This is a genomic window from Bradyrhizobium sp. SZCCHNRI3052 (assembly GCF_032484895.1).
Classification (GTDB): Bacteria; Pseudomonadota; Alphaproteobacteria; order Rhizobiales; family Xanthobacteraceae; genus Bradyrhizobium.
On the sequence record NZ_JAUETW010000007.1, the window covers coordinates 171,535 to 369,301 of the forward strand.

180 protein-coding genes and 4 tRNA genes (1 of these 184 cut by a window edge) are annotated in these 197,767 nt (G+C 65.3%); 124 read left to right on the forward strand and 60 right to left on the reverse strand.

Annotation, left to right across the window (positions count from 1 at the left end; translation table 11 throughout):
• Both QW887_RS20300 and hemB read right to left on the reverse strand, forming a co-directional pair.
• Positions 1 to 387: the 5' portion of an RDD family protein gene (locus tag QW887_RS20300; RefSeq protein WP_315711433.1), read on the reverse strand. 147 nt of this gene lie to the left of the window's left edge; only the first 387 of its 534 coding nucleotides appear in the window; the start codon lies at positions 385 to 387; its stop codon lies beyond the left edge, outside the window.
• A 194-nt stretch (positions 388 to 581) separates the two neighbouring features.
• Complete coding sequence (hemB, locus tag QW887_RS20305; RefSeq protein WP_315752921.1) at positions 582 to 1,643, reverse strand: porphobilinogen synthase; 1,062 nt, start codon at positions 1,641 to 1,643, stop codon at positions 582 to 584.
• Between the two features lie 218 nt (positions 1,644 to 1,861).
• Between hemB and QW887_RS20310 the strand changes: the two genes are divergently transcribed.
• The 13 genes from QW887_RS20310 to QW887_RS20370 all read left to right on the forward strand — a co-directional run bounded on the left by QW887_RS20310 (position 1,862) and on the right by QW887_RS20370 (position 12,866).
• Positions 1,862 to 2,329, forward strand: a complete 468-nt coding sequence (locus tag QW887_RS20310) for a DUF6163 family protein (protein ID WP_315711435.1) — start codon at positions 1,862 to 1,864, stop codon at positions 2,327 to 2,329.
• A 360-nt stretch (positions 2,330 to 2,689) separates the two neighbouring features.
• Positions 2,690 to 3,202, forward strand: a complete 513-nt coding sequence (gene ldtR, locus QW887_RS20315) for a transcriptional regulator LdtR (RefSeq protein ID WP_008962376.1) — start codon at positions 2,690 to 2,692, stop codon at positions 3,200 to 3,202.
• Between the two features lie 194 nt (positions 3,203 to 3,396).
• Positions 3,397 to 3,612, forward strand: a complete 216-nt coding sequence (locus QW887_RS20320; RefSeq protein WP_315711436.1) for a hypothetical protein — start codon at positions 3,397 to 3,399, stop codon at positions 3,610 to 3,612.
• A 26-nt stretch (positions 3,613 to 3,638) separates the two neighbouring features.
• The gene (locus tag QW887_RS20325) at positions 3,639 to 3,860 is read left to right on the forward strand and encodes a hypothetical protein (RefSeq protein ID WP_315711437.1); all 222 of its coding nucleotides are present in this window, start codon (positions 3,639 to 3,641) and stop codon (positions 3,858 to 3,860) included.
• 110 nt (positions 3,861 to 3,970) lie between these two features.
• Complete coding sequence (locus QW887_RS20330; protein ID WP_316165169.1) at positions 3,971 to 4,426, forward strand: hypothetical protein; 456 nt, start codon at positions 3,971 to 3,973, stop codon at positions 4,424 to 4,426.
• A 192-nt stretch (positions 4,427 to 4,618) separates the two neighbouring features.
• Positions 4,619 to 5,923 (forward strand): serine hydroxymethyltransferase, encoded by a 1,305-nt coding sequence (glyA, locus tag QW887_RS20335; RefSeq protein WP_315827206.1) that lies wholly within the window; start codon positions 4,619 to 4,621, stop codon positions 5,921 to 5,923.
• A gap of 14 nt (positions 5,924 to 5,937) precedes the next feature.
• Positions 5,938 to 6,423 (forward strand): transcriptional regulator NrdR, encoded by a 486-nt coding sequence (gene nrdR, locus QW887_RS20340; RefSeq protein WP_006612773.1) that lies wholly within the window; start codon positions 5,938 to 5,940, stop codon positions 6,421 to 6,423.
• Positions 6,420 to 7,571 carry a bifunctional diaminohydroxyphosphoribosylaminopyrimidine deaminase/5-amino-6-(5-phosphoribosylamino)uracil reductase RibD gene (ribD, locus tag QW887_RS20345; RefSeq protein WP_316165171.1) on the forward strand — a complete coding sequence of 384 codons (1,152 nt, stop codon included), beginning with the start codon at positions 6,420 to 6,422 and terminating at the stop codon, positions 7,569 to 7,571. The genes nrdR and ribD overlap by 4 nt, the downstream gene beginning before the upstream one ends.
• Complete coding sequence (locus QW887_RS20350) at positions 7,571 to 8,179, forward strand: riboflavin synthase (protein ID WP_315752918.1); 609 nt, start codon at positions 7,571 to 7,573, stop codon at positions 8,177 to 8,179. Before ribD ends, QW887_RS20350 begins: the two co-directional genes overlap by 1 nt.
• A gap of 182 nt (positions 8,180 to 8,361) precedes the next feature.
• The gene (ribH, locus tag QW887_RS20355; protein ID WP_315752917.1) at positions 8,362 to 8,853 is read left to right on the forward strand and encodes a 6,7-dimethyl-8-ribityllumazine synthase; all 492 of its coding nucleotides are present in this window, start codon (positions 8,362 to 8,364) and stop codon (positions 8,851 to 8,853) included.
• 1 nt (position 8,854) lies between these two features.
• A complete protein-coding gene (gene nusB, locus QW887_RS20360; protein ID WP_315752916.1) occupies positions 8,855 to 9,364 on the forward strand; it encodes a transcription antitermination factor NusB in 510 nt (169 codons plus the stop codon).
• 187 nt (positions 9,365 to 9,551) lie between these two features.
• Entirely contained in the window at positions 9,552 to 10,544 is a 993-nt protein-coding gene (gene thiL, locus QW887_RS20365) for a thiamine-phosphate kinase (protein WP_316172055.1), read from the forward strand.
• Between the two features lie 201 nt (positions 10,545 to 10,745).
• A complete protein-coding gene (locus QW887_RS20370; RefSeq protein ID WP_315711448.1) occupies positions 10,746 to 12,866 on the forward strand; it encodes a sodium-translocating pyrophosphatase in 2,121 nt (706 codons plus the stop codon).
• Between the two features lie 85 nt (positions 12,867 to 12,951).
• On the opposite strand, the gene QW887_RS20375 is transcribed toward QW887_RS20370, so the two are convergent.
• The 3 genes from QW887_RS20375 to QW887_RS20385 form a co-directional block, all read right to left on the reverse strand.
• Positions 12,952 to 14,034: a DUF2336 domain-containing protein gene (locus tag QW887_RS20375; protein ID WP_316165175.1), complete on the reverse strand. Its 1,083-nt coding sequence runs from the start codon at positions 14,032 to 14,034 to the stop codon at positions 12,952 to 12,954.
• Between the two features lie 219 nt (positions 14,035 to 14,253).
• Positions 14,254 to 15,261 carry a tripartite tricarboxylate transporter substrate binding protein gene (locus QW887_RS20380; RefSeq protein ID WP_315752914.1) on the reverse strand — a complete coding sequence of 336 codons (1,008 nt, stop codon included), beginning with the start codon at positions 15,259 to 15,261 and terminating at the stop codon, positions 14,254 to 14,256.
• Positions 15,262 to 15,417: 156 nt separating this feature from the next.
• Positions 15,418 to 15,879, reverse strand: coding sequence for an outer membrane protein assembly factor BamE (locus QW887_RS20385; RefSeq protein ID WP_315711452.1), 462 nt, complete (start codon positions 15,877 to 15,879; stop codon positions 15,418 to 15,420).
• Positions 15,880 to 16,008: 129 nt separating this feature from the next.
• On the opposite strand from QW887_RS20385, the gene QW887_RS20390 reads away from it, so the two are divergent.
• The 10 genes from QW887_RS20390 (at position 16,009) to QW887_RS20435 (ending at position 24,967) form a co-directional block, all read left to right on the forward strand.
• On the forward strand, positions 16,009 to 16,545 hold the full coding sequence (locus tag QW887_RS20390; RefSeq protein WP_315711454.1) for a ubiquinol-cytochrome C chaperone family protein: 537 nt from the start codon (positions 16,009 to 16,011) through the stop codon (positions 16,543 to 16,545).
• Positions 16,546 to 16,549: 4 nt separating this feature from the next.
• Positions 16,550 to 17,176, forward strand: a complete 627-nt coding sequence (locus QW887_RS20395; protein ID WP_315827201.1) for a DUF177 domain-containing protein — start codon at positions 16,550 to 16,552, stop codon at positions 17,174 to 17,176.
• A gap of 319 nt (positions 17,177 to 17,495) precedes the next feature.
• Entirely contained in the window at positions 17,496 to 18,557 is a 1,062-nt protein-coding gene (plsX, locus tag QW887_RS20400; protein WP_315752912.1) for a phosphate acyltransferase PlsX, read from the forward strand.
• The gene (locus tag QW887_RS20405; RefSeq protein WP_315711459.1) at positions 18,554 to 19,528 is read left to right on the forward strand and encodes a beta-ketoacyl-ACP synthase III; all 975 of its coding nucleotides are present in this window, start codon (positions 18,554 to 18,556) and stop codon (positions 19,526 to 19,528) included. The genes plsX and QW887_RS20405 overlap by 4 nt, the downstream gene beginning before the upstream one ends.
• A gap of 132 nt (positions 19,529 to 19,660) precedes the next feature.
• Positions 19,661 to 20,017, forward strand: a complete 357-nt coding sequence (locus QW887_RS20410) for an integration host factor subunit alpha (RefSeq protein ID WP_315711462.1) — start codon at positions 19,661 to 19,663, stop codon at positions 20,015 to 20,017.
• A 135-nt stretch (positions 20,018 to 20,152) separates the two neighbouring features.
• Positions 20,153 to 20,716 carry a MerR family transcriptional regulator gene (locus tag QW887_RS20415; RefSeq protein ID WP_316194882.1) on the forward strand — a complete coding sequence of 188 codons (564 nt, stop codon included), beginning with the start codon at positions 20,153 to 20,155 and terminating at the stop codon, positions 20,714 to 20,716.
• Positions 20,717 to 20,932: 216 nt separating this feature from the next.
• Positions 20,933 to 21,010 (forward strand) — tRNA-Pro (locus tag QW887_RS20420).
• A 276-nt stretch (positions 21,011 to 21,286) separates the two neighbouring features.
• Positions 21,287 to 22,837 carry a dGTP triphosphohydrolase gene (dgt, locus tag QW887_RS20425; RefSeq protein WP_316194883.1) on the forward strand — a complete coding sequence of 517 codons (1,551 nt, stop codon included), beginning with the start codon at positions 21,287 to 21,289 and terminating at the stop codon, positions 22,835 to 22,837.
• A gap of 262 nt (positions 22,838 to 23,099) precedes the next feature.
• Positions 23,100 to 23,975: a class I SAM-dependent methyltransferase gene (locus QW887_RS20430; protein WP_316194884.1), complete on the forward strand. Its 876-nt coding sequence runs from the start codon at positions 23,100 to 23,102 to the stop codon at positions 23,973 to 23,975.
• Between the two features lie 110 nt (positions 23,976 to 24,085).
• Positions 24,086 to 24,967 (forward strand): AraC family transcriptional regulator, encoded by an 882-nt coding sequence (locus QW887_RS20435; protein WP_316194885.1) that lies wholly within the window; start codon positions 24,086 to 24,088, stop codon positions 24,965 to 24,967.
• A gap of 529 nt (positions 24,968 to 25,496) precedes the next feature.
• On the opposite strand, the gene QW887_RS20440 is transcribed toward QW887_RS20435, so the two are convergent.
• From QW887_RS20440 to QW887_RS20475, 8 genes are all read right to left on the reverse strand, one after another.
• Positions 25,497 to 27,056 carry an oleate hydratase gene (locus QW887_RS20440; RefSeq protein WP_316194886.1) on the reverse strand — a complete coding sequence of 520 codons (1,560 nt, stop codon included), beginning with the start codon at positions 27,054 to 27,056 and terminating at the stop codon, positions 25,497 to 25,499.
• A gap of 115 nt (positions 27,057 to 27,171) precedes the next feature.
• The gene (locus tag QW887_RS20445; protein WP_316194887.1) at positions 27,172 to 28,731 is read right to left on the reverse strand and encodes an oleate hydratase; all 1,560 of its coding nucleotides are present in this window, start codon (positions 28,729 to 28,731) and stop codon (positions 27,172 to 27,174) included.
• 153 nt (positions 28,732 to 28,884) lie between these two features.
• Positions 28,885 to 30,360 carry an ABC transporter ATP-binding protein gene (locus QW887_RS20450; RefSeq protein WP_316165444.1) on the reverse strand — a complete coding sequence of 492 codons (1,476 nt, stop codon included), beginning with the start codon at positions 30,358 to 30,360 and terminating at the stop codon, positions 28,885 to 28,887.
• A gap of 50 nt (positions 30,361 to 30,410) precedes the next feature.
• Positions 30,411 to 31,094 carry an isochorismatase family cysteine hydrolase gene (locus QW887_RS20455; RefSeq protein WP_315827197.1) on the reverse strand — a complete coding sequence of 228 codons (684 nt, stop codon included), beginning with the start codon at positions 31,092 to 31,094 and terminating at the stop codon, positions 30,411 to 30,413.
• Between the two features lie 15 nt (positions 31,095 to 31,109).
• Positions 31,110 to 32,036, reverse strand: a complete 927-nt coding sequence (locus QW887_RS20460) for an ABC transporter permease (RefSeq protein ID WP_315827196.1) — start codon at positions 32,034 to 32,036, stop codon at positions 31,110 to 31,112.
• A 3-nt stretch (positions 32,037 to 32,039) separates the two neighbouring features.
• On the reverse strand, positions 32,040 to 33,149 hold the full coding sequence (locus QW887_RS20465; RefSeq protein ID WP_316175216.1) for an ABC transporter permease: 1,110 nt from the start codon (positions 33,147 to 33,149) through the stop codon (positions 32,040 to 32,042).
• On the reverse strand, positions 33,146 to 34,255 hold the full coding sequence (locus QW887_RS20470) for a BMP family ABC transporter substrate-binding protein (RefSeq protein ID WP_315827194.1): 1,110 nt from the start codon (positions 34,253 to 34,255) through the stop codon (positions 33,146 to 33,148). The genes QW887_RS20465 and QW887_RS20470 overlap by 4 nt, the downstream gene beginning before the upstream one ends.
• Positions 34,256 to 34,656: 401 nt before the next feature.
• Positions 34,657 to 34,812, reverse strand: coding sequence for a hypothetical protein (locus QW887_RS20475; protein ID WP_315711478.1), 156 nt, complete (start codon positions 34,810 to 34,812; stop codon positions 34,657 to 34,659).
• 224 nt (positions 34,813 to 35,036) lie between these two features.
• Here QW887_RS20475 and QW887_RS20480 point away from each other — a divergent pair, with 224 nt between their 5' ends.
• On the forward strand, positions 35,037 to 36,005 hold the full coding sequence (locus tag QW887_RS20480) for an SDR family NAD(P)-dependent oxidoreductase (protein WP_315711480.1): 969 nt from the start codon (positions 35,037 to 35,039) through the stop codon (positions 36,003 to 36,005).
• A gap of 106 nt (positions 36,006 to 36,111) precedes the next feature.
• Positions 36,112 to 36,552, forward strand: a complete 441-nt coding sequence (locus QW887_RS20485) for an endonuclease domain-containing protein (protein WP_316175217.1) — start codon at positions 36,112 to 36,114, stop codon at positions 36,550 to 36,552.
• A 75-nt stretch (positions 36,553 to 36,627) separates the two neighbouring features.
• Here QW887_RS20485 and QW887_RS20490 read toward each other — a convergent pair whose 3' ends face one another.
• From QW887_RS20490 to QW887_RS20500, 3 genes are all read right to left on the reverse strand, one after another.
• Positions 36,628 to 37,104 carry a GcrA family cell cycle regulator gene (locus tag QW887_RS20490; protein ID WP_315711481.1) on the reverse strand — a complete coding sequence of 159 codons (477 nt, stop codon included), beginning with the start codon at positions 37,102 to 37,104 and terminating at the stop codon, positions 36,628 to 36,630.
• An 86-nt stretch (positions 37,105 to 37,190) separates the two neighbouring features.
• Positions 37,191 to 37,388: a hypothetical protein gene (locus QW887_RS20495; protein WP_006614936.1), complete on the reverse strand. Its 198-nt coding sequence runs from the start codon at positions 37,386 to 37,388 to the stop codon at positions 37,191 to 37,193.
• 1,040 nt (positions 37,389 to 38,428) lie between these two features.
• Complete coding sequence (locus tag QW887_RS20500; RefSeq protein ID WP_316175218.1) at positions 38,429 to 39,370, reverse strand: acetamidase/formamidase family protein; 942 nt, start codon at positions 39,368 to 39,370, stop codon at positions 38,429 to 38,431.
• Positions 39,371 to 39,500: 130 nt separating this feature from the next.
• On the opposite strand from QW887_RS20500, the gene QW887_RS20505 reads away from it, so the two are divergent.
• Positions 39,501 to 40,289, forward strand: coding sequence for a YdcF family protein (locus QW887_RS20505; protein ID WP_315755032.1), 789 nt, complete (start codon positions 39,501 to 39,503; stop codon positions 40,287 to 40,289).
• Here QW887_RS20505 and QW887_RS20510 read toward each other — a convergent pair.
• Positions 40,286 to 42,133: a tetratricopeptide repeat protein gene (locus QW887_RS20510; RefSeq protein WP_316175220.1), complete on the reverse strand. Its 1,848-nt coding sequence runs from the start codon at positions 42,131 to 42,133 to the stop codon at positions 40,286 to 40,288. The genes QW887_RS20505 and QW887_RS20510 overlap by 4 nt on opposite strands.
• A gap of 186 nt (positions 42,134 to 42,319) precedes the next feature.
• Here QW887_RS20510 and QW887_RS20515 point away from each other — a divergent pair, with 186 nt between their 5' ends.
• The 3 genes from QW887_RS20515 (at position 42,320) to QW887_RS20525 (ending at position 45,633) form a co-directional block, all read left to right on the forward strand.
• Complete coding sequence (locus QW887_RS20515) at positions 42,320 to 43,105, forward strand: DUF169 domain-containing protein (protein WP_315711487.1); 786 nt, start codon at positions 42,320 to 42,322, stop codon at positions 43,103 to 43,105.
• Between the two features lie 131 nt (positions 43,106 to 43,236).
• On the forward strand, positions 43,237 to 44,415 hold the full coding sequence (locus tag QW887_RS20520) for a saccharopine dehydrogenase family protein (RefSeq protein WP_316175222.1): 1,179 nt from the start codon (positions 43,237 to 43,239) through the stop codon (positions 44,413 to 44,415).
• Between the two features lie 39 nt (positions 44,416 to 44,454).
• Entirely contained in the window at positions 44,455 to 45,633 is a 1,179-nt protein-coding gene (locus tag QW887_RS20525; protein ID WP_316175224.1) for a saccharopine dehydrogenase family protein, read from the forward strand.
• On the opposite strand, the gene QW887_RS20530 is transcribed toward QW887_RS20525, so the two are convergent.
• The 3 genes from QW887_RS20530 to QW887_RS20540 form a co-directional block, all read right to left on the reverse strand.
• On the reverse strand, positions 45,630 to 46,904 hold the full coding sequence (locus QW887_RS20530) for an O-antigen ligase family protein (protein ID WP_315827190.1): 1,275 nt from the start codon (positions 46,902 to 46,904) through the stop codon (positions 45,630 to 45,632). The genes QW887_RS20525 and QW887_RS20530 overlap by 4 nt on opposite strands.
• Positions 46,905 to 46,991: 87 nt before the next feature.
• Positions 46,992 to 48,521: an undecaprenyl-phosphate glucose phosphotransferase gene (locus tag QW887_RS20535; protein ID WP_315711493.1), complete on the reverse strand. Its 1,530-nt coding sequence runs from the start codon at positions 48,519 to 48,521 to the stop codon at positions 46,992 to 46,994.
• 153 nt (positions 48,522 to 48,674) lie between these two features.
• Positions 48,675 to 49,745 (reverse strand): glycosyltransferase family 4 protein, encoded by a 1,071-nt coding sequence (locus QW887_RS20540; RefSeq protein WP_315712597.1) that lies wholly within the window; start codon positions 49,743 to 49,745, stop codon positions 48,675 to 48,677.
• Between QW887_RS20540 and QW887_RS20545 the strand changes: the two genes are divergently transcribed.
• On the forward strand, positions 49,695 to 49,847 hold the full coding sequence (locus QW887_RS20545) for a hypothetical protein (RefSeq protein ID WP_315712657.1): 153 nt from the start codon (positions 49,695 to 49,697) through the stop codon (positions 49,845 to 49,847). The genes QW887_RS20540 and QW887_RS20545 overlap by 51 nt on opposite strands.
• Before the next feature lie 325 nt (positions 49,848 to 50,172).
• Positions 50,173 to 52,476, forward strand: coding sequence for a lipopolysaccharide biosynthesis protein (locus QW887_RS20550; RefSeq protein ID WP_316170099.1), 2,304 nt, complete (start codon positions 50,173 to 50,175; stop codon positions 52,474 to 52,476).
• On the opposite strand, the gene QW887_RS20555 is transcribed toward QW887_RS20550, so the two are convergent.
• Positions 52,473 to 53,705 (reverse strand): GNAT family N-acetyltransferase, encoded by a 1,233-nt coding sequence (locus tag QW887_RS20555; RefSeq protein WP_315755017.1) that lies wholly within the window; start codon positions 53,703 to 53,705, stop codon positions 52,473 to 52,475. The two genes, QW887_RS20550 and QW887_RS20555, sit on opposite strands and share 4 nt — an antisense overlap.
• Positions 53,706 to 53,980: 275 nt before the next feature.
• On the opposite strand from QW887_RS20555, the gene QW887_RS20560 reads away from it, so the two are divergent.
• Positions 53,981 to 55,042 carry a polysaccharide deacetylase family protein gene (locus tag QW887_RS20560; protein WP_316194888.1) on the forward strand — a complete coding sequence of 354 codons (1,062 nt, stop codon included), beginning with the start codon at positions 53,981 to 53,983 and terminating at the stop codon, positions 55,040 to 55,042.
• Here QW887_RS20560 and QW887_RS20565 read toward each other — a convergent pair whose 3' ends face one another.
• Complete coding sequence (locus QW887_RS20565; protein ID WP_315711497.1) at positions 55,043 to 55,264, reverse strand: DUF2842 domain-containing protein; 222 nt, start codon at positions 55,262 to 55,264, stop codon at positions 55,043 to 55,045. It lies immediately after the preceding gene.
• A 102-nt stretch (positions 55,265 to 55,366) separates the two neighbouring features.
• Here QW887_RS20565 and QW887_RS20570 point away from each other — a divergent pair, with 102 nt between their 5' ends.
• The 4 genes from QW887_RS20570 to QW887_RS20585 all read left to right on the forward strand — a co-directional run bounded on the left by QW887_RS20570 (position 55,367) and on the right by QW887_RS20585 (position 58,004).
• A complete protein-coding gene (locus tag QW887_RS20570) occupies positions 55,367 to 56,455 on the forward strand; it encodes a COX15/CtaA family protein (protein ID WP_316194889.1) in 1,089 nt (362 codons plus the stop codon).
• Positions 56,456 to 57,159: 704 nt separating this feature from the next.
• On the forward strand, positions 57,160 to 57,453 hold the full coding sequence (locus tag QW887_RS20575; protein WP_315750855.1) for a BrnT family toxin: 294 nt from the start codon (positions 57,160 to 57,162) through the stop codon (positions 57,451 to 57,453).
• A 4-nt stretch (positions 57,454 to 57,457) separates the two neighbouring features.
• Positions 57,458 to 57,658 (forward strand): hypothetical protein, encoded by a 201-nt coding sequence (locus QW887_RS20580; protein ID WP_315738305.1) that lies wholly within the window; start codon positions 57,458 to 57,460, stop codon positions 57,656 to 57,658.
• A gap of 109 nt (positions 57,659 to 57,767) precedes the next feature.
• Complete coding sequence (locus QW887_RS20585) at positions 57,768 to 58,004, forward strand: transcriptional regulator (protein ID WP_315750857.1); 237 nt, start codon at positions 57,768 to 57,770, stop codon at positions 58,002 to 58,004.
• A 175-nt stretch (positions 58,005 to 58,179) separates the two neighbouring features.
• Here the strand turns inward: QW887_RS20585 and QW887_RS20590 are convergent, their stop codons facing one another.
• Together QW887_RS20590 and QW887_RS20595 are read right to left on the reverse strand one after the other, a co-directional pair.
• Positions 58,180 to 59,088, reverse strand: a complete 909-nt coding sequence (locus QW887_RS20590; protein ID WP_316194890.1) for an amino acid ABC transporter substrate-binding protein — start codon at positions 59,086 to 59,088, stop codon at positions 58,180 to 58,182.
• A 172-nt stretch (positions 59,089 to 59,260) separates the two neighbouring features.
• On the reverse strand, positions 59,261 to 60,160 hold the full coding sequence (locus QW887_RS20595; protein ID WP_315711504.1) for a LysR family transcriptional regulator: 900 nt from the start codon (positions 60,158 to 60,160) through the stop codon (positions 59,261 to 59,263).
• A 129-nt stretch (positions 60,161 to 60,289) separates the two neighbouring features.
• On the opposite strand from QW887_RS20595, the gene QW887_RS20600 reads away from it, so the two are divergent.
• A complete protein-coding gene (locus QW887_RS20600; protein ID WP_316194891.1) occupies positions 60,290 to 60,922 on the forward strand; it encodes an RraA family protein in 633 nt (210 codons plus the stop codon).
• A gap of 111 nt (positions 60,923 to 61,033) precedes the next feature.
• Here QW887_RS20600 and QW887_RS20605 read toward each other — a convergent pair whose 3' ends face one another.
• Positions 61,034 to 61,372 (reverse strand): hypothetical protein, encoded by a 339-nt coding sequence (locus tag QW887_RS20605; RefSeq protein ID WP_315750861.1) that lies wholly within the window; start codon positions 61,370 to 61,372, stop codon positions 61,034 to 61,036.
• A gap of 318 nt (positions 61,373 to 61,690) precedes the next feature.
• On the opposite strand from QW887_RS20605, the gene QW887_RS20610 reads away from it, so the two are divergent.
• Positions 61,691 to 61,885, forward strand: coding sequence for a hypothetical protein (locus QW887_RS20610; RefSeq protein ID WP_315827183.1), 195 nt, complete (start codon positions 61,691 to 61,693; stop codon positions 61,883 to 61,885).
• A 330-nt stretch (positions 61,886 to 62,215) separates the two neighbouring features.
• On the opposite strand, the gene QW887_RS20615 is transcribed toward QW887_RS20610, so the two are convergent.
• From QW887_RS20615 to QW887_RS20625, 3 genes are all read right to left on the reverse strand, one after another.
• A complete protein-coding gene (locus tag QW887_RS20615) occupies positions 62,216 to 63,499 on the reverse strand; it encodes an O-acetylhomoserine aminocarboxypropyltransferase (RefSeq protein WP_316194892.1) in 1,284 nt (427 codons plus the stop codon).
• Between the two features lie 225 nt (positions 63,500 to 63,724).
• Positions 63,725 to 64,309: a CoA-binding protein gene (locus QW887_RS20620; protein ID WP_315711509.1), complete on the reverse strand. Its 585-nt coding sequence runs from the start codon at positions 64,307 to 64,309 to the stop codon at positions 63,725 to 63,727.
• A gap of 239 nt (positions 64,310 to 64,548) precedes the next feature.
• Positions 64,549 to 65,370: an enoyl-CoA hydratase gene (locus QW887_RS20625; RefSeq protein WP_315750868.1), complete on the reverse strand. Its 822-nt coding sequence runs from the start codon at positions 65,368 to 65,370 to the stop codon at positions 64,549 to 64,551.
• A 70-nt stretch (positions 65,371 to 65,440) separates the two neighbouring features.
• On the opposite strand from QW887_RS20625, the gene QW887_RS20630 reads away from it, so the two are divergent.
• From QW887_RS20630 to rpsI, 3 genes are all read left to right on the forward strand, one after another.
• Positions 65,441 to 65,869 (forward strand): PaaI family thioesterase, encoded by a 429-nt coding sequence (locus QW887_RS20630; RefSeq protein ID WP_315827182.1) that lies wholly within the window; start codon positions 65,441 to 65,443, stop codon positions 65,867 to 65,869.
• Between the two features lie 158 nt (positions 65,870 to 66,027).
• Positions 66,028 to 66,492, forward strand: coding sequence for a 50S ribosomal protein L13 (gene rplM, locus QW887_RS20635; protein ID WP_315711511.1), 465 nt, complete (start codon positions 66,028 to 66,030; stop codon positions 66,490 to 66,492).
• A gap of 1 nt (position 66,493) precedes the next feature.
• Positions 66,494 to 66,976, forward strand: coding sequence for a 30S ribosomal protein S9 (gene rpsI / locus QW887_RS20640; protein ID WP_172109671.1), 483 nt, complete (start codon positions 66,494 to 66,496; stop codon positions 66,974 to 66,976).
• Between the two features lie 96 nt (positions 66,977 to 67,072).
• Here the strand turns inward: rpsI and QW887_RS20645 are convergent, their stop codons facing one another.
• Positions 67,073 to 69,172, reverse strand: a complete 2,100-nt coding sequence (locus tag QW887_RS20645) for a LamG-like jellyroll fold domain-containing protein (protein WP_316194893.1) — start codon at positions 69,170 to 69,172, stop codon at positions 67,073 to 67,075.
• Positions 69,173 to 69,562: 390 nt separating this feature from the next.
• Here QW887_RS20645 and QW887_RS20650 point away from each other — a divergent pair, with 390 nt between their 5' ends.
• The 4 genes from QW887_RS20650 to QW887_RS20665 all read left to right on the forward strand — a co-directional run bounded on the left by QW887_RS20650 (position 69,563) and on the right by QW887_RS20665 (position 73,074).
• On the forward strand, positions 69,563 to 70,786 hold the full coding sequence (locus QW887_RS20650; RefSeq protein WP_315711515.1) for a GGDEF domain-containing protein: 1,224 nt from the start codon (positions 69,563 to 69,565) through the stop codon (positions 70,784 to 70,786).
• 68 nt (positions 70,787 to 70,854) lie between these two features.
• The gene (locus QW887_RS20655; RefSeq protein ID WP_315711517.1) at positions 70,855 to 71,157 is read left to right on the forward strand and encodes an antibiotic biosynthesis monooxygenase family protein; all 303 of its coding nucleotides are present in this window, start codon (positions 70,855 to 70,857) and stop codon (positions 71,155 to 71,157) included.
• 37 nt (positions 71,158 to 71,194) lie between these two features.
• Complete coding sequence (locus tag QW887_RS20660) at positions 71,195 to 71,743, forward strand: phosphohydrolase (protein WP_316194894.1); 549 nt, start codon at positions 71,195 to 71,197, stop codon at positions 71,741 to 71,743.
• A gap of 161 nt (positions 71,744 to 71,904) precedes the next feature.
• A complete protein-coding gene (locus QW887_RS20665) occupies positions 71,905 to 73,074 on the forward strand; it encodes a M20 aminoacylase family protein (RefSeq protein ID WP_315711520.1) in 1,170 nt (389 codons plus the stop codon).
• Positions 73,075 to 73,092: 18 nt separating this feature from the next.
• Here the strand turns inward: QW887_RS20665 and QW887_RS20670 are convergent, their stop codons facing one another.
• Positions 73,093 to 74,241, reverse strand: a complete 1,149-nt coding sequence (locus QW887_RS20670; RefSeq protein WP_315711522.1) for an AI-2E family transporter — start codon at positions 74,239 to 74,241, stop codon at positions 73,093 to 73,095.
• 233 nt (positions 74,242 to 74,474) lie between these two features.
• Between QW887_RS20670 and QW887_RS20675 the strand changes: the two genes are divergently transcribed.
• From QW887_RS20675 to QW887_RS20685, 3 genes are all read left to right on the forward strand, one after another.
• Positions 74,475 to 75,245 (forward strand): gamma-glutamyl-gamma-aminobutyrate hydrolase family protein, encoded by a 771-nt coding sequence (locus tag QW887_RS20675; RefSeq protein WP_316175240.1) that lies wholly within the window; start codon positions 74,475 to 74,477, stop codon positions 75,243 to 75,245.
• An 82-nt stretch (positions 75,246 to 75,327) separates the two neighbouring features.
• Entirely contained in the window at positions 75,328 to 75,936 is a 609-nt protein-coding gene (locus tag QW887_RS20680; protein WP_316194895.1) for a hypothetical protein, read from the forward strand.
• 58 nt (positions 75,937 to 75,994) lie between these two features.
• Positions 75,995 to 76,570, forward strand: a complete 576-nt coding sequence (locus QW887_RS20685; protein ID WP_410052617.1) for a hypothetical protein — start codon at positions 75,995 to 75,997, stop codon at positions 76,568 to 76,570.
• Between the two features lie 427 nt (positions 76,571 to 76,997).
• On the opposite strand, the gene QW887_RS20690 is transcribed toward QW887_RS20685, so the two are convergent.
• The 3 genes from QW887_RS20690 to QW887_RS20700 all read right to left on the reverse strand — a co-directional run bounded on the left by QW887_RS20690 (position 76,998) and on the right by QW887_RS20700 (position 79,579).
• Positions 76,998 to 77,390 (reverse strand): hypothetical protein, encoded by a 393-nt coding sequence (locus QW887_RS20690; RefSeq protein ID WP_316194896.1) that lies wholly within the window; start codon positions 77,388 to 77,390, stop codon positions 76,998 to 77,000.
• Between the two features lie 218 nt (positions 77,391 to 77,608).
• Complete coding sequence (gene glnA / locus QW887_RS20695; RefSeq protein ID WP_006611030.1) at positions 77,609 to 79,018, reverse strand: type I glutamate--ammonia ligase; 1,410 nt, start codon at positions 79,016 to 79,018, stop codon at positions 77,609 to 77,611.
• Between the two features lie 222 nt (positions 79,019 to 79,240).
• The gene (locus QW887_RS20700; RefSeq protein ID WP_009027873.1) at positions 79,241 to 79,579 is read right to left on the reverse strand and encodes a P-II family nitrogen regulator; all 339 of its coding nucleotides are present in this window, start codon (positions 79,577 to 79,579) and stop codon (positions 79,241 to 79,243) included.
• Between the two features lie 538 nt (positions 79,580 to 80,117).
• On the opposite strand from QW887_RS20700, the gene QW887_RS20705 reads away from it, so the two are divergent.
• Entirely contained in the window at positions 80,118 to 81,617 is a 1,500-nt protein-coding gene (locus QW887_RS20705) for an NAD(P)H-hydrate dehydratase (RefSeq protein WP_316194897.1), read from the forward strand.
• A gap of 174 nt (positions 81,618 to 81,791) precedes the next feature.
• Here QW887_RS20705 and QW887_RS20710 read toward each other — a convergent pair whose 3' ends face one another.
• Positions 81,792 to 82,874, reverse strand: a complete 1,083-nt coding sequence (locus QW887_RS20710) for an enolase C-terminal domain-like protein (RefSeq protein ID WP_316194898.1) — start codon at positions 82,872 to 82,874, stop codon at positions 81,792 to 81,794.
• 27 nt (positions 82,875 to 82,901) lie between these two features.
• Positions 82,902 to 84,206, reverse strand: a complete 1,305-nt coding sequence (locus QW887_RS20715; RefSeq protein WP_316194936.1) for a multicopper oxidase family protein — start codon at positions 84,204 to 84,206, stop codon at positions 82,902 to 82,904.
• A 174-nt stretch (positions 84,207 to 84,380) separates the two neighbouring features.
• Between QW887_RS20715 and QW887_RS20720 the strand changes: the two genes are divergently transcribed.
• The 7 genes from QW887_RS20720 (at position 84,381) to QW887_RS20750 (ending at position 92,477) form a co-directional block, all read left to right on the forward strand.
• Positions 84,381 to 84,465: transfer RNA gene (locus tag QW887_RS20720), tRNA-Leu, on the forward strand.
• Positions 84,466 to 84,637: 172 nt separating this feature from the next.
• Positions 84,638 to 85,996 carry a trigger factor gene (tig, locus tag QW887_RS20725; protein ID WP_316165219.1) on the forward strand — a complete coding sequence of 453 codons (1,359 nt, stop codon included), beginning with the start codon at positions 84,638 to 84,640 and terminating at the stop codon, positions 85,994 to 85,996.
• A gap of 298 nt (positions 85,997 to 86,294) precedes the next feature.
• Positions 86,295 to 86,927, forward strand: coding sequence for an ATP-dependent Clp protease proteolytic subunit (locus QW887_RS20730; RefSeq protein WP_315711531.1), 633 nt, complete (start codon positions 86,295 to 86,297; stop codon positions 86,925 to 86,927).
• 444 nt (positions 86,928 to 87,371) lie between these two features.
• Entirely contained in the window at positions 87,372 to 88,646 is a 1,275-nt protein-coding gene (gene clpX / locus QW887_RS20735) for an ATP-dependent Clp protease ATP-binding subunit ClpX (RefSeq protein ID WP_012044595.1), read from the forward strand.
• 327 nt (positions 88,647 to 88,973) lie between these two features.
• A complete protein-coding gene (gene lon, locus QW887_RS20740; RefSeq protein ID WP_315711533.1) occupies positions 88,974 to 91,397 on the forward strand; it encodes an endopeptidase La in 2,424 nt (807 codons plus the stop codon).
• 185 nt (positions 91,398 to 91,582) lie between these two features.
• Positions 91,583 to 91,659 (forward strand) — tRNA-Val (locus QW887_RS20745).
• A 332-nt stretch (positions 91,660 to 91,991) separates the two neighbouring features.
• Complete coding sequence (locus QW887_RS20750) at positions 91,992 to 92,477, forward strand: cyclic nucleotide-binding domain-containing protein (protein WP_316185773.1); 486 nt, start codon at positions 91,992 to 91,994, stop codon at positions 92,475 to 92,477.
• Here the strand turns inward: QW887_RS20750 and QW887_RS20755 are convergent.
• Positions 92,416 to 93,243 carry a metallophosphoesterase gene (locus QW887_RS20755; RefSeq protein WP_316165222.1) on the reverse strand — a complete coding sequence of 276 codons (828 nt, stop codon included), beginning with the start codon at positions 93,241 to 93,243 and terminating at the stop codon, positions 92,416 to 92,418. The genes QW887_RS20750 and QW887_RS20755 overlap by 62 nt on opposite strands.
• On the opposite strand from QW887_RS20755, the gene QW887_RS20760 reads away from it, so the two are divergent.
• Together QW887_RS20760 and QW887_RS20765 are read left to right on the forward strand one after the other, a co-directional pair.
• Positions 93,242 to 94,003, forward strand: coding sequence for a hypothetical protein (locus tag QW887_RS20760; protein WP_316170109.1), 762 nt, complete (start codon positions 93,242 to 93,244; stop codon positions 94,001 to 94,003). The genes QW887_RS20755 and QW887_RS20760 overlap by 2 nt on opposite strands.
• 112 nt (positions 94,004 to 94,115) lie before the next feature.
• Positions 94,116 to 94,973 (forward strand): class I SAM-dependent methyltransferase, encoded by an 858-nt coding sequence (locus QW887_RS20765; RefSeq protein WP_316170110.1) that lies wholly within the window; start codon positions 94,116 to 94,118, stop codon positions 94,971 to 94,973.
• Positions 94,974 to 94,990: 17 nt separating this feature from the next.
• On the opposite strand, the gene pepT is transcribed toward QW887_RS20765, so the two are convergent.
• Positions 94,991 to 96,247 carry a peptidase T gene (gene pepT, locus QW887_RS20770; protein ID WP_316194899.1) on the reverse strand — a complete coding sequence of 419 codons (1,257 nt, stop codon included), beginning with the start codon at positions 96,245 to 96,247 and terminating at the stop codon, positions 94,991 to 94,993.
• Positions 96,248 to 96,928: 681 nt separating this feature from the next.
• Between pepT and QW887_RS20775 the strand changes: the two genes are divergently transcribed.
• Positions 96,929 to 97,005 (forward strand) — tRNA-Asp (locus QW887_RS20775).
• Positions 97,006 to 97,199: 194 nt separating this feature from the next.
• Here the strand turns inward: QW887_RS20775 and QW887_RS20780 are convergent.
• The gene (locus tag QW887_RS20780) at positions 97,200 to 97,400 is read right to left on the reverse strand and encodes a hypothetical protein (RefSeq protein ID WP_315711542.1); all 201 of its coding nucleotides are present in this window, start codon (positions 97,398 to 97,400) and stop codon (positions 97,200 to 97,202) included.
• Between the two features lie 589 nt (positions 97,401 to 97,989).
• Between QW887_RS20780 and QW887_RS20785 the strand changes: the two genes are divergently transcribed.
• The 21 genes from QW887_RS20785 (at position 97,990) to mtnK (ending at position 118,336) form a co-directional block, all read left to right on the forward strand.
• Positions 97,990 to 98,355, forward strand: a complete 366-nt coding sequence (locus QW887_RS20785; RefSeq protein ID WP_316194938.1) for an NADH-quinone oxidoreductase subunit A — start codon at positions 97,990 to 97,992, stop codon at positions 98,353 to 98,355.
• Entirely contained in the window at positions 98,352 to 98,936 is a 585-nt protein-coding gene (locus QW887_RS20790; protein WP_173424458.1) for a NuoB/complex I 20 kDa subunit family protein, read from the forward strand. Before QW887_RS20785 ends, QW887_RS20790 begins: the two co-directional genes overlap by 4 nt.
• A 12-nt stretch (positions 98,937 to 98,948) precedes the next feature.
• Positions 98,949 to 99,554, forward strand: coding sequence for an NADH-quinone oxidoreductase subunit C (locus QW887_RS20795; RefSeq protein ID WP_315711544.1), 606 nt, complete (start codon positions 98,949 to 98,951; stop codon positions 99,552 to 99,554).
• Positions 99,555 to 99,568: 14 nt separating this feature from the next.
• On the forward strand, positions 99,569 to 100,765 hold the full coding sequence (locus QW887_RS20800; RefSeq protein WP_315711546.1) for an NADH-quinone oxidoreductase subunit D: 1,197 nt from the start codon (positions 99,569 to 99,571) through the stop codon (positions 100,763 to 100,765).
• Positions 100,765 to 101,724, forward strand: a complete 960-nt coding sequence (locus QW887_RS20805; protein WP_316194901.1) for an FkbM family methyltransferase — start codon at positions 100,765 to 100,767, stop codon at positions 101,722 to 101,724. Before QW887_RS20800 ends, QW887_RS20805 begins: the two co-directional genes overlap by 1 nt.
• Before the next feature lie 14 nt (positions 101,725 to 101,738).
• Positions 101,739 to 102,350, forward strand: a complete 612-nt coding sequence (nuoE, locus tag QW887_RS20810) for an NADH-quinone oxidoreductase subunit NuoE (RefSeq protein WP_172109602.1) — start codon at positions 101,739 to 101,741, stop codon at positions 102,348 to 102,350.
• Complete coding sequence (locus QW887_RS20815) at positions 102,347 to 102,562, forward strand: hypothetical protein (protein ID WP_315711550.1); 216 nt, start codon at positions 102,347 to 102,349, stop codon at positions 102,560 to 102,562. Before nuoE ends, QW887_RS20815 begins: the two co-directional genes overlap by 4 nt.
• A 22-nt stretch (positions 102,563 to 102,584) precedes the next feature.
• The gene (gene nuoF, locus QW887_RS20820) at positions 102,585 to 103,910 is read left to right on the forward strand and encodes an NADH-quinone oxidoreductase subunit NuoF (protein WP_315711552.1); all 1,326 of its coding nucleotides are present in this window, start codon (positions 102,585 to 102,587) and stop codon (positions 103,908 to 103,910) included.
• Between the two features lie 99 nt (positions 103,911 to 104,009).
• On the forward strand, positions 104,010 to 106,079 hold the full coding sequence (nuoG, locus tag QW887_RS20825) for an NADH-quinone oxidoreductase subunit NuoG (RefSeq protein WP_316188235.1): 2,070 nt from the start codon (positions 104,010 to 104,012) through the stop codon (positions 106,077 to 106,079).
• Between the two features lie 10 nt (positions 106,080 to 106,089).
• On the forward strand, positions 106,090 to 107,160 hold the full coding sequence (gene nuoH / locus QW887_RS20830; protein WP_315711556.1) for an NADH-quinone oxidoreductase subunit NuoH: 1,071 nt from the start codon (positions 106,090 to 106,092) through the stop codon (positions 107,158 to 107,160).
• A 7-nt stretch (positions 107,161 to 107,167) separates the two neighbouring features.
• The gene (nuoI, locus tag QW887_RS20835; RefSeq protein ID WP_006611003.1) at positions 107,168 to 107,656 is read left to right on the forward strand and encodes an NADH-quinone oxidoreductase subunit NuoI; all 489 of its coding nucleotides are present in this window, start codon (positions 107,168 to 107,170) and stop codon (positions 107,654 to 107,656) included.
• Positions 107,657 to 107,665: 9 nt separating this feature from the next.
• Positions 107,666 to 108,304, forward strand: a complete 639-nt coding sequence (locus QW887_RS20840; RefSeq protein WP_015666525.1) for an NADH-quinone oxidoreductase subunit J — start codon at positions 107,666 to 107,668, stop codon at positions 108,302 to 108,304.
• Entirely contained in the window at positions 108,301 to 108,609 is a 309-nt protein-coding gene (gene nuoK, locus QW887_RS20845; protein ID WP_315711558.1) for an NADH-quinone oxidoreductase subunit NuoK, read from the forward strand. The genes QW887_RS20840 and nuoK overlap by 4 nt, the downstream gene beginning before the upstream one ends.
• 65 nt (positions 108,610 to 108,674) lie before the next feature.
• Positions 108,675 to 110,753 carry an NADH-quinone oxidoreductase subunit L gene (gene nuoL / locus QW887_RS20850; protein ID WP_315711559.1) on the forward strand — a complete coding sequence of 693 codons (2,079 nt, stop codon included), beginning with the start codon at positions 108,675 to 108,677 and terminating at the stop codon, positions 110,751 to 110,753.
• Positions 110,750 to 112,258, forward strand: coding sequence for an NADH-quinone oxidoreductase subunit M (locus QW887_RS20855; RefSeq protein WP_315711560.1), 1,509 nt, complete (start codon positions 110,750 to 110,752; stop codon positions 112,256 to 112,258). The genes nuoL and QW887_RS20855 overlap by 4 nt, the downstream gene beginning before the upstream one ends.
• A 29-nt stretch (positions 112,259 to 112,287) precedes the next feature.
• A complete protein-coding gene (gene nuoN / locus QW887_RS20860; RefSeq protein WP_315711561.1) occupies positions 112,288 to 113,715 on the forward strand; it encodes an NADH-quinone oxidoreductase subunit NuoN in 1,428 nt (475 codons plus the stop codon).
• Positions 113,716 to 114,519 (forward strand): biotin--[acetyl-CoA-carboxylase] ligase, encoded by an 804-nt coding sequence (locus QW887_RS20865; RefSeq protein ID WP_315711562.1) that lies wholly within the window; start codon positions 113,716 to 113,718, stop codon positions 114,517 to 114,519. It abuts the gene before it with no gap.
• A complete protein-coding gene (locus tag QW887_RS20870; protein WP_315711563.1) occupies positions 114,520 to 116,190 on the forward strand; it encodes a ribonuclease J in 1,671 nt (556 codons plus the stop codon). It abuts the gene before it with no gap.
• Positions 116,191 to 116,237: 47 nt separating this feature from the next.
• Positions 116,238 to 116,642, forward strand: a complete 405-nt coding sequence (mce, locus tag QW887_RS20875; protein ID WP_315711564.1) for a methylmalonyl-CoA epimerase — start codon at positions 116,238 to 116,240, stop codon at positions 116,640 to 116,642.
• 15 nt (positions 116,643 to 116,657) lie between these two features.
• A complete protein-coding gene (locus tag QW887_RS20880) occupies positions 116,658 to 116,933 on the forward strand; it encodes a DUF1467 family protein (protein WP_315711565.1) in 276 nt (91 codons plus the stop codon).
• A gap of 101 nt (positions 116,934 to 117,034) precedes the next feature.
• Positions 117,035 to 118,336: an S-methyl-5-thioribose kinase gene (gene mtnK / locus QW887_RS20885; protein WP_410052614.1), complete on the forward strand. Its 1,302-nt coding sequence runs from the start codon at positions 117,035 to 117,037 to the stop codon at positions 118,334 to 118,336.
• 168 nt (positions 118,337 to 118,504) lie between these two features.
• Here mtnK and QW887_RS20890 read toward each other — a convergent pair whose 3' ends face one another.
• Genes QW887_RS20890 through QW887_RS20900 form a run of 3 tightly spaced genes read right to left on the reverse strand, consistent with a single transcriptional unit; the run spans position 118,505 to position 122,092 of the window.
• Positions 118,505 to 119,542 carry an ABC transporter permease gene (locus QW887_RS20890; RefSeq protein WP_315711566.1) on the reverse strand — a complete coding sequence of 346 codons (1,038 nt, stop codon included), beginning with the start codon at positions 119,540 to 119,542 and terminating at the stop codon, positions 118,505 to 118,507.
• Between the two features lie 10 nt (positions 119,543 to 119,552).
• On the reverse strand, positions 119,553 to 121,058 hold the full coding sequence (locus QW887_RS20895) for a sugar ABC transporter ATP-binding protein (protein ID WP_316194903.1): 1,506 nt from the start codon (positions 121,056 to 121,058) through the stop codon (positions 119,553 to 119,555).
• An 11-nt stretch (positions 121,059 to 121,069) separates the two neighbouring features.
• Positions 121,070 to 122,092, reverse strand: a complete 1,023-nt coding sequence (locus tag QW887_RS20900; protein ID WP_315827164.1) for a sugar ABC transporter substrate-binding protein — start codon at positions 122,090 to 122,092, stop codon at positions 121,070 to 121,072.
• 197 nt (positions 122,093 to 122,289) lie between these two features.
• On the opposite strand from QW887_RS20900, the gene QW887_RS20905 reads away from it, so the two are divergent.
• The 10 genes from QW887_RS20905 to QW887_RS20950 all read left to right on the forward strand — a co-directional run bounded on the left by QW887_RS20905 (position 122,290) and on the right by QW887_RS20950 (position 133,048).
• Complete coding sequence (locus QW887_RS20905; protein WP_316194905.1) at positions 122,290 to 123,135, forward strand: metallophosphoesterase family protein; 846 nt, start codon at positions 122,290 to 122,292, stop codon at positions 123,133 to 123,135.
• Between the two features lie 544 nt (positions 123,136 to 123,679).
• Positions 123,680 to 124,045 (forward strand): DUF2946 family protein, encoded by a 366-nt coding sequence (locus QW887_RS20910; RefSeq protein ID WP_316194907.1) that lies wholly within the window; start codon positions 123,680 to 123,682, stop codon positions 124,043 to 124,045.
• 133 nt (positions 124,046 to 124,178) lie between these two features.
• Positions 124,179 to 124,697 (forward strand): copper chaperone PCu(A)C, encoded by a 519-nt coding sequence (locus QW887_RS20915; RefSeq protein WP_316194909.1) that lies wholly within the window; start codon positions 124,179 to 124,181, stop codon positions 124,695 to 124,697.
• A 33-nt stretch (positions 124,698 to 124,730) separates the two neighbouring features.
• Positions 124,731 to 125,198, forward strand: a complete 468-nt coding sequence (locus tag QW887_RS20920) for a DUF2946 family protein (protein WP_316194911.1) — start codon at positions 124,731 to 124,733, stop codon at positions 125,196 to 125,198.
• Between the two features lie 91 nt (positions 125,199 to 125,289).
• A complete protein-coding gene (locus QW887_RS20925; protein WP_316194913.1) occupies positions 125,290 to 127,689 on the forward strand; it encodes a TonB-dependent receptor in 2,400 nt (799 codons plus the stop codon).
• An 8-nt stretch (positions 127,690 to 127,697) separates the two neighbouring features.
• A complete protein-coding gene (locus QW887_RS20930) occupies positions 127,698 to 128,924 on the forward strand; it encodes a sialidase family protein (protein WP_410052615.1) in 1,227 nt (408 codons plus the stop codon).
• Complete coding sequence (locus QW887_RS20935; protein ID WP_316185783.1) at positions 128,921 to 129,418, forward strand: TlpA disulfide reductase family protein; 498 nt, start codon at positions 128,921 to 128,923, stop codon at positions 129,416 to 129,418. The genes QW887_RS20930 and QW887_RS20935 overlap by 4 nt, the downstream gene beginning before the upstream one ends.
• Before the next feature lie 207 nt (positions 129,419 to 129,625).
• Positions 129,626 to 130,960 carry a proline--tRNA ligase gene (gene proS / locus QW887_RS20940; RefSeq protein WP_316175254.1) on the forward strand — a complete coding sequence of 445 codons (1,335 nt, stop codon included), beginning with the start codon at positions 129,626 to 129,628 and terminating at the stop codon, positions 130,958 to 130,960.
• Positions 130,961 to 131,055: 95 nt separating this feature from the next.
• Complete coding sequence (locus QW887_RS20945) at positions 131,056 to 132,339, forward strand: lipoprotein-releasing ABC transporter permease subunit (protein ID WP_315711581.1); 1,284 nt, start codon at positions 131,056 to 131,058, stop codon at positions 132,337 to 132,339.
• A 7-nt stretch (positions 132,340 to 132,346) separates the two neighbouring features.
• Positions 132,347 to 133,048 (forward strand): ABC transporter ATP-binding protein, encoded by a 702-nt coding sequence (locus QW887_RS20950; RefSeq protein WP_231324716.1) that lies wholly within the window; start codon positions 132,347 to 132,349, stop codon positions 133,046 to 133,048.
• 12 nt (positions 133,049 to 133,060) lie between these two features.
• Here the strand turns inward: QW887_RS20950 and QW887_RS20955 are convergent, their stop codons facing one another.
• Positions 133,061 to 134,140 carry a zinc-binding alcohol dehydrogenase family protein gene (locus tag QW887_RS20955; protein WP_316175256.1) on the reverse strand — a complete coding sequence of 360 codons (1,080 nt, stop codon included), beginning with the start codon at positions 134,138 to 134,140 and terminating at the stop codon, positions 133,061 to 133,063.
• Between the two features lie 140 nt (positions 134,141 to 134,280).
• Here QW887_RS20955 and QW887_RS20960 point away from each other — a divergent pair, with 140 nt between their 5' ends.
• A complete protein-coding gene (locus QW887_RS20960; protein ID WP_316175258.1) occupies positions 134,281 to 135,054 on the forward strand; it encodes a helix-turn-helix transcriptional regulator in 774 nt (257 codons plus the stop codon).
• 442 nt (positions 135,055 to 135,496) lie between these two features.
• Positions 135,497 to 136,270, forward strand: coding sequence for an outer membrane protein (locus QW887_RS20965; RefSeq protein WP_315711586.1), 774 nt, complete (start codon positions 135,497 to 135,499; stop codon positions 136,268 to 136,270).
• A gap of 106 nt (positions 136,271 to 136,376) precedes the next feature.
• Here QW887_RS20965 and QW887_RS20970 read toward each other — a convergent pair whose 3' ends face one another.
• Positions 136,377 to 136,712 (reverse strand): DUF3551 domain-containing protein, encoded by a 336-nt coding sequence (locus QW887_RS20970; RefSeq protein WP_315711587.1) that lies wholly within the window; start codon positions 136,710 to 136,712, stop codon positions 136,377 to 136,379.
• 269 nt (positions 136,713 to 136,981) lie between these two features.
• Here QW887_RS20970 and QW887_RS20975 point away from each other — a divergent pair, with 269 nt between their 5' ends.
• The 20 genes from QW887_RS20975 (at position 136,982) to lpxB (ending at position 162,278) form a co-directional block, all read left to right on the forward strand.
• The gene (locus QW887_RS20975) at positions 136,982 to 137,695 is read left to right on the forward strand and encodes an outer membrane protein (RefSeq protein ID WP_315711588.1); all 714 of its coding nucleotides are present in this window, start codon (positions 136,982 to 136,984) and stop codon (positions 137,693 to 137,695) included.
• Positions 137,696 to 138,159: 464 nt separating this feature from the next.
• Positions 138,160 to 141,690 carry a DNA polymerase III subunit alpha gene (gene dnaE, locus QW887_RS20980; protein ID WP_315711589.1) on the forward strand — a complete coding sequence of 1,177 codons (3,531 nt, stop codon included), beginning with the start codon at positions 138,160 to 138,162 and terminating at the stop codon, positions 141,688 to 141,690.
• 170 nt (positions 141,691 to 141,860) lie between these two features.
• Entirely contained in the window at positions 141,861 to 144,164 is a 2,304-nt protein-coding gene (locus QW887_RS20985; RefSeq protein WP_315711590.1) for a caspase family protein, read from the forward strand.
• Between the two features lie 182 nt (positions 144,165 to 144,346).
• Positions 144,347 to 145,639, forward strand: a complete 1,293-nt coding sequence (locus tag QW887_RS20990) for a serine protease (protein WP_315827151.1) — start codon at positions 144,347 to 144,349, stop codon at positions 145,637 to 145,639.
• A complete protein-coding gene (locus QW887_RS20995) occupies positions 145,636 to 146,598 on the forward strand; it encodes an FHA domain-containing protein (RefSeq protein ID WP_315711593.1) in 963 nt (320 codons plus the stop codon). Before QW887_RS20990 ends, QW887_RS20995 begins: the two co-directional genes overlap by 4 nt.
• 90 nt (positions 146,599 to 146,688) lie before the next feature.
• The gene (locus QW887_RS21000; RefSeq protein WP_315711595.1) at positions 146,689 to 147,210 is read left to right on the forward strand and encodes a hypothetical protein; all 522 of its coding nucleotides are present in this window, start codon (positions 146,689 to 146,691) and stop codon (positions 147,208 to 147,210) included.
• Positions 147,211 to 147,364: 154 nt separating this feature from the next.
• Positions 147,365 to 148,354, forward strand: coding sequence for a 30S ribosomal protein S2 (locus tag QW887_RS21005; protein ID WP_315711596.1), 990 nt, complete (start codon positions 147,365 to 147,367; stop codon positions 148,352 to 148,354).
• 129 nt (positions 148,355 to 148,483) lie between these two features.
• Positions 148,484 to 149,407, forward strand: a complete 924-nt coding sequence (gene tsf / locus QW887_RS21010; RefSeq protein WP_315711597.1) for a translation elongation factor Ts — start codon at positions 148,484 to 148,486, stop codon at positions 149,405 to 149,407.
• 74 nt (positions 149,408 to 149,481) lie between these two features.
• Positions 149,482 to 150,198, forward strand: a complete 717-nt coding sequence (gene pyrH, locus QW887_RS21015) for a UMP kinase (protein WP_315711598.1) — start codon at positions 149,482 to 149,484, stop codon at positions 150,196 to 150,198.
• Between the two features lie 162 nt (positions 150,199 to 150,360).
• The gene (gene frr, locus QW887_RS21020) at positions 150,361 to 150,924 is read left to right on the forward strand and encodes a ribosome recycling factor (protein ID WP_315711599.1); all 564 of its coding nucleotides are present in this window, start codon (positions 150,361 to 150,363) and stop codon (positions 150,922 to 150,924) included.
• 12 nt (positions 150,925 to 150,936) lie between these two features.
• The gene (locus QW887_RS21025; protein ID WP_315827149.1) at positions 150,937 to 151,695 is read left to right on the forward strand and encodes an isoprenyl transferase; all 759 of its coding nucleotides are present in this window, start codon (positions 150,937 to 150,939) and stop codon (positions 151,693 to 151,695) included.
• Complete coding sequence (locus QW887_RS21030; RefSeq protein ID WP_315827148.1) at positions 151,692 to 152,579, forward strand: phosphatidate cytidylyltransferase; 888 nt, start codon at positions 151,692 to 151,694, stop codon at positions 152,577 to 152,579. The genes QW887_RS21025 and QW887_RS21030 overlap by 4 nt, the downstream gene beginning before the upstream one ends.
• 41 nt (positions 152,580 to 152,620) lie before the next feature.
• A complete protein-coding gene (gene dxr, locus QW887_RS21035) occupies positions 152,621 to 153,844 on the forward strand; it encodes a 1-deoxy-D-xylulose-5-phosphate reductoisomerase (protein ID WP_315711602.1) in 1,224 nt (407 codons plus the stop codon).
• 39 nt (positions 153,845 to 153,883) lie between these two features.
• Positions 153,884 to 155,035, forward strand: coding sequence for an RIP metalloprotease RseP (gene rseP, locus QW887_RS21040; protein WP_315750909.1), 1,152 nt, complete (start codon positions 153,884 to 153,886; stop codon positions 155,033 to 155,035).
• A 174-nt stretch (positions 155,036 to 155,209) separates the two neighbouring features.
• Positions 155,210 to 157,750 carry an outer membrane protein assembly factor BamA gene (gene bamA / locus QW887_RS21045; protein WP_315711604.1) on the forward strand — a complete coding sequence of 847 codons (2,541 nt, stop codon included), beginning with the start codon at positions 155,210 to 155,212 and terminating at the stop codon, positions 157,748 to 157,750.
• 117 nt (positions 157,751 to 157,867) lie between these two features.
• Positions 157,868 to 158,935, forward strand: a complete 1,068-nt coding sequence (gene lpxD, locus QW887_RS21050) for a UDP-3-O-(3-hydroxymyristoyl)glucosamine N-acyltransferase (RefSeq protein ID WP_315711605.1) — start codon at positions 157,868 to 157,870, stop codon at positions 158,933 to 158,935.
• Positions 158,935 to 159,393 (forward strand): 3-hydroxyacyl-ACP dehydratase FabZ, encoded by a 459-nt coding sequence (gene fabZ / locus QW887_RS21055; RefSeq protein WP_284418776.1) that lies wholly within the window; start codon positions 158,935 to 158,937, stop codon positions 159,391 to 159,393. Before lpxD ends, fabZ begins: the two co-directional genes overlap by 1 nt.
• Positions 159,394 to 159,422: 29 nt before the next feature.
• Positions 159,423 to 160,232: an acyl-ACP--UDP-N-acetylglucosamine O-acyltransferase gene (lpxA, locus tag QW887_RS21060; protein ID WP_315711606.1), complete on the forward strand. Its 810-nt coding sequence runs from the start codon at positions 159,423 to 159,425 to the stop codon at positions 160,230 to 160,232.
• Between the two features lie 4 nt (positions 160,233 to 160,236).
• Positions 160,237 to 161,094, forward strand: coding sequence for an LpxI family protein (locus QW887_RS21065; protein WP_315750910.1), 858 nt, complete (start codon positions 160,237 to 160,239; stop codon positions 161,092 to 161,094).
• A gap of 26 nt (positions 161,095 to 161,120) precedes the next feature.
• Positions 161,121 to 162,278: a lipid-A-disaccharide synthase gene (lpxB, locus tag QW887_RS21070; protein WP_316170127.1), complete on the forward strand. Its 1,158-nt coding sequence runs from the start codon at positions 161,121 to 161,123 to the stop codon at positions 162,276 to 162,278.
• On the opposite strand, the gene QW887_RS21075 is transcribed toward lpxB, so the two are convergent.
• On the reverse strand, positions 162,279 to 163,517 hold the full coding sequence (locus tag QW887_RS21075) for a GAF domain-containing sensor histidine kinase (protein ID WP_315711609.1): 1,239 nt from the start codon (positions 163,515 to 163,517) through the stop codon (positions 162,279 to 162,281). It abuts the gene before it with no gap.
• A 136-nt stretch (positions 163,518 to 163,653) separates the two neighbouring features.
• On the opposite strand from QW887_RS21075, the gene QW887_RS21080 reads away from it, so the two are divergent.
• The gene (locus tag QW887_RS21080) at positions 163,654 to 164,019 is read left to right on the forward strand and encodes a response regulator (protein ID WP_315711610.1); all 366 of its coding nucleotides are present in this window, start codon (positions 163,654 to 163,656) and stop codon (positions 164,017 to 164,019) included.
• Positions 164,020 to 164,121: 102 nt separating this feature from the next.
• Here QW887_RS21080 and gltA read toward each other — a convergent pair whose 3' ends face one another.
• Complete coding sequence (gene gltA / locus QW887_RS21085; protein WP_315711611.1) at positions 164,122 to 165,426, reverse strand: citrate synthase; 1,305 nt, start codon at positions 165,424 to 165,426, stop codon at positions 164,122 to 164,124.
• Positions 165,427 to 165,729: 303 nt separating this feature from the next.
• Positions 165,730 to 167,154, reverse strand: a complete 1,425-nt coding sequence (gene gltX, locus QW887_RS21090; RefSeq protein ID WP_316194915.1) for a glutamate--tRNA ligase — start codon at positions 167,152 to 167,154, stop codon at positions 165,730 to 165,732.
• Positions 167,155 to 167,290: 136 nt separating this feature from the next.
• Between gltX and QW887_RS21095 the strand changes: the two genes are divergently transcribed.
• Positions 167,291 to 168,979 carry a glutamine--tRNA ligase/YqeY domain fusion protein gene (locus tag QW887_RS21095; RefSeq protein WP_316194917.1) on the forward strand — a complete coding sequence of 563 codons (1,689 nt, stop codon included), beginning with the start codon at positions 167,291 to 167,293 and terminating at the stop codon, positions 168,977 to 168,979.
• Between the two features lie 30 nt (positions 168,980 to 169,009).
• Here QW887_RS21095 and QW887_RS21100 read toward each other — a convergent pair whose 3' ends face one another.
• Positions 169,010 to 169,222, reverse strand: a complete 213-nt coding sequence (locus QW887_RS21100; RefSeq protein WP_315711615.1) for a hypothetical protein — start codon at positions 169,220 to 169,222, stop codon at positions 169,010 to 169,012.
• A 140-nt stretch (positions 169,223 to 169,362) separates the two neighbouring features.
• Here QW887_RS21100 and QW887_RS21105 point away from each other — a divergent pair, with 140 nt between their 5' ends.
• Positions 169,363 to 171,654 carry a ComEC/Rec2 family competence protein gene (locus QW887_RS21105; protein ID WP_316194918.1) on the forward strand — a complete coding sequence of 764 codons (2,292 nt, stop codon included), beginning with the start codon at positions 169,363 to 169,365 and terminating at the stop codon, positions 171,652 to 171,654.
• A gap of 394 nt (positions 171,655 to 172,048) precedes the next feature.
• On the opposite strand, the gene QW887_RS21110 is transcribed toward QW887_RS21105, so the two are convergent.
• The 4 genes from QW887_RS21110 to QW887_RS34945 form a co-directional block, all read right to left on the reverse strand.
• The gene (locus QW887_RS21110) at positions 172,049 to 172,489 is read right to left on the reverse strand and encodes a hypothetical protein (protein WP_315799749.1); all 441 of its coding nucleotides are present in this window, start codon (positions 172,487 to 172,489) and stop codon (positions 172,049 to 172,051) included.
• A gap of 274 nt (positions 172,490 to 172,763) precedes the next feature.
• A complete protein-coding gene (lexA, locus tag QW887_RS21115) occupies positions 172,764 to 173,462 on the reverse strand; it encodes a transcriptional repressor LexA (RefSeq protein ID WP_172109545.1) in 699 nt (232 codons plus the stop codon).
• Positions 173,463 to 173,667: 205 nt separating this feature from the next.
• Complete coding sequence (gene glp / locus QW887_RS21120) at positions 173,668 to 174,879, reverse strand: gephyrin-like molybdotransferase Glp (protein WP_316194921.1); 1,212 nt, start codon at positions 174,877 to 174,879, stop codon at positions 173,668 to 173,670.
• Between the two features lie 215 nt (positions 174,880 to 175,094).
• On the reverse strand, positions 175,095 to 175,568 hold the full coding sequence (locus QW887_RS34945) for an alpha/beta fold hydrolase (RefSeq protein WP_410052616.1): 474 nt from the start codon (positions 175,566 to 175,568) through the stop codon (positions 175,095 to 175,097).
• Between the two features lie 16 nt (positions 175,569 to 175,584).
• Here QW887_RS34945 and QW887_RS21130 point away from each other — a divergent pair, with 16 nt between their 5' ends.
• Positions 175,585 to 175,830, forward strand: coding sequence for a hypothetical protein (locus tag QW887_RS21130; protein ID WP_316194924.1), 246 nt, complete (start codon positions 175,585 to 175,587; stop codon positions 175,828 to 175,830).
• 854 nt (positions 175,831 to 176,684) lie between these two features.
• Here QW887_RS21130 and QW887_RS21135 read toward each other — a convergent pair.
• Entirely contained in the window at positions 176,685 to 177,314 is a 630-nt protein-coding gene (locus tag QW887_RS21135) for an HAD family phosphatase (protein ID WP_315711626.1), read from the reverse strand.
• 45 nt (positions 177,315 to 177,359) lie between these two features.
• Entirely contained in the window at positions 177,360 to 178,496 is a 1,137-nt protein-coding gene (locus QW887_RS21140) for an alpha-hydroxy acid oxidase (protein WP_315711627.1), read from the reverse strand.
• A gap of 420 nt (positions 178,497 to 178,916) precedes the next feature.
• Between QW887_RS21140 and QW887_RS21145 the strand changes: the two genes are divergently transcribed.
• On the forward strand, positions 178,917 to 180,251 hold the full coding sequence (locus QW887_RS21145) for a S41 family peptidase (RefSeq protein ID WP_315711628.1): 1,335 nt from the start codon (positions 178,917 to 178,919) through the stop codon (positions 180,249 to 180,251).
• Between the two features lie 242 nt (positions 180,252 to 180,493).
• Here QW887_RS21145 and QW887_RS21150 read toward each other — a convergent pair whose 3' ends face one another.
• The 5 genes from QW887_RS21150 to QW887_RS21170 all read right to left on the reverse strand — a co-directional run bounded on the left by QW887_RS21150 (position 180,494) and on the right by QW887_RS21170 (position 187,635).
• Positions 180,494 to 183,208: an EAL domain-containing protein gene (locus QW887_RS21150; protein WP_316194927.1), complete on the reverse strand. Its 2,715-nt coding sequence runs from the start codon at positions 183,206 to 183,208 to the stop codon at positions 180,494 to 180,496.
• Positions 183,209 to 183,359: 151 nt separating this feature from the next.
• Positions 183,360 to 183,854 carry a cyclic pyranopterin monophosphate synthase MoaC gene (gene moaC, locus QW887_RS21155; RefSeq protein ID WP_315750926.1) on the reverse strand — a complete coding sequence of 165 codons (495 nt, stop codon included), beginning with the start codon at positions 183,852 to 183,854 and terminating at the stop codon, positions 183,360 to 183,362.
• A 2-nt stretch (positions 183,855 to 183,856) separates the two neighbouring features.
• Complete coding sequence (gene trpC, locus QW887_RS21160; RefSeq protein WP_316175274.1) at positions 183,857 to 184,675, reverse strand: indole-3-glycerol phosphate synthase TrpC; 819 nt, start codon at positions 184,673 to 184,675, stop codon at positions 183,857 to 183,859.
• A gap of 16 nt (positions 184,676 to 184,691) precedes the next feature.
• The gene (gene trpD / locus QW887_RS21165; RefSeq protein WP_315711632.1) at positions 184,692 to 185,705 is read right to left on the reverse strand and encodes an anthranilate phosphoribosyltransferase; all 1,014 of its coding nucleotides are present in this window, start codon (positions 185,703 to 185,705) and stop codon (positions 184,692 to 184,694) included.
• Between the two features lie 22 nt (positions 185,706 to 185,727).
• Positions 185,728 to 187,635, reverse strand: coding sequence for a peptidylprolyl isomerase (locus QW887_RS21170; RefSeq protein WP_316175289.1), 1,908 nt, complete (start codon positions 187,633 to 187,635; stop codon positions 185,728 to 185,730).
• Between the two features lie 222 nt (positions 187,636 to 187,857).
• Between QW887_RS21170 and tpiA the strand changes: the two genes are divergently transcribed.
• A complete protein-coding gene (tpiA, locus tag QW887_RS21175; RefSeq protein ID WP_315711634.1) occupies positions 187,858 to 188,613 on the forward strand; it encodes a triose-phosphate isomerase in 756 nt (251 codons plus the stop codon).
• A 27-nt stretch (positions 188,614 to 188,640) separates the two neighbouring features.
• Here tpiA and QW887_RS21180 read toward each other — a convergent pair whose 3' ends face one another.
• Entirely contained in the window at positions 188,641 to 189,168 is a 528-nt protein-coding gene (locus QW887_RS21180) for a GNAT family N-acetyltransferase (RefSeq protein ID WP_315711635.1), read from the reverse strand.
• 2 nt (positions 189,169 to 189,170) lie between these two features.
• Positions 189,171 to 189,737, reverse strand: coding sequence for an XRE family transcriptional regulator (locus QW887_RS21185; RefSeq protein WP_315711636.1), 567 nt, complete (start codon positions 189,735 to 189,737; stop codon positions 189,171 to 189,173).
• Positions 189,738 to 189,947: 210 nt separating this feature from the next.
• Here QW887_RS21185 and secG point away from each other — a divergent pair, with 210 nt between their 5' ends.
• From secG to QW887_RS21215, 6 genes are all read left to right on the forward strand, one after another.
• Complete coding sequence (gene secG / locus QW887_RS21190; RefSeq protein ID WP_315827487.1) at positions 189,948 to 190,331, forward strand: preprotein translocase subunit SecG; 384 nt, start codon at positions 189,948 to 189,950, stop codon at positions 190,329 to 190,331.
• A gap of 167 nt (positions 190,332 to 190,498) precedes the next feature.
• Complete coding sequence (locus QW887_RS21195; RefSeq protein WP_315711639.1) at positions 190,499 to 192,130, forward strand: CTP synthase; 1,632 nt, start codon at positions 190,499 to 190,501, stop codon at positions 192,128 to 192,130.
• Positions 192,131 to 192,328: 198 nt separating this feature from the next.
• Complete coding sequence (locus QW887_RS21200; protein ID WP_316175276.1) at positions 192,329 to 192,655, forward strand: NIPSNAP family protein; 327 nt, start codon at positions 192,329 to 192,331, stop codon at positions 192,653 to 192,655.
• A gap of 117 nt (positions 192,656 to 192,772) precedes the next feature.
• Positions 192,773 to 193,636, forward strand: a complete 864-nt coding sequence (kdsA, locus tag QW887_RS21205) for a 3-deoxy-8-phosphooctulonate synthase (protein WP_316175278.1) — start codon at positions 192,773 to 192,775, stop codon at positions 193,634 to 193,636.
• Complete coding sequence (locus tag QW887_RS21210; RefSeq protein ID WP_316175279.1) at positions 193,636 to 194,847, forward strand: MFS transporter; 1,212 nt, start codon at positions 193,636 to 193,638, stop codon at positions 194,845 to 194,847. Before kdsA ends, QW887_RS21210 begins: the two co-directional genes overlap by 1 nt.
• 1,303 nt (positions 194,848 to 196,150) lie before the next feature.
• Entirely contained in the window at positions 196,151 to 197,317 is a 1,167-nt protein-coding gene (locus QW887_RS21215) for a hypothetical protein (RefSeq protein WP_316194930.1), read from the forward strand.
• Positions 197,318 to 197,767: the final 450 nt, after the last annotated feature.

Consider the following 197,767-nt stretch of genomic DNA (forward strand, 5'->3'; position numbering starts at 1 on the left):
GAAGCAGACTGCATGCACGGCACCGAGCACAAAGTAGCCCGGCGCGCCGTACCAGGTCCGCACCTCCAGATCCATCACCCGCATGCCGATCGTCGCCGAGCTCGGCCCGCCGATCGTTGCGCCGTAGTAGACGATGGCCCAGATCACGGAAGCCGGCGACACCAGCCAGAACAACGCCCAGCCGAGACCCAGCGTGACCACGCCGAATACGGCAATGAAGATCACCGCCAGGATCACCGGGACCGAGAGCACCAGGAGATCGATCAGGAATGCGATCATCCGCCGCGTCAGCACGCCGCGAAACAATTCCGGCTGCTGATAGGGATCGTAGGCGTGCGGCCGAGCACCGGGACCGTCATTGCTATCGCCTGAGCCCATATACGCCATGAATAAGCCCTCCGGATTGGCACCCAGCACATGGGAACCCGACTTGCGCTTGCAAGGGCCGTTCTTGCAGGAGGCGCGGCAAATTTCCGGCCATTTCGCGACTTCTGAGCCCTTTCCGCGACCCGGCGGTTCGCGCACGCGAAAGGATCGGCGTGCTCAAAGACCGGCGGGTCCCGAAAGATCCCAGCGCCTCCTCAACGCTGCTGCCGCAGCCGTTCGGCGGCTTGCGGGGCGAAATAGGTGAGCACACCGTCGGCGCCGGCGCGCTTGAAGGCCAGCAGGCTCTCCATCATCGCCCGATCGCCGTCGATCCAGCCATTGTTGGCGGCCGCCGCGATCATCGCGTATTCGCCCGACACCTGATAGGCGAAGGTCGGCATGCTGAACGTGTCCTTCACGCGCCTGACGACGTCGAGATAGGGCATGCCCGGCTTGACCATCACCATGTCGGCGCCCTCGGCGATGTCGAGCTCGACCTCGCGCAGGGCCTCGTCGCTATTGGCGCTGTCCATCTGGTAGGTGCGCTTGTCGCCGGTGAGCGTCTTGGCCGAGCCGATCGCGTCGCGGAACGGGCCGTAGAAGGCGGATGCATATTTGGCTGCATAGGCCATGATCTGCACGTCGAGGAAACCGGCTTGATCCAAAGCCTGGCGGATCGCGCCGACCCGGCCGTCCATCATGTCCGACGGCGCAATGATGTCGCAGCCGGCCTCGGCCTGGACCAGGGCCTGGCGCACCAGCACGGCGACGGTCTCGTCGTTGAGGATGCGGCCGTCCCGGATCAGGCCGTCATGACCGTGACTGGTGAAAGGGTCCAGCGCGACGTCGCAGAGCACGCCGATCTCCGGGAACTCCTTCTTGATCGCGCGCACCGCCTGGCAGACCAGGTTGTCCGGGTTGCAGGCCTCGGAGCCGTGCTCGTCGCGCAGTGACGGCTCGGTATAGGGGAACAGTGCGATGCAGGGGATGTCGAGCCTAACCGCGCGTTCGGCATCGCGGACGATCTCGTCGACGCTCAGCCGCTCCACGCCCGGCATCGAGGCGACGGTGCTGCGGGTCCGGTCGCCCTGCACCACGAACAGGGGCCAGATCAGATCGTCGGTAGTGAGCACGTTCTCGCGCACCAGCCGGCGCGCCCATTCGGCCTTGCGGTTGCGGCGGGGGCGGATGGTCAGCTCGAGCGCCGGTGTCGGTGCAGTGGCCGGGTTGCGCGCGGTGTCGCGCAGGTCGATCGGGCGGCCGAATTTGATCGCCATGGGGTGCTGGCTCCTTGAGCTGGCCGGCGAGCCGGATTTGATTTGTTGTAATTCCAACAATCTGTAGCACTTCGGCCGTCGCCCGTCACTTGACCTGACGCAAGCGGCCCGGTTGATTTCCTACCCGGTTGCTTTCACGGTGCCGGCCGGCCAAGAATCGCCATGCTCCTGGTCTTGAGAGGCCCCAATGACGACCATCCTGTTCTGCTCGAGCTGCCATGGCTGAGATTCCCTCGGCGCGAGATCTGGCACGTGACAACGCCGCCATGTCGATTGCCGCCATGTCCTCGGATCGGCGCGAGAGCGACGACAATGTCTGGACGCGGCGGCTCGTGCTGTTTTTGCGGGTCATGGCCATGCTCTCGATCGCCAAGGGCCTGTACCACTGGGCCCAGGTGACCGGCTTCATCGGCGGCGAGGACGACGCGTTCGAAAACCAGGCGATGGCCTGGCAGGCTGCGACGGTCTATTTCGCGGTCATCGAGCTCGTCGCCGCCGTGGGCCTGTGGCTCGCCACGCCGTGGGGCGCAGTGGTGTGGCTCACCACGGTGGTGTCGATGGCGGTGATCGAGCTGATGTTCCCGGGCATCTACGGCGGCAATCTGCTGGTGGTCGCGGGCGAGGCAATCATGCTCGCCGCCTACCTCGTGCTGGCCTGGATGGCGGCCCGGGAGCGGCCACCATAGGTCGTGCGAAAAATTCGTTGCACGCTGTAAATCTTTTCAGCGCCATGCAAGTAATGTTTCGAACACCTTAAGAGCGCCTGCCACAGCTGTTACAGAGACCTTAGCGGCGCTACCCAAGCGTGTTTTGTAATGCGACAGGTGGGTGAAACAGAGCGCGAACATCGCGCCTCGACCGTCAACGGACTATTGCAAAAGCCTCTGTAATTACTGAATTAAAAGAGGATTCACTCTCCGCGATTCATTCTCTCTTTATGCTCTTATTTAAGGCGATCTTCAAAGCACGCCCCTTAAGTTCGTTCTATCAGACGGGACAAAAGTTTCGTCGAATAAGTCGACAAAAACGACGACAGGGGAAGTGTCATGATGAAAGCCGTTGCGACGGCCGTGGAGACTGCTGCGCCGGGCCAGGGCGGCACCGTCCAGTCGCTCTATCTGGAAGCTCTGACGCTGGTGGAGCGGCTGCATCGCCGCCTGCTCGACGTCATCAAGGACGAGTTCGACCGCCGTGGTCGTTCCGACATCAATTCGGTCCAGGCGCTGCTGCTCTATAACATCGGCGACAAGGAGCTGACCGCGGGGGAGCTGCGCACGCGCGGCTACTATCTCGGCTCCAACGTCTCCTACAACCTGAAGAAGCTGGTCGAGCTCGGCTTCCTCGATCACCAGCGCTCGCGCGTCGATCGCCGCTCGGTCCGCATCCGCCTGACCCCGCAGGGCCAGGAGATCCGCCGCATCGTCGACTCGCTGTATCAGAAGCACGTCAAGACCGTGGAGCAGGTCGGCGGCATTTCCAGCGAGGAGTTCTCGACGCTGAACAAGTCGCTGCATCGTCTCGAGCGGTTCTGGACCGATCAGATCCTCTATCGCCTCTGAGCAGGCCTCATCGTCTCGGTTGAGCCGGCTCCGACCTCGAGAGCCAAGACCGGACAGTCGTTGATCGTCTGGAAGTCGTTCTTGCGCCGGCCCCTTCGGCCGGCGCTTTTTCGTGTTCGTTTGGCAAAATCCCCGGTCCGAATTGGAACCAATCAAGGCTCCTGGGCTTATGTCCTTGGACCGGAGGTCGGACCATGCTGCACGATGCCGGAATGCAAGTCATGAACGTGGCGATGGTCGGCGATGCTTATGCCATCGCCTCCAACTATCTGCGTCTCTCTGGCGAGATGCCGGAGGAGTTCACGCCGAACGAAAGACTTGTCGACATCATCGTTCAACTGATTCACCGCGGAGAATTCAACAAGCTCAAGCTCGCCAACAAGGCGATTTCGATGTTCAAGTCTGCCTGACGGCCTGACGTTCAAGAGGGGATGATATGGAAGCCGCCATCGATCGCATCATGCACACCTACGACCTGCTGGCGAACCGCACCGCTGCGGCGAGCGACGAGGCGCGCCGCAAGGTGAGCGCCTACATCCAGACGCTGTTCGAAGCCGGCGAGCGCGACCCGCATCGTCTCACCGTGTGCGGCCTGACCTATCTTCGCCAGCTCGACGGTCGCGTCGATCCGGTGAAGGCGGGCTACACCGGCCTCTGATGTCTTCGGCGCGAGATTGCTCGCGCGACGCTTGCCTCATGATACCGACAACCTGTATGAGACCGTCCGGTTTCATGCAGGTTGTTTGTTTTTGGGGGCACATGTTCGGGATGTCACGCGTCGTTTTCGTACCGCTGTTGATGATCGCGACCTGCTCGCAGAACGAGACTCCGGCGATCGATGCGGCAGCGCCGGTGGCTGCGGCCGCACCGGTGATGGTAGAGAACCCAACCAAGGTCGGCGAATGCGCAGAGCGCACGATCGCCGAAATCGGCGTGTCCTACGCGGACGGTCCCAATGACCGGCTCCCGAGCAAGCGACCCAAGCCCGGCAAGGATCGCGGCAGCTATGTCCGGTACACCAACAAGGATACCCAGGTCTCTCGAGAGTGGAACGCGGCGCTGGCGCATTCCAAGGTCGGCGATCGCGTCCGGATGTGCCTGGTCTCGTTTCCCAAGGATTGTCCGCCCGGCGACAATCGCGGCCGCGTCCATGAGACCACCAATCTGAGAACGAACGAGTCCTGGACCATGCAGGATGATCCCCATATGTGCGGCGGGGCCTAGCGTCCAGCGCAGGTCTTTTGTCTGCCGCTCGTCCACCATATCTGGCATAAACGCCCGAGGGCGACCCCAACGGCTGGTCTGTCCCTTGGCCTGCCGCCGCCCGTATGGTAAGGGCAGGGGTCTTTTCCGACCGCCTTCACTGAACCGACCGCCGGCCGCCTAAGGCCTTGCGGACGTGGAGATATTCCGCCGATGACCGCTTCCAGCGCCAAGCCCGCCTCGTCAGTCGATTCCTTCTTTTCCGCCACCCTGGCCGAGGCCGATCCCGAGATCGCCGCCGCCATCAAGGGTGAGCTCGGTCGGCAACGGCACGAAATCGAGCTGATCGCCTCGGAGAACATTGTCAGCCGCGCGGTCCTGGAGGCCCAGGGCTCGGTGATGACCAACAAGTACGCGGAAGGGTATCCGGGAGCGCGCTATTACGGCGGCTGCGAATGGGTCGACGTCGCCGAGAACCTCGCGATCGACCGCGCCAAGAAGCTGTTCGGCGCCAATTTCGCCAACGTCCAGCCGAACTCGGGCAGCCAGATGAACCAGGCCGTGTTCCTGGCGCTGCTGCAGCCCGGCGACACCTTCATGGGCCTCGACCTCGCCGCCGGCGGCCATCTGACCCACGGCTCGCCGGTCAACATGTCCGGCAAGTGGTTCAAGGCCGCGCATTACACCGTTCGCCGCGACGACCAGCTGATCGACATGGATGCGGTGGCGAAGCAGGCTGAGGAAGTGAAGCCGAAGCTGATCATCGCCGGTGGCAGCGCCTATTCGCGCCCGTGGGACTTCAAGCGCTTCCGCGAGATCGCCGATAGCGTCGGTGCGTACCTGCTGGTCGACATGGCTCACTTCGCCGGCCTCGTCGCCGGCGGCGTCCATGCCTCGCCGGTGCCGTATGCCCACGTCACGACGACGACGACCCACAAGTCGCTGCGCGGCCCGCGCGGCGGCCTGATCCTGTGGAACGACGAGCAGTTCACCAAGAAGTTCAACTCGGCGATCTTCCCGGGCCTGCAGGGCGGCCCGCTGATGCACGTGATCGCCGCCAAGGCGGTGGCGTTCGCCGAGGCGCTGCGGCCGGAGTTCAAGACTTACGCGAAGAACATCGTCGAGAACGCGAAGGCCCTGGCGGAATCGCTGCGCGCCCACGGCTTCGACATCGTCTCCGGCGGCACCGACAACCATTTGATGCTGGTCGACCTCCGGCCCAAGGGGCTGAAGGGCAACATCTCGGAGAAGGCCCTGGTCCGCGCCGGCATCACCTGCAACAAGAACGGCATCCCGTTCGATCCCGAGAAGCCGTTCGTCACGTCCGGCCTGCGCCTCGGCACGCCGGCGGCGACCACCCGCGGCTTCGGCGTCGCCGAATTCCAGCAGGTCGGCAGCCTGATCGCCGAGGTGTTGAACGCGATCGCGCAGGCGCCGGACGGCAGCGCGCCGCTGGTCGAAGCCGCGGTCAAGCAGAAGGTGAAGGCGCTGACCGACCGGTTTCCGATCTACCAGTAAGGCTTGAAGCCACAATGCGCTGCCCGAGCTGCAACAGCCTCGATACGCAGGTGAAGGACTCCCGCCCCACCGAGGATTCCTCGGTGATCCGGCGGCGGCGGGTCTGCGTCACCTGCAATTTCCGCTTCACGACCTTCGAGCGGGTGCAGCTGCGCGAACTGACCGTCATCAAGCGCAACGGCCGTCGCGTGCCGTTCGACCGCGACAAGCTGATGCGCTCGGTGCAGATCTCGCTGCGCAAGCGCTCGGTCGATCCGGAGCGGGTCGAGAAGATGGTGTCGGCGATCGTGCGCGAGCTCGAGAGCGGCGGCGAGTCGGAGGTGTCCTCGGAGGCGATCGGCGAGATCGTGATGGAGCATCTGCGCGATCTCGACGACGTCGCCTATGTCCGCTTCGCCTCGGTCTACCGCAATTTCCGCGAGGCCAAGGATTTCGAGGCCGTGCTCGGCGAGCTCTCGGCCGAGGACGAAGCACCGCGCCTCGCGCCGGTCCGCAAATGATCTTCCGGGTTCTGGTCGATCAGGTCGGCGAGAAGCTGAAGGCGCAGAAGGACGCCGACCGCCGCTTCATGCAGCTCGCGCTGTCGCTCGGCCGTCGTGGGTTGGGGCGGACTTGGCCCAATCCCGCCGTCGGCGCCGTCGTGGTCAAGGACGGCGTGATCGTCGGCCGCGGCTGGACCCAGCCCGGTGGACGCCCTCATGGCGAGCCCGAGGCCTTGAAGCGCGCCGGCGAGGCCGCCAAGGGCGCCACCCTCTACGTGACGCTCGAGCCGTGCTCGCATTTCGGCAAGTCGCCGCCTTGCGTGGACGCGGTCATCGCAGCCGGAATCAACCGCGTCGTCTCGGCGATCGAGGACCCCAATCCCGAGGTCGCAGGGCAGGGGCATGCTAAGCTGCGCGCCGCGGGCATTCAGGTCGAGGTCGGCCTCTGCTCGGCGGACGCCAAGCGTGATCATGCCGGCCATTTCCGCCGCATCAGCGACGGACGGCCGCACGTGATCCTGAAGCTCGCGGTCTCCGCCGATGACAAGATCGCAGCCGCCGGCAACAAGCCGGTGGCCATTACCGGCGAGGCAGCACGGACGCGCGTGCATGTGCTGCGGGCCCAGAGCGACGCCCTCCTGGTCGGGGTGCGCACCGCGATCGCCGACGATCCGCTGCTGACCTGCCGGCTGCCGGGCATGGAATCCCGCTCGCCGGTCCGGATCGTGCTCGATCCGATGCTCCGGCTTCCGGCCGCGAGCCGATTGATGCAGTCCGCGCGCACGACGCCGCTCTGGCTCGTCGCGTCCGAGGTGGCCGAGCCGGCTACCGCGACCCGGCTGGGCGCCGCCGGTGCGCAGGTGATCCGTGTCCCGCCGCAGGCCGACCCGTCGGCGCTGGAGCCGCCGGCCGTGCTCAAGGCGCTGGCGGAACGCGGCGTCACGCGTCTGATGATCGAAGGCGGCAGCCGCGTCGCATCATCTTTCATGGCAAGCGGCCTGGTCGATGAGATCTGGCTCCTGCGCGGCCCCGGCGAGATCGGAGCTGACGGGATCGCTGCGCTGGACGCATTGCCGCTGACCGCAATCACGCAGTCGCCGGCCTATCGCGTTCGTGCTAGCGAGACGCTCGATCCCGATACCCTTACGATTTACGAGCGCGCCTAATGTTCACAGGCATCGTCACCGACATCGGCGAGATCGTCAGCCTGACGCCGCGGACCGAAGGAAAGCTGCATCGGCTGCGCATTGCCTGCCACTATGATCAGGCCGGCATCGCCGATGGCGCGTCGATCGCCAATAACGGCGTCTGCCTCACGGTCGTGCAGTCCGGCGTCACCGATGGAAAGACCTGGTTCGAGGTCGATGCCGCCGCGGAGACGCTGGCGCTGACCACCGCCAAGCACTGGCGCGTCGGCACGAAGCTGAACCTCGAGCGGGCGCTGAAGATCGGCGACGAGCTCGGCGGCCACATCGTCTCCGGCCATGTCGATGGCATTGCGACCATCGTCAGCCGAGAGAACCTGCCGGACATGGCGCGGTTCGTTTTCAGGACGACGCGGGATCTGGCGCGCTTCATCGCCACCAAGGGCTCAGTAACCCTCGACGGCGTCTCGCTCACGGTCAACACCGTCGACGAACTGGTCTTCTCGGTGCTGATCATTCCGCATACGCTGTCGGTCACCACGCTGTCGTCCTGGCAGGCCGGCAGCGAGGTCAATCTCGAGGTCGACCTGATGGCGCGCTATGCCGCGCGCCTCACGGAAATGAAGTAGCCTCGAAGGGGGCTTTCCGTCTTGGCTTTGCGGGCGCTCGCGCCTACAAGGCCAGCCCTCATGGCGAGGAGGCGCCGATGTGTCGTCTCGCAGCATGAGGCCGATTTCATCTCGCCCTTCGCGACGCGGCCGGATGGCCGCTCCATTGGGGCGAGGCACCTGAAGACAATGGAAACAGAACCATGGCAGACGCACGGCGCGCGCCGCTCAAAGACCAGACCGACATCTCCGGCGCCCGCGCGCTGATCGTCGAGGCCCGCTTCTACGATGACCTTCAGGACGCCCTGCTGGAGGGCGCCACCGCCGAGCTGAAGGCGGCGGGCGTGGGCTATGATGTTCTCACCGTCGCCGGCTCGTTGGAGATTCCGGCGACTATTGCCATTGCGCTCGATGCTGCCGCGAAGGCCGGCAAGCCCTATGACCTCGCGATCGCGCTCGGCTGCGTCATCCGTGGCGACACCATCCATTTCGAGATCGTGTCGCAGGAATCCTCGCGAGCCCTGATGGATCTGTCGGTGGCGCGCGGCCTGCCGCTCGGCAACGGCATCCTCACCGTCAATAATGAGGACCAGGCGTGGGCGCGCGCCCGCGTCTCCGAGATGAACAAGGGCGGCGATGCCGCCCGCGCCGCGCTCGCCGTGCTGCGCATCAAACGCCGTCTGGCGCGAGGCTGACATGGCCGAGAGCAGCAACAAGCCAATCAAGGGCCCGGTCCGTGCCGGCGACCGCAAGGCCAATCGCCGTGGCGCCGCCCGTCTCGCCGCCGTGCAGGCGCTCTACCAGATGGACATCGCAGGCGCCGGCATCAACGACGTCCTGGCCGAGTTCGAGAGCCACTGGCTCGGCAACGAGGTCGAGGGCGAGCAGTATCTGCCGGCCGAGGCTGCGTTCTTCCGCGACATCGTCTCCGGCGTGGTGCGCGACCAGACCAAGATCGATCCGGTGCTCGATACGGCGCTGGAGCGCGGCTGGCCGCTGCAGCGGATCGAGGCGATCCTGCGCGCGGTGCTGCGCGCCGGCGCCTATGAACTGGAGCGACGCAAGGACATTCCGGCGCGGGTCGTCGTGTCCGAATATGTCGACATCGCCCATGCCTTCGTCGAGCGCGACGAGACCGGCATGGTCAACGCGGTGCTGGAGCAACTCGCCCGGCAATACCGCGCCGACGAGATGGGGCCGAAGTAGCGATGGGCGGCGCCGGAGCACGATCGCTGCGAACCGGCGCGATGCCAGTCTCTTTCCTCGACTGTCATCACCCGCGACGGCGGGTGATCCCGTATTCCACAGACGTTCAAGGGATACGGAAGGGCCGCGGCGTACTGGATCGCCCGGTCGAGCCGGGCGATGACAGCAGAGTGTGGGGGACGAGCGCGTGACCCGCGAAGCCTCCGGCGAAGATTCCCTGATCGCCCGCTACTTCAAGCCGCTGGCGACCGACCCCGGCGCGTTCGGCCTCCTCGACGATGCCGCGATCATTCCGGCCAATGGTGACGACATCGTCGTCAAGACCGACGCCATCGTCGAAGGCGTCCATTATCTCGCCAACGATCCCCCCGACACCATCGCGCGCAAGGCGCTGCGGGTGAACCTGTCCGATCTCGCCGCCAAGGGTGCGGTGCCCGCCGGCTTCGTCCTGACGCTGGCGCTGCGCGAGAAGGACGACGCGTGGCTGTCGGAGTTCGCGCGCGGCCTCGGCGAGGACGCGGCGGCGTTCGGCTGTCCGCTGCTCGGCGGCGACACCGTGTCGACGCCCGGTCCCGTGATGATCTCGATCGCGGCTTGGGGGAGGGTGCCCAGGGGCCGGATGGTGCATCGCTTCGGCGCGCGTCCCGGCGACCGGGTGATGGTGACCGGGACCATCGGCGACGCCTTGCTCGGCCTGCGCATCCTGACGGGCACGGCCGACGCCACGGCGCTGGCCGACGATGCCGCCGCGCGGGATATGCTGATCGGCCGTTATCGCACGCCGCAGCCGCGCAATGCACTGGCCGCGGCCGTGAGAGACTGCGCGACCGCCTCGATGGATGTCTCTGATGGCCTCGCAGGCGACCTGACCAAGCTCTGCGCCGCCTCTTTCGTGAGCGCCGACATCGCGCTGTCCGACATTCCTCGATCGCCGGCAGCGGCGAAGCTGCTTGCTGTCGGGGCCGCGCAGCTTGAAGGCATGATCTCCGGCGGCGACGATTACGAGATCCTCTGCACTGTTCCCGCAGCGCAATGCGCAGCGTTCCGTGCTGCAGCCGAGACGGCGGGCGTTGCCGTCACCGACATCGGCGCCATCGTCGAAGGGGCGCGAGCCCCGCGCTTCCTGGACGGGCAGGGCCGTCCCGTCACACTGACGCGGTTGTCCTTCAGCCACTTCTGATACCTATTTGCACCGCACAATGCGACCAAAGAAGCGTCTGAATTTGGAGCGGTTCAGGCGTCGCGGCGTTGCGTCATCATGGCGATTTTGGCAAGCTTCATATGTTCGAGGCGGCTCCGCCCGGAGCGGCCTGACAGGGGGCGTGCGTCGCACCATCGCGGCGTGACGTAGTTAGAAAAAGCAAAGAGCCGAGGAAACTAAATGTCAGCTTTATGGGTGATCGTGCTCTGCGGAGCGCTGTCGATCGTCTATGCGATCTGGGCCACACAATCGGTGCTCAGCGCGGACGCCGGCAATGCGCGCATGCAGGAAATCGCGGCGGCGGTGCGTGAGGGCGCGCAGGCCTATCTTCGCCGCCAATATACGACGATCGGAATCGTCGGCGTCGTGATCTTCGTGCTCCTTGCGTATTTCCTCGGCATGCTCGTCGCGATCGGCTTTGCGATCGGCGCGATCCTCTCCGGCGCGGCCGGCTTCATCGGCATGAACGTGTCGGTGCGCGCCAACGTCCGCACCGCACAGGCGGCCATCACCTCGCTCGCCGGCGGCCTGGAGCTCGCCTTCAAGGCCGGCGCCATCACCGGTCTGCTCGTGGCCGGTCTCGCGCTGCTCGGCGTCACCATCTACTTCGGCATCCTCACCGGCTTCATGAAGCTCGCGCCCGACAGCCGCACCGTGATCGATGCGCTGGTCGCGCTCGGCTTCGGCGCCTCGCTGATCTCGATCTTCGCCCGTCTCGGCGGCGGCATCTTCACCAAGGGCGCCGACGTCGGCGGCGACCTCGTCGGCAAGGTCGAAGCCGGCATTCCCGAGGACGATCCGCGCAACCCCGCGACCATCGCCGACAACGTCGGCGACAACGTCGGTGACTGCGCCGGCATGGCCGCCGACCTGTTCGAAACCTACGCGGTGACCGCTGTCGCCACCATGGTGCTGGCGGCCATCTTCTTCGCCAAGTCGTCGCTGCTGACCAACATGATGACCCTGCCGCTCGCCATCGGCGGCATCTGCATCATCACCTCGATCGCCGGCACCTTCTTCGTCAAGCTCGGCGCCAGCCAGTCGATCATGGGCGCACTGTACAAGGGCCTGATCGCCACCGGCGTTCTCTCGCTCGGCGGCGTCGCGCTGGCGATCGGGTGGCTGATCGGCTTCGGCAAGCTCGACGGCGTCGACTACACGGGCACGGCGCTGTTCATGTGCGGCGTCGTCGGTCTCGTCGTCACCGGCCTGATCATCTGGATCACCGAATACTACACCGGCACCGACTTCCGCCCGGTGAAGTCGATCGCGGCCGCCTCGGTCACCGGTCACGGCACCAATGTGATCCAGGGCCTCGCCATCTCAATGGAGTCGACTGCGCTGCCCGCGATCGTCATCATCGCCGGCATCCTGGTCACCTACAGCCTCGCCGGCCTGTTCGGCATCGCGATCGCGACCACGACGATGCTGGCGCTGGCCGGCATGATCGTCGCGCTCGACGCCTTCGGCCCGGTGACGGACAACGCCGGCGGCATTGCCGAAATGGCCGGCCTGCCCAAGGAGGTCCGCAAGTCGACCGACGCGCTCGACGCAGTCGGCAACACCACCAAGGCGGTCACCAAGGGCTACGCGATCGGCTCCGCCGGTCTCGGCGCCCTGGTGCTGTTCGCGGCCTATAACCAGGACCTGCAGTTCTTCATCGCGGATTCGGCGCACCATCCCTATTTCGCGGGGATCAAGCCGGACTTCTCGCTGAACAACCCGTATGTCGTGGTCGGCCTGCTGTTCGGCGGCCTGCTGCCGTATCTGTTCGGCGCGATGGGCATGACCGCGGTCGGCCGTGCCGCCGGCGCGATCGTCGAGGAGGTGCGCCGCCAGTTCCGCGAGAAGCCCGGCATCATGCAGGGCACCGACAAGCCGGATTACGGCAAGGCCGTCGACCTGCTGACCAAGGCGGCGATCAAGGAGATGATCATTCCCTCGCTGCTGCCGGTGCTGTCGCCGATCGTCGTCTACTTCCTGATCTATGCGATCGCGGGCGGTGGCGCGGCCGGCAAGTCGGCGGCGTTCTCGGCCGTCGGCGCCATGCTGCTCGGCGTCATCGTCACCGGCCTGTTCGTCGCGATCTCGATGACCTCCGGCGGCGGCGCCTGGGACAACGCCAAGAAGTACATCGAGGACGGCCATTTCGGCGGCAAGGGCTCCGATGCTCATAAGGCTGCGGTCACCGGCGACACCGTCGGCGATCCCTACAAGGACACCGCGGGCCCCGCGGTGAACCCGATGATCAAGATCACCAACATCGTGGCCCTGCTGCTGCTGGCGATCCTCGCGCATTGAGGCGCGCCGACGCGTCTTGACGAGCGAAGACCCCGCGGCGCGAGCCGCGGGGTCTTTTCATGAGGCTGTGTTGTTTGGTTGTTTGCTACTCGGCCGCGCGCTGCCGCGTCCGATAGCTCTGCAACGTGCTCTGCGCCATGCGCGGCTGCAGCTGCGAGAAGCTCGCCAGATGCTGGTCGAGCTGTGGGCGTGCGCTGCCGCTGGCGCTGGCCTGCATGAACAGCAGCGTCGTCGTCGTGACCCAGGACAAGTCGAGCGCCTTGGCGAGCACCAGGAGCTGGTCCGGCTGGTTGCGCACGAAGGCGCGCTCGACCACGTCGAGCGGCAGCTTGCACATCAATGACAGCGCCAGCGTGACCTTGTCGAAGCTGGCTTCCTTGGCGAAGCCGTGCAGTTGCGCCTCGTGGAGCTGGCCGGTCGCGTGCAGGAGCTCGACATAGTTCTTGGCGGTGACGAAATCGGCCGAGCGTGTCCGCGCGGCAGCCTGCAGATGGTCCGAAGCCCGCGCCACGGCGAGCTCGACGATCTCGGTCCGCGCCGCGTCGGCGCGGGCGAGCTGGCTGCGTACCGCGTCGGAGGCTTCGACGAACAGCCGGACCAGCACCTCGCGTGGGCTGTCGGGCCGGCTCCAGAGTTTCAAGGCGAGGCCGGGATCGTCGGCCGCCTTCGTCACCAGGCCGGAGAAGCCGTGATCGGAGAAGCGCGCGCCGCCATTGTTGGCGGTGTTCGAGACGACGGCCTGATTGCCGCGATCGACCAGAACGTCGGTGACGGATTGGGTGAGGATCTTGCGGTCGGAGATCGCGAGCAGATGCTCCTGGCCCCGGGTCTGCGCGGTCGCAACCAGGATCTCGTCGTCGAGCCGGTCGCTCCGGCGCAGCACGGGGCCTGCCACCGCAATCGTCTCGTCGCTGGCGAGCAGCCGGAGCAGCCGCGGCGGTGCATCAGGCAGGACCGCGAGCCGGCTGCCGAGCTGCGCCCGCGCCGCAATGGCGACGTTGTCGAGCAGCTTGGACAGCACGTGGTCGAACAGATCGACATGTTCTTCGGTGAACTTGCCCGAGCCCACCACGAACAGGTCGGTGACGCGCTCCAGGATCTCGGCGCGCCGGGAGACGTAGCGGCTGGCGAGAATGTCTTCGAGCTGATGGAGGACGCTGTTGGGCAAGGCACGGCTCACGCGATGGACGACGCCGACGCCTGCCCCTCGGACGATGATCGGACCGCATCCACGCGAGGTTGTCGGCCCGGCATCCGCCGACGGTATCTCGCAACCAGATCAAAGACACGCGGCCGCCATCTATCGCATCATCCCGCTTAAGGTGCCGTTACACCACGCCCCCCCATTCCAATGCTCCGCCGAGACGCGGCGCCGCCGGGCCCAGGGCTATTTCACGTCCATCTGCAGGCCTTCCTTCTGGATGATCGACGCGAATTTGGCTGTCTCGGCTTGGACGAAGTCGCCGAACTGCTGCGGCGTGCCGTAATCGGCCCGCGCGCCCATCGCGGCGATATTCTTGCGGATGTCCTCGCGCTCCAGCATCGCCTTGACCTGCAGGTTGAGCGCGCTGACGATCTCGGGCGGGCAGGCCTTGGGCAGGAATACGCCGAACCAGGACGAGACGTCGAACTTGGCCAGCTCCGGCGCGCTTTCGCGCATCGTCGGCAGGTCAGGCGCATTGGCGCTGCGTTCCGGCGTGGTGACGCACAGGCCAGTCAGCTTGCCCTCCTGCACCTGCGGCAGCGATGGAAACAGATTATCGAACAGAATCTGAATGTCGCCGGCGAGGGCGGCCTGCAGCGCCGGGCCGGCGCCGCGGAACGGAATGTGCGTCATCTTCAGCCCGGTGAGCTGCAGGAACCAGGCGCCGGTCAGATGCGGGCTCTGGCCGACGCCGGACGAGGCGTAGTTCAGCTTGTCGGGATTGGCCTTCAGAAAAGCGATCAGCTCCGGGATCGACTTGAGGCCGGTCGAGGGATGCGCCGAGACGATGTTGGGGATGCGGATCATGTTGGAGACCGCCTGCAACTGATCCGGCTTGTAGGCGAGGTTGCGGAAGATCGAATAGGCGATCGCGTTGGGACCGGGGTTGCCGATCAGGACCGTATGGCCGTCGCCCTTGGTGTTGCGCGCGACCTCGGCGGCGCCGATCGTGCCGCCGCCGCCGGAGCGATTCTCGACCACCGCCGATTGTCCCCACGCCGTCTGCAGATGCGCGGCCAGCAAGCGTCCCATCACATCGGTGCTGCCGCCGGGCGCGGCGGGCACGATCAGCTTGACCGTCTCGGTCGGACGCCAGTCGGCGAGACTCGCGCGCGGCAGGATGGCGGCTGTGGACAGCGCGGCGGCTCCGGACAGCAGCTTGCGGCGCGACAGCGCGATACGAAGAGCCAATGATTTCTCCCTGCCTGTGTTTTGCGGCAGGGTAGGGAAGATTGCGGCGCCAGAGCAAGCAGGCGAATGGCGCACGAGCTGCGCCAATCAGCGCAGTTCACCGGCTTTGTGCCGTCACCCGGAAACATATTCCGGACCGCGGCGATCGGGCCCGGATCAGTTGAAGCTGAGCAGCTTGAACAGCGGCGTCAGGTAGCTGAGCTCCTGGCCGGAGGTCGGCGTCGTGCGGCTGACGAAGTCGAAGATCTTGCCGTCCTTCATGCCGTAATTGGCGAGGCGGCGGACCTGGCGGTTCTTGTCGAAATAGATCGCAATGACGCGCTGATCGACCACCTTCTGGTTCATGAAGGCAACCGGGCGCTCGGCTCGCTGGGAGATGTAGTAGAATACCTCGCCGTCGAGTGTCGCCACCGTCGAGGGCGTGCCCATCACGATCAGCACCTGGTCCTGGCTGGCGCCGATCGGGATCTGCTCCAGCGCGCCCGGCGGCATGATGTAGCCCTTCTGGAACTGCTCGCCGGTGCAGGCGCCGAGCGCCAGGCAGGTCAGCGCGATCGCACCAAGGGTGCGCAGACGGGAGCTCAAGCCACGGGAGAGCAGGCGGGCAGTCGTTCGCATTGTCTGGGTCATCTTCTTCAGATCGGATCCCGTCCCCTTGCGTCGGGCAGGGCGTTGACGTACCGGGCAAACTTGCGGATTGCAACATGCCCCTGAACAGGGTCAGGGAAACTCGACCGCGGAACCGTCATGCTCTGGCCATTCAACCATCTCAGGAAATCCCGACCGTCCCCGCGCGGGACCATCGAGCCGATCTATGGCACGATCGTGGCACAAACCCGAGACCCGTTGTTTTATAGACACTTGAATGTCCCTGACACGGTCGACGGGCGGTTCGATCTGCTGATTCTGCACCTCTGGCTGGTGCTGCGGCGGCTGCGCGGGGTGGGATCGGACCTGTCGCAGGCGCTGTTCGACCGGTTCTGCGACGACATGGACGACAATCTGCGCGAGATGGGGGTGGGGGATCTCACCGTGCCCAAGCGGATGCAGAAGTTCGGCGAGGCGTTCTATGGCCGCACCGCCGCCTATGACCTTGCCTGGTCCGAGAGCGAGGCCCGGCTGGCGGACGCATTGCAGAAGAATATCTTGAACGGGGAGCATCCGGACAGCGCGGCCGGACTTGCCGCCTATGCGGCGCGGGTGGCCGCGCACCTCGCCGCTCTCGACGACAACAGGCTGCTCGGCGCCGGCTGGAGCTTCCCGCGGCCGGTTCAGCAGGACTAGCGACATGACCAGAGACAGAGACACCTCGCGCGAAACGGCGCGAGACCCTTCCAAGGACCCCTGGCGGGCACCGCCGGTGATCGTGGCGCAGATTCCGGATGCCGGCCTGCATCGCGAGATCGAGGCCGACGAGGCCACGCGCAACGCGCTCGCCGCGATTGCCGATCTGCGCGAGGTCATCTCGGCCCATGCCTCGTTCGACGTCGTCCAGAAGCGGGACGGCAAGGTGCATGTCGAGGGCCGTGTGCAGGCCCGGATCGGTCAGACCTGCGTCGTCACGCTGGATCCGATCGAGATCGAGATCGACGAGCCGATCGACCAGATGTTCGCCCCGCCGGAGCAGATTCCGGAGCTTGCCGATCTGGTCGAGGACGATCCCAACAGCGAGGTGGAGACGGCCGATCCGCCGGAGCCGATCATCGGCGGGCAGATCGATCTCGGCCGGCTCGCCGCCGACGCGCTGCTCCTGGGGATCGATCCCTATCCGCGCAAGCCGGGCGCCGTGTTCGAGCAGCCGGTGGCTGCGGCCGCCGAGCCGGAGGACCATCCCTTCGCGGCGCTGAAGGCGCTGAAATCGGCAGATGCCGCCGGGCCGGGCGCGGTCAAAGCGAAGAAAACGGGTGAGGATTGACGCGCCGTTGGGCAGGCCGGAAACGATCGATCCTGTCACAAAGCCTCTCGAAATCCTCTCAAGCTGCTGATTTCGATGGCAAAGGCGGGTCCCTGCCGGCCCCGGCCCGGCGCGGCGGTTGCAAAATGCATCGCTCCCGGGAGGTTGTTTCGACACGGAGAGACGCTATTGTCGCGCCCGGGTCGGGGTGCGACGAAAAGGCCCGGACGGCCTCTGGCCCGTCCATCGGCCGCGCAATGCCTCTGAACGACCGCCAAACACGGCCAACCAAGTCAAGGCCAAGACGAGACAAAGCTCGAGATCAGGTTTCCGGGACGTCATGCCTCAAAAGGTTCGAATCGCGCTGGACGCCATGGGCGGGGATTTCGGCGCGGCCGTCGTCATCCCCGGTGCCGCGATCGCGCTGAGCCGCCATCCGGATGCAGAGTTTCTGCTGTTCGGCGACAGTGCCAAGATCGTTCCCGAGCTCGACCGGCATCCGCGGCTGAAGGCGGTCTCGCGCGTCATTCACACCGATGTCGCCGTCAGCATGGAGGACAAGCCGAGCCAGGCGCTCCGGCGCGGCCGCAAGACCTCGTCGATGTGGCTCGCGCTCGAGGCGGTGAAGAAGGGAGAGGCCGACGTCGCCGTGTCCGCCGGCAATACCGGCGCGCTGGTGGCGATGGCGCGCTTCTGCCTGCGCACGCTGGACGGGATCGACCGGCCGGCTCTGGCCGCGATCTGGCCGACCGCGCGCGGCGAATCGGTGGTGCTCGACCTCGGGGCAACGATCGGCGGCGATGCCCACCACCTGGTCGCGCTGGCCGTGATGGGCGGCGCGCTGGCGAGCGTGCTGTTCAACAAGCCGAGGCCGACCGTCGGCCTTCTCAACATCGGTGTCGAGGAGATCAAGGGCCATGAGGAGATCCGCGAGGCGGCCGAGCAGCTGCGCGCGATGAACCTGCCGCAGCTCGACTATATCGGCTTCGTCGAGGGCGACGGCATCGGGAAGGGTGCCGCCGACGTGGTCGTGACCGAAGGCTTCAGTGGCAACATCGCCTTGAAGACGGCCGAGGGCACCGTCCGCCAGGTCACGGATTTCCTGCGCGGCGCGATCCAGGCGAGCTGGCTTGCCCGGATCGGCTATCTGTTGGCCCGCGGCGCCTTCGCCGCTTTGCGGGCCCGGCTCGACCCGCGCAAATCCAACGGCAGCGTGGTGCTCGGCCTCAAGGGCATGGTGGTCAAGAGCCACGGCGGAACCGATGCCGAGGGCTTTGCCTCGGCGGTCAGGGTTGGCTATGAGATGGCCCGCTACGATCTCCTGACCAAGATCAATCAAACACTCAATCCCGACGGCGGCGCGCCAGCGTCCGAACCCGTCGCCCAGGAGGCTGTCTCGTGACAATTCGTTCGGTCGTGCTCGGCTGTGGCTCGTACCTCCCGCAGCGGGTCGTGACCAATGCCGAGCTGGCAAGCCGCATCGAGACCTCGGACGAGTGGATCGTGCAGCGCACCGGCATCCGTGAGCGCCACGTCGCAGCCGACGGCGAGTTCACCTCGCATCTGGCGATCAACGCGGCTCGTGCCGCGTTGGCCGCGGCCGACGTCGATCCGCAGTCGATCGATCTGATCGTCTTGGGCACCTCGACCCCGGACAACACCTTTCCGGCGACTGCAGTGGCCGTGCAGAACGGCCTCGGCATCCATCATGGCGCGGCGTTCGACCTGCAGGCGGTGTGCTCGGGGTTCGTCTATGCGCTCGCGACCGCGGACAATTTCCTGCGCAGCCGCTCGTTCAAGCGCGCGCTGGTGATCGGCGCCGAGACCTTCTCGCGCATCCTCGACTGGAACGACCGCACCACCTGCGTGCTGTTCGGCGACGGCGCCGGAGCGCTGATCCTGGACGCTCAGGAGCAGGGCGGCACGGCAGCCGATCGCGGCGTATTGACCACGCATCTGCGCTCCGACGGCCGTCACAAGGCCAAGCTCTATGTCGACGGCGGTCCGTCCTCGACCCAGACCGTCGGGCATCTGAGGATGGAAGGCCGCGAGGTGTTCAAGCACGCCGTCGGCATGATCACCGACGTGATCGTCGACGCCTTCGATGCCACCGGCCTGTCGGCCGAGACCATCGACTGGTTCGTGCCGCACCAGGCCAACAAGCGAATCATCGACGCTTCGGCGCACAAGCTGCACATCGCGCCGGAGAAGGTTGTATTGACGGTCGATCGGCATGGAAATACCTCCGCTGCCTCGATCCCGCTGGCTCTCGACGTGGCCGTCAAGGACGGCCGCATCAAGAAGGGCGACGTGGTCTTGCTGGAGGCGATGGGCGGCGGCTTCACCTGGGGCTCGGCTTTGGTGCGCTGGTGAGCCTGCCGCGCGGCGGGATTACGCCTGAGATTGGCACTACGGCCTGTACTTCTATTCACGCTGCTGTTGACCACCGACGCTTAACCTCTTAATTTCCGGAGCGAATTATTCGCCGTGAGTTTGGGGCAGGCGATGGCGGGAACCGGAAAAACAGTCACACGCGTCGATCTCTGCGAGGCAGTCTACCAGAAGGTGGGGCTGTCGCGGACGGAGTCGTCTGCGTTCGTCGAGCTGGTCTTGAAGGAGATCACCGACTGCCTCGAGCGCGGCGAGACGGTCAAGCTATCGTCCTTCGGGTCGTTCATGGTGCGCAAGAAGGGACAGCGCATCGGACGAAACCCCAAGACCGGCACGGAAGTGCCGATCTCGCCGCGGCGGGTCATGGTGTTCAAGCCGTCCGCGATCCTGAAGCAGCGCATCAACGGCCAGCAGGGCAGCGGCAAGATGAACGGCGAGGCCAGCGCCGAGTTCGGCGCCGAGCCGGATTAGGGCCGAGGCCGTCGCCCCGCCGCATGTCGGCAGGGCCGTGTCGAACGCGTATCGTTCGTCCCGCGTACAGTTCGTCCAGTCTTTTCAGCGTAGTCTCCCACTTTCTTGTCAGCACGGTCGAAGGGGAACGGGCATTTGGACAAGGCGCCGGATGCGTTTCGGACGATCAGCGAGGTCGCGCAGGAGCTCGACATTCCGCAGCACGTGCTGCGGTTTTGGGAGACCCGGTTCGCCCAGATCAAGCCGATGAAGCGGAGCGGCGGCCGGCGCTATTACCGGCCCGACGACGTCGACCTGCTCAAGGGCATCCGGCGTCTGCTCTATGGCGAAGGCTACACCATCAAGGGTGTGCAGCGCATCCTGAAGGAGCACGGCGTCAAATCGGTCCAGGGACTGGCCGACAGCTCGGCCGCGGTCTCGTTTGGCGCGATGGAGGAGACGCTCGGCCAGGCGATGATGGAAGAGGAGCCGATCGGCGAGGCCGAGGTCGAATCGGAGGACGAGGAGGAGGAGGCTTCCGACGAGGAGGGCATCGACTTCCGCTTCGTCGACACCGAGGACGACATTCTCGACACCTTCCGCGTCGGCCCACCGACCCGCGCCGGCATGAAGCCGGAGGAGCGGGAGAAGCTCCAGGGCGTGCTCAAGGAGCTGCTCGACTGCCGCGCGCTGCTCGACCGGGCGATGAAGGACGTGTGAGGGACGCCTGCGGCCCTAGACCCAGGCTGAGCCGTCGGCGGCAAGCCATTTGCCAGTTCGGAGCCGCAGCGGCGCCACGAGTCGGCTGCGCTTCCCTCCCTCTTGCGGGGAGGGGTTTGGGTGGGGGTCCCCGGCCTCCGCTCGATCGATCGCCCCCACGAAACCCGCCGACCGTACCTTGCATCCCATCCCGATCACGGCTACAGGATCGGCCATCGGAGCGTGGCGCAGCCCGGTTAGCGCACTAGTCTGGGGGACTAGGGGTCGTGGGTTCGAATCCCGCCGCTCCGACCAATACTTGGCCGGGTTTCAGGGCATCCGGATTTCATTCAGGGTAACGGATCGGGTAACGCTCCCATCTACAGTTTTTTCATGTTGATGGCGCAGGGTTCGAATCAGATACTAATCCTGCCGACTGCAAGCCAAGGGGGGTCGTTGTGACGAAATTGTTAGACCGCGTTGACTCGGCTGCAACCAAAGGTGCAAAAAAGCATGCAGCGCAATTGCGTTTGTCGATGCTTAAGCGTGCCGGGCATTTTTCGCCGGCGACACGAACAATAAAGTTAAACCATGGCGCCAAAGGCCAAACTGTTATCGTCCGTACCAAGCCCAGCCGTTAGCGAAGGCGCAACTCTCCCGCCTCTTTACACCGCCGACGACATTAAGCGGGCAACTACGCCTGCGGCCGCAGACTTAAGTCCTGAGAAATATCGCAGCCAGTTTCGGCGCGATTACGCGCGTTTGATCCATTGTCCAGGGTTTCGCCGGCTGCAAGGGAAGGCCCAACTCTTTCCTTGTCAAGAGAATGATTTCTTTCGCAACAGAATGTCGCACTCATTGGAAGTGGCGCAGATTGCGAAGTCCATTGCTATCAAGATCAACGATGAGCATGGGTATTTTGCGATCAACAACATCGACACCGACTTGGTCGAGTTTGCCGGATTAGCTCATGACACGGGTCACCCGCCTTTTGGTCACAACGGTGAGGCGGAGTTGGATCATCACATGCTTGAGTACGGCGGCTTCGAAGGGAATGCTCAGACCCTTCGGATACTCTCGCGGCTCGAAAAAAAGCAAACTCAGACATATCCGCATGAGTCGCCGCTGCCAGTACAGTTTAGCGACGGCGTTGATGTGCGGGTCGGCCTGAACCTTACCTATCGATCGCTGGCGGCAATTCTCAAGTACGACAGGGAAATCCCGCGCTCAATGTCTGCGCGAAAGAAGCAGAATAACGATCGGCACGCTGTAAAGGGTTACTGTTGGCAAGACCGGGACATAGTGACTCGTGTCCGCAGCCACGTCGCGGGGGCTGATTTCGAAGGCGAAATGAAGACGATCGAATGCTCGATCATGGATGTCGCGGACGATATAGCTTACTCGACGTACGATTTAGAGGATGCTTTTAAGGGCGGCTTTCTTTCTCCACTTTCGATTTTGGCGATGCCGGATCAGCAAAAAGCTGCGATCGCCGAGAAAGTGCAGGCTAGTATCAATAAGAATTACGGCCATCTGTCCGCGAGTGAGCGCGAGTTCACCCTGGTGGAATACAACGCTACGCTTCGAGCGATTTTTTCGAATCTTCTGAATGCCGAACCCGGTTTTGGGCCGGAAGTGGAAGAGGTCGATATCGGCGAGTACAATGCCGCCCTCGTATCGGTCATGTCCGGGATGTCAGACGACCTCTGCTTCAATGGCTATTATCGGACGGAGTTCACCTCCGACTTGGTTGGCAGATTTATTCGCGCGGTGAACGTGTCCGATTTCGATGAGAAACGTCCCGCACTGACCAAGATTCGATTGAACATTGGCGAGTTCATCGCTGTGGAGGTCTTAAAGACCCTCGCGTTTAATGCGGTGATCATGTCACCGCGGTTGAAGTCAGCCGAGAATCGTGGTCGCCAGGTCATCGCGGAAATATTTGAAGAGCTATCGAAGGACGAGGGCTACTTGCTTATGCCTGATGACTGGCGTCGCCTGGTCGAAGCGAATCCAGACGACTCCGAATGGAAAAACAGGATGATCTGCGATTATATCGCCGGAATGACCGATGCCTACTGTGTCGAGTTTTACGAACGCATTCTTGGTCGTGCGGCTCCATCGATCCAAAAGCACTATTAGGATTGCAAAAGTTCAAGAGAGGGGACACGGCTCAATCATTGTGATCGGCCCCTGCGCTGCCAATTCAGGCGAGCGTCTGAAGCAGAATCAGCCCAACGCGTTTCTGGCCGAGAGAGCCAGTGCGCGGTTGCCCCGCGAGCGCGGTTGCGCCGCACAAGCGCGGCTTTTCAACCCGCCAAGCCCCGCCTAAACTGCACGAACAGGCCGACGGCCGCTTGCCGCCAAAGACCTTCTTCATTTTTGAATCGTGCCGAGTTCGCTCATGGACGCCGCTATTCCCGACACTTCCTTTGGCCATTTCGAGAACGCCGAGCAGATCGCCTTCTGGAACGGTGCAGGCGGCGGGCGCTGGGTCGCGCGCCGCGCCGAGATCGATGCGCTGCTGGCGCCGGTGCAGGAGGCGCTGCTGGAGCGTGCGGCGATCCAGGCGGACGAGCGGGTGCTGGACATCGGCTGCGGTTGCGGGGCGACCTTGATCGCGGCGGCCGAGAAGGTCGGCCCCGGCGGCAGCGTGCTCGGCCTCGACGTGTCCGCAGCCATGCTGACCGCGGCCCACGAGCTCGCCCCTGCCGATGCGCCGGTGAGCTTCGTGCAAGGCGACGCCATGGTGCACCACTTCAAGGCCGCGAGCGCCGATCTCGTCATCTCGCGCCTCGGCGTCATGTATTTCGCTAATCCGGTGCGCGCCGTGCTCAACATCCGCAATGCGCTGCATTCGGAGGGGCGCGTCGCGTTCGCCTGCTGGGGCGAGCTGCGCGACAACCCGTGGGCGCTGGAGCCGCTGCAGGCGGCCTATGACCACGTGCCGAAGCTGCCGGGCTTGCCGCCGCAGGCGCCGGACGATTTCGCGTTCGGTGCTCCCGAGTGGATGGAGAAGGTGACGACCGATGCCGGGCTGCGGCGCATCCGGCTGGAGCGTCACGACATCGCGCTCGACTTTGGCGCGGGCGCCGGCCTCGACAGCGCGGTGCAGACGGCGCTCGCGATCGGACCCGCCGGCCGTGCCGTGGCCGGGCAGCCGCCGGAGGCGGTGGATGCCGCGACGGCTGCTGTGAGGAAGGCTCTGGCACGCTACACCAAGGGGCCCGGCGTCATGGTGCCGGCCTCGTTCTGGACCGTGACCGCGGTCGATCCGTAAATCGATCCGTCGACCGAGCGCGCGCTGCGCCCGCGCGGCAAAGCCGCAAGATCGGTCGAGCGCGTCATGTCCGCCTGCGCTTAGCTGAAGCCGCCACGGAGCACGGAACGATGAAGGCGGCGCTGCGAAACTACCATGCGCGGATGCAGCGGGTGCTGGATCATATCGACCGGCATCTGGAGGATGATCTCGATCTGGACGCGCTGAGCAGCATCGCGGCCTACTCGAAATATCATTTCCACCGGCAGTTCACGGCGACCTTCGGTCTGTCCGTGAATCGCTACATCCAGCTCGCCCGCATGAAGCGGGCGTCCTATCAGCTGGCCTACAGCGATGCCCAAAGCGTCACCGAGGTCGCGATGGAGGCCGGCTACGATGCGCCGGACGCCTTTGCCCGCGCCTTTCGGCAACGGTTCGGGCAATCGCCGTCATCGTTCCGGAAATCTCCCGACCGGGAGCCGTGGCTTGCGGCCTTCGGGCCTCTCGACGACGCAAGGAGCAAGCTGATGCGGACGACCTATACCCCCGACGACGTGACGATTCGCGAGGTGCTGACCACGCCGGTGGCGATCATGGAGCATCGCGGCGACCCGGCCACGCTCGGCGCCACGATCCAGCGCTTCATCGCCTGGCGCAAGGCCGCCGGCCTGCACCCCCGAACCAATCCAACCTTCACGGTCTGGCGCTCCGAGCGTCGCCCGGCCTCGCCTGCCGACTACAGCGTGGACCTTTGTGTCGGGACCGACCAGCCGGTCGAAACGCAGGACGCAACAATCAGGGCCGGCGTGATCCCCGGCGGACGCTGCGCGGTGCTGCGCGTCGTCGGCAACACCCACAATCTGGAGCCGGCCGCGCTGTTTCTCTATCGCGACTGGCTTCCGGCCAGCGGCGAGGAGGCGCGTGACTTCCCGATCTATTGCCAGCGGTTGAACTTCTTCCCGGAGGTTCCCGAGCACGAGATGGCTGCGGACCTGTTCCTGCCGCTGAAATAGCGCCTGACGGCCGGTTTCCATCCTAAAAACTTGCAGCCAGGAGCCTTCTCAACCTTCGAGCACCGCAGAAGGCGGCTCTGAAGGGGAGAGGGGCCTTCGTTGGAGCGATTCTAGTTCCATTCGGGAACCGCGATCGGCCATGTCCGTTAACGATCGAGCAGCTCAATCGAGGCCCCACACCCTGACCTTGAACCTTTGCGCGCACGCGCGCACCAAACCTGTGTTCGGCTCGTTGTGGAGCCGGTTCCAGGAAATTTCAGACTGACATCGGGGTTCACCCCGATGTGCTGTTCATTGTCGTTGAAGGAGGCGCGTATGGTCCTCAGGACTTTGAAAGTTTCGCTGTCCGTTTTCGCCGCTGCAACCTCGGTGGTATCGCTGTTTGCCGTCAGCTGGGTCGGTCTCGCACTGCTCGGCTACTGACAATTCACGCAACAAGGATCGAGGCGCATCTGTGCCTCGCGAGACGGAAAGCGCGCCCGGATCGAGACTGATCCGGGCGCGCTCGTTCTTGCCGATGCGAGAGGCGTTATGCGAAGGCCTTCTCCATCGTCTCGATCAGCACGCGGAACGACTTGTCGTGGCGCGTGATCGGCGGGATCGCCCGGGTGATGCCGAGCAGCTGATAGACCGCCATCTGCGCCGCGCGCACCGAGTATTCCACCGTGAACACGACGTCGTCGGGGATCTCGACGAACTGGCTGACGAAGGCGAGGTTCTTCGAGTTCGCCGGCACCGGCAGCGGCCGGTCCGCCTTGTTGCGCGGCATGAACATGCTGGTGATGTAGGGCAGGCGGCAGGGCACGCAGGTCGCCTGGTCGAACACCGAGAGATCGAAGTTGAGGTGGCCGCAGAGCTCCTTGAGAATGTCGGCGCCGCCGCAATCGGCCATCGCCTTCGGCACAAAATTGCCGATGCGATCGGGATGCAGCGCATAGCCCCAGAACACCTGCACGTCGGCAGGCTGATCGACGAAATGCGGCTGGTGATACAGCACGACCGACATCAGCCAGTTGGATTCGGTGAAGGTGACGAGCCCGCCGGTGCCGGCGGCGTTGCCGCTGAACGCCTCCATCGCGTCGAAGAAGCGCGGATTGCGGCAGGTGACGGTGAACGATTCCCAGCAGGATTCCGGTATCGATGAGTTGAACGCCGCGGGATTGCCAAAATCGGGGCGGTCCTTCGCGATCTTCTCCCACAGCGTCCAGCCCTGGCTGTCCTGCTTGGTGAGCCGCGGCGGCGGTGCATCCTGGGTGCCCAGGCTGGTCGCGTCCGTCATCGAGCCGTTCTGCAGGAAGACGAGATCGTCGCTCGACAGCGCAATCGTCTCCGGCTGGCCGCTGCGATCCAGCATCAGGCGCTTGACGACGTGCTTGCCGGCTTCCGTCGCGATCTCCATGTCGGTGACGTCGACGCCGCCGGCGAAATTCACGCCATGGCCCTCCAGCCATTTGACGAGCGGCACGACGATCGCGTCGTACTGATTGAACACGGTGCGCTTGACGCCAGCCAGCGTCTCGATGCGCGGAAACTCGTTCATGAAGCGATGCAGATAGCGCTTGAACTCGACCGCGCTGTGCCAGGGCTGGAACGCGAACGTCGTCTGCCACATGAACCAGAAGTTCGTGGTGAAGAACGGCGGCGACAGCCAGTCGGTGATGCGGGAGTTGCCGAGCTTCTCCTCGGAGGCCTCGGTCAGCCGCACCAATTCGAGCCGGTCCTGCATGGTGAAGCCCATGGTGGAGACGTCGACCTTGTGCCGGTTGCGGTCGACGAGGCGCGCCTGCGAATGCGCGACATGGACCTTGTTGAAGGCGATCGTCTCGTCGCGCACGGTGCGGTTGGGATCGCCGGCATCGGGGATGGTGGAGAGCAGGTCCCACGTGCACTCGTAGTGATCGGTCGTCAGCATGCGGCCGCCGCGCAGCGAATAGGAGCCGTCGGGCAGCCGCGCACCATCGAGGCTGCCGCCATAGGGCAGGTGCTTTTCGAAGATCGTGATGTCGCGGCCTTCGACGCCGCCGTCACGGATCAGGAATGCCGCGCCGGCCAGTGCGCCGATGCCGCTGCCGATGAAATACGCCTTCATGATGGTTCACCCGGGATCGTGTGCTACGATCCGGGGCTTAGCCGCTGTGTTCCCTCATGGAACTGATCCAGGTCAAGCGCTGCGACGCGCGGTGATCACGATCTCGCGTGGTCCGTCAGGCGAATGATTTCACCACCGACTGCAGCAGCACCTTCAGCGATTTGTCGTAGGGCGTCACGGGCGGAATGGCCCGGTCGATCTTCAAGAGCTGATAGACCGCATGCATGGCCGCGCGCACCGAATATTCGATCGTGAAGACGGCGTCCTCAGGCAGCTCGACATATTGGCCGATGAAGGCGAGATTCTGCGAGGTGAGCGGCACCGGTAGCGGCCGGTCGCCAAAGCTGCGCGGCATGAACATGCTCATGATGTAGGGCATCCAGCACGGCACGCAGGTCGCCTCGTCGAACACGGCGAGCGGGAAGCGCAGATGCCCGCACAGCTCCTTCAGGATTTCGGCGCCGCTGCACTCGGACATCGGCTTCCCCAAGAAATTGCCGACGCGATCGGGATAGAGCCCATAGCCCCAGAAGATCCTGATGTTGTCGGGTTGGTCCGGAAAGTATGGCTGGGTGTAGAGCACGATCGACATCCGCCAGTTCGAATCCTTGAACGTGACGAGCCCGCCGGTGCCGGCGACATTGCCGGTGAAAGTCTGCATCGCATCGAAGAAGCGCGCATTGCGGCAGGTCACCGTGAACGACTCGAAGCTCGATTCCGGAACCGATGAATTGAACGCGGCCGGATTGCCGAACTCGGGGCGGCCCTGTGCGAGCTTCTCCCACAGGGTCCAGCCGTGGCTGTCGTCCTTGGTGAGCTGTTGCGGCGGAGCCCCGTGGCTGCCGAGGCTGGTCGCATCCGTCATGGAGCCGGCCGTGTAGAACACCAGATCGTCGTCGGCGAGATCGATCGTGCGGCTCGCGCCGTCCTGCGTCAGAGCAAGCCTGACGGCGCGGTGCTTGCCGCTGATGGTGACGAGCTCGATATCGGTGACATCCGTGCCACCGACGAAGTTGACGCCGTGGCCTTCGAGCCAGCGGACCAGCGGCTTGACGATCGAGTCATTCTGGTTGTGCACCGTCCGCTTGACGCCGCCAAGCGTATCCATCATCGGGAATTCGTTCATGAAGCGGCGCAGATAGCGCCTGAACTCGACCGCGCTGTGCCAGGTCTGGAAGGCAAACGTCGTCTGCCACATGTACCAGAAATTGGTGGTGAAGAAAGGCGGCGACAGCCAGTCCGAGATCAAGGAATTGCCGAGCTTCTCCTCGGAGGCCTCGGTGAGCCTGGTCATCTCGATGCGGTCCTGCATCGAGAAGCCCATGGTGGAGACGTCGACCTTGTGCCGGTTGCCGTCGACCAGCCGCGCCTGCGCGTGGGTGACGTGGAGCTTGTTGAACGCCACGGTCTCCTGGAGGATGGTCTCCTGAGCGTTGGTTTCGCAGGGAATGGTCGACAGCAGGTCCCAAGTGCATTCGTATTGCTCGGTCGTCAGCATGCGCCCGCCGCGCATCGAGTAGGAGCCGTCCGGAAGACGCGTGCCGTCGAGGCTGCCGCCATAGGGCAGGCGCTTCTCGAAGACGGTGATGTCCGATCCGGAGATGCCGCCGTCGCGGATGATGAATGCTGCGCCTGAGAGCGAACCGATGCCGCCGCCGATGAAATAGGCCTTCATGAGACCGACCTGCAATCTAAGGGTTTGAAACACAATAACGAAAATGCGGGCAGGCGCGGCGTATCACAGGCCGATCAAAGCCCGCCGGGAGCCATGTTACCCCGGCGCGATGAATTAGTCGTCAACACGTTGAAGTCGTTTCGCGGGGCCGGCTCAATGCCCCGCCATGTGGCGGCCGATCTCGGTGAGATCGGCACCGCTCGCCCGGGTCTCGTAGACCAGCTGGCCGTGGAACATCACCACGAGGCGGTCCGACAGTTCGAGCAGCTCGTCGAGGTCCTCGCTGACCAGGAGCACGGCTGCGCCGCGGTTGCGGGCGGCCATGATCTCGGCATGGATCTGCGCCACCGCCGCGAAGTCGAGGCCGAAGCAGGGATTGGCGGCGATCAGCACCTCGACGTCGTGGCCGAGCTCGCGCGCCAGCACGGCGCGCTGCACGTTGCCGCCTGAGAGTGCCGAGATCGGCGTGTCCGGCGTGCGGGTCTTGATCTTGTAGCGGTTGATCTTGGCGGTCGCGTCCTTTCGGAAGGCGGACTTGTTCAGCCAACAGCCGCCGCGCGCGAACGGAACGCGGTCGAAATCGCGGAGCGCGATGTTGTCTGCGACGCTCATGCCGCCGACGCAGGCGTTCCTCAGTGGCTCCTCGGGGAGCAGCGACATCTTGTGCCGGCGCATCTCGTCGCGCGTGGCGGAATAGGCTGCGCCGGAAACTCTGACAGCGCCGCTCTCGGCCTCGCGCTGGCCGGCGAGCACCTCGACCAGCTGGCGCTGGCCGTTGCCGGAGACGCCGGCGATGCCGACGATCTCGCCGGCGCGTACGGTCAGCGACAGGTCATGCACTGCCAGGCCTCCGGCGTCGTCGCGGGCGACCAGCTTGTCGATCGCGAGCCTGATCGCACCGGCCGCGCCGGTGCGCGCCGGCTGTACGGTGAGCTGCTCGGCGCCGATCATCATCCGCGCCATGTCGTCGGGGGTGAGCTCGCCGACCTTGCCGCGGCCGGCGAGCTTGCCGCGCCGGAGGATCGTGACCTCGTCGGCGAACGCCATGACCTCGCGGAATTTGTGGGTGATCATCAAAATGGTCAGCTCGCCGGCCTCGACCATCTTGCGCAGCATGCCCAGGACTTCATCCGCCTCGCCCGGCGTCAGCACCGAGGTCGGCTCGTCCAGTATCAGGAAGCGCCGCTTCAGATAGAGCTGCTTGAGGATCTCGCATTTCTGCCGCTCGCCGGCGGAGATGTCCGACACTTTGGCGTCGAGCGGCACGCGGAACGGCATGCGCGCCAGGAAGGCCTCCAGCTCCTTCTTCTCCTTTGCCCAGTTGACCACCGCCGGTACGTCGTCACGCGCCAGCACCAGGTTCTCGGCCACCGTCATCGCCGGTACCAGCGTGAAGTGCTGGTAGACCATGCCGAGGCCGAGCGCATGCGCATCCCTGGGGTTGTCGATTGCGCGCTCGCGCTCGGCGATCAGCACATCGCCCTCGGTCGGCCGATAGTAGCCCATGATGCATTTGACCAAGGTCGACTTGCCGGCGCCGTTCTCGCCGAGCAGCGCGTGGAACGAGCCGGGCCTGACCTTCAGCTCGACATTGTCGAGCGCGGTGAACGCGCCGAAGCGCATCGTCATCGCGATGGCCTCGACGCCGAACGCGCCCGCAGGCGTCGGATCGTCGCCGATCACGACAGCGCCTCGATCAGCGCGGAGGAGGTCGCGACCGCGCCGAACACGCCGCCCTGCATCTTGATCATCTTCAGTGCGTGATCGTGATTGCCCTTGTCGGTGGCGCCGCAGCAGTCCGACAGCAGCACGCATTCGAAGCCGCGGTCATTGGCTTCGCGCATCGTGGTGTGGACGCACACGTCGGTGGTGATGCCGGTCAGCACGATGTTCTGGATGCCCTTGAGGCGCAGGATCAGCTCGAGGTCGGTGGCGCAGAACGAGCCCTTGCCGGGCTTGTCGATGACGATCTCGCCCGGAGCCGGCGCGAGTTCGGGAATGATCTCCCAGCCCGGCTCGCCGCGCACCAGGATGCGGCCGCACGGCCCGGGATCGCCGATCCCGGCGCCGATCTGCTGCGAGCGCCAGCGCTTGTTGGCGGGCAGGTCGGAGAGATCGGTGCGGTGGCCCTCGCGGGTGTGGATGATCAGGAAGCCCTGCGCGCGCATCACCGTCAGCAGCGTCTTGATCGGCTCGATGGGGGCGCGGGTCAAGGAGAGGTCATAGCCCATCTTGTCGACATAGCCGCCGACGCCGCAGAAGTCGGTCTGCATGTCGATCACGATCAGTGCCGTGTTCTCTGGACGGAGATCGCCGTTGTAGGGCCAGGCATAGGGCTCGGAGCGGATGGTGCGCGTGGTCATGATGGACCTCCGAAATCAGCGGGTGATGGACAATTCAGCCGGCGCGCCGCTCAGGGTGCGTTTCGGCGAGCAGGTGATGATCATGATCAGCAGCGTCAGGATATACGGCGCGGCATTGAACAGATGATAGCCGGAGGTGACGCCGACGGATTGCAGCGCCGGTCCGAGCGCGGCAGCACCGCCGAACGCCAGCGAGGCCCACAGGCACAGCATCGGGTCCCAGCGTGCGAAGATCACCAGCGCGACCGCGGTGATGCCTTGTCCCGACGACAAGCCCTCGTTCCAGCTGCCGGGATAGAACAGCGACAGGAACGAGCCGCCGATGCCGGCGAGGAAGCCGCCGGCCATGGTGGCGCGCAGTCGGATCATCAGCACCGAATGGCCCATCGCCCGCGCCGCATCGGCGCTCTCGCCGGCAGTGCGGATCAGGAGGCCCCAGCGCGTGGTCTTGAATGCCCACAGCAGCAACGGCGCGAGCACGACGCCGAGCAGGAAGAGGACGTTGATGCGCAAGGCCGCGCGCACCTGCGGCACGTCGCTCCACCAGCCGAAATCGATCGCCAGCAGCCGCGCGGCGGTGGGCTCGATCAGCGGCTTGCCAAGGAAGAAGGCGAGGCCGGTGCCGAACAGCATCAGCGAGATTCCTACCGCGACGTCGTTAACGCGCGGCAGCGAGCAGATGCCGGCGTGGAGCGCGCCGAGCAGCGCGCCGGTGAGGCCAGCGGCGAGCACGCCTGCCCACGGCGATCCCGTGAGATAGGAGATGCCATAGGCGCTCATTGCGCCCATCACCAGCGTGCCCTCGAGGCCGAGATTGATGCGGCCCGAACGCTCGGTGATGCATTCCCCGAGGCTCACGAACAGGAACGGCGTGGAGACGCGGATGGCGCCGCCGAGCACCGCGAGCGGCACGGTCCAGAGCCCGATATTGCCGTCAGCCATGGATCAGGACTTTCCCTTGAGGAAACCGATGCGGCCGTAGAGCGCGTCGCTCGCCAGCACCGAGATGAAGATGATGCCCTGAAGCACCAGCACCGAGGCGTCGGGCAGGCCGAGCCGGCGCTGCAGCAGTCCGCCCGACGCATTGATGCCGCCGAGCAGGATCGCGACCGGAATGATGGCGAGCGGATTCTGCCGCGCCAGGAACGCCACGAGGATGCCGGTGAAGCCGTAGCCGACCGCGAGGTTGGCGTTGGTGCGGCCCTGCACGGCGGCGACCTCGACCATGCCGGCAAGGCCGGCGCAGGCGCCGGCGAGAAAGCAGACGGTGAGGATCAATTTGCCGACCGACAGACCGACGATCTTGGCGGCGCGGATGTTGCCGCCGGCGACGCGCGCGGCAAAGCCGAAGGTGGTGTGGTAGATCAGCACATAGGCCGCGATGGCGGCAATCAGGCCGAATACCAGGCCCCAATGCACGTCGGTGCCGGGAATGCTGCCGATCATGTTGGCGGCGCCGATCTCGCGCGTCGACGGCTTGTTGAGGCTGGCCGGATCGCGCATCGCGCCTTCGACGAGATGGTTGAGGATCGCGAGCGCGATATAGACCAGCAGCAGGCTCGAGATCGTCTCGTTGACACCGCGATACTGCCGCAAGGCCCCGGACAGCAGGATCCACAACCCGCCGCCGGTCATGCCGGCGATCACCATCGCGATCTGCACCATCAGCGGCGGCATGCCCTGCAGCGCCAGCGCCGCCGAGGTTGCCGAGAGCGCGCCGATCAGCAGCGCGCCTTCGCCGCCGATGATCACCATGCCCAATTGCGCGGGCAGGGCGGTGCACAGCGCTGTCAGGATCAAGGGAGCTGCCCGCGTCAGCGTGTTCTGCCAGGAGAACAAGGTGCCGAACGCGCCGTAATACATGTACCAATAGAGATCGAGCGGGTTCTTGCCGAACAGCGCGACGAAGATGCCGAACACGATGAGCGCGGCGACCAGCGCCGCGCCCGGGATGAGAATGTATTCAATGCTCGCGCCATAACGTTGCAGGAAACCTGCGTCGGCGGCCGGCGCGATGGCGGCCGCATCAACCGGATCGGCCGCCTCCGATGTCACGACGTGGCTCCGATCACGCCCTCGACCAGGTAGTCCATCTTCTCGAGCTCAGGATCCTTCTGGCCGCGCTCGGTGCCGGCGGTGATCACGGTGTTGCCCTTGTTGTCCTTGATCGGGCCCTTGAAGATGGTGTAGCCCTCACCGAGGAACTTGCTCTTGATGTCGTCGGCATGCTTGCGCGCCTGCTCGGACACCGCCTCGCCATACGCCGAGATCTTGACCACTTCTTCCTTGAGGCCGCCGCGATAGAAGTTCGGAATGCTCTCGCCAGCCTGGAGCATCTTGACGAACTTCGGATACAGCGCTTCCCAATTCCATTCTGCGCCCGTGAGATACGCTTTCGGTGCCAAAGGCGACTGGTTGACGTGATAGCCGGTGACGAAGGCGCCGCGGCGCGCGGCATTCTCCACCATCGTCTTGGGACCATCGACATGGCAGGTCAGCACGTCGACGCCCTGGTCGATCAGGCTGTTGGTGGCCTCGGCCTCCTTGACCGGCATCGACCAGTCGCCGGTGAAGATCACCTGCGTGGTGGCCTTGGGATTGGCGAGCTTGGCGCCGAGCGTGAAGGCGTTGATGTTGCGCAGGACCTGCGGGATCGGCTTGGCGGCGACGAAGCCGAGCTTGCCGCTCTTGCTCGTATAGCCGGCGACGATACCGGCAATGTATTGCGCCTCGTCGATATAACCGAAATAGGAGCCGGCGTTCTTCGGGTCCTTCTCGCTCCACAGGCCGCCGCAGTGTTCGAAGCGCAGCTTCGGATACTTCGCGGCCATCTTGATCATGTGCGGATTGTAGTAGCCGAACGAGGTCGGGAAGAGCAGCGTGGCGCCGTCGAGATTGATCATCGACTCGATCGTCTTCTCGACCGCGTCGGTCTCCGGCACCTTCTCCTCTTCGATCACCTTCAGCCCGGGCAGCTTCTTCAGCGCCGCCGCGCCTTGCGCATGCGCCTGGTTGTAGCCGTAGTCGTCGCGCGAGCCGACATAAATGAAGCCGATCGTCGTCTCCGCTGCGAAGGCCGGCCGCAGGCCCGCGGCTGCGCCGAGCGTCAGCGCCGCGCCACCCTGCAACAGATGCCGTCGTGAAATCCTGCCAAAGTCCATTGGTGAGCTCCCTCGGCGGGTCGGTCCGCCCGCGCTGTCATCTCGGCTTCACCGCCACGGCGGAGCCTTGAAGGGAGTGATCGCAAGCTTTGTGCCAGCGGCGCGCGGGAAGGCAGGCGCACCAAGCTGTTGAAATGGCAACATTTTGCAGATGATCGCAGCTTAGGCAGACGAATTTCCTGCCTGATATCAGCCTAAAATTTAGTCAATTGACTTTAATTGTATGCAACGAGTTCGACCGGATGGGACCTGTACCGCTGCCTGCGACGCGGCGGCGGCCTCCAGCTCAAAGCGGTGCAGAACGAACGTCGCGGCGAGGAGGAGCGGCGGCGCAATCGTCCTGCGCAGGCCGATCGCCGGTGGCGAGCCTTTTCATATCTGCTGCAGACGGTCTCGGGGTCTCAGATCCCGAGCAGCCAGACCGCGACGATGGTGCCGATCACTGCGAGCCCGCTGATCGTCCAGCCCGTCACATAGGCGCCGTCGTCAGATCCCGCGGGATCGACCATCGTGTCGCGCCAGCCTTCGTCCTGCCAGTGCCCCTGTTGGTACGCCATGCGAACCTCCTCGAGCCTGCCTCCCCGTGGAATAAGTCGGACGCCCCTCGAGAAGGTTCAACCCCAAGCTGAAATCTTCGTTGCATGCGCTGCAACGCAAATCCCCGACATCCCCTCTGGTCAGGCCGGCGAAACGTCCTAAGCTCGGAACGCGTTCCGCGAAGAGAACGAGCAAGTCGCCGGGACGGCATGGCCGTCCCGCAGCAGGGAAGGAAGACCATCCAATGAAGGATTTCGCCGGCAGGATCGCCGTGATCACCGGGGGCGGCACGGGCATGGGCCGCGAGCTCGCGCGCCAGCTCGTTGCCGAAGGCTGCAACGTCGCCATGTGCGACGTCTCGGCCGAGGCGATGGCCGAAACCAAGCGGCTGTGCGAGGCCGAGAAGCTGCCGCAGGGCCTGCGTGTCACCACCCATGTCGCCGACGTCTCGATCGAAGCGCAGCTGCAGCGCTTTCGCGATGAGCTCGCCGAGCAGCAGGCCACGGACAGGATCCACCTGCTGTTCAACAATGCCGGCATCGGCGGCGGCGGCAGCCTGTTCACCAACTCCCGGGAGCAGTGGGAGCGCACCTTCAACATCTGCTGGGGCGGCGTCTATCTCGGCGTCCGCACCTTCCTGCCGATGCTGCTGAAGGCAGACGAGGCCCATATCGTCAACACCTCGAGCGTCAACGGCTTCTGGGCCTCGGTCGGCATGGGCGTCTCGCACACCGCCTACAGCGCCGCAAAGTTCGCGGTGAAGGGATTTACCGAAGCGCTGATCAACGACCTCCGCCTCAACGCCCCGCACATCAAATGCTCGGTGGTGATGCCCGGCCACATCGGCACCTCGATCGTGTCGAACTCGCGCAAGGTGCAGAGCGGCACCGAGTCAGACGAGCTGAGCGAGACCGAGATCGGGCTTGCGCGCCAGCGCATGAAGGGCATGGGCATCGACGTCGCCGCCATGAGCGATGCCGACATCCAGGCTGCCGCCCGCGAGCGCGCCCGCAGCTTCCTCGAGGACGCCCCGACCACGGCGGCACAGGCGGCGAAGATCATCCTTGACGGCGTCAAGGCCGAGCAATGGCGCATCCTCGTCGGCGAGGACGCCAAGCTGCTGGACCTGCGCGTCCGCCAGTCGCCGGAGCAGGCCTACGAGCCCGAGTTCTTCCAGCGCTTCGCGCAGGAGGCGGGGTGGAAGCTGGGGTAGGGGATTGTTGTTAGTTAAAGATCGCTGCTCTCGCTACGCAGACGGTGAGCTCCCCTCCCCCTTGCGGGGAGGGGTCGGGGGTGGGGGTCCACGAGTCCCGCTGCCAATGATGAAACCGGATGCCATGGACGACAGCCGACGATCCTTCGCCCGCCACATGCGCGCCGAGCCAACCGAAGCCGAGCGCGTCCTCTGGCAGCATCTTCGCAACGACCTCAAGCTGGCGGGCTCTCACTTCCGCCGCCAGGCGCAGATTGGTCCCTTCGTCGTCGACTTCGCTAGCCGCAAAGCGAAGCTGGTGATCGAAGTTGATGGTGGCCAGCATGACTGGCGGAAAGAAGAGGACGCTGTGCGCACCAGGCAGCTCGAAGCCGCCGGCTATCGCGTTCTTCGCTTCTGGAACAATGACGTGCTGGGCAACATTCGAAGGTGTGCTTCACGAAGTCCGGTGCGCGTGGACCCCACCCCCGACCCCTCCCCGCAAGGGGGAGGGGAGACGAGACCGCCGCGCCGTCCCCGCAGAACGCGGAGACTTAGCAAGGCGTAGCGCGTCAGCTAGCTCTATGCGGGCTCTGCTGCCCGCGCGGGGAAGGCTCCGACAAGGAGCTCGGCAGATTGTTGCCTACCGCGACGACGCCACCCGGTACGCCATCCGCGTGTGGCTCGGGCAATACGGCAGCCCCTCGATCGGCTTCGATCCGCAGAAGCAGAAATCATCCGCGCCGGGCGTCGAGATCGGCCAGCGGCAGCGTTCCTTAGAGAGCTCGAACAGCGAGCAGCCGTTTACGACGGTGCCGACCGGCTCCTCGACGATCACAGGCGGCGGGTCGTTCTGGACCGCGCGCAGGATGCGGCGACGCAGCTTCGGCACGGGACGGCGTGCGCCATCGCGTGTCGTCTCGGCGCGCACCACGCGCCTGGTGTCGCCGCCATTGTCGCGCGTCAGCGCCAGGCGGGAGATCTTGCCGATCACGGCGTTGCGGCTGACGCCAAGCTCGGCGGCGATCTCTCGGCAGGTCAGCCCGGCCTCAAAGTGCTGCTTCAGGGCCTGGAGCCGTTCCTCGGTCCAGGTGGGGAGTGTCTGTCGTTCGGCGGGCATTGTTGTCGCTTCCAAGTTTGATCCGTCCTGGATCGTCCTGGCCGACGGCTGCACCGAAACTGTTGTCCGCGTTGCGTGTCCCTAGCTTACGCCCGTCCGTTGTCGCGAATCGACAGCAGCCCATCCTTGATGGCGAGCCGGATGCCTTCTTCAATCAACGTTCTGCAGACACCCGGAACGCTGGTGCCGTGGGTTCCCTGTTTCACGAGCTTTTCGAGATAGCCGATGGTTGCCAGGGCTAGGGTTACGGGGATGCGGTCAGTTTCGGCTTTTTCCGTCGCCATGCCTAAAAGCTAGTCCGTAACCGGTGTACAGAAAAGTAACTTTTTAGACTCTATTAGGAATCCAATAGGTTGTACAGCGGCTTGGGGATAACTGGTTAAGATATTGAATTTTATCGTAATATGACGAATCGGCGAGGTCGCGATGGTGACTCTCCGCCCGCTCGGCGAGTCCGGGGCCGGAATGGTACGGGAAAGCAAGGGCCGGGAAGATTCGCGTTAGCCGCGGTGCCCGATGGTCGCTTCAACCACCGCCGTGCCGCGGCGCCTGCTTCGGGATCCCCTTGGTGAATTTTAAGCAGAGCAGGCAGACGGGTCATCGCGGTCACGGCGAGAAAAGTTCGTCATTCCAGAAATAACGCTTTCGCTTTTCCGGAAATTGTGCTTTGGATGCCGCCATCCCGCCTCACTCGGAAGGGGCGTTGCGCGCGATCGTCACGACACGCGAGGCGGGGAGCGATGGCCGCGATGGAGCCGCAGCGTATCCTCTCGGGTGCGCGGACGAACGGCTCGGCGCGGACGTGAAGTCGCAGCGTGCTGACACCCCGACGCTGGTGTTACCCGCGCAACGCGCTCTGCGCGTTGTCGCGATCGCGACGAGGCTTCGCCTCGCGCGGAGGTGGCCAACAAGCCCGGCGCACCAGGCAGACTGCGTATAAGCGTGAAGACCATCGCGCAGGGAAGGCCGGGCGTTCTCGGCTGCACCTGTGGTACCTGCCGCCTGCATTTTTTCTCGCAGGCGGGCCGCAGGCGCCAGCCGGCGCCTGGCCTTCCCTGCGCCCTCCGACATTTCAGAGGGTGAGATCTGCAGCATGACCCGGGCAGGATCTGCCGCGGAGCGCGACGTCACGCGTCGTTCGATGCGCTCCCTCGCGCGGCATCAATGGCGTCGTCCCCGCGAACGCGGGGACCCATAACCCAAGGGAGCAGTTGGCTTGCGCAAGTCCAACCACCTCGCGTCACGACTTGGTTCGGTGGTTATGGGTCCCTGCGTTCGCAGGGACGACAGCAGTGTGTTTGGCCCGACGCTCAGCCCTGTCTTCTCACCCGTGCACCACCGCCTTCGCGATCATGCAATGAATGCCCTTGGAGCCGTTGACGGTCTGGGTCACCCGCAGGTCGGCGGCGAGGCTGCACAGGGTATAGGCGTCCTCGCGCGACAGATTGCGCTTCTCGCCGAGCAAGACGATCATGTCGCGCAGCGCCTTCACCGCGCACTGGTCGAGGTCGGGGTCCATCGCCATGGTCATGTAGTGGGTGGCCGTCTCGGCGCGCGGATAGTCGAATTTGAGATCCTTGCGCACAGTGAGACGGAAACGCCCCTGCAGCGCGGTCTCGATCGCGGTGACGCAGACCTCGCCGTCGCCCTGCACGCCGTGGCCGTCGCCGCAGGAGAACAGTGCGCCGGGCACGAACACCGGCAGATACAGCTTGGCGCCGGCGCCGAGCTCCTTGTTGTCGAGATTGCCGCCCATCGCGCGCGGGATCAGCGAGGTGATGCGGCCCCAGGCCGGCGGCGGCGCCACGCCCATCACGCCGAAGAACGGCGCCAGCGGCAGCTCCAGGCCCCACGGCAGCTTGCCGACCATCCGGTCCTTGTCGAGCGGGATGTTCATCAGCCGGCTCTCGTGGAAATCGTCGGGCAGGGTGCCCGCCAGCGGCCGGATGAAATTGTAGCCCCAGTCCTGCCGCAGCTGGACGTCGAGGATGTCGACCTCGAGCACGTCGCCGACCTCGGCGCCCTTGACCGCGATCGGGCCGGTCAGGATGTGGCCGGGCACCATGCGCTCGCTGCGGGCGTGGACGTCGAACAATTCCGGCGGCACATGGAATTTGCTGGTGTCGGGCACCACGTCGGGCCCGCCGCTGATCGAATCGATCGTGACCTCGTCACCGCTGTCGATCGTGAGCACCGGCTTCAGCCGGGATTCGAAGAAGCCCCAGTGGCAGGTCTCGGGGCTCGCGTGCAGATGGTGATGGGCCATGGTCCTCTCATTCGTACCGGTTCGGGACCAAGCATAGCGCATCCGCCGGCCGCCGCAGAGAGATGGCGACGCATGGCCGCTGTCGTGTATGAGGGCGGCCGTGGCACCTCACCCCGCGCCGGAGCTCGCAATGTTCTTTGTCCTGTCGAAGACGCTCGGCCTGCTGGCACTGCCGACCAATTTCATGATCGCGCTGGGCCTCGCAGGCGCCATCCTGATGCTGACCCGGTTTGCCGTGCTGGGGCGCAGGCTCGTGGTGTCTGCCATGCTGCTGCTGGCGATCGTCGGCCTGACGCCGCTCGGCAGCCTGATGCTCTATCCGCTGGAGAGCCGGTTTCCGAAATGGGACCCGGCGAACGGTGCGCCCGACGGCATCATCGTGCTCGGTGGTCCCGTCGATTCCGATCTCTCGGTGATGTACGGCATGCCGGTGACGGTGGCGGGCGCCGATCGGGTGATCCAGGCCGCCGCGCTGGCGCGGCGCTATCCGAACGCGCGCATCCTGTTCACCGGCGGCAGCGCCAATCTGATCGCGACCGAGGCCAAGGAGGCCGACGTCGGCGCCGAGATCCTGCTCAGCCTCGGCGTGCCGAAGGAGCGGCTGTTGCTGGAGCGGCAGTCGCGCAACACCTACGAGAATGCGATCTTCTCCAAGGCGATGATCTCCCCGAAGCCGGGCGAGCGCTGGCTGCTGGTGACCTCGGCCTATCACATGCCGCGCTCGGTCGGGCTGTTCCGCAAGGCCGGCTTTCCGGTCGAGCCCTATCCGGTGGACTGGCGCGTCGGCCGCGTGCTCGACTTCGACGGCATCTCGCTGCTCGGCCTGCGCCGCGCCGACATTGCGGTGCGCGAATGGGTCGGGCTCGTGGCCTACCGCCTGCGCGGCCGCATCGACGATCTGTTTCCGGGACCGGCCTAGGCAATCGTCTTGCAGAAGCTCGCCGCTTTCGCGGCCAGCTCGCCGCGCACGCGCGCGACGACCGGCTCGTAGCGGCAGCTCGAATCCTGCCGGAACAGCCGCGCGCTCGGATACCACGGGCTGTCGTCGCGATCCCTGAGCCAGCGCCAGTCGGCGAGGTGGGGCAGCATGATCCAGGTCGGCCGTCCGAGCGTCGCGGCGAGATGCGCGACGCTGGTGCAAACGGTGACCACGACGTCGAGACAGGAAATCAGCGCCGCGGTCTCGACGAAGTCGGTCAACTCGACGGTAAGGTCGCGGATGCCGCTCTGCTGCGCCAGCACCGCCTTGTCGGCTGGCCGCAGCTCTTTTTGCAGGCTGATGAAATCCGCCCCGAGATCGAGCAGCGGCAGCAGGGTCGCAAGCGGCATCGAGCGGTTGCGATCGTTGCCCTGATGCGGATTGCCGGACCAGACGAGGCCGACCCGCAGCCGGTCATGCGCTCCGAGCCGCCGCTCCCAGGCCGCGATGCGCTCGGCCGGCAGTGGCGGGAGATAGCTTGGCGGTGGAATGGTATCGAGCGTGGTGCCGAAGGCCAGCGGCAGGCTCATCACCGGGCAGTGCATGTCGAAGACCGGCCGCTGCAGGTCCGGCGCGTAGGCGAGGCATTGCGTCACACCGTCGATGCCGGCCATCAGCGGCCGCAGCGCCTCGCGCACCACCAAGATCACCTTGGCGCCGCGCGCGGCGACCATCGGCACGTAGCGGGCGAACTGGATGGTGTCGCCGAAACCCTCGTCCTCCTCGATCAGGATGGTCTTGCCGGCGATGTCCTCGTGGCCCAGACATTTGGACTCGGCAAAGCGCGGATAGTCGATCGAGAAATCCGGCATGGCCCAGCGCGCCTCGCGCCGGGCCCAGCCGGAGACGAAGTCGCCGCACTGCAGCTCGATATGCGCGAGCTGCCACGCCGCCTTGGGATGATCGGGGACGAGCGCGAGAATCTGCCGGTAGACGGCAGCAGCATCCTCGAAACGCAGGAGCTGCATCAGCGCAAAACCCTTGTTGAGCAGCACCTCGACGAAGTCCGGCCGCAACGCCAGGGCCTGATCGAACCACGGCAGCGCCTCCGCGCTGCGGCCGAGACAGACAAAGGCATCACCGAGATTGTTGCAGACCATCGCCTCGGTCGGCGCCAGCGCATGCGCGCGTTCACAATCGGCCAGATACGCGTCGTAGTGTTTGAGCTCGCGGAGGCACCGGGCGCGCATCTGCAGCGACTGCAGGTCATTCGGCTGCTGCGTCAGGCAGATCGTGAAGGCCTGGGCGGCTTCCTCATAACGCTGCTGCTGATGCAGCAGCAGGCCGCTCTGGAACGCGGCCTCGCGGTGCGAAGGATCGATCGTCAGCGCGTGCTGATAGCTCAGCAGCGCCTCGGCGCCACGGTCGAGCGCCAGCAGCACGCCGCCCATATGCTTCCACAACTCGGCCTCGTCGGGCTTGAGCTGGATCGCCTTGTCGAAGACGGCGAGGGCGTCGTCGAGCCGGCCCATCTGCTTCAGGGTGAAGCCGAGGCTGGTGAGATAGTCGATCTTCGGCGTCTGTCGGATCGCGCGCGAGAACCACGCGACGGCATGGTCGTGCTGGCCGGTTTGCAGCGCGATGATGCCCATCAGCGCAAGGCTGTCGGCGTGGGCCGGGTCGGCCGCCAGCGCCTGCTCGCAGCACATCTGGGCATCGAGCAGACGCCCTCCGCCGAGGTGATGCAGTCCCGCCTCGTAGAGCGCGGCGGGCGACAGCACGGGCGTTCCGCCGGGGCCGGCCGTTGCGCGCTTGGCGCCTTCCTTCCGGTCGCTGCGGGTCATCGACTGATCCTGTCCGAGGATCGAAAATTCATAAGTGATTCCCGTAATATCGAGAAGGATCATGGTATGGCGGGCGAGCCCGGAGGGCGGAAATACTGGCATCACGCGGTGCGAGGGTCTAACAAGCGCCCCGAAGTCGAACCACGCATTGGACCGGCAGGCGGTGCGGTAGGGAGGGAGCGCCACATGCAACAGCCGAACGGGACGGACAGGCTGGATCTGGCGGCCATGGTGGCCGATCTCAACGGCCTGCTGCGGCTGAAGACGACCGTGATCGGCATCAAGATGTTCGCCCGCGTCGAGGACATGGAAGCGGTGGAGAAGATCCGCCGGCCCAACGCGGTGCACACCACCGACCAGATCGTCAGCATGGCCTCGCGGCTCGGCTGGACAGTCGGCATCACCGGAGATGATCTGGTCGGCGCGCAGTGCCGCGCGGTGATCGGGCTCGGCCCGCAGGACGACACCTGGCTCGAGGGCGCGAACTATGTCGGCGTCTGGCACGGCACGGCGGAGGACGCGCGCAAGCGACAGGAGGCGTTGGATGTCGTGCCGTTCGGCCGCTACCAGGCCATGGCCGTCAGCCCGCTGTCGAGCGGCCGGCTGGATCCGCCGGACATCTGCCTGGTCTATGCGACGCCGGGACAGATGATCATCCTGATCAACGGCCTGCAATATGTCGGCTACAAGAAGTTCGAATGGGGCGTCGTCGGCGAGACCGCCTGCGCCGACTCCTGGGGACGCGCGCTGAAAACCGGCGAGCCGAGCCTGTCGCTGCCATGCTTCGCCGAGCGCCGCTATGGCGGCGTGCCGGACGAAGAGATGCTGATGGCGCTGAAGCCATCCGATCTCGCCAAGGCGATCGCCGGCATGAAACAGCTTGCCAGGAACGGCCTGCGCTACCCGATCGCCCCCTACGGCATCCAGAACGACGTCCGCGCCGGAATGAATGTGTCTTATGGAAAAAAGTAGACCCGCAAACTCCGTCATTGCGAGCGCAGCGAAGCAATCCAGGGCTGAGGACGGGACTCTGGATTGCTTCGTCGCTGCGCTCCTCGCAATGACGGGGCACTAAAATCGCAGCTGATCGCTAGGGAACAAGAATGACGTCATCCAAGTTCGATATCATCGTCTATGGCGCGACCGGTTTCACCGGGCAGCTCGTCGCTGAATATTTGGCCACGCAATATCGCGGCGACAGCTCGCTGCGCTGGGCGATGGCTGGTCGCAGCCTCGACAAGCTCGCGTCCGTGCGCGATGCGATCGGCGCGCCCGCCGATACGCCGCGGATCGCGGCCGATGCCGCCGATCCTGCATCCCTAAAGGCCATGGTGGCGCAGACGAAGCTGGTGCTGACCACCGTCGGTCCCTATCAGCTCTATGGCAACGAGCTCGTCGCGGCCTGCGCCGAGACCGGCACCGACTACGTCGATTTGTGCGGCGAGCCGGTGTGGATGCGGCAGATGATCGACAAGCATCAGGCCACCGCCGAGAAGAGCGGCGCGCGCATCGTGTTCTCCTGCGGCTTCGATTCCGTGCCGTTCGAGCTCGGCGTCTATTTCGTGCAGCAGCAGGCCAAGAAGGTGCTCGGCGCCGCAGCGTCGCGTGTGAAGGGCCGCGTCCGCGGCATGAGCGGCACGCTCTCGGGCGGCACCGCGGCGAGCGCCAAGGCGACCTTCGATGCGGTCGCCAAGGATCTGAGCCTGGTCGCGATCCTCAAGGACTCGTTCGCCCTGACGCCCGGCTTCAAGGGTCCGAAGCAGCCGTCGGGCAACAAGCCCGTCTATGAGGAAGATCTGCAGTCCTGGACGGCGCCGTTCATGATGGCGCTGATCAACACCCGCAATGTCCACCGCTCCAACATGCTAATGGGTTTTCCCTACGGGCAGGACTTCGTCTATGACGAGATGGTGCTGACCGGCCCGGGCGAGAAGGGCGAGGCCAACGCCAAGAAGGTGATGGCGGCGAATGCCGAGAAAACCGGCCCCAACGCGCCGAAGCCGGGCGAGGGTCCCTCGAAGGAGGAGCGCGAGAACGGCTACTACAATCTTCTCTTCGTCGCGATAGCCCCCGACGGCCGCCAGGTCCGCGCATCCGTGAAGGGCAACCGCGATCCCGGCTACGGTTCGACCTCGAAGATGATCAGTGAATGCGCCGTCGGCCTGTTGCGCGACGGCGCCGGCGTGAAGGGCGGGTTCTGGACCCCGGGCGCGGCGCTCCGCGACAGCCTGATCCAGCGGCTGGTGGACCACGCCGGCCTGACGTTCACGGTGGAGGGCTAAGAGCGGTGGAATCCATCCGCCGCGGCCCAGAGAGCAACCATGACGTCGGCTAAATTCGACATCGTCGTTTATGGTGCAACCGGTTTCACCGGCCAACTCGTGGCCGAGTATCTCGCCGCGCGCGGTAGCGGCGAAGCCAAGCTGACCTGGGCCATGGCTGGGCGCAGCCGCGACAAGCTCGCCAAGGTGCGCGATGCGGTCGGAGCGCCGCCTGATCTGCCGCTGATCGTGGCCGATTCCAGCGACCCCGGCTCCATTCGCACGATGGTCGATCAGGCTAGACTGGTGTTGACTACGGTCGGACCCTATCAGCTCTACGGGGCCGATGTGCTCGCCGCCTGCGTCGCTGCGGGGACCGATTATGTCGATCTCTGTGGCGAGCCGCTGTGGATGCGCCAGATGATCGAGAAGCATCGAGATGAGGCGGAGCACAGCGGTGCAAGAATCCTGTTCTCGTGTGGCTTCGACTCGGTGCCGTTCGAGCTCGGCGTGCTGTTCGTGCAGCAGCAGGCAAAACAGGTGCTAGGTGCGCCACAGCCGCGCGTGAAGGGGCGCATTCGCGGCATGAGCGGCTCGCTGTCGGGCGGCACTTCGGCGAGCGCCAAGGCAACAGCGGCGGCATTGACCGCCGATTTGAGCCTTGTGGCGATCATGAAGGACCCGTTCGCGCTGACGCCGGGATTCACCGGCCCGAAGCAGCCACCGGCCAACCGACCGATCTATGAGGAGGATCTCCAGTCTTGGGCCGCGCCGTTTGCAATGGCGCTGGTCAACACACGCAACGTCCATCGTGCCAACGTGCTGATGGGTTTTCCGTACGGGCAGGACTTTGTCTACGACGAAATGGTGCTGACGGGCGATGGAGAGGAAGGCCAAGCCAACGCCAAGTTGGTCATGGCGGCAAATGCCGAGAAGACCGGCCCGAATGCGCCCAAGGTCGGGGAGGGGCCCTCGAAGGAGATGCGGGACAACGGATACTTCGACCTGTCGTACGTCGCAGTGTCTCCCGACGGACGGCGCGTTTGCGCGTCGGTGAAAGGGAAGGGCGATCCCGGCTACGGTCTGACGGCGAGGATGATCAGCGAATGCGCCATCGGCCTGCAGCGCGATGGTGCCGTTGTGAAGGGCGGTTTCTGGACGCCCGGCGCCGCGCTCGGCGACAGCTTGATCAAGCGGCTGGTCGACCACGCCGGCCTGACGTTCACGGTGGAGGATTAGTAGGCTGCGATGTGCGGGCCGATCCCTGCGGATCGGTTCGCCTCGGCCTGATGGGCGCGCGTGGCGGCGATCATGCCCCACATCGTGCCGAGCATCAGGAAGAAATGCCGCCAGTGGTCGGTGTCGATGATGAAGCTTTCGCCGACGGTGCCGAGGAACGCCGAGAATACCGCGATGTAGGTGCGCTGCCAGGGCACGCGCACGAACAGATAGCGGAAGCCGAGAATGACAGTGGTGAACACCAGCGCGGGATAGCAGATGCCGGACAGCCAGCCACCCGACATGAAGGCGTTCAGATAGGAGTTGTGGGTGTCCTCGGGGAAGTAGTTGTGGAACTGCAGCGGCCCGATCCCGAACGGCAGGTCGAGCGCCATGTCGGCGCCGAGAATGTGGCGTCCGAAGCGTCCGAACCGGCCCTCGTCATAGCTCTGGTCGAAGCTTGCCCGCTGCTTGAACATGTCGGCGATGGAATCGATCGAGAGCAGAACGCCGATCAGGACGATGCCGGCCACGGCGGCCGCCAACGTCATGAAGATGATGCGGGAGCGCTCGCCCCGCGTCTGGCTGGTGAGCACCATCATTGCCAGCATGAAGGCGGCGGTGAGGACGAGGCCGCCCCAGGCCGCGCGCGAGAAGGCGAGCAGGATGGCGAGCGCCATCACGCCGAGCGCAAAGCTGGCGCGCAATGTCGCGGCGAAGCGGGCGGTCACGACGTTCTGCAGCGCGAGCAGCGCCGGCAGGATCAAGAACGCGCCGAGCACGTTGGGGTCCTTGAACGTGCCGCGCGCGCGGCCATACAAGGTGAGGAGATCGTAGCCACCGGGCACCAGATGGAAGTAGCCGGCGACACCCGCGAGGGCCGCGATCGCGCCGCCCATCACGAGGCCGCGCCGGAGCATGTCGAGCCGCGCTTCGGTGTCGTCCGACGTGAGCATGGCAATGAAGATCGCCGTGAACGCCATGTACCAGGAGGTGGCGATCCAGGTCGCGATCTTGGAATCGTCGAGCAGCGGTATCGCGCTGATCGTGTAGCCGAGATTGACCAGGACCAGCAACAGGAGGAGCGGCAGGAAGACGAGGCGCAGCCTGATGCCGGTCGCGAAGAACACCGCGGCGGAGGCGAGCGTGACGAGCTCATAGGGGCTCGGTTCGATGAACACGATGGCGCCGGAGACCCCGACCAGCCAGACCAGCGTGCGCTGCAGGGCGACGACGCCCGGAGGGGCCATCGGCCTGGATGCGAACTCTTCGGCTGCTGCCGTCACGGCCATCGCGAACTCACACTCATACGCAGCGCACGGCGGGATCGGCCAGACACACGCGCGAAGCGGACGTGGGCCCGCTCCGGATCCCCGCGATCAATAGGCGTTCTCGCTCTTGGTCATCAGCGCCAGCGGCGTCTTGAGCAGGATGTAGAGGTCGAACAGCACGGACCAGTTCTCGATGTAGTAGAGGTCGAACTCGACTCGCTTCTGGATCTTCTCCTGGTTGTCGATCTCGCCGCGCCAGCCGTTGATCTGGGCCCATCCAGTGATCCCCGGCTTGACGCGGTGGCGCGCGAAGTAGCCGTCGACGGCCTCGTCGAACATCCGGTTCTGCAATTTGCCCTGCACGGCGTGCGGCCGCGGACCGACCAGCGAGAGGTTGCCCTTGAACACCACGTTGAACAGTTGCGGCAGCTCATCGAGGCTGGTCTTGCGGATGAAGCGGCCGACGCGGGTCACACGTGGATCGTTCTTGGTGACGACCTTGGACGCCGTGGGATCAGCCTGATGGTGATAGAGCGACCGGAACTTGAAGACGTCGATGCGCTCGTTGTTGAAGCCGAACCGCTTCTGCCGGAACAGCACCGGTCCCGGGCTGTCGAGCTTGATCGCAAGCGCAACCAGCGCCATCACCGGCAGTGCGAGCAGCAGGATGAGGCCGCCGACCAGTCGATCGAACAGCATTTTCATCACCAGATCCCAGTCGGTGATCGGCGCCTCGAACACGTCGAGCGTCGGGACCGCACCGAGATAGGAATAGGAACGCGGACGGAAACGCAGCTTGTTGGTATGGGCCGAAAGGCGGATGTCGACCGGCAGCACCCACAGCTTCTTCAGCATGTCCAGGATGCGGGTCTCCGCCGAGATCGGCAGCGCGAACAGCACCAGGTCGACGCGGGTGCGGCGGGCAAACTCGACGATATCGTCGACCTTGCCGAGCTTCGGCGCACCGGCGCAGGCCTCGAGCGATCGCGAGTCGTTGCGGTCGTCGAACACGCCGAGGATCTCGATCTCGGAGTCGTCCTGCGCCTTCAGCGCACGCACCAGGTCCTCGCCGCTCTGGTCGGCTCCGACGATGATGGTCCGTCGATCGAGACGTCCTTGCCTGGCCCAGCTGCGGATCAGGTTGCGCAGCACGACGCGGCTCGCGATCAGCGCGCCGAGCCCCACGAAGAAGAACGCGGCGAGCCAGAGACGGGAGACTTCGCTGCCGATCTTGGCGAAGAAGGACAGTCCTATGAACAGCAGGAACACGAAGCAGTAGGACGAGATCATCCGGGTCATCTGCCGCACCTGGGCGCGGAAGACCTGGATCTGGTAGATGTCGGCGGCCTGGAAGCACACCACGGCGCTCACGGCGAGGCCGACGATGGCAACGAGATACTCCCAATGGAAGCCGCTGAGCGGAACCACGTAGCCGAAATAGACGACGCTGCCGACGACGCTCAGCAGCACGAAATCGGTGATGCGGACGATGCCGGCGAGGACGATCGGAGAGTAGGCGCGGTGAACCTTCTGATTGGCGACCGCCAGGGCCGCCGGCGACAGGCGGCGACGCCGTTCAACGGCCGGCTTGTCTGCCGCGGCCGTCGATGCGGCCGTGGCCGCAGCAGCATCCAACATCGAGCGAGCGTTGATCGGTTCCACAGTCGTACAAGCCCGGATTATGTTTGTTAGTATTTGTGGTCATGTAAGCGCTGATAGCGCCGGGGGAAATTCCCCACCGGCGGGATTAAGGGCCAAATCGGAAGAAACGGTTAGCGATGGTAAATGACGTCAGGTCTTGGTAAACGCCTCGCGGTAGCTGTCGAGCACGCCTTCGACCATCGCCTTCTGCGAGAAATGCTGGAAGATCCGCTCGCGCAGCGCCTTGGCGCGCAGCTGCGCGGTAGCCGGATCGTCCAGTGCGGCTGCGATGGCGTCGGCCAGCGCGGTCGCGTTGCCTGGCATGAACATCGCGTCGTCGTGCGCCCCGAAGATCTCGGGGATGCCGCCGACCCTCGCCGCGATCATCGGAACCCCAGCGGCTCCCGCCTCGATCACGACATAGGGCATTGAATCGCCACGCGATGGAACGACGAGCAGTCGTCCTTTGGAAAATCCGTCGCGGGCCTTCACATGGCCGATGAAACGCACTGCGGCCGCAAGACCGAGGCGTTCGACCTGAGCTTTGAGCTTCGACATCTCCTCGCCGTCGCCGCCCAAGGTCAGCGTCAGCGGCCGGCCACGGGAGCGCAACTGCGCGACAGCGTCGATCAGCAGATCCGTGCCCTTGATGTGCCTGAACTCTCCGACATAAGCCAGGTCGGTCTGGTCCTGAGCCGGCGTGACCGGGTCGAATTCGCCTGCAGTGACGCCGTTGAAGACGCAATTCACCAATCCGTTGGGATGGCCGATCATGCGCTCATAGGTATCGCGGGCGAAGGCGCTCTCGAACAGGAAGAGATCCGTCCGGTTCATCAGCGCACGTTCAAGCCGGCCATACAGCGCGCCTTTGAGCGTGTCGAGCGGGTAGTGCAGCGAGCCGCCGTGAGGCGTGTAGATGCGGATCGTTCCTGGCCGATGCGGCAGCAGGCGTACGAACGCGCCGGCTTTGGCGCCGTGGCCGTGCAGCACGTCGGGGGCGAGCGCGCGGGAGAGGCGATGGAATCGGCTGAGTGCCAGAATGTCGCTCGGCCAAGGCTCCCGATGAATGGGAACGCGGTGCACGCCGAGTGTCAGGCGAGGCGCGATCTGGGCCAGCGCGGCATCGGCGCGTTCGCCGCCGGTCAGGCTGTCCGCAATGATGCCCACGTCATGCCCGCGATCGACCTGGCCGTTGGCAAGGTCGAGGATGTGCCGAAAGATGCCGCCGACGGGAGCTCTGACCGCGTGAAGGATTTTGAGAGGTTTGTTCTGCGACGGTGCCATGTCGAACTCGCCCGCGCCTTCGGCCTGCGCGTGGTTTAGCCAGGCGTCGCTGCGCGAGCTGATCTGACGACTGGCGGATAGAGGAAGCACGGGCGCCTCTCGTCGCTGAATATTGGTAGCTCCAACCTCGATAGAGGCTTGATGGTTAACAAAGTCTCACTTGTCGTCACTGCCGGGCAGGTTCGCTCCAGCATTGTGACGATCTGGCGCAAGCCTACGTGTTGCAAGCAGCATTTGGCGAAGGATGACGATTGTTCGATAGGGCGAGGTTGCAGGCGCTCCGGTTAACCCGTCAGCAACCTTAATGGAGTGTAATTGTACCACGTATGGTAGCGGCGTGGCGTAGGTCTCGCGGGAGTGGATGATGCGGTTGGCGTTCTGGCGTGCCGGCGAGAAGACACAGGTTGACGGAGCCTCCGTCCGACCCGTGACAGGCTCGCCATCGTCGGCGGAGCCGGGCCCGGCCGGCGATCTCGATCTCCGGCTGGTCGGCCGCGCCTTGGCACGAAAGCGTGGCTTCATTCTTTTGCCGACGCTGCTCGCTCTCGTTCTGTCGATCACCGCGGTCAACATGATCACGCCGCGCTACAAGTCCGAAGCGCGGATCCTGATCGACGGACGCGAGAACGTGTTCGTGCGGCCGAACGGGGAGCGTACCGAAGAGCGGACGGCACTCGATGCCGAGGCGGTCACGAGCCAGGTGCAACTGGTCCTGTCGCGAGATCTGGCGCGCGACATTATCGCGAAGAACAGGTTGGGCGAGCTGCCGGAGTTTGATCCCGTCCTGCGCGGCGTGTCGCCGCTGAAGTCGGTCTTGGCGATGGTCGGGCTCGTGAAGGATCCGCTTGCCATGACGCCGGACGAACGCGTCATGGATGCCTATTACGAACGCCTGACCGTCTACGCCGTCGACAAATCGCGCGTCCTCGTCGTCGAGTTCCAGTCGCAGGATCCGGCGCTTGCGGCGAAGGTCGCGAATTCGATCGCGGACGGCTATCTCGTTGTTCAGCAGAACGCTCGGCAGGCGCAGGCGAAGTCCGCCAGCCAGTGGCTGGCCGGGGAGATCCAGGGCCTGCGCAAGAAGGTCGAGGAGGCGGAATCGCGGGTCGAGGAGTTCCGCGCCAAGTCGAATTCGTTCATGGGGACCAACAACACCTCGCTGTCCAACCAGCAGATGGGCGAGGTCAATACCCAGCTCAACAATGCGCGCGCCTTGAAATCGGATGCCGAGACCAAGGCGCGGCTGATCCGCGAGATGCTGCAGAGCGGCCAGCCGATCGAGGCGTCCGAGGTGCTCAATTCGGAGCTGATGCGGCGCTTGTCGGAGCAGCGCGTGAGCCTGCGCGCGCAACTCGCGGAACAGTCGTCGACGCTGCTCGACAATCACCCGCGCATCAAGGAACTGAAGGCGCAACTGGCTGATCTCGACCGCCAGATCCGCGACGAGGCCGGCAAGATCTCCCGCTCGCTCGACAGCGACGCGCGTATCGCCGACGGGCGGGTGCAGATGCTGAGCCAGAGCCTCGATCAGGCCAAGAAGCAGGCCACCTCCACCAATGGCCTCGATGTCCAGCTGCGGGCGCTGGAGCGGGATGCCAAATCGCAGCGCGACCTGCTGGAATCGTATCTCGCCAAGTACCGCGAGGCGAACACCCGTGAGTCGCTCGACACCCCGCCCGCGGATGGACGGATCATCTCGCGGGCGGTGGTGTCCAACACGCCGGCGTATCCGAAGAAGCTGCCGATCGTGCTGATCGCGACATTGGCGACCTTGATGCTGACCTCGGGCGTGGTCATCACCGGCGAGCTGCTGCGCCTCACGGCTCCGCGTGCGGTGGGCCCGGCCGCCCCGGCCATGAGCAGCATGGCCGATGTCATGGTGCTCGCGGCGCGGGTCGAGCCGATGATCGCCCCGCGTACGGTCTCCGCATCGCCGGCCGTTGCACCACCTTCGACGTCGGCGCCGGTTGAGGCCGCGCGTCCGGCTTCGGTACCGCCGCCCCCCACGGCCATGCAGCCGGCCGAGGCGCCGTCGGCCGAGCCGGTCAAGCCTGCGCCGCCACCGCTGAACGAGTTCGAGCAACTCGCCGCCGATCTGCTCGGCGCGGGCGAGGGCGCCCGCAAGGTCACCGTGCTCGGCACGGCCGGCGGCGAGGCCGTCACGTCCACTGCGCTCGCGATCGCCCGCACCATGGCGGCGCAGGCGCGCGTGGTGCTGGTTGACCTCGCCGGCAGCCCGCAACTGCTTGCGGGCGTCTCGGTCGATCCGGCCGCGCCCGGGCTGATCGAGCTGATGCTGGGCGAGGCATCGTTCGCGTCCATCATCACCAAGGACCAGGCCTCGCGGCTGCACATCGTCAATGCTGGCCGTCCCGGCGCCGACCGCAGCCAACTGCAATCGCCGCGGCTCGCGCTCGCGATCGACGCACTGTTGCGCGTCTACGACCACGTCCTGCTCGACGCTGGCAATGCCTCCGATCTGCCGGCCGAGCTCCTGACCGCGGGCGCGCGCGCCGTCGTCGTGCCCGATCCCAAGATGGCCGCCGAGGCGCGCAGCCAGATGAGCGAGCAGCTGCGCGAGGTCGGCTTCGGCGCCGTCACCATGCTGAAGGCACCGGCCGGAGGCGCCAACCGCAACCAGCCGGGGCCGCGCGGCGTCGCCGCCTAATCTTCGGCCCTCTCGTCAGCCTTGGCGGCGCCGCCACGCGATTGCAGCGCGCCGCGCAGCTGTTGCGCCAGACGGAACAGGGCAGGGCTGTGCTTGACGGCATGCTTGGCCCGTCCAACCGCAGCCATCGTCGTCGCGGCGACGCGCCCCCGCGCGGTCAACGACATGAAGCTGTCGAAGATCGGCTCGTCATTCTTGCAGAACATCCGCTTGTAGTCGTCCGATCCGATGCCGAGATCGAGGGCACGAAAATCCTGTTGCGCGTAGTGATCGATGATCGAGCGCATCAGGATCAGTCCGGGACTCCAGCGCGCATTCTCCGACAACGTGTAGGTGTTGAACATCATCGAGAAGCGCGCCCCGTCGGCCACGCCGGCAAACAGTGCGATGATCTCGGCGTCGCAGCGCAGTGCGTGGATATCGATGGCGCGATGCCCGCAGTCGAGCTTTGCCATACAGGCGCTTCGCACGAAGGCCTCGATGCAGGGCTCGGCGAACACGTTCGGCAGCCTCTGCTCGGCCATGCGGATCGGCTTGGTGCGGAAGAACCAGTCGAGCAGTTCGGCGATCTCGGCGTCGCTGCTCGCGACCATGTAGCGGTAGCCGGGCAGCGTCTGCAGCTTCTTTTCCTTGCTCTTCAGCCGCTTTCGGAACGAATTCGACAACAGCGCCGTCGGCGCAGCCCCCGGCGGCATCAACAGCACCGGACAGTCGTTCACCGACGGCTGGTGCGGCCATTGCGCCAGCGGATTGGCGAGATCGCGCCAGCGCTCCGGCTGCTGTGTCAAGGCGAGCAGGTCGACACCGCCGCGATCGCGCAGCCCTGCGAGCAGGACGTCGAGATCGCCGGCGCTGGCGCGCGCGGCGAATTCGCGATCCATCAGCGGCATGTTGAAGGTCGTATGCTTGCCGCCCATGAAGGTGGCGATGCGCACGCCGCAGGCGTGCCGCAACGTCAGCGGCAGCAGCAGCAGCGGGCGTTGCTCGGCATCACGCCCGATAACGATGAACGGCGTCGCATGCTCGCGCGCGCCGACGTCGCGCTGCCATGCGCCGAGCAGATCGAAGCGCTGGTAGGGCGTCGAGACATGTTCGGGGACTTCGAGCGCGCGCCAGACCGGCTCGGCGGCAGCCAGATCGGACACGATCTCCACCCGCGCGAGCCCCGACGGCAGCCGCCGCGCGGGCGCCTGCGCCGTCCGGCTCTCGATCACGGCGGCCATGGTCATCGCGCAGCTCGCGTTGTCGTGGAATTTTGTTGCTTGACGTCCGGAGACCCTCGCAAAGAAGTCTCAACAAAAGGTAATGGCAATGACGTCGTCCCAAATCGGGAATGGCACAAACAAAGACCTGTTCAAATCGGCAGCGGCCACGCGATCTTGACGGCGGACGATCGCTATCATCGGATGGCGGTGATCATGACGCGATCGCGCCACGGTCTGTCCGCATCAGGTGGGCGCGGACGGTCTGGTTTCAAGTGGGATTCGGGGAAGGGGCGCGGGAATTGTCGTCGGACAACAGGTGGCTGCGCAGCGCCCGGCTCGAGCTGGCCTATTTCAGCGGTGGCACGCTGCTCGCGTCGCGCGCCACGGGCGGCGCGGGCGCCGTGCTGCGGTTCGAGCGCGTGCGCCCGCGGCGCAAGGGCGCGTTCCAGCCGCTGAAATGCGTGGAGATCACCCCCGTTTTCCTCGACAAGGTGATCCGGGCGCTGAAGCGCTGGGGCTATGACATCGTCTCGCTCGACGAGGCCTGCGACCGCGCCGTGCGCCTTCCCCAAAGCAGCCGCTTCGCCTGCCTGAGCTTCGACGGCACCGCGAAGGACCTGATCACGCACGCCTATCCGGTGCTGGCGCGCCACGGCGTGCCGTTCACCGTTTACGTGCCCTCGGCCTTCCCCGATGGGCTCGGCGAAGCCTGGTGGCTGGCGCTGGAGGCCGTGATCGCGCGCGAGGCCCGCATCAGCCTTGTGATCGATCATCGTGAGCAGCGCTTCAACGTGGTCACGCCGGCCGAAAAATATGAGCTGTTCGCGTATCTTTCGGCGTGGCTGCGCAAGCTGCCTCCGGCCGAGCTGTCGATCGCGATCCGCGACCTCTGCGCGCGCCATTCGGTCGATCTCGCCGGCCTGAGCCGCGAGTCCTCGATGGACTGGACCGACATCGCCCGTCTCGCCGCCGACCCCAACGTCACGATCGGCAGTGCCACCGTGCACTATTCCGTGCTCGCCAATCTCCGGGATGCCGACGCCCAGCGCGAGATCACGATGGGCAAGGCGGTGCTGGAGACGGCGCTGCGCCGCCCGGTCCGGCACATGGCGTATCCGTTCGGCGACCGCTATTCGTTCCGCCGCAGCGACGTCGTGCTTGCGGAGCAGGCGGGCTTCGTCAGCGCGGCCTCGACGATGCCAGGCGTCGTGCAGAGCGAGGGCCGCACGCATCTGCACATGCTGCCGCGGATCGCCTGGGACGGCCGCTCGCGCTCGCTGCGCGCCTTGAAGGTGCTGATGGCCGGCATCACCCTGCCGCGGGAAAAATCCGCGCCGCAGCCGAAGCTCGATCTCGGCTGATCAGCCTTGCTGCCGCTCCGGATCCGGGCGCAGCATCCAGCTCACGATCGGCATCGCGGGCAGCACCCAGCCCATGCCGACGACGACGTAATAGACCGCCTGCAGCCAGCCGGAGTTGGCGATCAGGGGGAATTGCGCCATCACCATGCCCATCATCGACCAGGCGAAAGCGAGCAGGAGCAGCGCGACGGCGCCGATCAGTTTGCGGGTGCGGATCGTCATGACGGGATTGTCAGCTTTGGCTGGGGGCGGCGCGGCTTGCGCGTGATTTCGCCGGGATTATAAGGGCCTGTCAGCCCCGGTTCAATCGAGCGTTCAACGTCCATGACCACGGTTCCCCGCACCACAGATCTCGCCGCGATCCGCATCTGGCTGCTCGTCGTGGCCGGCCTGATCGCGCTGATGGTGCTGGTCGGCGGCGCCACGCGGCTGACCGAATCCGGGCTGTCGATCGTCGAATGGAAGCCGGTCACGGGCACCTTGCCGCCGCTGTCCGCGCAGGCCTGGACCGACGCCTTCGAGGCCTACAAGACCATTCCGCAGTATCGGCAGATGAACGCCGGCATGACCCTGCACGAGTTCAAGACCATCTTCTGGTGGGAATGGAGCCATCGGCTGCTCGGCCGCGTCATCGGCATGGTCTATCTGCTGCCGTTCCTGTGGTTCCTGTGGCGCGGCGCCGTGTCCGGCCCGCTCGGCCGCAGGCTGTGGCTGATCTTCGGCCTCGGCGCGCTGCAGGGCGCGGTCGGCTGGTGGATGGTGGCCTCCGGCCTCACCGAGCGCACCGAGGTGGCGCCGGTCCGTCTCGCGACGCACCTCTCGCTGGCGCTGTTGATCTATGCGTCGATCGTCTGGACCTTGCGGCGGCTTTCGTCGCGTGAGGAAACCGCGGCACCGGCGCGGCTGCGGCTCACCGCGTGGATGCTGGTCGGCGTCACCTTCGTGCAGCTCTATCTCGGGGCGCTGGTCGCCGGCCTGCGCGCCGGCCTCGTCTACAACACCTGGCCGGAGATCGACGGCGGCCTGATCCCGAAGGCGGCCAATCTGTGGATCCATTCGCCGTGGTGGATCAATCTGTTCGAGAACGATCTGACGGTGCAGTTCATGCATCGCATGACCGCCTACACGCTGCTGGCATTGGCAGCCTGGCACGCCTTCGACGTGATGCGTGCCGGCGTCGGCCGCGACGTGGTGCGCGGCGCGCACCGGCTGCTCGCCGCGATCCTGGTGCAGGCCGTGCTTGGGATCTTGACCCTGCTGGCGCTGGTGCCGATCTCGCTCGCGCTGCTGCATCAGGGCACGGCCATCATCGTGCTGACCTTCGCCGTGCTGCAAGCCGAACGCCTGTCGCCGCGACGTGTCGCTGTTGTCGCCGTGCCGCGGACGGCCGTGGCGGCCGGGCAGGCGGGGTAGGGCGTTCTCGCGCTCGCTGTTGCAGCGACCTCCGCCGTCATTCCGGGGCGCCCGCAGGGCGAGCCCGGAATCCATTGAGCCGCGAGACACGCTGGAAAATGGATTCCGGGCTCGTGCTGCGCACGCCCCGGAATGACGGTGGAGAGACATTCGCGCAAGCCAACAAGCGTGACTACGCACGCTGCGCAATGATGTGAAGACAAACATCCTCTTCCTCGCGCGCCATCACGCCGAGTTCTGCCGGTCGTTTCCCCCTCGAAACACGCGAGGGCGCAGGGAAGGCCGGATGCCTGGCCGGCACCCATGGCCCGCGTGCAAAGAAAAGAGCACGCGGCGGTCACCACAGGTACGGCCTGATACATCCGGCCTTCCCCGCGCGATGGTTTTAACGCTTATACGCGATCTCCCCGGGGACCGGGCTCTCTTGCCCCCGTCATCTCGCGCGATGCGTTGAGCACCGACACGAGACTTGGCGCCAGCGTCGGGGCGCCAGGACCACGCGACTTCGCCGTCCGTGACAGATCGCTCGTCCGCGCGAACTTTCGTCCGCGCACGGCCCGCCACGTCCACCGCATTCCCAATCCCACGCAACTGGACGATCCGGAAGCGCCCCTCGGCTGGACAGGAACAAAAAGAGAACATAAGCTGATTTGCGTCGTTTGGCAAGCGTGGCGTGTCGCGGACATCACCGGGTGGGGCGGACCATGCAATTCGAGTTCGATTGGGATCCGGCCAAGGCAGAGAGCAATCTGCGCAAGCATGGCGTTGCGTTTGAGCGGGCGATGAGCATCTTCGGCGATCCGTTGGCGCTCTCGCGTCTCGATGACGGATCTGGCGCAGGCGAGGAACGATGGGTTACGATGGGACGCAATATTGCTCACGAGCTACTGCTGGTCGTGCATACGTACACGGAGCTATCGGCAGACCGCGCAGCGATCCGCATCATTTCTGTCCGTCGCCCGACCCGGCGCGAAATCCGCTCCTACGAGAATGGGTGATCCGATGAAGGATGAATACGATTTCTCGAACGCCGAACGCGGCAAGTTCTTTCGCAAGGGCGCGCGAATGCTGCCTCCGGTGCATCTCGAGCCTGATGTGCTCGATCACCTGACCGGGCTGGCCAGCGCGCGGGGCGTATCGTTGACCGAATTGGTCAACACGCTTCTCAAGGAGGATATTGAGCGGATCGAGGCTGCGAAATAGCTCTTTGGGAGTTTCTGCGAGCACCTCATGATGCCTTCGCGACCGCGACACGGTTCGGGCGCGCTCGGACCGCGATCCGGCGTTTCGCGAGGCGTTGTTCCAGGAAGCCGTGAGTGCGCTGCTGCGCGGAGAGGTCGATGACGGCCGCGCCGGCCTGCGTGCGTATATCAACGCAACGATCGGCTTCGAGGCGTTGAGCAACGCGCTCGGGCGGCCGTCGAAGAGCCTGATGCGCATGTTAGGGCCATCCGGCAATCCCACGGCCGAGAACCTGCTTGGCGTGATCGGCGTGTTGCAGGCAGAGACAGGCGTGCAGTTCGACGTGCGCGTCGTGGTCGCGGAGTGAGTTACTGGCGCGCGCGGATCAACAAGATCACAGCTGCTCTCAACCAATGAAGAACGAATACGACTTCTCGAACGCCGCCGCTGATCTCGGCAATATCCGATGGCCGTCCGTCGCAGGCGACCACGGCGGATGAGGCTAGTCTCCGCCGTTGCCGTTGGCACGGATATCGCGAGCTTCAATCGGGCGCATACGCGTCCGGGTCGGGACTGCTGCTGGGCGACTTGAACGCCGCGCGTAAAGCGGCGGGCATCTGGTAGTTGAAGTTGATCCCGGTCGGCGGCACGGGTGACTCGAACCATTTCTTGTAGAGCGCGTCGATGGCGGGGCTCTGATAGAGCTCGGCGGTGACGCGATCGGCGATGGCCTTGAACGGCGCATCGTCCTTGCGCAGCATGATACCGAAAGGTTCGGGCTTGGAGAATGCGTCGTTGCTGATCGTGTACGCCGCCGGGTCCTTCGACCGCGCGATGGCGACCGCGAGCTGGACGTCATCGAGCACATAGGCCTGCGCCCGGTCGGTCTCCAGCATCAGGAACGCCTCGGCCTGGTCCTTGGCCGGAACGATGTTGATGCCGAGCTTGCGTTCGACATTGACCTTGTTCAGCTGGGCGATGTTGGTCGATCCGGCGATCGCGACGGCCGTCTTTCCCCTGAGGTCGTCGATCGTCTGGAGCGAGAGCGATTTCTTGGCCGCATAGCGTGTGGCGCTGAGAAAGTGCGTATTGGCAAAGGCCACGAGCTTCTGACGTTCGGCGTTGTTGGTGGTGGAGGCGCACAGGAGGTCGATCGTGCCGTTCGTCATCAGCGGGATGCGATTGGAGGACGTCACCGGAACGGTTTCGATCGTGAGGTCAGGAAGCCCCAGCTCCTTTTTGACCGCATCCGCGATCCGGCCGCAGATGTCGAGCGCGTAGCCCACCGGCTTCTGGTTGCCGTCGAGATAGCTGAACGGCACCGACGATTCCTGGAAGCCGATCGATATCCTGTTCGTCTCCTTGATCTTCTGGAGCGTGCCGGTCAGTTCCTCGGCGCCGGCGGCGTTTGCAGCGAGCGCTGCCGTCAGCAGAAGTCCCCAAATGCGCATCAAAGCCTCTCCTCGCAGCAATCCTCTTCGCGCGTGCAGCGTTGCACGCGCAGCGACGATGCAGCCTCGCTGCGTCCAGCCTGGATGAAAAGGGATAAAACCGCCTTCTTTCTCATTCCTGGAGGTGATGGATCGCCGCGCCGGGCGTCGTCGCCGGGTTCACCTGCCCGGTCTAACCTTCGAGTTGACGGCCGAAATCGCAGGTCTGGCGCGCCAGCTCCGCTACGGCGGCCGCGAAGGCCGAGGGTCTGTCGTTGCGATACATGGCCGCATAGGGCACGGCCGGCAGCGTCGGCTTGACGGGCAGGATGACCAGCTTCTTCTGCTCGAAGAGAGGACGAAAACAGCGTTGCGGAAGATAGCTGATGCCGAGGCCGGCCACGGCGAGCCCGACCAGCGCGGTCAGATTGTCGACCGAGATGGCGCGCTTGAACGAGACGCCGTTGGCCGCGAGCCATTTGTTGACGAAGAGGCCGGAGCCCGAGCGACGGCCCTGCATCAGAATCGTATGATGACCAAGCTCGTCGAAATCGAGGCTCCGGCGCGCTCTGACCAGGCCGGGGCGCGCCGTCCACACGTTCTGCACTTCGGCAAGCCGCACTGACGTCACCTCCGGGTCGGAGAAGACGTCCGGGATGACGACGAGATCGAGGCTGCCCTCGATCAGCCGATCGTAGAGGCTTCGGGAGGTTTCGACCTCAGGCTCGATCATCACCGCCGGATGGGCTTCGCGAATCGCCGAAACCAGACGCGGCAGCCATGTCAGCGCGGACAGCTCCGTCGCCCCAAGCCGCAGGCGGCGGGCCGGTGACTGCCGGCCGTCCTTCAACTCCAGGATCTGGTCCTGCAACGCCAACATCTGCCGGCCAAGAGCAAGGATCTGCTCGCCACGTTCGGTCAGGCGAGCCCCGCGCTGGCTGCGATCGAACAGCGGAACGCGCGCGGAGGCCTCGAGCTCCTGGATGCGCTTCGAGATCGCCGATTGCGTGGTGTTCAGCTTGGCTGCGGCGCGTTCGAACGTGCCGAGCTCCGCGATCCAGTTCAAAGCTTCCAGCTGCTTCAGGGTGACCATGTTCGCATTCAAAAAAGAGATGGATCGATATCTCCATTTATCGGTTTTCTGAATTCAAGGCGAGTCCTACACCGCCGAGGCGGCGCGCCATCGAGCGACGCTCTGGACTGTGCAAGACGGGGAGCGAGAATGGGTGAGGGACAAGCGCAGCCTGGTGCGCCGATCGATGCGGCGGTCGTCGCCGCGTTCAAGAGCGTTTCCACGGCCGTGATCAGTGACAACCTTCAGCGGCTGCCTGGTGCAGCCAGTCTACGGCCATTCTATACGGGCTCGCCGATGGCCGGGATCGCGCTGACCGTGAATACGGCGCCGGGGGACAATCTCTTCATTCATCGCGCGCTCGATCTCATCACGCCCGGCGACGTCCTCGTCGTCAATGGCGGCGGCGACGAGACGCGGGCATTGGTCGGCGAGATCATCGCCGCCATCGCGAGGGAACGCGGCGCGGCCGGGATCGTCGTCGACGGCGCGATCAGGGACTCCGGCGTGCTGATGAAGTCCGACTTCCCCGTGTTCGCGCGTGCGGTCAATCACCGCGGCCCCTACAAGAACGGTCCGGGCGAGATCAACGTGCCGGTGTCGATCGGCGGCATGATCGTCACGCCAGGCGATATCGTGGTCGCCGACGCCGACGGGGTGGTCGCTTTCGCGCCGGCGATCGCGTCCGAGCTGCTCGAGTCCGCCCGCGCGCAGGAACAGCGTGAAGCCGAGATCCTGGCGAGCATCCGCGCAGGGCGCTATGCCGGTGCCTACGCAAAATAGCCGGCTATTGCGGTCGTCCGCACGAGCCTCGGTGGTATGCGGAACCTCGTCCTTGTCGTCCCGGATGTCGCTTCGCCCATCCGGGCTACTTACATGCCAACGGCACCCCGCTCAGCAATACCCATACACGCCACACGCGTAGGGCAGGCGGAACATGTAGTTGGTATAGCCTTCGCCGCCGTAATAGGGGCCCTGGTAGTCGTAGGAGAAGGCGCGGCCGTAATAGCCGGGCAGCTCCTGGCGGCCGAACAGCAGCGGCGTCGAGGGCCACATCGGGGAGATCAGCGAGTCCTGGTCCCTGACGACGACGACCGTCGGCGGCGGCGCTCTCACGGCGCGGCGGGCCTTGGTGTGCACGATCTTGTCGTGGACGGCCGGCAGGTCGGCCGCGAGCACGACGCCGTTCGCCGCGATGGCCGCCAGCAGCATCATGATCACCAACGTTCGCATCCTGCTCTCCTCGACTTCTGTTCGGGTGGCGTCGGCGCTTCGCGATACATCCACCGCTGCTTTCACGCGGGTCCGGAAGGCGATTCCACGGGCGGCAGGATGAGCCGGGTATGGTTAACGAAATCCTTCCGGCATCCGACAGTTGGCTGCAATCATCCGTAGAAGGACGGGCATTTTCAGCTTTTGTTAAGTTCTGCGGGTGCAAGCTTACTGCTGCCGGCGATTTTGAAGGTCGGCCGAATGCAGCCCGGCCGCTGCGTCCGGGCGCGAAAATCTCTGCTGCATTTCATCAGAGTCTCAGACCAGAAGGTTTCGAGCATGTCGGTGATCATGTTTTCGGCGTCGGCGCGCCAAAATCTCCAATCACGGACCGGCTTAGTCAACGCTGAACTCGCTGCCATCGACGAGCGCGCCGCCGGCCTGCAGGCGCTGTCGGCGAGCCGGCTGATCGCGGCCTCCGCGCTGCCTCTGGCCGGCCAGATGCACGCGCGCCTGTTGCAGCTGATGAGATGATCACCTGGAGTTAACGAGGGCGCGGTCCGAGAAGCCGGCAACGGCCCGGCCGTGGGACGAAGGAGAGCGCGGAAGCCCAAGGGGGCCGCCCGCGCTCTCTTTGTTTTCGGGGCCGCTTGCTGCCTCAGCTGTCAGTTGTTCGTCATGCGCGGGCTTTTCCCGCCTGCGGGGCCGAAGCCCCTTCGGCGCGGCGACGGCCCGCGCATCCACGTCGTCATTGCCGGGGCAAAGACATGAATGGCCGGGACAAGCCCGGCCATGACGTGGTGAGAGATGCGCTCGTCATGCCGCATGTCGACGCGCGGCGCGATCCGTGGAGCGAAACGCGCCTTACGTGCTCAGCGCCTGCTCCAGGTCGGCGATCAGGTCTTCCTTGTCCTCGATGCCGACGGAGATGCGGACGATGTCGGGGCCGGCGCCGGCCTTGATCTTCGCCGCGTCGTCGAGCTGGCTGTGCGTGGTCGAGGCCGGGTGGATCACCAGCGAGCGGGTGTCGCCGACATTGGCGAGATGCGAGAACAGCTTCAGGTTCGACACCAGCTTGACGCCGGCGTCGTAGCCGCCCTTGAGCGAGAAGGTGAACACGGCACCGGCGCCCTTCGGGCAGTATTTGCGCGCCAACGTGTAATACTTGTCCTCGGGCAGGCCGGCGTAGTTCACCGAGGCCACGCCGGGATGCTTGCTGAGATATTCGGCGACCGCCTTGGCATTGTCGCAGTGCTTCTGCATGCGCAGCGGCAGGGTCTCGATGCCGGTCAGGATCATGAAGGCGTTGAATGGCGACAACGCCGGTCCGAGATCACGCAAGCCCAGCACGCGGCAGGCGATGGCGAAGGCGAAATTGCCGAACGTCTCGTGGAGCCGGATGCCGTGATATTCCGGACGCGGCTGCGTCAGCATCGGGTATTTGTCGCCGCTGCCGGCCCAGTCGAAGGTGCCGGCGTCGACGATGACGCCGCCGATCGAGTTGCCGTGGCCGCCCAAGAACTTGGTCAGCGAGTGCAGGACGATGTCGGCGCCGTGATCGATCGGGCGGATCAGATAGGGCGAGGCCAGCGTGTTGTCGACGATCAGCGGCACGCCCGCCTTGCGCGCCACCTGCGCGACCGCCTCGATGTCGGTGATGGTGCCGCCGGGATTGGCGATCGACTCGATGAATACAGCCTTGGTGCGTGGGCTCACCGCCGCCTCGAAGCTCGCGACGTCATCGGTGTCGGCCCACACCACGTTCCAGCCAAAGCTCTTGAACGAATGCGTGAACTGGTTGATCGAGCCGCCATAGAGTTTTCGCGCGGCGATGAACTCGTCGCCGGGGGACAGCAACTGCTGCAGCGCCACGACCTGCGCGGCATGGCCTGAGGCAACGGCAAGCGCGGCGGTGCCGCCCTCGAGCGCGGCGACGCGCTCCTCCAGCACGGCGTTGGTCGGGTTGCCGATGCGGGTGTAGATGTTGCCGAATGCCTGCAGCCCGAACAGCGAGGCGGCGTGGTCGGCATCGTTGAACACGAACGACGTGGTCTGGTAGATCGGCGTCGCCCGCGCGCCGGTGGTCGGGTCGGGCTGGGCGCCGGCGTGAATGGCAAGGGTGGCAAATCCCGGGGGACGTTCGGTCATGGTGTTTCCTCTTGGCTTGATCCGTTGCGCGCCGGCGCCGGCTGGCGCAGGGATCGATGATGGGAGACGGTGTCGATAGCGCGCATCGTGCGCCTCCGCGTCATCCCGGCGGAGGACATTTGCCAGCGGCCAGGATGGCGTCAAGGCTGCCGGCGCCGATCGCTCCGATTTGAAATGCGCTGCTGTGTCGCGCCGTCGTCGCGACACGTTCCTTTCGCAGATGCGTCAGGCGGGATCGCTTCTGTCCTTCGCGGCGCGGTCGGCCGCGGCCGTCGTGCCGCCGCCGACGCTGGTGCGGTTCAGCGACAGCCGCATGCCTTGCGTCGGGATCGGCGCGCGCTTGGCGCTGATGGTGCGCGAGTTGACGCCCATCCAGGAGATCTCCGACGACAGCCGGCCATATTCGATCTTGGGGCAGCGGTTCATCACGACCTTCAGTCCAGCGGCCTCGGCCTTTTCGGCCGCCGCATCGTCACGCGCGCCGAGCTGCATCCAGATCACCTTCGGCAAAGGTGAGAGCTTCAGCGCCTCGTCGACGACAGGCATGATGTGCTGGGAGCTCCGGAAGATGTCGACCATGTCGAGGGGGCGGCCAATGTCGGCGAGCGAGGCGACGAAGGGGCGGCCCATCAGGCTCTTGCCGACATGGCCGGGGTTCACCGGGATCATGTCGTAGCCGCGCTGCACCAGATATTTGAAGGCGAAGAAGCTCGGCCGGATCTCCGACGGCGAGGCGCCGACCATCGCGATCACCTTCACGCCGTTGAGAATGCCGCGGATGTAGTCGTCGGGATAGGTGTCGTGATTCATGAGCGGTGCAATCTGTTAGTTGCTGTCATTCCGGGGCGTGCGCAGCACGAGCCCGGAATCCATACTCCCGATCGTGGTTATGGATTCCGGGCTCGCCCTCCGGGCGCCCCGGAATGACGAGCCAGTTTCAGTTTCTGTCATTGCGAGGAGCACTTGCGACGAAGCAATCCAGGGGCTCGGGCGGGACTCTGGATTGCTTCGCTGCGCTCGCAATGACGAAGGAGAGAGCAGGGCGAGCTTCACTCGTCCCGCCAATTCGGCGTCCGCTTCTCGATGAAGGCGCCGATGCCTTCTTCCGCGTCGCGGGCGAGCATGTTCTGCGTCATCACCTCTGCCGCATAGCGATAGGCGTCGGCAAGGCTCATCTCGGCCTGGCGGTAGAATGCCTCCTTGCCGAGCTTGATCGTATAGGCCGATTTGCGCGCCACTTGTTGTGCCAGCGCAATCGCGGTGTCGCGTTCCGTGCCGGCCGTGACCACGCGGTTGACGAGGCCCAATTCGCGGGCGCGGACAGCGGGAACCGGCTCGCCGGTCAGCAGCATCTCCATCGCCTGCTTGCGGGGTACGTTGCGCGACAGCGCCACCATCGGCGTCGAGCAGAACAGGCCGATGTCGACGCCGGGCGTGGCGAACGAGGCGCGCTCGGAGGCGACGGCGAGATCGCAGCTCGCGACCAGTTGACAGCCGGCGGCGGTGGCGATGCCCTGCACGGACGCGACAACCGGCTTGGGCAGATGCACGATCGCCTGCATCATCGCGCTGCAGGCGTTCATCAGCCGGGCGAAGAAGGCGCGGCCGCGGTCGGCCTCGCTGCGATGCGCGGTGAGTTCCTTGAGGTCATGGCCGGCGCAGAACGCAGGGCCATTCGCTGCGATCACCACGGCGCGCACGGCCTTGTCGGCGCCGATCTCGGCCAGGGCCCGATGCAGCTCTGCGATCAGCGGCTCCGACAGGCTGTTGCGCTGTGCCGGGCGGTTGAGCGTGAGCACGGCGACGGGGCCCGCCATCTCGCGCAACAGAATCGGCGTATCGGCGGCGTCGGCGAGGGCAGGGACGGACATTGCGATTTCCATATGGGCGCATCGATGCAGCTAATGTAACAGATGAGCAACGACGAGAGCAGGGGGAGAGATGACGGCGAAGATGACCATCGCGGAGCTGGAAACGTTCCTGCACGCGGAATTTCCCCAGGCGTTCCGCACCGGCGGTGACATTTCGATCGAGAGCGCCGACGGCAAGAGCTGCCGGATGCGCCAGCGCTTCAATGAGCGCATGTTGCGCCCCGGCGGCACCGTCTCCGGGCCGACATTGATGGCGCTGGCCGATTTCGCGATGTACGTGGTGCTCTTGTCGGCGATCGGTCCGGTCGGTCTTGCGGTGACCACGAATCTCAACATCAACTTCCTGCGCAAGGGCGCGGCCGGCGCCGATGTGCTGGCGGAGGCGCGGCTGCTCAAGCTCGGCAAGCGGCTCGCGGTCGGCGAAGTCACGCTGCTGTCAGGGGAATCGCCCGATCCGATCGCCCATGTCACGGCGACCTATTCCATTCCGAATGCGTAGGGTTTTCGAGGGTATTATTGCACCATATTTGCAAGCTGCTGTTTTTGTTGCATTAATTTGACGCCGATGGCGTTGACGAATGCAGGCCGCTTCTCTAGAAGCTGCGACCAGTTCGGTGCGTCACCCGCGCCGCATTCTCCCTGTCACGGATATCTCTCATGAAAACCTTTTCGGCAAAGCCGGCCGAGGTCCAGAAGAAGTGGGTCGTGATCGACGCCAAGGGTCTGGTCGTCGGCCGTCTCGCCACGCTGGTCGCCATGCGGCTGCGCGGCAAGCACCTCCCGATCTACACGCCGCACGTCGACTGCGGCGACAACGTCATCATCGTCAATGCCGCGCACGCCGTGCTGACCGGCCGCAAGCGCGAGCAGAAGGTGTACTACAAGCACACCGGCTATGTCGGCCACGTCAAGGAGCGCACCGCGCGCCAGATCCTCGAGGGCCGCTTCCCCGAGCGCGTGATCGAGAAGGCCATCGAGCGCATGATCCCGCGCGGGCCGCTCGGCCGCGTGCAGATGGGCAATCTGCGTGTCTATGGCGGACCCGATCATCCGCACGAAGCGCAGAACCCCGAGAAGATCGACATCGCCAAGTTGAACCGCAAGAACACGAGGGCCGCATAAGATGGCCGAAAGCATCCAGTCTCTCGATCAGCTGTCGCAGCTCAAGGGGGCCGTCACGGCTCCCGACGCTCCGAAGTATGAGAAGAAGGTCGACAAGTTCGGCCGCGCCTATGCCACCGGCAAGCGCAAGGACGCGGTCGCCCGCGTCTGGATCAAGCCGGGCTCCGGCAAGGTCACCGTCAACACCCGCGACATCGAGGTCTACTTCGCCCGTCCGGTGCTGCGCATGATGATCGAGCAGCCGATGGTCGTCGCTGCCCGCAAGGGCCAGTACGACGTGATCTGCACGGTCGCCGGCGGCGGCCTGTCCGGCCAGGCCGGTGCGGTCCGTCACGGCCTGTCCAAGGCGCTGACGAATTTCGAGCCGGAGCTGCGCGGCGTCCTCAAGAAGGGCGGCTTCCTGACCCGCGACTCGCGCGTCGTCGAGCGTAAGAAGTACGGCAAGGCCAAGGCCCGCCGCTCCTTCCAGTTCTCGAAGCGCTGATCGCCTGGCTCCGGCTCCGTCCGGATCCATCAGCTTCAAATACGAACGGGCGCCCTCGCGGGCGCCCGTTTTGCTTTTGACGCAGGCTTGCGCGGGTCAGGCGCTGGCGCGGCGCGCGGTCAGCCATTGGCTCGGCGCCAGCGGTTTCGACACCACGCGGACCTCGCCGATGCTGCCGATGAAGCCGTCCGACGGCGCGCGGTCCCACCAGCCGCAGCCGAGTGCCCAGGGCTGCGACGCCGCCGTCGAGGCGATGCCGTTGCCGCCGATGACGCTGCGCACGACCGGCGCGCCCTCGATGTAGAGCACGGTCGAATTGTCGGCGGGATCGTTGACGATCGCGAGGTGATACCAGGTGTCGAGCATGATCTCGCCGGACCAGTCGGTCTGCGGCTGCCGGGTCGAACTCGACGGCACGACCTCCCACTGCACCTCGCGCAGGTTGGAGATGGCGAACAGGATCGGCGGTGACTCCGGATCGCCGCCGGCATAGCCCGGCAGCCAGCCGCGGTTGCCGAAGCGGGTCAGGATGTTGCACCAGGCGTGGTCGGCGGCCTTCCAGTTCGGATCGATCTTGATGAAGGCCTCGACGGTGTAGCCGGATGCGAACGTTGCCGCGTTGATCGGCGCGTTGGCCGCCGTCGTGAACCAGCTGAAGCGGCCGGCGCCCTGCTTGGTGGTGTTGAGGAACTGCACGCTGCCCGGCGCCGACGACAGGCGATGCTTGTCGGCTGTGAAGACGACGTCGGCGACCTGGGCGGCACCCGCCAGCGTGGCGCGCTGCATCGGGTTGGCGGCGGTGAGGTCCGACAGCGCGGTGCCGGCGGCCACGGCCTTGCCGATCGCCGACGACGTGATCCGCCAATGCGCAACGGTCTCGGCCACGAGCGGATAGTCCTGCTCGTTCGCGGGCGGCACCACCACCGGTTCGGGCGCCTCGGTGTAGTTGGCGTAGAGATCCTGCTTGAGGCGCGGCAGGATCGGCGTGCCGGCGAAGGCCGGCAGATGGCAGAAATTGGTGAAGCGTGAAAACCGCCGGCGGAAGTCGATGGGAATCGAGAACGCGTGATTGTCCTCGGACAGCCAGGCGCGGTCGAACTGCTTCAGGCTGTCCTTCGGCTTCTCGACCACCCAGGGCGAGAACGAGGCGACGTCGATCTTGTTGGCCGTGAAGTCGAACTCGTACAGCCGCATCAGGCCGTTGCCGCCCTGATAGGCCATCTGATAGTCGACCACCATCTGATGGACGGGGTTATGGAAGTCGTTGATCTTCGTCAGCAGCGCGCCACCGTGATAGTGGCCGTTCAGGGTCATGAAGATCTGGTCGTTGCTGCGGATCAGCTTCTCCCACAGGTACTGGCCGTAGGCGACCTCGAGCGGGCTCGTGCCGTCATTGGCGATGTTCAGCAACTGGTGATTGGCGAGGATCACCGGCAGCATCGGATGCCGCGCGATCATGCTGCGCGCCCAGGCGATCGCATCGTCCGAGGCGCGCCACGACAGCGACAGCACCATGAAACTGACGCCGCAGGCATGGAACACATGCGCCTCGTGCCAGCCGCTCGGATGCCGCTCCAGGAAGGTCCGCTGCTTCGCGGCGCGGCTCGTCGGAAACCATGTGAGATAAGGCTCGGACGCGCCGCGCTGCGCATCGGTGCCCGCGCCCTGGCTCGCCGCGTTCTCGAATTCCAGCGCCGAAAGCACGTCGTGATTGCCCGCGAGCACCGAATACGGCCGGCCGGCGTTCTCTAAGAGCTTCATCGCGGCATCGGCGACCGCCCATTGCTGCGGATGCTTGGACTGGTCGACGACGTCGCCGAGGTGGATCGTGAACGGGATGTGGTACTTCGCGGCGTTGTCGACGATGAACTGCGTCTGCGCGGGGTAGGGCGTGCTGCCATATTGCCGCTGATAGGACTGGCCTTCTTCTGACGTCGCATAGCGCGAGTAGAACTGCGTATCGGGAAGGACGGCGAGCGCGAAGCTGGTCGTGACGTGACGATGGTGATGGTGCATGCGCCAATGCGCGTGCGCCGCCTGGCCGGGCAGCAGGCTGGCGCCGAGGCCGAGCGCCGAGACGCCCATGGCATTGCGCAGCAGGGTGCGGCGATCGACGCCCTGCGCCGGCTGCGGGTCGCGCGCCGGATGATCGCCTGCGGCCGCCTTGTTGTTCGATGAATCGTCGTCGAAAGACATCCTTGTCCCCACCTCGAGCGGCGGATCGCGCCGCGGTCGGGACGTGTTAGGGAGAGATGATCTCAAATTTGAGAAGGTTTCTTATCGTTTCGATGAGTGTTCGCCGCAGGACGGGAAACCATTGATTCCGCACGATGGGGCGCACAACTATCAATGAATGACGCTGTGCCGTGTACAATCAGGGCGGGCGGTCGCGCGGATTGCCCCGGCATTTTTGAATCCTGTTTGCAGATTTCTTGCGCAGCAATTTGCTGACGAGTTGTGCCGAGCTTTTCGAGAAAACTTGGTATCCCAGGCAAACCTCTTTCCAACAAACCGCCCGCTAGGTTGATCGCGATAAGGCCGCGCTAACCCTGAATTCCCGCGCCGCCGCAGCAACCGAGGTGATCGATGGCGCTTGATAGCATGACGCTCGACATCGTAGCGACCATGGTCGCAGCGCTGCTTGGCGCTATGTTGCTCCACTTCGGCCGGCAGGAGAACACGCCGGCGCTGCGCTGGTGGGGCGCGGCCTACGTCCTCGGCGCGGTCGCGATCGCGCTGTGGACCTTGATCGGCGAGCTCTACGGCGAGGTGGTGTCGCTGTTCCTGAGCTCCATCGGCCTGATCGCCACTGCCATGGTGTGGAACGCCGCGCGCGTGTTCCACGGCAAGCCGGCGAGCGTGCCCGGGCTCGTACTCGGCGCGACGGTCTGGATCGCCAGCGGCATGCTGCTCGATGCGTCGGCGCAGGCGCTGCGGCTGACGATCGGCGCCGCGATCGTCGTGATCTACGCCATGCTGACCGCGGCCGAGCTGTGGCAGGAGCGGCGGCGGACCCTGCACAAGCGCTGGCCGGCGCTGATCGTACCGGTGATGCATGGCTTCGTGCTGATGTTGCCGATCCTGCTCGGCAACATGCTGCGCGATTCCGACGGCGCCTTCGCCGCGGCCTGGGTCACGATCTTCTCGATCGAACTCGTGCTGTATGCGGTCGGCACCGTGTTCGTGATCTTCATGCTGGTGTCCGAGCGCATCGTCAGCGCCCACAAGCGCGCGGCGACCACCGACCCGCTGACGGGCCTGCTCAACCGCCGCGGCTTTGCCGAGTCCTGCGCGCAGCTGATCGAGCGCGAGGCGCGCGAGCAGCGCCCGGTCAGCGTGCTGATCTTCGACATCGATCATTTCAAGTCGATCAACGACCGCTTCGGTCACGCCGAGGGCGACGAGGTCCTGAAGCTGTTCGCAAACGTCGTGGTCAACAATCTACGCCTCACCGATCTCTCGGGCCGGATTGGCGGCGAGGAGTTCGCAGCACTTCTGCCCTGTTCCATCGAAGAGGCCATGGTCGCCGCCGAGCGTGTCCGCGAGGCGTTCGCGGCCTCCGGCGTGGTGTGCGAGGACAAGCCGGTCGATACCACCGTCAGCATCGGCGTTGCCGGCGGGCCGGGCGGGACCGATCTCGACGTGCTGCTCGCGGCCGCCGATACCGCGCTCTACAAGGCCAAGCGCTCCGGTCGCAACCGGGTCGAGGCCTCGGCGGAGCTGCCGCTGTCGCTCGACCGCTACCGCCGCCAGCGCGCTGCCGCGGCTGCCAGCCTGCCGCAGTCGGGAGAGGCGGTGTTGTCCAGCTGAGGTGCGGCTTTCGCTCTCCCGAGGTCTGGGCTAGACAAGCGGCCCACACCAGGGGAGGCCGACAGAACATGATCACGGAAATCGCCCAGATCGACGTCAAGCCGGGCACGGAGAAGGATTTCGAGGCCGCGGTCGCGAAAGCACGCGCCGCCTTCGGCCGCTCCAAGGGCTTTCACGGCTTCGAGCTGCACAAATCGATCGAGAAGCCGCAGCGCTACCGCCTGATGGTGAAGTGGGAAACGCTCGAGAACCACACGGTCGATTTCCGCGGCTCGGAGAACTTCACCGAATGGCGTGGCCTGGTCGGGCAGTATTTTGCCAATCCTCCGGATGTCGAGCACACCGAGACGGTGCTGACCTCGGCCGGCTGAGGCCGCGCGTCAGCGCTGCTCCGCCACGGAACACAACATGACGCATGACGATCTGGTCGAAGCCTACTCTGCCGGGGGACGGCACTACCACGATCTTCGCCACGTCCAGGATTGCCTGGACCAGCTCGATCGCGTCGCGGACCTCAGCGTCCGCGAGCGCGAGATCCTGACGCTGGCGATCTGGTGGCACGACGCCGTGTATGATCCCACGCGGTCCGACAATGAGGAGCAGAGCGCCATCCTTGCCGAGCGTCACGTCGCGCCCGAGCTGCGCGACGAGGTCGGACGCCTGATCCGGCTGACCCGGACGCACGATGTCGCGCCCGACGATCGGCTGGGCGCGCTGCTCGTCTCGATCGATCTCGCCATTCTCGGCGCCGACGAGGCCAGCTACGACGCCTATGCGGATGCGATCCGGCGCGAATATGCGCACGTGCCGGACGACGCCTACCGCGCCGGGCGCGCGGCGGTGCTGGAGCGGTTCGCGCGGCGCTCCGTGATCTATCCGGATGCGGGCTTTGCCGCTGCGCTCGACCAGAAGGCGCGGGCCAACCTCGCGCGCGAGCTGCGCGGCCTTCGATCATAAGCAGGATCAGCTCAGGCGTTTCGCGCGGCCGCGTCGCCGCGGCAATGCAGCCCGTGCAGCATTGCATGTGCTGATAGCGCTTGTCTTTTGCCGTGGCCCGACATGCAATGAGATGACATGCGCGTCGCCATGACGCGCTCCCCATTTTCTGGAACTCCGTTATGCCGATCATCAACCGCGCCGCCGAGCTGGCGGAAGACGCCAAGGTCTGGCGCCGCGATTTCCACCAGCATCCCGAGCTCCAATATGAGGTGCATCGGACGGCCGGGCGCGTCGCCGAGCTCTTGACCTCGTTCGGTGTCGACGAGGTCGTCACCGGCATCGGCCGGACCGGCGTCGTCGGCGTCATCCGCGGCCGCGAGTCGTCGCCGCGGGTGATCGGCCTGCGCGCCGACATGGACGCGCTGCCGCTGCAGGAGGTCAGCGACATCCCGCACAAGTCCACCATTCCCGGCAAGATGCACGCCTGCGGCCATGACGGCCACACCGCCATGCTGCTGGGCGCGGCGCGCTATCTCGCCGAGACGCGCAACTTCGCCGGCACGGCCATCGTCATCTTCCAGCCGGCCGAGGAGGGCGGGGCCGGTGGCCGTGCGATGGTCGAGGATGGCCTGATGGAGCGCTTCGGCATCGAGGAGGTCTACGGCCTGCACAATGCGCCGGGCCTGCCGCTCGGAACGGTCGCGACGCGCACCGGCGCGGTGATGGCCGCTGCCGACACCTTCGAGGTGCGTCTGAAGGGGCTTGGCGGCCATGCGGCCCGGCCGAACAAATGCGTCGATCCGATCATCGCCGGCGCGCAGATCGTGACCGCGCTGCAGACGATCGTGGCGCGCAACGTCGATCCGGTCGAAAGCGCGGTGCTGTCGATCACGCGCTTTCACGCGGGGACGACCGCCGACAACATCATTCCGCAGACCGCCGTCATCGGCGGCACCGTGCGCACGCTCGATGAGGACATCCGCCGCTTGATGGACGAACGCTTCAAGGGCCTGGTGACGGCGCTCGCAAGCGGCATGGGCGTGGAGGCGGAAATCGACTACGAATGGGGCTATCCGGTCGTCATCAACCATGCGGAGCAGACCGCGTTCGCGGCCGACGTGGCGCGCAGCGTCGTCGGGCCGGAACAGGTCATCACCGACATGCCGCCCCGGCTCGGCGGCGAGGACTTCGCCTACATGCTGCAGGCGCGGCCCGGCGCGTTCGTCTTCATGGGCATCGGCGATGGGGCCGGCGTGCATCACCCGGAATATGATTTCAACGACGACGTGATCCCGCACGGCATCAGCTATTGGGCCAAGCTGGTCGAGACCGCGATGCCGGCCGGCTGAGCGGGCTCTGACCGGGCCTCAGATCGCGGCCGCGGCGTCCTCGGTGCGGCGGTCGCTCTTGAAATAGTCGATCATGACCTTGGCGATCGCCATCAGCGGCAGCGCCAGGGTCAGGCCCCAGACGCCGAACACGATGCCGAGCAGGATCTGGAACGCAAACAGCGTGGCCGGCGGGATGTCCAGCGCCTGGCGCTGGATCAGCGGCGTCAGCACGTAGCTCTCCATCGCGTGCACGCCGAGGAACAGCACGAAGGCGCTGACCGCAGCGACCCAGCCGGAGGCGAGGCTCGCCAGCACCACGATGACGCCGGCGATGATCGCGCCGACGGTCGGAATGAACGCCAGCAGGCCGGCCTGGATGCCCAGGATGAACGAGCTCTGCACGCCGATGATGGCGAGGCCGATCCAGGTGACGAGGAAGACTGCGAACATCGTCGTGATCTGGGCGATCAGCCAGCGTTCCAGCGTGTAGCTGATGCGGTCCACGATCACGGTGGCCTGGTCCCGGTACTTCGCCGGCGCCAGGAAAAGCAATCCGCTGCGGTAGACCGCCGGCTGGGCCGCGAAGGCCAATCCCAGGAACAGCACGATGAAGAAGTTGCCGACGGCGCTGACGGTGCCGAGCAGCAGCTTGAAGGTCTGGCTGACGATGGCGCCGCCGGAGGAGGCCAGCGCGCTCGGCGAGGGCAGGCCGCCCGGCAGGCCATGGGACGGCGTCTGGGTCGGTGTGGTCGAGCCGCCATCAGGCGCGGCAGTGGCCGTGCTCGCGGCGTTGAAGTCGAAGAAGCTGGTGTCGATGCCGTTGCGGTCGAGGAAGCCCTTGATGTTGCCGAGCTGCGACTTGATCGTATCGCTCAGCACCTTGGCCTGGTCCGCGATGGTGGTGCCGCCGAGGAAGACGATGCCGACGAGCACGGCCGCGAGGGCCAAGCAGACGATGACGAGCCGCGCCGGATGCGGCCAGGGCAGGACGCGGCCGAGCAGGCTGGTCATCGCGTTGAGCGCGACGCCGAGCAGCATGCCCGCGAACAACAGGAAGATCGCAGCCGCGTAATACCAGGTGAAGGCCATGCCGGCCATGAACAGGGTTACCCCGATGCCGCCCACGGCAATGGCCCAGGCCAGGTCGCTGCGGGCCTGGAGGCGTGGGTCGGCGGGGGCGGTCATGAGGCATCCTCTGTGCTGATCGGCCCCCACACATTGGCGAAAACGGCTGGCGGATCAAGCACAGGCTTGGGGAAGCGGGGTGCTGCAGGACGCTTGCGGGGGTGTCGGAATTGGCATTGGGGACCCGCGTGGCCATATGTTGATCCTGCCGTGCGACGCAGGCATGATTTGTGCCTGCCACACTGGCGGACGCGCCGCCAACGGCCACATAAGAGGGGAGAGAAACAAAAACAATGAAACGTCCGGTGGTCGGCGTGATCGGCAACAGCCATCGCGTCGAGAACAGGTTCACCGTGCAGATGGTGGGCGAGCGCAACCTGAGCGCCGTGGCCGAGGTCGCGGGCGCGCTACCGCTGATGTTTGCCGGCGTTCCCGAGATCACCGACATCGCCGCGCTGCTCGATGTCGTCGACGGCGTGGTGCTGACCGGCGCCCGCGCCAACGTGCACCCGACCCGCTTCAACACCGAGCCGAGCCTCAAGCACGAGCCCTACGACGTCCATCGCGACGAGGTCGCGCTGCAGCTGTCGGAAGCCTGCGTCTCCAGAGGCATCCCGCTGTTCGGCATCTGCCGCGGCTTGCAGGAGATGAACGTCGCCTTCGGCGGCTCGCTGCATCCGGAGATTCGCGAAATTCCCGGCCGCATGAACCACCGCATGCCGAGGCTGGAGAACGGCGAGATCCATCCCGATCCCAACGTCGTGTTCGCCGATCGCCACGAGGTGCGGCTGACGCCGGGCGGTGCCTTCGCCAGCATCCTCGGCTGCGACAGCATCAAGGTCAATTCGCTGCATGGTCAGGGCATCCTGGAGCCGGGCGACCGCGTCGTGATCGAGGGCATCGCCGAGGACGGCACCATCGAGGCCATCCGCATCGCCGACGCGCCATCCTTTGCGCTCGGCGTGCAATGGCATGCCGAATATGACCCGCAGAAGAACCCGATCAATCGCAAGCTGTTCGAGGCGTTCGGTGAGGCGGTGAGGAAGCGGCATCTGTCATCCTGACGTCGGGGCTGAACCGGGTTTCCAAAACGGCAGACGAAGCTGCAGAGACGGCTCATCGTGAGCTCGTCACAAGGAATCCGTGATGCGCCACGTCCTGACTGTCGCCATTGTGCTCCTCGCCGCTCCGGCCTTGGCCCAAGGCACGCCGCCGATGGAAGGCCCGATCACCTGCTCGTCGCCGGTCGCGGCCACCGATTCGGCAAACAGCCTCAAGCAGCGCTATGGCGACGAGGCCGTGGTTCAGGATCTGCCGGGCGCCGAGGGCAAGACCTACAAGGGCCTCGTGCTGTTTCCGCGGGCGATGGACCGGCGCATCGAGGTCGGCTTCATCGACGATAAGGTCGCGACGGTGTCCGGGCTCACCTTGCGCGATACGGCCAAGACGAGCCGCTGGAGCGTTGCAGGCATCACGATCGGTGCGAGCCTTGCCGCAGTCCAGAAGGCCAATGGCAAGCCGTTCGTCGTTTCAGGCTTCGGCTGGGACTATGGCGGCTTCGTCACCGACTTCAAGAACGGCACGCTGGGACGCATCTTGCCGGGCGGCTGCTCGGTCACCGTGCGCTTCGGTAGGGACAAGGACGCGCCGCGGGCGCTTTCGGGCGATGGTGTGAAGGTGTCGTCCGACAATCCGGCGCTGGTGAAATTCGCGCCCGTCGTCACCGAGATCGGCATCAATTTCGCCGCGAAGTGATGGCTTCATAGTCGCAGGACTGACCGGGATGAGCATGCGCCGAACGAGCTTGTTGTTGATGCTTCTGGCTGCGCCGGCATGGGCACAGACCGCGCCGCCTGCCGATGGGCCGATCACCTGCACCTCGCCGGTGTCGGTCACGGACTCCGCCAAGAGCCTGATGCAGCGCTACGGCCAGGAGGCGGTGACAGACGACCGGTTGTTCACCGGGGTGGAGGACATCACCTATCAAGGCGTCGTGCTGTCGCCAAAAGTGCCGGACTGGCGTATCGAGATCGGCTTTGCTGACGAGACGATGCGGCGGGTGTCACGTCTCACCTTGATCGACTCCAAGACGAGTCATTGGAACGTTGCCGGCGTGACGCTCGGCTCCACTTTGGCCGAGGTGCAGAAGATCAATGGCAGGCCGTTTCTGATCCGCGAGTTCTTCACCGATGGTGGCGGCTTCGTTGTCGACTGGAAAGGCGGCACGCTGAGCCGTCCTTTGCCGGGTGGATGCTCCGTCAGCGTTCGCTTCGGCAGTGACGACCACGAGGGAAATCCGATCGGTGATCGCATCGCATCCGACAAGGCGGAGTTGCGCAAATGGGGACCGGTGGTCGAGCAGATCGTGGTGGGCTTTCCCGAAAAATAGCGGCTGAGTTGCGCCGTCGGGCCTCATGGTTCGAGATAGCGCGCACTTCTGTCGGATGATCTCATTGACTCATGGGCGCGCGCCTCCTCACCATGAGGAGAAACCGCGGCCTTGCGCGACCTCCATCTCCTCATCCTTAAGGAGCTTGGCGATAGCCGAGCGTCTCGAAGGACGAGTCCCGTTGGATCATCGCAGATGAGCAGCCACCAAAAAAAGGCGCCCGGTGAAGGGCGCTGGGGGCAGGGGTGGTGCGGCAAGATCTCCATCAGGAAAGCTTGCCGCGTTTCTCGATAGCCACGACAACGCAGCGCTCGTCAATGGGCGCCGGTCGCAGGCGCGTCCGGCGGATTCTCCGAGAGCGGCCGTCTCCTACGGCCAAGCCCAATCCGTGCAGTTCGTCCCGCGCGTGGCGAGAGCGCGGCTGCGATCAGGGCTTTGCGAGATGCCAGGCGTTGTTCAGGAAGCCGTCGCCTGTGATGTCGCCGGGCTTTTGATCCTTGGCGAAGGTGTAGAGCGGCTTGCCCTTGTAAGCCCACTGCCTCGAGCCGTCGTCCCGGGTGATGATGGTGTAGTTGGCGTCGGCCTTGTCGCTGGCTTCGGCTTTCAGGACCGGCCAGTTGGTCGCGCAGGGACCGTTGCAGGCTGATTTGCCGTCGACGTCCTTGTCGAACGTGTAGAGCGTCATGCCCTTGTTGTCGGTGAGGATGTCACCCTTCGTGCTGCTGCCGCTCTTGGTTGGAGGCGCCGCGCTGGCGGACGAGATCGCCGCGAGTGAGATTGCGGCGGTCACGAAGAGGCGCGAGATCGAAAGCCTGGTCATTCGAAATCTCCCAATGCATGTGGATCACAGGGATAGAAACTCATTCCGGCCCGATCTATTCCTTGCGCCTGTCCCTATTCGTCATTGGGAGGAATGTCGTACCGCCGTTCTGGCGCTCATGCCGGCCTTGGCCTTCGCAGCACGGCACTGCGACACCAATGAAAAGGGCGCCCCGTGAGGGGCGCCCTGGTGTCGTCATCCGCCGATCAATCGGGCTGTCAGCCCGAGTAGTACATGTCGAACTCAACCGGGTGCGGGGTCATTTCGAAGCGCTCGACCTCGGTCATCTTCAGCGCGATGTAGCTGTCGATGAAGTCGTCGTCGAACACGCCGCCGGCCTTCAGGAAGGCGCGGTCCTTGTCGAGGTTCTCGAGCGCCTCGCGCAAGCTGCCGCAGACGGTCGGGATCTGCTTCAGCTCTTCCTTCGGCAGGTCGTAGAGGTCCTTGTCCATCGCCGGGCCCGGATCGAGCTTGTTCTTCACGCCGTCGAGGCCGGCCATCAGCATCGCGGCAAAGCCGAGATAGGGATTGGCGAGCGGATCGGGGAAGCGGACCTCGACGCGCTTGGCCTTCGGCGACGAGGTGTAGGGGATGCGGCAGGACGCCGAGCGGTTGCGCGCGGAGTAGGCGAGCAGCACCGGCGCCTCATAGCCCGGGACCAGACGCTTGTAGGAGTTGGTCGACGGGTTGGTGAAGGCGTTGATGGCCTTGGCGTGCTTGATGATGCCGGCGATGTAGGACAGGCAGGTCTCCGACAGGTCGGAGTACTTGTTGCCCGCGAACACCGGCTTGCCGTCCTTCCAGATCGACTGGTGGACGTGCATGCCCGAGCCGTTGTCGCCATAGACCGGCTTCGGCATGAAGGTGGCGGTCTTGCCGTAGATGTGGGCGACCTGATGGATGCAGTATTTGTAGATCTGCATCTGGTCGGCCATCAAGGTCAGCGTATCGAACTTCATGCCGAGCTCGTGCTGGGCCGAGGCGACCTCGTGATGGTGCTTCTCGACCTTGACGCCCATGCGGGCCATGGCGCCGAGCATCTCCGAGCGCATGTCCTGCACCGAGTCCTGCGGCGGCACCGGGAAGTAGCCCGCCTTGGTGCGGATGCGGTGGCCGAGATTGCCGCCCTCATATTCGGTGTCGGAGTTGGTCGGCAGCTCCGAGGAGTCCAGGCGGAAGCCGGTGTTGTACGGCGACGAGCTGTAGCGCACGTCGTCGAATACGAAGAACTCGGCTTCGGGGCCGACGAACACGGTGTCGCCCACGCCCATCGACTTCACCATCGCCTCGGCCTTCTTGGCGATGCCGCGGGGGTCGCGGTTGTACGGCTCGCCGGTGGTCGGCTCGAGCACGTCGCAGGTGATGATCATGGTGGTTTCGGCGAAGAACGGATCGATCGTCGCGGTCACCGGGTCGGGCATCAGGCACATGTCGGATTCATTGATCGCCTTCCAGCCGGCGATCGAGGAGCCGTCGAACATCGTGCCTTCGGCAAAAATGTCTTCGTCGATCATGCTGACGTCGAAGGTGACGTGCTGCCACTTGCCCCGCGGGTCGGTGAAGCGGAGGTCGACGTATTTGACGTCATTGTCCTTGATTGCTTTCAAGACGTCCTTGGCGGTCTTCATGAATACCCCTCTTGGCTTATAACGTCACGGCCCGGCGCGGGACGGCGTCCGCGGGTCATGCTCCATAGCCTCGTGCGGGAGCCAAGACAACATCGGAAACGGCAAAACGGCCGCGTGCAAGCGCCTCGCAGAGGACACTCGAGCTGCCGTGGGGGCTGCTGGCGCAGCAAACGTTCCGTGGGGGGCCCGGAGCGGACGGTCCGTTGAGGCCCCCCGGTCAGGCTAGATCGCGTCCAGCCCGGATTCTCCGGTTCGGATGCGGATGGCTTCCTCGATGTTGGACACGAAGATCTTGCCGTCGCCGATGCGGCCGGTCTGGGCGGCGCGGCGGATCGCCTCGATCGCGCGCTCGACCAGGTCGTCGCCGATCACGATCTCGATCTTCACCTTGGGCAGGAAATCAACGATGTATTCGGCGCCCCGGTAAAGCTCGGCATGGCCTTTTTGCCGGCCGAAACCCTTCGCTTCGGTAACGGTGATGCCCTGAAGTCCCACCTCCTGAAGCGCCTCCTTCACCTCGTCGAGCTTGAACGGCTTGATGATGGCTTCGATCTTCTTCACTGAGCGCCTCCCGGGCATTCCGCTATAAACAACATGTGGGTCATCGTCAGGCTGCGCCCACGCGCAAGTCGTTCGATCATTTCGTTACCGGGCCCAACACTCTCCGGCGGAGGCCCGGTGATTGATTGCCCGACTTGCCCCGTGCCGAAGTGGCTCCACAAAAGCAGGGTCTATGCCAAGTCGTTAACGGGCCCAAATGGAGCCGATATTCAGGCATTTCACCAGCACCCGACGATTCCCTCAAGGAACGTCTAGAATACCGGAGCCTTGAGATTAGGCAAACAGATCAAACATTGTGCAAGTCTTGACGGCGGAGCCGCGCGCTGTCCGAAATGCCCAGGGAAAAGGCGACGTGCCGGGTTTCGTCGCGTCTTGCCAGATGTGCAGCGCCCTTGGAAGTTGCGGGCTGGCGCGGCAATAGGGAGCGCGGGATTCGCCCGCACCGGCTCCGAGGGACGGGGCGCCGACGTCCGCTGCGAGGCGACGGGGACGACATCACGCAGCCGGCGCAAGACGGCGGCTGGGGACGAGAGCGGTAATGGACATCTTGACCACGAGCGAAATGGAGCGCGCCGACCGGCTGACCATCGCGGCCGGCACGCCGGGCTTTTCGCTGATGCTGAGCGCCGGACAGGCGGTGGCCGAGGCGGCCATGGACCTGGTCGAGACCGGGCCGATCGTGGTCGTGTGTGGGCCGGGCAACAATGGCGGTGACGGCTTCGTTGCCGCGGCCGAGCTCGCCGCGCAGGGCAGGGACGTGTCGGTCATCCTGATGTGCGAGCGCGACGCGCTGCACGGCGACGCGGCCTCCGCCGCCAAGGGCTGGAAGTTTCCGGTGCTGCCGTTCACGCCGCAGGCGATCGGCAAGCCGGCGCTGATCATCGACGCGCTGTTCGGCGCAGGTCTCAGCCGGCCCGTCACCGGCGAGCCCCATGACGTCATCGCAGCGATCAACGGCAATGGCGCGCCGGTGCTCGCCGTCGACCTGCCGAGCGGCATCAACGGCACCACGGCCGCGGTGATGGGCATCGCGGTCCGCGCCACCGAGACGGTGACCTTCTTCCGCAAGAAGCCGGCGCACCTGCTGCTGCCGGGCCGCCAGCATTGCGGGCGCGTCCGGCTCGCCGACATCGGCATCGATCCCCAGGTGCTCGCCGAGATCAGGCCGCAGGCCTTCGAGAACGATCCCGAGCTGTGGCAGGGCCATTTTCCGGTGCCACGCATCGACGGCCACAAATACGCCCGCGGGCACGTGCTGGCGATGTCTGGCGACGTCACCGCCACGGGCGCGGCGCGGATGGCCGCGCGGGCCGCATTGCGGGCGGGCGCCGGCCTGGTCACGCTGGCCTCGCCGCGCGATGCGCTGGCGGTCAATGCTGCGGCGCTGACGGCGGTGATGGTGCGTGCCGCCGACACCGCAATCGCGTTCGGCGAATTGCTCGGCGACAAGCGCTACAACACCTGCATCATCGGACCCGGCACCGGCGTCAGCGAGCGCACGCGCGACCTCGTCTACACCGCGCTGACGGCGCAGCGTCATCTCGTGCTCGATGCCGACGCATTGACGAGCTTCGCCGATGCGCCGGAGCGGTTGTTCGAGCAGATCAGGGCGATGACCGAGGCGCAGATCGTGCTGACGCCGCACGAGGGCGAATTCCCGCGGCTGTTCTCGGATCTCAGCAACAAGCATCCCGGCCGCTCCAAGCTGGAGCGCGTCCGCGCGGCGGCCGTGCGCTGCGGCGCCGTGGTGCTGTTGAAGGGCGCCGACACGACGGTGGCCGCGCCCGACGGCCGCGCCGCGATCGCCGCCAACGCGCCGCCCTGGCTCGCCACCGCCGGCGCCGGCGACGTGCTCGCCGGCATCATCGCCGGCTTGCTGGCGCAGGGTGTGCCGGCGTTCGAGGCCGCCTGCATCGGCGTCTGGATGCATGGCGAGGCGGGCAACGAGGCGGGACCGGGGCTGATCGCGGAGGATCTGACGGAGACCTTGCCTGCGGTGTTCCGGCGGCTCTATGACCGGTTCGGCGTCGAGTATTAATAGGGGCGAGTCGTCGCCTCAACCACACTGTCATGCCCGCGAAGGCGGGCATCCGGTACGCCGCGGCCTATCGATTTAGCCGCCGATGTCTCGGCGTACTGGATCGCCCGGTCGCGGGTGATGACAGTTGGGGGTGAGGCGGCGACGGCGCGTCCTGCTCTTGGCTGAACCTGCTCACGTCACCTGATATTTCGCCACCGTGCTCTCGTTCCAGGCGAGGCCGAGACCCGGGCCTCGCGCGGTGACCTTGCCGTCCACGATTTGCAGCGGCTCGGCGAGAATGGCGCCGGCGAAGTCCAGCACCTCGAGCCAGTGCGCCGTCGGCGTCACTGCCAGCACATGGGCGCTCGCCTCGGGCAGGATGTGGCTCGACATCGGGATCGAGGCGGCGTCGGCTTGCCCCGCGACGTTGAGCCAGCCGGTGATGCCGCCGACCTTCATCAGGTCGGGCATGATGAAGTCGGAGGCGCCGGCGGCGATCGCCTCGGCAAAGCCGCGCGGAAACCACCAGTTCTCGCCGGCCTGGATCGGGATCTCCGAGCGCTCGCGCACCCGGGCATGGCCGGAGAGGTTTTCCTGCGGCACCGGCTCCTCGATCCAGGTCAGGTCGTAGGCAGCAAGGTTGGTAATTCGACGTGTCGCCTCAGCGGGATCGAGCGACTGGTTGAAGTCGAGCATCAGCGCCATGTCCGGGCCGAGCAGGGCGCGCAGGCCCTTGATCATCGCTTCGTCGGTCGCGAGATCGCCATGACCGCCCTTGGTCTTGATGGCGCGGAAGCCGTGCTCGTCGCGCGCGGCGCGCAAGGTGCGCTCGTCGTCCTTGGCATCGAGCACGCCATAGCTGTCATAGGCCGGAATCGGCCGCGCCGTGCCGCCGAGCAGCTCGACGACGGGCTTGCCCGCGAGCTGACCGAGCGCATCCCAGAACGCCATGTCGAGGCCCGAGACGGCCATGCCGACGAGGCCCTGCCAGCCGAGCAGGCGGAATTTGGCGTCCATGAATTTCATCAGGTCGAACGGGACCAGCGCTTGGCTTTTGAGCTCTCGGCCGATCTCCTCGACCAGATGCAGCAGCGGTTTCAAGGCGAGCCTGGTGTAAGCGAACAGGTAGGAATGGCCGGTAACCCCCTGATCGGTTGCGACGTCGATCAGCACCAGCGGTCCGGAGTCGATGATGCCGAACGCGTTGCGCAGGGGGCGCTGCATGGGCGTGATCACGGCGCGCGCCGTGACCCCGGTGATGGCGGCAGTGGTCATGGGGACTGTTCCCTCAGGTTCGTTTCCTCACCTGATCTCATACCACCGCAGCAGCCGCGGCGCCGCCCAGTTGGTCGCCATGCTCTCGACCAGGAACCGGCCGGACTGCTCGGCAAGGAATGCAATGCGCTGGGTCTGGCCGGCCTCCAGCGCCAGCGTGTCGAGCCAATAGGGCTTCCAGCCGTCGTCGAGCCGGTCGAGCAGCCGAAACGGCTGGCCATGAAGGTGGACCACATGGGTGCCGGCGGTCTTGTTCGCCAATGCCAGCACGACCACTTGGCCGGCCTTGGCCTGGAAGGTGGGGGCGCCGGCGGCGTTGAACGCGGCGGGCGGTTGCCAGCCGGCGCCGTCGAGCGCGAGCTCGGCCCGAGCGGCGGTCCTCAGGTCCAGCTTGTCCGGCAACCCGTTCGACGGCAAAGGCGGCGCCGGCGGCGGTGGGGCGGCACGGAGCGGCGGCTCGCTCGACGCCACCAGCCGGGCGAGGGGACGCGGATTGCTGCCGTCGTGCAGCAGCACGGCCAGCACCGTCTTGGCGGCGGGCATGTCGATGAAGACGTCGGTACGGCCGCCGGGCGGCAGCACCACCGCGCCGTTTCGAGCCAGGAAAGGCTCGGCCGGCTGGCCGTCGATGGCCATCACGCGGACGGCGTCGAGGTCGGCGATTTTGATCGCGATCACAGCGCGTTGACAGCCATTGATGAACCGCAGCCTGACCCGTGCATGGGTCCGCAGCGCGATCTCCGGCTGGATGTGCCCGTTGACGGTGTAGATGAGCTCGGTGTCTTGCGCTTCGGTTCCTGGCGCAACCGCGGTGCCGTCCGCCTTGAGCCTGAAATCCTCGACCAGGAAAATTTCGTCGCGGTCGACAGTTACCGTCGCGGCCTCATCGACGATGACAGGCTGCGGGCGGATCGGCACGGCGTCGGCGAGCAGCCGCAGGTCGAGCAGGCCGGTCCCGGCCCGCGACGCCAGGGCTGGAATGGTGGCCCGGCCGCCGGGGCCGATCTCCGCCTGCGCCAGTAGCGGTGCGGGCAAAGTGAGGCCGCGGCTGGACAACGCGGCCGGGATCGAAAGGCCATTCGAAAGGTCAAGGTCGAGCGCCGTGCCGCGGGCGAGCCGGACCACCGGGGCCGGTGCAGCCAGCCGCCAGAGCGGGCTGGCCGAGCGTCCCTGGGCCAGCACGAGAGATTCGCCGCGAGCGTTCAACGAAACCGAGATTCGGCCACCGGCCCGAGCCGAGCGGGCAAACGAGGCCGCGCCGGCTGCCGCAAGGCCGCCGAGCAGGGCGCGGCGGCTGAGCCCCTCCGACGGTTCCGTCATGCGACAAAACATCGTGCGATGAGGGGGATGCGGATCATGCTGTTTTCCCTTATCTGTGCGTGCGACACGGTCGATCGGCCTGCCGGTGGTGCTTTCGACAGCCCATTTTTTTGCTGCGGACGGTTTCGTGCGTGGTATAAGCCGCGCCGCCCGCGGCACCGCGGCCGGGCTATCGATGCAGTTCACGCGGGCGTGGCGGAACTGGTAGACGCGCTGGATTTAGGTTCCAGTGACGAAAGTTGTGGGGGTTCGAGTCCCTCCGCCCGCACCAAGCGCTTCTCCGGCGTTTGCCCCAAGTTTTACCGGCAGACCCGCTCTCTCGGACAGAGAAGCGGGGCCGCCGATCCCACCGGCGCAAAGCCTTTTGCTGCGCGTCGTCCACAATTGAGTCAGATGTGTCCGGATCGCAAGGGTTCGGACCGAAGCGGAAGAAGATTGACGCCATGCAGGTCACAGAAACCTTGTCGGAAGGCTTGAAGCACGAGTTCCAGATCAGCGTTCCGGCGGCGGATCTCGACGCCAAGGCGGACGCCAAGCTGGTCGATCTCAAGGACAAGGTCCGCATCAACGGCTTCCGCCCCGGCAAGGTGCCGGTCGCGCATCTGAAGAAGATCTATGGCAAGTCGGTCATGGCGGAGACCATCGACCAGACCATCCGCGACACCAACACGCAGATCTTCACCGAGCGCGGCTTCCGCCTCGCCACCGAGCCGAAGGTGACGATGCCGACGGAGGAGGCCGAGGTCGAGAAGATCCTCTCCGGCCAGTCGGACCTGACCTACACCGTGGCCGTCGAGGTCGTGCCGGCGATTGCGCTCGCCGACTTCAAGACCTTCTCGGTCGAGAAGCCGGTGGCCGACATCACCGATGCCGATGTCGATGAGGCGATCAAGCGCCTGGCCGATGCCAACCGCAGCTACGCGGCGAAGGCCGAGAGCGCGAAGGCGGCGAGCGGTGACCGCGTGAAGATCAACTTCAAGGGCACGATCGACGGCGTCGCCTTCGAGGGCGGCACGGGTGAGGGCATCGACGTCGTGATCGGCTCGAACACCTTCATTCCCGGCTTCGAGGACCAGCTGATCGGTATCGGCGTCGGCGAGACCCGCACGCTGAAGGTCACGTTCCCGACCAATTATCTCAACAACGAGCTGGCCGGGAAGGCGGCGGAGTTCGAAACCACCGCCACCGCCATCGAGGCGCCCGAAGACAAGGTGGTGGACGATGAGTTCGCCAAGACGCTCGGCCTCGAATCGCTCGACAAGCTGAAGCAGTTGATGCGCGATCGTCTCGCCGGCGAGTTCAGCCAGGCGACCCGCCAGCGCGTCAAGCGCGCGCTGCTCGACCGTCTCGACGAGACCCACAAGTTCGATGCGCCGCCGTCGCTGATCGACGAGGAGTTCAACCTGATGTGGAACTCGGTCAAGGCCGAGATGGATTCCAGCGGCAAGACCTTCGCCGACGAGAACACCACCGAGGACAAGGCGAAGGAGGAGTACCGCACCATCGCCGACCGCCGCGTGCGCCTCGGCCTCGTGCTGTCGGAGATCGGCGAGAAGAACAAGATCACCGTGACCGACGACGAGGTCAGCCGCGCCGTGATCGAGCGTGCGCGCTCGATGCCGGGCCGCGAGAAGGAGGTCTGGGACTTCTATCGCAGCAACCCGCAGGCGCTCGCGCAGCTGCGCGCGCCAATCTACGAGGACAAGGTCGTCGACTTCATCCTCGAACTCGCCAACGTGACCGAGAAGAAGGTCTCCAAGGACGAGCTGTTCAAGGACGACGACAGCGACAAGGCGGCCTGAACAGGCTGTCCATCGTAGGGTTCGCGACATAAGCGCGAGATTAAGGTTGACCGGCGAAAGCGCCGGTCGTCCAGGTTCCGGCGCTGGCCGCCGCCGCGGGAATCAGCTTGAACAGGGCAACGACCTCGCTTGCGGCGGCCCAGGGCACCCGGTCTTGTCACCGGCAAATTGGTCCATATCTGTGGGCTCGGTCTTGAAGTTCTGCATCACGGGACACCTGTCCGTCGCTGCTCGTTGAAATGAGCCTCACCTGCGGCGGCCGGTCGTCTCAACTGCTGGTCCAACCCTTGGGTGATTCATGCGCGATCCCGTCGAAACCTATATGAACCTTGTGCCTATGGTGGTCGAACAGACCAACCGCGGCGAGCGCGCCTACGACATCTTCTCGCGCCTCCTGAAGGAGCGCATCATCTTCGTGACCGGTCCGGTCGAGGACGGCATGGCGACCCTGATCGTCGCTCAGCTCCTGTTCCTCGAGGCCGAGAACCCGAAGAAGGAAATCGCGATGTACATCAACTCGCCCGGTGGCGTGGTGACGTCGGGCCTCGCGATCTACGACACGATGCAGTTCATCCGTCCGGCGGTGTCGACGCTGTGCACCGGCCAGGCGGCCTCGATGGGCTCGCTGCTGCTCTGTGCCGGCCACAAGGACATGCGCTTCTCGCTGCCGAACTCGCGCATCATGGTGCATCAGCCGTCCGGCGGGTTCCAGGGCCAGGCGACCGATATCATGCTGCACGCCCAGGAGATCCTGAACCTGAAGAAGCGGCTGAACGAGATCTACGTCAAGCACACCGGCCAGCCCTACAAGGCGATTGAGGACGCCCTGGAGCGCGACAAGTTCCTCACGGCGGAAGCCGCCCAGGAGTTCGGCCTGATCGACAAGGTCATCGACAAGCGGCCGGAAGATCCGGCGGCGATGGGCAAGTGAGCCAACAGTAAGCGACGCGGGGCCCGATGGACGGGCCTGGGGGATGTAACGGCGGCTCCTTTACCGGCTTCGGTCGGCAAAGGTGCTGAGGTAGGGTCCCAAAAGAGCCGCAACCTTGCCGTGCGGCCGGCAAATAGGCGTGGCAAACACGCAACGCTCCGCTGATTTCGCGTGTTATTGCCGTGTCAAGCCCCAAAATCACGGTAATGTCACGGTCTAGGGTCTGTGCTCCGATTAGCGAATTCTTGATAGTCGGATGACAGCATGATTGGCTAGAGTGTCGAGTTATGGATCGTGGGGGATTCGCGTAGGTCGTGGGTGCACGACAGGTGAAGAACAAGGTGTTAATTTTGGTACGAAATTTGCTCTTTCACCAGTCTGGTCCGGCCCGTGCCGGATCGGGACGAACGAGCGGACAAGAGCGAACCGCGGACGGAGACAGGAATGAGTAAGGTCGGCACGAGCGACTCGAAGAACACGCTATATTGCTCGTTCTGCGGCAAGAGCCAGCACGAAGTCCGCAAACTGATCGCAGGTCCAACCGTCTTCATCTGCGACGAGTGCGTCGAACTCTGCATGGACATCATCCGCGAGGAGAACAAGTCCTCGCTGGTCAAGTCGCGCGACGGGATTCCGACCCCGAAGGAGATCTGCAAGGTCCTGGACGATTACGTCATCGGCCAGAACCATGCGAAGAAGGTGCTCTCGGTCGCCGTCCACAACCACTACAAGCGGCTGAATCACCAGACCAAGCACTCGGACGTCGAACTCGCGAAGTCGAACATCCTGCTGATCGGTCCGACCGGCTCGGGCAAGACGCTGCTGGCGCAGACGCTGGCGCGCATCCTGGACGTGCCGTTCACGATGGCGGATGCGACGACCCTGACCGAGGCCGGCTATGTCGGTGAGGACGTCGAGAACATCATCCTGAAGCTGTTGCAGGCGGCCGACTACAATGTCGAGCGCGCGCAGCGTGGCATTGTCTACATCGACGAGATCGACAAGATCAGTCGCAAGTCGGACAATCCCTCGATCACCCGCGACGTGTCGGGCGAGGGCGTCCAGCAGGCGCTGCTCAAGATCATGGAGGGTACGGTTGCGTCGGTTCCGCCGCAGGGCGGCCGCAAGCATCCGCAGCAGGAGTTCCTGCAGGTCGACACCACCAACATCCTGTTCATCTGCGGTGGTGCGTTCTCCGGCCTCGAGAAGATCATCTCGGCGCGCGGCCGGTCGACCTCGATCGGCTTCGCCGCCCAGGTTCTGGCGCCGGAGGACCGCCGCACCGGCGAGATCTTCCGTCACGTCGAGCCTGAGGATCTCCTGAAGTACGGCCTGATCCCCGAGTTCGTCGGCCGTCTTCCGGTCGTTGCGACGCTCGAGGACCTCGACGAGAACTCGCTGAAGAAGATCCTGACCGAGCCCAAGAACGCGCTGGTGAAGCAGTATCAGCGGCTGTTCGAGATGGAGAACATCGAGCTCACCTTCGCCGACGAGGCGCTGGGCGCGGTGGCGCGCAAGGCCATCGAGCGCAAGACCGGCGCGCGTGGTCTGCGGTCGATCCTCGAGAGCATCCTGCTCGAGACGATGTTCGACCTGCCGGGTCTCGAGGGTGTCGAGGAAGTGGTCATCTCGCGTGAAGTGGTCGAGGGCACCGCCCGCCCGCTGTACATTTACGCCGATCGCTCCGATCGCGCGGTGGAAAGCAGCGCCAGCGCGTGAGGCGCGCTGGTACGAGAGACAGAAGACCTCGATTTATTAGATCGGCGATCGCCGCGGACGTCATGTCCGCGGCATCGCAGCGTTTCAGCGTCCCGCCGCGTAAAGCCATTTTTGGCGGGTGTTTACCGATACTTGACACCCCCCGGGTCGATAGCCACCTAATGTCGCGTGGCGATACAAATCTCAATCCCGGGATTCGCCTCAACAACGATCCGAAACAAGCGGGCGATATCGACGCGTCAGTGATGTCCGGATCAGATCGCACCTTGTGGCGGTTGCGCACGATGGCGGACTGCGTGCAAGGGGGCTAAACAAAAGGAACAGGCCATGACGACCCCCAAACCCCGGCCGACCATCGTTTACGGCGAGAGCCACGCCTATCCGGTTCTGCCGCTCCGCGACATCGTCGTCTTCCCGCACAACATCGTTCCGCTGTTCGTCGGCCGCGAGAAATCCATCCGCGCCCTCGAAGAGGTGATGAAGAACGACGCGCTGGTGATGCTCGCGACGCAGAAGAACGCGTCCGACGACGATCCAGCTCCGGATGCGATCTACGAGACCGGGACGCTCGCCAGCGTGCTGCAACTCCTGAAGCTGCCCGACGGCACCGTGAAGGTGCTGGTCGAGGGCCTGGAGCGCGCGCGCGTCGAGAAATACACCGATCGTGCCGACTACTACGAAGCCACTGCCGTTGCGCTCGAGGACACCGACGCCAAGTCGGTCGAAGCCGAGGCACTCGGGCGCTCCGTCGTGTCGGACTTCGAGAGCTATGTGAAGCTGAACAAGAAGATCTCTGCAGAGGTCGTCGGCGTCGTTCAGTCGATCACCGATTTCGGTAAGCTGGCCGACACCGTCGCCTCGCATCTCGCCGTCAAGATCGCCGATCGCCAGGGCATCCTGGAGACGCTGTCCGTCACCACGCGCCTGGAGAAGGTGCTGGGCCTGATGGAGAGCGAGATCTCGGTGCTGCAGGTCGAGAAGCGCATCCGCTCGCGTGTCAAGCGCCAGATGGAGAAGACCCAGCGCGAGTACTACCTGAATGAGCAGATGAAGGCCATTCAGAAGGAGCTGGGCGACGAGGACGGCCGCGACGAGCTCGCCGATTTGGAAGAGCGCATCAACAAGACCAAGCTCTCCAAGGAAGCGCGCGAGAAGGCCCAGCACGAGCTGAAGAAGCTACGCCAGATGTCGCCGATGTCCGCGGAAGCGACTGTCGTGCGCAACTATCTGGATTGGCTGCTGTCGATCCCGTGGAACAAGAAGTCCAAGGTGAAGAAGGATCTGGAGGCCGCGCAGGCGGTTCTGGATGCGGATCATTATGGGCTGGAGAAGGTCAAGGACCGCATCGTCGAGTACCTGGCGGTGCAGTCGCGCGCCAACAAGCTGACCGGCCCGATCCTGTGCCTGGTCGGACCTCCCGGCGTCGGCAAGACCTCGCTCGGCAAGTCGATCGCGAAGGCCACCGGCCGCGAGTTCGTTCGCGTGTCGCTGGGCGGAGTGCGCGACGAGGCGGAGATCCGCGGTCATCGCCGGACCTATATCGGCTCGATGCCCGGCAAGATCATCCAGTCGATGCGCAAGGCCAAGACCTCGAACCCGCTGTTCCTGTTGGACGAGATCGACAAGATGGGCTCGGACTTCCGGGGTGACCCGTCGTCGGCGCTGCTGGAGGTCCTGGACCCCGAGCAGAACACGACCTTCAACGATCACTATCTGGAGGTCGACTACGACCTGTCGAACGTCATGTTCATCACGACCGCGAATACGCTGAATATTCCCGGGCCGCTGATGGACCGCATGGAGATCATCCGCATCGCAGGCTACACCGAGACCGAAAAGCTCGAGATCGCCCGCAAGCACCTGATCCCCAGCGCGATCTCCAAGCACGGACTGGACTCGAAGGAGTGGTCGATCGACGACGACGCATTGCTGCTCGTGATCCGGCGCTACACCCGCGAAGCGGGCGTACGTAATCTGGAGCGTGAGATTTCCACACTGGCCCGCAAGGCCGTGAAGGAGCTCATGATGTCCAAGAAGAAGTCGGTGAAGATCACCGAGAAGACCGTTGAGGAATTCTTGGGTGTTCCGAAGTTCCGCTTCGGTGAGATCGAGAGCGACGATCAGATCGGGATCGTCACGGGTCTGGCATGGACCGATGTCGGCGGTGAGCTGCTCACCATTGAAGGCGTCATGATGCCCGGCAAGGGCAAGATGACGGTGACGGGCAATCTGCGCGACGTCATGAAGGAGTCGATCTCGGCGGCGGCGTCCTACGTCCGCTCGCGGGCGATCGTCTACGGCATCGAGCCGCCGATGTTCGACCGCCGCGACATCCACGTCCACGTTCCGGAGGGGGCGACCCCGAAGGACGGTCCGTCGGCGGGCGTCGCGATGGCAACCGCAATCATCTCGGTCATGACGGGCATTCCGATCCGTCACGACGTCGCGATGACCGGTGAGATCACCTTGCGTGGTCGCGTGCTGCCGATCGGCGGTCTGAAGGAGAAGCTCCTGGCCGCGGCCCGCGGCGGCATCAAGACGGTGCTGATCCCCGAGGACAACGCCAAGGATCTCACGGAGATTTCCGATGCGATCAAGGGCGGCATGGAGATCATCCCGGTCTCCCGTCTCGACGACGTCGTCGCCCGGGCCCTGGTCCGCAAGCCGGTGCCGATCGTCTGGGAAGAGGACACCAAGGTCCCGGTGAAAGCCGATGGCGACGAAGCCGCCGGCGGCCTGACCGCCCACTGAGGTCCGAACTGATCCAAGAAAACGGCGCCCGTAAGGGCGCCGTTTTCGTTTGGGGGATCGAGCCACCGACCCTTCGAGCGTGCGTGGTCTGCCCCCACCGTTCCCGCTGCGGCGGTTTCTCGCTGCCGCCGCGTGGTTCCGGCGTTGATTGAGGATCGGGCAGGGGGTAAAGAAGCGCGACGTGAGGGCGGCTAGCTCAGCTGGTTAGAGCATCTCGTTTACACCGAGAGGGTCGGGAGTTCGAATCTCTCGCCGCCTACCATTAGCATCCGCTGGGACGCACCCTCGCAATGGTGACGCTGCTATTGTGGTGCGTCGATTTTCCAAGCTGATGGCGATCCTCTCCAGAAGCGCGTTTGTGCGTCGGGTTTCATCGATCTGCTGCTCTCCAAGCTGAGCCACCTTGCCATCGAGCCTCGGCGGCTGAGCCAAACCCACGTCCCGATCACGATGATGGCGCCGCCGAGTGCTCAATTCGGACAAGGGTTCAAAATCCTTTGCGACAGCTGGTGCGAAGCGCCCGGACGATTTCGCGTGGCGATGAACCGTTCTTCGGCTAGCTTAGCGCGCGGCGTGAACATCGCGGGCGAACCGATGACCGACTTCCTGCGCCACTGCACCGGCGGACATGAGCGCGCCATTCCGGCGGGCACCATGCTGCTCGAGGAGGGGCACAACACTGGGCATCTCTACATCCTGCTCGACGGAGAGCTGGAGGTGATCAAGGCCGGCGCCACGGTGGCCGTCATCTCCGAGCCGGGCGCGCTGTTCGGCGAGATGTCGCTCCTGCTGGAGCAGCCGCACACGGCGACCGTGCGGGCGCTCGTCGATTGCCGGATCTACGAGATCCCGGATGCGCCACGCTTCCTCAGTGAAAATCCCGAGGCGACGCTCGCGATTGCGCGCATGCTGGCGCAGCGCCTCAACGTCGCCAACAGCTATCTCGCCGACCTGAAGCGGCAATATGCCGGCCACGGCACCCATCTTTCGATGGTCGGCGAGGTGCTGCAGAGCATGATCAACCTGCCGCCGCAGCAGGTTTCGCCAGGAACGGATCTGGAATCCGATCCACGACTCTGAGCCAGTCCGGCGCCGCCGTCACGGGCTGCGCCGGGCGTTGCAGGGGGCCGGCGAGATCGATCCATTCGGCTTGCCCCGCCGCCAACCAGAAGGCGCGCCCTTCGTCGGTGTCGAGCACCATGTAGGTCGGCGGTCGCCCGGGTTGCCGCCCGGTGTTGAAGACCCAAGTCTCACCGACGCGATCGAACCAGGACCCATCCGTGATGAAGGGCGACTGGTGGACGTGGCCGGAGATCACCATCGCCGGGCGGTGCCGCGCGATGAAGCCTTCGAGCTCGGTGTCGCCGAAGAAGCGCTTGCCGCCCCAGCTCACCGGCGAGTTGGCCGGCGGCGCATGATGCACCCAGATCCAGCGGGCTGTGTCGCGCCTCGCGGCGGCATCGAGCTGGCTTGCGATGGCGGCCTTGACGAGAGGACCGTCCCACCATGGGCAAACCGAGAACAGCGTGTCGCCGATCAGAAGGTCATCGCCGTCGGCTGCGATGCCGAGCTCGCGGACCGTCCTGATCCAGGCCGCGATCTTCTCGCCATCCGGGTTGCGCTCCTCCAGGTCGTGATTGCCCGAGCAGATCATGACCCGCGTCTTGGCCGCCAGGAGCGCGAGATATGTCTTCACGACCACGATCTGGGCGCGAATGTCGACGATCGAGGCGAGATCGAGCGCATCGCCGGCGAACACCACCGCATCAAAATGATCGGCAGCCGCCACCAGCCAGTCGAACTGCGGCAGCGAGTAATGAAGATCGGCAACGATGAGTGCGCGCATGTGGCTCCTGACGCACCTGATCGAAGCAAGAGCGAGACCAGACCCGGCGACACCAGAGGCTGTCCCGCTATTGCATTGCGCTACGGCGCTCGCCAGCAGGTCCGCGCGCATCTATCGATCCCTCACCCGCGGCGGTATGATGGGGCCGTTGTTCAGCCGCAGCTGCCAATTGCGAGTGTCCATGTCTCGTCGTCCGCGACCGCCAATGACTGTTTCCTTCGTCCGCACCGGCGAACGCCGCTACGCGGTGCGCGCGACGCTCGGCGACGGACACACCCTCGAAATGAGCCCGGCGCCTGGCTTCGATCCCTGGATGCCGCATGATCTGCAACACTTCATCGTCGAAAAGCATCTCGGGATTGACGGCGCCGTATTCGGGCGGCTCGCGGCCGGCGGCACGGCCGGGACCTTTCATTTGGTCCCGCATGCGACCTCGTCCCGCGAGGCCGCGCGGCTGCGCCGCAGGCATGAGACCAAGGACCAGCGCCTGATGCCGGAACGCAGCGAGGACTATGCCCGCTCCGAGCGCGCTACATATGTGTGCTGGCAGGACTGGCTGCAGCAGGCTGACGATCCGGCGCTGCGGGCGCGCGGGGCCGAGATGGCACCGTCGGCGCGCAGTCTGCTGGACGGGATGTCAGCGGAGGAGCGCGCGGCCTACACGCCGGCGCGGCGCGACGCCATCCGACAGGAGTTCGCGCGTCTGAGCCGACGTTGGAGCGCTCTCGCCATCGGCGAAAGTCTCTCCGAACCGTGGTGAGGAACGGCCCACTTTCTTCCTCAAGCGCATCGCGGCCTCGTGCCTTGACAGGACAGGCGGCTGCATGCGCCATGCCGGCTCTTGCGATGACCTCAATCAGACAGGGCACATCATGCAATTGCCGGCAGGGGACGACCGCAACGCCGACCAGATCGCCTATTGGAACGGGCCCGGCGGCCAGCGCTGGTCCGATCGCCAGGAGGCGCAGGATATCCTGCTCGCACCGGTGTCGCAGATCCTGATCGAGCGTATCGCCGCCAAGCCGGGTGATCGCATTCTCGACATCGGCTGCGGCTGTGGTGGTTTGTCGATCGCACTGGCCGGGCAGGCGGCGCCCGGCGGCTCCGTTCTCGGCGTCGACATCTCCGCACCGATGCTCGAGCGGGCGCGCGCGGTGGCGCCGGCCGGGCTTCCCGCCGAGTTCGTGCTGGCCGACGCCACCGTGCATCCGTTCGCGCCGGCGAGCTTCGATCTGCTGGTGTCGCGGTTCGGGGTGATGTTCTTTGCCGATCCGGTGGCGTCGTTCGCCAACATCCGCCGTGCGCTGAAGCCGGGCGGCCGGGTCGTGTTCGCCTGCTGGCGCGAGCCGAAGGCCAATCCCTGGATGATCGCGCCGCTGCAGGCGGTCTATCGTCACGTCCCGAAGCTGCCGGAGATGGCGCCGGAGGATCCCGGCCCGTTCGCCTTCGCATCCGAAGCGCGAGTGGCGCGGATCCTGGGCGAGGCCGGCTTCAGCGACGTCGCGCTGGAGGCGCATGCGCTGTCACTCGACATCGCCCGCGGGCAGGGTCTCGAGGCGGCAGTGGAGTCGGCCTTCGAAATCGGCCCCGCCAGCCGCGCGCTGGAGGGGCATCCCCAGGAGACGCGCGAGGCGGCGCGGCAGTCGGTCCGCGAGCTGCTGACGCAGCATGTACGCGGCGACAGCGTGACGCTCGCCGGCTCGATCTGGCTGGTGACGGCGCGCGTCTGACGCGCGCCGGACGGCGCTCAGGATCGCTCTTCCCAGATCATCGCCAGATGGATGATGGTCTGCGCCGCCTTCTCCATGTCCTGGACGCTGACCCATTCGAGACGCGAGTGGAAGGCATGCTCGCCGGCAAAGATGTTGGGGCAGGGCAGTCCCATGAACGACAGCCGCGAACCGTCGGTGCCGCCGCGGATCGATGTCTTGACCGGCGTCAGGCCGGCGCGGCGGATCGCCTCCTCGGCATAGGTCACGATCTCCGGATGCAGATCGATGACCTCCTTCATGTTGCGGTATTGCTGCCGAACCTCCATCCGATAGCTCGAGCGCGGATAGTCCTTCAGGACATCCCTGACGATGTCCTCGAGCAGCGCTTCCTTCTGCCGCAGGCCCTGCTCGCTGAAATCGCGCACGATGAAGTCGAGTCGCGCCTGTTCGAGCGCGCCGGAGATCCCGACCGGATGCAGGAAGCCTTCCTTGCCCTCCGTCGTCTCCGGCGAGCAGCCATCCTTCGGGAGCCGATCGACGATTGCGGACGCGATCTTGATCGCGTGCTCCATCTTGCCCTTGGCAAAGCCGGGATGGGCGCTGACGCCGTTGATGAGGATGGTGGCGCCGTCGGCGGCAAAGGTCTCGTCCTCGATGTTGCCGGCGGTTTCGCCATCCATCGTGTAGCCGAAGTCGGCGCCGAGCTTCTTCAGGTCGACCCGGTCGACGCCACGGCCGATCTCCTCGTCCGGCGTGAACAGGATCTTGATGGTGCCATGCTTGATCTGCGGATTGCTGATCAGGAACTGCGCCGCGTCCATGATCTCGGCGATGCCGGCTTTGTTATCGGCCCCGAGCAGGGTGGTGCCGTCGGTGGTGACGATGTCGTTGCCGATCTGGTCCTTCAATGCAGGATGCTCAGCCGCACGGATGATCTGGCTCGGGTCCCCCGGCAGCACGATGTCGCCGCCCTGGTAGTTGCGCACGATCTGCGGCTTCACGTTGGCCCCGGAGCAATCGGGCGACGTGTCCATGTGCGAGCAGAAGCAGATCACCGGCACGGCCTTGTCGGTGGTGGCGGGGATGGTCGCATAGACGTAGCCATGGTCGTCCAGGTGGGCGTCCGAGAGGCCCATTGCCTGCAGCTCGGCTGCGAGCATCCGGCCGAGATTCTTCTGTTTGAGCGTCGAAGGACAGGTCGGCGACGTCGGGTCCGACTGGGTGTCGATCGCGGCGTAGCGGAGCAGGCGCTCGGTGACGGAGTGGGTGTAGCTGCGAAGCGGGTCGGACATGGGCACCAAGAGAGAGAGAGGGAGACGTTACTGGAGGTATCAGTATACTAATATATCAGTTATTGCATGCCAGATACCAGGGGGTGGCAACCTATCAATGGTTTCCGCTCTGATCAAAGATCGTCCGCCAGCTCCCGTGCGGAATACGGCGGGTCGCGGGCCGGCGTTGATCAGCACCGCCTCGCCGACAGCAGGATTGCGCACTCCGGCGCGCGCCACCTGCAGGATACCGACTCCGGCGATTCGAAGCTCATCTTCCTCGCACCGGTGGCGGGCGATTCGTGGGCAGCGTCCGCGAGGAATCTCCTCTCACTCGCTTCCTGGTCAGCAAGTGCGCCTCGGTGGGGACCGCGGCCGGAAATTTCAATGCCCGGTCGGAAGCATGCGCGGTCGGACTTGGCGCCCATTTTGCCATATCCGGCCTGCGACGTCGTCGCGAAGCGACCGCCAGCGCCGCCGCCGCGGGGCGGGGTTGCCGCGGTCCGGAAGGAGAGACGCGGGACAGGTCGATTTGGCCCATCACCGTGCGGCGACTAACGTCGGCTGCCCGGGCCCAGCCAAGGAGATCGGGCGTCCTGCATTGCTCCCCCATCAAGGACTTCGCACAGCTGTCGGTTCATTGTCCTTGACTTCGAAACATCGCCCCTTTAAGTCGCACTCCTCCGCGGATTTCGCGATCACGCGGGAGTAGCTCAGTTGGTTAGAGCGCCGGCCTGTCACGCCGGAGGTCGCGGGTTCGAGCCCCGTCTCTCGCGCCATGTTTTCAATGGCTTAGCTTTCGATATGATCCGTCCGCTGGCGCAATCAGCGCCGCCGCGCGATCCCTTCCCGTCTACGACCTGGCGCTCCGCCGGACTGCAAGTGCTCCGTCGCCGATTTTCCGATCGGGCATGAAAAAGGCCACCCGGCGGGTGGCCTGCGATTGCCGTCAGATGGCAGCGGAGCAGTGGCCTCAGCGGACGACCATCGAGTCGCTGGAACTCGTCATGGTCACCGGCTTGCCTGCCTTCACGACGTGCGATGCCGTCTGGCTGTAGTCGACGTTGGCGCGGGTCGCGATGCCGAAAGCGGTCACCGCGATGCCGGCGACCAGGGCAACGACGACGATCTTCAGATGGGTCGATCGGTCTGCGGAATGCAGCGAGTGGTTCATGTCAGCCTCCCGGCGTCTCAGAGCGCCACTTTGTTGCCTGGACATGTACCCCCGCTTTGTTTCGATCCCGTTTCTTCGTTTCCTCAAAATGGTTTCATCGGTTGCAGCCGCCGCGGCGGCAATCGGGAGTATGCGGCCGGGGCTAACAGCGCGCGGCGGTGCCGGTATCGACGGCGGCCGTGGATGATCTTGATCCGGTGGCCCTTCGTGACCATCTCCCGCGGTAACGGAAGCCTATCGGGTGACGGTCCCGTCGCCTCGTTTGGATCTCCCGATCGAGCGCTGATCCGCATCCGTCTCCGACCAGCCAGCCTGCGCACACCGGCGTGCGTCCTCGCGATTGCTGATCGCCTCAGCGTCCTGCGTTGGACCGTGCGGCACCGTAATGCTGCGGGTCTGCAATGCGGCTCCTGCACGCGTCATCCGCGGCGCCGTTGCTCGGTGTGTCCGGGTTTCCGCAATGTGGGGAGGGATGACACCGGCGAGACGGCTTGTCTTGCGCGGCTTGGTGCGCTGCGCTAAGGCTTCGACCAATTCCAATGCAACGAGTCTGCGGTTTGCACCGAAACCGCAGAGGAAAGTGGCGCCGATGACCGGCATCCTTCAGAACTATCTCCCCCTCGTCGTTTTCATAGGTGTCGCAGCCATCATCGGGGTGGTGCTGCTGATCGCGCCGTTCCTGGTCGCCTACCAGCAGTCCGATCCCGAGAAGCTCTCCGCGTACGAGTGCGGCTTCAATGCGTTCGACGACGCCCGCATGAAGTTCGACGTCCGCTTCTATCTGGTTGCCATCCTTTTCATCATCTTCGACCTCGAAGTCGCCTTCCTGTTCCCCTGGGCAGTCGCATTCGGCAAGCTCGGCGCGGCCGGCTTCTGGTCGATGCTGGTGTTCCTGGCCGTGTTGACGGTCGGGTTTGCCTACGAATGGAAGAAAGGCGCGCTTGAATGGGATTGAGCCCGACCACGTCCTCGACCGGGCCGGCGATCGCTCCGGCCCCGAAGGGCATTCTCGATCCCGCGACCGGCAGGCCGATCGGTGCCAACGACCCGTATTTCCTCGAGGTCAGGCACGAACTGTCGGACAAGGGATTCTTCGTCGCCACCGCTGACGATCTCATCACCTGGGCCCGCACCGGCTCGCTGATGTGGATGACGTTCGGCCTGGCCTGCTGCGCCGTCGAGATGATGCAGGTCTCGATGCCGCGCTACGACGTCGAGCGGTTCGGCTTCGCGCCGCGCGCCTCGCCGCGCCAGTCCGACGTGATGATCGTCGCCGGCACGCTGACCAACAAGATGGCGCCGGCGCTGCGCAAGGTCTACGACCAGATGCCGGAGCCGCGCTACGTCATCTCGATGGGGTCGTGCGCCAATGGCGGCGGCTACTATCACTATTCCTATTCGGTGGTCCGCGGCTGCGATCGCATCGTTCCCATTGACATCTACGTGCCCGGCTGTCCGCCGACCGCCGAAGCGCTGCTGTACGGTGTGCTGCTGCTGCAGAAGAAGATCCGGCGCACCGGCACCATCGAACGCTGAAGGTTTTTCGTTATGGACGACGGCAGGCTCGACACCCTTGGGCAGACGATCGTAAGCGCGCTCCCGGGCGCCGCGATCGGCCATACGGTCGCTTTCAATCAGCTCACGGTGAACGTGGAGCCCGCCCGGATCGTCGAGGTCGTGACACATCTGCGCGACGATCCGGCTCTCCGCTTCGTCAACATCACCGACATCACGGCGGTCGACTATCCTGAGCGCGCCAAGCGTTTCGATGTCGTCTACCACTTCCTGTCACCGACGCTGAACGCGCGCATCCGGCTGAAGGCCGAGGCCGACGAGACGACGCAGGTGCCGTCGCTGATCGATGTCTTTCCGGGCGCCGATTGGTTCGAGCGCGAGGCCTACGACCTCTACGGCGTGATCTTCGTCGGCCACCCTGACATGCGCCGCCTGCTGACGGATTACGGCTTCGACGGCCATCCGCTGCGCAAGGACTTCCCGACGACGGGGTTCGTCGAGGTGCGCTACGACGATCAGGAGAAGCGGGTCATCTACGAGCCGGTGCGGCTCAACCAGGAATTCCGCAAGTTCGATTTCCTGTCGCCCTGGGAAGGTGCGGACTATCCGCTGCCGGGCGATGAGAAGGCGACGAAGTGAGTGGGAGCGCGAGCATGAACGAGCAGAGCCCGGCACTCCGCAACTTCACGATCAATTTCGGTCCGCAGCATCCGGCGGCCCACGGCGTGCTGCGCCTGGTGCTGGAGCTGGACGGCGAGGTGGTCGAGCGCGTCGATCCGCATATCGGCCTGCTGCATCGCGGCACCGAGAAGCTGATCGAGACCAAGACCTACATGCAGGCGATGCCCTATTTCGATCGGCTCGACTACGTCGCGCCGATGAATCAGGAGCATGCCTTCTGCCTCGCCGCCGAACGCCTGCTCGGCATCGAGGTTCCGCGCCGCGGCCAGCTGATCCGCGTGCTCTACTCCGAGATCGGACGGCTGCTGTCGCATCTGCTCAACGTCACCACCCAGGCGATGGACGTCGGCGCGCTGACCCCGCCGCTGTGGGGCTTCGAGGAGCGCGAGAAGCTGATGGTGTTCTATGAGCGCGCCTCCGGCTCGCGCATGCACGCCAACTACTTCCGCATCGGTGGCGTCCACCAGGACCTGCCGCCGAAGCTGATCGACGACATCGACGCATTCTGCGATCCGTTCCTGAAGGTGGTCGACGATCTCGACCGGCTTCTCACCGGCAACCGCATCTTCAAGCAGCGTAACGTCGACATCGGCGTCGTGACCCTGAAGCAGGCCTGGGAGTGGGGCTTCTCCGGCGTGATGGTGCGCGGCTCGGGCGCGGCCTGGGACCTGCGCAAGTCGCAGCCCTACGACGTCTATGCCGAGATGGAGTTCGACGTTCCGATCGGCAAGAACGGCGACTGCTACGACCGCTATCTGATCCGCATGGAAGAGATGCGCCAGTCGGTGCGTATCATGAAGCAGTGCATCCAGAAGCTGCGCGCACCGGACGGGCAGGGCCCGGTGATGATCACCGACAACAAGATCGCTCCGCCGCGCCGTGGCGAGATGAAGCGCTCGATGGAAGCGCTGATCCACCACTTCAAACTCTACACCGAAGGCGTGCACGTGCCGGCAGGCGAGATCTATGCGGCCGTCGAGGCGCCGAAGGGCGAGTTCGGCGTCTATCTCGTCGCCGACGGCACCAACAAGCCGTACAAGTGCAAGATCCGCGCTCCGGGCTTCGCGCATCTACAGGCGATGGATTTCATCTGCCGCGGCCATCTGCTCGCCGACGTCTCGGCCATTCTCGGCTCGCTCGACATCGTGTTCGGAGAGGTGGACCGCTGATGGGCCATGCGCCGATCCAGTTCGATCGTGCTTCCGGAGCGCTCGAAGGAGCGAACCTCTGGGAGCGCACGGCTGCATTGGCGCTGTCGACCGGCTCGAAGATTTCCTCGCATTTCTCGCATCGCGGCTACAACCGCTGTGCCAATCTGCTGCGGCTGGCGCTGCCCGAACGCGACATCGCGGTGAAGCTCAACCCGGACGCCGTGTTCGAGTTTCCCTATGGCGACGGCTATTGGAGCAAGCTGCTCAACCGCGACTATCACTATGAGGACGAACTCGAGTTCCTGTTTCTCGGCACCGTCGATGTCGACTACACCTTCATCGACGGCGGGGCCAATTACGGCTACTGGTCGGTGCTGGTGTCGAGCACGCCCTACGGCGCGCACAAGGCGATCGCGATCGAGCCGTCCTCGGCGAACTTCGCCAAGCTCGCGAACAATGCGCAGATCAACGGCGGCCGCTTCGAAGTGATGAAGTGCGCCATCGGCGAACGCTGCGGCGTCGCGCATCTCACCGGTACCAAGCACGAGGCCTTCAGTATCGCCGGCGACAACGCCGGCGGCGAGCAGGTGCCGGTGATGGCGCTCGACGATCTGATCGACGACGGCAAGGTCGCCGCTTCCGGCAAGTACCTGATCAAGCTCGACGTCGAGGGCGTCGAGATCGAGGCGATCAAGGGCGGGGCGCGGCTGCTCGCGACCGACAGCATGATCCTGTGCGAGGAGCACGGCCAGGATCGCAACCATACGGTCTCGCGCTACATCCTCGATCAGACGCCGATGCAACTGATGGTCTACGACCCCGCAAGCGGCCGCCTCGAGACCGTGACAGAGCTGTCGATCCTCGACCGGATCAAGGCGTCCGCCCACGTCGGCTATAACGTGTTCGGAACTGCAAGTGCCTTCTGGCAGAATCGCGTCGCAGCGCTCAATGCAAGTGCCGCGCGCCGCATGCAATGAAAGATTGAAGAGCCATGTCCGTCCGCCGTCTTGCCCCGAAGGAAGTCCAGCCCGCGAGCTTTGCGTTCACGGACGAGAACCTTGCCTTCGCCAAAGCGCAGATCGCGAAATATCCGGAAGGCCGCCAGGCCTCGGCCGTGATCGCGATCCTGTGGCGCGCGCAGGAGCAGAACGAAGGCTGGGTGTCGGAGGCGGCCATCCGCGTCGTCGCCGACATGCTCGGCATGCCGTACATCCGCGTGCTCGAGGTGGCGACCTTCTACACGATGTTCCAGCTGCAGCCGGTCGGCAAGAAGGCGCATGTGCAGGTGTGCGGCACCACACCGTGCCGTCTGCGCGGCGCCGAAGAACTGATCGAGGTCTGCAAGCATCGCATCCATCACGATCCCTTCCACCTGTCGAAGGACGGCGACTTCAGCTGGGAAGAGGTCGAGTGCCTGGGCGCCTGCGTGAACGCACCGATGGTGCAGGTCTGGAAGGACACCTATGAGGACCTGACGCCGGAGAGCTTCGGCAAGGTGCTCGACGGCTTCGCGACCGGCAACCTGCCGACGCCGGGTCCGCAGAATGGCCGCCAGTTCTCGGCGCCGGCGGGCGGGCCGACCACGCTGAAGGAGAAGACATGAGCCGCAATCGCACCCGCGTTGCGGCCCTGACCGAAGAGGGCGCCGCAATGAAGAACTGGCGCTACGTGGCACTGCATACGCTCGCAGCCGCCGCTTTCATTTTCGTGCTGCAGCGGTTCGCGCTCAATGCGACGCTGGAGTCCAGTCTGCTGTGGGCCTTGGTGTTCGGCGGCTGCGCCGCCTTCATCGCCACCATGCAGTCGAACCGCTGACACCCGAGGAAGCCGTCTGATCATGCTCGACGACAAGGACCGCATCTTCACCAACCTCTATGGCCTGCATGATTGGGGCCTCGAAGGCGCACGCCGGCGCGGCAGCTGGGATGGCACCAAGGCGCTGATCGAAAAAGGTCGCGACTGGATCATCAACGAGATGAAGGCTTCCGGCCTGCGCGGCCGCGGCGGCGCCGGCTTCCCGACCGGCTTGAAATGGTCGTTCATGCCGAAGGAATCGACCGACGGTCGGCCGAGCTACCTCGTGGTCAACGCCGACGAGTCCGAGCCCGGCACCTGCAAGGATCGCGAGATCATGCGGCACGATCCGCATCATCTCGTCGAGGGCTGCCTGCTGGCCAGCTTCGCGATGAACGCGCATGCCTGCTACATCTATGTGCGCGGCGAGTTCATCCGCGAGCGCGAGCGGCTGCAGGCGGCGATCGATCAGGCCTATGAGGCCAACCTGATCGGCAAGAACAACATCCATGGCTGGCCGTTCGATCTCTATGTCGCGCATGGCGCCGGCGCCTATATCTGCGGCGAGGAGACCGCGCTGCTGGAGAGCCTCGAAGGCAAAAAGGGCCAGCCGCGGCTGAAGCCGCCTTTCCCAGCGAACGTCGGCCTCTATGGCTGCCCGACCACCGTCAACAACGTCGAGTCGATCGCGGTGGCGCCGACCATCCTGCGCCGCGGCGCCGCGTGGTTTGCCGGCATCGGCCGTCCGAACAATGTCGGCACAAAACTGTTCTGCATCTCCGGTCACGTCGAGCGGCCTTGCAACGTCGAAGAGGCGATGGGCATCCCGTTCCGCGAGCTGATCGAGAAGCATTGCGGCGGCATCCGTGGCGGCTGGGACAATCTGAAGGCGGTCATCCCCGGCGGCTCGTCCGTGCGCATGGTGCCGGCCGAGCAGATCATCGATACGCCGATGGATTTCGACAGCCTGTCGAAGCTGCGCTCCGGCCTCGGCACCGCGGCCGTGATCGTGATGGACAAGTCGACCGACCTGATCCGGGCGATCGCGCGCATTTCCTACTTCTACAAGCATGAGAGCTGCGGCCAGTGTACGCCGTGCCGCGAGGGCACCGGCTGGATGTGGCGCGTGCTGACGCGCATGGCCGAGGGCCGGGCGCACAAGCGCGAGATCGACATGCTGCTCGAAGTCACCAAGCAGATCGAGGGCCACACGATCTGCGCGCTGGGCGACGCGGCAGCTTGGCCGATCCAGGGGCTGATCACGCATTTCCGTCACGAGATCGAGGCGCGCATTGACCAGTATTCGCACAAGGCCGATGTCGACGACGTGGGCGTGCGCGATCCCGCGCACATGGTAGCGGCGGAGTAGGTGATGGCGGCCCGGTTCGCCAGCAACGTTTTCCCCGCGCTCGCGCCCTCACGGTGCGCAGCGGCGCGGTGGTCCGTGGTTTGAGAGAGATGTGAGGCAATGACCAAGATCATCATCGATGGCAAAGAGATCGATGTGCCGCCGGAGTACACGCTGTTGCAGGCGTGCGAGGCGGCGGGCGCCGAGATCCCGCGCTTCTGCTATCATGAGCGGCTGTCGATCGCCGGCAACTGCCGGATGTGCCTCGTCGAGGTGAAGGGCGGACCGAAACCGGTCGCGAGCTGCGCCTGGGGCGTGCGCGACTGCCGGCCGGGCCCGAAGGGCGAGCCGCCGGAGATCTCGACGCGGTCGCCGATGGTCAAGAAGGCGCGCGAAGGCGTGATGGAATTCCTTCTGATCAACCATCCGCTGGACTGCCCGATCTGCGACCAGGGCGGCGAGTGTGACCTGCAGGACCAGGCGATGGGCTATGGTGTGGACACCAGCCGCTTCGCCGAGAACAAGCGCGCCGTCGAGGACAAGTATCTCGGCGCATTGGTCAAGACCTCGATGAACCGCTGCATCCAGTGCACGCGTTGCGTCCGCTTCTCGGCGGAAGTCTGCGGCGTGCCGGAAATGGGCGCGATCGGCCGTGGCGAGGACATGGAGATCACGACGTATCTCGAGCAGGCGCTGAGTTCGGAGCTGCAGGGCAATCTGGTCGACATCTGCCCGGTCGGTGCGCTGACCTCGAAGCCCTACGCTTTCGCCGCACGCCCCTGGGAGCTCGGCAAGACGCAGTCGATCGACGTCATGGATGGCGTGGGCTCGGCGATCCGTGTCGACACCCGCGGCCGCGAGGTGATGCGCATCCTGCCGCGCATCAACGATGCCGTGAACGAGGAGTGGATCTCCGACAAGACCCGCCATGTCGTCGACGGCCTGCGCACGCAGCGGCTCGATCGTCCCTACGTTCGCGAGGATGGCAAGCTGCGCGCCGCCTCCTGGCCGGAGGCGTTCAAGGCGATTGCCACCAAGCTGTCGCGCATCGACGGCAAGCGCATCGGCGCGATCGCCGGCGATCTCGCCGCGGTCGAAGAGATGTTCGCGCTCAAGGATCTGCTCGCCAAGCTCGGCTCGACCAACGTCGCGGTGCAAGGCGGTGACAGCTTCGATGCCAAGCTCGGCCGTGCGTCCTATCTGTTCAATCCGACCATCGCGGGTATCGAGCAGGCCGACGCGATCCTGATCATTGGCGCCAATCCGCGCAAGGAAGCGGCCGTGCTCAACGCCCGCATCCGCAAGCGCTGGCGCTCGGGCCAGCTCAAGGTCGGCGTGGTCGGTCCCAAGGCCGACCTGACCTATGCCTATGAGCACATCGGCGCGGGCACGGACTCGCTGAGCGACGTCGCCGCCGGCAAGCACTCGTTTGCGACCACCTTCCGCAACGCCAAGAACCCGATCGTGCTGGTCGGCGCCGGCGCCGCCGCGCGCCACGATGGCGGCGCGATCCTGTCGCTGGCCGCCAAGATCGTGATGGACGTCAACGCCGTGCGCGACGACTGGAACGGCTTTGCCGTGCTGCACGACACCGCCTCGCGGGTCGGCGCCCTCGACATCGGCTTCAACGGAACCGGCCTCACGGCTGCGCAGATGACGACGTTCGGCACCATGGACGTGATGTTCCTGCTCGGCGCTGACGAGGTCGATGTGCCCGAGGGCGTTTTCGTCGTCTACATCGGTACCCATGGCGACCGCGGTGCCCATCGTGCCGATGTCATCCTGCCGGGGGCTGCCTACACCGAGAAGTCCGGGCTCTACGTCAACACCGAGGGCCGGGTGCAGATGACGGGCCGGGCGTCATTCCCGCCGGGCGAGGCACGCGAGGACTGGGCGATCATCCGGGCGCTGTCCGACGTGCTCGGCAGGAAGCTCGGCTACGACTCGCTGGCCGCGCTGCGCGTTGCGATCATCAAGGCCGTGCCGCATCTTGGCCGCGTCGACCAGATCGAGGCGGGCAAGATCGCCGACATCAAGACCCTGGCTGGCAAGGGCGGCAACCTCGAGAAGGCACCGTTCAAGCCGCTGATCGACGACTTCTATCTCACCAATCCGATCGCGCGCGCATCGGCGGTCATGGCGGAATGTTCCCGTCTGGCTTCCGGGCAGATGCTGACGGCAGCGGAGTGAGCGTGACCTGATGGCTGATTTCTTCGCAAGCTCGTTCTGGACCGGCTTCCTCTGGCCGCTGATCATCATGGTCGCGCAGAGCGTCCTGCTGCTCGTCGTCCTGCTGGTCGCGATCGCCTACATCCTGCTGGCCGACCGGAAGATCTGGGCGGCGGTGCAGATCCGCCGGGGTCCCAACGTGGTCGGGCCCTGGGGCCTGTTCCAGTCGTTCGCAGACCTGCTGAAGTTCGTGCTCAAGGAGCCGATCATTCCGGCCGGCGCCAACAAGGGCGTGTTCCTGCTGGCACCGCTGGTGTCCTGCGTGCTGGCGCTGGCGGCCTGGGCGGTGATCCCGACCAATCTCGGCTGGGCGATCGCCGACATCAATGTCGGCATTCTCTTCATCTTCGCGATCTCGTCACTGTCGATCTACGGCATCATCATGGCCGGCTGGTCGTCGAACTCGAAGTATCCGTTCCTGGCGGCGCTGCGCTCGGCGGCGCAGATGGTGTCCTACGAGGTCTCGATCGGCTTCGTCATCATCACCGTGCTGCTCTGCGCCGGCACCTTGAACCTGTCGGCGGTGGTCGAGGCGCAGCATGCCCGCGGGCTTGCGAGCCTGATCGGCCTGCCGCAGCTGACGATCCTGAACTGGTACGTCTGGCCGCTGTTCCCGATGTTCGTGGTATTCTACGTCTCGGCGCTGGCCGAGACCAACCGTCCGCCCTTCGATCTCGTCGAGGCGGAATCGGAGCTCGTTGCCGGCTTCATGGTGGAATACGGCTCGACGCCGTATCTGCTGTTCATGCTCGGCGAGTATGTCGCGATCACCACGATGTGCGCGCTGGCGACGATCCTGTTTCTGGGTGGCTGGCTGCCGCCGATCGATCTGCCGCCGTTCAACTGGGTGCCGGGCGTCATCTGGTTCTCGCTCAAGCTGTTCTTCATGTTCTTCCTGATCGCGATGGCGAAAGCGATCGTGCCGCGCTACCGCTACGACCAGTTGATGCGACTGGGCTGGAAAGTGTTCCTGCCGCTGTCGCTGGCCATGGTGGTCATCGTCGCAGGCGTGCTGCACTTCGCCGGCATCGCGCCGAAATGAGGCTGTCATGAACATTTCCGCCACCGCACGGTCGCTGCTGCTGCAGGAGTTCGTCTCCGCATTCTTCCTCGCGATGCGCTACTTCTTCCAGCCGAAGCCGACCCTGAACTATCCGTTCGAGAAGGGCCCGATCTCGCCGCGCTTCCGCGGCGAGCACGCGTTGCGGCGCTATCCCAATGGCGAAGAGCGCTGCATCGCCTGCAAGCTGTGCGAGGCGGTCTGTCCCGCGCAGGCGATCACGATCGAGGCCGGTCCGCGCCGCAACGACGGCACCCGTCGCACGGTGCGCTACGACATCGACATGGTGAAGTGCATCTATTGCGGCCTGTGCCAGGAAGCTTGTCCGGTCGACGCCATCGTCGAAGGACCGAACTTCGAGTTCGCGACCGAGACCCGCGAGGAGCTGTATTATGACAAGGCCAAGCTGCTCGCGAATGGCGACCGCTGGGAGCGCGAGATCTCCAAAGCCATCGCGCTCGACGCGCCGTACCGCTGAGGCCGTCCGATGATCCTTCCTGCGCTCTTCTTCTATCTCTTCGCGGCGGTCTGCGTGGCCTCGGCCGTGATGGTGATCGTCTCGAAGAACCCCGTTCACTCGGTGCTCTATCTGATCCTCGCCTTCGTCAACGCCTCCGGCCTGTTCGTGCTGATGGGCGCCGAATTCCTGGCGATGATCCTCGTGGTCGTCTACGTCGGCGCGGTCGCGGTGCTGTTCCTGTTCGTGATCATGATGCTCGATGTCGACTTCACGGAGCTGCGCGAGGGCTTCCTGCAGTACATGCCGATCGGACTCGTCATCGGCGGCATCTTCCTGTTCGAGCTGCTGCTGACGGTGTCCTACTGGGTCATCAACCCGACGACGCCGAAGGCGATCACCGCGGCGATCCCGACCAACGTCACCAATACCGAGGCGCTCGGCCTCGTGCTCTATACGAAGTACATCCATTACTTCCAGCTCTCCGGCATGATCCTGCTGGTGGCGATGATCGGCGCGATCGTGCTGACGCTGCGCCACAAGGCGAGCGTCAAGCGCCAGGACATCAACGTCCAGAACGCGCGCACGCCGGAGATGGCGATGGCGGTCCGCAAGGTCGCGGTCGGGCAGGGGCTGCAGGACACGGACGCGGCGGAGTGGGTGAAATGACCATCGGATTGGGGCACTATCTCGCCGTCGCGGCCATGCTGTTCACGCTCGGCATCCTCGGCATCTTCCTGAACCGCAAGAACATCATCGTCATCTTGATGTCGGTCGAGCTGATCCTGCTTGCGGTGAACATCAATCTGGTGGCGTTCTCGACATTCCTGGGCGACATCGTCGGGCAGGTGTTCGCGCTGCTGGTTTTGACAGTTGCGGCGGCGGAAGCCGCGATCGGCCTTGCCGTGCTGGTGGTCTACTTCCGCAACCGCGGCTCGATTGCGGTCGAAGACGTCAATATGATGAAGGGCTAAGGGCGCATGATCCGCACAGATGGGGGCCGGCTCGCCGGCAAGGTCATGCGTAAGGGAACGGGCGAATGATCCAGGCCATTGTCTTTCTGCCGCTGCTGGGCGCGATCCTGGCCGGCCTGATCGCGCTGCTCGGCGCGCATGCGCGCCATCCGAGCGGTGATACGGTCGAGCATCATCACGACGACGGTCATCACCACGGCGCCGCCGACGCTCACGCTCACGCGCATGACGATCACGGCCACGGACACGACGACCATCATGTCGCCGAGCCGCCGGCCTCCGGCACTTGGGCGGCGCAGGTGATCACGACGGCGCTGCTGTTCGTGTCGGCCGGCCTGTCCTGGGCGATGCTGATCAGCGTCGGCTTCATGCACCACGAGGCGGGCGTGAAGGAGCTGTTGCCCTGGATCAATTCCGGCGAGCTGCAGGTGTCCTGGGCGCTGCGCGTCGACACGCTCACGGCGGTGATGCTGGTCGTTGTGACCAGCGTGTCCTCGCTCGTCCACCTCTATTCGATCGGCTATATGGACGAGGATCCGAACCGTCCGCGCTTCTTCGCCTATCTGTCGCTGTTCACCTTCGCGATGCTGATGCTGGTGACCGCGAACAACCTCGTGCAACTGTTCTTCGGCTGGGAGGGCGTCGGTCTGGCGAGCTACCTGCTGATCGGCTTCTGGTTCCAGAAGCCGTCGGCCAACGCTGCCGCCATCAAGGCCTTCGTCGTCAACCGCGTCGGCGATTTCGGCTTCGCGCTCGGCATCTTCGCCGTGTTCCTGCTGGCGAAGTCGACCGACTTCGAGACCATCTTCGCCGCCGCGCCGAGCTTTGCCGGCAAGACCATCAACTTCCTCGGCTGGCATGCCGACGCGCTGACCCTGACCTGCCTGCTGCTGTTCATGGGCGCCATGGGCAAGTCGGCGCAGTTCCTGCTGCACACCTGGCTGCCGGACGCGATGGAAGGTCCGACCCCGGTCTCGGCGCTGATCCATGCCGCGACCATGGTCACCGCCGGCGTCTTCATGGTCGCGCGCCTGTCGCCGCTGTTCGAGCTCGCCCCGAACGCCCAGGCCGTCGTGATGTTCTTCGGCGCGACCACGGCGTTCTTCGCAGCGACCGTCGGCCTCGTGCAGAACGACATCAAGCGCATCGTCGCCTACTCGACCTGCTCGCAGCTCGGCTACATGTTCGTGGCGATGGGAGCAGGGGCCTATTCGGTCGGCATGTTCCATCTGTTCACGCATGCCTTCTTCAAGGCGCTGCTGTTCTTGGGCTCTGGCTCGGTGATCTACGCGATGCATCACGAGCAGGACATCCGCAACATGGGCGGCCTGTGGCGCAAGATCCCATACACCTTCGCGGTGATGACGGTCGGCACCCTGGCGCTCACCGGCTTCCCCGGCTTCGCAGGCTTCTTCTCCAAGGATGCGATCATCGAGGCCGCGTACGCCGCGCACAATCCGTTCGCGACCTACGCGTATTTCCTCACCATTGTCGCCGCCGGCCTGACCTCGTTCTATTCCTGGCGCCTGGTGTTCAAGACCTTCTTCGGCACGCCGCACGATCAGCATCATTATGATGCCGCACACGAGAGCCCGATCTGGATGCTCATCCCGATCGGCGTGCTCGCGGCAGGCTCGATCCTGGCCGGCCTCCCGTTCAAGGGCGTGTTCACCGATCCCCATGGCGTCGAGCACTTCTTCGGCGAGTCGCTGAAGATGAACCCGCACATCCTCGAAGACATGGAGCACATGCCGGCTTGGCTCGCTCAGCTTCCCTTCGTCATGATGGTGCTGGGATTTGTGGTCTCGTACATCTTCTACGTCAGACGTCCGGACATCCCGGAGGAGCTCGCCGCGCAGCAGCCGCTGCTCTACAAGTTCCTGCTCAACAAGTGGTACTTCGACGAGCTGTATGACGTGATCTTCGTCCGTCCGGCGAAGTGGCTCGGCCGCTTCCTCTGGAAGAAGGGCGACGGCTTCGTCATCGACGGCTTCGGTCCGGACGGCGTTTCGGCGCGGGTGCTCGACATCACGCGCAACGTCGTCAAGATCCAGACCGGGTACCTCTATCATTACGCCTTTGCCATGCTGATCGGCGTCGCCGGCCTGATCACCTGGTTCATGTTCATGGGGGGCCAGCAATGACCACCTGGCCAATTCTCTCCGTCGTCACCTTCCTGCCGATCGTCGGTGCGCTGCTGATCTATCTGGTCCGCGGCGACGACGAGGCGGCTAGGCGCAATGCGCGCTGGATCGCGCTGTGGACCACGCTGATCACGTTCGGGGTGTCGGTGATCCTGGTGCTGCGCTTCGATCCCGCCCAGACCGACTTCCAATTCGTCGAGAAGTCGAACTGGCTGGCAGCCGGCATCAGCTACCACATGGGCGTCGACGGCATCTCGCTGCCGTTCGTGATCCTGACCACCGCCCTGATGCCGTTCTGCATCATCGCGAGCTGGAAGTCGGTGACCAACCGGCTACGCGAATACATGATGGCGTTCCTGATCCTGGAAACGCTGATGGTTGGCACGTTCTCGGCGCTCGACCTCGTGCTGTTCTATCTGTTCTTCGAGGGCGGCCTGATTCCGATGTTCCTGATCATCGGGGTCTGGGGCGGTCCGCGCCGGGTCTACGCCTCGTTCAAGTTCTTCCTCTACACGCTGCTCGGCTCGGTGCTGATGCTGCTCGCCATCATGGCGCTGTACTGGAACGCCGGCACGACCGACATTCCGACCCTGATGCATACGGCGGTGCCGCGGTCCTTGCAGACCTGGGCGTGGCTGGCGTTCTTCGCCTCCTTTGCGGTGAAGATGCCGATGTGGCCGGTGCACACCTGGCTGCCGGACGCGCACGTCGAGGCGCCGACCGCGGGCTCGGTGATCCTGGCCGCGATCCTCTTGAAGATGGGTGGCTACGGCTTCCTGCGCTTCTCGCTGCCGATGTTCCCGCTGGCCTCGCACGACTTCGCGCCGCTGGTGTTCACGCTCTCGGCGATCGCGATCATCTACACCTCGCTGGTCGCGCTGATGCAGGAGGACATCAAGAAGCTGATCGCCTACTCATCGGTGGCGCATATGGGCTTCGTCACCATGGGCATCTTCGCGGGCACCATGCAGGGTGTCGCCGGAGGCGTGTTCCAGATGATTTCGCACGGTATCGTCTCGGGCGCGCTGTTCCTTTGCGTCGGCGTGGTCTATGACCGCATGCATACCCGCGAGATCGCGGCCTACGGCGGCCTCGTGAACCGGATGCCGGTCTACGCGCTGGTGTTCATGGTGTTCACGATGGCCAATGTCGGCCTGCCCGGCACGTCCGGCTTCGTCGGCGAGTTCATGACCCTGCTCGGCACTTTCAAGGTGTCGATCCCGACCGCGTTCTTCGCGACATCAGGCGTCATCCTCTCGGCGGCCTACGCGTTGTGGCTTTACCGCAAGGTGGTGTTCGGTGCGCTGACCAAGCCGTCGCTCGCCAGCATCAAAGATCTCACCCTGCGTGAGGGCGTGATCCTGTTTCCGCTGGTGGCGCTGACCATCCTGTTCGGCGTTTATCCGAAGCCGATCCTCGACATGTCGGCGGCGTCGGTGCAGCAGCTCGTCAACAACTACAATACCGCCGTGACGGCCGTGAAGGCCGCCGCGCTGCTCCAATGATGAGACCTTGAGGGGTCGGGACACAGACGATGATCGAGAATCTTGGGCCTCAGCTTTGGGTGGTGCTGCCGGAGCTGCTGTTGGCCGTGGGGGCCATGGCGCTGTTGATGCTGGGCGCGTTTCGCGGGCAGGAGACGACGGGGCTCGTCACCTGGTTGGCGGTCGCTCTGCTGATCGTGGTCGGCATCCTCGTGCTCAGGCAGCCGGGCGGCCAGGCCTTCGGCGGCAGCTTCATCGCTGACAGCTATGCGCGCTTCCTGAAGATCCTGGCGCTGATCGGTTCGATCGCGACCCTGATCATGTCGGCGGAGTTCCTGTCGAAGCCCGATCGTCGCATCTTCGAATATGCGATCCTCGTGCTGCTCTCGACCTTGGGCATGCTGGTGCTGATCTCGGCCGGCGACCTGATCACGCTCTACCTCGGCCTCGAACTGATGTCGCTCGCGCTCTACGTCGTCGCGGCCAGCCATCGCGACAACGTCAAGTCGACAGAGGCAGGCCTGAAGTACTTCGTGCTGGGCGCGCTGTCCTCCGGCATGCTGCTCTACGGCGCCTCGCTGATCTACGGCTTCACCGGCACGGTGAGCTTTGCCGGGATCGCAGCGGCGACGAAGACCGGCAGCGTCGGCATCATTTTCGGCCTCGTCTTCCTGTTCGCCGGCATGTGCTTCAAGGTCTCGGCGGTGCCGTTCCACATGTGGACGCCGGACGTCTATGAAGGCGCGCCGACGCCGGTGACGGCGTTCTTCGCCTCCGCGCCCAAGGTCGCGGCGATGGCCGTGTTCGCGCGCGTCGCGCTGACGGCGTTTCCCGGCATCACCTTCCAGTGGCAGCAGATCATCGTGTTCGTCTCGATCGCCTCGATGGCGCTCGGCTCGTTCGCCGCGATCGGCCAGACCAACATCAAGCGCCTGATGGCCTATTCGTCGATCGGCCACATGGGCTTCGCGCTGGTCGGTCTCGCCGCCGGTACGGTCGAGGGCGCGCAGGGCGTGCTGACCTACATCGCGATCTATGTCGCGATGACGCTCGGCTCGTTCGCCGTGATCATGGCGATCAAGCGCAACGGCCAGTCGTTCGAGAAGATCAGCGACTTCTCGGGGCTGTCGCGCACCAATCCGCTGCTTGCCTTCTTCTTCGCGATGCTGCTGTTCTCGCTGGCCGGCGTGCCGCCGCTCGCGGGCTTCTTCGCCAAATGGTACGTCTTCGTCGCTGCCATCAAGGCCGGGCTGTTCACGCTGTCGGTGATCGGCGTGCTCACCAGCGTGGTCGGCGCCTACTATTATCTCCTGATCGTCAAGACGATGTATTTCGACGAGCCGCTGCCGACGCTCGATCCGGTCCGTATCGAGCTGCGCACGGTGCTCGCGATCTCCGGCGTCTTCAACATCCTGTTCTTCGCCTATCCCGGCCCGCTGGTCAGCGCGGCCGCGGCCGCGGCGAAGTCGCTGTTCTAGATGACGTTTGCGCTAGGGTCCCAGGCTGACAAGGCTGGCTACCGACTCGTCACGTTCGACCAGACCGGCTCAACCAATGTCGAGGCGCTGAAGTCGGCCCGAGAGGGCGGCAAGGCGCCGTGCTGGTTTGTCACATCTGAGCAGACGGCCGGGCGCGGCCGGCGCCAGCGCCCGTGGATCGCCCCGCGCGGCAATCTGGCCTCGAGCGTGCTGGAAGTGCTGAACGTGGCTCCTGCGATCGCAGCCACACTCGGCTTCGCCGCCGGTCTCTCCATCGAGAGCGCGTTGCGCCAGGTGAGCATCGAGGCCGCGCTGCGGTCCGGAGCACGCGCGTCATTCGCGCTGAAATGGCCCAACGACGTGCTGGCTGACGGCCGCAAGATCGTCGGCATGCTGCTCGAGGCGGAGCAGGTGGCTCAAGGGCTTGCGGTGGTTGCCGGTATTGGAACCAACGTGGTCGCGGCGCCGCTGGATACCCCGACACCGGCGGTGTCGTTGGCGGACCTCGGCATCCAGGTGACCGCCGAGGACCTGTTCTCGGCGCTGTCGGATGCCTGGGTCGAGTATTTCGGCATCTGGAACGAGGGACGGGGCTTCGGTGACATCCGGAAACTCTGGCTCGAGCGCGCCGCAGGCCTCGGCCAGCCGGTCGCCATCAGGTCCGGACATGCTATCATCGAGGGGATTTTCGACACGATCGACGAACAGGGTTGTATGCTGGTGCGGACCGCGGAGGGACGATTGGAGCCGATCACGGCCGGTGATGTTCATTTCGGCTCGGTCGCATCCAAAGGAGCGGTCTAGATGGCACGTCCCGACGAACTGACATTTGCGCCGCTCGGAGGTGTCGGCGAGATCGGCATGAACCTGTCGATCTACGGGCTCGGCAATCGCCACCAGCGCTCGTGGCTCGCGATCGATCTTGGCGTCTCCTTCGGCGACGAGGAGCATCTGCCGGGCATCGACCTGATCATGCCCGACGTCGCTTTCCTGGAGAAGGAGCGCAACAATCTCGTCGGCCTCGTGCTGACCCACGCGCATGAGGATCATTTCGGCGCGATCATAGACCTGTGGCCGCGGCTGAAATGCCCGATCTACGCGACCAAGTTCAGCGCCGCACTGTTCGAGGCCAAGTGCGAGGCCGAGCGCCTGCCAGCCAAGATCCCGGTCAAGGTGATCCCCTCCGGCGGCCGCGTCGACATCGGTCCGTTCAACGTCGAGTTCATTCCGGTCGCGCATTCGATCCCTGAATCGCACGCGCTGGCGATCCACACCGAGGTCGGCACTGTCCTGCATACCGGCGACTGGAAGATCGATCCGACGCCGGTGCTGGGCGCGCCGACCGACGAGAAGCGGCTGCGCGAGCTCGGTGATGCCGGATTGCTCGCACTGATCGGCGATTCCACCAATGCCGTGCGCGAGGGACGCTCGCCGTCCGAGGCCGAGGTTGCCAAGACGATCGCGGCTTTGGTGAAGGAAGCAAAGGGCCGCGTGGCCGTGACCACCTTCGCCTCCAACGTCGCGCGTATCCGCGCCGTTGCCGAAGCGGCGCGCGAGGCCGAGCGCGAGGTCGTCATCGTCGGCCGTGCCATGGAACGCGTGGTCCAGGTCGCGCGTGAGACCGGTTATCTCGACGGCGTGCAGAACTTCCGCGGCATGGATCTCTACGGCCATTTCCCGGCCGACAAGGTGCTCGCGCTCTGCACCGGCAGCCAGGGCGAGCCGCGCGCCGCGCTCTCGCGCATCGCCAATGACGATCATCCGCTGGTCACCTTGAACAAGGGCGACACCGTCATCTTCTCGTCGCGCACCATCCCCGGCAACGAGAAGGCGGTCGGCGCCGTCATCAACGGGCTGGTGCAGCAGGGCATCGAGATCATCACCGACCGCAACCATCTCGTCCATGTCTCCGGCCATCCGCGCCGCGACGAGCTGCGTGACATGATCGCGTGGACGCGGCCGCAGCTCCTGATCCCCGTGCATGGCGAGGCGCTGCATCTGCACGAGCACGCGAGGCTGGCGCGCGCCTGCGGCGTGCCCAAGGTCATCACCTGCCGCAATGGCGACCTCGTCAAGCTCGGCCCCGGTGATCCCGGGATCATCGACCAACTGCCGGCGGGGCGGCTCTACAAGGACGGCAGCATCGTCGAGGATTCGAAGTCGCGCGCCGTGGTCGAGCGTCGCAAGATGGCCTTTGCCGGCTGCATCTTCGTGGCGCTTGCCATCACCGAGAAGGGCGAGCTGGCCGACGATCCCGAGGTCGACATGGTCGGCATCCCCGAGAAGAATGCGGCGGGCGAGGAGATGGACGACATCGTCTTCGATGCTGTCGTTTCCACCTTCGAAGGTCTGCCGCGGGCGCGTCGGCGCGATTCTGACGCAGCGGCAGAATCCGTCCGGCGGGCCGTGCGTTCGGCGGTCAATGAGCAGTGGGGCAAGAAGCCGATCTGTCTCGTCCATGTGTTGGAAGTCTGACGCGGGCCTGCTGAACGGCCGTTCAAAAAGAAGAAGTGGAGGATGTCATGCTGGGCCGGCTCAACCACGTCGCCATCGCGGTCAAGGACGCCGAAAAGGCCGCCAGGATTTATGGCGCGGCATTCGGTGCTGAGATTTCGGCGGCGGTACCGCTGCCGGAGCATGGCGTGATCACGGTGTTCGTCACTCTGCCCAACACCAAGATCGAGTTCATCCAGCCGCTGGGCGAGGCGTCACCGATCGCCAAATTCCTCGAGCGCAACGCGGACGGCGGCATCCATCACGTCTGCTACGAGGTGGCCGACATCATCGCCTCGCGCGACACCCTGATCAAGGAGGGTGCCCGCGTGCTCGGCGACGGCCAGCCGAAGATCGGCGCGCATGGCAAGCCGGTTCTGTTCCTGCATCCGAAGGATTTTTCCGGCGCGCTCGTCGAGATCGAGCAGGCCTGAGGCAGCGGGGCGACCATGGCCTATACGATCTCCACCTGGCTCGCGATCTACTTCGTGATGTGGTGGGTCACGCTGTTCGTGACCCTGCCGTTCGGCATCCGCAGCCAGCACGAGTCCGGCGGAGGCCCGCTAGGCACCGACCCCGGTGCGCCGACGATCAGCCGAATGGGGCGGCGCCTGATCTGGACGACGCTGCTGTCGGCCGCGATCTTCGCCCTGTCACTCGTGGCCTATCAGGCCGGCTATCTCAGCGTTGAGCGGCTTTCGCGGCTGATGGGGATTCCGTTCTAGCCCCGCTCGCATCGCACAACGTTCTCTCGAAGCCGATGCGCGGACGTGCGTCGGCTTTTTTGCTATAGGAGGTCAAAACAAGACCGACAGGGAGGTTGCGCGTGATGACATCGGCCGAGGCCCGGAACGGGACGCAATCGGGCTATCGCATTCTGAACGAGGTTGATCTTCGAAACTATCTCGCGGGGATCCCTTCAGTTGCAGGGCAACTCGGCGGACCGGCCGAGCGCTGGTCAATCACCGAGGTCGGCGATGGCAACCTCAATCTGGTCTTCATCGTCAAGGGATCGTCCGGCGGTCTCGCGGTGAAGCAGGCGCTGCCTTACGTGCGGCTGGTCGGCGAGAGCTGGCCGCTGCCGCTGTCACGCGCCCACTATGAGCATCTGGCGCTGACGCATCAGAACCGCCTTGCCCCCGGCCTCGTGCCGGCCATCGTTCATCATGATCCGGCGCTGGCGCTGACGGCGATGGAGCTGCTGGAGCCGCACATCATCATGCGCAAGGGGTTGGTCGCGGGCACAACCTCTCCGGCCTTCGTCGATCACATCACGACCTTCATGGCGCGGACGCTGTTCTTCTCGTCCGACCTCGCGCTGTCTGCCGCCGAGAAGAAGGAGGCGATCGCAAGCTTTGCCGGCAATCATGCGCTGTGCAAGATCACCGAGGATTTGATCTTCACCGACCCCTATCGCATCGCCGAGCAAAACCGCTGGACGTCACCGTGGCTCGACGCGACCGCGGCCGACATTCGCGCCGATCTCGATCTGCACGTCGCGATCTCCAGGCTCAAGCTGAAATTCCTGTCGTGTGCCGAGGCGCTGATCCATGGCGACCTGCACACCGGGTCGATCATGGTGACGGACACCGAGACCAAGGTGATCGACCCCGAATTCGCCTTCTACGGTCCGATGGGATTCGACGTCGGTGCGGTCCTCGCCAATCTGCTGATGGCCTATTTTGCGTCCGAGGGACACGAGCAGCGGGCGGGCGAGCGGGACCACTTCGAGGGATGGGTGCTGGCGGCAGTCGATGAGGTCTGGTCCGGTTTCGCGGACAAGTTCCTGGCGCTGTGGCGCAGCGAGGCGACCGGCGATGCGTATCCGCGGTCACTGTTTCCGGGTGAAGCGGGCGCCGCGCGCCTGGAGACCGAGCGTCAGGCCTACGTGGCGAGATTGTTCCAGGACGCCATCGGTTTCACTGCGGCCAAGATCATTCGTCGCATCCTCGGCCTCGCGCACAACATCGATTTCGAACTGATCGAGGACGCCAAGCGGCGCGCGACCTGCGAGGTGCGGGCACTGCGGTTGGCACGGACGCTGATGGTGGAGACGACGACGTTCACGACGATCGGGGCGGTGACGCGGGCTGCCCGCGAGTTGCGCCACTGGCAGCCGGGGCTTTAATTCCGTCGCCTCGGCCTTCTACGTCGTTATGAGGAGCGAGCTGCGCTCGCAACGTTGCGGAAGAGCTCGTAGCCCGGATGAGCGAAGCGACATCCGGGTTTTCCGATACGGCTCTCGTGTGATCCCGGATGTCGCTTCCGGGCTACGGCAGCGCGCGTCGCAGCACGCTCAATCCGCCGCCTTCGCCCGCAGCCGCTGGGCATAGACGTTGATCACCAGGGCGGCGAGCAGGATCAGGCCGCGGATCAGGATCTTCAGGAAACTGTCGATGTTGACGTGGTCGAGGCCGTTGTTGAGCACGCCGAGCACAAACAGGCCGACGATGGTGTTGCCGATGCCGCCGCGGCCGCCGAACAGGCTGGTGCCGCCGACCACGACAGCGGCGATCGAGTCCAGCAGGTAGGTGTCGAACTCGTTCTGCTGCGCGCTGCCGAAATGCGCCACGCCGAGCATGCCGCCGATCCCCGAGCAGACGGCTGAGATCACCATCACGCTGCCGAGGATCAGCTTGACGTTCAGCCCCGAATACTCCGCCGCCTCGCGGTTGCCGCCGACCATGTAGACGTAGCGGCCGAACCGCGTGTAGGTCAGCACGAGGTGACCGAGCAACAGCATCAGGGCGGCCACGATCACGATCCAGGGCACCCCCGCTACGGAGCTGGAGCCGAGCGTCGTGATGATGGGGGGAACCTTGTAGGCGATCTGGCCGCGCACCAGCATCGCCGAGATGCCGGCGGCGATCTGCATCATCGCGAGCGTCATGATGAAGGAGGGAATGCCGATCACGGTCAGGCCGAAGGCGTTGACCAGGCCGAGCAACGCGCACAGCGCCAGCGCGAGCAGGATGGCGACAAAGCCGGGCATCGGCACGTTGGCGATGTTGACGTAGGACTCCTGCATCGTGAAGTAGGCAACGGCGATGCCGGTCACGTTGGCGATGGCGGCGATCGACAGGTCGATCTCGGCGCACAGGATCACGAAGGTGAGGCCGACCGCGATGATGCCGGTGACCGACACCTGGGTCAGGATGTTACCGACGTTGTCGAGCGTGGCGAAGGACGGACTCGCGATCGCGAAGAACGCCGTGAGGAAGATCAAGGTCAGGAACGGCGCGATGTTGCGCATCTGCGAGCGCAGCAGCGATGCGACCCCGCCTGCGCGCCGCGACGGCGCCTCCGGCATCGGAACGGTCTCGCCATGCGCCATGACAATCTCCCTACGCCGCCTCGAGCAGACGGTCTTTGCTGATGGTTTCGCCGGCAAATTCGCGCACGACCTCGCCGCGCTTGAGCACGATGACGCGGTCCGCCAGCGACAGCACCGTCTCCGGCTCGGTCGAGAGCACGATCACGGCGATGCCCTGGTCGCGCAGCTTCCGCACGATTCCGATGACGTCGCTCTTGGCGCCGACATCCATACCGCGGGTCGGCTCGCACAGCACGAGCAGCCGCGGCGGATGGCTCAGCCATTTGGCCAGCGCGACCTTCTGCTGGTTGCCGCCGGAGAGCAGGCCGAGGTCGATCTCGACATCCGCGGGCCTGATCTGCAACTGCTCGACCTGGCGCTTCGCCAGCGCGCGTTCGTGTACCGGCTTCAGCAGCACGGCGTTGATGCGGTCGAGGATGCTGATCGAGATGTTCTTGTAGACGGGCTCCTGCAGGAACAGCATGTCGCGCCGGCTCTCCGGCACGAAGGCGATGCCGGCGCGGCGCGCATCCGCCGTGCTCTTGAAGCGGTTGCGCTGGCCTGATACGCGCAGCTCGCCGGCGTCGGGCGCAAGCTTGCCGAACAGGATGCGCGCCAGCTCGAGCTGGCCGCAGCCCATGAAGCCGTAGATGCCGAGCACCTCGCCGGCGCGCACGGCGAACGAGACGCGCTTCAGATTGCGCGCCAGCGACAGGCCATCGGCTTCGACGACCACGGGCTTGTCGGCGGTCGGCGCGGGCAGGGTGATGTCGTGGGTGTAGCTGTCCTCCAGCGCATCGCGTCCCTTGCCGATCATGGCCTCGATCAGCGCGGCCTTGCTGGTGTCGGCGGCCCGCGTCTCCATGATCTTGCGGCCGTTGCGGAACACCGTGACCTCGTCGGAGATCAGCAGGATGTCCTCGATGAAGTGTGAGATGAAGACGATCCCGGTGCCCTGCTCGCGCAGCTTGCGCAACGCCGCGAACAGCCGCTCGACCTCGGGCGGCGACAGCGCCGAGGTCGGCTCGTCCAGGATGATGATGCGCGCGCCGGAGAACAGCACCCGCGCGATCTCGATCAGCTGCTGAACGCCGATCGGCAGATCTCCCAGCCGGCTCATCGGATCGGCGTCGATGCCGAGCCGCTTGAGCTGCTCGGCGGCCTCGCGTGCCATGCGACGCCACTGCACGATGCCCAGCGCATTGGTCGGCTGGTTGCCGAGAAACACGTTCTCGGCCACGGTGAGGTCCGGCGCGACGCTGAGTTCCTGATGCACCATCGCGATGCCGGCCGCGCGGGCGTCCCGCACGGAGTTGAAATGAACCTCGCGGCCGTCGAGCAGGAAACGGCCGGAGAACCCGGTGTGCACGCCGGCGATGATCTTCATCAGCGTGCTCTTGCCGGCGCCGTTCTCCCCGACGAGACCATGGATCTCGCCGGGGCGAAGAGTGAAGTCGACGCCGCGCAACGCGGTGACGCCGCCGAACGACTTGGTGATGTCCTGCAATTCCAGAAGAGGCGGGCGGCTGTTCGACATGGGGAGGGACTTCAGATCAGGAAGTGATCCTCCATCCATTGCATGCCGGCGGCATTGGCCTTGGTCACGACGGGCCCGTCGGTGATGACGTGCTTCGGAATGCCCTGGCCGCTCTTTTCGCCGGCGGTGACCGCGGCGACGCCCGCGACGATCGCGCCGCCATGAATGCGGCAGGACGGATTGCGCACGGTCGCGAACATGCGACCCTCGCTGACGGCCTGGATCGCCGGCGGCATGGCGTCGACACCGCCGATCAGGATGTTGGTGCGGTTGCGCGCCTTCATGATGTTGTAGGCGGCGAGGGCCATGTCGTCATTGTGGAAGAACGCCGCGTCGATCTGCGGATATTTCGTGAGATAGGTCTCCCACAGCCGTGCCGCCTTCGACACGTCCCAGTCGGCCGGCTGCGTGTCCAGCACCTCGATGTTCGGGAACTGCTTGATCACCGAGTTGAAGCCCTTGGCGCGGCCCTGCGCGCCGGTGTGGCCGAGCGCGCCCTGCGTCATGATGATCTTGCCCTTGCCGCCCATCGCAGTCGCCAGAGCCTGCGTGACCGATGCGCCCATGAACTCGTTGTCGGGTGCGAGGAAGGAGTGGACGTTGATCTGATCGAGCGGCGCGATCAGCGTGTCCATGTCGATCACGGGAATGCCGGCATCGATCATCTTCTGCACCGGCTGAGTCAGGGTTCCGATGCCGAACGCCTGGATCGCGACGAAGTCCCACTTCTGGGACGCCATGTTGTCGATCGCGGCGCGCTGCTTCACCGCATCGAGCTGGCCGTCGAACCAGGTCACCTCGACATTGAGCAGCTTGCCCCACCATTCCGCGGCCTGCTTGCCCTGGGCGCACCAGGTCGCCTGCAAGCCGGCATTGGAGAAGGCTGCCTTGAGCGGCTTTTCGGAGCGGCCCATCTCGGCGGCCATCGCCGGAGTGATGCCAAAGCCGGCGAGAAGGGCCGCCGCAGAGCCCGCGGCAGTCGCCGCCTGGAGAAGATCGCGCCTCGTCGTGGACGTTTTCTTAGTGCCGGACATCCCGTGCTCCCTGTCCCATCGTTGTCCGGCGGCGTCATTGATCGCGCCGCCGAGAGCAGCAGTGTTTCACAACCCCATTGATCACGCCACAGCCGGATGTTGTGCGTTGCACCGAGCGACCTTCGCGCTGCACGCGCGATGTCAGAAAACCGTGATGCGCCCGTGGTACGCGGCAGCGCAGTTTTGGGAGAGAGCCTTTGGCAACGACGCGCATCGCCGTGATCGCCGACATCCATCACGGCCGGGATACGCCCACGAAGCGGGGATCGGTGGCGCTGCAATTGCTCGAGCGCTTCGTCACGGAAGTGAACGCCGAAGACATCGATGCGGTCATCGATCTCGGCGACCGGATTTCTGACGAAGATCCCGAGCGCGATCGGCTGCTGCAAAGCGATGTCGCGATGTGCTTCGCGAAGTTGGCATCGACGCATCATCACGTCAGTGGCAATCATGATGTCGCATTGCTCAGCCTCGCCGACAATGAAGCGATCCTCGATCGTCCGAGCGGGTCGCGCGCGCTGATCGTCGGCGATGTCAGATGTGTGTTCTGGCAGCCCGACGTGAGTCTGACTCGGACGCGCGGCTTTCGCCTGTCCGCGGGCGATCTCGACGCGCTGGTCCAGCTGCTCGCTCAGGATGACCGGCCGACCTTGCTCGTCAGCCACGTGCCGTTGTCAGGACATGCTCAGACCGGCAACTACTACTTCGAAGCCAATCCGGGACACGCGGCCTATGCCGAGACCGACGCGATCCGCGCGGCGATCGCGGATGCGCCGTGCCCGATCGTCGGGCTCGCCGGCCATGTTCATTGGAATACGCTGACAACGGTCGATGGCACACCGCATCTGACCTTGCAGTCGCTGACAGAGACGTTCATCTCGGGCGATCCAGCCGAAGCGGCGGGCATCCTCACGATCGGCGATGGTTCGTTGCGCTGGACCGCGACTGGCCGCGAACCGCTGTCGGTGACACTGCCATGGCCGAGGACCAAGGCGCGGTGGTGCGCTCCGTTGTCGTGCTTTGCGACGGCTGCGATGGCCTGAGGTGATTGCGTGTTCAGACAGCGTTCATGCGGCCCGCGATACCGTCAGCGGGAAATATTGTGGCGCGCTGCGACGACTGCCAAAAAAATAGAGCAGGGCAGCGGGCCCTGCTCGGAAATTGTGTCGACCCTTTAGATATCCCGCAAGTTCAGATTTGATCTTGTTAAGCGGGGTGACGCTGCTTGTTGCGCGCCAGGGCTCCTCCCGAGACTTGGACCACCAGACTTCCGCAAGCGATAGCCTGAGGCCCGAATTCGTAGACGATCTTTTTGCGTTTGTCATCCTTTTCGGCAACGATTGTTCAAATTTCGCGCACTTCCTGAAATGATCGGTAAGTGCTTGCAATTGACGAGTTTTGTTTTCGAGTCTTCTCGCGATAGGTGCTGGATTACCTTGGAGGCTGGCGTCCCGCGAAGGCCCATCCGGGCGTAGCGGATTGTTCTTAATCAACGACCGCTGGCGAAATGTGCTGACTGTGCCCTGGGCGACCTCGACTCCGGGCGTTCGCTCGGGCACAACAATTCAGTTCATTTGGCAGGCTTTCATGCGGCAGCGGCTGCAGGCGTTTCTCCCGATCATGCTGATCGCACTGATGGTGCAGATCCTGGCGCCGATCGGCGTTGCCTGGGCGGCCGCGTCAGCCGTGGCTGATCCCTTGCACGGCCTCGAAATCTGCCACAGCCAGCCCGGTTCCCAGTCGGTGGACGACGAGTCGCCGGCCAAGCCCGCGCTCCACGGCTGTTCGCTGTGCTGCCTGGCGCAGCCGGTCACCCTGGATGGGCCGGAGCTGTACGTCATCGCCACGCCGCAACGGGATTCGGGCGAGGTCGTGTGGCGGGCCGGTGATCCGGCCGGCCGGATGACCAAGGCCTTCTCAAACGCGCAGGCAAGGGCTCCGCCCGCAGCGTGACGCGCTGGCCGCTGTGCGGCCCTCATCTCCCAAATCGCAAGATTACGACCTGCGTTGTCTGCTCGGCCCTAGCCGTGCGGACACGCGCCAATCGATCAAGCTGGCGCATCGCCGCCAAGAAAAGGATAACGACATGACCTTCCCCGGACGCTCTCTGCTCGCATTCGCTCTCCTGTTGGGAGGATCTTCTGCCGCCTTCGCCGCGGACGTGAAGGCCGGTGACCTCGTCATCACCCAGCCATGGAGCCGCGCCACGCCGGGTGGCGCCAAGACGGGCGCCGGCTATCTGACCATCGAGAACAAGGGCAGCGCGCCGGACCGCCTCGTCGCGGTGACCGGCGCTGTCGCCGGGCGGGTCGAGATTCACGAGATGGCCGTCACCAACGGTGTGATGACCATGCGTCCGCTCGACAAGGGAGTCACGATTGAGCCGGGCAAGACCGTCGCGCTGGCGCCGGGCGGCTATCACCTGATGCTGATGGATCTGAAGAGCCCGCTGAAGCAGGGCGACAAGCTGCCGGTCACGCTGGAGTTCGAGAAGGCCGGCAAGGTGTCCGTGACGCTCGAGGTGCAGGCGGTCGGCGCCAAGGGGCCGGGCGGAGAGGGCGGCAGCATGATGAAGCAGCACGATCATTCCGGCATGAAGATGTAGGCCGGGCGCCCCGCGACTCCGACGGAGGGCCGGATGAAGCAACGGGTGTTGAACGCCGCCATGACAGCCGGTTCGCGCGCGAGCCGGCTGGTGGCGGCTGACCGTGCCCGACGTCCTGCCAATGTCCGTCAGAAGCTTGGCCGATATCTGCCGGTCGTGCTGCTAGCAATGCTGTTGCAGGTGCTGGCGCCAGTGGCGGCGTCCGCCCTGAGCGCCGCGACGATCGCGACGGCCGATCCGTTCGGCGGAATGGCGATCTGTCATGCCGAGACGGATGCGGCGCCCCCTGGTGGCGATACCGACCGCACCGCCTGCGGCCTTGACTGCGTCATGTGCTGCGTGCTGCACGCCGCCTCGGCGCTCGATGCGCCGCCCGCGCCGTTCGATGCGGCTCCGCTGCGTCTGACGGCGTCCATCGTCTGGACGGCGCGCGAGCTCCGCCTCGTTCATCTGCTTGCCCGGGCACAGGCGCAACCAAGAGGACCTCCCTCCCTCTCCTGAGGACAGAAATCGTCATCGGCCGCAGCCGCGCGCCGATCCGTTTTGAATCAGGAAGACCGGCCGTGCAGAGCCGGCATCGGGGAAGTCAAACATGTTCCGTCGTCATGCCCTGGGTGGTGTGAGCGTGCTCGCCCTGCAGCTCTTGCTGCTGCAATCGTCCACGATCGCGCGCGCCGAGACCGAGAAGGAATTGCCGTCCGTCACCGTCGACGCGCCGCGTGCCGCACCACAACGGGCCGTGCGCAAGCCGGTCACGCAGGCAACGTTCGTCCGCACGCGCGCGCCAAAGCCGGCTGCCGCATCCGTGGCCAGCAACTCCGGACAGGGAGGAGCGGTGTCCGATCCAGCCTCGGGTGCCGGCGCCGCCCGCAGCCAGCTCAACCAGTCGCCGACCGGCCAGACCGCGACCACGATCGACCGCAGCCGCTACGATGACCGGCCTGCGTTTTCCGTCGGCGACATCCTGCGCGAGAGCCCCGGCGTCTCGCTCAAGCAGGGCAACGGACCGCGCGACCTTGGCATCTCGATCCGCGGCTCCAATGCCCGCAACGGCTTCGGCATCCGCAACATCGTGCTGTTCGAGGACGGATTTCCAGTCACCCAGCCGGACGGGCTGTCGCGCAGCGACCTGATCGATCCCCACGCCTATGGCGCGGTCGACATGATCCGCGGACCCTCCTCGGCGCTCTACGGCAACTATGCGACCGGAGGCGCGATCAATTTCCGCACCCGCCCGGGCGGCAGCATCGACGGTGCCGAGATCGGCAGCGAAGGCGGCAGCTTCGGCTATCTCAGCAACTACATGACGTTCGGCAAGAAGGTCGGCAACTTCGAGGGCTCGTTGTTCACCAGCGACGTCCGCGGCGACGGCTATCTCGGCAACAGCTGGTTCAACACCCAGACCGTCAACTTCCTCGGCACCTACAAGGCGACGCCCGACGACCGCTTCACCGTCAAGATCATCAACAACGACCTGTTCACGCGGCTGCCGATCCGGTCGTCGCTGAATCAGTACTATCAGAATCCCTATCAGCAGGGCTGCGCGACATGGACGACAGCTGCCGCGGGCTGCGGCAGCGTCACGTTGTTCAACAACGGGTTCAACAACTCGGCTGGAACGGACAAAGAGACGGCGCTGCAGGCCGGGCTCGGCCGCAACGACCGCCGCACCATCGTCGGCGGGCGCTGGGAGCACGATTTCGACAACAACACGACCTGGCGCAATCAGTTCGTGTTCGATGACCGCAACATCAGCCAGCCGACCGGGTCGACCAGCGCGGTCGGCGACTATCCGTCCTACAACTACATGAGCGACATCACCCGGCGGGGCGAGATCTTCGGCCTGGAATCGACCAGCTTCTTCGGCGCCTTCTACAATACGCTCACCGCGTCCGGAGACACGTTCAACGTCATGCCGGGCGGCAACGGCACGCTCGGCCGCTTGTCGACCAACCTTCTGAGCGAGACGACGAATTTCGGCGTGCGGGCGCGCGAGGAGCTCAAGCTGACGTCGGCCTTGACCGCGGTGGCCGGTCTCGGCTGGGAGCGCACCCATCTGCGCGGCGTGAACACGGCATACACCTATGCAGGGGGGACCGGGACGACGCTCACGACCGCGGACCGGCAGTTCGACAATCTCGCGCCCGAGTTTGCGCTGCTCTACAAGGTGAACAGCGACTGGCTGGTGCGGGCGCGCGTCGCATCGGGATATGGCACGCCGCAGGTCTCGAACCTGTTTGTGCTCCCGAGCGGCACAGCCGGAAACAACACCAATCTCGCCTCGCAAAGCAATCTCGGCTACGATTTGGGCTTTGACTGGACTCCCAACAAGTCGGTCACCCTGAGCGCAACCGGCTTCTACGAATTCTTCCGCAACGAGATCGTCAACCAGGCAACGCCGGTTGTCGGCGTGACCTATGCGTTCAATGCCCCGCGCTCGGAGCATCGCGGCGTCGAGCTGGCCGCCGACTGGAAATTCCTGCCCGGCTGGCGCTTCACGGCCGCCTACACCTATCTCGACGAGATCTACACCGACTATACGGAGAACCTGACAAACGGCACGGTCTTCCGCTTCAACCGCGCCGGCAACAAGATTCCAGGGATTTCCCCGAACGAGCTGACGGCCCGGCTGGGGTATGATCACGCCAGCGGAAGGCTTGCAGGGCTGGGTGCCTTCGTCGAGGTCCAATGGAAGGATTCCTTCTATATGGACAACGCGAACCTGCTCAGGGCGCCCGGCTACGAGCTGGTCAACCTGAACGTCCATTACAGGACCGAGCTTGCGTCCGAGGCCTTCAAGTCGCTCAACGTCTTCTTCGAGGTCAGGAACGTGTTCGACCGCACCTATATTGCGTCGGCCAACAATATCGCGAACTCGGTCACGTCTGCAGGCGTTCAAAATCCCGCCAGCGTTCTGGCCAATACCACTGGCTCGATCTATGCCGGCTCACCGCGCGCCTTCGTCGCTGGCATGAAGGTGGCATTCCGATGAGGCACAGCATGACAAGGACGCCATCGCTTCGAGGCTGCGTCGTCGGACTCGCCATGGCCCTGATGTGGCCGCTGTCCGTACAGGCCCAGATGGCACATCAGCACGGATCGGACGCGGCATGCGAGGGCACCGAGCTCCGATGCGCCACCAAAGTGACGCCGTTCTTCGCTGAAGACGGCAAGCTCTGGCTCGTCTGGATGGCCGGAGGCCGGGTGTCGGTGGCGAGCTCGACCGACGGCGGGAAAACGTATTCCGCCGCCGTACCGGTCACCGAGCAGCAGCTCAATCTCGACTGGGGGCCCGATGCCCGTCCGAAGCTGGTGGTCGACGGCAAAGGCGTCATAGCGGTGGCGTTCTCGATCTTCCGCGACCAGGCGTTCAACGGGCAGGTGCTGTACTCCCGGTCGGAGGATGGCGGCAAAAGCTTCGCGGCGCCTCGTCCCATCACGTCGAACAACGAAAGCCAGCGCTTCGAGGCGCTGGCACTGGACCAGGACGGCACCGTCTTCGTGGCGTGGCTCGACAAGCGCAACCGGGTGCCGGCGAAGGCCGCCGGGCGCGCCTACGAGGGCGCGGGATTGTTCTTCTCATCATCGCGCGATGGCGGCGCCACCTATGCCGAAGCGACGCTGGCCCAGGACAACACCTGCGAATGTTGCCGGCTCGGCGTTGCCTTCGCGGGGCCGGGACGTCCGGTGGTGATGTTCCGCAACATCTTCGAAGGCAGCGTGCGCGACCATGCGGTGGTCACGTTCAGCGACCTCGGCACCCCCGGCGAGGTCCACCGGGTCAGCACCGATGATTGGCAGATCAAGGCCTGCCCGCATCAGGGGCCGAGCCTGACCGTGTCGCCGGCGGGCACCTATCATGTCGCCTGGTTCACAAGCGGCAAGGTTCGCAAGGGGCTGTTCTACGCGCATTCGCGCGACGGTGGCCGGACGTTCTCGGAACCCATGGCGATCGGCCAGACCGACCGCAATCCGACGCGACCCTATGTGCTCGCGACCCAGGACAGCACGACGCTGGTGTGGAAGGAGTTCGACGGCGAGCGCACCACGGTGATGGGAATGCAATCGCGGGACGATGGCGAGACGTGGTCGAAGCCGCGCGCCCTTGCCAGCACGGACAATGCGTCGGATCACCCGCTGCTGGTCGCCCGTGGCAGGCAGATCTTCCTGTCCTGGATGACCAAGTCGGATGGCTATCGGTTGCAGCCGATCGGAGATGAGTCATGAAACGCGCATTCGCCGCCCTTGCGATCTTTGGCTTCGTCGCCTTGACGGCGTCGAGCACCGCAGCACCGCCATCGCTCAAGCCGTTCGAGCGCGGCACCTGGCGCGAGGTGCTGCGGACCCATGCGGGTCGTCCGACGCTGATCCATTTCTGGGGCGTCACCTGCGGCCCCTGCAAGCTCGAGCTGCCGCAGCTCGGCAAGTTCATGTCCGATCATCCCGAGATCGACGTGGTCACCGTCAGCGCCGATTTGGTGCCGAACCTGAACGCTGCGACCCAGGCCATGCTGGACAAGGCCGGACTCACCACGGCGGAGAACTTCATCTTCAACGACGGATATGTCGAGCGTCTCCGGTTCGAGATCGATCCGTCCTGGCAGGGTGATATCCCGCGCACGATACTCGTGACCCGCGAGGGCGCGGTCTCGACCATCGAAGGCAGCGCCGAGATCGGCGATCTCGACAAATGGTCCTCGGAACAGGGGCGGGGGCACTAAGACGGCCGGGGCGCGGGGATCTTGCCCGGTCGCCCTGCGCGAGCCTCATCACGGCGACGTGCGCCGTTCATCCTCCACTTCAGCGGAACCGGTAAATTGATTGGGAATCCGGCGGCTTAGCCGCCTTTTTTCAAACCCAGCCTTGTGTTTTGCCGCCTGATCCGGTTTGACTGCGCCAGCCCGAACCGAATCTCGAAGGCCTCGCCCATGCGTCTGTCGCGGTTTTTCCTGCCCATTCTGAAAGAAAATCCGAAGGAAGCCGAGATCGTCTCGCACCGGTTGATGCTGCGCGCCGGCATGCTGCGGCAGGAGGCGGCCGGCATCTATGCCTGGCTGCCGCTGGGCTTCAAGGTGCTGAAGAAGATCGAGCAGATCGTGCGCGAGGAGCAGAACCGCGCCGGAGCGCTGGAACTGCTGATGCCGACATTGCAGCTCGCCGACCTCTGGCGCGAGAGCGGCCGCTACGATGCCTATGGCCCGGAGATGCTGCGTATCAGCGACCGCCACAAGCGTGAGTTGCTGTACGGGCCGACCAACGAGGAAATGATCACGGAAATCTTCCGTGCCTATGTGAAGTCCTACCGCAACCTGCCGCTCAATCTCTATCATATCCAATGGAAATTCCGCGACGAGCAGCGTCCCCGCTTCGGCGTGATGCGCGGCCGCGAGTTCCTGATGAAGGACGCCTATTCGTTCGACCTCGACGAGGCCGGCGCGCGGCGCGCCTACAACAGGATGTTCGTCGCGTACTTGCGCACCTTCGCGCGGATGGGCCTGAAGGGCATCCCGATGCGCGCCGAGACCGGTCCGATCGGCGGCGATCTCAGCCACGAATTCATCGTGCTCGCGGAGACCGGTGAATCCGGCGTCTACTGCGACCGCGACGTGCTCGACCTGCCGATCCCGCCGGCGTCCGTCGATTATGACGGCGACCTGACGCCGATCATCAAGCAATGGACGTCGCTCTATGCGGCGACCGAGGACGTCCATGACGCCGCCCGCTTCGAAGCCGAGGTGCCGGCTGAGCGGCGGGTCCATACCCGCGGCATCGAGGTCGGCCAGATCTTCTATTTCGGCACCAAATATTCCGAGCCGATGAAGGCGCTGGTCGCGGGCCCCGATGGGGCGGAGGTGGCCATCCACGGCGGCTCCTATGGCGTCGGCGTGTCACGGCTGGCTGGTGCGATCATCGAGGCCTGTCACGACGACGCCGGCATCAGATGGCCGGAGGAGGTCGCTCCGTTCCGCGCCGTGATCCTCAACCTGAAGCAGGGCGGCTCCGACACCGATGCTGCCTGCGAGCAGCTCTATCGCGATCTCCTGGCCAAGGGGGTCGACGTGCTCTACGACGACACCGAGCAGCGTGCCGGCGGCAAGTTCGCCACGGCGGACCTCATCGGCATCCCCTGGCAGATCATGGTTGGCCCCAAGAGCCTCGCCGAGGGCAAGGTCGAGGTGAAGACCCGCAGCGACGGCGCCCGCCAGATGATGTCCCCCGCGGACGTCGTGGCACGGCTCGGCGGCGGGACATTGGCTGGCTGAGACGCGCGTTCGATCATCGGATTATCCACCGGGGCTGCCCGTCCCCTTCAGGCCAATCCGGCCACATTCGGCCCGAATCATGGGATGATCGCACAATGGATGACGCCATGACCGAACCGGTGCAGACCACCACCCCCTTCGCTCCCTTCGAGTGGATGCTGTCGGGGCGCTATCTGCGCGCGCGCCGCAGGGAAGGGTTCATCTCCGTCATCGCGGGGTTCTCCTTCCTCGGCATCATGCTGGGCGTCGCCACCCTGATCATCGTGATGGCGGTGATGAACGGCTTCCGCAAGGAGCTGCTCGACAAGATCCTCGGTCTGAACGGGCATCTGCTGGTGCAGCCGCTGGAGTCGCCGCTCACCGACTGGAAGGACGTCTCCGAGCGGATCGCGCAGGTGCAGGGCATCCGACTTGCCGCGCCGGTGGTTGACGGACAGGGTCTGGGCTCGTCGCCATTCAATGCGTCAGGCGTGTTCATCCGCGGCATTCGCGCGCAGGACCTCACGAACCTGACGTCGATCGCCAAGAACATCAAGCAGGGTTCGCTGGAAGGTTTCGACGAAGGCCAGGGCGTCGCGATCGGCCGCCGGCTCGCGGACCAATTGTCGCTGCATGCCGGTGACAGCATCACCCTGGTCGCCCCGAAGGGCGCCGTGACGCCGATGGGCACCACGCCGCGCATCAAGCCCTACAAGATCGCGGCGGTGTTCGAGATCGGCATGTCGGAATACGACGCCAGCTTCGTCTTCATGCCGCTGGCCGAGGCGCAGGCCTATTTCAACCGCAACAACGACGTCACCGCGATCGAGATCTTCACCAGCAATCCCGACAAGGTGGAGGAGTTTCGCAAGACGGTCACCGAGGCGGCCGGCCGCCCGATCTTTCTCGTCGACTGGCGCCAGCGTAACTCGACCTTCTTCAATGCGCTGCAGGTCGAGCGTAACGTGATGTTCCTGATCCTGACCTTGATCGTGCTGGTCGCCGCGCTCAACATCGTTTCGGGACTGATCATGCTGGTCAAGGACAAGGGCCAGGACATCGCCGTGCTGCGGACCATGGGGGCTTCGCAGGGGGCGATCATGCGGATATTCCTGATCACCGGCGCCTCGATCGGGGTGGTCGGCACGCTCACCGGATTCGTCGTCGGCCTCCTGATCTCGATGAACATCGATTCGATCAGGAAGTTTTTGTCCTGGCTGACGAGCACCGATCTGTTTCCCAATGAACTCTATTTCCTGTCGAAGCTGCCGGCTGAGATCGATGCCGGCGAGACTGCGGCCGTTCTGATCATGGCCTTGACCCTGTCTTTCCTGGCTACGCTGTATCCATCCTGGCGCGCGGCCCGATTAGACCCGGTCGAAGCGCTTCGCTACGAGTGAGGCGCTGATGGACGAGCAGGGGGCCGAGGATGTGCCGGTCGTTTATCTCCACGAGATCAAGCGGCGGTACATGCAGGGTGAGCAGCAGCTGACCATTCTGGACGGCGCCAAGCTGGCGCTGTGGGCCGGTCAGTCGGTGGCGTTGGTGGCGCCGTCGGGCTCGGGCAAGTCGACATTGCTGCACATCGCGGGTCTCCTGGAGAGTCCCGACGAGGGCGAGGTCTATGTCGGGGGCGTGCCGACGTCGCAGTTGACCGACATCGAGCGCACCCAGATGCGCAGGACCGACATCGGTTTCGTCTACCAGTCGCACCGGCTGCTGCCGGAGTTCACGGCGCTGGAGAACGTGATGCTGCCGCAAATGATCCGCGGCTTGAAACGGTCCGAGACGGTGAAGCGGGCGACCGAGATCCTGGCTTATCTCGGGCTCGGCGAGCGCATCAAGCACCGCCCGGCCGAGCTCTCCGGCGGCGAGCAGCAACGCGTCGCGATCGCGCGTGCGGTCGCCAATGCGCCGCGTGCGCTGCTGGCGGACGAGCCGACCGGCAATCTCGATCCTGGCACCGCCGATCACGTCTTTCACGCGCTGATGCAGCTCGTGAAGGCCACGCGGGTCGCGATGCTGATCGCGACCCACAACATGGAGCTGGCCGGCCGCATGGACCGGCGCGTCTCCATCGTCGGCGGCAAGGTCGTCGAGCTCGACTGAGTCCGGCCGCAGTCAGGGCCTGATCACCGTCATCTTGAACGGCTCGCGATGGACGGCGGCATGGGCGACCGCGTCGTTGGCATGGTCGAGGTCGAAACAGGTCGGCTCGAACTGCGCGAGGTCGAGCAGTCCGGCCCTGATCAGTCCCACCATCTTCACTGTCGCTGTCGGCGGGCACATCCAAACGCCGCGGATGGTGATGCAGTCGCGCATGATCCAGGGATAGGGCAGCTCGAGCCCGGGGCCGCCGAGCATGCCGACTCCGCCCATCAACACCACGCGCCCATAGGGGCGTACGGTCATCACGGCGGTCCGCACGACATTGGTCGTGACGGAGGGCGGCATGATGTCGAGCACGCAGTCGATCGGGCCGGGCGCGGCGCGCTTCATGCGCTCGGTGTCCTCGCTTTCATGGCCCGACAGCCTGACTGGATGGATGCGTGCGCCGAACCGGCGCTGGAGCTCGGCCAGCATGGCCTCGTTGCGACCGGGCGCCACGACCGCAGCGGCGCCCATGGCGAGCGCCACCGCGACTGCGGCGCTGCCGAACCTGCCGGTGGCGCCGCTGACCAGCACGGTCTCGCCCGCCTGCAGATTGGCGGCAAGAAAGCCGCCATAGGGCACGAGCAGGGTGCCGAGCGCGCACCACCGCGCCGCGTCGCGGGCATCGATGACACCGATCGGCTTGGCGTTCTCCGTTGGCAGCCGCATGCGCTCGGCGAACGAGCCGTGCCGGAAATGCCGTTGTAGCTTGAGCCCGCCCGGTCCGCGCGCGCTCAGGCCTTGCAGGGTTATGTCGGGGGCGAGCGCATTGTCACGTGAGCGCACCGTCGGATCGCAGAACACCCAGTCGCCAATCGCAAGATGCGTGGCATCGGGGCCGAGCGCGCTGACCCTGCCGATGCCGCTCGTTCCCGGGATGACCGGCAGTTCCAGCAGATATTTGCGTTCTCCGCTGAACACTTCATTCGCATAGGACAGCACGCCGGCTGCGGCGATGTCGACGATCACCTCGCCGGTGCCGAGCACGGGGTCTTCGACATGCTCGATCTCGAGCGGCGATCCAAATCGTTTGAGCACTGCGGCCTTCATGATCTTCTCCATTTTCGCGATGGCGAGGCACCAGTCTGCCGGTCTATCCTACGCGCAAGAAGGCCTGGTATTATCCTAGGATTGAAGAAGCCCAGGCTGGGCGCACCGCCATCGGGGGCGAACCATGAGTGATCTCGGAGATGAGTGATCCAAGACATGCCGAACTCGGAAACTTCCTGCGCTCGCGGCGCGAGAAGCTGACGCCGCAAGCGGTCGGCCTCGCGGCCGGGCGGCGGCGACGGACCGCCGGGCTGCGGCGGGAGGAAGTGGCCGAGCTCGCTGGCATCGGCGTCGACTGGTACATCCGAATCGAGCAGGGCCGTGCGGTGAAGCCGTCCTCATCCACCATCGATGCGCTGGCGCGCGCCCTGCGCCTGAGCCGAACCGAGCATGCTCATCTCAAGGCGCTGGTGCGCGATCCTGCGCGCAAGCCGTTCGTGCGCGAGCAGGTGCCGGTCCGGCTGCGCGAGCTCGTGCAGAGTCTGAACCAGCCGGCCTACATCTCCGGACGGCGATGGGATGTGCTGACCTGGAATGCGGCGGCGGACGAGATCTTCGGCTTCTCGCAACTCGCCGACGATGAGCGCAACACGTTGGTGCTGATGCTGTGCAAGCCCGGCGTGCGCCGGCTGTTCGGCGCGCAATGGAAGGAGCTGGCACAGCGCATGGTCGCGCAGTTTCGCGCGACCTATGATCTGTGGGCGGGCGATCCCGCCTTCGTCGATCTGATCGCGCGGCTGCGGCGTGGCAGCCGCGAGTTCGATGGCTTGTGGGCGGCGCACGACGTCAATGCGCTTGCTGCGGGCGAGAAGCTGCTCGAGCATCCGAAGAAGGGCCGCGTGAGGCTGCGATACGCGACCTTCCAGTCCAACGACGATCCCGCGCTGAAGTTGGCGATCTACTACACGTCATGACGATGCCGCCCCGGACGAGCGTGCATTCCGCGTCGGCCGGGAAGCACCACACATTCGTCCGCTTTGCGCATGATGATGCTACGCATTCGCAAGACTCGTCGTGCTGCCCTGAAGAATTCACGACTGAGACGTGACAGGGGTCGTTCCGTGACCGAGAGTTTCCCGATCACGATTTTGCCGTCGCTCGCATTGTGGCCATGGATGGACGCCGGCCACGACTCCTCCTTACATCTTATTAGTTGTTTGTTCATGTTGCGGGCAAAGCCTTGAAAAACAGGCCTTTGCGCCCAATCCCATAAAAGCCGGAAAGAATGGTTCTGATCTGCACATCGGTTGATGTCGGCGGAGCGAATGCGGGTGGCATAGTCGCTTCGTCGCGCTGCATGTTTTTCGCACGGAACCAGGGGGCCTGGGGACTTTGGGACAGAAGCTACGGAGTTCGATGATGAAGACGCTTTTCGGCGCAACGGTGGGGCTCGGCGCAATCGCCGCGGCGACGTCTGCATTCGCAGCTGATCTTCCAATGAAGAAGGGGCCGTACACCAAGGCGCCGCCCGCCGTCGTGGCGACGGTGTATGACTGGAGCGGCTTCTATGTCGGCTTCAACGCCGGCGGAGGTTCCAGCCGGGATTGCTGGAATCTGGTTTCGAACGCCGGTGTGGCGGTGAACCCGGCAGCCAACCGCGAAGGCTGCTCGGGCGGCGGCGGCGCGGCCGTCGGCGGCCAGGTCGGCTACCGCTATCAGATGGCCAACTGGGTGTTCGGCGTCGAGGCGCAGGGCGACTGGGCGAACTTCAAAGGCACGAATCGCAACCTGATTCTTCCCAATGTCAGCGACCGTTCACGCACCAACGGCTTCGGCCTGTTCACCGGCCAGGTCGGCTATGCCTTCGACAACATTCTCGGCTATATCAAAGGCGGTGCCGCGGTCGTCGGCGATCGCTACGACACCTTCACCACGGGCACCAACGTGATGCTCGATCGCGCCAACACGACGCGTTGGGGCGGTACGATCGGTGCCGGCCTCGAATATGGCTTTGCGCCGAACTGGTCGGTCGGCGTCGAGTACGACCACATCTTCCTGGGCAACAAGAACCTGAACTTCGTCGCCGCGGCCGGCGCGCCCGCGATGACTCATCGCATCAAGCAGGATGTCGACATCGGGCTCGTGAAGCTGAACTACAAGTTCGGTCCGGGTTTCGGGATGATGCGCTGACGCAACGTCACCCTCGATTGCTCCGGTTCGTCGAAGCCGCGGCTTCGACGAACCTTCGATGGTATGGCCTGAGACGGCAGCTCGCTGCGTCGAAGGCGGGGACGGGTCAGTCCTCTTCGAACACGAACGGGTTGGGGAACGGCGCGTAGGGATTCGGCGCCGGCGGACGCGGCCTGATCCGCTGCCTGTGCGGATACGGATAGGGTGTCGCGCGCGGGTCATTGCTCACACCGGCGAAATAGGGGTTCGCGATGCAGTTCAGCAGGCGTCCCGACGCCGTCGCCTGGCATTGCGCGTAAGTGTCGAAGGTGCAGTGGCTCAAGCCCGGAAACTCATCACCCTGCAGACAGAACGCATGCCTGACACCGACGGCGTGAGCCGGCGCATGGGTTGCGACCACGAGGCCGGCTGCAGCCAGGGCCGCAAATAAAACCTCACGCATCAACGATCTCCCTTCATCCCTTGATGACCAGAACGCGCGCGCTTCATGGCGAAGCACCGGCGCGACGGCCCTCACGCGTGTGTAGTCGGTCGGCCCTCGATTGCAAGCTGGAAAGTTCCATCAACACACTGTGATTAAAGATTAATTTCCTAACATGTCTCTTGGCCTTTCAGCAGCGAGCTGTGACCGAGCGGCTACAGCAATTGTGGCGCAGATCGGTAAGAGGTGCGGCTGGCCTGGGGGCCAAATGAGACGAGACTGGACCTGTGATGAAGAAACTTCTGTTGACGACGACGGCGCTCGTGGTGCTGGCCTCGCCGGCGCTTGCCGCGGATCTCGCTGCGCGTCCCTACACGAAGGCACCGCCGCCTGTGATGGCTGCGATCTATGACTGGAGCGGCTTCTACATCGGCGTGAACGGTGGCGGCGGCTGGAGCGAGAACACCTGGGATCTGGTCGGCGGCGGCCGCGAGGGTTCGCATGATGCATCCGGCGGCACCGTCGGTGGCCAGGTCGGCTATCGCTGGCAGATGGGCCAGATCGTGTTCGGCGTCGAGGCGCAGGGCAACTGGGCCGACCTCACCGGCGACAATCAGAGCGCGCTGTTCGGAACGCGTAACCGCACCAAGACCGATGCGTTCGGCCTGTTCACCGGCCAGGTCGGCTACGCCATCAACAACGTGCTGCTCTACGCCAAGGGCGGCGCGGCCGTGACCAGCAACAAGTACACGATCACCAATGCGGCGACCGGCGCGTTCCTCGCCTCCAACGACGACACGCGCTGGGGCGGCGTGGTCGGTGCCGGCGTCGAATACGGCTTTGCGCCGAACTGGTCGCTGGGCGTCGAGTACGACCATCTGTTCATGGACCGCCAGACCGTCAGCTTCGGCGCGCTCGGCTCCGACAGCATCAAGCAGGACGTCGATCTGTTCACCGCCCGCCTGAACTACCGCTTCGGCGGCCCGGTCGCGACGCGGTACTGAGTCGATCCTCGCTCGATCGGCGGATTGGAAAGCCCCGGCGGTCGCGCCGGGGCTTTTTGTCTGCGGAGGCGGGTTAACCATTTGCTGTGCCGGCGCGGCGATGAGCCGATCAGCGCGCTTGACCTGAGAACAGAAAAGGAACATTGTTCTCCATATGTTCTGACTCAGGGAGGTCCCGATGCTGAAGGTTTTCGTTCAAGAAGCCGCCGCGCTGGCGTCGATCACGCTGTTCGTCGGCATGATCGCGCTCTGGGCGCAAATCATTCCACAGCTTTAGTTTTCCGAGCGCGGCGGCTGGGGACAAGGCAGGCGAGGGCGCCGGACTCGCCGGAGGTCGTCCGATATGATGCGGAGCGAGTCGGTCGGGGTCTAGGGTCATGGCGGTTCATGACTTCGAGCCAAGCCCAAGGCTTGGCCCCGCACCGTGATCTCGGAACAAGCCCCAGGGAAGCTGCAAGGCGAGCATGTCCAGCGCCGGATTCGTCCATCTCCACGTCCATTCCGCCTATTCGCTGCTGAAGGGCTCGATCAAGATCGGCAAGCTCGGCGAACTCGCCAAGGCCGACCGCCAGCCGGCGCTGGCGCTGACCGACACCGACAACATGTTCGGTGCGCTCGAATTCTCCGACAAGATGGCGAGCTATGGCATCCAGCCGATTGCCGGCTGCGAGCTCGCCATCGATTTCGGCGACATGGACCCGAATGCCCGCAATGCCGGCGCGGTCGCGCAGCCCTCGCGAATCGTCCTGCTTGCCGCACGCGAGGAGGGCTACCGCCACCTGATGCGGCTGAACTCGCGCGCCTTCCTGGAGACGCCGACGCACCAGGCGCCGCACATCAAGTTCGAGTGGCTGAACGAGGGTGTCGATGGTCTGATCGCGCTCACGGGCGGGCCCGATGGGCCGATCTCGCTCGCGATCCAGCACGACATGGCGGCACTTGCGACGCAGCGCTGCGAGCGGCTGGCAAGCCTGTTCGGCGACCGCCTCTACATCGAGCTGCAGCGCCACGGCGTCGACCGCGAGCGCCGCGTCGAAGGCGGCCTGATCGATATCGCCTATGGCAAGGGCCTGCCGCTGGTCGCGACCAACGAGCCGTATTTCGCGACCGCCGACGACTACGAGGCGCATGATGCGCTGCTGTGCATCGCCGGCGGCCATCTGATCGCCGACACCGAGCGCGTGCAGCTGACGCCGGATCACCGCTTCAAGACCCGTGCCGAGATGGCGGTGCTGTTCGCCGACCTTCCGGAGGCCTTGGCCTCGACGGTCGAGATCGCCGAGCGCTGTTCGTACCGGCCGCGGACGCGCAAGCCGATCCTGCCGTTCTTCACGGTCGGCGCCGGCACCGGCAGCGATGCCGTGGACGCCGCCAGCGCCGAGGCCGCCGAGCTGAAGCGACAGGCGGAGGAGGGTCTGGAGCGGCGCCTCAAGGTGCACGGCATGGCGCCGGGCATGACCGAGGAGGACTATCAGAAGCGGCTCGCCTTCGAGCTCGACGTCATCATGCGCATGAAGTACGCGGGCTACTTCCTGATCGTGTCGGACTTCATCAAATGGGCCAAGGCGCACGGCATCCCGGTGGGACCGGGCCGCGGCTCCGGTGCAGGCTCGCTGGTCGCCTGGGTCTTGACCATCACCGACCTCGACCCGATGCGGTTCGCGCTGCTGTTCGAGCGCTTCCTCAATCCAGAGCGCGTCTCGATGCCGGACTTCGACATCGACTTCTGCCAGGACCGCCGCGGCGAGGTGATCTCCTACGTGCAGCAGCGCTACGGCCGCGACCAGGTGGCGCAGATCATCACCTTCGGCACGCTGCAGGCGCGCGGTGTGCTGCGCGACGTCGGCCGCGTGCTGCAGATGCCCTACGGGCAGGTCGACAAGCTCACCAAGCTGGTGCCGCAGAATCCGGCCGCGCCGGTGACGCTCGCCGCCGCGATCGAGGGCGAGCCGAAGCTGCAGGCCTTCCGCGACGAGGACCCAGTGGTGGCGCGCGCCTTCGACATCGCGATGCGCCTCGAAGGCCTGACGCGGCATGCCTCGACCCACGCCGCCGGCATCGTCATCGGCGACCGGCCGCTGAGCGAGCTGGTGCCGATGTATCGCGATCCAAAATCGGACATGCCGGTCACCCAGTTCAACATGAAGTGGGTCGAGCCCGCCGGCCTCGTCAAGTTCGACTTCCTCGGCCTGAAGACGCTGACCGTGCTCGACGTCGCCGTGAAGCTGCTGAAGCAGCGCGACGTCCACGTCGATCTCGCGACCCTGCCGATCGACGACGCGCCGAGCTATCAGATGCTGGCGCGGGGCGACGTGGTCGGCGTGTTCCAGGTTGAAAGCCAGGGCATGCGGCGTGCGCTGATCGACATGCGCCCGGACCGCTTCGAGGACATCATCGCGCTGGTGGCGCTGTATCGTCCCGGTCCGATGGCCAACATCCCGACCTACTGCGCCCGCAAGCACGGCGAGGAGGAGCCGGAATATCTGCACCCGATCCTGGAGCCGATCCTGAAGGAGACCTTCGGCGTCATCATCTACCAGGAGCAGGTGATGCAGGTCGCGCAGCAGATGTCCGGCTATTCGCTCGGCGAAGCCGACCTCCTGCGGCGCGCCATGGGCAAGAAGATCCGCGCCGAGATGGACAAGCAGCGCGTCCGCTTCGTCGAAGGCGCCGTCAAGAACGGCGTGCCGAAGGACCAGGCCGACACGATCTTCGACCTGCTCGCCAAATTCGCCGACTACGGCTTCAACAAGTCGCACGCGGCCGCCTATGCGCTGGTGTCCTACCACACCGCCTACATGAAGGCGCATTATCCGGTGGAGTTCATCGCGGCGTCGATGACGCTCGATCTCAACAACACCGACAAGCTCTCGGAATTTCGTGCCGAGGCGCAGCGCCTCGGCATCAAGGTCGAGCCGCCGTCGATCAACCGCTCGGGGCCGACCTTCGAGGTCAGCGGCAACACCATCTTCTACGCGCTCGCGGCGTTGAAGGGCGTCGGCCCGCAGGCGATCGAGATGATCGTCGAGGCCCGCAACAAGGGCGGCCCGTTCACCTCGCTCGCCGACTTCGCCTCTCGCGTCAATCCGCGCGCGATCAACAAGCGCATCATCGAGACGTTGGCGGCGGCCGGTGCGTTCGACGTGCTCGACAAGAACCGCGCGCGGGTGTTCGCCGGCGCGGACGCGATCGTCGCCGCCTGCCAGCGCGCGCACGAGGCCGCCACCTCCGGCCAGAACGACATGTTCGGCAACGCCGCCGATGCGCCCGCGATCATCCTGCCGAACATCGAGAACTGGCTGCCGGCCGAGCGTCTGCGGCGCGAATATGATGCGATCGGCTTCTTCCTGTCGGGCCATCCGCTCGACGACTACGCGGCGGCGCTGAAGCGCCTGCGCGTGCAGAGCTGGGCCGAGTTTTCGCGTGCGGTGAAGACCGGCGCGACTGCGGGCAAGGTTGCCGCCACCGTGGTGTCGCGCATGGAGCGGCGCACCAAGACCGGCAACAAGATGGGCATCATGGGTCTGTCGGATCCGACCGGCCATTTCGAGGCCGTGCTGTTCTCTGAGGGCCTCGCACAATATCGCGACGTGCTCGAGCCGGGCGCGGCGGTGCTGCTGCAGCTCGGCGCCGAGCTGCAGGGCGAGGATGTCCGCGCGCGGGTGCTGCATGCCGAGCCGCTCGATGATGCCGCCGCCAAGACGCAGCGCGGATTGCGCATCTTCCTGCGCGACACCAAGCCGCTCGATTCCATCGTCAAGCGCCTGCAGGGGCCGGAAGGTGCCGCGGTCAATGGCAACGGGGCGATCGCCAAGAGCGCCGCGCCGCCCTTGGCGCCCCGCACCGCAGCAGGCGAAGGCGAGGTGTCGCTGGTCATGATGCTGGACCTCGAAACCGAGGTCGAGATGAAACTGCCGGGGCGCTTCAAGGTTTCGCCACAAATCGCAGGTGCCATCAAGGCGGTGACCGGCGTGGTCGACGTGCAGCAGCTGTAATCGAGGCGATCGTTCCGCTGGAGCGGCTGCGTTCGGCGATCTTGCTGGTCGAACGGGGGGACGAGGAACAAAAAAGCTGCGCGTGGGCTGTACGGACATGCCTCCGTTCAACCGCGGTTCAGCCATTCTCCCGCTGAATCCGCGGCGGGTGCCTCGAAGGGGCTTGAACCATGCGCTTGACCAAGATCACCGCGAAGATCGTCCTGAGTGTCTCGCTCTGCCTGCTCGCCTTGGCGGCCTTGCCGCGGCTTGCCGCAGCGCAGCAGCCCGGCGCCGAAAAGCGTATCGCTCTGGTGATCGGCAACGGGGCCTATGCCAAGGGCCCGCTGGCGACGGCGGCCAACGACGCCGGCCTGATCGCGCAGACGCTGCAGGCCGCGGGCTTCGATGTGGTCGGCGCGCGCGATCTCGATGCCGACACGCTGCGCAAGAGCTTTCGCGATTTCATTCACAAGGCCCAGTCAGCCGACACCAACACCGTCGCGATGGTCTATCTGGCCGGCTACGGCATGCAGCTCGCCGGCGAGAACTATTTTCTTCCCGTCGACGCCAACATCGGCAGCGACGTCGACATTCCGACCGAAGGCCTGCGCCTCAGCGACTACATCCGCCAGCTTGCGGCGACGCCGGTGAAGGCCAGCGTCGTGGTGCTCGATGCCGCCCGCCAGCAGCCCTTCATCGCCAGCGGTCCGGCGATCGCCGGCGGCCTGGCGCTGGTTGAGCCCGATGCCAACATGCTGATCGCCTTCAATGCGGCGCCGGGCACGATCGCGCCGAACGAGACCGGCGCCTACGGCGTCTACGCGCGCTCGCTCGCGGAGATGATCCGCACCGGCGGCCTGTCGCTGCCGGAGGTGTTCGACCGGCTGCGGCTGCGCGTCAACGAGGAGACCAAGGGCGCGCAGGTGCCGTGGGATGCGCAGAAGATCCAGGCCGCCTTCACCTTCTTCGAGCGGGCGCCGGACGCGCCCGCCACGCCGGATTCGCCGGAGCAGACCGCGGCGCTGCGCTCGCGCCCGATCCGCGAGCTGCCGGTGCAGGAGGCCTATGCCGCGGCGCTGGAGCGCGACACGCTGCAGGGCTATGAGGATTTCATCGCCGCCTATCCGAGCGACCCGCTGGCGCGGCGCGTGCGCGCCCTCGTCGCCGCTCGCCGCGAGGCGCTGACCTGGCGACGGACGTTTCGCACCGACAGCCCGGAGGCCTATTGGTCCTACCTGAAGCGCTATCCCTATGGCGCGCATGCCGAGGACGCCCGGCGGCGGCTGGCGATGTTGTCGGCACAGCCGGCGCCGCCGCCGACCTTCGCGATGATCGAATATGACGTGCCGCCGCCGCCGCTCGACGAGGTGATCTATGTCGAACGTCCGGTGCTGCTGTTCTCGGATCCCGAATTCGATTTCGTGCCGCCGCCCCCGCCGCCGGTCTACATCCTGCCGCCGCCTCTGCCGGAGTTCGTGGAGCTGCCGCCGCCGTTCGCTCCGGTCGGCCTGTTCATCCTGCCGCGGCCGGTGTTCGTGCCGATCCCGGTCTATGTCCGGCCGCCGGCTTTCGTTGCCCCGCCGCCGAACAACATCATCTACCAGAACATCCACAACCCGACCGTCATCAACACCGTGATCAATCGTCCGGCGCCGCCGGCCGCGCCGATCACTGCCGGCCCCGCGGCCGTGACGACGCCGGCCGTGGCGGTGGCACCGGCCCTGCCGCCGGCCGTCGCGCAGCGCGCCACGCTGATCCAGCAGGGCAAGGTCCCGCCGCCGGGAGGACCGCTCACCAATCCCACGGTCCGGCCCGGTGCAGCACCGGCCATTCAGGCCAACGCTCCGCCGGGCGGACCCTCGCCGGCCATGACGGGACCCGGGCAGGGGCATGCCAATGTCAATCCGCTGCCGGTGCCCGGTCGCGGTGGTCCGCCGGTGCCACCATCGGTTCAGGCTCCTAGTCTGCGCCAGCCGGCACCGGCATCGCCCTCTGCCGCGCTGCCACCGCCCGCGCGCCAGGATCTGCGCGCGAACCGCACGCCGCCGGGCGCAGTCGTGCCGCAGCCCGCAAGGCCATCGGTGACGCCGTCCCGTCCGGTCATGCCGTCAGCCGTTCCGCGCGGGCCTGAGGTGAGCCCGCGCATTCAGCAGGCGACGCCACCGCAGATCCAGCGCCGCCCGCCGCCACCACCGGCGACGGCGCGTCTGAGCCCGCCACCGGCGCCGCCACGACCGCCGGTTGCACCGATGGTTCGGGCGGCTCCGCCACCTCGGCCGGCGCCACCGCCGCCGCAAGTCATGCGTCCGTCCGCTCCGCCACCGATGGCGCGTCCTGCGCCTCCACCGCAGATGGCGCGTCCCAGTCCGCCGCCGATGGCCGCCGTGGCCCGGCCGGCGCCGCCGCCGATGGCGCGGCCCGCGCCGCCGCCGCCACGTCCGGCGGCCCCGCCGCCGGGCAAGAGATGTCCGCCGAACGTCCCGCATTGCTGAGCCGCGGCGCGTTGGCCTGAGGTCGGCGCGGTTGCAACATCGGCCTGTTTTCGATATGGCCGGACCGCCGGACTGATCGATCGTGGGCGCAGGACGTCGGCGGCCGACGACGTGTTGCGGGGGCATCAGTGATATCAGCGTTTGTCGGGACCTTGCGCACGCTGTCTTTGCGAAGCTCAATCATGGCCGCGCTTTGCGGCGTCGGTATCGCCGGCCTGCCATCGCCAAGCGATGCTCAAGCGCTGCCGGGCGCCGAAGCCGTCTATGCCTCGGCGCCGCCGCGCCTGCTCCAGATCCGCACGCTCGTGGCCGATGCCGGCCGCCAGACCTCGACCGGATCCGGCTTTCTGGTCTCCGCCGACGGGCTCGCGGTCACGAACTATCACGTTGTGTCGGATGCAGCACTCGAGCCGAAGACATACCGGCTCGAATATACGGGAGCCGATGGCACGCAGGGCGGCGTCACGTTGCTCGCTGTCGACCTGCCCAACGATCTCGCGCTCGTTCGCGTCGACAAGCAGAACGCGCCGTTCTTTTCGTTCGACAAGGCCGCGCTCGACGGCAGCCTGCCGAAAGGCGAGCGGCTCTATTCGCTCGGCAACCCGCTCGACCTCGGCTTCACCATCATCGAGGGAACGTATAACGGTCTCGTCGAGCACAGCTACAACGATCACATCCATTTCACCGGCGCGCTCAATCCCGGCATGAGCGGCGGGCCCGCGGTGAATGCGCAAGGCCAGGTGGTCGGCATCAACGTCGCCACGCGCCGCGGCGGCCAGCTCATCAGCTTCCTGGTGCCCGCCCGCTTCGCGGCCGCGCTCCTGGCGCGCGGCCAGGATGCCAGGCCGGCGGCGGCCGATCTGCACAAGGACGTGATCGCGCAGCTTACGAGCTGGCGTGGAGCGCTCTACAAGTCGCTGGGCGAGGAGGGCTTCCGCGATCGGGTGTTCGGCTCCTATCAGGCGCCGGAGACGCGCGCGGGCTGGTTCGAATGCTGGGCGAGCACCAATGCCAGCGCGTCGCCGAAGCCGCGCGCCAGCATCAATTCGACCAGTTGCAAGGCCGAGGCCAGCGTCTATGTCGCGTCCGACCTCAACACCGGCGTGGTCGAGGTCAGCCACTCCTACGCGAAATCGATCGACCTCAATCAATTCCAGTTCGCGACCGTGCTGACGCAGCTGGCGCAGCCGCGACTCACCCAGGGCGGCTCGTTCCGCAAATGGTACACGCCGCAGCATTGCCATGCCGATTTCGTCGGCGTGACGCCGGCGGCCGCTCATCCGCCGCTACGCGTGCTGTGGTGCGCGCAGGGCTATCGCGAGTTCGACGGCCTCTATGACGTCGTGCTGGTCGCGGTGACGCAGGACCATGCCGACGAGGCGCTGGTGTCGCGGCTGAACCTGCAGGCGATCGCCTATGACGACGCCTTGCGCCTCGGCAAGAGCTTCCTCGAACGCCTGCAGGTCGCACGATGATCTGGATCGAGATCCTCTCCAAGCATCGCGACGTCGCCGGCCGCTTCCGCGTCGATGCCGCCGAGATCAGCATCGGCCGCGGCTACGACAATCACGTCATCCTCGACGATCCCTATGTCGCCGCGCGCCATGTGCGAATTTTCCGCGACGGCGAGGGGCGCCTGGTCGCCGAGGATCTCGGCAGTGCCAATGGCCTCTTTCTCGATCGCGGCAAGAGCCGGAAGCCGCAGCTCGTCCTCGACGGCGCCAAGCCGATCCGGATCGGCCAGACGCTGCTTCGGATCCGCGACGCCGGCCATGCCGTCGAGCCGGAGCGGCTCGCGGGCTCCGAACGCGGGGCGCTGCCGATCATCGCCGCGATCGCCCTCGGTGTCGTCCTGCTCGCGATCAACGCGGTGATGACCTGGTTTGCGCAGACCTCCGAGGCGCATCTGTCCGATTATCTTGTGCCGACCGTCACGATGATCGGGGTGGTCGTCGCATGGGTTGGCGTCTGGGCGCTGCTGGCGCGGCTGTTTTCCGGCCGCTCGCATTTTCTGCGCCACCTCCTGATCGCGCAGGCGGGTCTGATTGCGTTCTGGGTCTACAGCGAGTTCGCCCAGATTGCCTCGTTCGCCCTGACCTGGAGCGCTGTCTTCACCTACGGCTACGTCGTTTCGTGGATCGTTCTCGCCGCGACCTGCTTGCTGCATCTGCGTGAGGTCGGACGCACCCATATGCTCGCCAAGGGCCTGGTGGTCGGCCTTTTGCTGGTGGTCGCGATCGCGATCCAGACCGTGCAGCGGTCGGAGGCGTTGGCGAATTCCGGCCGTCCCAATGTCAGCCACGTGCTGATGCCGCCGTCCCTGCGCCTGGTCCCGGTGCAGGACGAGCAGACCTTCTTCGAAGACGCCGCGCGGCTGAGGGCGAAGCTCGATGCCGACCGCGCCGCGCTGGCCCCGGCCGGTGTGGAGCGCTGATCACAGTTCCACTGTCTTTGCTCCCGGAGGTTGAAAGTTCCCTGGTTCCCGTCATAGCCTCGAACCCCGGATTTCTACGGGGAGGGGGCAATGAACAGGCGAGCGCTGCTGGGATTGGGAGCGGCATTTCTGGTATCAGGATGCCTGACAGGCAAGGAAGGCACCGAATACGCTGTGGTGTCACAGAAGATCGGGGCACCGCGTGCCGGGCAGTCCCGCATCATCATCATGAGCTTGAAGGATGCCTGGCTGGACCGGACCACGTGCGACGCCAAGGTCGACGGCGTCGCGCTGAGCCGCCTGATCCCCGGGACCTATGTCTACGTCGACCGGCCGGCCGGTCCGCACCACCTCGTCGCCACCCAGACCCTGTTCCCAGGCGACTCGGTGCTCGATTTCAACACAGAGCCGGGGCGGACCTATTTCTTCTCGATCAGGCCCAGTGATCGGTCCAGGGCCATGCAGGGCGGCGGCATGGCGTTCGGCCTGCTCGGCATGGGCGTCATGGCCGCGGCCTCGTCGGGCGCCGACAACAAGGGTCCGGTCGACTTCGTTCCGCTGCAGGAGGGGCAGGCCCGGACGGCGATGGTCGAGCTTCTGCAGGCCGAATGAGCCCATTTTCCTTGCGTTGCGCCAAAATCCGGCTATATAGCGCGCCATCTCACACGGAAACTTGGCTCTCCTAGAGGGCGTCCGGTGGCAAGCCGGGCCTTGACGGCCCGTTTTTGCTCACGCGTTTCCGGAGGAATCAACCGGAGAATATCCAATGGCGCTGCCTGAATTCACGATGCGTCAGCTGCTCGAAGCTGGCGTGCACTTTGGTCACCAGTCTCACCGCTGGAATCCGAAAATGGCCGATTTCATTTTCGGAGCCCGCAACAACATCCACATCATCGATCTCGCCCAGACCGTGCCGCTGCTGCACACGGCGCTGCAGGCCGTCAGCGACACCGTCGCCAAGGGCGGCCGCATCCTGTTCGTCGGCACCAAGCGCCAGGCGCAGGACAACGTGGCCGATGCAGCCAAGCGCTGCGCGCAGTATTTCGTCAATTCGCGCTGGCTCGGCGGCACGCTGACCAACTGGAAGACGATCTCGGCCTCGATCAAGCGCCTGCGTCATCTCGACGAGGTGCTGTCCTCGGGCGAAGCCAACTCCTACACCAAGAAGGAGCGGCTGACCCTGCAGCGCGAGCGCGACAAGCTCGACCGCTCGCTCGGCGGCATCAAGGACATGGGCGGTCTGCCCGACATGATCTTCGTGATCGACACCAACAAGGAAGACATCGCGATCCAGGAGGCCCAGCGCCTCAAGATCCCGGTGGCCGCGATCGTCGACACCAATTGCGATCCGAAGGGCATCACCTACGTCGTGCCCGGCAATGACGACGCCGGCCGCGCCATTTCGCTGTACTGCGACCTGATCGCGCGAGCCGCCATCGACGGCATCTCGCGCGCGCAGGGCGAGCTCGGGATCGACGTCGGCGCCTCGGCGGCTCCGCTCGAGGAAGATCTTCCGGCTGCGTCCACTTCGACGTTCCAGGGTCTGCCTGGTCCGCGCGGAACCGCCGATGATCTCAAGAAGCTCACCGGCGTGTCCGGTGCGATCGAGAAGAAGCTCAACGACCTCGGCATCTTCCACTACTGGCAGCTCGCCGAGCTCAACCACGACACCGCGCACCAGATCGGCGAAGAAGTCGGTCTCCCGAGCCGGGCCGATGCCTGGGTCGCGCAGGCCAAGTCGCTCGCCGACGCGTAAGACGACACAACACCATTCTGGCCGGCGTCTCACGCCGGCCATCGCGACTGAGATAGGTTTTTCCTGGCAGCGGGCGGCGACGAGCCATCCGCTGCGTCGCGCTTTGGACAGGCAAAAGGACGTTCAACGATGGCTAATATCACCGCAGCGATGGTGAAGGACCTGCGCGAGTCGACCGGCGCGGGCATGATGGACTGCAAGGCCGCGCTCACCGAGAACGGCGGCGACATGCAGGCCGCGCAGGATTGGCTGCGCAAGAAGGGCCTGTCGAAGGCCGCCAAGAAGGCCGGTCGCGTTGCGGCCGAGGGCCTGATCGGCGCGCTGACCTCCGGCAAGAAGGGCGTGGTCGTCGAGGTCAATTCCGAGACCGACTTCGTCGCCCGCAACGAGCACTTCCAGGGTCTGGTCAAGATGATTGCCCAGGTCGCGCTCGACGTCGGGGCCGACGTGGAGAAGATCAAGGCCGCCAAGGTGGGCAGCATCACGGTCGAGGCCGCGATTGCCGATTCGATCGCCACCATCGGTGAGAACCAGACGCTGCGGCGTGCGGCTTCGCTCGAAGTGAGCCAAGGCGTCGTGTCGAGCTACGTCCATGGCGCCGTCATCGAGGGTGCCGGCAAGCTCGGCGTGATCGTGGCGCTGGAGTCGCCCGGCAAGACCGACGAGCTCGCCGTGCTCGGCCGTCAGCTCGCGATGCACGTCGCCGCTGCCAATCCGCAGGCGATCGATGCGGCGGGTCTCGATCCGGAGCTCGTCAAGCGCGAGAAGGACGTGCTCGCCGACAAGTATCGTCAGCAGGGCAAGCCGGAAAACGTGATCGAGAAGATCGTCGAGTCCGGCCTGAAGACCTACTACAAGGAAGTCACCCTGCTCGAGCAGGCCTTCATCCATGACAGCGGCAAGTCGGTCGCGCAGGCGCTGAAGGAAGCCGAAGGCAAGGTCGGCGGTCCGATCAAGGTTGCCGGTTTCGTCCGCTATGCCCTCGGTGAGGGTATCGAGAAGGAAGAGACCGACTTCGCTGCCGAAGTCGCCGCCGCCAGCGGCAAGAAGTAACGACTGAGCACAGTCACGATCCGGCGCGGCGTTCGCGCCGGATCTCAACGCGCGGGATAGGAGAGCATTGGCACATGGCTGAGCCGGTCTATCGTCGCGTCGTGGTCAAGCTGTCCGGCGAATATCTCGCGGGCCCTCATTCCTTCGGCATCGACCAGCCGACCGTCGACCGCATCGCCGATGACCTCATCGCGGCCCAGAAGCTCGGCGTCGAGATCGCCGTCGTGGTCGGCGGCGGCAACATGGTGCGCGGCGTCGAGGTGTCGTCGCAGGGCGTGTCGCGTCCGACCGGCGACACCATGGGCATGCTCGCCACCGTCATGAACTGCCTGGCGCTGGAAGCCGCCATCCAGCGCAAGGGCACCCCGGCGCAGGCGCTCTCCGCTTTCGTCATGCCGGAGGTGTGCGAGCTGTTCACCCGCGCTGCGGCGCACAAGTCGCTGGCCGAAGGACGCATCGTCGTGCTCGGGGGCGGCACCGGCAATCCCTATTTCACGACCGATACCACAGCGGTCTTGCGGGCGGCCGAGATCGGTGCCCAGGCCGTGCTCAAGGCCACCAATGTCGATGGCGTCTATAGCGCCGATCCCAAGAAGGATCCGGCCGCCAAGCGCTTCGACCGGCTGACCCATTCGCAGGCCATCGAAGGCGGCTACAAGGTCATGGACGCGACCGCATTCGCCCTTGCCCGGGAAACGTCGCTGCCTATCATTGTGTTCTCCATTGCCGAACCGGGCTCGATCGGCGCGATGCTGCAGGGCGAAGGGCGCGGCACCATCGTCGCGGGGTGAGCCGCGGCACCGTCGGCCGCCGGTGTTGGACCGATCCCGAGCCTGCGGTAGAAGCGTAAGCGAGACAGGATTTCATCCGGGAGTCGCCCGAGTCCGGCCGCAGGCATTTCAAGGCCTGGCAGAGCCGGCCGCAACGCCCCGGATTGCAGAAAGGAAAGCGTGATGAGCACGGGCAATTTCGACCTCAACGAACTGAAGCGCCGCATGCAGGGCGCGACCCAGGCGCTGAAGCACGAGCTCGGCGGCCTGCGCACCGGCCGCGCCTCGGCGTCGATGGTGGAGCCGGTCCAGGTCGAAGCCTATGGCTCGCACATGCCGCTCAACCAGCTCGCGACCGTCTCCGTTCCCGAGCCGCGCCTGCTCTCGGTGCAGGTCTGGGACCGCTCCATGGTCAAGGCCGTCGAGAAGGCGATCGTCGATTCCAACCTCGGCCTGTCGCCGGCGACCGAAGGCCAGGTGATCCGGCTGCGCATTCCCGAGCTCAACCAGGAGCGGCGCAAGGAGCTGGTCAAGGTCGCGCATAAATATGCGGAAGCTGCCCGTGTCGCCGTCCGCCATGTCCGCCGCGACGGTCTCGATACCCTCAAGAAGCTCGAGAAGAATCACGAGATGTCCGAGGACGATCAGGAGCGCCTCGCTGCCGACGTGCAGAAGGCGACCGACAGCGTGATCTCGGAGATCGACCAGCTGCTGGCGGCGAAGGAAAAGGAAATCCTCACCGTCTGAAGGATGCGCTTGATGTCCAATGCCGCGGCCCCGATGACGGAGGCGCCGGACCGGTCCGACGGACCGGCCCATGTTGCCATCATCATGGATGGCAACGGCCGCTGGGCTGCGGCCCGCGGGCTGCCGCGCGCGGAAGGGCATCGCCGTGGCGTCGAGGCGTTGCGCCGCGTGGTGCGCGCCTCGCATGAGCTCGGCATTCGCTATCTCACCATCTTCTCGTTCTCGTCCGAGAACTGGTCGCGTCCGGCCAGCGAGATCGGCGACCTGTTTGGGCTGCTCCGCCGCTTCATCCGCAACGATCTCGCGACCCTGCATCGCGACGGCGTGCGTGTCAGGGTGATCGGCGAGCGCGACGGGCTCGAGCCCGACATCTGCGCGCTCCTCAGCGAGGCCGAGGAACTGACCCGGGGCAACACCAAGCTCACGCTCGTGGTCGCCTTCAACTACGGCTCGCGCCAGGAGATCGCGCGCGCGGCGCAGCGTCTGGCCCGCGAGGTCGCCGAGGGCCGGCGCGATCCGGCTTCGATCGATGCCGATGCGATCGGCGCTCATCTCGATGCGCCCGATATTCCAGATCCCGATCTCATCATCCGCACCAGCGGCGAGCAGCGGCTGTCCAACTTCCTGATGTGGCAGGCGGCCTATAGCGAGCTGGTGTTCGTGCCGATCCATTGGCCCGACTTCGACAAGGCCGCGCTGGAGGGCGCGATCGCCGAGTTCGGCCGGCGTGAACGCCGCTTCGGCGGTCTCGTGGCGAAAACCGCCTCGTGACCAAACCGGATACCGCAGCCGTGAGAGACGCCGCCAACGCCGCGCAGCGCAATGATCCCGCGCCGCCGAAAAAGGCTGCAACCAGCAATCTGGTGATGCGGGTGGCGGCGGCGCTGGTGCTGGTGCCGCTGGCGCTCGGCGCCGCCTATGCCGGCGGCGTATTCTGGACCGCACTGGTCACGGTGGTCGCGGTCGGCCTGTATCTCGAATGGCTGATGGTGGTGGGCGAGGTTCGCACGGCCAGCGTCGGCACGGCCGGCGCACTGGCCATCGGCGTTGCCGGCCTTTGCTGCGCCTATGGCCTGATCGACTTCGCCGTCGTCGTGCTTGGGCTCGGCCTGGTCGCGGTCACGGCGCTCGCTGCGGGACGTCGCGCCTGGGTGGCCGCCGGCTTCGCCTACGCGTCGGCCGCCGAGCTCGGCTCGGTGCTGGTGCGCTTCGATGCGGCCGAGGGATGGCATGCGCTGGTGCTGGTGTTTCTGGTCGTATGGGCCAGCGACATCGGCGGCTACGTGGCGGGCCGCAGCATCGGCGGGCCGAAGCTCGCGCCGCGGATCAGCCCGAACAAGACCTGGGCCGGCGCCGTCGGCGGCTTCGCCGCCAGCCTCGTCGCCGCGGCCGCCTGGTCGATGGCCGGCGCCGGCGGCCTGATGGCGATGCTCATGCTCGCCGCGGCGCTGTCGGTGGTCTCGCAGCTCGGCGACCTGCTCGAATCTGCGGTGAAGCGGCAGTTCGGGGTCAAGGACTCCAGTCACATCATTCCCGGCCATGGCGGCCTGTTGGATCGCCTGGACGGCTATGTCGCGGCGATCGTCGTCGCTGCGTTGCTCGGTTTGCTGCGCGGCGGCCTCGATGGCGTCGGCCGCGGTCTTCTGGTTTGGTGACCGGCAGCGCGGCTGGCCGGTCGAGATTGTTTGGTGAGAACATGAGCGCAGTGCCATTGCGGAACAACAAGGCCGGTCTCGCGGAGGTGCGCAGCGTCACCGTGCTCGGCGCCACCGGCTCGATCGGCGATTCGACCATGGACCTCGTGCGCGGCGCGCCGGAGCGCTACCGCGTCGAGGCGCTGACCGGCAACAGCAACGTCCAGGGCCTGGTGAAGCTGGCCCGGGAGTTCAACCCGCGCTTCGTGGCGGTGGCCGATCCGGCCGGCCTCGACGAGCTGCGCGACGCGCTGGCGGGCACCGGGATCGAATGCGGGGCAGGGGAGAGCGCCATCATCGAGGCGGCAGCCCGTCCCGCCGACTGGGTCATGGCCGCCGTCTCCGGTGCCGCCGGCCTCAAGCCGGCGCTCGCCGCGGTGGACCGCGGCGCGACCGTGGCGCTCGCCAACAAGGAATGCCTGGTCTGTGCCGGCGATTTCTTCATGGAGCGGGCCGCGCGGGCTGGCGCCTGCATCCTGCCGGCCGATTCGGAGCACAACGCGCTGTTCCAGGCGCTGTCCTCGGGCAATCGCGAGGAACTGGTGCGGGTGATCATCACCGCCTCCGGCGGCCCGTTCCGCACCTGGGCGCCGGCCGATATCGAGCAGGCGACCTTGGCCCAGGCGCTGAAACATCCGAACTGGAGCATGGGTCAGAAGATCACGATCGATTCGGCCTCGATGATGAACAAGGGCCTCGAGGTGATCGAGGCGTCCTACCTGTTCGCGCTGTCGCCCGACGAGATCGACGTCCTGGTCCACCCGCAGTCGATCGTCCACGGCATGGTCGAGTTCTCCGACCGTTCGGTGGTGGCGCAGCTCGGCGCGCCGGACATGAGGATTCCGATCGCCCACTGCCTGGGCTGGCCGGAGCGCATCAAGGGGCCGTCGGCCCGGCTCGATCTCGCCAAGATCGGCACGCTGACCTTCGAGGCCCCGGACTTCGAGCGGTTCCCCGGTCTGCGGCTGGCGTACGATTCGCTGCGCACTGGGCGCGGCGCGACGACGGTGTTCAACGCGGCCAACGAGGTCGCCGTCGCGGCCTTCATCGCTGGTCACATCCGGTTCGGTGCGATCGCCCGGCTGGTCGAGGCGACCCTCGAGGACTGGACGCGTTCGGGTAATCTGGCACCGTTGACCTCGGCGGACGACGCCATCGCCATTGACCATGACGCGCGAAAAAGGGCCTCCGGCCTCTTGCCTCAAATCGCCGCAAAAGCATCTTAAAGGGTTGGACGGGCCACCGGCCCATCGGGAAGGTCATCGATGTCGGAATTTTTCCACCATATCTTCAATACGTTGAGCCACGGCCTTCTCGGCTACATCGTCCCGTTCCTGTTCGTGCTGACGATCGTGGTGTTCTTCCACGAACTCGGCCATTTCCTGATCGCGCGCTGGGCCGGCGTGAAGGTGTTGACGTTTTCGCTCGGATTTGGCCCAGAACTGATCGGTTTCAACGACCGCCACAACACCCGCTGGAAGATCTCGGCGATCCCGCTCGGCGGCTACGTGAAGTTCTTCGGCGACGAATCCGAGGCCTCGACGCCGTCGGCCGAGGCGCTCGCCAAGATGACGGCCGAGGAGCGGGCCGACAGCTTCCACCACAAGACCGTCGGTCAGCGCGCTGCGATCGTCGCGGCCGGCCCGATCGCCAATTTCATCCTCGCGGTCATCATCTTCGCCGGCATGGCGCTGTATTTCGGCAAGCCGAACACGACCCCGCGGGTCGATGCCGTCCAGCCGGACAGCGTCGCGGCCCAGGCCGGCTTCAAGGACGGTGACGTCGTCGCCGCCATCGACGGCCGGGCGATCGAGACCTTCGCCGACATGCAGCGCGTCGTCTCGGTCAGCGCCGGCACCGAATTGTCCTTCCTGATCAAGCGGGACGGCACGGAACTCACCCTGAAGGCGACGCCGGCGCTCAAGGAGGTCAAGGACCTGTTCGGCAACAGCCACCGGATCGGCGTGCTCGGCATCCAGTACAACGCCAAGCCGGACGAATCGCGGTCGATCCCCGTCGGGTTCCTCGAGTCGATCAAGATCGGTTTCGAGCAGGTCTGGTTCATCATCTCCACGACCTTCAAGTTCATCGCCTCGCTGTTCGCGGGCGCCGGGAGCGCCGGCGACGTCGGCGGTCCGATCCGAATCGCACAACTCTCGGGACAGGCAGCCAGCCTCGGCTTCCAGTTCGTTGTGCAACTGTGCGCGACGCTGTCGGTCTCGATCGGGCTCCTGAACCTGTTCCCGGTTCCGCTGCTCGATGGCGGACACCTGTTGTTCTATGGGGTCGAGGCCGTCCGCGGCCGGCCGCTGTCAGAGCGGGCGCAGGAGATGGGGTTCCGAATCGGCCTCGGGCTGGTCCTCATGCTCATGGTCTTTGCAACCTATAACGATATCCTTCACCTCGCCGGGTCCTGAGCGCGGCTTTTTTACGACGTGGCCGTTGGGCAACGTTTTGAAACGAATTTGAAAATTCAGAGAGATCCGGCGTTTGCCGCCGGGTCCAAATTGGCTACAAGCGAACGACAAATGGGAATCTGTCGGGTTCGTAGGGGTACGGAACCGGCAACGGAATATAAGGGCGCGTAGCGCATGAAGTTCGGATTGCGGGTGCGGGGGGGCTTGGCGGCCGCCTTTATCATGTTCGCCGGCCCGGTGGCTTTGCCGCTGGCGAGCGTGGTTCTTTCGTCGCCAGCTGCGGCTCAGACGGTCAACTCGATCGAAGTGGTCGGTAACCGCCGCGTCGAGCTGGAGACCATCCGCTCGTACTTCAAGCCGGGCCCCGGCGGGACGCTCGACGCCGGCCGGGTCGATGACGGCCTCAAGGCGCTGATCGAGACCGGCCTGTTCTCCGACGTGAAGATCAACCGCCAGGGCGGGCGCCTGATCGTCACGGTCGTCGAGAACCCGGTGATCGGCCGCGTCGCGTTCGAGGGCAACAAGAAGGTCAAGGACGAGCAGCTCCAGGCGGAAGTGCAGTCGAAGCCGCGCGGCACGCTGTCGCGCCCGATGGTGCAGTCCGACGCCCAGCGCATCGCGGAGATCTATCGCCGCTCGGGCCGTTACGACGTGCGCGTCACGCCGGAAATGATCGAGCAGCCGAACAACCGCGTCGACCTGATCTTCACGATCGAGGAAGGCGCGAAGACCGGCGTGAAGTCGATCGAGTTCGTCGGCAACAACGCCTTCTCGTCCTATCGCCTCAAGGACGTCATCAAGACCCGCGAGACCAACCTCCTGAGCTTCCTCGGCTCGGGCGACGTCTACGATCCGGACCGTGTCGAGGCCGACCGCGACCTGATTCGCCGCTTCTACCTGAAGAACGGCTATGCCGACGTGCAGGTCGTGGCTGCGCTCAGCGAGTACGATCCGGAGCGCAAGGGCTTCCTCGTGACCTTCAAGATCGAGGAAGGCCAGCAGTACCGGGTCGGTTCGGTCGACTTCCAGTCGTCGATCGCGACGCTCGACGCCACCACGCTGCGCGGATATTCGCGCGTCAGCGTCGGCTCGCTCTACAACGTCGAGAACATCGAGAAGTCGGTCGAGGAGATGCAGATCGAGGCCTCGCGGCGCGGCTACGCGTTCGCGGTGGTCCGTCCGCGCGGCGATCGCAACTTCGAGGCTCATACGGTGTCGGTCGTGTTCGCCATCGACGAGGGCCCGCGCACCTATATCGAGCGCATCAACATCCGCGGCAACACCCGCACCCGTGACTACGTCATTCGCCGCGAGTTCGACATCTCCGAGGGCGACGCCTACAACCGCGCCCTGGTGGACCGTGCCGAGCGCCGCCTGAAGAACCTCGACTTCTTCAAGGACGTGAAGATCGTCACCGAGCCGGGCTCTTCGAGCGACCGCGTGGTTCTGAACGTCAACCTGGAAGAGAAGTCGACCGGCGACTTCTCGATCTCCGGCGGTTATTCGACCACGGACGGTGCGCTCGCCGAGGTCTCGATCTCCGAGCGCAACTTCCTCGGCCGCGGCCTGTTCGCCAAGGCGTCGGTGACCTACGGCCAGTTCGCCCGCGGCTACTCGCTGTCGTTCGTCGAGCCCTATCTGCTCGACTACCGGGTCGCGCTGGGCCTCGACCTCTACCAGCGCCAGCAGCTCGCCAACAACTTCATCTCCTACGGCACCAAGACGCTCGGCTTCAGCCCGCGCCTCGGCTTCCAGTTGCGGGAAGACCTGTCGCTGCAGCTGCGCTACTCGATCTATCGCCAGGAGATCTCGCTGCCGGCGACGCTGTCGGACTGTAACAACGTCGCGGCCGGCACCCTGATCGGCAACCGCTTCGTGCCGTTCAATCCGACGCCGGCGTTCATCAATGCGAATGGTCTCGCCGATCCGAACGGCGGTCTCGGCTGCTTTGCCAATGGCGAGGCCTCGCTGCCGGTCCGCCAGGAGCTGGCGAACGGCGCGACGCTGACCTCGGCACTCGGCTACACGCTGAACTACAACACGCTCGACAACAACAAGAACCCGACCGACGGCCTGCTGGTCGACTTCAAGCAGGACTTCGCGGGTGTCGGCGGCGATGTGTCGTACCTGAAGACCGCGTTCGATGCGAAGTACTTCACCCCGCTGGTGTCGGACATCGTCAGCATCGTCCACCTCCAGGGCGGCATCCTGAACAAGATCGGCAATACGCAGCTGCGCATGCTCGATCACTTCCAGATGGGTCCGAACCTGGTTCGCGGCTTCGCTCCGAACGGCATTGGTCCGCGCGATATCAATCCGTTCGGCACGCAGGACGCGCTGGGCGGCACCAAGTACTGGGGCGCTTCGCTCGAACTGCAGATGCCGTTCTGGTTCCTGCCCAAGGAGACGGGCCTGAAGGGTGCCGTTTACGCCGACGCTGGCGGCCTGTGGGGCTATCAGGGTCCGACGTCCTGGGCTGCGACGGGCGAGGTTAATACCCCCGGCTGTATCAAGCCGACGCGCAACCCGAACAACGCCGGCACCTGCCTTGGTCTGCAGTTCGATGACCAGAACAAGGTCCGGACCTCGGTCGGCGTGGGTCTGGTGTGGGCGTCGCCGTTCGGTCCGCTGCGCTTCGACTACGCGATCCCGCTCACCAAGGGTCAGTTCGACCGGACGCAGGAATTCCGGTTCGGCGGCGGTACATCGTTCTGAGCCTGGGCCGATCGAATCCGGGTTGGCATCGACCAACCTCGCCGGTGTAAGAAATGGGAGCTCGGTTCCGGGACACCGGAGCCGGGCTCTGACTTTTTGTCTTGAGAGTACGACGGAATGGCCCAGCCGACCTTCTTCCAATCGCCGCCGCCCACGACCCTGGCAGCGATCGCCGCCGCCGCCAAGGCCACCCTGGTCGACCCATCCCGCGGCGAGCAGGTCGTCAAGGGACTGGCGTCGCTCGACGAGGCCGGCCCGATGCATCTGGCGTTCTTCGACAACCTCAGATACGCAGGCCAGCTCGCCGGGACCAAAGCGGGCGCCTGCCTGGTCAGTCCGCGATTCGAGGCGCGCGTGCCGTCCCACGTCGCAGTGCTTCGCGCCAATCAGCCGTTCCGCGCCTTCGTGCAGCTCGCGCGCGAGTTCCATGCCGACGCACTGCGGCCGCAGCCCTGGTTCGGCGACGATGGAATCTCGCCTCAAGCCATCATCGATCCCACCGCGCGGCTGGAGGACGGCGTCATCGTCGAGCCGCTGGCGGTGATCGGCGCCCATGTCGAGATCGGCTCGGGGACGATCGTTGGTGCGGGTGCCGTGATCGGTCCCCACGTCAAGATCGGTCGCGACTGCAATGTCGGCGCCCGCACCGTCATCCAGTGCGCGCTGATCGGCAACGACGTCCTGATCCATCCTGGCTGCAGCATCGGCCAGGATGGCTACGGCTTCATCTTCTTCGGCGCGGATGGGCACACCAAGGTGCCGCAGACCGGGCGGGTGCTGATCCAGAACCATGTCGAGGTCGGCGCCGGCACGACGATCGACCGTGGCAGCCTGCGCGACACGGTGATCGGCGAGGGCACCAAGATCGACAACCAGGTGCAGATTGGCCACAATGTCACAATCGGACGGCATTGCCTGCTGGCGGCCCAGATCGGGCTGGCAGGAAGTCTCACGATCGGCGACAACGTCGCGCTCGGGGCGAAGGTTGGTATCAACAATCACCTGACGATCGGCGATGGTGCGCAGGTGACGGCGATGAGCGGCGTCAAGGACGACATTCCGCCGAACGGCCGGTGGGGCGGTTTCTTCGCCAAGCCGACCAAGCAGTGGTTCCGCGAGATCGTTGCGGTGGAACGGCTGGTGCGAGATTCGACCGCGACGAACAGGGACGAGGGACGGGAGTGATGGAGGAGTCACCCATCAGGTTTGCGGACGTCGACATCAACGAGATTCTCAAGACGCTGCCGCACCGTTATCCATTTCTCCTGATCGACCGCGTGAAGAACATCCGGGCCGACTACAGCGGCATCGGCGTCAAGAACGTCTCGATCGGCGAGCCCTGCTTCCAGGGGCACTTTCCGGAGCGGCCGGTCTATCCGGGCGTGCTGATGATCGAGGGCATGGCCCAGACCGCCGGCGTGATCGGCATCAAGTCGGTCGAGGGCACGGAAAAGCCGCGCGCGGTGTATTTCCTCACCATCGACAAGTGCAAGTTCCGCAAGCCGGTGCTGCCCGGCCAGACCATCGAGTATCACATGCGCTCGATCGGCCGGCGCAAGACGATGTGGTGGTTCCACGGCGATGCCAAGGTCGACGGCGTCGTCGTCGCCGAGGCCGATGTCGGCGCGATGCTGACCGACTGACGGGCTGGTAGAAAGTTGATTGCGTCGAAATGAGCAAGATTGATCCCACCGCACGCGTCGAGGATGGCGCCGTCATCGGTGAGGGGACCGTGATCGGTCCTTACTGCATCGTCGGCCCCAACGTCGTGATCGGGGCCAACTGCAAGCTGATCAGCCACGTCCAGATCATGGGCCACACCACGCTCGGCGATGACAACGTGATCTCGCCCTTCGTCGTGCTCGGCGGCGCGCCGCAGGATCTCAGCTATCGCGGCGAGCCGCATCGGCTCGAGATCGGCTCCGGCTGCACCTTCCGTGAAGGCGTGACGATGAACATCGGCACCACGAAAGGCGGCGGCCTGACCAAGGTCGGCAATGCCGGGTTCTTCATGAACAATGCCCATGTCGCCCACGATTGCGTTGTCGGCGACAACGTGATCTTCGCGACCTCGGCGACACTTGGCGGCCATGTCGAGGTCGGTGATTCCGTCTACATCGGCGGCCTGTCCGCGGTGCATCAGTTCACCCGCATCGGCCATGGCGTGATGGTCGGCGGCGTCTGCGGCGTACGCGGCGATATCATTCCGTATGGCCTCGCCAACGGCCAGTATGCCGCGCTCGAAGGTCTCAACGTCATTGGCATGAAGCGCCGCAAGTTCACACGCGAGCGCCTCGCCACGGTGCGTGCCTTCTATCAAAAGCTTTTCCATGGCCCCGGCGTGTTCGCCGATCGCCTCGCGGCGGTGCGGCCGCTGGCCGGCGAGGATCCCGCCATTGCCGAGATCCTCGCCTTCATCGATGGCGGCCGACATCGCGCCTTGTGCCTGCCCGAGATCGGCAGGCCGGCCATCGAGCCGTAGCGCCATGGCGACGCCGGCCGCCGTGACCTCTCCGCCGATCGGCATGATCGCCGCGGGCGGGGTGCTGCCTTTCGCGGTCGCCGATGCCATCGTCGCGCGCGGCCAGACGCCGGTGCTGTTCGCCTTGAAGGGCATCTGCGATCCAAAGCCGCTGGCGCGCTTCCGTCATCACTGGATCGGCCTCGGCCAACTCGGCAATGCCCTGAAGCTCCTGAAGGCCGAGGGCGTTCGCGATCTCATGTTCATCGGCAATCTCGTTCGTCCGGCCGTGTCGGAGATCCGCTTCGACTGGGGCACGCTGCGCGAGCTGCCCTACATCTGGTCGGCCTTTCGCGGCGGTGACGATCATCTGCTGTCCGGCGTCGGCCGCATCTTCGAGCGTCACGGCTTTCACATGATCGGCGTCAAGGACGTCGCCCCCAATCTGCTCGTGCCCGAAGGGCGGCTGACGCGGAGCGGGCCCAACGATCTGGTGACTGGCGACATCGCCAAAGGAATGTCCGTGCTCCGCGCCATGGCGCCGTTCGATGTCGGGCAGGCCGTGGTCGTGATCGACGGCCACGTCGTTGCGCTCGAGGACATCGAGGGCACCGACGGGCTGCTGGCCCGCGTGGCGCGGCTGCGCGCCGATCGCCGCATTCGTGCTGCTGCCGGGCGCGGCGTGCTGGTGAAGGCGCCCAAGGCCGGCCAGGACCTCCGCTACGACCTGCCGACCATCGGTCCGCGAACCATCGAGGGACTTTCGGCCGCGGGTCTCGCCGGAGTCGCCGTCGCTGCCGCCTATACTCTGCTCGCCGATCCCCAGGAGACAGTGGCTGCCGCCGATCGGGCAGGCGTGTTCATCACGGGTGTCACGGCGTGACGCCCCGGCCTCCGGCAGGCCCGGCCATGCGCAGGATCTGCCTGGTCGCGACCGAAGAGTCCGGTGATCGCCTCGGCGCCAGCCTGATGAAGGTGCTGCGCCAGCGGCTCGGCGACGGCGTCGAATTCTCCGGCGTCGGCGGCCGCGGCATGACACGCGAGGGGCTCGCCTCGCTGTTTCCGATCGAGGAGCTCTCGATCGTCGGCTTCGCGGCGGTGCTGAAGCAGCTGCCCAAGATCCTCCGCCTGATCCGCGGCACCGTCGATGCGATCGTTGCGGACCAGCCCGACGTGCTCGTCATCATCGACAGTCCCGATTTCACCCAGCGCGTGGCGAAGCGGGTTCACGCGCGCGATCCCGAGATTCCGATCGTGAACTACGTGGCACCGACCGTATGGGCGTGGCGCCCGGGCCGGGCGCGCGCGATGCGCGGCTACGTCGATCACGTGCTGGGCTTGCTGCCGTTCGAGCCGGAGGCGTTCCGAAGGCTCAATGGTCCGCCCTGCACCTATGTCGGCCATCCCCTGATCGAACAGCTCGCCAACCTGCGCCCCAATGCGGCAGAGCAGGCGCGCCGAGATGCCGACCCTCCCGTTCTGCTGGTGCTTCCTGGCAGCCGGCGCAGCGAGGTCGCTCGCCACATCGCCGTGTTCGGCGAGACATTGGCGCGGCTGCGCGCCCAAAACCTGGCCTTCGAAGCCGTGCTGCCCACCACGCCGCATCTCGAAGCCGCGGTGCGGGCTGGAGTCGCAAACTGGCCGCTCGTTCCGGAGATCATCACGGGCGAGGCCGAGAAGCGGGCAGCCTTCAGGCGCGCGCGCGCCGCGCTCGCCAAGTCCGGCACGGTGACCCTGGAGCTCGCGCTGTCCGGCGTGCCGATGGTGACGGCGTATCGCGTCGGCGAGATCGAGGCGTTCATTCTCCGGCGAGTCGTCAACGTGCAATCGGTCATTCTCGCCAATCTCGTGATCGGCGAGAACGTCATTCCGGAATTCCTTCAGGAAGCCTGCACCGCCGACAATCTCGCGCCCGTTCTCGCCGATCTCCTGGGCGACGGTCCGATACGTGCGCGCCAGGTCGAAGCGTTCGATCGCCTCGACGCGATCATGTCCACGGGCGCGGCCTCGCCGAGCGTGCGCGCGGCCGACATCGTGCTGGCAACGATGCGCAGCGGACGGCGCTGATCAGGCCTGAAGCGGCATCTTGAATTCGAAGGTCGCTCTGTCGCCGGTCGACGTGGCCTGGAGCGTGCCGCCATGCGCTCGCGCAATCTCGGAGGCGATGTAGAGTCCGAGCCCGAGACCATGCTGGCTCGGACGCTCGCCACGCATGTAGGGCTTGAACAGATTCTGCATCGCCTTGTCCGAGATCGGCGGTCCCTGATTGGTGACGGCGAGCACGAAACAGCCTTCGCTCGTTGTTGCGGAGACCTGGATCGGCTTGTCCTTGTCGCCGTAGGAGATGGCGTTGCCGAGCAGGTTCGAGAACAATTGTCCGATCTTGCTGCGGTCGCATTTGACCGGCTCCGCGATGTTGATCCGGGACTCGATCTCGTGATCGGGCCAGGCCAGACGGATCTCGGAGATGACCTGCTCGATCACCGGCGCCAGCGGTTGCCGCGCGTCGGGCTTGATCGTCAGGCCGCCGCCGAGGCGCCCCCGGGCGAAATCCATGATGTTGTCGACCAGTCCGGCCATGCGCATGACTGATTTCTGAATCATGGAAATGATCTCAGGCGCTCTGGCGCCGTCCTGGTTGCGCAGCAGCACGCGCATTCCGGCGTCGATCGAGGCCAGCGGATTGCGGAGGTCATGGCCGAGAACGCCGATGAATTGCTCTCTCAGCTCGGCGGTCCGGCGCTCGTCGAGCAGGTCAGCCTGGGTGATCTTCAGCCGTTCCTCGGTCGAAAACCTGCGCTTCTCGCTGAGGCCGAGGCTGGCCTGGCTGAGCGCGAAGCGCTGATGAAGCTCCAGCTGGGCCGCGATCAACTCCCCGAACAGCTGAAAGGTGCTGACGATCTCGGGCCGGTCCAGCTCGCGCGGCGCTGGATCGATCGCACACAGGGTGCCCCAGATGGTCCCGTCGGACAGGGTGATCGGAGCGGAGATATAGCTGCGAAAGCCGTAGAGCTTTGGCGTCGGGTGATCGCGAAACATGCGATCCGTCTCGACGTCACAGATGACGACAGCTTTGCCTCGCTCCCGGACCTCGCTGCAGATCGTCGTCTTGACGCGCAGCTCGCCGCCCTCTTTCAGGCCGAAATTGATGTCGTCGCGAACCGCACAACAGACCCATCGATCCGAGGTCACGCGCGCGACCGCAACGAATCCCATCCCGGTGATCCTGCTCACCGAGTCCAGAATTTTGGGAACGGCGTCGAGCTGCTGGACAGCGTCGACGTCCGGGTTGGGATTGGTCGTCATCGTATGCTCGAGCTGGTCCCCGATCCAGGATGCAAGTCGTGTCTTCGATTTGCACCGTTCAACGCATTCAGCCCCGGAACGTTCGCCGGAACAAAATGATCGTCGTGCGATTGAATGAGATTGGACAGGAGACAGAGTGTCCCGCGTTCGGCTCACAAGAAAAACAGTTCTGGTCGTTGAGGACGAGGGGCTGATCCGCGCCAACGCTGTCGACATGATCAGAGACCTCGGTTTCGAAGTCATCGAGGCAGCTGACGCCGATCAGGCCATTTCGCTTCTCGAACGATGTGACCGCATATCGGTGGTCTTCACGGACGTCCAAATGCCGGGGTCGATGGATGGCCTGCGGCTGGTCGCCGTCATCAGGGACCGCTGGCCTCCGGTCGCGCTCCTGGTGACGTCAGGTCAGGTGACCCCTTCGGAACTGCCGTCCGGCGCGCGCTTCCTTGCCAAGCCATACGGGGCCGAGCAGCTCAGGTCTCATCTCGAGGCGCTGGCCTGATGCACTCCCGGCCGATGCCGCGAGTCAGAAAGGTGCGACCTCACAAACGAAACGGCGCCGTCGGGATCGACGGCGCCGTTCGAAAGCGGAGTTGCGCTGCGCTCAGCCGCGCTTGTCCATCTCGACATAGTCGCGCGTCGCGACGCCGGTGTAGAGCTGGCGCGGACGGCCGATCTTCTGTTGCGGATCCTCGATCATCTCGCTCCACTGGCTGATCCAGCCGACGGTGCGGGCGACAGCGAACAGCACGGTGAACATCGACACCGGGAAGCCCATCGCCTTCAGGGTGATGCCCGAGTAGAAGTCGACGTTCGGATAGAGCTTGCGCTCGATGAAGTACTGATCGCTGAGCGCGATCTTCTCGAGCTCCATCGCGACCTTGAGCATCTGATCGTCGGCGTGGCCCGTCTCCTTGAGCACCGCGTGACACATCTTCTGCATGATCTTGGCGCGCGGGTCGTAGTTCTTGTAGACGCGATGGCCGAAGCCCATCAGGCGCACGTCGCTGTTCTTGTCCTTCACCTTGGCGATGAAGTCCGGAATCTTGTCGACGGTGCCGATCTCGGCCAGCATGTTCAGTGCCGCCTCGTTGGCGCCGCCATGCGCCGGACCCCACAGGCAGGCGATGCCGGCGGCGATGCACGCGAACGGGTTGGCGCCCGACGAGCCGGCGATGCGCACCGTCGAGGTCGAGGCGTTCTGCTCGTGATCGGCGTGCAGGATGAAGATCTTGTCGAGCGCGTCGGCGAGAACCGGGTTCGGCTTGTACTCCTCGCACGGCACGGCGAAGCACATGTGCAGGAAGTTCTCGGCGAACGAGAGCGAGTTCTTCGGATAAACGAAAGGCTGGCCGATGGTGTATTTGTAGGCCATCGCCGCCAGGGTCGGAATCTTCGCGATCATCCGCATCGACGCGATCATGCGCTGCTTCGGATCGTTGATGTCGGTGGAGTCGTGGTAGAACGCGGCGAGCGCGCCGACCGAAGCGACCATGACCGCCATCGGATGCGCGTCGCGGCGGAAGCCGTGGAAGAAGCGCGACATCTGCTCGTGCACCATCGTGTGGTGGGTCACGCGATAGTCGAAATCCTGCTTCTGGGCCTTGGTGGGAAGCTCCCCGTACAGCAGCAGATAGCAGGTCTCCAGGAAGTCGCCCTTCTCGGCGAGCTGCTCGATCGGATATCCGCGGTATTCCAGGACGCCGGCATCGCCGTCGATATAGGTGATCTTGGACTGGCAGCTGCCGGTCGAGGTGAAGCCGGGGTCATAGGTGAACATCCCGGTCTGGGCGTAGAGCTTGCCGATGTCGATGACGTCGGGACCCACGGTGCCGCTCAGGATCGGAAGATCGAAATTCTTGTTGCCGACGGTGAGGGTCGCGGTCTTGCTTGCGGATTTTGCGTCCATCGTTTGTCCCCGATGAGATCGTTAGGCTTGGCCCTTGTTCTTTTTGAGAGATGGCAGGGCAGGTGGACTTTATCCAGTGCGGTGGCTTTGACATTCGCGTCACTGTCGCTGCCAACAGCTTAAGCGAAGGTCAAATCCGAAACCGTACTGGAATCTTATACTTACTAGTGTCCTTCGGCCCTAACATCCGTCAACGAGCCCGCCGCAACGTGTGAAGGATGTTCGAGCCGGGAAAACCAGTGGGTGCCGCGCAAATGCGTATCGTATTGCCCTGTGCGCTGCAAGATGGGGGGCCATGAGACCTTATGAGGTGGTCTGGTCCTCCAGACGGCCCAAGGATTCATCACGCCCCAGGATCGCCAGAACGTCGAAAATACCGGGTGAGGTGGTTCGGCCGGTGAGCGCCGCGCGCAGCGGCTGCGCCACCGCGCCCAGCTTGAGATTGTTGGCTTCAGCAAACGCACGCAGCGCGGCTTCCGTGGCCGGTCCGCTCCAGGACTCGACAGCGGCCAGCGCGTCACGCAGCCGGCCGATCAAGGCGCGGCTGTCCGGCGTCAGCAGGGCGGCGGCCTTGGCGTCGACCGGAAGCGGCCGGTCGGCAAAGATGAAGGCGGCGCCGTCGATCAGCTCCAAGAGCGTCTTGGCGCGCTCCTTCAGGCTCGGCATCGCCAAAGTGAGCTGCGCGCGCGTGGCGTCGTTGAGCTTGGCCTTGAGAGCCGCGCCGTTCGGCACGTAATTCAGCACGTCCTCGAACTGGCGCACCAGCGCCGCGTCGTCGCTGTGGCGGATGTAGTGGCCGTTGAGATTTTCCAGCTTGGCAAAGTCGAACCGCGCCGCCGAGCGGCCGATCGCCGGCAGGTCGAACGCCTTGATCATCTCCTCGGTGGAGAAGATCTCCTGGTCGCCATGGCTCCAGCCGAGCCGCACCAGGTAATTGCGCAGTGCCGACGGCAGATATCCCATCGCACGGTAGGCGTCGACGCCGAGCGCGCCGTGGCGCTTCGACAGCTTCGAGCCGTCGGGCCCGTGAATCAGCGGGATGTGCGACATCGACGGCACCATCCAGCCGAGCGCATCGTAGATCTGCTTCTGGCGCGCGGCGTTGATCAGATGGTCGTCGCCGCGGATGACGTGGGTGACGCCCATGTCGTGGTCGTCGACGACGACCGCCAGCATGTAGGTCGGATTGCCATCGCCTCGCAGCAGCACGAGGTCGTCGAGGTTCTCGTTCTGCCAGACCACGCGGCCCTGAACCTGATCCTCGATCACGGTCTCGCCGGTCAGCGGCGCGCGCAGCCGGATCGTCGGCTTGACGCCTTCGGGCGCCTCCTTGGGATCGCGGTCGCGCCACATGCCGTCGTAGAGCCGGGTGCGGCCTTCCGCGCGCGCCTTCTCGCGCATCGCGGCCAGCTCCTCGGCGGTGGCATAGCAGCGATACGCCATGCCGCTGGCCAGCAGTTGCTCGGCGACCTCGCGATGGCGCGCGGCGCGGCTATATTGGTAGATGACCTCGCCGTCCCAATCGAGCTCGAGCCATTTCAGGCCGTCGAGGATGGCGTCGATCGCTGCACTGGTCGAGCGCTCGCGGTCGGTGTCCTCGATCCTGAGCAGCATCTTGCCGCCGCGGCCGCGCGCATACAGCCAGTTGAACAGGGCCGTCCGGGCGCCTCCGATGTGGAGAAAGCCGGTCGGGGAGGGGGCAAAGCGCGTGACGATCGGGATGGTCATGGGCGGCAGCACGAAATCCAGGCAGGGGCTCAAGAGGGCGGGGGGTGTATAGCAGGCCTATCGCATAACTAAAGCCTTCCTTGGGGGAAGCGGATTTGGCAGATAGGCTGCCAAATTCCGGAGCAGGATATTCTTGATGACCACGACGACAGACACGGCGGCGACGGCAGAGGCAGGGCGCGACTTCATCCGCGACATCGTCCAGGCCGATCTCGACAGCGGCAGGCACAAGACGGTCGTCACCCGGTTCCCGCCGGAGCCGAACGGCTACCTGCATATCGGCCATGCCAAGTCGATCGGCCTCAACTTCGGCATTGCCCAGGAATTCGGCGGTCGCTGCAATCTGCGCTTCGACGACACCAATCCGACCAAGGAAGAGCAGGAATATATCGATTCCATCCAGGCCGACGTGCGCTGGCTCGGCTATGACTGGGGCGACAACCTGTTCTTCGCTTCGGATTATTTCGAGCGGCTCTACGATTGGGCGGAAGGGCTGATCAAGGCCGGGCTCGCCTATGTCGACGACCAGTCGCAGGAGGAAATCCGCCTGTCGCGCGGCACGCTCACCGAGCCCGGCAGGAACAGCCCGTTCCGCGACCGTTCGGTCGAGGAGAATCTCGACCTGTTCCGGCGCATGAAGGCCGGCGAATTCCCGAACGGCGCGCGCGTGCTGCGCGCCAAGATCGACATGGCCGCCGGCAACATCAACCTGCGCGACCCCGTGCTGTACCGGATCCTGCACGCCCACCACCCGCGCACCGGCGACGCCTGGAAGATCTATCCGAGCTATGACTACGCGCACGGGCAGTCCGACGCGATCGAGGGCGTGACGCACTCGATCTGCACGCTCGAGTTCGAGGATCACCGTCCCCTCTACGACTGGTTCCTGGACAAGCTGCCGGTGCCGTCGCATCCGCACCAGTACGAGTTCGCGCGCCTCAATCTCACCTATACTCTGCTATCCAAGCGCGTGCTGACGCGGCTGGTGCAGGACGGCCATGTCGCCGGCTGGAACGATCCCCGCATGCCGACCATCGCCGGCCTGAAGCGGCGCGGCGTGCCGCCGGCGGCGGTGCGCGAGTTCATCAAGCGCATCGGCATCGCCAAGGCGAACAGCATCGTCGATGTCGGCATGCTCGAATTCTGCATCCGCGAGGAGCTGAATCGCACGGCGCTGCGCCGGATGGCGGTGCTGCGGCCGCTGAAGGTGGTGATCGAGAACTATCCGGAAGGCCAGGTCGAGGAGCTCGAGGCGATCAACCATCCCGACGATCCCGCAGCCGGCACGCGCAGGATTGCGTTCGGCCGAGAGCTCTATATCGAGCAGGACGACTTCATGGAGAATCCGCCGAAGAAGTTCTTCCGTCTGTCGCCGGGCAACGAGGTGCGGCTACGCTACGCCTATTTCATCAAGTGCCGCGACGTCATCAAGAACGACGCCGGCGAGATCGTCGAGCTGCGCTGTACCTATGATCCGGCGACCAAGGGCGGCAACGCGCCGGACGGACGCAAGGTCAAGGCAACGATGCACTGGCTCTCCGCTGCGCAGTCGCTGACAGCCGAGATCCGCCTCTACAATCAGCTGTTCGCCAATCCGAGCCCCAATGCGGCCGACTTCACCGCCGATCTCAATCCCAACTCGCTCGAGGTCCTGACCGACGCGCGCATCGAGCCGGCGATCGCCGCGAGCAATTCCGACGCGCCGATGCAGTTCGAGCGCCAGGGCTACTTCGTGCGCGACCCGGATTCGACGCCCGACAAGCTCGTGTTCAACCGCACCATCGGCCTGCGCGACACCTTCGCCAAGGAAGTCGCGAAGGGGTGAGGCAAGCGGAGACCGCGGGACGCGTGTGGCTCAGCTGATCGCGTCCTGCCCGGCCTCGGTCAGCGTCGGCACGCCGTCGGTGAGTTCGACGAGGCCGCGCTCGGTGAGCAGCGAAAGATCTTCGTCGGCGACAGGGGACAGCGTCAGCCGGTGGGCCTTGATGTCCCGGAGAGTCCAGCGCAGGTGGATCGCCTTCTCGAGCGCGAGGTCGGCGAAGGGGTCTTCAGGGTCGTGGGCGTCCATCCCCTAAAAAGCACGTGCGGTGCAAAAAGTTCCCGCACAGCGGCCTTGCAGATTTTCAGGATTCCCGTTCCGTTCTGCTAGGCGCGCTCGCGCAGCTTTCGGTAGCCTTTCCGCCCGTCGGGTAACGGGTGGTGCAGGGAATGGCGGAGCCGGTCAGGCCGCCAGGAGGGCGTCGCGGGATCGCGGGCGTGATGGCCGATGTCTGGCCGCCGCGCGGTGCATTGGCCGGCGGCTGGTCCGCGATCGGGTCCGGCGCGTCGTCGGCGTTCGCCGCTCGCCTGAAGAGCTGGGCGGCCGAGGAGGCGGGGGCGGGCCGGCTGCTGCCCTGGGTGCCGGTGGCGTTCGGGGCCGGCATCGCGCTGTACTTCACCGCCGATCACGAGCCGGTGCTCTGGATTGCCGCCACCACCGCGGCGCTGCTCGGCATCGTCGCCATCATGATGCGGCGGCATCGGCTGTTTCCGGTTGCCGTGATGATCGCGGCGGCGGCGTGCGGCTTCGCCGCGGCGACCGTCAAGACCGCGCGCGTCGCGCATCCGGTGCTGGCGCGGCCGTTGTATTCGGTGGCGCTGTCCGGCTTCGTCGAGGCGCGCGACATCCGCGAGCGCAGCGACCGCATCGTGCTGCGGGTGACGTCGATGGAGAGCCCGCGCAACGCCGTCACCATCGCGCGTGTCAGGCTCGCGGTGCGCAAGGGCGCGGCGCCCGAGGTCGGCAGCTTCGTGCAGCTCAAGGCGCGGCTGCTGCCGCCGATGGCCCCGGTGCGGCCCGGATCCTACGACTTCGCGCGCGACATGTTCTTCCAGAGCATCGGCGCATCCGGCTTCGTGATGGGCGCGATCACGACGGCGACGCCGCCGCAGGCCGCCGGCTTCGGCCTGGGCTATGCGGCGGCCATGCAGGGTCTGCGCGACGCGATCGACGCACGCATCCGCGGCCGCCTGTCGGGCGACGAACGCGCCATCGCCACCGCGCTGCTGACCGGCCGGCGCGACGCCATCACGCCCGATGTCAACGACGCGATGTTCGTCTCCGGTCTCGGCCACGTGCTGTCGATCTCCGGCTATCACATGGCGGTCGTCGCCGGTGTCGTGTTCTTCGCCGTGCGCGCGCTGCTGGCGCTGATCCCCGGCCTCACCATCAGCCACCCGATCAAGAAATGGGCGGCGGCCGCAGCGCTGGTCGCGGCGGCGTTCTATCTGTTGCTCTCAGGCGCGGAGGTCGCGACCCAAAGGTCGTTCTTCATGACGGCCGTGGTGCTGATCGCGGTCATGGTCGACCGCCGCGCCGTCACCTTCCGTACGCTCGCGGTCGCCGCGATGATCGTGCTGGTCGCAGCTCCCGAAGCGCTGGTGCATCCGAGCTTCCAGATGTCGTTCGCGGCGACGCTCGGCCTGGTCGCGCTGGTGCAGTTCGGGCTGCCCAGACTGTTTGCGACGCCGGACAGCTCCACGACGCAGCGCATCGCGCTGTGGGGCGGCCGCGAGCTTGCGATGCTGTTGCTGGCCTCGCTGATCGCGGGGCTCGCGACCACGCCCTATGCCGCCTTCCATTTCCATCGCGTCACGCCCTATGGCGTGCTCGCGAATCTCGCGGCGATGCCGGTCGTCTCGGCGCTGGTGATGCCGGCCGGCCTGATGGGCCTCTTGGCGGCGCCGTTCGGGCTCGACGGTCCCTGGTGGACGCTGATGGGCCTCGGCATCGACTGGATGATCGCGGTGACGCGCTGGGTGGCGGCGCTGCCCGGCGCGGTCGGGCGCATCCCGGCCTTCGGCATCGGTCCACTGATCCTGGCCAGCCTCGGTGTCATCCTGATCGGCCTGCTGCGCACACCGCTGCGCTGGTCGGGCGCCGTGGGGCTCGTGGTGGCCACCGCGTGGGCCGCCGCGACGCCGCTGCCCGACGTGCTGATCGCCAGCGATGGGCGCGCGGTGGCGGTGCGCGGCCGTGACGGGCGCCTGCATGTGATGCGCACCGGCAAGGACGTGTTCGCCACCAAGGAGTGGCTCGCGGCCGACGCCGATGCCCGGCTGCCGGCGGATTCATCGCTCGCCGATGGTGTCTCCTGCGACGAGGCGGGCTGCGTGGTCGCAATGGCCGACGGCCGATTCGCCGCCCTGACCCTGCGCGCCGAGGCGCTCGCGGATGATTGCGCCCGTGCCGCGCTCATCGTCACCGCGCGCGCCGCGCCGTCATCCTGCGCGGCGGCCGTCATCGATCGCGAGCGGCTGCGGCAGCAGGGCGCCTTGATGCTGGTGCAGCGGGGCAGGAGCTTCGCCGTCACGCCGGCGCGCGCCGGCGGCACCGACCGCCCATGGTGGCCGGCGCCCGCCGAGGCCGGCGAGTTCGACACGACGCTGACGCCGCGCGCGCCGGCCGCGCGGCCTCAGGATGCGACGCCGCCGGAGACGGAGCAGGGCGAGGAAGACTGAGTGCCGGGCAGCTCGAGCGTGCCGAGATGATACTCGGTGTCGCCAGGTCCATGTTGCCAAGTCCATCAAACAGCGAGGGGCTTTCGGCCAGCGTGAACGCAGCGCGCGGATAGCGTTGCCAGATGGCGATGTCGTCAGCCGTGACTGTCAGCCATCCGAACACAAGCATATCGCAGCCGGGCTCGGTGATCCCGGCGGCCTTGTTCCAATCGATCTTGTTGACCACGGCGGCAGGCTCCCCCGGCACATCAATTCCGGCCGAGGGATGTCGTTCCTATCCGATGCGATGCCGGGGCGTGAGGTTCGCCCGAGAGGACTTTGCGCTTGCAGAACCCAAATCTCCCACGGTCGAAAGCTCGCTCACGACCGAGAGAAATGCCGATGCGGAGACCCCTCAGGTGATGCTGATGCGGCGAATCGGTGTGGCCTGCGAAGTCGGCACGTCCTCGGCGATGTCCGGGCGTCGCTCCGCCGGCTGCTTGCTGACCGGCAATTGCAGCACGGTGACGCGCTGACCCTCGCAGAGCTGGGTCACCAGCACGTGGCGGCCATCGGCGAATTCGATCGCGTCGTGATGGCGATCGGGAATGTGAGTCTCGATGCTGTTGAACTTTGCGACGCGCTCGCGGATCGTCCGGGTCCAGAGCCAGCGGCTGTCGTAGCGGACGTCCTCGGCGAAGGCCAACTCGGTGCCGGGCAGCATGCAGACTGCGACGGTCGGCTCGCTCTCCAGCGCGAAGCCGCGGGTGGCGGTGCCACGGAAGGTCATCGAGATCAACGTCTCGCCGACCTTGGCGGGACGGGACGCAACCGCATGGAGGCTGTAGTCACACATCGGATCGCTCCTCGTTGAGAGATAGCCGACCCACGCTCCCCCCGGACAGGCGCAGGCCTCTATCAGAGTGGACATCGATGGTGATGTTAGCGCGCGCTTCGCGGCAATTCTGCGCTGATCTGCATCGCGTGTGCCCGCGGCCGATCACAAGCGTTTGAGCATGCCGCGCTGCACATCATGAGGTGCATTCGCGCGTGACGTATTTTGCTGGGCAGCCTCCGATCGGCGGCGAAAGCGCGTGCGCCCGCCGCCCATCGACCGATCCCATTCGCGATCAGTACTTGCGGTACAGCCCGACCAGCTTGCCTTGGATCTTCACCCGGTTCGGCGGCAGGATGCGTACCTCGTAGGCGGTGTTGGCCGGCTCCAGCGCGATCGATGCGCCGCGGCGGCGGAAGCGCTTCAACGTCGCTTCCTCATCGTCGATCAGCGCCACCACGATGTCGCCGGTGTCGGCGGTCTCGTTGCGTTGGATCAGCGCCATGTCGCCGTCGAGGATGCCGGCATCGACCATGGAGTCGCCGCGCACCTCAAGCGCATAGTGATCGCCGTTGCCGAGCATGTCGGCAGGCACGCTGATGGTGTGGCTGCGCGTCTGCAGCGCCTCGATCGGAGTACCGGCGGCGATGCGGCCCATCACCGGCACTGCGACGGGGCGCTCGCCATCGTCCAGCGCGGGAGTGCTGGTGCGCACCTTGCCGAGATTGCCCTCGATCACCGATGGGGTGAAGCCGCGGCGGTTGTTGGCGGCCTGTGACAGCTCGGGCAGCTTGATCACCTCGATCGCGCGGGCGCGGTTGGGCAGCCGGCGGATGAAGCCGCGCTCCTCGAGCGCCGTGATCAAGCGATGAATGCCGGACTTCGAGCGCAGATCGAGCGCATCCTTCATCTCGTCGAAGGACGGCGGCACGCCGGCTTCCTTGAGCCGCTCGTTGATGAACCGCAGAAGTTCGTACTGTTTGCGCGTCAGCATCTCGACCTGGTCCCCGGTTTGTTGTCGTCCGAGTCCAGGAGCTGCGCCTCGCGCACAAACCGGCTGAGAGCGCCCTGGAGTCGGACCGTCATCGCGTCGCCCGCAACATACTAAAAACAAATCATGAACGGACACTATATGTTCGATGTGTGTTCCGCAATCCTAAAAATATGATGAACAGACCGGGCTTTACCGGGGAAGCGGCTCAGTTCGGCAGGCGCAGGATCTCGCACGGGCTGCCCGCAGGCGCCTTCGGCGCAAACGCCGGCCGGATCACCACCGCCTGCGAGAGCGCGAGATTGCCGAGCAGCGACGAATCCTGCTGGCTCACCGGGGTGGCGACCAGCGTGCCGTCGGCGCGCTCTTCGAGCCGCGCCCGCAGATAGTCCTCGCGCGAATCGTTCGGCCCGAGCTCGCGGCCGAGCAGGGCGGTCTCGCGCGGCATCACGGCCTCGTCGCGGCCGAGCAGCCGCCGAATCAGCGGCACCAGGAACAGGATGGCGCAGACATAGGACGACACCGGATTGCCGGGCAGTCCGATCACCCTGATGTCGCCGAGCCGTCCGTGCATCATCGGCTTGCCCGGCCGCATCGCGATCTTCCAGAACGCCATCTCGACGCCCTCGGCTTCGAGCGCCTGCTTGACCAGGTCGTGATCGCCGACCGAGGCGCCGCCGGTCGTGATCAGGATGTCGGCCTTGGCCTCGCGGGCCCGGCGGATGCCGGCGATAGTCGCCTGCATCGTATCCGCGGCGATGCCCAGATCGATCGGTGTCCCGCCCTCGTTGCGCACCAGCGCCCGCAAGGCGTAGCCGTTGGAATAGACGATCTGGCCCGGGCCGGGCGTCGAGCCCGGCATCACCAGCTCGTCGCCGGTGGCGAGCAGCGCCACCTTCGGCCGGCGCCGCACCGGCAGCGCCGGATGATTCATGCTGGCCGCCAGCGACAGGTCGCGGTCGCTGAGCCGGCGCCCGGACTTCAGCAGCACCATGCCCTGGTGAAAGTCGACGCCCGCCGGCCGGATATGCCGGCCCTTGATCGCGGCCTCGGTGATCACGACGTGGCCGTCTTCGGCGATCGTGTCCTCCTGGATCACCACCGCGTCCGCGCCCTCCGGAACAACGCCACCGGTGAAGATCCGTGCCGCCTCGCCGGGTCCAACCACGCGATCGAACGGCCGCCCTGCCGCGACCTCGCCGATGACCTTCAGCCGCGCCTTGGCCTGGGCGGCGTCCACCGCGCGCACGGCATAGCCGTCCATCGCCGACATCGCCTCGGGCGGCTGCGTCCGCAGCGCCGCGAGGTCCCGCGCCAGGATGCGGTGAAACGCCTCGTCCAGCCCGACCTGCTCCTCGGCCAGCGGCTCGGCGCCGGCGAGCACCGCGGACAACGCATCGGAGACCGGCATCAGGGCCATGAGAGTTCCTTCGGACGGGGACGGCAGATCGAATGAATCGCCTTCTAACCGAACGCGCACGGCGCGGCCAAGGGCCTAGGCCGCTCCCCGCGTTCTGACCGTCTGCGGTGGGCCGTTTCCGGCCGCTGCCTCACGATCGCGCGAGAAAGTCTGCAATCAACCGCGTGACCTCCTGCGGACGTTCCAGGCTCGGCAGGTGCGCCGTTCCGGCCAGCTCATGTCCTGACCCGTTCGGCATTGTTGCGGCGAGCAGCCTGCTTCGCTGCTGGATGTGAGGAAAGTCCAAGTCCCCCCAGATGACGAGCGATGGCGCGACGATCTCCGCGAGGCGCGGGAAGGCTGGTGCCATATCGAGAGTCGCGCCGGTTGGCGGCGCGCGGAGTGCGGCGGCGTTCTTCTTCAGGAACGTCTCGCGTGGCTCGCCGGAGATGCGTCCCTCGCGCTGCAAGGGACCGTCGACCCACAGATGCGCCTTGATAGCGCTGACCCGATCCCAATCCTGTGCGGCCTCCTTGCGAGCAGGCAATCAGCGCCGCCGGCCGCCCCGGCGCGAGCGCGTCGACGACGGCGAGCAGGTCCTCGACCGGAGAATGAGCTTCCTCATAGGCGACCGTCTCACCAAATCCGCGCCGGTCATAGGCGATCGTCATATGCGTTGCCGCGACGCCCTCGATCTGCGCGCGCCACATGGACGAGCATTGGACCGTGGACCAGCCGATCTACGATCCCAGCACGATCGACTGCCCGGTTCTCGTGCTCGCGGCGGAATGGGACGTGGATGTCCGCTTCGGGATGGCGCACGACCTGTTCGTTCGCCTCGGGAGCGCGCCGTACAAGCGCCTGGTCGAGATCGGGCAGGGCACGCACATGGTCCTGATGGAGCGGAATCGACGGCAGGCGTTCGACGCGGTGATCGGATTTCTGGACGAGCGCGTCGTGCCGGCGCGTTGATCGTCGCGCGGACGGCCTGCACCGCGTCAGAGCGGATGCCGAATCCAGACATTCGGCTCGACATAGGCGGCATGGTCGTGCTCGACCGACGCCAGCACGGGGACGAGAGCAGCGGGGCACCTCGATCTCACCCGAGCTATCGAAGGTCACGCCGGTCCATTGCGACCACTCGGCGAGCGAGCCGACGATGGTCATCGAGCACGGCGCGATCTTGACGATCTCGCCGCCGATGCCGATGTGCTTAGGCGCCGGCTCGTCTGCGACCAGCGGATGTGGCGGGAGACGGGCCGGATGGTGCCGTTGCCGGCCGTCGCATTTAGGATTCGCTTTTTCGGAAAAAGCTGCTATGCTGATTTGGTCCCGTGCTCGACAGGAGGGGCGCTTCGCGATCGTCACGGACGTGGAGCGCGGGATGCGGTGGCCGCGACGTGTCGCAGCGTGCTCTGATGGCGCGCGGACGAACGGCATGGCGCGGACGTGAAGTCGCGTGGTCCTGGCATCCCGACGCTGATGCCAAGCCGGCGGGTGCTGATGATCCCGTCGGCGACGGTGGCCAACAAGCCGAGCACCGGGGAGATCGCGTATAAGCGTGAAGACCATCGCGCAGGGAATGCCGGATGTCGGCTGGACCTGTGGTGACTGCCGCCTGCTTTTTTTCTGCAGGCGGGCCATGGGTTGCGGCCTGCAGCCCGGCATTCCCTGCGCCCTCCGATTGGAGGAGGGTGAAATGAGAGCAGCAAAGCTCGGGCACATCGTGCCGCGAGAACAATTTTGCACGAGTGGGCACCGTCATTGCGAGCGCAGCCCTTCAGAACGTCACGCCGCTGGCCATGACGCACCCTTGCGCGACGCGATCAGATCCCGAGCGCCTCCAGCGCCGCGGCGATGTCGGCCGTCGAGCGCACCAGCACCGCCTGCAGCCCGCTCGTCCGCGCGCCGTCGATGTTTTCAGCGAGATCGTCGAAGAAAACGATCCGCTCGGCCGGCACGCCGATCGCCTGCACGACGTGATCATACGCCTCGGCATCCGGCTTTCGCAGGCCGATCGACGACGACAGGAAGATCTCGCGAAAGTGACCGAGCAAGTCGGCATAGCGCGGCGAGAAGTGATCGATGTGCGGCTGGTTGGTGTTGGAGAAGGCATAGAGCGGCAGTCTCGAAGCCGCGCGTGCGAGCAGCGGGGCGATGCCCGGCATCGGGCCGACGAAGATCGCGTTCCAGCCCTCGAGAAACTGCGCGTCGGTGATGTCGATGCCGAGCTGCCGGCGCAGGTTGGCGAAGAACGCGGCATCGGAGACGGTGCCGCGCTCGTGCCCGTGATAGATCTCGTCGCGCACGAAGCGCGCGGCGATGCGCTCCGGCGGACAGCCGGCATGCGCTGCCCAGCGCGAGACCACCTGGACGAAATCGATGTCGATGACGACGCGGCCGAGGTCGAACAGCAGCGCGTCGGCGACGCCGGGGCGGAGAGCGGAGGCGGGCATGGGGCGGGTCGACGATGCCTTGCGTGGGACGGAAGCGGCGCCTCCTCAATAACGGTAGGGCTCGATGTCGACCAGCGGAAACGCGCTGACCACGCTGGGCAGGTTGGTGGCGGCCGCCGGATGCAGATAGGACGCGTTCAGCTCCGCGAACGAGGTGACGCCGAGCAGGCCGAGCGTGCGGATCACCTCGTCCTCCAGCAGCTCGAGCATGCGCAGGATGCCGTCCTCGCCTGCGGCCGCCAGCGCCCAGCATTGCAGCCGGCCAATGCCGACGAGATCGGCGCCGGCCGCAATCGCCTTGACGATGTCGGTGCCGCGGCAGAAGCCGCCGTCGACCATGATCCTGGCCCGGCCCTTCACCGCCGCGACGATCTCCGGCAGCACGTGCATCGCGCCGCGGCCATGATCGAGCTGGCGGCCGCCATGGTTCGAGACGTAGATCCAGTCGACGCCGTGATCGACGGCGATCTGTGCGTCCTCGGCGGTCGCGATGCCCTTGATGATCAGCGGCAGCTTGAACTTGTCCTTGATCAGCTTGACGGTATGCCAGCTCAGCGCCTTCTGATGATCGCCGCCGGTCGCGCGCAGCCGGCTTTCGCGCACGTAGCGCTTGGCGATGTCGCGCTCGCGCCGGCTGTAATGGGCGGTGTCGACGGTGAGGCAGAACGCCGTGTATGTGTTGGCGATGGCGCGGCTCACATAGTCCTCGACGAAGGCGTCGTCACCGCGGACATAGAGCTGGAAGATGCGCAGCGCGTCGGGAGCGGCCTGGGCGGTTTTCTCCAGCCCGGGCTCGGACACCGAGCTCAGCATGTGCGCGACCCCGAACCGGCCCGCTCCACGGGCCACGCTGGCGGCGCCTGCCGGATCGAAGATTTCGAGCGCACCGACCGGGGCCATGACCACCGGCAGGCGGAGCCTGCGGCCGAAAGTTTCGACCGAGGCATCGACCCTGGAGACGTCGCGCAGCACGCGCGGACGGAATGCGATCTCGTCGAGCGCCATCCGGTTCCGGCGCAGCGTCGTCTCGGTCTCGGCCCCGCCGATGATGTAGTCCCAGGCATTCTGGTTGAGCTGGGCTCGCGCCTTGCGGATGAACTCGTGAAGGTTCTGGAACTTCTCGTCGCTCGAACCGAGCTCGACGTTCCTCCACCCGGCCTCGATCGGGGTCCGTTGGTTCATGGTTGCCTCCCAGCGACTGTCCTGTTTGCGGTTTTGCCGCGGAGCATTGCCCATCGAGCGGTCCGGGTGCAAGGCATTCCGAACTGGAGTTCGCCGCCGCGCGCGGGGGCGCCGCCGCAGGCGCAGGCCATCAATCGCGTCGCTGCACACGGCTCGTCGAATTGTGATGACAGGTGCCGTGAAAGACCGGATATGTGCAGCCGGGCCCTGGAGGACGACAGGCGCAGCCCTGATCTTGATTTCAGCCTGCGAACGTCCATTTCGGATACGGCGCCGGCGGTCGGGCTCCGGTACGGCGGCGCAATATCGGCCTTGAAGAAACCGGAAATGTGGTGTGAGTTCGCAACACAAATCGCGCCGGCGATGCGTGCGGACCCTTTAGATCGGCCGGCCATCCAACAAACGCTCGGGAAGCAAACAATGCGGAAAAACTGGCTGTTCTTGGCGGGCACGATGACCGGCGTCGGTCTGACCCTGATGGTGACGGGTCCCGACGGCGCGCAACTCGTGGCCAAGGCCAAGGCCGCGGCCGGCATGGCCGACACCTATTCGCAGCTCAATCTGTTCGGTGCGGTGTTCGAGCGTGTCCGCGCCGACTATGTCGAGAAGCCCAGCGATCCCGCGCTGATCGAAGGCGCCATCAACGGCATGGTGTCGTCGCTCGATCCGCACTCGCGCTACATGAACGACAAGTCCTGGCGCGACATGCAGGAGACGACGTCCGGTGAGTTCGGCGGACTCGGCCTCGAGGTCACCATGGAGGAGGGCCTGGTCAAGGTCGTCGCGCCGATCGATGACACGCCCGCGTCCAAGGCCGGCATTCTCTCCGGCGATCTCATCGCCAAGATCGACGGCGAAGCCGTGCAGGGACTGACGCTCGAGCAGGCCGTCGCCAAGATGAAGGGCGGCGTCAACACCAAGACCAAGCTCACCATCATGCGCAAGGGCAAGGAATCACCGCTCGACGTCACGCTGACGCGCGAGATCATCAAGGTGCGCCCGGTGCGCTATCACACCGAAGGCGGCGACATCGGCTATATCCGCATCACATCGTTCAACGAGCAGACCACCGAGAGTCTGCGCAAGGCGGTCGCCAGCATCTCCAAGGAGATCCCGCAGGAGAAGCTCGCCGGCTACGTGGTCGACCTGCGCAACAATCCGGGCGGGCTGCTCGATCAGGCCGTGTCGGTCTCCAGCACATTCCTGCCGCGGGGCGAGGTGGTCTCCACCCGCGGCCGCAATCCGGAGGAGACGCAGCGCTTCACTGCGCGCGGCGGCGACCTCACCAAGGGCAAGCCGCTGGTGGTGCTGATCAATGGCGGCTCGGCCTCGGCGTCGGAGATCGTGGCCGGCGCGCTGCACGATCACAAGCGTGCGACCCTGGTCGGCACGCGCTCGTTCGGCAAGGGCTCGGTGCAGACCATCATTCCGCTCGGCGCCGGCAACGGCGCGCTGGCGCTGACCACGGCGCGCTACTACACGCCGTCGGGCCGCTCGATCCAGGCGCAGGGCATCGCACCGGACATCGAGGTGAAGCAGGACGTGCCGGACGAACTGAAGGATCGCGGCGATCTCAAGGGTGAGGCCGGCATGCGCGGCCATCTCTCGGCGCCCGACGGCACCGAGCAGACCGGCTCGCAGTCCTACGTTCCGCCGGACGAGAAGGACGACAAGGCGCTGCACGCCGCATTCAACGTGCTGCGGGGCGTCACGGTGAACGCCGACGTCCGCGCCAAGGCGGCCGTGCCGAACTGATCTGCGAAGCGGGGCGGGTGTGCGGCTTGCGACGCGCGATGCTCACACCCGACGGGGCGGCCCTGAGGCCGTCCCGCCGTGGTTTTCGACCAGCGTGTACAGGCGAACACGGAGTATGTCCGTCTGTGTCCCGTAGATCATGGCGGAGCCGTGGACTTCAAGGCACGACCGGTCGGCAGGGTTTGAATCTGGCTTGCGGAAAAGCCTCAAATTGCAACGGTATTTATCGGTTCGGAACCGGCTCAGGCGGCGTCCGAGCGCGAACGGCGGCCGGATGAGGGATTGGCGCGCTGCGCGGCGAACAATTGCCGCACGTCGGCTGCGGGCTTCGGAGGGCTGAACAGATAGCCCTGCATCTCCGAGCAGCCGAGCCGCTTCAGCAGCTGCCGCTGCGCCTCGGTCTCGACGCCCTCGGCGGTCGTCGACATCTTGCGGATGGCGGCGATGTTGACCACGGCCTGGACGATCGCCGCGGAACCCTCGCTCTCCGTGATGTCCTTGACGAAACAGCGGTCGATCTTGATCTTGTCGAACGGAATGCGCTGGAGATAGCTGAGGCTCGAATAGCCGGTGCCGAAATCGTCGAGCGCGATGCGGACGCCGAGCGCGCGCAACTGGTGCAGGGTGTCGAGCGCGTCGTCGTCGCGGATCAGCACCGCTTCGGTGATCTCGAGCTCCAGCCGATGCGGCGGCAGGCCGGAGGTCGCAAGTGCATTGGCGACCTTGAGCGCCAGGGTGCCGCTCTTGAACTGCACCGGCGAGACGTTGACGGCGAGCCGGATGTCGTCCGGCCAGCTCACCGCCTCGGTGCAGGCGACCTGGAGGACGCGTTCGCCGAGCAGGTTGATGAGGCCGGTGTCCTCGGCGATCGGAATGAACTCGGCCGGCGAGACGGCGCCGCGGGTCGGATGCCTCCAGCGCACCAGCGCCTCGCAACCGACGATGCGGTCGTCCTGCAGGCTCAGACAAGGCTGGTAGTAGACCTCGAGTCGATCGTCGGCCATGGCCTGGCGCAGGTCGACCTCGAGCTGGTGGCGCGCCTTGATCTGGGCGTCCATCTCGGGCTCGAAGAAGCGCCAGGTGCGGCGTCCCGCGGCCTTGGCGGCGTACATCGCCAGATCGGCGTTCTTCATGATCTGGTCGAGATCGGTGCCGTGCTCGGGGATCAACGCCACGCCGATCGAGGCGTCGGCGGTGAGCTGATGGCCGAGGCAGTCACGCGGAGCGCGGATCGCGCCGAGAATATCCTCGATCAGCTGTTCGACATCCTCCCGGTTGCGGATCGCCGTCTGGACCACGGCGAACTCGTCGCCGCCAAGGCGGGCGACGAACCCCGCGGTGCCGACACAGGCGCTCAGGCTCGCCGCGACGGATTTCAACAGCTCGTCGCCGATGAGGTGGCCGAGCGAATCGTTGACGCCTTTGAACTCGTCGATGTCGATGTAGTGCAGCGCGAGGCGCCGGCCTTGGGGGACGCCGATCAGCTCCTCCTTGAGGCGTTCGTGGAACAGGGTGCGGTTCGGCAGATCCGTCAGGGCGTCGTAGTGCGCCAGATGCGTGATCTGCTCCTCGGACCGTTTGCGCTCGGTAATGTCCTCGTGGGTGGCGAGCCAGCCGCCGCCCGCGATCGGCTCGTTGACGATCTGGATCCAGCGACCGTCCGTGGTCTCGATGATCTGCGAGGTCTTGCGGCCGATGTCGCGCAGCACCGCATCGGCATATTCGACGTCGTCGCCCGCCAGCGAGCCGGTGGCCTTGCGGTGCGCGATCAGCGCGCGAAACGTGCAGCCTGGTTTCACGACGTCGGCAGACAGGCCGTACATGTCGACGTAGCGCTGGTTGCTGATGACCAGGCGCTCCGATGCATCGAACAGCAAGAGGCCCTGGGTCATGTTGTTGACGGCCTTGTCGAGCCGTTCCTTCTCCAGCGTCAAGCGGCGGCTGGAGGCGTCGTGGTCGCTGATCAGCCGGCGCACCACGACGTAAAGCATGCCGGCGATCAGCAGCACCGACGTCACGCCGACGGCGATCAGGAAGCGCATCTGCTCGCGCCAGTCGGCGAGCGCCGCCGAGACCGTCGTCGTCGCAGTCACGATCAAGGGATAGCTCGTCAGCCGGTGCGATGCGCCGATGCGGTGCTCGCCGTCGACGGGGCTGCTGAAAATGCCCGTGGTGTTGCCATCGCCGGCCAGGATCTGGCGGAAGATCGGCGCGTTCTTGTAGTTCTGGTTCTGCATGCCCTCATGGCGTGGATGGCGGGCCAGAAGGGTTCCGTCGCGATGCATCATCGAGATCGCCGCGTCGGGACCGAGCGCGACCGAGGCGAAGAACCGCTCGACATTGATGGGTTCGAGACTGCGGCTGATGATGCCCAGGAACTCGCCGTTGGGACTGGTCAGTTTCAGGGCAATGACTGCGACATATGTGCCGGTGATCCGGCCCACCACCGGTTCGATCAGCAGTTGCGGCGCGGTCGGATCGGATTTCAGCCGCTTGAAGAAGGTGCGATCGGCAATGTTGACGGGCGGCACCGGCCAGGCCGCTCCGGAGTTGATCAGGTTGCCGTCGGAGTCGAAGATGTTCAAACCGCCGACATAGGTCACCGCGCTCAGCTTGTCCTTCAGCATGGCATTGACGGCGGCGCTTCCCATCTGCTCCTTGAAGCGGGCGCCGCTGTCGATGTGGTTCTGTCGGACGTAGTTGGCGAGATCGCGCTGGATCGCGCCGAGATCCTCCATCTGCTGATCGAAATGGCGCGCCAGCAGGAGGACGGTGTTCTCCAGCTCGCGCGTCGCGCTGTTCAGCGCGCGTTCCCGGAAACTGTCGGCCATGATGGTCGTACCGATCGCGATGGCTGCAATCAGCACGAGGCCTCCGCCGACCAGCCAGCGGATCGGTCCACCGCGGTCGGTCGAAGCTCTGAGGGCATTCCCTGGACTGGTGGTATCGGTCGTCATCGGTCCTGAATACGCTTGCGATCGGCGCTTCGGGATGGACCGCTACGATGTCCCTCCCACAACCATTGCTATCGGTCCGCGATGGAAGTGAGGTTAGGAAGTTGAGTTAGCGAACAATTAATTCGAAGTTGTATTTGGCTTGGTAATCTCTTCAGGCGCGATAGTGCCCGGACTTGCCGCCGATCTTTTCGGTCAAGCGGATACCTTCGATGCGTACGCCGCGCTCGGCCGCCTTGATCATGTCGTAAATGGTCAGGCAGGCGACGGACACGGCCGTCAGGGCTTCCATCTCCACGCCGGTCGGCCCGGTCACCTTGACGGTGGCGCTGACGAGGCAGCCGGGTAGCGCGGCATCGGGCGTGATGTCGACGGAGACCTTGGACAGCGCCAGCGGGTGGCACAGAGGAATCAGCTCGGAGGTCCGCTTGGCGGCCATGATGCCTGCGATGCGGGCAGTTCCGAGCACGTCACCTTTTTTGGCGTTGCCGGACAGGATGAGCTCGAGCGTCGCCGGGCTCATGACGACGCGGCCCTCGGCGGTCGCGGTTCGCTCGGTCGCGGCCTTGTCCGACACGTCGACCATGCGGGCTTCGCCGCGGGCGTCGATGTGGGTGAGGGCGGGAGCGTCGGGCGACTTGTCGGACATGGTCACTCAGCCGCGCTGGCGGAGGCGGCATTGCGCGCAAGCAGCTCGCGCGTCGCCGCCGTGACGTCCGCCTGCCGCATCAGGCTCTCGCCGACCAGGAAGGTCTGGATGCCGACGCGCGCCAGGCGCGCGAGATCGGCCGAAGTGAAGATGCCGCTCTCGCCGACCAGAAGACGCTCGACCGGGACCAGCGGCGCCAGCGCTTCGGAGGTCGCCAGCGTGGTCTCGAAGGTTCGCAGGTTGCGGTTGTTGATGCCGATCATCGGCGAGCGCAGCTTCAGCGCGCGATCGAGCTCGGCGCGATCATGGATTTCGATCAGGACATCCATGCCGTGGGCGAGCGCGGCAGCCTCGATGTCCGCAGCGGCGGCATCGTCCAGCGCGGCCATGATGATGAGGATACAGTCGGCGCCGTGAGCACGCGCCTCGATCACCTGGTAGGTGTCGAACATGAAGTCCTTGCGCAGCACGGGCAGGGCGGTTGCGGCCCGCGCGGCGACCATGAAGTCGAGATGGCCCTGGAACGACGGCGTGTCTGTCAGCACCGACAGGCAGGCCGCGCCGCCGGCCTCGTAGGCCTTGGCAAGCACCGGCGGATCGAAATCGGCGCGGATCAGTCCCTTGGACGGCGAGGCCTTCTTCACCTCGGCGATCAAGGCGTAGTCGCCGTTCGCATGCTTGGCTCGGATCGAGGCAACGAAGCCGCGCGGCGGCGAAGCGTCACGCGCGCGGGCCTCGAGCTCCGGCAACGGGCATGCCCGCTTGGCTGCCGCGATCTCCCCGCGCTTATACGCTTCGATCTTGGTCAGGATGTCCGACATGGCACGCTCCGGTGGATCAGCTGTTGGAGACCTCGATCAGCTGCTTCAGCCGCGCCGCTGCGGCGCCGCTGTCGAGCGAATCCCGGCCGATTGCGACGCCTTCCTTCAGCGTCTTGGCGCGGCCGGAAACGACCAGCGCCGCCGCGGCGTTCAGCAGCGCCACGTCGCGATAGGGGCTCGGCAGGCCGTCCAGGACGCTCTGCAGGGCCACCGCGTTGGCTTCGGCGTCGCCGCCCTTCAGACCGTCGCTGCCGCACAGGCCAAGCCCGGCCTCTTCGGGCGTGACCTCGAAGGTGCGGATATGACCGTTCTCCAGCGCGGCGACAAAGGTCGGGCCGGTCAAGGTGATCTCGTCGAGCCCGTCGGAGCCGTGCACGACCCAGGCGGCCTCCGAGCCGAGATTCTTCAACACGTGGGCCAACGGCTCGACCCATTGCCGCGAGAACACGCCGACCATCTGGCGCCTGACGCCGGCCGGATTGGACAGGGGACCGAGCAGATTGAAGATCGTGCGGGTGGCGAGCTCGACCCGGGTCGGCCCGACGTTCTTCATCGCCGGATGATGCGCGGGCGCGAACATGAAGCCGATGCCGGCCTCGCGCACGCAGCGCCCGACCTGGTCCGGCTTCAGGTCGATCTTGACGCCGAGCGCGGCGAGCACGTCGGCGGCGCCGGAGCGGGACGACAGTGCGCGGTTGCCGTGTTTGGCGACCGGCACGCCGGCGCCGGCCACGATGAAGGAGGCGCAGGTCGAGACGTTGACCGAGCCGGAGCCGTCACCGCCGGTGCCGACGATGTCGACCGCGCTCGCCGGCGCATCGACGCGCAGCATCTTCGCCCGCATCACGCTGACGGCGCCGGTGATCTCCTCGACCGTCTCGCCGCGCACGCGCAGCGCCATCAGCAGCGCGCCCATCTGCGACGGCGTCGCCTCGCCCGACATCATGCTGTCGAAGGCGGACGCCGCCTCCTCGCGGGACAGCGGCGCGCCGGTCGCCACCTTGCCAATGATCGACTTGAGATCGTCCATCACGCGTGCCCCTAGCAAACCGTCACTGATTGTTGCCGCCGACCACCTGGGCCACCGCAGCCTCGTTGATCGTCGTCCCGATGTCCTTCTCGAGCTTCATGACATAGGCCGTGCCTTGCTCGTCGGCGAGCGCGCGCTGCAACTGGTCCTTCAGCTTCTTGGTATCTTCGGACGCGAGGTCGACCTTAGGCTCGATGATGTCGGTGACACGGAACACAATCCACCGCCGGCCGCCATCAGCCTCGGTCTGGCCGACGCCGTCCTTTGCCGTGCGGAATGCGGCGGTGATCGCGCCGGTGGGGACGCCGGGCACCGAGGCGTCGCGCTTGAACGCACTGGCCGCCCCGACCTTCACGCCGAGCGATGCCGCCTCGTCGGCGAGCTTGCCGCCCTCGCTGAGCTTCTTGACCAGCTCGGTGGCCTTCGCGCGCAGCTTGGTGGCGACCTCGTCATCGCGCCAGCGCGCGGCGACCTGATCCTTGACCTCGTCGAGGGGGCGATCGCGCGGCGGGGTGATGCCGAGAACCTCGAACCAGACATAGCCGCCGCGGAACGAGATCGGCTCGTTGTCGACACCGACATCGCTGGTGAAGGCCTGCGCAACGACATCGAGGCCAAGCGGGATGTTCGAAACGGGCTGGCCGTTGGGTTGCTTGCCGGACCTGTCGACGGCTTCGAGCGTGATGGCATTGAGACCGAGCTTCTTGGCTGCCTCGGCGACGCTGGCGCCACCGCCGCGCTCGTCTTCCATCTTGTCACGAAGATTGGCGACTTGCGACTTGGCGCGGTCGGCTGCGATCTCCTTCTTGATGTCGGCAGCGACGCTCTCATATTCGGGCTGCTGGCCCGGCTGAATCGCGCTGACCTTGACCAGCGCCACGTTGAATGCGCCCTTGACCGGCTGGCTGACCTCGCCGGTCGGCAGCGAGAAGGCGGTATCGGCAACGACAGGGTCGAGAATCGCCGATTTCGTCACCAGACCGAGATCGAGATCGGCCGGGTTGAGGTTGCGCTCCTTGGCGAGCTCGTCGAACGTGACTTCACCCGCGGCGATCCGGGCGCGCGCCGCCTGTGCCTCCTCCATGGTGGGGAAGGTCATCTGCTGGACCTGGCGCTTCTCCGGCGTGCCCATCAGCGCCTTGCGCTGGTCGAACAGCTTCCTGGCGTCCTCGTCAGAAACGTCGGTCGACTTGCCGATCTCTTCGGGCGTCACCACGACGAAGGAGATCTTGCGATATTCCGGCGCCTTGAACTGGGCTTTGTGCTCTTCGAAATAGGACGCGAGAACCTCGGGCGAGGGCGCATCGATGGTGCCGGCCTGCGCCGCGTCGAGCTTGACGTAATCGATCGAGCGCTGCTCGTTCTGGAAGCGGCCGAGCGCCTCGAGCATCGTGTTGGACGGCTCCAGCCCGGCCGCGATCGTGCCGGTGATCTGCCGCCGCAGCGACTGTCGGCGCTGGTCAGCCAGGTAGCGCTGCTCGGTGAAGCCGAAATTGCGGATGATGGCCTGGAAGCGCTGCGGGTCGAACGCCCCGTTCGGGCCCTTGAAGTTGGGATCGCTGAGGATCACCCGCATGGTCTCCGCATCGGACTGGGCGAGACCGAGACGGCGAGCCTGCTCATCGAGGGCGGCTTCCGCAATCGTCTGCTGCAGCACGGAGCGGTCGAGCCCGAACATGCGGGCCTGCTCGGTGGTCAGCGGACGACCGAGCTGGCGGCCGATCTGCTGCAGCCGGTCGGTATAGATCTGCCGGAACTCGTTGACCGAGATCTCCGTGCGTCCCACGGTTGCAGCCGTCGACTGCCCGAAGCCGCGGAAGATGTCGGCGATGCCCCAGATGCCGAAACTGACGATCAAAACGCCCATGACCACCGCCATGATGGTCTTGCCGAGCCAGTTTGATGAGGCCTTGCGTAATCCTCGAAGCATGGGTCCAGTCTGTCTGCAGGAAAAAGGATGAAGAGGCCGCGCCTTAAAGCAGATTCCGCAAAAGGCCGTCACCGAGTTGAAACGGCTTATAAAGAGGCGGCCGCCCGGTCGCAACCTCGGCCCTGAGGCCGATTGAAGCGGTGGGAAGACGGCTCCCGCTCTGGTGCTCGTCGAAGGGCTCTGCTAGCCGATGTCCGTCACAACATTTGCTGGAATCCCGCCATGACCGACCGCATCCGGCCGCTGATCGCCGGCAATTGGAAAATGAACGGCCTGAAGGCCTCGACCGCCGAGTTCGACGCCATGCTGGCCGGAGCCGCCGAGGTCACCGGAAAGGCCGACCTGCTGGTCTGTCCTCCCGCCACCCTGGTGGCAGGCTTCGCCGAGAGGGCGCGCGGCTCCCGCGCGATCGCGGTCGGCGCTCAGGATTGCCACCCCAAGGCGTCGGGAGCCCATACAGGGGACGTTTCGGCGGAGATGCTGGCCGATGCTGGCGCCACCGCCATCATCGTCGGCCATTCCGAGCGGCGCGCCGATCATGGCGAAAGCGATGTTGTGGTGCACCAGAAGACCGAGGCGGTGTGGCGCGCCGGGCTGGTCGCGATCGTTTGCGTCGGCGAAACCCAGCAGCAGCGCGATGCAGGGCAGACGCTCGACATCCTGCGCGGCCAGCTCAACCTCAGCCTGCCGCAGGAATCACGGGCCGGCAACCTGGTCGTGGCCTATGAGCCGGTTTGGGCGATCGGCACCGGCCTGACCCCGACTGCCAAGGATGTCGAGCAGATTCATGCCTTTATCAGAGAGCTGCTGATCGATCGCTTCAAGCAGGAGGGAGCGCGGACGCGCATCCTCTATGGCGGCTCGGTGAAGCCCTCCAATGCGGCCGAGCTGATGGCGGTCGCGAATGTCAACGGCGCGTTGGTCGGCGGCGCCAGCCTGAAAGCCTCAGACTTTCTCGCCATTGCGAAGGGCTGTTGAGAAGCAACGTGAGCGAAAGCGCACGCCTTAGTCCGCCTGTTCGATTCGCTTCCAATAGATCTTCGTGCCGGTAAGGCCGCCATGCGGCTTCAAGGCATAGTCCGGAATGGTTCCGCTCAGCTGGAAGCCGACGCTTTCATAAAGCCGTGAGGCGCCCCCATCCTCGGCGGTATCGAGGACCAGCATCGTCCGACCGTGCGCGCGGGCGAGGTTTTCGGCCGCGCGCAGCAGCGCGGTCGCGATTCCGCGTTTGCGGTGGCTGATGCGCGTCATCATCTTTGCGATCTCGGCGCGGTGCGGCTGGTTCGGCGGCAGCTTCAGCTGCAACGTGACGGTCGCAATCACATCCTCGCCGTCGAAGGCGCCAAGAACGGCTCGTTCGCCGCGCGCCGCGGCCGAAAGCGATTCCCGCCAAAAGGCGTCGGCATCCTCCTCGCGAAGCGGGTGCATGAAACTGACCGAACCACCATCGGCGACCGTCTCGATCAGCATTGCGCGAAGCGCGCTTCGCACGACCGGTGTGTCCGATAGGGATGCAATTCGAATCGCGGACATTCTCAACTCCGGGCAAGCGCCACGACATAGACGCAGGGTGCGTCCGACTCGTTGGCAAAGGTGGTGTCGATCGGTGGGCCGAAGCCGAGGCAGTCGCCGGGGCCGAGGACGTGGCGTTCCGCGCCTTCCGTGATGGTCAATTGCCCGCTCTGCACCCAGAGAAGCTGGCGGATGTGGATGTATGAGGAGGCCGGCAAGGTCACGCTGCGGTGCGCCGGCATCTCGACGGTCACCAACTCGATCGGATGATCCGGCCTGAGAAAGACCTGGCGCCGGACATAGCCCGTGTCCGGATCGCGCCAGACCGGCTGCTCGGCCGCCTTGGACAGGCGCTCCGACTGGGCCTCGGCTCGGAGCATCAAGCCGGCCAGCGTGAGATCGAACGCGCTTGCCAGCTTGACCAGGATGACCGCCGTCGGGCTGACCTCGGCGCGCTCGATCTTACTGATGGTGGCCTTTGACACTCCCGAGCGCTCGGCAAGGTCGGCCAGCGACCAGCCGCGGCTGTCCCGTTCCAGCAGCAGGCGGCGCGCCAGCCGCTGGCTGAAGTCGTCTATTATTTGATCCATATGTCTCTAATAGTAGAAAATGGATGGTCGGGCAAGCCTCGACGACGGGCGGCGCGGCAGCGCTTGTGAGAAGCGCGGCTGCGATTATCTGCGGGGTGGCGTTGCCCGACATGATCGTGTAACACCGCGCAAATTTCCGAATAGCCCGCGAAGCTCTCGCGATCCCGGCCTCCGGCCGGGGCCTGCGAGGGCTTGTGACGGAAGGTCACCATGCAGACTGTCTTGATCGTCATCCACCTCATGATCGTCGCCGTCCTGATCGGCGCCGTGCTGTTGCAGAAGTCCGAAGGCGGCGGCCTCGGCATGGGCGGCGGCGCCGGCTTCATGTCGAGCCGCGGTACCGCAAACCTGCTGACGCGGACCACGGCGATTTTGGCGGTCGGCTTCTTCCTGACGAGCCTGCTGTTGACCTGGCTGGCTGGCTACGATCGCAAACCGACCTCGATTCTCGGCACCTTGCCTGGGCAGACCCAGTCAGGCGGCGCGACGCCGGTGGCGCCGACCGCGGGCGGCGTGCTCGACCAGCTCAAGAAGGCCGACGAGCAGCAGGCTCCCGCGGCTCCGGCTGCGCCGCAGGCACCGCAATCGCAATAACGCGGATAAGCCATGCAGGAACGCAATTGGCGTCCTGCGTCATGAGGCGGTCTCAAGTACCTGAGACCATTCAGATTTTGAAGTAACCCACAGGCCCGCGACAGCGTTGCGGGCTGCAAGCGATTCGTTTTGGCGAATCGAGCGCGCGGCATTAAAGGTAGGGTCCCATGGCGCGGTACATCTTCATCACCGGCGGCGTGGTTTCCTCGCTCGGAAAGGGTCTGGCTTCAGCCGCGTTAGGCGCGCTGCTGCAGGCCCGCGGCTACAAGGTCCGGCTTCGCAAGCTCGACCCCTATCTCAACCTCGATCCAGGCACGATGTCGCCGTATCAGCACGGCGAAGTGTTCGTGACCGATGATGGCGCCGAGACCGATCTCGATCTCGGACATTACGAACGCTTCACCGGCCGACCGGCGACCAAGGCCGACAACATCACCACGGGCCGGATCTACCAGGACATCCTGACCAAGGAGCGGCGCGGCGACTATCTCGGCGCGACCATCCAGGTCGTCCCGCACGTGACGAATGCGATCAAGGATTTCGTCCTGTCCGGGAATGACGAGTACGACTTCGTGCTGGTCGAGATCGGCGGCACTGTCGGCGACATCGAGGGCCTGCCGTTCTTCGAGGCGATCCGGCAGCTCGGCAATGAGCTGCCGCGCCATCACGCGATCTACATCCACCTCACGCTGCTGCCCTACATCCCGAGCGCCGGCGAGTTGAAGACCAAGCCGACGCAGCATTCGGTCAAGGAGCTGCGCTCGATCGGCATCCAGCCTGACATCCTGCTGTGCCGTACCGACCGCCCGATCCCGAAGGAGGAGCGGCGCAAGCTCGGCCTGTTCTGCAACGTGCGCGAAAGCGCCGTCATCGAGGCGCGTGACGTCGACAACATCTATGCCGTGCCGGAGGCCTATCATGCCGCCGGCCTCGACGACGAGGTGCTGGCCGCGTTCGGCATCGAGCCGCGGGTGCCGCCGGCGCTGTCGAGCTGGCACACGATCAACGAGCGCGTTCGCAATCCGGAAGGCGACGTCACGATCGCGATCGTCGGCAAGTACACCGGCATGAAGGATGCCTACAAGTCGCTGATCGAGGCGCTGTCGCATGGCGGCATCGCCAACAAGGTCCGCGTCAAGCTCGACTGGATCGAGAGCGAGGTGTTCGAGAACGAGGACCCCGCGCCATTCCTCGAGCACGTCAACGGCATCCTGGTGCCCGGCGGCTTCGGCCAGCGCGGCGCCGAGGGCAAGATCCGCGCGGCGCAATTCGCGCGGGAGCGCGACGTGCCGTATTTCGGCATCTGCTTCGGCATGCAGATGGCGGTCATCGAGGCGGCGCGCAATCTCGTCGGGATCGCCGAGGCCAATTCGACCGAGTTCGGTCCGACGCCGGAGCCGCTGGTCGGTCTGATGACGGAATGGCTGCGCGGCAACGAGCTGGAGAAGCGCTCCAAGAGCGGCGATCTGGGCGGCACGATGCGGCTCGGCGCCTATCCTGCTGCGCTCAAGCGCGGCAGCCGCGTCTCCGAGGTGTATGGCGGCGCCACCGAGATCTCCGAGCGCCATCGCCACCGCTACGAGGTCAACACCGCCTACAAGGACCGGCTCGAGCAGCACGGTCTGAAGTTCTCCGGCCTGTCGCCGGACGGCGTGCTGCCGGAGATCGTGGAATACGAGGACCATCCGTGGTTCATCGGCGTCCAGTTCCACCCCGAGCTGAAGTCGCGCCCGTTCGAGCCGCACCCGCTGTTCGCGTCGTTCATTCAGGCCGCAGTGGTGCAGTCGCGACTGGTGTAACGGGCTCGTGGTGCCAAGTCCCGTCATTGCGAGCGGAGCGAAGCAATCCAGAGTCGCGGGCGGGACTCTGGATTGCTTCGTCGCTGACGCTCCTCGCAATGACGGCCGAGGCGCGCAACGCGACCTTTGACGGCCGCGACGATTGTTGCGACAACGCTCCCCGATCGCGCGAAGCCAGAAAAGATCAGGGAGGATCAGATGATCTACGAGAGCCGCATCTATCGCTGCATTCCAGGCCGGCTGCCGGCGCTGCTGAAGCGCTTCGAGACCACGACGCTGAAGCTGTGGGAGAAGCATGGCATCCGCCCGGTCGGTTTCTTCACGACCCTGATCGGCGAATCCAACCAGGACCTGACCTATTTCCTGGCCTGGGAATCGCTCGCCGAGCGCGAGACCAAGTGGACCAAGTTCATGACCGATCCCGATTGGATGGCGGCGCGCGCCAAGAGCGAGGAGGACGGCCAGATCGTCGCCAACATCACCAGCCAGTTCCTGGTGCCGACGGCGTTCTCGGCGCTGAAATAGAGGCCGGGGAGGGGCGGGGATGACCGATCCCGCAACCCTGCTATTCGCGGGCACACGCCGGGTTGATCGGGACGCCAGCGCTGGGCCATGGTCGCGCGCCCACATGAGGATGATGTCGTGAACGCTTCGATCTCTGCCGCGCCGGTCGTCAGCCTCGGCTCCGTCAAGTTTGGCAACCACCTGCCGCTCGCCGTGATCGCCGGCCCATGCCAGCTCGAGAGCCGCGCGCATGCGCTCGAGGTCGCCTCGGCGCTGAAGGCGATCGCGGCGCGGCTTGGCATCGGCCTCGTCTACAAGACCTCGTTCGACAAGGCCAACCGCACCTCCGCCTCGGCGGCCCGCGGGCTGGGGCTTTCGCAATCGCTGCCGATCTTCGCCGAGATCCGCTCCTCGCTCGGCCTGCCCGTGCTGACCGACGTGCACGACGCCGGCCAATGCGCCGAGGTGGCGCAGGCGGTCGACGTGCTGCAGATCCCGGCGTTCCTGTGCCGGCAGACCGACCTGCTGCTGGCGGCGGCGGCGACCGGCCGGGTCGTCAACGTCAAGAAGGGCCAGTTCCTGGCGCCCTGGGACATGGCCAACGTGGTCGCCAAGATCACGAGCTCCGGCAATCGCAACGTGCTGGTCACCGAGCGCGGCGTCTCGTTCGGCTACAACACGCTGGTCTCCGACATGCGGTCGCTGCCGATCATGGCGCGCACGACCGGCGCACCGGTCATCTTCGATGCGACCCACTCCGTGCAGCAGCCGGGCGGCAAGGGCACGTCCTCGGGCGGCGAGCGCGAATTCGTGCCGGTGCTGGCGCGGGCGGCGGTGGCCGTGGGCGTCGCCGGCGTCTTCATCGAGACCCATCCCGATCCCGATCATGCGCCTTCCGACGGGCCGAACATGGTCCCGCTCGCGCAGTTCGAGGGGCTGCTGCGAACGCTGATGGCGTTCGACGCACTCGCCAAGGCGCCGGCGGCGGACGCCGGGCGCTGATGCACCAGACCGCCGCCAAGCCCGCGGGGCAGAAGTTTCCGCCGGCGGTGAACATCATCGCCCTCGCAGGCTTCTCGGCGGCGCTGTCGACGCGGGCGCTCGATCCGGTGCTGCCGCATGTCGCCGAGGATTTCGCGATCAGCATCACCACGGCGGCGAGCATCGCCGCGGGCTATGCGCTGATCTACGCGCTGATCCAGCCGGCGATCGGCGCCGCCGCCGATCTGTTCGGCAAGGCGCGGCTGATGACGCTGTGCCTGGCGCTGCTCGGTGTCGCCAGCATCCTCGGTGCGCTCGCCGCCTCGTTTCCGCTGTTGTTCGCGACGCGCATCCTCGCGGGCATCGCCTCGGGCGGCGTGTTTCCGGTGGCGCTTGGGCTGACCAGCGATCTCGTCGCGCCCGACAAGCGGCAGGTCGCGATCGGCCGCACGCTCGCGGGCTCGATGGCGGGCAACCTGCTCGGCGCGACGGCATCCGGCATCATCGGCGATTTCATCGGCTGGCGTGGCGTGCTCGCGATCCTCGGCGCGCTCGGGCTGATCGCCTCCTTCGCGGTGGCGGCAGGCTTTCGCGGCGCCAAGGTCACGCATGCGCCGACCACCGATCTCGCCGCGCTGAGGAAGGGCTACCGCACCATCTTCACCAACCCCAATTCGCGCTTCTGCTTCTCGGCCGTGTTCGTCGAAGGCTGCTGCGTGTTCGGGCTGTTTCCGTTCATCGCCTCGTTCCTGTTCGATCTCGGCGAGACCTCGCTGTCGATCGCGGGCATCGTCATCGCGGGCTTCGCGGTCGGCGGCCTGTTCTACACGTTCACGGTCTCGAACTTCCTGCCGCGGCTCGGCGTCAAGGGCATGATGATCACGGGCGCTGCCCTGGTCGGGCTGCAGCTTGCCGCGCTCGCCTTCGGTCCGGGCTGGAAGCTGCAGTTCGGCTGCATGCTGCTGATGGGCTGGGGCTTCTACATGATCCATGGCTGCCTGCAGGTGTTCGCCAGCGAGCTGTCGATCGGGGCGCGCGCGACCGCGATGTCGCTGCACTCGTTCTTCTTCTTCATGGGCCAGACGGTCGGCCCGATCGCCTATGGCTTCGGCCTGGTCCATGGCGGCAAGCAGCCGACGTTGCTGATCGCCGCCATCATGATGGTCGCGCTCGGCTTCGCCTGCGCCGCGCTGCTGCGGCAGCGGCCGCCGGCAGATGCGGCGGTCAGCTGACGGCCATGTCGGACACGGGCGCGGGCCCATTGCATCTGAAGACATGGTCCCGTCGCGGCAGCAACGCCTGCTAATTTGTTGCTCCGTCATGGCCGGGCTTGTCCCGGCCATCCACGTCGTTCGGCGCGCTGAGAAGGACGTGGATGCCCGGGACAAGCCCGGCCATGACGACGTGGAGACGGGCGAGGGCAAAATGCCCATCGTTAGCTGCGATGGTCCTGGGAAAGTGCGGCGAGGGCGTTTCTCGCTCTCGATGCTGAAGATGCGCGGCTGAGACATATCGGCGCTTTCGTTGGCCGCGGGACGCACCGCCGCCATCTCGCGGCGCGTCGGCGTCCGAGCTTTGCCTTGGGACATGCCCTCTTTCTGAGAAGAGGGCGCGGGGAATGCCGGGAGCTGGCCGCCCCCATGGCCCGCCAGCAGAAAAAAATGCTGGCGGCAGGAACCACAGGTTCAGCCGAGACATCCCGGCATTCCCCGCGCGATGGTTGGGCGGCTTATACGTACTCTCCCCGGGGACCGGGCTGTCTTGCCCCCGTGACCGGCGGATCATCACCACCAGCGTAGCCTCAGCGTCGGGAGGCCAGGACCATACGATTTCGCCGGCGCATCAGGCTCGTTCGTCCGCATGAGTGATCACGCTGCGACCCGACACGCCCACCGCATCCCGCCTCAACGTCCGTGACGACCGCGAAGCGCCCCTCTGATCGAGACGGGACGACGATAGTCAATCATGGATTCTGATAAAACGAAAGTGGAATATTTTTCGCGGGAGGACTGGACAGGGGTGATCGGCTTGAAAGCGCGGCACAAATCGGCTTTCGGGAGCAACGGTTTGATGGTCGCATGGAATGAGAAGTCACGCGGGAGCGTGCCCGTCGGGCGACTCAGGGGCCATGGGTTGGCGGCCGGAGAAGATCTATGCCTAGTACAGTACTGGGCTGAGACGCAGCAAGGCCTGCTCAGCTGAAAAGTACCAAGCCAAATAGGTGAATATCGGTGAGGCCGCACAGGCACGGGCAATATGCCCCGAAGAACTGGGCGACTTGTCGCTGATGCCCAGAAGGCCATCGCACAGACTGCTGATGAATGCCGAAACTCGGACTAGCAATGTCGGCCAGAGGCAAATGGCTCATCATCGAGTAATCGGTAATCGCGTAATCGCCAGCCTCAAGCTCTGGGATGGCGACGCCAGGTCGAGCCGCTTGACCTTGCCTCTCGCAAATTCTTGCAATTTATATTGACTCAACTGAGAGCTGTAGTTGAGATATAACAAGCGTTATATTTGAGATGGATTTCGAGCATGACATTCAGAGAAGCGGTCGTTAAACCGTTTGCGGCAGGCTGGCGTGCCCGTGCCTACTTCGCTATTGCTCTTGTACTGTGGCTTTTGTCTCAAATACCGAAACCCTTCGCACAGCCAGATCCATCTTGGTGGCAGGAACTAATAAACAAGGGGGTCGGAAGTTTTGATAAAATTGCCTATGTTGTCGCGCTAGCAGGAATTGTCTATGTCGTCATTTCCGACGTATTGGACTACGTCTGGGCGAACAGCCTACAAATCGAAGTACGCAAAGGATTTGTAGAAACCGGAAACGTCCTAAGAGAGAGTCTTGCTGATTTTACGTCCGGGCTGGTCGGAATGACCTTCGAGTCGGTTAAGGTTTGGATCGAGGGCGGGCGTGGTAAGCCCGACCAAGTTCGGACAATCGCAAAATCTGCGCTCATCAGTTCTTACGGCGCTCACAATAACGAGCCAGAAAGCTTCTTATCGTTTTCACTCGATGATCTGCTAGACAATTGGGCGACGGCCAATTCGCAGACTTGGGAAAATCTTTTTGCCTTAGTCACAATTCGACCATCCACGATTCAGAACCACTTCGAGTGGGAAGAGCGAAGAACTTACAATCTGGTCTGCATGTCCAGATGTGGCCAGCTTCCGATAAAATTAGAGGGCTCCTATCAGATAAGCGCACCCGAAATCATAAAAGCGCTGGGCTCGCTTGATTTCCAAGTCCGCTTTGGCTCCAACACCATCATCGATTTCAAAAAGTGGTGGAGCGCACATAAGGTGGATCAATTGGAGGCGGATGGAACGTTGAACATTAACGAGGAAGGCATTTTGATCCGGTATAATGGAACGTGGCTAAGTTATGAATTTAATAAGACCTGCGACATTTCTCTCCAAGAAACAGAAGTCGAAGTATACGAGCGCGCCTTCATTTCGCAGGATGATCGGTGCTACATCTTAGCAGTAAGGCACCCTACCCGGGGGATCCGATTGAGTCTCACGCTAGAGGGACTGGACCGCAAATGGACCGTTAAGGCGCCGATAGCCTCTTCAATGCTATACAAAAAGGGAATAAGCGCGGTGACGGTATCAAATTACCAAAAGTATACCAGCTCGGCAAGTCTGACGGGATGGACCCTACCGGGAGTGGCGTTGGTTGTAGAGTGGTCGCCGAGTTGACGCCCAGAGCATTTCGAGCTAACAGACCAATGCCGTGAGGATAGAAATATGACCCGCAAAATCTCGGTTACTTGAACCCACCTGTTCTAAGCCTACGACATCTAACTTCGATTTCGAGCTTACGGCGGCGTGGAGGGTCTTTTGGGAACTTGCGCCGTTCCATTGCATGTGGCTCAATATGGGCCGCCAGCAGCGACGACCTTGGTCTCGCCCTCAATCTTCATCCCCTCCTGTTTCAAGGAGTGGCAAGGGCACGCGGAGAGTTCATGCGACGTGAACTCGATCCTTCCTGCCGCTCGCTTGTGAATAAGCAGAATAGCGAATCTACGCGCCAAAACTGAAGGCGACGTGAGAGATTGGATTCGCTGAGAAGGTGACCTTGCCCCCAAGTTTTATCCAGATCTGAGTTCGTTCGGGCGGTTTGATGTGCCCATCTGGGCGGTCGTAGCG

Bases quoted from the DNA above. Each gene is read 5' to 3' on its own strand.
- tsf (WP_315711597.1), top strand. From the start codon at position 148,484: ATGGCTAATATCACCGCAGCGATGGTGAAGGACCTGCGCGAGTCGACC.
- dgt (WP_316194883.1), top strand. From the start codon at position 21,287: ATGGCGCCAAAGGCCAAACTGTTATCGTCCGTACCAAGCCCAGCCGTT.
- QW887_RS20710 (WP_316194898.1), bottom strand. From the start codon at position 82,874: ATGACCACTGCCGCCATCACCGGGGTCACGGCGCGCGCCGTGATCACG.
- QW887_RS20985 (WP_315711590.1), top strand. From the start codon at position 141,861: ATGCGCTTGACCAAGATCACCGCGAAGATCGTCCTGAGTGTCTCGCTC.
- QW887_RS21135 (WP_315711626.1), bottom strand. From the start codon at position 177,314: ATGCCCGCCTCCGCTCTCCGCCCCGGCGTCGCCGACGCGCTGCTGTTC.
- QW887_RS20975 (WP_315711588.1), top strand. From the start codon at position 136,982: ATGAAGAAACTTCTGTTGACGACGACGGCGCTCGTGGTGCTGGCCTCG.
- QW887_RS20880 (WP_315711565.1), top strand. From the start codon at position 116,658: ATGGCCTATACGATCTCCACCTGGCTCGCGATCTACTTCGTGATGTGG.
- pepT (WP_316194899.1), bottom strand. From the start codon at position 96,247: ATGTCCGACCCGCTTCGCAGCTACACCCACTCCGTCACCGAGCGCCTG.
- QW887_RS20620 (WP_315711509.1), bottom strand. From the start codon at position 64,309: ATGAATCACGACACCTATCCCGACGACTACATCCGCGGCATTCTCAAC.
- QW887_RS20580 (WP_315738305.1), top strand. From the start codon at position 57,458: ATGAAGGATGAATACGATTTCTCGAACGCCGAACGCGGCAAGTTCTTT.
- QW887_RS20780 (WP_315711542.1), bottom strand. From the start codon at position 97,400: ATGAACCACTCGCTGCATTCCGCAGACCGATCGACCCATCTGAAGATC.
- QW887_RS21075 (WP_315711609.1), bottom strand. From the start codon at position 163,517: ATGACGACCAATCCCAACCCGGACGTCGACGCTGTCCAGCAGCTCGAC.
- QW887_RS20815 (WP_315711550.1), top strand. From the start codon at position 102,347: ATGAGCCGCAATCGCACCCGCGTTGCGGCCCTGACCGAAGAGGGCGCC.
- QW887_RS20795 (WP_315711544.1), top strand. From the start codon at position 98,949: ATGGACGACGGCAGGCTCGACACCCTTGGGCAGACGATCGTAAGCGCG.
- QW887_RS20890 (WP_315711566.1), bottom strand. From the start codon at position 119,542: ATGGCGCATGGCGAGACCGTTCCGATGCCGGAGGCGCCGTCGCGGCGC.
- QW887_RS20805 (WP_316194901.1), top strand. From the start codon at position 100,765: ATGGGCCATGCGCCGATCCAGTTCGATCGTGCTTCCGGAGCGCTCGAA.
- QW887_RS20480 (WP_315711480.1), top strand. From the start codon at position 35,037: ATGAAGGATTTCGCCGGCAGGATCGCCGTGATCACCGGGGGCGGCACG.
- gltX (WP_316194915.1), bottom strand. From the start codon at position 167,154: ATGACCATCCCGATCGTCACGCGCTTTGCCCCCTCCCCGACCGGCTTT.
- QW887_RS21005 (WP_315711596.1), top strand. From the start codon at position 147,365: ATGGCGCTGCCTGAATTCACGATGCGTCAGCTGCTCGAAGCTGGCGTG.
- QW887_RS20545 (WP_315712657.1), top strand. From the start codon at position 49,695: ATGCCCGCGATCGACCTGGCCGTTGGCAAGGTCGAGGATGTGCCGAAA.
- QW887_RS21185 (WP_315711636.1), bottom strand. From the start codon at position 189,737: ATGGATCAAATAATAGACGACTTCAGCCAGCGGCTGGCGCGCCGCCTG.
- QW887_RS20665 (WP_315711520.1), top strand. From the start codon at position 71,905: ATGCCGATCATCAACCGCGCCGCCGAGCTGGCGGAAGACGCCAAGGTC.
- QW887_RS20660 (WP_316194894.1), top strand. From the start codon at position 71,195: ATGACGCATGACGATCTGGTCGAAGCCTACTCTGCCGGGGGACGGCAC.
- glyA (WP_315827206.1), top strand. From the start codon at position 4,619: ATGACCGCTTCCAGCGCCAAGCCCGCCTCGTCAGTCGATTCCTTCTTT.
- QW887_RS20690 (WP_316194896.1), bottom strand. From the start codon at position 77,390: ATGACCAGGCTTTCGATCTCGCGCCTCTTCGTGACCGCCGCAATCTCA.
- gltA (WP_315711611.1), bottom strand. From the start codon at position 165,426: ATGGACGCAAAATCCGCAAGCAAGACCGCGACCCTCACCGTCGGCAAC.
- QW887_RS20330 (WP_316165169.1), top strand. From the start codon at position 3,971: ATGTCACGCGTCGTTTTCGTACCGCTGTTGATGATCGCGACCTGCTCG.
- QW887_RS20490 (WP_315711481.1), bottom strand. From the start codon at position 37,104: ATGCCCGCCGAACGACAGACACTCCCCACCTGGACCGAGGAACGGCTC.
- lpxA (WP_315711606.1), top strand. From the start codon at position 159,423: ATGAGCAAGATTGATCCCACCGCACGCGTCGAGGATGGCGCCGTCATC.
- bamA (WP_315711604.1), top strand. From the start codon at position 155,210: ATGAAGTTCGGATTGCGGGTGCGGGGGGGCTTGGCGGCCGCCTTTATC.
- QW887_RS20440 (WP_316194886.1), bottom strand. From the start codon at position 27,056: ATGAAGGCGTATTTCATCGGCAGCGGCATCGGCGCACTGGCCGGCGCG.
- ribH (WP_315752917.1), top strand. From the start codon at position 8,362: ATGGCAGACGCACGGCGCGCGCCGCTCAAAGACCAGACCGACATCTCC.
- QW887_RS20505 (WP_315755032.1), top strand. From the start codon at position 39,501: ATGTTCTTTGTCCTGTCGAAGACGCTCGGCCTGCTGGCACTGCCGACC.
- pyrH (WP_315711598.1), top strand. From the start codon at position 149,482: ATGGCTGAGCCGGTCTATCGTCGCGTCGTGGTCAAGCTGTCCGGCGAA.
- QW887_RS20935 (WP_316185783.1), top strand. From the start codon at position 128,921: ATGAAACGCGCATTCGCCGCCCTTGCGATCTTTGGCTTCGTCGCCTTG.
- QW887_RS20970 (WP_315711587.1), bottom strand. From the start codon at position 136,712: ATGCGTGAGGTTTTATTTGCGGCCCTGGCTGCAGCCGGCCTCGTGGTC.
- frr (WP_315711599.1), top strand. From the start codon at position 150,361: ATGAGCACGGGCAATTTCGACCTCAACGAACTGAAGCGCCGCATGCAG.
- QW887_RS20555 (WP_315755017.1), bottom strand. From the start codon at position 53,705: ATGACCATGGCCGCCGTGATCGAGAGCCGGACGGCGCAGGCGCCCGCG.
- QW887_RS20630 (WP_315827182.1), top strand. From the start codon at position 65,441: ATGACGGCGAAGATGACCATCGCGGAGCTGGAAACGTTCCTGCACGCG.
- QW887_RS20610 (WP_315827183.1), top strand. From the start codon at position 61,691: ATGTCGGTGATCATGTTTTCGGCGTCGGCGCGCCAAAATCTCCAATCA.
- QW887_RS20445 (WP_316194887.1), bottom strand. From the start codon at position 28,731: ATGAAGGCCTATTTCATCGGCGGCGGCATCGGTTCGCTCTCAGGCGCA.
- QW887_RS20370 (WP_315711448.1), top strand. From the start codon at position 10,746: ATGTCAGCTTTATGGGTGATCGTGCTCTGCGGAGCGCTGTCGATCGTC.
- QW887_RS20500 (WP_316175218.1), bottom strand. From the start codon at position 39,370: ATGGCCCATCACCATCTGCACGCGAGCCCCGAGACCTGCCACTGGGGC.
- QW887_RS21140 (WP_315711627.1), bottom strand. From the start codon at position 178,496: ATGAACCAACGGACCCCGATCGAGGCCGGGTGGAGGAACGTCGAGCTC.
- QW887_RS21095 (WP_316194917.1), top strand. From the start codon at position 167,291: ATGACCACGACGACAGACACGGCGGCGACGGCAGAGGCAGGGCGCGAC.
- QW887_RS20615 (WP_316194892.1), bottom strand. From the start codon at position 63,499: ATGACCGAACGTCCCCCGGGATTTGCCACCCTTGCCATTCACGCCGGC.
- QW887_RS20955 (WP_316175256.1), bottom strand. From the start codon at position 134,140: ATGAAGGCCGCAGTGCTCAAACGATTTGGATCGCCGCTCGAGATCGAG.
- QW887_RS20915 (WP_316194909.1), top strand. From the start codon at position 124,179: ATGACCTTCCCCGGACGCTCTCTGCTCGCATTCGCTCTCCTGTTGGGA.
- rpsI (WP_172109671.1), top strand. From the start codon at position 66,494: ATGGCCGAAAGCATCCAGTCTCTCGATCAGCTGTCGCAGCTCAAGGGG.
- plsX (WP_315752912.1), top strand. From the start codon at position 17,496: ATGCCTCAAAAGGTTCGAATCGCGCTGGACGCCATGGGCGGGGATTTC.
- QW887_RS20685 (WP_410052617.1), top strand. From the start codon at position 75,995: ATGCTTCTGGCTGCGCCGGCATGGGCACAGACCGCGCCGCCTGCCGAT.
- QW887_RS20995 (WP_315711593.1), top strand. From the start codon at position 145,636: ATGATCTGGATCGAGATCCTCTCCAAGCATCGCGACGTCGCCGGCCGC.
- QW887_RS20595 (WP_315711504.1), bottom strand. From the start codon at position 60,160: ATGGTCACCCTGAAGCAGCTGGAAGCTTTGAACTGGATCGCGGAGCTC.
- QW887_RS20670 (WP_315711522.1), bottom strand. From the start codon at position 74,241: ATGACCGCCCCCGCCGACCCACGCCTCCAGGCCCGCAGCGACCTGGCC.
- QW887_RS20535 (WP_315711493.1), bottom strand. From the start codon at position 48,521: ATGTTGGATGCTGCTGCGGCCACGGCCGCATCGACGGCCGCGGCAGAC.
- QW887_RS20645 (WP_316194893.1), bottom strand. From the start codon at position 69,172: ATGTCTTTCGACGACGATTCATCGAACAACAAGGCGGCCGCAGGCGAT.
- QW887_RS20765 (WP_316170110.1), top strand. From the start codon at position 94,116: ATGCAATTGCCGGCAGGGGACGACCGCAACGCCGACCAGATCGCCTAT.
- QW887_RS20760 (WP_316170109.1), top strand. From the start codon at position 93,242: ATGTGGCTCCTGACGCACCTGATCGAAGCAAGAGCGAGACCAGACCCG.
- QW887_RS20320 (WP_315711436.1), top strand. From the start codon at position 3,397: ATGCTGCACGATGCCGGAATGCAAGTCATGAACGTGGCGATGGTCGGC.
- tpiA (WP_315711634.1), top strand. From the start codon at position 187,858: ATGACCGACCGCATCCGGCCGCTGATCGCCGGCAATTGGAAAATGAAC.
- QW887_RS20410 (WP_315711462.1), top strand. From the start codon at position 19,661: ATGGCGGGAACCGGAAAAACAGTCACACGCGTCGATCTCTGCGAGGCA.
- QW887_RS20840 (WP_015666525.1), top strand. From the start codon at position 107,666: ATGATCCTTCCTGCGCTCTTCTTCTATCTCTTCGCGGCGGTCTGCGTG.
- QW887_RS20910 (WP_316194907.1), top strand. From the start codon at position 123,680: ATGCGGCAGCGGCTGCAGGCGTTTCTCCCGATCATGCTGATCGCACTG.
- QW887_RS20925 (WP_316194913.1), top strand. From the start codon at position 125,290: ATGTTCCGTCGTCATGCCCTGGGTGGTGTGAGCGTGCTCGCCCTGCAG.
- hemB (WP_315752921.1), bottom strand. From the start codon at position 1,643: ATGGCGATCAAATTCGGCCGCCCGATCGACCTGCGCGACACCGCGCGC.
- QW887_RS20450 (WP_316165444.1), bottom strand. From the start codon at position 30,360: ATGACGATGCGCTTCGGCGCGTTCACCGCGCTCGACAATGTCGAGCTG.
- QW887_RS21150 (WP_316194927.1), bottom strand. From the start codon at position 183,208: ATGACGACCGATACCACCAGTCCAGGGAATGCCCTCAGAGCTTCGACC.
- QW887_RS20325 (WP_315711437.1), top strand. From the start codon at position 3,639: ATGGAAGCCGCCATCGATCGCATCATGCACACCTACGACCTGCTGGCG.
- QW887_RS21200 (WP_316175276.1), top strand. From the start codon at position 192,329: ATGATCTACGAGAGCCGCATCTATCGCTGCATTCCAGGCCGGCTGCCG.
- QW887_RS20510 (WP_316175220.1), bottom strand. From the start codon at position 42,133: ATGACCCGCAGCGACCGGAAGGAAGGCGCCAAGCGCGCAACGGCCGGC.
- QW887_RS20730 (WP_315711531.1), top strand. From the start codon at position 86,295: ATGCGCGATCCCGTCGAAACCTATATGAACCTTGTGCCTATGGTGGTC.
- QW887_RS20625 (WP_315750868.1), bottom strand. From the start codon at position 65,370: ATGTCCGTCCCTGCCCTCGCCGACGCCGCCGATACGCCGATTCTGTTG.
- QW887_RS20855 (WP_315711560.1), top strand. From the start codon at position 110,750: ATGACCACCTGGCCAATTCTCTCCGTCGTCACCTTCCTGCCGATCGTC.
- trpD (WP_315711632.1), bottom strand. From the start codon at position 185,705: ATGGACGATCTCAAGTCGATCATTGGCAAGGTGGCGACCGGCGCGCCG.
- nuoN (WP_315711561.1), top strand. From the start codon at position 112,288: ATGATCGAGAATCTTGGGCCTCAGCTTTGGGTGGTGCTGCCGGAGCTG.
- ldtR (WP_008962376.1), top strand. From the start codon at position 2,690: ATGATGAAAGCCGTTGCGACGGCCGTGGAGACTGCTGCGCCGGGCCAG.
- lpxB (WP_316170127.1), top strand. From the start codon at position 161,121: ATGCGCAGGATCTGCCTGGTCGCGACCGAAGAGTCCGGTGATCGCCTC.
- QW887_RS20430 (WP_316194884.1), top strand. From the start codon at position 23,100: ATGGACGCCGCTATTCCCGACACTTCCTTTGGCCATTTCGAGAACGCC.
- QW887_RS21145 (WP_315711628.1), top strand. From the start codon at position 178,917: ATGCGGAAAAACTGGCTGTTCTTGGCGGGCACGATGACCGGCGTCGGT.
- QW887_RS20785 (WP_316194938.1), top strand. From the start codon at position 97,990: ATGACCGGCATCCTTCAGAACTATCTCCCCCTCGTCGTTTTCATAGGT.
- QW887_RS20310 (WP_315711435.1), top strand. From the start codon at position 1,862: ATGGCTGAGATTCCCTCGGCGCGAGATCTGGCACGTGACAACGCCGCC.
- QW887_RS20600 (WP_316194891.1), top strand. From the start codon at position 60,290: ATGGGTGAGGGACAAGCGCAGCCTGGTGCGCCGATCGATGCGGCGGTC.
- QW887_RS20470 (WP_315827194.1), bottom strand. From the start codon at position 34,255: ATGGACTTTGGCAGGATTTCACGACGGCATCTGTTGCAGGGTGGCGCG.
- QW887_RS20570 (WP_316194889.1), top strand. From the start codon at position 55,367: ATGACCACGGTTCCCCGCACCACAGATCTCGCCGCGATCCGCATCTGG.
- QW887_RS20680 (WP_316194895.1), top strand. From the start codon at position 75,328: ATGCGCCACGTCCTGACTGTCGCCATTGTGCTCCTCGCCGCTCCGGCC.
- mce (WP_315711564.1), top strand. From the start codon at position 116,238: ATGCTGGGCCGGCTCAACCACGTCGCCATCGCGGTCAAGGACGCCGAA.
- QW887_RS21195 (WP_315711639.1), top strand. From the start codon at position 190,499: ATGGCGCGGTACATCTTCATCACCGGCGGCGTGGTTTCCTCGCTCGGA.
- QW887_RS21025 (WP_315827149.1), top strand. From the start codon at position 150,937: ATGTCCAATGCCGCGGCCCCGATGACGGAGGCGCCGGACCGGTCCGAC.
- dnaE (WP_315711589.1), top strand. From the start codon at position 138,160: ATGTCCAGCGCCGGATTCGTCCATCTCCACGTCCATTCCGCCTATTCG.
- QW887_RS21210 (WP_316175279.1), top strand. From the start codon at position 193,636: ATGCACCAGACCGCCGCCAAGCCCGCGGGGCAGAAGTTTCCGCCGGCG.
- nrdR (WP_006612773.1), top strand. From the start codon at position 5,938: ATGCGCTGCCCGAGCTGCAACAGCCTCGATACGCAGGTGAAGGACTCC.
- QW887_RS20385 (WP_315711452.1), bottom strand. From the start codon at position 15,879: ATGCGAACGACTGCCCGCCTGCTCTCCCGTGGCTTGAGCTCCCGTCTG.
- QW887_RS20945 (WP_315711581.1), top strand. From the start codon at position 131,056: ATGGATGACGCCATGACCGAACCGGTGCAGACCACCACCCCCTTCGCT.
- QW887_RS20800 (WP_315711546.1), top strand. From the start codon at position 99,569: ATGAACGAGCAGAGCCCGGCACTCCGCAACTTCACGATCAATTTCGGT.
- QW887_RS21110 (WP_315799749.1), bottom strand. From the start codon at position 172,489: ATGTGTGACTACAGCCTCCATGCGGTTGCGTCCCGTCCCGCCAAGGTC.
- rseP (WP_315750909.1), top strand. From the start codon at position 153,884: ATGTCGGAATTTTTCCACCATATCTTCAATACGTTGAGCCACGGCCTT.
- QW887_RS20990 (WP_315827151.1), top strand. From the start codon at position 144,347: ATGGCCGCGCTTTGCGGCGTCGGTATCGCCGGCCTGCCATCGCCAAGC.
- QW887_RS20965 (WP_315711586.1), top strand. From the start codon at position 135,497: ATGATGAAGACGCTTTTCGGCGCAACGGTGGGGCTCGGCGCAATCGCC.
- proS (WP_316175254.1), top strand. From the start codon at position 129,626: ATGCGTCTGTCGCGGTTTTTCCTGCCCATTCTGAAAGAAAATCCGAAG.
- QW887_RS20475 (WP_315711478.1), bottom strand. From the start codon at position 34,812: ATGGCGTACCAACAGGGGCACTGGCAGGACGAAGGCTGGCGCGACACG.
- QW887_RS20715 (WP_316194936.1), bottom strand. From the start codon at position 84,206: ATGTTTTGTCGCATGACGGAACCGTCGGAGGGGCTCAGCCGCCGCGCC.
- QW887_RS20750 (WP_316185773.1), top strand. From the start codon at position 91,992: ATGACCGACTTCCTGCGCCACTGCACCGGCGGACATGAGCGCGCCATT.
- QW887_RS20520 (WP_316175222.1), top strand. From the start codon at position 43,237: ATGACGTCATCCAAGTTCGATATCATCGTCTATGGCGCGACCGGTTTC.
- nuoF (WP_315711552.1), top strand. From the start codon at position 102,585: ATGCTCGACGACAAGGACCGCATCTTCACCAACCTCTATGGCCTGCAT.
- fabZ (WP_284418776.1), top strand. From the start codon at position 158,935: ATGGAGGAGTCACCCATCAGGTTTGCGGACGTCGACATCAACGAGATT.
- QW887_RS21170 (WP_316175289.1), bottom strand. From the start codon at position 187,635: ATGCTTCGAGGATTACGCAAGGCCTCATCAAACTGGCTCGGCAAGACC.
- moaC (WP_315750926.1), bottom strand. From the start codon at position 183,854: ATGTCCGACAAGTCGCCCGACGCTCCCGCCCTCACCCACATCGACGCC.
- QW887_RS20515 (WP_315711487.1), top strand. From the start codon at position 42,320: ATGCAACAGCCGAACGGGACGGACAGGCTGGATCTGGCGGCCATGGTG.
- secG (WP_315827487.1), top strand. From the start codon at position 189,948: ATGCAGACTGTCTTGATCGTCATCCACCTCATGATCGTCGCCGTCCTG.
- nuoH (WP_315711556.1), top strand. From the start codon at position 106,090: ATGGCTGATTTCTTCGCAAGCTCGTTCTGGACCGGCTTCCTCTGGCCG.
- QW887_RS20565 (WP_315711497.1), bottom strand. From the start codon at position 55,264: ATGACGATCCGCACCCGCAAACTGATCGGCGCCGTCGCGCTGCTCCTG.
- QW887_RS20705 (WP_316194897.1), top strand. From the start codon at position 80,118: ATGGACATCTTGACCACGAGCGAAATGGAGCGCGCCGACCGGCTGACC.
- QW887_RS21000 (WP_315711595.1), top strand. From the start codon at position 146,689: ATGAACAGGCGAGCGCTGCTGGGATTGGGAGCGGCATTTCTGGTATCA.
- QW887_RS20865 (WP_315711562.1), top strand. From the start codon at position 113,716: ATGACGTTTGCGCTAGGGTCCCAGGCTGACAAGGCTGGCTACCGACTC.
- QW887_RS21180 (WP_315711635.1), bottom strand. From the start codon at position 189,168: ATGTCCGCGATTCGAATTGCATCCCTATCGGACACACCGGTCGTGCGA.
- nuoK (WP_315711558.1), top strand. From the start codon at position 108,301: ATGACCATCGGATTGGGGCACTATCTCGCCGTCGCGGCCATGCTGTTC.
- QW887_RS21100 (WP_315711615.1), bottom strand. From the start codon at position 169,222: ATGGACGCCCACGACCCTGAAGACCCCTTCGCCGACCTCGCGCTCGAG.
- QW887_RS20655 (WP_315711517.1), top strand. From the start codon at position 70,855: ATGATCACGGAAATCGCCCAGATCGACGTCAAGCCGGGCACGGAGAAG.
- QW887_RS20590 (WP_316194890.1), bottom strand. From the start codon at position 59,088: ATGCGCATTTGGGGACTTCTGCTGACGGCAGCGCTCGCTGCAAACGCC.
- QW887_RS20495 (WP_006614936.1), bottom strand. From the start codon at position 37,388: ATGGCGACGGAAAAAGCCGAAACTGACCGCATCCCCGTAACCCTAGCC.
- rplM (WP_315711511.1), top strand. From the start codon at position 66,028: ATGAAAACCTTTTCGGCAAAGCCGGCCGAGGTCCAGAAGAAGTGGGTC.
- QW887_RS21215 (WP_316194930.1), top strand. From the start codon at position 196,151: ATGACATTCAGAGAAGCGGTCGTTAAACCGTTTGCGGCAGGCTGGCGT.
- QW887_RS20435 (WP_316194885.1), top strand. From the start codon at position 24,086: ATGAAGGCGGCGCTGCGAAACTACCATGCGCGGATGCAGCGGGTGCTG.
- QW887_RS20895 (WP_316194903.1), bottom strand. From the start codon at position 121,058: ATGTCGAACAGCCGCCCGCCTCTTCTGGAATTGCAGGACATCACCAAG.
- lon (WP_315711533.1), top strand. From the start codon at position 88,974: ATGACGACCCCCAAACCCCGGCCGACCATCGTTTACGGCGAGAGCCAC.
- QW887_RS20900 (WP_315827164.1), bottom strand. From the start codon at position 122,092: ATGTCCGGCACTAAGAAAACGTCCACGACGAGGCGCGATCTTCTCCAG.
- QW887_RS20930 (WP_410052615.1), top strand. From the start codon at position 127,698: ATGACAAGGACGCCATCGCTTCGAGGCTGCGTCGTCGGACTCGCCATG.
- QW887_RS20675 (WP_316175240.1), top strand. From the start codon at position 74,475: ATGAAACGTCCGGTGGTCGGCGTGATCGGCAACAGCCATCGCGTCGAG.
- nuoE (WP_172109602.1), top strand. From the start codon at position 101,739: ATGTCCGTCCGCCGTCTTGCCCCGAAGGAAGTCCAGCCCGCGAGCTTT.
- lpxD (WP_315711605.1), top strand. From the start codon at position 157,868: ATGGCCCAGCCGACCTTCTTCCAATCGCCGCCGCCCACGACCCTGGCA.
- QW887_RS20550 (WP_316170099.1), top strand. From the start codon at position 50,173: ATGCGGTTGGCGTTCTGGCGTGCCGGCGAGAAGACACAGGTTGACGGA.
- nuoL (WP_315711559.1), top strand. From the start codon at position 108,675: ATGATCCAGGCCATTGTCTTTCTGCCGCTGCTGGGCGCGATCCTGGCC.
- nuoI (WP_006611003.1), top strand. From the start codon at position 107,168: ATGAACATTTCCGCCACCGCACGGTCGCTGCTGCTGCAGGAGTTCGTC.
- QW887_RS34945 (WP_410052616.1), bottom strand. From the start codon at position 175,568: ATGTGGCGCGCGCAGATCGAGGGCGTCGCGGCAACGCATATGACGATC.
- dxr (WP_315711602.1), top strand. From the start codon at position 152,621: ATGAGCGCAGTGCCATTGCGGAACAACAAGGCCGGTCTCGCGGAGGTG.
- QW887_RS20755 (WP_316165222.1), bottom strand. From the start codon at position 93,243: ATGCGCGCACTCATCGTTGCCGATCTTCATTACTCGCTGCCGCAGTTC.
- QW887_RS20525 (WP_316175224.1), top strand. From the start codon at position 44,455: ATGACGTCGGCTAAATTCGACATCGTCGTTTATGGTGCAACCGGTTTC.
- QW887_RS20960 (WP_316175258.1), top strand. From the start codon at position 134,281: ATGAGTGATCCAAGACATGCCGAACTCGGAAACTTCCTGCGCTCGCGG.
- QW887_RS21105 (WP_316194918.1), top strand. From the start codon at position 169,363: ATGGCGGAGCCGGTCAGGCCGCCAGGAGGGCGTCGCGGGATCGCGGGC.
- nuoG (WP_316188235.1), top strand. From the start codon at position 104,010: ATGACCAAGATCATCATCGATGGCAAAGAGATCGATGTGCCGCCGGAG.
- clpX (WP_012044595.1), top strand. From the start codon at position 87,372: ATGAGTAAGGTCGGCACGAGCGACTCGAAGAACACGCTATATTGCTCG.
- QW887_RS20650 (WP_315711515.1), top strand. From the start codon at position 69,563: ATGGCGCTTGATAGCATGACGCTCGACATCGTAGCGACCATGGTCGCA.
- QW887_RS20920 (WP_316194911.1), top strand. From the start codon at position 124,731: ATGAAGCAACGGGTGTTGAACGCCGCCATGACAGCCGGTTCGCGCGCG.
- QW887_RS20870 (WP_315711563.1), top strand. From the start codon at position 114,520: ATGGCACGTCCCGACGAACTGACATTTGCGCCGCTCGGAGGTGTCGGC.
- QW887_RS20605 (WP_315750861.1), bottom strand. From the start codon at position 61,372: ATGCGAACGTTGGTGATCATGATGCTGCTGGCGGCCATCGCGGCGAAC.
- QW887_RS20395 (WP_315827201.1), top strand. From the start codon at position 16,550: ATGACCAGAGACAGAGACACCTCGCGCGAAACGGCGCGAGACCCTTCC.
- QW887_RS21065 (WP_315750910.1), top strand. From the start codon at position 160,237: ATGGCGACGCCGGCCGCCGTGACCTCTCCGCCGATCGGCATGATCGCC.
- tig (WP_316165219.1), top strand. From the start codon at position 84,638: ATGCAGGTCACAGAAACCTTGTCGGAAGGCTTGAAGCACGAGTTCCAG.
- QW887_RS20950 (WP_231324716.1), top strand. From the start codon at position 132,347: ATGGACGAGCAGGGGGCCGAGGATGTGCCGGTCGTTTATCTCCACGAG.
- nusB (WP_315752916.1), top strand. From the start codon at position 8,855: ATGGCCGAGAGCAGCAACAAGCCAATCAAGGGCCCGGTCCGTGCCGGC.
- QW887_RS20390 (WP_315711454.1), top strand. From the start codon at position 16,009: ATGCTCTGGCCATTCAACCATCTCAGGAAATCCCGACCGTCCCCGCGC.
- QW887_RS20575 (WP_315750855.1), top strand. From the start codon at position 57,160: ATGCAATTCGAGTTCGATTGGGATCCGGCCAAGGCAGAGAGCAATCTG.
- QW887_RS20485 (WP_316175217.1), top strand. From the start codon at position 36,112: ATGATGAAACCGGATGCCATGGACGACAGCCGACGATCCTTCGCCCGC.
- QW887_RS20350 (WP_315752918.1), top strand. From the start codon at position 7,571: ATGTTCACAGGCATCGTCACCGACATCGGCGAGATCGTCAGCCTGACG.
- glp (WP_316194921.1), bottom strand. From the start codon at position 174,879: ATGGCCCTGATGCCGGTCTCCGATGCGTTGTCCGCGGTGCTCGCCGGC.
- QW887_RS20460 (WP_315827196.1), bottom strand. From the start codon at position 32,036: ATGGCTGACGGCAATATCGGGCTCTGGACCGTGCCGCTCGCGGTGCTC.
- glnA (WP_006611030.1), bottom strand. From the start codon at position 79,018: ATGAAGACCGCCAAGGACGTCTTGAAAGCAATCAAGGACAATGACGTC.
- lexA (WP_172109545.1), bottom strand. From the start codon at position 173,462: ATGCTGACGCGCAAACAGTACGAACTTCTGCGGTTCATCAACGAGCGG.
- QW887_RS20530 (WP_315827190.1), bottom strand. From the start codon at position 46,904: ATGGCCGTGACGGCAGCAGCCGAAGAGTTCGCATCCAGGCCGATGGCC.
- QW887_RS20455 (WP_315827197.1), bottom strand. From the start codon at position 31,094: ATGACCACGCGCACCATCCGCTCCGAGCCCTATGCCTGGCCCTACAAC.
- trpC (WP_316175274.1), bottom strand. From the start codon at position 184,675: ATGTCGGACATCCTGACCAAGATCGAAGCGTATAAGCGCGGGGAGATC.
- ribD (WP_316165171.1), top strand. From the start codon at position 6,420: ATGATCTTCCGGGTTCTGGTCGATCAGGTCGGCGAGAAGCTGAAGGCG.